Source organism: Vibrio limimangrovi (genome assembly GCF_054064025.1).
Map to the genome: position 1 here is coordinate 1 of NZ_JBSUGF010000011.1, position 230,686 is coordinate 230,686.

Below are 230,686 nucleotides of genomic sequence, written 5' to 3' on the forward strand. Positions count from 1 at the left end.
TTGATTTTTGGCGAAACCAATTATACAAGTTCACCATGCCGATTAAAAAACATCCACCAAAGATCAACAGCCCCTAGGATCCTAGAACCTATGTTTTACAGAATAAAGCGGCTTAGATCTTCATCTTCTATGGTATCGCCTAGTCGTGCTTGGACGTAATCCGCGTCTATCACGAACTTAGAGCCAGTCTGCTCTGTCGCGTCGTAAGAGATTTCGTCCATTAGACGCTCCATGACAGTGTGCAGGCGACGTGCGCCGATATTTTCTGTGGTTTCGTTTACCGTCCATGCAGCTTCGGCAATCTTCTTAATGCCATCTTCAGTAAATTCGATGTCGACGTTTTCTGTTTTCATCAGCGCGATGTACTGTTCTGTCAAAGACGCTTTTGGTTCAGTCAAAATACGTTTGAAATCGTTACTGCTTAACGCTTCCAGTTCAACACGAATCGGTAGGCGACCCTGTAGTTCAGGGATCAGGTCAGAAGGTTTCGCTACCTGAAATGCACCCGAAGTGATAAACAGAATGTGATCAGTTCTGACCATGCCGTGTTTAGTCGATACGGTACTACCTTCAATTAGTGGTAGCAGGTCACGTTGAACACCTTCACGCGAGACGTCCGGGCCCGAGCTTTCGCCACGCTTACAGATCTTATCGATTTCATCGATGAATACGATACCGTTGTTCTCAACGTTAAAAATCGCAGCCTCTTTGAGTTCTTCCTGATTCACCAGCTTCGCAGCTTCTTCTTCTGCAAGTGCTTTTAATGCATCTTTGATTTTCAGCTTGCGCTTTTTCTTCGTGTCACCAGCCAGGTTCTGGAACATTCCCTGAAGCTGGTTGGTCATCTCTTCCATGCCCGGAGGAGCCATGATTTCTACACCCATTTGTGGCGCAGCTATATCAATTTCAATCTCTTTATCGTCTAATTGGCCTTCACGCAGTTTCTTGCGGAAGATTTGACGAGTGTTGGACGTGTCTTCTTTTTGCTCAACCTGACCCCAGCTGTCTCGTGCTGGTGGCAGTAGTGCATCCAAAATACGTTCTTCTGCTTGTTCTTCAGCGCGGAATTTTACTTTTTCCATCGCTTGCTGATGAGTCATCTTGACCGCAACATCAGTCAGGTCACGGATGATGGTTTCTACTTCTTTACCAACGTAACCCACTTCAGTGAATTTCGTTGCTTCTACTTTGATGAACGGCGCATTAGCCAGCTTCGCCAGACGACGAGCGATTTCAGTCTTACCAACACCTGTTGGGCCGATCATCAGAATGTTTTTTGGCGTTACTTCTACGCGTAGGCTTTCTTCAAGCTGCATACGACGCCAGCGGTTACGAAGAGCAATCGCAACCGAACGTTTGGCTTTGTCTTGACCAATGATATGGCGGTTCAGTTCATGAACGATTTCGCGAGGGGTCATTTCAGACATATTCTTTCCTTACTTCGTTACGATTACTCGGTTGGTGCGACCAGTTCTGTAGTTGATTCTAGTTCTTCTACAGTGTGGAAGTGGTTTGTGAACACACAAATGTCACCTGCAATGTTCAATGCTTTTTCCGCAATTTCACGCGCATCCAGATCTGTGTTTTCTAACAGTGCCGTTGCAGCGGCTTGGGCGTATGCACCACCAGAGCCGATCGCGATCAGGTCATTTTCCGGCTGAACCACATCGCCGTTACCGGTAATGATTAAAGATGCTGTTTCGTCTGCGACAGCCAGAAGTGCCTCAAGTTTGCGAAGCGCTCGATCGCTGCGCCAGTCTTTTGCAAGTTCTACGGCCGCTTTGGTCAAGTGGCCTTGGTGCATTTGCAGCTTGCTTTCGAAGCGCTCAAAAAGGGTGAAGGCATCCGCAGTACCGCCAGCAAAACCAGCAAGTACTTTGTTGTTGTATAGGCGGCGAACTTTGCGCGCGTTACCTTTCATTACGGTATTGCCTAGAGATACCTGGCCATCACCCGCGATGACGACTTTGTTGTTTCGACGTACAGATACAATGGTAGTCACAGTCGACCTCTTAATTATTTCTCTTTGGATGTATCACTGTATATGGGGGAGGGGAAAAGGGGATTCAAGGGGGGAAGAGACAGAGTTCCTAGGTGATAGGATCCTAGGTTCTGGGTTTTAGAATTCTAGGACCTCGGAACTAAACTCTTCGTCATCCTGGACAGCGACGAAGGAGCGTGATTCAGGATCTACTTGCCGAGAGTTTGATATTAAAGGTGTTCGCTTAGATTGACATAGTTGCTGTTAGTAGATTCCTGATGTCGCCTAGGCTCCTCGGAATGACGTTGTCGTTGATTCTTATGCCTTGTATTCGGTAGCCCGAAAACCTAGGACCTAGCCCCCTAGGAACTAGGTCCTATATTTTTTAATAATTCTCTTTCCAAATCGCACACGGCTCGATTTTAGCGCGTTGCAACTTATGGCGATCTTTCTCAGCATCGCGTTTAAATTTGTATGGACCTAAAATGATTCGATACCAGGAACTGCCTTCTTTCTTGACTATCCTGCTCGACAAACCCTGGAAGGCGATCGCCAACTTTCGTTCTTCAGCCTGAGCATTAGTCTTGTAAGCGCCGCATTGCATGACGTACGGGATTTTCGAAACCTCAATCTCTTTTGCGACCACTTCGACTTCACGATTAGGTAAGGAGTCCACATAATCCCACTTTTCTTCCGGTGGAGGTGGTAAATCCGTCTTCGGCTTAGCTTTACTGACCGACGTTGTCGGCTGATTCTCGTCCACAGGCTTAGGTTCCGGATCATTGTTGAGTAAGTAAAGCCCATAGCCAAAACCGCCCACTAGCACGATTGCCAGCAGACCGCTACGCCAAGGTATTTTTCTCGAAGGTTGTTTTTTGGTCGACTTTTTTGGGGTTCCGCGCCCTCGTCTCACATAATCTCTGTTTGCCACGGCTACTTCTGGTCATCAAGTATTATTCCGATTATGTTAATCCAGAATGAGCCCAGAAAACACCCTGTTTCTGTAATCTTGTTAGATACATATACAAAAAAGCGGCGCAAATTTAGCACCGCTTTGAATGGATTGCATCTCACGCCACTGGTGAGAAAAATTATGCGCGTTGAGGAGGCGCTGCGCTTCCTCGTACGATCAAATTCGTTTCCAGGAGACGTGAGCCCGAATGCACGTCGTGACCTTTCAGAAGTTCGAGCATCATCAGCATCGCTTGTCGGCCAATCTCGTAGCGCGGCTGGGAGATGGTCGTCAATGGTGGATCGCAGTACTGGGCAAAGTTGATGTCATCAAAGCCCACCACCGACAGATCTTGCGGCACTCGTAATCCCAGCTTTTTTGCTTCCTGAATTGCGCCAATCGCCATCGTGTCGCAGTGACAGAAAATAGCGGTTGGTGGCTCAGGTAGTTCCAACAGTTTACGTACGGCTTTTGCTCCGCCTTCAAAAGAAAACTCAGTGACGATACTGTACTGAGGGTCTTTATTGATGCCAGCTCGGCGCAGTGCTTGCTGATAACCTTGCTGACGGAATTGGCATAATACGGCGGTATCAGGACCTGAAATCTGTGCAATACGCTTATGACCGAGTTGAGTCAGGTAATTGACGGCTTCAAATGCCGAGGTCAGGTTATCAATGTGGACTGTTGGAAGCTCTAGTTCAGGAGCAAACTCACAGGCCATAACCATTGGAGGCAGGTTCTTTTGTTCGGGTTTACTGACGTCAAAAGGTAAATCTGTACCAAGCAGCAGCATCCCATCAGCTTGCTTAGTGAAAACCAGATTGACGAATGAACTTTCACGTTTTTTCTGCTGACCACTATCACCTAGCAACACGAGATAACCGTGTTCCATGGCGGCATCTTCGATACCACGAATGATTTCAGAAAAGTAAGGGTCGCAGATATCTGGGACAATCGTCACAATCGTCTTTGATTCGTTTCTGCGTAAATTACGCGCTAACGAATTAGGTGAGTAACCCGCTTCAAGTACCGCATCTTCCACTCTTTTTCGTGTAGAAGACGAGACTTTATCTGGGTTCATCAGTGCGCGAGATACCGTAGCGGTAGACACTCCCGCAAGTAGGGCAACATCCTTCATTGTCGCCATAGTGTTTAACCTCTCAAATATTCGTCTAAATGACGTTCTTCCCTGAATTAAAATTGCTGTTTTTATTAACAGATTTTTTATTAACAGATAAAGGAGCGCCCATCTCATCACATTGTCGTGTGACTGGTTGGGTAGGCGATGAATAATCGCTGAATCGCTACTTCAATTTGTTGGAATAGTCATGATGTTAATTTAAGTCTTTTGTTTCAATACGCTTTAGACTTGTCTAGATGAGATAGTCTATTCATTTCTATAATGAAAGTTACGGTCTAATTAACAAAAAACGCAATGAAGATGTGATTTTGGTCACATAAAAAGGTAATTCATTACATAGCTAAACGGTTGCTAGCTGAGGTCTTGTGGTTCGATGTCTAAATTCCAGCGTACTTTTTTCGCATTAGGCAACAACTCAATAGCAGGTTTGGCACTGGTTAATAACTTTTGCATTAGGGATCGATGTTGCGTTTGCAGCAAAAGTTGCCAGCGATATTTACCTGCTCGCTTGGCAAGGGGGGAAGGAGTCGGCCCTAGCACCATACAGCTGTCATCAAATAATGGGTGTGATTCCAGGGTAAACCGGACTTGACGCAGAAAATCTTCGACTAGTTCACTTTGGTTTGCTTCTGCTTTGATTAAAGTCAGGTAGCTGTACGGAGGAAGCTGTGCCAGTTTACGTTCTTCCAAAGCGGTCATCGCAAAGTGTCGGTAATCTTTTTGCAGCAGAGCTTGTAACAAGCTGTGCTCTGGGTGATGAGTTTGTAAAATCACTTCACCGGGCTTACTCGCACGCCCAGCTCGCCCCGCGACCTGGATGAAAAGTTGTGCGAGGCGTTCAGAAGCACGAAAGTCACTGCTATAAAGAGATCCGTCTACATCCAACAGAGCGACGAGTGTGACGTTAGGAAAATGATGCCCTTTAGCGAGCATTTGTGTGCCAATTAAAATCTGGTAGTCACCTTTTCGAATCGACTCGAGGGCGTCTTCTAAACTGCCTTTACGACGAGTGCTGTCTCTGTCGATACGAATCGCTTTGTATTCTGGAAAGAGTTGCGCCAATTGATGTTCTAACTGCTCTGTACCGACACCAACGGTCACCAGTTGAGTGGAACCACATCCCTGACACTGATGAATCACCGGTTGCTGTGAACCGCAGTGATGGCAGCGTATTTCGTTACTGTATTGATGAAAGGTGTAGTAGGCATCACAACGTTTACACTCTGCAATCCAGCCACACTCATGGCACATCAGTGCAGGGGAGAAGCCGCGACGGTTAAGGAACAGCATGACCTGATTACCGGCTTTTAAGTGTTTACGCATTTCGGCGATCAGGGACGCGGACAAACCACTCTCTAAATATTGTCCTTTTACATCGAGCACTTTGTTGGTCGTTGGCACTGCTGATCCAGCACGCTGAGTGAGCGTAAGGTGGTGATATTTTCCCGTTAGCGCATTGTGCAGCGTTTCCAGAGCGGGGGTTGCAGAACCCAGTACGATAGGGATCTTCTCTTTGTGTGCACGCATCACCGCAACATCGCGCGCGTGGTAGCGTAAACTGTCCTGCTGTTTATATGACGAGTCATGCTCTTCATCGACGATAATAATACCGAGTTCAGCAAAGGGAGTAAGCAGGGCCGAGCGGGTTCCGATAATGATCCCCGCGGCTTTATCCCGAGCGGACAACCAGGCATTTAGACGCTCGGTTTCATTTAAACCTGAGTGAATCACATCAACAGGCACGTTGAATCGGCGTTTAAACCGGTTAATGGTTTGCGGCGTAAGGCCGATTTCCGGAACCAGTACTAAGGCTTGCTTGCCTTTTTCCAATACAGGCTTGATCAGGTTGAGATAGACCTCTGTTTTGCCTGAGCCAGTTACGCCCTCTAATAAATAGCAGGCAAACCCGTTTTGACTGTTCACGCTGGCAATGGCTAATGCCTGTTCATGATTGAGTTTCGGCTTATCGACGTCACTTTCTACCGAGTGTGACCATTTGGATGTGGTCGGTTTTTTTTCAATTCGCTCAACCCAGCCTTTTTCTTCTAAGGACTTCAGGACCGTTGAGGCGATCTCTTGGTCTACAAATTCTTGGTGAGCTACTGCTCCGTTTGAGAGAATTTGCAGCACTTTTTGTTGTTTCACTGCCCGGCGGTCGAGCCCTTGCATCAGTTTGTTTTTGCCAGATTCAGTGATTTGCCATTCTTGCAGCATAGCAAAATCGGCAGGCTTGCCCTTTCTTAAAGCGCTTGGCATGGCGTTGTGTAGAGTATCGCCCAATGGATATTGATAAAACTGGCTACACCAGGTGAGCAACGAATACAGTTTCTCTGACCAGATTGGCTGAGAATCTAATACTGCCTTGATGGGCTTGAGTTGTTCTTTAGGAAAATCCGAGTGGTTCACCATAGCGGTGACAATACCCACTAAAGTCTGGCGTCCGAAAGGCACAGAGACACGTCCGCCAATAATCGGAAACAGATGTCCCGGGATGGCATAATCGAATTGTTTATCGAGTGGGACGGGCAGTGCCACTCTTGCAATGGATGGACGCATAATTTCAAGCTGTAATATAAAGAGGGAAAGAAGCTTAGAGTCTATTAAAATCAGTAGGAAAATTCGAGCAAAGCCGTTCTTCGGCGCGTGAAAGCGGCTATTACAAATAGACTGGATAAAAAAGTGGCGAAAAAATTGCCAAATATGTTGATCCTATCAATGTGATTCATTACTATATCGCGCCTTGAGATATGGCTTCGGCAATAAGCTGATGCGGTATCGCATTTTACTATTAATTACGTGTGGTGTGCGGCTTAGACTCGTATAGCGACACGGCCTACTATTGAGGTTATCCCATGAAAGCTGGTATCCACCCAGAATACAAAGCAGTTTCTGCTACTTGTTCTTGCGGCAACACATTTGAGTTCAACTCAACTCTAGGTAAAGAATCTATCCACCTAGACGTATGTGACAAGTGCCACCCATTCTACACTGGTAAGCAACGTATCGTTGATACAGGCGGCCGTGTTGATCGCTTCAACAAGCGTTTCGGTGCACTATCAAGCGGTAAGAAATAATAGCGACTGCTATTACGATTACAGTTTAAGAAAAGGACGCCTCGGCGTCCTTTTTGTTTATGAACTTTTTGTTTATGAAGCAACTGGCTGGTGGCCCTAAAACCGTCAGTTAAAACTCAAAAACAACGAGTTAAAAATAGTTGCGATTATTTTTCACTCAGGTCTTGCAACCTAAAGTCTGATCTGTATAATGCAGCGCACTGGTTAAGCCAGTTGTGAACCAATGAGCAGTGAGGAGCTAATAAACTCAATAGTTTATTAGGTAATGTAGACTCAGCTTATGTTCGCGGTTAATACAATTAGCTATCTTTTCTTCGGAAAAACTATCCCCAAAGGTGACTTTGGCATGTAGGGATAGTTAATCGAAAATTAACTGACAATGCGTCCTAATCTTGGATGCTACGGTTTCACATAAATCAATCGGCATTCTCTCGTCTTTACGAGTCTGAGTGGCGATATTGTTTGTGTAATTTTTTACTATTGGAGCTCTGTCTCATGCAGAACCAACGTATCCGTATCCGCCTAAAAGCTTTCGATTACAAATTAATCGACGCTTCTACAGCGGAAATCGTTGAAACAGCTAAGCGCACTGGCGCACAGGTTCGTGGTCCAATCCCACTACCAACTCGTAAAGAGCGTTTCACAGTTCTTATCTCTCCACACGTTAACAAGAAAGCACGTGACCAGTACGAAATTCGTACTCACAAGCGTCTAATCGACATCGTTGAGCCAACAGACAAAACTGTTGATGCTCTAATGCGTCTAGACCTTGCTGCGGGCGTTGACGTTCAAATTAGCCTAGGTTAAGGGAGATTAGAATAATGATTGGTCTAATCGGTCGTAAAGTGGGCATGACCCGCGTATTTACTGAAGACGGCGTTTCTATCCCAGTAACTGTTGTTGAAGTTGAAGCAAACCGCGTTTCTCAAGTGAAAACTCTTGAAACTGACGGCTACGCAGCAATCCAGGTTACAGCTGGTGCAAAGAAAGCTAACCGCGTAAACAAAGCTGAAGCAGGTCACTATGCTAAAGCTGGCGTTGAAGCTGGTCGCGGTCTTTGGGAATTCCGTTTAGAAAACGGCGAAGAGTTCGAAGTTGGTGCTGAACTAACTGTTGAACTATTCAACGAAACTAAGAAAGTAGACGTTACTGGTACATCTAAGGGTAAAGGTTTCCAAGGCGCTGTTAAGCGTTGGAACTTCCGTACTCAAGATATGACTCACGGTAACTCATTGTCTCATCGTGCTCCTGGTTCTATCGGTCAATGTCAGACTCCAGGTCGCGTATTTAAAGGCAAGAAAATGGCAGGTCACATGGGTGCTGAGCGTGTAACGACTCAAAACCTAGAGATCGTACGTGTTGACGCTGAGCGCAATCTGCTTCTTATTAAAGGTGCAGTACCAGGCTCAACAGGTGGCAACGTGATCGTTAAACCAGCTGTTAAAGCATAACGTCTCAGGAGTAAGTAATGGAACTAATGGTTAAAGGTGCTGATGCACTAACTGTTTCCGAAACTACTTTCGGACGTGAGTTTAACGAAGCTCTTGTACACCAAGTAGTTGTTGCGTACGCAGCAGGTGCTCGTCAAGGTACTCGTGCTCAAAAAACACGTTCAGAAGTTTCTGGCGGTGGCGCTAAGCCATGGCGTCAAAAAGGTACTGGCCGTGCGCGTGCTGGTACAATTCGTAGCCCAATCTGGCGTACAGGTGGTGTTACTTTTGCTGCGAAACCACAAGATCACAGCCAAAAAGTAAACAAAAAAATGTACCGCGGTGCTATGAAGAGCATTCTTTCTGAGCTTGTTCGTCAAGAGCGTCTAATCGTTGTTGATAACTTCTCAGTTGAAGCACCAAAGACTAAAGAGTTAGTAGCTAAGCTTAAAGAGCTTGAGCTAACAGACGCTCTTATCGTGACTAGCGAAGTAGATGAGAATCTATTCCTAGCTGCTCGTAACCTATACAAGGTTGACGCACGTGACGTAGCTGGTATTGATCCAGTTTCTCTAATCGCGTTCGACAAAGTTGTAATGACTGCAGCTGCAGTTAAGCAAGTTGAGGAGATGCTAGCATGATCACTGAAGAGCGTATCCTAAAAGTTCTACGTGCACCGCACATCTCTGAAAAAGCAACTATGGTAGCTGAGAAAGCGAACACTATCGTTTTCAAAGTAGCTAAAGATGCAACTAAAAAAGAGATCAAAGCAGCTGTAGAAAAGCTATTTGAAGTTGAAGTTAAGTCTGTAAATACTCTTATCACTAAGGGTAAGACCAAACGTCAAGGTCTACGCCAAGGTCGCCGCAGCGACGTTAAGAAAGCGTACGTTACTTTGAAAGAAGGTCAAGATCTTGACTTCGTTGGCGGCGCGGAATAACAGGAGTAGTTAAGAATGGCTATTGTTAAATGTAAGCCGACTTCCCCTGGTCGTCGTCACGTTGTTAAAGTTGTTAACGCTGACCTACACAAGGGTAAGCCATACGCACCTCTTCTAGAGAAAAACTCTAAGAATGGCGGTCGTAACAACAACGGTCGTATTACAGTACGTCACATCGGTGGTGGTCATAAGCAACACTACCGTCTAGTTGACTTCAAACGTACTAAAGATGGTATCCCAGCGACAGTTGAGCGTCTTGAATACGATCCAAACCGTAGCGCAAACATCGCTCTAGTTCTTTACAAAGACGGTGAGCGTCGCTACATCCTAGCACCTAAAGGTGTTGTAGCTGGTGATGTTATTCAGTCAGGTGTTGATGCACCTATCAAAGCTGGTAACTCTCTGCCAATGCGCAACATCCCAGTAGGTTCAACAGTACACAACGTTGAACTTAAGCCTGGTAAAGGTGGTCAGCTAGCTCGTTCGGCTGGTGCTTACGCTCAAATCATCGCTCGCGATGGTGCGTACGTAACTGTTCGTCTACGTTCTGGCGAAATGCGCAAAGTACTTGCTGAAGGTCGTGCAACGATCGGTGAAGTAGGTAACTCTGAGCACATGCTACGTGAACTTGGTAAAGCTGGTGCTTCACGCTGGCGCGGCGTACGTCCAACCGTACGTGGTGTAGTAATGAACCCGGTTGATCACCCACACGGTGGTGGTGAAGGTCGTACTTCTGGTGGCCGTCATCCAGTATCTCCTTGGGGTATGCCAACTAAAGGCTTCAAGACTCGTAAGAACAAACGCACTGACAAGTACATCGTACGTCGTCGTAACAAGTAATCTATATAAAGAGGAATCGCCATGCCACGTTCTCTCAAGAAAGGTCCTTTTATTGACCTACACTTGCTGAAGAAGGTAGAGAAAGCGGTGGAAAGCGGAGACAAAAAGCCTATTAAGACTTGGTCCCGTCGTTCAATGATCATCCCTACGATGATCGGTTTGACCATCGCTGTCCATAATGGTCGTCAGCACGTACCAGTATTTGTAACTGATGAAATGATCGGTCACAAACTGGGTGAATTCGCACCAACACGTACTTACCGCGGTCACGCTGCGGATAAGAAAGCTAAGAAGCGCTAAGGAGTAAATGATGGAAGCAGTTGCTAAACATAACTTTGCTCGCATTTCTCCTCAGAAAGCTCGCTTAGTTGCGGATCTAATCCGTGGTAAATCTGTTGACCAAGCTCTAGAAATCCTAACGTTCAGCAACAAAAAAGCTGCTGCACTAGTTAAGAAAGTTCTAGAGTCTGCTATCGCTAACGCGGAGCACAACGAAGGTGCAGATATTGACGATCTGAATGTCGCAAAAATCTTTGTAGATGAAGGCCCAACCATGAAGCGTATTATGCCTCGTGCTAAAGGTCGTGCGGATCGTATCTTGAAGCGTTCAAGCCACATCACTGTTGTTGTAGCAGATCGCTAGAGACTAGGAGAGTAAGCAATGGGTCAAAAAGTACATCCTAATGGTATTCGTCTAGGCATCGTTAAGCCTTGGAATGCTACATGGTTTGCTAACACCAAAGATTTCGCTGACAACCTAGACGGCGACTTCAAGGTACGTCAGTTCCTTACAAGTGAACTGAAAAAAGCGTCTCTATCACGCATCGTTATCGAACGTCCTGCTAAGAGCATCCGTGTGACTATTCACACTGCTCGTCCAGGCGTTGTTATCGGTAAGAAAGGTGAAGACGTTGAGAAGCTACGCGCAGCTGTAGCTAAAATTGCAGGTGTACCAGCGCAAATTAACATCGCTGAAGTACGTAAGCCTGAACTAGATGCGCAACTTGTTGGTGACAGCATCGCGTCTCAGCTAGAGCGTCGTGTTATGTTCCGTCGTGCTATGAAGCGCGCGGTACAAAATGCAATGCGTCTAGGCGCTAAAGGCATCAAAGTGGAAGTAAGCGGTCGTCTAGGCGGCGCTGAAATTGCACGTTCAGAGTGGTACCGTGAAGGCCGTGTGCCTCTACACACTCTACGTGCTGACATTGATTACGCAACTTCTTCGGCTCACACTCAATACGGTGTGATCGGCATTAAAACTTGGATCTTCAAAGGTGAGATCCTAGGCGGTATGCCAGCAGCTAACGCTGTAGAGCCAAAAGGCGATAAGCCTAAGAAGCAGCGCAAAGGCCGTAAGTAAGGAGTCGACAGATGCTACAACCTAAACGTACTAAGTTCCGTAAGGTTCAGACTGGTCGTAACCGTGGTCTAGCTAAAGGTACTGATGTAAGCTTCGGCGAATTCGGTCTTAAAGCTGTTGGCCGTGGTCGTCTAACTGCTCGTCAAATCGAAGCGGCACGTCGTGCAATGACACGTCACGTTAAGCGTCAAGGTAAAATCTGGATCCGTGTGTTCCCAGACAAACCAATCACAGAAAAACCACTTGAAGTTCGTCAAGGTAAGGGTAAAGGTAACGTTGAGTACTGGGTAGCCCAAATCCAACCTGGTAAGGTTATGTACGAAATGGGTGGTGTACCTGAAGAATTGGCACGTGAAGCGTTCCGTCTAGCGGCACGTAAACTGCCTTTCAAAACTACATTTGTAACTAAGCAGGTGATGTGATGAAAGCACAAGATCTACGCGAGAAAAGCGTTGAAGAGCTTAACGCTGAGCTTATGAATTTGCTACGTGAACAGTTCAACTTGCGCATGCAAGCTGCAACTGGTCAACTACAGCAGACTCATACTCTGAAAGCTGTACGCCGTGATATCGCACGTGTGAAAACTGTTTTGACTGAGAAGGCAGGCGCATAATGAGCGAAGTAAAACGTACTCAAACAGGTCGTGTTGTTAGCGATAAGATGGACAAGTCTATCACTGTTGCTATCGAGCGTTTCGTAAAACACCCAATTTACGGTAAGTTCGTAAAACGTACGACTAAAGTACATGCACATGACGAGAACAACGAGTGTGGCCTAGGCGACACTGTTGAAATCGCAGAGTGTCGTCCACTGTCTAAGACTAAGTCTTGGACTTTGGTAAAAGTTGTAGAAAAGGCGAAGATGTAATCTTCACTGTTCTATGATAAGAAACGGCTCCAGAAATTATTTTTGGAGCCGTTTATTTTTTGACTACCCATTCACAAAAAAGGGTGGTACAATTCGCGTCCCTTTTAAAGAGGCAGCCCGACCCGTGATGGGTCTAGTTATTAATATTTAGCGGAGCACTAACATGATCCAAATGCAAAGTATGCTGGACGCAGCTGATAACTCAGGCGCACGCAGCGTAATGTGTATTAAGGTTCTGGGTGGCTCTCACCGCCGTTATGCACATATCGGTGACGTCATCAAAGTTACTGTGAAGGAAGCAATTCCTCGCGGTAAAGTTAAAAAAGGTGATGTTCTGAAGGCGGTGGTAGTGCGCACCCGTAAAGGCGTACGTCGTCCTGACGGTTCTGTCATTCGCTTCGACCGAAATGCTTGTGTATTGCTAAACAATACATCTGAGCAACCAATCGGTACACGTATCTTTGGTCCTGTGACACGCGAACTTCGTGGCGATAAGTTCATGAAGATCGTTTCACTGGCTCCAGAAGTTCTGTAAGGAGCACGTAGAAATGGCAGCTAAAATCCGTCGTAACGACGAAGTAATCGTTCTTGCTGGTAAAGACAAAGGCAAGAAAGGTAAAGTAACTAAGGTTCTAGCAACCGGTAAAGTTATCGTTGAAGGTATCAACCTTGTTAAGAAGCACCAAAAGCCGGTACCGGCTCTAGGTCAACAAGGTGGCATCGTTGAACAAGAAGCAGCAATTGATGTTTCTAACGTTGCAATCTTTAACGCAGCTACTGGTAAAGCTGACCGTATCGGTTTCCGTTTCGAAGATGGTAAGAAAGTTCGTTTCTTTAAATCTAACAACGAAATCGTTTCTAACTAATTAGAAGTAATTTGGAGTTCTACTATGGCGAAACTGCATGATTACTACAAGTCGTCTGTAGTCGCTGAACTGACCAAACAGTTCAGTTACACAAGCGTCATGCAAGTCCCTAGAATCGAGAAAATCACCCTGAACATGGGTGTTGGTGAAGCAATCAACGACAAGAAACTGCTAGAAAACGCAGCATCTGATATGGCAACGATCTCTGGTCAAAAGCCACTTATCACTAAAGCGCGTAAATCTGTTGCAGGTTTCAAAATCCGTGAAGGCTACCCTATCGGTTGTAAAGTAACCTTGCGTGGCGAACGTATGTGGGATTTTCTTGAGCGTTTAATTAACATCGCTCTTCCACGTGTACGTGACTTCCGTGGTGTTAGCGCTAAGTCTTTTGACGGACGCGGTAACTACAGCATGGGCGTTCGCGAGCAAATCATCTTCCCGGAAATCGACTTTGATAAAGTTGATCGTGTACGCGGCCTAGACATCACTATTACGACGTCTGCTGGTACTGATGAGGAAGGCCGTGCTCTGCTGGCTGCCTTTAACTTCCCATTCCGTAAGTAAGGTGAAGGGTTACTGTTATGGCTAAACAATCAATGAAAGCACGTGAAGCTAAACGTGCAAAGCTAGTAGCTAAGTTCGCTGAGAAGCGTGCAGCGCTTAAAGCTATCATTAGCGATGTAAACGCATCTGAAGAAGATCGTTGGAACGCAGTTCTTACTCTGCAATCTCTTCCACGTGATTCAAGTGCATCTCGTCAGCGCAACCGTTGTAACCAAACTGGTCGTCCACACGGTTACCTACGTAAGTTCGGTCTAAGCCGTATTAAGGTTCGTGAAGCTTGCATGAAAGGCGAGATTCCGGGTCTTCGTAAGGCTAGCTGGTAATTGCCACTTAATCATTTGGAGTAAATCATATGAGCATGCAAGATCCGATTTCGGATATGCTGACCCGCGTTCGTAACGGTCAGGCAGCAAACAAAGTTGCTGTAAAAATGCCTTCTTCAAAGCTTAAAGTTGCAATTGCTGCACTACTAAAAGCTGAAGGTTACATCGTTGACTTCGCTGTTGAAGGCGAAGCAAAACCTGAGCTAGAAGTTACACTTAAGTACTTCCAAGCTAAACCAGTTATCGAGCAACTTAAACGTGTTTCTCGTCCAGGTCTACGTGTTTACAAGAAGAAAGATCAACTTCCTTCTGTAATGGGTGGTCTTGGTATTGCAATCGTTTCTACTTCCAAGGGTCTTATGTCAGACCGCGCTGCACGTAAAGCAGGTCTTGGCGGTGAAATCATCTGTTACGTAGCTTAATAAGGAGTAGACTATGTCTCGTGTTGCAAAAGCACCTGTCGCTATTCCAGCTGGCGTAGAGGTGAAACTAAACGGCCAAGAAATCACTGTAAAAGGTGCTAAGGGCGAACTAACTCGCGTTCTTAACAATGCAGTTGTGATCGCTCAGGAAGAAAACAACCTAACTTTCGGTCCTAAAGAAGGCGTTGCTAACGCTTGGGCACAAGCAGGTACTGCTCGTGCACTAGTTAACAACATGGTTGTTGGTGTTACTGAAGGCTTTACTAAGAAGCTAACTCTTAAAGGTGTTGGTTACCGTGCTGCTATCAAAGGCAACGCTGTAGGTCTAACACTAGGCTTCTCACACCCAGTTGAGCACGAATTGCCAGCGGGTATTAAAGCGGAATGTCCAAGCCAAACTGAAATCGTACTTACTGGTTGTGATAAACAGCTAGTTGGTCAAGTTGCGGCTGACATTCGTTCTTACCGTCAACCTGAGCCTTACAAAGGTAAAGGTGTTCGTTACGCAGATGAAAATGTGCGTACTAAAGAAGCTAAGAAGAAGTAAGGTAACACTATGGATAAGAAAGCATCTCGCATCCGTCGTGCTACACGCGCACGTCGTAAGATTGCAGAACTGGGTGCGACTCGCCTAGTTGTACACCGTACTCCTCGTCACGTGTACGCACAGGTTATCGCGGCTAATGGCTCTGAGGTTATCGCAGCAGCTTCTACTGTAGAAAAAGCGATCCGTGAGCAAGTGAAATACACTGGTAACGTTGATGCAGCTAAAGCAGTAGGTAAAGCTGTTGCAGAGCGCGCTCTTGAAAAAGGCGTAACTGCAGTTGCATTTGATCGTTCTGGTTTCCAATACCACGGTCGAGTAGCGGCGCTAGCAGAATCTGCTCGCGAAGCTGGTCTGAAATTCTAAGGTAGGGTTGGAAGATGGCTAAAGAACAACAAGTTCAAGCGAATGATTTGCAAGAAAAATTAATCGCAGTTAACCGTGTTTCTAAAACGGTTAAAGGTGGTCGAATCATGAGCTTCACTGCACTAACAGTAGTTGGTGACGGTAACGGTCGTGTAGGTTTCGGTTACGGCAAAGCTCGTGAAGTACCTGCAGCGATTCAAAAAGCAATGGAAAAAGCGCGTCGTAACATGGTTACTGTTGCGCTAAACGAAGGCACTCTTCACCACCCAGTGAAAGGTCGCCACTCGGGCTCTAAAGTTTACATGCAGCCTGCTGCAGAAGGTACTGGTGTTATCGCAGGTGGTGCGATGCGTGCAGTACTAGAAGTTGCTGGTGTACACAACGTACTATCTAAAGCATACGGTTCTACGAACCCTATCAACATCGTTCGTGCAACGATCGATGCACTAGGTAGCATGAAGTCACCAGAAATGGTTGCTGCTAAACGTGGTCTAACTGTTGAATCTATTTCGGAGTAAGAACACCATGGCAACTATTAAAGTAACTCAAACTAAAAGCTCAATTGGTCGCCTGCCAAAGCACAAAGCTACTTTGCGCGGTCTAGGTCTTCGTAAAATCAACCACACAGTAGAACTTGAAGATACTCCGTGCGTACGCGGTATGATCAACAAGGTTTACTACATGGTTAAAGTTGAGGAGTAATCAGAAATGCGTTTGAATACTCTATCACCGGCTGCTGGTTCTAAGCACGCTCCTAAGCGTCTAGGTCGCGGTATCGGTTCTGGCCTAGGTAAAACTGGTGGCCGTGGTCACAAAGGTCAAAAATCACGTTCTGGCGGTACAGTTCGTCCAGGTTTCGAAGGCGGTCAGATGCCTCTGAAACAACGTCTACCAAAATTCGGTTTCACTTCTCGTAAGAGCCTAGTGTCTGCTGAAGTTCGTCTAGCTGAGCTAGCGAAAGTATCTGGTGACGTGGTTGATCTAAACAGCCTTAAAGCTGCTAACATCATCACTAAGAACATCGAATTCGTAAAAGTTGTTCTTTCTGGTGAAATCAGCAAAGCTGTGACTGTTAAAGGTCTACGTGTGACTAAAGGCGCTAAAGCTGCAATCGAAGCTGCAGGCGGTAAAATCGAGGAATAATCTCGAGGAACGAGGTACAGATGGCTAAGAAACCAGGACAAGATTTTCGTAGTGCTCAGAGCGGCTTAAGTGAGCTGAAGTCGCGCTTATTATTCGTAATTGGTGCACTTTTAGTATTCCGAGCAGGCTCTTTTGTGCCGATCCCTGGTATTGACGCTGCTGTACTTGCCGATTTGTTCGACCAGCAAAAAGGTACCATCGTTGAAATGTTTAACATGTTCTCCGGTGGTGCTCTTGAGCGTGCATCTATATTAGCATTGGGCATCATGCCGTATATTTCGGCATCTATTGTTGTCCAATTGCTAACTGTAGTTCATCCAGCGTTAGCTGAACTCAAAAAAGAGGGTGAAGCAGGCCGTCGTAAGATTAGCCAATATACACGCTACGGCACGCTTGTACTTGCAACTTTCCAAGCTATAGGTATTGCAACGGGCTTACCAAACATGGTCGACAATCTGGTCGTTATCGACCAAACCATGTTTACGCTAATTGCTACCGTAAGTTTAGTAACCGGCACCATGTTCCTAATGTGGTTAGGTGAACAAATTACAGAGCGTGGAATTGGTAACGGTATTTCGTTACTAATTTTTGCAGGTATTGTTGCTGGATTGCCTTCTGCAATCGGTCAAACAATCGAGCAAGCGCGTCAAGGTGAATTGCATGTACTTCTTCTGTTGTTAATCGCTGTACTATCTTTTGCAGTTATTTACTTCGTTGTTTTCATGGAGCGTGGTCAACGTAGAATCGTTGTAAACTACGCTAAGCGTCAACAAGGTCGTAAAGTGTTTGCTGCACAGAGTTCGCATCTGCCACTTAAAATTAATATGGCAGGTGTTATTCCAGCGATTTTCGCATCAAGCATTATCCTGTTCCCAGGAACACTGGCTCAGTGGTTTGGTCAGAACGGTGAGAGCAGCACGTTCGGTTGGTTAACTGACGTGTCTTTGGCTCTTAGCCCAGGTCAACCTCTGTATGTAATGCTTTATGCAGCAGCAATTATCTTCTTCTGTTTCTTCTATACAGCGTTGGTTTTCAACCCTCGCGAAACAGCAGATAACTTGAAGAAGTCTGGTGCATTCGTACCCGGTATCCGCCCAGGTGAGCAGACAGCGAAATACATTGATAAAGTAATGACACGTTTAACCCTTGCTGGTGCACTGTACATTACCTTTATCTGTCTGATTCCCGAGTTCATGATGGTCGCGTGGAACGTACGTTTCTACTTCGGCGGTACATCACTGCTTATCGTAGTGGTTGTAATTATGGACTTTATGGCACAGGTACAGACTCATATGATGTCTCAACAGTATGATTCTGTGTTGAAAAAAGCGAATCTGAAAGGATACGGCCGTTAATCCGGCGGTAGACTCAGTTTCATTTACGGAGTTTAGCAATGAAAGTTCGTGCTTCCGTTAAAAAAATCTGCCGTAACTGTAAAGTAATCAAGCGTAACGGTGTCGTTCGCGTGATTTGCAGTGAGCCAAAGCACAAACAGCGCCAAGGCTAATTAGCAGAAATTTTTACTTGAAAACGAAGGTTAGGTCGAGTATATTCCTCGGCCTACCTTTTGCGTGCAAAAGAAGTAGTATCCCGCAGCGTATCCATAACGGGCTTTGCTGCGGCTAATTCTTTTATAGAAACACTTAGGAGTGAATAATGGCCCGTATAGCAGGCATTAACATTCCTGATCAAAAACATGCTGTAATCGCTTTAACAGCGATCTACGGTATCGGTAAAACTCGCTCTCAAGCTATCCTAGCTGAAGTGGGTATTGCTGAAGATGTTAAGATCAGTGAACTAACTGAAGAGCAGATCGATCAACTGCGTGATGGTGTAGCTAAGTACACTGTAGAAGGTGATCTACGTCGTGAAGTATCTATGAACATCAAGCGTCTTATGGACCTTGGCTGTTACCGTGGTCTTCGTCATCGTCGCAGTCTACCACTACGTGGACAGCGTACTAAAACCAACGCTCGCACCCGTAAGGGTCCGCGTAAGCCGATCAAGAAATAATCGGGAAGGTAGAGTACAATGGCTAAACAACCAACTCGCGCTCGTAAGCGCGTACGCAAGCAAGTTGCAGATGGCGTTGCGCACATCCATGCTTCTTTCAATAACACAATCGTAACCATTACTGACCGTCAAGGTAACGCTCTTGCATGGGCTACTGCAGGTGGTTCTGGTTTCCGTGGTTCTCGTAAGTCTACTCCGTTCGCTGCACAGGTTGCTGCTGAGCGTTGTGCTGAAATGGCTAAAGAATATGGCCTAAAGAACTTGGAAGTTATGGTTAAGGGTCCTGGTCCAGGTCGCGAATCTACTGTTCGTGCACTGAACGCCGCTGGTTTCCGCATCACTAACATCGTTGATGCTACACCAATCCCTCATAACGGTTGTCGTCCACCTAAGAAACGTCGCGTATAACGTTTCTAGGACAATTGGAGAAGAATCATGGCAAGATATTTGGGTCCTAAGCTGAAGCTTAGCCGTCGTGAAGGCACTGACTTGTTCCTTAAGTCTGGTGTTCGCGCGATCGATACCAAGTGTAAAATTGATAACGCACCAGGTGTACACGGCGCTCGTCGCGGTCGTCTATCTGAGTATGGCGTTCAGCTTCGTGAGAAGCAAAAAGTTCGTCGTATGTACGGCGTTCTAGAAAAACAATTCCGTAACTACTACAAAGAAGCTGCTCGCCTAAAAGGCAACACTGGTGAAAACCTACTTCAGCTTCTTGAAGGTCGTCTTGATAACGTAGTTTACCGCATGGGCTTTGGTGCAACTCGCGCAGAAGCACGTCAGCTAGTTAGCCACAAAGCTATCCTAGTAAACGGTAAAGTTGTAAACGTTCCTTCTTTCAAAGTAGCGGCTAATGACGTTGTTTCAATTCGCGAGAAAGCTAAACAGCAAGCTCGTATCAAAGCAGCTCTAGAAGTTGCTGAACAACGCGAAAAACCAACTTGGATTGAAGTAGATGGTGGCAAAATGGAAGGTACATTCAAGCGTATGCCTGAGCGTTCTGATCTATCAGCTGACATCAACGAACAATTGATCGTCGAGCTTTACTCTAAGTAAGGTTTAAACTAAAGAGAGGACACAATGCAGGGTTCTGTAACAGAATTTCTTAAGCCACGTCTAGTTGACATTGAACAAATCAGCTCGACTCACGCAAAAGTAACTCTTGAGCCATTAGAGCGTGGCTTTGGTCATACTCTGGGTAATGCACTTCGCCGTATTCTTCTATCTTCTATGCCTGGTTGTGCAGTGACAGAAGTAGAAATTGAAGGCGTACTTCACGAGTACAGCACTAAAGAAGGCGTACAAGAAGATATTCTTGAAATCCTTCTAAACCTTAAAGGTTTGGCTGTACGTGTAGCTGAAGGTAAAGACGAAGTGTTCATTACTTTGAACAAATCAGGCTCGGGCCCTGTGGTTGCAGGTGACATCACCCATGATGGTGATGTAGAGATCGCTAACCCTGAACACGTTATTTGTCACCTAACGGATGACAACGCTGAAATCGCTATGCGTATTAAAGTTGAACGTGGTCGTGGTTACATTCCAGCTTCTGCGCGTATCCATACTGAAGAAGATGAGCGTCCAATCGGTCGCCTACTAGTAGATGCTACTTACAGCCCAGTAGACAAAATTGCCTACGCTGTAGAAGCAGCTCGTGTAGAACAACGTACTGATCTAGACAAGCTTGTTATCGATATGGAAACAAACGGTACTCTAGAACCTGAGGAAGCAATCCGTCGTGCAGCTACTATCCTAGCTGAACAATTGGATGCGTTCGTAGATCTTCGTGATGTACGTGTTCCTGAGGAGAAGGAAGAGAAGCCAGAATTCGATCCGATCCTACTGCGTCCTGTAGACGATCTTGAACTAACAGTTCGCTCTGCTAACTGTCTGAAAGCAGAAGCGATTCACTACATCGGTGATCTAGTACAACGTACTGAGGTTGAGCTACTTAAAACGCCTAACCTGGGTAAAAAATCTCTTACTGAGATTAAAGACGTACTTGCGTCACGTGGTCTGTCTCTGGGCATGCGCCTGGAAAACTGGCCACCTGCATCAATCGCTGAAGATTAATCGATACTAGTTAGAAGGATTAGGTCATGCGCCATCGTAAGAGTGGTCGTCAACTCAACCGCAACAGCTCACATCGCAAAGCGATGTTCAGCAACATGGCTAGCTCTCTAGTACGTCATGAAGTTATCAAGACTACTTTGCCAAAAGCAAAAGAGCTACGTCGCGTAGTTGAGCCTTTGATTACACTAGCTAAGACTGACAGTGTTGCTAACCGTCGTCTTGCATTTGCACGTACTCGTGACAACGAAGTAGTTGCAAAACTGTTTAACGAACTAGGTCCACGTTTTGCTGCTCGTCAGGGCGGTTACACTCGTATCCTAAAAGCTGGCTTCCGTGCTGGTGATAAAGCTCCAATGGCTTACATTGAGCTTGTAGATCGCCCAGCTGCTGAAGAAGCTGCTGAGTAATCAGTTCGTAAGAACGAAAAAGCCGAGCGTTAGCTCGGCTTTTTTGTATCTGTCACTTTTAAACTTTCAGAAATCTAAGCGTGTTAGGTCGTCAAACGATTTACTTCAACAAAGTCTGGCAGTTAACTCACAGCAACTAATAGCATTTAGTTTCTGATTCGTTTGCAGTTCTTGCTTATTCGCCTGACCACAGCCCTGTCAAAGAGCTCAATAGACCTTCGCTTGCACCTTGCTCGTTCAGGTATTGCAAAATAACCGGAGCGAATTGGCTGATCATTGATGAATCCAGTCCTAATGAATCAAATGTGCTTTGCACCGCACTCAGGCTTTCTACATTCCCCAACAAACTTTGAGCACTACTTAGCGTCGATAACCCAGGAACCAGAGACTCAAGTTCACTGCTATTTTCATCAGATAATTCACTTTGAGCTAGCGCCAATAATGCACCGCTACCACCAACAGCTTGCTCCGTAGATACTGAGAGTTGGCTAGTGAGTAAGTCAGTTAGCGGAGACGATTCTGTACTCAAACTTTTTCCGACCATGTCCATCAGCCCACTTTCACTGCTTTTGTCTGTGATGGAATCTAGGAAAGCATGTGCACTGCCGATATTCATTGATAGAAGTGCAAGAGTCAGGAGTGTTTTACGCATAGTACCTCCAATGGTTGAGCGCGTTTTAGAAATTATTATTTTTCACGTTATTAGACTGACAGACAGTGTAGGGGATAAGGTATTTTTATCTTATACAAAAAAGCGGCGCAACAGCGCCGCTTGATAATGTGTAATTGAAACAGTTTTCAATTATAGGATGTCTAGTAGTTCTACTTCGAATACTAGTGCTGCGAATGGAGGGATTGCAGCGCCTGCGCCACGTTCACCGTACGCAAGGTCTTGTGGAATGTATAGTTTCCATTTAGAACCAACAGGCATTAGTTGTAGAGCTTCAACCCAACCTTTGATTACGCCAGTTACTGGGAACTCGGCTGGTTGACCGCGAGATACAGAGCTGTCAAATACAGTACCGTCTGTTAGTTCACCATGGTAATGAACACGTACAGATTTGTCTGATGTTGGGATTTCGCCAGTACCTTCAGTGATGATTTCGTACTGCAGACCAGACTCAAGTACCTTAACTTCTGAACGTAGAGCGTTGTCTTTTAGGAACGCTTCACCGTCAGCTGCAGCAGCTTTTGCCGCTTCTTGACGTACTGCTTCTGCGCGAGTGTGTAGCTCTTGCAATGCTTTGTTGATTTCGTCGATTTCAATCGCTGGCATGTCGCCAACTAGTGCTGTCGCGATACCTGCTGCGATTGCATCTACGTTAAGACCTTCTAGACCAGAACCTGCAAGTTGCTGACCCATTTGCAGACCAATGCCGTAGCTTGCTTTTTGTTCTGCAGTTTCAAATTTAATTTCAGACATGACTGTCGCTCTTGTTAGGAGTGAGAAAGATTACAGGATATCAGTTTCGGGCTAAGGTTTAAATGATTGGCTCAGATTGTCTGGTTTGACCATGTAGGGTGTGACTTATCTCTTACTCCAAGTGAATTTTCTGCTAATTTACACCAAATTCCATTTTACTTGAGTGAAAAACATATACTCTCCGCGCTGGTATTTTTATACTGGCAGCAGAAGTATTAAGGGGCTTATCACAATGAATCGTCGCAGAAAGAAAAAGCAGCAAGTCGACTATGTAGAGTTGATCAAACAAAAGTTCGCTGCTATCGACTGGAAGCAGCCGTTCAATAAAAGTAAGTGGTTGGAACGCGTACAGCCTGTCACCGCGTTTTGGCAGCGCCTGCCTAAATTCCATCAACGAGCACTGATGGTGTTGGTTCCACTCTTTGTATTGCTTTTCATAATACCGATGCCAAAGAAAACGGAAGAATTAGTCGAGCAGTCTCAGCCTGTTGATCATCAGCGAGTTTCTATCGACCTCAATGCGCAGAGCCTGAGCCAACAACGTACATCGCAAAACTCGGGGCCAAAATCTGAAAACTGGAAAGAGTACCAAGTGAAAAATGGCGATACGTTGGCCCAGGTATTTCGTAATAACCAGCTTTCAATGGCAGATTTAAGTTCTTTAGTTAAAATTGAAGGCAGTGATAAGCCACTCAGTCATATCAAACAGGGACAATTGATTCGATTTAAATTCTCTGGTGATGGCCAGCTTGATATGTTGCAACTGGATAAAGGAGATCATTCCGTGATGTTTTTCCGCTTATCTGATGGCAGCTTCGGGCGTAATAAATAGATTTCCGGCAATAAAATTTCCGACAATAAAAAAGACGCGAAGGTATCGCGTCTTTTTTATTGGTCACTGTACCGGATTATTTAGAGAGCTTCTCTGCGCATGTCTACGTGAGGTATACCATCTTCAAGGTAGCTGTCTGAAATGACATTAAATCCGTGACAGGCATAAAACTCTCTGAGGTGTTCCTGAGCGCCAATATCGATGGTTTGTTTAGGCCAAAGTGCTTCACACTGTTTTAATGCTTCTTTAAGTAATTGGTGGCCCAAACCGCCACCGCGTGCTGTTTGCTTGGTAACGACTCTGCCAATACTGACATTGTCAAAGGTGGTTCCTGCTGGTAACAGGCGAGCGCACGCGACTATTTCATCATTGTGATAACCGAGCAGGTGGTAGACGCCATCCAGTGTGTCTTTGCCATCGAGCTCCGGGTACGGGCAGGTTTGCTCCACGACAAACACATCGACACGCAAGCGCATCAGCTCGTACAGTTGATGTGTGGTCAGTTGATCAAAAGGCAAAGTAATCCAGGTGAGCATTTCCATAGTCCGTTATTGATTTCGTGTTACTGACTTTACTCGGTTTTCTGCTAATACTCATTAACAATGGTTAATTTTAACTGGTCTTCCTGACAAATCTGGCGATAATGTGCCCTCTTTTTCATCCTACCTGAGGATATTCCCCTGTGAGCAAACAAACTTTTGACCACGTAGGGCTAAGCCCGGCGTTACTCGCTACGCTTGATTCATTGAATTACACCCATATGACGCCGATTCAAGCCCTGAGCTTGCCTGCGATCCTGAACCAGCGTGATGTAATTGGTCAGGGTAAAACCGGTTCGGGTAAAACCGCTGCGTTTGGTCTGGGGGTTTTGTCGAATTTAAATGTGAAACGCTTTCGAGTGCAATCTTTAGTGCTGTGTCCGACACGAGAGTTGGCAGATCAGGTAGCGAAAGAAATCCGCACGTTGGGACGTGGTATCCACAATATTAAAGTTCTGACTCTGTGCGGTGGTATGCCAATGGGGCCACAAATTGGTTCACTGGAGCACGGCGCTCATATTCTCGTGGGTACACCGGGGCGTATTCTCGATCACCTTGAAAAAGGTCGCATCAATCTTGAAGAGCTGAATACACTGGTACTGGATGAAGCGGATCGTATGTTGGAAATGGGTTTCCAGGATGCGTTGGATGCCATCATTGATGCGGCGCCGAAACAGCGTCAAACACTGCTTTTCAGTGCTACTTTTCCTGAGAAAATTGAGCACATCGCTCAGCGTATTATGCAGTCGCCTGAGATGATCAAAGTGGAGTCGACTCACGATACGTCGAGCATTGCACAGTACTTCTATAAAGTTGAAGGCTCGGAAGCTCGTGATGAAGCTTTGGCAAACCTTCTCCTAACTTACCAGCCAGAGTCTGCCGTTGTATTCTGTAACACCAAGAAAGAAGTGCAAAGTGTAGCGGATGAGTTGCATCACCGCGGTTTCAGTGTGATTGATCTTCATGGGGATTTGGAACAGCGCGAGCGTGATCAGGCATTGGTTCAGTTTGCTAATAAGAGTATCTCAATTCTGGTTGCCACTGACGTTGCGGCGCGAGGTTTAGACGTTGACAACCTGGATGCGGTATTTAACTTCGAGTTGTCTCGCGATCCAGAGGTACATGTGCATCGTATTGGTCGTACTGGCCGTGCGGGTAGCAAAGGTCTGGCTTTCAGCTTCTTTGGTGAAAAAGACGGTTTGCGTGTTGCTCGTATTGAAGAGTACTTAGATATGGATATCGTACCATCGATGCTGCCGGCGAAGTCAAATCAACAGCCGTACCAAGCGAAAATGGTAACGATAAATATTGATGGCGGTAAGAAGCAAAAAGTCCGCCCGGGCGATATTCTGGGTTGCTTAACAGGTAAAGACGGAATCCCGGGGACTCAAGTGGGTAAAATCCATCTGTTCCCAGTGCGCGCTTATGTTGCGGTGGAGAAGTCTGCTGCGAAGAAGGCTCTGCAAACCATCAGTACCGGTAAGATGAAAGGGCGTCAATTCCGCGCTCGTCTTCTGAAATAGCCCCCTTATTTCATCGAAAAGGCTCTTCAAATTGAAGAGTCTTTTTCTTACTTATTCTCTATCCTCTTTGCTCAGACGCGCTTTAATACGGCTCAGGCTAATAGGCGTAATGCCAAGATAGGCTGCAATTTGGTTGTCGGTAATACGTTGTTCCAGATCTGGATAGTGCGCGCAGAACAACTGGTAGCGCTCTTGAGGAGAGTAGAGGAGCATGAAGCGCTCTTTGTTCTCTTTATTCATCAACTGATTTTCAAGCAGTTTTAGATAAATTGGATGTTTGTCCGCTCTCCAGTGATGCAGCGTTTCAACTGGCAAACAAAATAATCGGCAGGCGGCCAGTGTTTCCAGCAAATAAGGTGACGGCTGATTTTTTATGATACTTTCGAAACCAATCACCCAGTCTTTTTCCCAATAGAATTCTTTACTGAACTCTTTCCCTTGTTCTGTCAGATAACTGGCATGACATAACCCTTCAAGAATGAAGTAGATATCTGAAGTTAATTCTCCCTGATGGCAGAGAATGTGCCTTGTCGGAAGTTCAAGCTCTTGCCCGTGTTCGATCAGTTGAGTGGCTTCTTGCTCGGAAAAGCCATGTTGAGTTAAGTCGTAAAATACGTCGTTTAGCATAAAGGTAAAATATCTGACTGTGATTCATCGCATTCTAACGTTTCTTTCGCATTAACAAAAAGGCAAAGGAAAAAGGTTAAACGGCCAATTCACGCTTTTGAATGAGACCAAACAAAAACTTCTTAGCAGATTTTTGAATAAAAAATGAAATTTTAGAATTTCAGGTAATATAAACGCCCCGCCATAATGCCTGCATACCGATATCTATGGATGATGAGCAAACACATGGCAGCGAAAGATTCAGTCACCACTTTTCCCTTACCAAAGCCGCGATTGGTTTCTGATAACCAAACGCTAGGGACATCGCGATTTTCAAAGCGCTCATTGCAGCCTGGTGAAGTTGCGCTCGTTGGTGCGGGTCCGGGTGATCCTGAACTTTTGACCGTGAAAGCACTGAACTGTCTGCAACAAGCCGATGTGGTTTTGTACGACTACCTTGTCTCTGAAGAGATCATGGCCTTGGTCCCAAGCGACACGATTTTAGTTTGTGTGGGCAAGCGTGCCGGACATCATAGTGTGCCGCAGGAAAAGACCAATCAATTATTGGTTGATTTCGCAAAACAAGGTTACCGAGTGGTGAGAGTAAAAGGTGGCGATCCATTCGTGTTTGGTCGCGGTGGTGAGGAGCTCGAAGTTCTGGCTGATGCTGGCGTACGTTTTCAGGTTGTGCCTGGTATTACGGCGGCGGCTGGAGCAACAGCCTATGCTGGGATTCCTCTGACGCATCGTGATTATGCTCAATCGGCCATTTTTGTCACCGGTCACTTGAAAGAAGAAAGTGATGAGATGGATTGGTCAACACTGGCTCGTGGCAATCAGACTTTAGTGATCTACATGGGGCTGATGAAATCACACTATATTCAGAATCAGCTTATTAAACACGGTCGATCAGCCTCAACACCGATTGCCATTATTGAACGTGGTACACAAATAGAACAGAAAGTATTTACGGGAGAATTGTCCCAACTATCTGATTTATCGAAGGATGCTCAATCTCCTTCCTTAATCGTGGTAGGTGAAGTGGTTCGATTGTCTCAAAAGTTAGACTGGTTTTTGTCTAGTACTGAATTCAACAAAAGTGCTATCGCCAACTCCATATAATTTCAGTCCAAAGATTAGAGACGTAATGCGCCTTCAAGCTTAAAAGGAAATACAAAACATGGACCAACAACGTTTAACTCACCTTAAACAACTCGAAGCGGAGAGTATTCATATCATCCGTGAAGTTGCGGCTGAGTTTGATAACCCAGTCATGATGTATTCGATTGGTAAAGATTCATCGGTGATGCTGCACCTTGCGCGTAAAGCTTTTTACCCAGGTAAGATCCCATTCCCACTGCTGCATGTGGATACGGACTGGAAATTCCGCGAGATGATTGAGTTCCGTGATCGTACAGCAGAAAAATACGGTTTTGAGCTTTTGGTACATAAGAACCCAGAAGGTATCGCAATGGGTTGTAGCCCATTCGTTCATGGTTCTTCAAAGCACACAGATATCATGAAGACACAAGGTCTTAAGCAAGCTCTGAACAAATACGGTTTTGATGCTGCTTTTGGTGGTGCGCGCCGAGACGAAGAGAAATCACGTGCGAAAGAGCGTGTGTACTCATTCCGCGATAAAAACCACACCTGGGATCCTAAAAACCAACGTCCGGAATTATGGAAGACATACAACGGTCAGGTTAACAAAGGTGAGAGCATTCGTGTGTTCCCACTTTCAAACTGGACTGAGCTTGACATTTGGCAGTACATCTACCTGGAAAATATTGAGATTGTACCGCTTTACCTTGCTGATAAACGTCCTGTCGTTGAGCGCGATGGCATGTTGATCATGGTGGATGATGACCGTATGGAAATTCAACCAGGTGAAGTAGTCGAAGAGAAAAGCGTTCGTTTCCGTACTTTAGGTTGTTATCCGTTAACCGGCGCGATCGAATCAGAAGCTAATACGCTGACGGGCATTATTGAAGAGATGCTGGTGGCCACATCAAGTGAGCGCCAAGGACGAGCTATCGACCACGATCAGTCAGGATCGATGGAACTGAAAAAACGTCAAGGTTACTTCTAAAGGATCGAAGGAAAGATAATGAACAGTGCAGTTGAAGCTCAATTAGCCGAGCTTGGTATCGAAGGCTATTTAACACAACACCAGTACAAGTCTTTACTTCGATTTTTGACTTGTGGTTCTGTTGATGACGGTAAGAGTACCCTTATTGGGCGCTTGCTCCATGACTCAAAACAAATTTATGAAGATCAGTTAGCCGCTGTGCATTCCGACAGTCAGCGTGTCGGTACAACGGGTGAGAAGCCAGATTTGGCACTCCTTGTTGATGGTCTGCAAGCGGAGCGTGAACAGGGTATCACTATCGATGTGGCTTACCGTTACTTCTCAACGCAGAAACGTAAGTTCATCATCGCTGATACTCCGGGACACGAGCAATACACACGTAATATGGCTACAGGTGCTTCGACGTGTGATTTAGCGGTAATCCTTGTGGATGCACGTAAAGGCATTCTTGATCAGACTCGTCGTCACTCATTCATTTCAAACCTGTTGGGCTTGAAGCATTTTGTTGTCGCAATTAACAAAATGGACTTAGTGGATTACTCGCAAGAGCGTTTTGAAGAGATTCGTGATGCTTACCTGAAGTTCTCTGAAAACCTGACGGGTGAAATTGATATTCAAATCATCCCGATTTCAGCTCTTGAAGGCGATAACGTCGTTGATAAAGGCGAAAATCTGGACTGGTTCCAAGGTCCTACACTGCTTGAGTTACTTGAAACCGTTGACGTTGACCGAGAAAAAGGCAACGGTGAATTCCGTTTCCCTGTTCAGTATGTGAACCGTCCTAACCTCGATTTCCGTGGTTTTGCGGGCACGATTTCATCTGGTTCAGTGAAAGTGGGCGATAAGATCAAAGCACTTCCTTCAGGAAAAACTTCAACTGTTGCTCGAATTGTGACTTTTGATGGTGACATTGAAGAAGCACAAGCAGGTCTGGCTGTCACTCTGACTCTGAACGATGAGATTGACATCAGCCGTGGTGATTTGATTGTTCTTGAGAACGCTCAGGTTGAAACCACTAACCATCTGCTTGCAGACGTTGTGTGGATGACAGAGCAACCATTGCAACCTGGTCGTGATTACGACATTAAGATTGCTGGCAAGAAAACCGTAGGTCACGTTGAGGCAATTCGTCATCAATACGACATCAACAACCTTTCTACGCACGGTGCGGCTGAGCTTCCACTTAACGGTATTGGTTTGTGTGAGTGGTCATTTAACGAGTCTGTTGCAATTGATAACTATCAGGATTGTGCAGATACCGGTGGCTTCATCATTATCGATCGCCTGACGAACGTTACGGTTGGTGCAGGTATGGTGAAAGAAAGCCTTGCAGCAGTAGAGCGTGGTTTGACTGACATCTCTGCATTTGAACTAGAGCTTAACGCACTGGTTCGTAAACATTTCCCGCACTGGGAAGCTAAAGACCTGAGCCAGTTACTCAAGAAGTAAGTGGTTTGCCTGACTGAGTTGCGAAATGCAGTCAGGCGCTTTCCTCTGGAACCAGAATGTTTCGGTGAATGCTGATACCAATCGTAGTAAATAACTGGTCATTCTAGCTTGTTAAAATACTCGATAACTGCGTTAAAATTTTTGATTGTAGAATAACTACTTATCGAAAAATTTTGCCTTGTTCTCAAGCATTTTTCCTACGCTATTTCTGATCACTTACTTACTGTGATTGGTATGAACATTCTGGCGTCCTTTTTCGCTCGCTTTGCTTTTATCGTTCATTTTATCGCTCTGCACAAACGTTATGTGTAGCTGCTTTTTTCGCCCTGATAGGGCTTTTTGGTAAGGAAAGGCTATGTGGGAACAAGGATTTGTACTAGCGATTCTGCTTGGCGTTATTACTTGTTTGCTGGTCACTAAAATTAAGCCTAGCTATATCTTTGCTGGCGCTGCCTTTATTGCGTTCATGGCCGGGATGATGGATTTGAACACCATCGCAGCAAACTTTACCAACTCATCGTTATTAACACTTGTATTGTTAATACTTGCTTCGTGCGCTTTGGAAAAAACGCTGCTTATCAGTTGGGTAAGTCGCAGTATCTCAGAAGGCCAATTAGGAAGTGTTATTGCGAAGCTGGGTTTATCTACGGCTCTACTTTCTTCTTTTACTAATAATACCGCCGTTGTGGTCTCACTGATCGGCGCTATTAAACGCAACCAACAACACGCCCCCTCAAAGTTATTGATTCCGCTTTCATACACAGCAATTTTGGGTGGCACATTGACGTTGATTGGTACGTCAACCAACTTAATCATCAATAGCTTTGTCGAAGATGCTGGCTTGCCTAGCCTGAACTTTTTTACTCCGACATTGATTGGCTTAGCTGTGCTGGGGGGCGGGTTGTTAATTCTGATCCCATTGAGCTACTTGCTGCCGAATTATGACGACCAGACTCAGGAAGACTTGCCTTATTTTCTCGAATCCCGTGTTGAACCTGGCTCTCCATTAGTTGGGCGTACAGTCAGTGAAAACAATTTACGCGCCTTACGTAAACTGTTCTTAGCAGAAGTGGTGCGTGATGGTGAGACTGTCTCATCAGTAGGACCGGATTTTGTGCTCAACGCTAAGGACCGACTGCTGTTTTGTGGTGATGTTGAGAGCGTGGCGACGCTGCAAGAGATCCCAGGCTTGACACTGTTTGGCCAACAACATTTAAACGGGCAGAACTTTATCGAAGTTGTGGTGAGTTCCTCGGCTACTTTTTGTCACAAGACACTTAAAGAGAGCCGCTTTCGTGATCGTTTTGATGCGGTCGTTGTCGCGATTCGTCGTGGCCATGAACGTTTAGAAGGCGGCCTTGGCAACATTATTCTGGCCCCGGGTGACACCTTAGTATTGGTGCCAGGGAAGCGATTTGAAACAGAGCGTCGAGCTCATCGTAAAGAGTTCGTCCTGATTCATGATTTGGATTCGAGTGCCCGTTTAGATGTGCACAAATCTACTATCGTATTACTCGGCTTTGCGGCTGTTATTGGTTGTGCGTTACTCGAATTAGTGCCAATCATTAAAGGGCTGGCGGTATATATCATCGCTTTGATTGCCCTCGGTATTGTTCAACTTGGAGAGCTACGCCGCCGTTTTCCGGTCGATATTGTCGTGATTGTAGGCTCAGCATTGTCGATTGCACAACTTATGATCTCTTCTGGCTTATCCGTCAGAATGGGTGATATGTTCATCCACGCGTTTAATGGCTGGGGTGTGTTTGGTGCTCTGGTGGCGACGTACATCATGACGCTGGTGCTGACTGAGTTAGTGACCAACAACGCCGCAGCAGCGCTCGCTTTTCCTATCGGCTACAGTATGGCGGTAGGGTATGGCGTCGATCCGATGCCATTTATTATGGCGGTATTGTTCGGCGCAAGCGCGAGCTTTATTTCTCCCTACGGATACCAGACTAATTTGTTGGTATACAGCGTAGGTAATTACAAATTGACCGATTATGTGAGAATTGGTGTGCCGATTTCTATTGTGTATTCCGTCTTAGTATTAACACTGATTCCGGTCTTCTTCCCGTTTTAATTCCGATATTTACAAGGATACGTTATGACAACCGACACTACGGTAAAAGATGAAAACATTGTTTGGCATCAGCACTCGGTCGATAAGCAGTTTCGTGCTGATTTAAAAAAACAAAAGCCAGCAGTGTTGTGGTTTACCGGCTTATCTGGTGCGGGTAAATCTACGGTCGCTGGCGCATTGGAAAACCGTCTTGCAGGGCTTGGTTACCATACTTATTTGCTTGATGGTGATAACGTTCGACATGGCTTGTGCAGCGATTTAGGTTTTTCAGAGCAAGATCGCCGTGAGAACATTCGTCGCATTGGTGAATTGGCTAAATTGATGGCAGATGCAGGTTTGATTGTGCTGTCTGCGTTTATTTCGCCACACCGTGCAGAGCGCCAGTTGGTTCGAGATCTACTGCCTGAAGGCGAGTTCATTGAAGTGTTTGTCAATGCTTCTCTGGAAGTGTGTGAAGGACGTGATCCTAAAGGTTTGTACCGCAAAGCTCGCGCAGGAGAAATTCCAAATTTCACTGGCATCGACTCGGAATATCAGGCACCTGAAAATCCAGAAATTGATTTGCCAGCCGGAGAAAAGAGCGTCGATGACCTGGTGGAATTGTGTTTACATGATCTAAAACAGCGTGGCGTGATCCGCTGAAATACCTTTTAGATCATAGGTGGTCAAAAGGTTATTGAACAGGTTGAGGAGCTTTTGGAACATAGGTGGCCAAAAGCTCCTAAAGCGTGACTATACGCTATGACTGATGCTGGTATCGGCTTCAGATTTAACTGTAAACTTATGATTTAAAATGAATAAAATCTTTTCGTAGTACTCCGGGTTGGGTTTGTTACCTAACAGAGTACACAGTTCATTGCCCGTTGGGCTGAATCGATAGTAAAGCAACCTTACCCTCTTCGCATTCGCGTGCAGCGACAAATTCTTGCCTTGATAGGTGAGTGATAAAGGTGTCTCTACACTGATCTCTCCGGACTCAAGTTCAGCACTGTGAAGTAAGCCTAATTCAATCAATACCAGTAAGCTGGAGTAGGGCAGATGGAAGGTGCCCATATTTAAGTTGCTGGTGGCTTCACGCTTGCCAAAACTAAACAGACCATTTTGGGCTTTGTAGCCAATCAATAATTTGCGGCTGCTATCGCCACCAAAGCTGCAGGCAAGAGAAGCGGCTCTTTGCAAGGTTTGTGCTTCTTTTGGCGACATGTCTTTCAGAACTTTGAGTGCTTTCATTGATGTGGAGCCCGGGTTGGTGACCTCTCGTTTCAGCACTTGTGCCCAGAGTTTTTGCATTGAACTGCCGTGAATATCTTGTGCCATCTCAAAAAAGCGATAAAGCCAGTCCTGATCCGGCTCGCCTGCAGTTTCATCTTTGCATCCACGGTGGGCGAGTTTTAAAATCTGCTCGAGGTTTTTCTGGCGTTGTTCCTTGCGTCGTTGTTCGCGAAGTTGAGCTCGTTCAAACACTGATTTGGCAGGAGGCTCGTCTTGCAGCAATGCATCTAAGCCATGGATCTGAGCAATGCTCTGAATACGGCTGGCGCTGTCTTTGATATAAGTGTTTTTCTTGTCGTTTTTAGAACGTTGTTGGGAGTTGGGCTGGTGTACCATCACGCTAGGTTGCTGTACTGATTCTGCCATTTATATTCCTACTCGGCGATCTACAAGTCATGCTTGCCTCAATTTACATTTTAATCCGCCTAACGGCCAGAAAGTGAAGGGCAAAATTAGATCAAATAACGCTATTCAAGATGATAACAAATTGTTAAAGTTGTTATCGTTATTTTGGAGGGGCGATGAAGTTCTCAGAATCAAGCAAACTGAAAAAGCACCTGTCGATAGCGTTTCTTTTAGTCCTGTATGTGAGTGTATTAGCGTATTTGTCGCGCTATATTATCTAGTTCATATATGAAAAGGGCGCCGAAGTGACGCCCTGGGTGTATCTTTTAAAACGGTGACGATTGGCGACTACATATCGTCGTAGCTTTCTATTTTCGTACCTTCTATCAGGTAGGCCGTTTCCGCCAGTTCATGGCTCATGACTTCTGTTTTGAGGGTCCCAACGACGTAAACCACATCCCAAAGCTCCTGTACTGGTGCCCCTTTTGGAAACTTCACATAGATGATCTGATTGGGTGGTGGTGGTGGAACGTGAATACATGCCCCGAAGTATGGCACCAGCAAAAACTCGGTAACGGTTTTCGAATCACCTTCCAACGGAATAACAAATCCCGGTATTTTTACCAGACTGCCGTTCAGTTCGGTTCTTACACCGCCAATCTTAGACTGTTGTGCTGCGCCACCACTATGCTCTGACGCATCAGGCATGCCCATGCTATTAAACATTTTACGCTCCGATTCGGGGACCAGATCTAGCCAGTCGATCTTCAATGGTTCTTCACTTGCCATTACCGGGGCTGTAAAAGAAATCACCAGCAAGCAGCTAGCGAGTATTTTTTTCCACATTTTTATATCCTTATTGTCATTCCGTCGCTCAGTGATTGTCGATAAGCGCGTAGTGCAGGGACGAAACCAATCATAATACCCGCGCATTGTACAAATACGAGCAGCATCCATTCATATGAAGAAAGAAAACTTAGTGTCAGATGTATACCATAGTGTTGCTGTATGATGGGTTGCAATAGCGCCAGAATGGAATAGAGGCCCGCAACACCTGTGATAATTCCGGCTGCCGTCAACAAACTGGCTTCGCTGATCAGCAGAGAGAACACATGTCGAGGTCTCGCTCCCATCGCGCGTAGAATGGCCATCTCCCGGCGTCTCTCTTGCAGGCTGGTTAACAGGCTACTCAACATGCCGAGTAATCCGGCTGCGACGACAAAACCAGACACTGCCATCAATGCCTGCTCCGCGACTGACATCATTCCCCATAATTCATGCAAAGCAACGCCTGGCATGATCGCGCTTAGTGGCTCTTTAGGGTAAGTGTTGATTTGTCTCTGCAAGGCGAAGGTTTGAATACGTGATTTCAAACCGACCAGCATTGCGGTGATCTGTTTGGGTTGAAAGTCTACGGCTTGTAAATCTTCCGCCTTTGGCGTTGCACCTAAATGTGCGCCACTCTCCCAGCCGACGTGAATCGCTTCAATCGCTTCTAAAGAGACATGCACGGTCTTATCGACGGGGGTGCCTGTAGGAGCCAGAATGCCGACAACGTTGAACGGTAGATTGTCATGACGGCTAAAGCCAACATCACTGATGCCATGAGCGATGATGATTTTGCTGTCAATCTGGTAACCCAGTTGTTTCGCTACGTCAGAGCCGAGGACGGTTTCAAATAAGCCATTGAATTCTCGACCTTGAGTAAAAGTAAGTGGTTGCTTACTACCATACTTATAATGTTCGAAATAGCTGTGATTTGTCCCCATGACACGGAAACCTTTATGGGAGTCGCCCAGTGAGATGGGAATGGCCCAATCGACTGAACGATGTTGGCTAAATTCCTGATAGCTCTTCCAGTCGATATTGTTGGTGGCGTTGCCAATTCGGAACACTGAATAAAGCAATAAATTTACCGGCCCGGAACGACCACCGATGATTAAATCAGTACCTGAAATGGTATTAGCAAAGCTGTCTTTTGCCTGAGTTCGAATCCGCTCAACGCCAAGCAATAAGATGACAGAAATCGCGACAGTCATGCTCGTTAGCAACGCGGTTGCTTTGCGGTTCATTAAGCTCTTCCAGGCAAGCTTTACAACGGCGCTCATGATAATCCTCCTAAGTCACTGCATTGGTTGATATCTGGGAGGTTAATCGTGCGGTTAAACAAAGGCTCTAGGGTTGGATCATGACTGACAAACACCAGTGTCGCGTTGACTTGGTTAGCCTGTTCCATCAGTAGCTCAATGAAAGCCATGCGGTTGTCATGATCCAGAGCGGATGTTGGTTCGTCAGCAATCACTAACGCGGGATGCCCCATGAGAGCTCGTGCTGCGGCTACTCGTTGTTGTTGCCCAATGCTTAACTCAGACACTGGACGCGAATGAAGATTGTGAGGCAAATGCAGCCTCTCTAACAACGCGGATGCTTGCTCAACCAAAGCATGATGGCTCGCTCGTTGTGCAATACGATCACGCCTTACCTGGCTGAACTGGCAGGGAAGTAATACGTTTTCAAGCACATTGAGATACGGTAACAAATTGAATTGTTGGAAAATATAGCCAATATGGTCCGCACGAAACTTATCTCTTTGACTTGCCGACAAGGTCGATAAGTCAGTGCTTAATACGGAAAGGGATCCCGAGCTCAGGGTATTGATTCCGGTAAGCAGAGCCAGAAGTGTTGATTTACCACAGCCACTTGGCCCTTTGATAAAAACATGCTCACCAGATGCAATGCTTAAATGAGGAATAGCGATGGTAGCGATGTCAGAGCCTGGCCAAATAAACTCGGCATCCTTGAGCTCTACAACGCTGGTTATGGAATCAGTCATAGATTATCACCAAAGGAATAGCGTGTAAGTATGCACTTACACGCCAGGCAAGTTATTTGATTTTTATCTCGGCGTTATCTTTGCTTAGGTTGGTTGCTGACTGAGTCGTATCAGTAAACAAGTTAACACTGACTGATTCTGTTGCAGGGAACTGATTGAACCAGCCAGTTTTAATGCTACTTAGTTCGCTGACTTGCTCACAGTTGAAGCGATATTGCACAGAAAACTCACCATGACCATTGTGTTCATCATGGTCGTGACCTTCGTGATCGTCATGTTCATCATGGCCGTCGTTATCATGGTGTTCGTCATGATCATCGTGCGCATGTTCATCGTGGTCGTGACCTTCATGTCCGTGGTCGCCATGCTCTTCATGTTCATCATCAAGCGTGTGGTTCACCAGGGCTTCAGTCACATCACATTTGGCTTGTGGGTTGATGGCAAACAGGCTATTCGCGTCTTCCAGTTTGGCGACAACATTTTTTAGAACCTGTTTTTGCTCTGCATTTTCGGGCGGATGTTCGAAACCAACCACATCAGCACCTGGCGCGGTGATTTCAATGAGCAGATCTTTGCCGTCTTGGGCAATGTTAAATTCGATTTGGCCGTGAACGTGTGCATCGTGTTGACGGTATTCTTGTGCGATTGCGCTTGTAGACAGAGATAAGCCGATAACAAGAGCCAAAGTGTGTTTAGATGGCATTTTTTTCCTAATTTTGCGTCTACCAATTTGAGTTAGTATGAATCCAAATTGATACTAAGTCTTTTAATACGTTATTAAAAATCACGAATATTGCGAGTCAATAACACTAAATGATTTGAGTATGAGTGATGACTAAGCAAAATTAGGTGGTGCGCGAGCGGAACTACGGACTTCCTCAATAAGGAGAAAACGTTCGGCCGTGTCGTGGAAAGTGTTGCGCCTATTCGGAACTGTTTGAATGGTCGGCTGAGTCTTTGCCAGACCGTGATTGGCACTGGCGAACATCTGACAGTGATGATGGGCATGATGTTCAGGCGTCATATCCAGCTGATGGAAGATGGTGACAAAATTCCATGCGATCAGCAAAGCCACACTGAAGAGTACAACAGTGCGATGCCAATCTCTTAATGTTGTTTGCCTGAAGTAGACCATCTTTAAGCCTGAAACCTGAGCGAGTGTTATAATATAACACCCATTATTGGTAAAAGTTCACTCTTTTATATGCAATGAGAAAAATCGGATGACGTCGAGAGGTATGACTCCCTGTCCGAAGAGACAAGGAGCCTCATTTCGCTTTAAATGCTTTGTCTTATCAACTCAATTACTTGAGTGATCTCTTGTTGTTCTAATGGCCCTTCTTTAGCGAAGAGCACTTTGCCCTGTTTATCTTGCACGATGATTGCCGAACTTTCTGGTTTTAATTCCCAAGCTTTTGCAACTACGCCATTTTCATCTAATACCATTGATGACCAGGGAAACGCTTGCTTACTCTCTTGAGCTGAGGATTTGACGAAGGATCCCGTGCCCCAAATCGCGTCATCCTGATTGATGATTGTTGTGGTCTGGTAGTTATCTTCAGGAAATTTAGCCGCAGTAATGGCTGACATCAAAGGGGCGTTCATTTCCTTTGCGCTGCTGCGTCCGGCAATCGCTTGAATGACGCGTACTTTTCCCAGCATCTGTTGGGTTGCCCAGGGCTGGAATGCAACGCCTTCACCTTGCATGACAATTTCACCATAAGCGCCAACCTTAACGGCAGGAAGGGTTTCGCCAATGAGTACATTATTTGCGAGTGAAAGACCTGGCATCAGAGCCAGTAAAAGGGGCAGGAGAGTCTTAGTTTTCATATTTTATAAATACCTTGTTATATTTCGTACAAGTGAGGAGCGTTGTAGGTAAATAACCTCGATATGCTCAGTACAGCAAGCCAAGTTTTGTTTACTGAAGTTATCTTGGTCTGACCAGTATATAGGTAGTGAAAATAAATTCACGCAATATTTGTTAACATTTATTTAACGTATGAAATGATGTAATGTTGCGTTGTTACTAGGATTTGCTAGAATGAAGTCGGTCGCAAATTGCGCTATAAGATTGTTAAGGATAGACAATCTGTATTTTCTCAAAGGAATTGAGGTGAAAGATGCTACGTGAATTCGCAGTATATAGACCACTACAGGTGGCTCGCTTTGTAAAGACTCTGTTCAAAGGTCAGTTTTTTATTGCAGGCGTAGGGAGCTTCTATTTTGATAATGGCAAAGTTCTTCTTCCTGACGTAAGTGATCAGAAAAGGCTGTCGGTATTTAAAGAAGTGAATCAGACAATTTCTTCGTTATAAGCACGGTGGTCGGGTTTACAAATGAAGCAATATTAAGAGCGACTAAGGTCGCTCTTTTTAGTTACGCAGATAAACGTTTATTTAACCTTGTAAGCTTGGTGGGAAGCAAACACCGGTACCGCCCAGACCACAGTAGCCCTCTGGGTTTTTCGCCAGATATTGCTGGTGGTATGTTTCCGCAAAGTAGTACACTTCTGCTGGTTGTATCTCTGTGGTGATATTAGCTCTTTGCTCTTCTTGCAGGGCGTATTGATACTGTTGTTTTGATTGCTCTGCGATCGCTTGTTGCTCTTGCGTGTAGGTATAAATAACAGAACGATACTGAGTGCCAAGATCATTGCCCTGACGCATGCCTTGAGTTGGGTCGTGTTTCTCCCAAAATGCGGTAAGAAGCTGTTCCAGCGAAATCACTCGTTCATCGAAGACCACTCTTACGACTTCCGCATGCCCCGTTTCTCCGGTGCACACTTCTTTATAAGTTGGGTTTTGTGTGTATCCGCCTGAATAGCCAACGGATGTAGAAACCACGCCATCCAGTTGCCAAAACAGGCGCTCAGCGCCCCAAAAACAGCCCATGCCTAATAAAATTTGTTGTTGGTGAGGTTGCAATGGTGCAGTCAGGCTCGATTGATTAACAAAATGTGTATCTTCAATTTGCATCGGCTGCTCTCGACCCGGAAGGGCATCTTCTATACTGATTAATGTCTGTTTGTTGAGCATGCTATCTGTCCTTTTAAATGTGTCTTAAAGTTGCGAACGTGTCCTCGTTCGTCTCTATCTGAAGATGTAATGACAATGGTTACGGTAAGGCTTTAATATTACAGACTTAGCCTGAAAATGGCGTTATCATTAATTCTCATTTATTTTAATCTCAGTTAGCTAAAAAACGCATGATAAAAAAAGCTCTCCCGATCATTGTTGTTGGCTTGTTTGTCTTTTCTCACACTGCGTCTGCCAAAGTCGCCTTAAAGCTACAAGGCATTGGCGGTGCATTGGAAGATAATGTCAAAGCTTACCTGACTTCGATTCCTGAAGATGACTATTCGACTTCATTGCGTTTTCAAGCGCGATTAGATGAAAGTATCACTGAAGCACTCAATGCGCTTGGATATTATCATGCCAAAATTTCATACATTGTTCCTGAAAGTAATGATGAGCTGATCATCAATATTGAAAAAGGCTTACCAGTGAAGGTCAAGGTCATGGATGTCGTGATCTCGGGTGAAGCGAAGGACGATGAAGAATTCACGAGCCTTATTAAGGCGTCACCTTTGAAAGTGGGGCGGGTTCTTAATCAGGGCGACTACGACAGTCTGAAATCCGGCATACGGAATCTGGCATTACAGCGTGGCTACTTCAAAGGGGACTATTTACTCAGTCGTCTGGAAGTCGTTCCTGCATTCAACGAAGCGAATATTCGTTTGCATTATGACAGTGGTATTCGTTATCACTTTGGCGCGATCAATATTACTGGTAGCCAGATTTGGGATGAGCGTGTCGCGTCATTGAGTCCGTTTGAAACAGGCGAACCTTACTTAGTCTCAAGTGTTGGTGAATATAACCAGAACCTGTCTAACACCGACTGGTTCTCATCTGTGTTTGTTGAGCCAGATCTGGCAATGCTGGATGAAGGTCGTGATTTGCCGATCAAGGTTTCTCTTGCTCCGGCCGCCAAAAACCAGATAGAAACGGGTCTTGGCTATTCCACTGATACGGGCGTGCGTGGCACATTAAAATGGAAAAAGCCCTGGATCAGTTCTCGTGGTCACAGTTTAGATACGGCGCTTTCTCTGTCTCAGCCGGAGCAAACCATTACCGCAGGTTACAAGATCCCACTTGATGACGTTTTGCACGAGTACTACCAGCTCCAGTTTGGCTTAAAACATTTGGATAACCGCGATACCGAAAGTCTGGAGTCAAACCTTGCGGTAGAACGCCACTGGATTGTGGATGGAGGCTGGCGTAAGACCGTGTACGTACGTCACTTGTACGAGAACTTCTCTCAGGGTCTACAAGAAGATGGTGTGCAGTTCCTGCTTCCTGGGGCTACGCTCTCTCGTACCCGAACCCGCGGAGGCAGCATGCCAATGTGGGGAGATAAGCAAACCATCACTTTTGAATATGGTGATCCGGCCGTTTTATCTGCAACCCGAGTATTTCGCTTCTTGGGACGAACCTCCTGGATTCGTGGTATTGGTGAAAACCACCGTGGACTCTTCCGTCTGGAAGGGGGCGCTAACTTCATGGAAGAGTTCGATAAGTTGCCTCCGTCGTTACGTTTCTTTGCGGGTGGTGACAATAACATCCGTGGTTATGGTTACGAATCCATTTCTCCTGTCGATGAAAGTGGTGCTCTGACGGGCGCAAAATACATCCTGACCAGTACGCTGGAGTATCAATATCGCATCACTGGTAACTGGTGGGGAGCGACCTTCTACGATATTGGTGATGCGTTTGATAATACGCCCGAATGGAAAGCGGGGGCTGGGGTTGGCATTCGCTGGGCTTCACCAGTTGGTCCGGTTAGCTTCGATTTTGCATGGGGATTGGATGACCCTCAGAAGAACGAATTCCGCATCCATTTCTCTTTGGGGCCTGAACTATGATGAAAAAGATGTTTAAGTGGACCAAATGGCTATCGCTAGGTTTGATTGGTCTCCTGTTGTTGATCATCATTTTAGTGTCAACTGTTCTGTTTACTCACCCGGGTTTGAAGCTGGCAATATGGGGGGCAGAAAAAGCGCTGCCACAATTGCAGGTAGAGAAGATTCAGGGCGCGTTATTCCCTCGTTTTTCGATGCAGAACATCAGTTTTGTTGATGAATCGCTGAAGATTGATGCCAAAGTGAATAGTCTGACGCTGGCGATTAACTTCCGCTGCTTCTTCGATCCAAAAGTCTGTGTTGATGAACTGGCGTTGCAAGGTGTGAACTTCCAGATGCCGGAACTTCCTCCTGCGAGTGAAGAGCCAGAAGAAGAGACGCCACCACTGCGTTCTGTCAGTACGCCTGTGCCTATCTTTGTCAATAAGGTCAGCCTTAATGACATCAATCTGAACATCTTGGGCAACCAAGTGGACTGGCAACAGTTCTCGACGGCGTTATCGATGCAGGGTGACCGGTTAGTCATCGCGCCTACGGCATTAAAAGAGATCAATGTTGCACTTGCACCAAGTGAGGCCGAACCTGCGCCTACAGAGGAAGAGGCAACCGAACCAAAAGCCAGCGAAGCAGCAACCGATAATGAAGCAGAGGTAGCTGAAGCTGGAGATACCGCAGCAGAGATCGCTGGAGAGTCGGTAGCAGTAGCTGAGACCGCAGAACCCGCAGACACGACTCCTCAGGATATTGTTCTACCTGAGGTCTGGATTCCGCTGACAGTCGATGCTCGACGGCTTGATATTAATAACTTCAAGTTAGCGGGTGAAACACCGATTATTGTTCATCATCTCGGTTTGGTGGCGCAAGCTGGGGGCGATCATGTTGATGTAAAAACACTTGAGCTCGATATGCCAGAGGTCGAGGCGACATTGAGTACGCAAGTAACGCTTTCTGCAGACTATCCGATTAACGCTCAGTTAGATGCGTTGGTCAAACAGGCCGATGTAAAAGGGCAGAAGCTGTCGTTCTCTGCGACAGGCTCTGTGGGGGATTTGTCTCTTAAGGCTAGCCTTTCAGAGCTAGCCAAAGCTCAGATTGAAGGTAAACTTCAGCCACTTAAAGCTCAGTTACCCTTTGATGTGACCATTAGCAATGTGGAAGCACAGTGGCCGTTATTGGGAGAGAGTGATTATCAGGTCGCCGTCCCAAGTCTGGTGGCGAAAGGTTCCTTAAAGGGTTATGAAGTCGCGCTTGAAACACAAGCGTCCGGTAAGGATATCCCTGCAGTGGATGTGGCCCTGAACGGTAAAGGCTCGTTAGAGCAAATCGATCTGGAAAGCATTGTGGTGAAAACCTTAGGCGGTGAACTGTTCGGTAAAGTAATGGCCAACTGGGCTACGCCAATAAACTGGCAAGCCGATCTCAACCTGCAGCACATTCAGCCGGGTCTGCAATGGCCTGAAGCAGAAGGCGACATCAGTGGCAGTTTATCCACTTCTGGCTCGCTCACCGAGCAAGGTGGCTGGCAGGTCAGCCTTCCTACGCTTGATATCGATGGCATTCTGCGCGGTTATCCACTTAAAGTGAAAGGCCAGTTAGAAGCTTCAGATAAAGATGGTAAAGCCGAGGATATCCAGCTCACAACTCAAGGTTTAGTGCTTGCCCATGGTCCTAACCAATTAAGTGCTAAGGGGAAGATCGATCAACAAATCTTGATGGATGTTGAAGTTAACTTCCCGGATTTTGCGAAAAGTGTGCCTGATCTTAGCGGTAATATGAACGGTAAAATCGCGGTACGAGGTAGTTTAAAAGAGCCGGACATCAATCTGAATCTTGCTGTCAATAAAGTGAACTGGCAAAAGCTTGCTACCGTAGAAACGATTACGTTGAAGGGTGATGTTTCACCACTACCTGCGCCGAAAGCAAAGGTCAGTCTTGTCGCGAACAATATTACCTATGACAGCATGAAGTTCGATAGCGCTGATCTCGAAGTGTCAGGCGATGAAAAACTGCATCAACTTACCTTAGATGTGGTTTCGGATATCGTGTCAACCAGCCTGGAAATTCAGGGGGCACTTGAACAAAAGCCTGAGATGATCTGGGATGGTGCTTTGACTCGTTTGTCGCTCAATACCGTTCAAGGCCCTTGGGCTCTGCAAAAATCGACGGCGGTAAAGGTCAATATCGATAAACAGATCGCGGATGTTCAGGCGCACTGTTGGTTACAAGCCGAGTCGAGCGTGTGCCTGACCGAAAACATCCGTGTTGGCAAAAGTGGTGAGGCGAAGTTAGCCGTAAACAACTTTGATTTCAGTCAGATAAAAACGCTGATACCGGAAGAAACTAAGCTTCAAGGCTCAGTAAATGCGCAAGCATTTGCCAAATGGTCACCAAATATGAAGCCGGAAGTGACGCTGAATGTGGATATGCCTCAGGGGCAGGTACAGCAAGCATTAGAAGAGCCAATTACGGTTGGCTGGGACAGTGTCAGCTTTAAAGCTGCATTGGCAAAGGACAAGCTGGATGCGCAGTGGCTTGTCGATGTCACTGATAACGGTGACCTATCTGGTAATGTCTCACTGATAAATGTCTCTTCTGATGCCTCAGAGATTGCAGGTAATGTGTCACTTTCGACGCTTAATCTTGACTTCTTAGCACCATTGATAGGCCAGTACAGTTCGTTCGAAGCCGTTATGAATACAGATCTGGCTCTGTCTGGTGATGTCATGCATCCTCGAGTGAATGGCCAGTTCCTGATTGATCAAATCAAGCTGAAAGGGGAAGTCACACCAATTGATATCGATTCTGGTCAGGTGGCGATTGACTTTAAAGGTCATCAGGCGGATTTAAACGCTGGCATCAACACCCCTGATGGCAAACTTGAAATCACTGGTGATGCAGATTGGCAAGATTTACAAGATTGGCATACCAAAGCGCGCGTGTTCGCCAAAGCGCTGAAAGTGGATATGCCACCGATGGTGAAAATCATCGTCGAGCCAGATATGACGCTTGAATTGACGCCGAATTTAGCCAAGGTACACGGCAATATTAATCTACCTTGGGGGCGCATCGCCGTTGAAGCGTTGCCGCCAAGCGCTGTTGGTGTTTCAAATGACCTGGTTATTTTAGATGAAAACCTACAGCCCGTGGATGATACGGTTGCTGTGCCGTTTAATGTTGAAACCGATATTAACATCAAGATTGGTAACGACTTCCAGCTGTCGGCGTTTGGTCTGAAAGGCGGCCTACAGGGTAATCTGAATGTTACTCAGAAAGACAAAGGTCCGTTTATCGTCGGTGAAGTCAACATTGTGGACGGTTCCTATCGTTCATTTGGTCAGGACTTGGTGATTGACGAAGGTAAGATCATGATGAATGGTCCAGCGGATCAGCCATATCTGTCCATCACTGCAATTCGTAATCCAGATAACACGCAAGACGATGTAACCGCTGGGGTACGCATAACCGGGCCCGCTTCTGATCCAAACATGGAGATTTTCTCAGATCCATCCATGGCGCAGGCGAACGCGCTTTCCTACCTGCTACGTGGTCAGGACATCGATGCGGAGTCTGGAGGCAATGCGATGACCACCACCTTGATCGGTTTAAGTCTGGCGAAAAGTGGTCGGGTCGTCGGTGAGATCGGCGAAGCCTTTGGCGTACAAGATTTACAACTCGATACCGCAGGGTCGGGTGATGATTCTCAAGTGACGGTAAGTGGCTACATATTTCCGGGCTTACAGGTCAAATATGGTGTGGGTATCTTTAACTCGCTGGGCGAATTCACCGTTCGTTACCGCCTGATGCAAGATCTGTATTTAGAGGCCGTATCTGGTGTAGACAGCGCCGTTGATTTACTCTATCAATTTGAATTTGATTGATAACGTAACTCATAGCTAAGGAGTAGTTATGCAGCATTTGGTTTTTGTTTACGGCACGTTACGTAAGGGAGAGTACAATCACCATTATTTGAGTTCGGCGCAATTTCTGGGCCTTCATGAAAGTGATGCTCAATTCGCTTTGTATGATTTAGGCCCATACCCCGGTGTGTCTAAAGGCCACCAATCCGTACAAGGCGAAGTCTATCTGATTGATGACGAAACGCTGATTGAGCTGGATAAACTCGAGGATGTGCCGGTTGAGTATCGCCGCGAGAGTATTAGCACGCCGTTTGGTCAGGCTTGGATTTATATTTATCAAGATACCGAGCAACTGACAGAAGAGATTGCTTCCGGAGACTGGTGCCAAAGAGTGTAAGGTGCTTGCCTGTGGAACACGCTGCCTCTGGCATACATTGATACCGTGGTTACGACATTGGTCGAATATGGCTTGTTGTGCGTCGGCCCTCACGGAAGCTAAATGTGGATATTAAAAAAGAGCTGCAATTGTGCAGCTCTTTTTATTGGGATAAGTTTGCACTTATTTTTTCTGTGCGCGCTCATAAGATTCAAGGATTTCAGCTTTAGCGGCTTCGACATCTGCCCAGCCGTCTACCTTCACCCATTTGCCTGTTTCCAGTTCTTTGTAACGCTCAAAGAAATGCGTGATTTGCGCCTTAAGTAGCTCAGGAATATCACCCACATCTTGGATATGTTCGTACTCTTTTGAAATTTTAGAGTGTGGAACCGCAACAACTTTCGCATCTTCACCAGACTCGTCAGTCATTTTCAGTACGCCAACAGGGCGACAACGAATAACAGAACCTGGCATCAGAGGGTAAGGAGTAGGAACAAGTACGTCTACTGGGTCACCATCAAGAGAAAGCGTGTGGTTCACGTAACCATAGTTACATGGGTAGAACATTGGTGCAGACATAAAACGGTCGACAAACACAGCACCAGAGTCTTTATCTACTTCGTATTTGATTGGGTCTGCGTTTGCTGGGATTTCGATAACCACATAGATATCTTCAGGCAGAGATTTACCTGCTGGTACATGGTTTAGGCTCATTGGAAACTTCCTTTTCATTGAGGATGAGTGTGACTCATCTTATTACGATTTATTCGCAACTCACTTTAGCGACAAAAACGCGACAGGTAAACACCTGCCGCGTTGGACAAAGGTCTATTCGTCGCGATTCTTTTCAAGGAACTCTTCAACCTTGCGTACCATGTTTTTCGAACCGACAAAGAAAGGCACACGTTGGTGTAATTCTGTAGGCTTGATGTCCATGATGCGATTCACGCCGTCAGAAGCGATACCACCTGCTTGCTCGATTAGGAATGCCATTGGGTTGCACTCGTAAAGAAGACGCAGCTTACCTTGTGGGTGGCTTTGTGTGCTTGGGTAAAGGTAAATACCACCTTTAAGCAGGTTGCGATGGAAATCTGCTACCAAAGAACCGATGTAGCGAGAGGTGTATGGACGACCATCTTCTGGCACATTTTCCTGACAGTATTTGATGTACTTCTTCACACCAAGTGGGAAACGGATGTAGTTGCCTTCGTTGATCGAGTAGATCTTGCCATCTTCAGGGATCATCATGTTTTCATGAGACAAACAGAAGCTGCCGATAGAAGGATCGTAAGTGAAGCCGTTAACGCCGTTACCAGTGGTGTAAACTAGCATGGTTGAAGAACCGTAAATCACATAGCCAGCGGCAACCTGTTTGTGGCCTGGCTGAAGGAAATCTTCTTCTGTTGCTGGAGTACCAATTGGTGATACACGACGGTAAATCGAAAAAATCGTACCTACAGAGACGTTGACGTCGATATTAGATGAACCATCAAGTGGGTCCATTAACACAACGTACTTGGCGTTTTGGTTGAGTTCTTTATTGAATGCAACCGCCTCATCTTCTTCTTCGCTGGCTACGCCACAAACTTGGTCACGAGCTTCAAGCGCTGCTTTAAACTTGTCGTTTGCATAAACGTCTAGCTTTTGTTGAGCTTCACCTTGGACATTCTCTGTGCCGACTGCACCAGTAATATCACCAAGGCCAGCCGCATTGATTTCGCGGTTAACGATTTTCGCGGCTAAACGAATAGATGCTAAAAGAGATGAGAGATCACCACTAGCGTGGGGGAAATCCGCTTGTTTCTCGACAATGAATTCGCCTAGGGTGCGCAATCCAGACATGGTCAATCCTTACATTTTCATTTTGTTGGGGGTGTTGCGCAAGGACACATCTCTTCATGGATGTTAAACGTTTGCGCTAAACGTAATTTTATGTCGAATATCTTTTTAATGGTAATGAAGTAACCGACTGAGATCTCAATTTATTTGTCTGGTCACTGAGGAATTCATCATTGAGTCAGAAGGTTGTACAGTCCGTGTTCACCCTTGTCATATTTTTGAAAGGGACAACAAGAAGAGCGTGAAAGTCACTCGCTTTTCTGGTCGTTATCGCGATAATGAAAACATTAAAGAAGGCATTACAAGGTTAAGTTTATGCACATCCATATCTTGGGTATCTGTGGCACGTTTATGGGCGGCGCAGCAATTTTAGCGCGCCAACTCGGACATAAAGTGACGGGTTCTGATGCCAATGTTTACCCACCGATGAGCACACTGCTAGAGTCTCAAGGTATTGAAATAATTGAAGGCTTCGACCCATCCCAGCTTAATCCTCAACCGGATTTGGTCGTGATAGGTAACGCCATGAGTCGTGGGAACCCATGTGTGGAACACGTCCTCAACAGCAACCTGCGTTATACTTCTGGACCACAATGGCTGAGCGAGTTCTTACTGCATGATCGCTGGGTACTCGCGGTGTCTGGTACGCATGGCAAAACCACCACATCAAGTATGCTGGCATGGATACTCGAAGACTGCGGCTATCAGCCTGGTTTCTTAGTCGGTGGTGTGCTGGGTAACTTTGGCGTCTCTGCCCGACTGGGTGAAAGCATGTTTTTCGTTGTTGAAGCGGATGAATACGACAGTGCTTTTTTCGATAAGCGTTCTAAGTTTGTGCATTATCATCCCCGCACGCTAATCATGAATAATCTTGAGTTTGATCATGCAGATATATTTGACGATCTCGAAGCGATCAAGCGCCAGTTCCACCATTTGGTGCGTACTGTTCCGGGTAACGGTCTGATTCTGGCTCCAAAACAAGATCAGGCGCTGGCTGATGTGCTTAAGCGTGGCTGCTGGACGGAAAAACAGTTCTCTGGTGAAGAAGGCGATTGGCAAGCACATAAACTGGTTGTCGATGGCTCCAAATTTGAAGTGTCACTGCAAGGCGAGAAAGTCGGCACGGTAGAGTGGGACTTGGTTGGCGATCACAACGTGGATAACGCCCTGATGGCGATTGCTGCGGCAAGACATGTCGGCGTAACTCCTGAGCTGGCTTGTCAGGCACTCGGCCGTTTTATCAATACCAAGCGCCGACTAGAACTGAAAGGTGAAGAGCAAGGCGTAACGGTTTACGACGATTTCGCTCATCACCCAACTGCGATTGAACTGACGCTTGGTGGCCTGCGTAACAAAGTGGGTGATAAACGTATTCTGGCTGTACTGGAGCCGCGTTCTGCCACCATGAAACGCGGTGTACACAAAAATACGCTGGCAGATTCACTACACAGTGCTGATGAAGTGTTCTTATTCCAGCCAGATAACATTGAGTGGTCCGTTGAGGAAATCGCTGATCAATGCCAGCAACCAGCGTTTTTTGACGCTAATCTGGATAGTTTTGTCGCAAAAATCGTTGAACGTGCTCAACCTGGAGACCAAATTCTGGTGATGAGTAATGGTGGTTTTGGCGGGATTCACGGAAAACTTCTCGAACAGTTAAAACAAAAAGCTTAATCAGTTATGTCTCACAAAAAAACTCAGCATAAGAAAGCCATTACCTTAGCACTAACAGGCGCTTCAGGAGCGCCTTATGGTCTCAGACTTCTTGAGTGTCTGGTTGCCGCTGATTATCACGTTTATGTTCTGATCTCTTCTGCGGCGAGGGTTGTGATGGCAACCGAGCATAACCTGAAGCTGCCAAGTGGTCCTGAAGCGGCGCAAAAAGCGCTGGTGGAGCACCTTAAGTGTAACCCTGACAACATTACCGTTTGTGGTAAAGATGATTGGTTCTCGCCAGTGGCTTCGGGCTCTGCGGCTCCAAAACAAATGGTGGTGTGTCCGTGCTCGGCAGGTAGTGTTGCAGCGATTGCACACGGGATGTCAGATAACCTGATTGAGCGTGCGGCAGATGTGGTAATGAAAGAGCGTGGGCAGTTGCTGCTTGTGGTGCGTGAAACGCCGTTCTCGACCCTGCATCTGGAAAACATGCATAAGTTGTCGCAAATGGGGGTAACTATCATGCCCGCAGCGCCGGGTTTTTATCATCAGCCAAAGACTATCGAAGACTTAATCGACTTTATGGTAGCGCGAATTCTTGACCATCTTGGTATTGAGCAAGGCTTGGTACCTCGCTGGGGATATGATCAGCGTTCATGAGTAAATAGCAAATAAGTTAAGTTACGCATCAATATCATCAAGGTGGTATTGCTGCGTATAGACCCATTTTACTTTGCTGAACCTAGCATCACGAGGTTATTTGGGTATACAATCCATCCAACTCATCGGGGAGCAACCCCATTTGGTATTGTGTTTATCAATACTTTTGGGCGCTGAGACCTAAGTGCTTAACCTAGTTAGGCTACAGGGACCCGTATTACCTGAACCAGATAATGCTGGCGTAGGAATTGAGCCTGGATATTAGCCATTCCGAATAGCCGCCTCAAACCTGTGCCGCTCAACAAATTTCTCTGAAATAGACATGGAGAGCGAGCAGTGAAAACCACTCTGAGCCTGATTGCCCTGGCCGTAATCACAACGACTTCAGCCTCTGCTGCTGAGAATACTTTAACCATCTACACCTACGATTCCTTTGCTTCCGATTGGGGACCGGGTCCTAAGCTTGAACAAGCTTTTGAAGCGAAATGCGGTTGTGACGTGAATTTCGTCTCCCTGGATGATGGCGTATCGATTTTGAACCGCCTGCGTCTGGAAGGCAGTAACAGCAAAGCCGATATCGTATTGGGTCTGGACAATAACCTGATGGCAGAAGCGAAGAAAACAGGTCTGCTGGCTGAACATAATGTTGATACGTCGAAAACGATTTTGCCAAACGGCTGGAATGACAACACGTTTGTGCCTTTTGACTACGGCTACTTCGCGTTTGTTTACAATAAAGAGAAATTGGCTAATCCGCCGAAAAGTATGAAAGAGCTGGTTGAATCTCGTGATGATCTTAAAGTGATTTATCAGGATCCGCGTACCTCAACGCCGGGGCAAGGTTTGATGCTGTGGATGAAATCTATCTACGGTGATAATACTGCACACGCTTGGCAGCAACTGGCGGGTAAAACGGTAACAGTAACCAAAGGCTGGTCTGAAGCGTATTCTATGTTCCTCAATGGTGAGTCTGATTTAGTGCTTTCTTACACCACATCACCAGCCTACCACCTGATTGCGGAACAGGATGCTAAGTTTGCTACGGCTGACTTTGCTGAAGGTCATTATATGCAAGTGGAAGTGGCAGCGAAGGTGAAAGGCTCGAAGAATGCCAAGCTGGCAGATGAGTTCATGAATTTCATTTTGAGTGATGAGTTCCAATCCGCAATGCCTACTGGAAACTGGATGTACCCAGTGACCGGCGTTGCGCTGCCAAAAGGCTTTGAAACCTTAAATGTACCAAGCAAGTCACTGAGTTTTACGGCAGAAGAAGTAGCGAAAATGCGTAAGACTTGGATCCGCGAGTGGCAAAGCGCCCTGACTTTCTAAGAGTTGTTCTTTTGAATTCCGTACCAAAATTAGGGGTAGGGGTCGCGATAGTCATCGCGGCCTTTGTTCTTTCTGCTCTGGGCGCTTTGATGTTTCAGGCCCCTTCTTTAGATGTGTCGATGATCTGGGATGACCCGTATTATCAACACGTTACCAAATTCAGCTTCTATCAGGCTTTTCTGTCCACGTTGATTAGTGTGGGTTTGGCGATTCCCGTTGCTCATTCGCTTTCCCGCCGTGAATTTTTCGGTAAGTCATTACTGCTCAAACTGTTTGCTTCAACCTTGGTTCTGCCTGTTCTGGTTGGCGTTTTTGGATTATTGGCGATATATGGCAACAGCGGTTTGATTGCCCAATGGTTACAAACTCTTGATGCCAAGCTGCCATTTTCTATCTATGGCCTGAACGGCATTTTACTCGCTCATGTATTCTTTAATCTGCCTTATGCTGCGCGATTGCAGCTTCAAGCACTTGAGTCCATTCCTGCTGAACAACACAAACTGTGCGCTCATCTAGGGATGAGTCATTGGGAGAAGTTTCGTTGGGTGGAGTGGCCGCGTTTAAGACAACAACTTCCTCATGTCAGTGGCTTAGTGTTTATGCTGTGCTTTACCAGTTTTGCTACGGTAATGGCATTGGGCGGTGGGCCTAAATCGACCACCATTGAACTGGCCATTTATCAGGCGATTAAATTTGACTTTGACCTGCAGGCTGGTGCCTTATTGGCACTGTGGCAAATGTTGTTGTGCGGTGTGCTTGCGATTGGTGTTCAGAAGCTGACAAAGCCAGTATCCATAAGCGCTGGAAGTACTTCGGTACAGCAATACTTAACGAAGGATCATGGGTGGTCAAAAGCTTGGGATAGCTTTTGGATCATAGGTGCCTTTTTACTGGTTATTCCGCCGCTGGTCATGGTGGTGTTGAGTGGTATTAATCACCAGATTGGCACTGTATTGAGTGATGCCCGTTTCTGGTCAGCCTTATTTAACTCACTAAAAGTCGCGGGGTTAGCCAGTACCTTTGCCGTTGCTGCCGGTGTTTCTATCTTACTTACCAGCCGACGCTGGCGACTGGATTATAAAAACGCGCGTGCAGATCACATTGAGCTCGTGGGCACCATCATTCTGGTGACGCCGGGATTGGTGATCAGCACGGGGTTGTTCTTGTTGCTGCGTTCCTTTACCGATGTATTCAGTCTGGCATTTTTTGTTGTCATTCTGGTTAACGGTCTGATGGCTCTGCCTTATGTGATTAAAACGTTGGCGCAGCCGATGCTGCACATAGAACAGCAATATCAATATGTCTGCGCCAGCTTAGGAATGAGAGGCTGGCAGCGATTTAAAGTGGTGGAGTGGCGGGCACTGCGTAAACCCTTTGCTCACGCCTTTGCGATTAGCTTTATGTTTGCGATAGGGGACTTAAGTGCGATTGCACTGTTTGGAGGACAAGAGTTTCGAACTTTACCGCTGTATTTATTCCAGTTGCTTGGCAGTTATCAAATGGAAGCTGCGGCAGTCGTGTCGGTAACCTTACTCTTGCTTAGTGTTGGCTGTTTTACTCTGATTGAGAAAGTATTAAAAACGAAGGAGAGCACACAATGTTAGTGTTAGATGATGTGCAATACACCTATCAAAGTGAACTGTTTCGTTTTGATTTAACCATTGAGCGCGGTCAGATTGTCTCATTGATGGGGCCGAGTGGGGCGGGTAAATCGACATTGTTGGCACTGGTCGCTGGTTTTATTCACCCAGATCAAGGTGACATTCGGGTTGATGGTGAATCGATAGTTCGCAAAGAGCCTTACCAGCGTCCTTTCTCTATGTTGTTTCAGGAGCACAATTTGTTTGCTCACTTATCGGTGCGTGACAACATCAGCTTGGGTTTGCATCCGGGGTTAAAGCTTACGGCAGACCAACAGCGTCAGGTAGAGCAAGCCGCGCAGCAAGTTGGTGTCGCAGAATATCTCGACCGTTTGCCAGAGCATTTGTCGGGTGGTCAGCGGCAACGTGTTGCGTTAGCGCGTTGTTTTGTTCAGCCGCACCCGGTTTGGTTGCTTGATGAACCTTTCTCTGCACTGGATCCTGTGCTGCGTGAAGAGATGCTTGGGTTAGTTAAGAGGCTGGCAGCCGAGCGGGGAATTACCGTACTCATGGTGACACATCATCTGAGTGATGCGAGAGCGATAGCAAGCCACTTTGCGTTTGTTGCTGGTGGTAAAATCGAGGCGGCAGGTGATATAAGTGAGCTTACGGTGCAGCATTCTAATGAGACTTTACAAGCATTCGTACGTGCGGCTGGATAAGCTTTAATGAGATAGAAAAAGAAAAGGTTGATGTGAATATCAACCTTTTCTTTTACTGTGACAATGATGTTAGCTCTGCGGTTTCACGACCATCACGTTGACGGGTGAGTACTCGACCACTTTACTCGCTACTGAGCCGAGCATTACTTTATTGATCTTCGAACGCTTATGGCTCGGCATAATGATCAGGTCGACCCCTAAACGCGTGGCGTGTTCAATAATCGTGGTGTAAGGCTTACCTTCAGCCACATGGACACTATAGGTGATATCTTCTTTGATGTTGTCTTTGGCAAATGCCGTTAACTGCTGTTCGACATCTTGCTTCATTTTAAGCGCAGCATCTTTCGGAAAATAAGTCGCGACCATCGACATGTGAATACCAGGTACAACAGTTAACAGATGAATCACCGCGTTAGCTTGCTTCGCTTGCCAAACCGCCAATTCAACCGCTCGGTCTGAGAAGCCTTGATCATTAAGATCAACCGGAACAAGAATTTGTTTAAACATTCAATTACTCTCACTCAGCCCCCAGTCTCCCGGGGGCAAATCGGTTATGCGCTTAGTTGTTCCTTGCGCGTACGACGTTTCTGGTTCATAGCAAGTGCCAGCAGAATCAATAAGCAAGGCACAAATACCCACTCTTTCATTGGACGATCGGCATCTTGAATGACCGATTTGATCTCCCAGTCAAAATCGATACCAGCAGACTCGGCAGGACTACCAAACTCGACCATATCCACGACCATTTTTCCGTCGTTTTCGGTAAGCATCAGACCCATCGATGAGATTCGTTCTTCTGCCGTTTTGGCATTGTCGTCAAACGGCAGCAGCACGGTTTTCTCAATGTTGTCACCTTCCAGGTTCTGTCCGGCGACACGCAGTTCAATTGATTGTCCGACCGGTAGTTTTTCTGCAATTTGGGCAACTTCAACCCCTGGAGAAGCCACTTTAGCCGGGTAGATCATGTCCCACCAGAATCCTGGGCGGAAGAATGAGAAAGTCAGCACTAATAATAGGACGGTTTCCCACCACTTATTGCGAGTAAGCCACCATCCTTGAGTCGCGGCGGAAAATATCAGCATCGCAATAATAGAAGACATGACTGTCAGCGCTAAATGCCACCATGTATCGATACCCATTAACAGCAGTTGGGTATTGAAGACGAACATGAACGGCAGAATAGCGGTGCGAATATCGTAGGCAAAACCCTGAAGACCTGTACGGATCGGGTCGGACTTAGCAATAGCAGCTGCAGCAAATGCCGCCAAGCCGACTGGTGGCGTATCATCCGCGAGGATACCGAAGTAGAACACGAACAGGTGTACAGCAATCAGTGGGATGATAAGGCCATGTGCAGCACCAAGAGTGACGATAACGGGTGCCATCAAGGTTGATACGACGATGTAGTTTGCGGTCGTTGGCAGACCCATGCCCAGAATCAAGCTGATCACTGCGGTAAACAGCAGCATAAGGAATACGCTACCACCGGATATGAACTCGACAAAGTCCGTCATCACCAAGCCAATACCAGTCAGTGTGACCACACCAACTACCGTACCTGCAGCCGCAGTCGCAACACCGATACCAATCATGTTACGTGCACCAGCTACCAGGCTCTCCACGAGATCCACAAAACCTTCTTTGGTATGCTGAGCGAGCTCGCCTTGTTTTGATAGCACCGCAATTAAAGGACGTTGAGTCAGCAAAATGAAGATCATAAAGACGGTAGCCCAGAATGCCGACAGCCCCGGAGAAAAGCGCTCTACGGTCAAACACCACACCAGTACTACGATTGGCAACAGGTAATGCAGACCTGACTTAACCGTTGGACCCGGTTCAGGTACTTCAGTCAGCTCATCGTCAATGCTAATTTCGCCATCTTTAACGTGGTTGGCTGAAACTTTCACCAGTGCCACATAGGTAATTAACAGCGCGATCATCACGATTGGCGTTGCTGCTGCGCCGAAGACATCTTTCGTCCAGCCCACACCGTAGTAGACCACTGCGCTAATGACACAAAGCCCCAAGATTGTACCGGTAAACGACAACAGACTTTGCAGCATAGTCGGGTTATGACGGCGAGGGAGTCCTGTCATCCCCGCTTTACATGCTTCAAGGTGAACAATGTAAATCAAGGCAATATATGAGATGAGGGCTGGCAGTATTGCAGCTCTAATCACTTCAACGTAAGAGATGCCGACGTATTCCACCATCAAGAATGCCGCGGCACCCATGATTGGTGGTGTTAACTGACCGTTGGTTGACGCCGCAACTTCTACTGCACCCGCTTTCGTCCCAGGGAAACCGACACGTTTCATTAACGGAATAGTAAACGTGCCGGTAGTTACTACGTTGGCAATGGAAGAACCCGACACAAGGCCAGACAGACCTGAAGCAACAACGGCCGCTTTTGCCGGACCGCCTCTCATGTGTCCTAGCAGAGAGAACGCCACTTTAATGAAATAAGCGCCAGCACCAGCGCGTTCTAACATGGCACCAAACAGTACAAATAAGAACACGAAAGAAGTCGATACGCCCAGAGCCACACCAAATACCCCTTCGGTGGTCAGCCATAAGTGAGACATCGCTTTATTTAAGCTCGCGCCTTTATGGGCTATGACATCGGGCATGTATGGGCCAGCAAAGGTGTAAGTAAGGAACAGGGCGGCCACAAGCATCAGTGGTGGTCCAAGAGCCCTGCGCGTTGCTTCCAAAAGCAATACCATACCAATGACCGATGCGACGATATCCATGGTCGTCGGTGCGCCGGAACGCCCTGCGAGTTCGGTGTAAAAAATATAGATATAAGCCGCTGAGAAGCTACCAGCAAGAGCGAGAATCCAGTCGACGATCGGAATGTGGTCGCGAGGAGAGTGTTTCATCGCTGGATATGCAGTAAAGGCTAAGAAGACCGCGAACGTTAAGTGAATCGAACGGGCTTCAGTGTCATTAAGTACGCCGAAATTAAAAATAAATGGTAATGGTGATGCATACCATAATTGAAATAGTGACCAACATAGGGGAACAAACCACAGGATTCGTCCTTGTATGCCCGAAGGGCTACGTGCCCCAGTGTCTGCTTGAGCCACCATATCTTGCACATCTTGTGACGGAGTATTGTTCGTCGACATGTACGTTTCCTTATTATTGATGGTTCTGCCTGTTTTATCTGTCGAAAACACCCATCGCCTATATCAGTGTAGTGAATTGAGCGAAGTTTGCTGTCGAGATCCGCTGCCTGAACTCAAAATGAAGCTTGTCAGAACTTTGATTGGCTGCGTTAAAGTGTTTTATTTGGCATTGAGAGGTTTAGAAAAACCGATGAATAAACTCAGATGACCTTAAGAACCAGGTTGTACCGTTTTGCTCATGGGAAGAGATAAGCTCGTGAAGCGCCTCTCATCAAGTAATTAAGTCTGGAATCTTAAGCTACTGCAGTATTAAACAAATATGCTGGCGTAATAACTACAACCAGCATACTGAATAGGGTAGATAACAACGGGTATCTACCTTGACTTGGATGATTATTTAATCAGACCCACTTCTTTGTAGTACTTCACTGCGCCTGGGTGCAGAGGAATTGAAATACCCGCTTTAACCATGTCTTCTTTTTTCAGGTTCGCGAAAGCAGGGTGCAGACGTTTGAAGGTATCAAAGTCTTCGAATACCGCTTTTGCCACGTTATAGGCGACTTCATCTGAAACGTCAGTCGAAGTGACCATTGTTGCTGCTACACCAAAGCTTTTCACGTCTTGATCGGTACCGCGGTACATTCCTGCAGGCACAGTGCTGTAAGCGTAGTAAGGGGTCGTTGAAACGATTTTATCGATCTCAGGACCCGTTGCAGGAACGAGTTTTGCGTCACAAGAGGTGGTTGCTTCTTTGATTGAACCGTTCGGGTGACCAACCATATAAATGAATGCGTCGATTTTGTTATCACAAAGTGCTTGGGAACGCTCAGAGCCTTTAAGTTCAGAAGCAAGCTGGAAGCTATCATTTGTCCAGCCCATTGCATCCATAACCACACCCATGGTTGCACGGTCACCAGAACCTGGGTTACCGATGTTTACGCGTTTACCTTTGAGGTCTTTAACATTGTTGATGCCAGAATCTGTGCGAGCAATGATGTTGAAAGGTTCAGTATGCAGAGAGAACATTGCGCGGAGTTTGTTGTACGGGCCTTGATCTGCAAATTCACTTGTACCATTGTAGCCGTGGTACTGCCAGTCAGACTGAACGATACCGAAGTCTAATTCGCCAGATCGGATAGTGTTAACGTTGTAAATAGAACCGCCAGTTGCTTCAACTGAACAACGAATGTTGTGATCCTTACGACCTTTATTTATCAATTTACAGATAGCACCGCCAGTCGGGTAGTAAACGCCTGTCACAGAGCCTGTACCGATAGTAATAAACTCTTGAGCATTAACTGCGCCAGCGCCCATAACAGCTGCAGCGATAGCACCGACTTTGAGTAGTTTGTAAAATGCCATGAAATTCCCTTCCTTAATATTCATTATTTACCCGGAAATAACCATCAATCACTTCTGGAGTTTCCTGTTTGGAAACGGCGTCTTTTTCAATCCAATTGTTTGAAAAAGCAAACAAATAATAACAAAAACTGGCAGAAAATTATCCGGCTGTTAAAAATTATAGCGAATAAGTCTGAAGTCTTTAAGATGATGTAGTGATTGATCTGTTGTTTTATTCTTTTTATAACAGTAGCTTACGCTTTGAGGTGAGGAAAGGAAGAAAAAACGATTAGCGTGATTTAGATCACAAATGAGTGATTAAAAAAACAACAAAAAAAAGAAAGCAATGATCGAAGGAGTGAGCCATAAAATTGAATTTATCTATAGCTCACAAAGAGTTATTCGACTCGAACTAAGCTTTATCAGCCTGTGTATTCGAACAGCTCACAAACAGATTTAAACAATTGTTCAGTCGAAACAGGTAATGTTGGCGTGATAAAGATAGTGTCGTCACCAGCAACAACGCCAAGAATACCTTCAGATTTACCTAAAGAGTCCAGCATACGAGCGATAAGTTGTGCCGCGCCAGGACCCGTGTGGATAACCACTAATGCGGCGTTGTGGTCTATATCCAGAACAAGTTCACGCAAAGAGCTGCTTGTTGTCGGTACACCTAGCTCTGCAGGCAAACAATAAACCATATCCATTTTCGCATTTCGTGTACGTACTGCACCGAACTTGGTCAGCATGCGAGAAACTTTAGATTGGTTAATGCTTTCAAAACCTTGAAGTTTTAGGGCGTCAACAATTTCGCCCTGTGAGCCAAAACTCTCTTCTTTTAGCAGGGCTTTAAAAGCACGCACTAAGTTGTCTTGTTTTTCAGTATTGCGCATGGTCATTATGATTCTCTTAATTTCGGAACTGCAATTTTGCATATTCTCGCATAGATATTCACATTTTTCCAAAAAGACCCCGGATAATGTTAGTTACATCACTGTAAACGATTAACTGGATGCCATTCTTTCTATAGGGGAGAGGGGGAGGAATTTTGTTTCTTCTAATTTCTTGTCATTTCAAGTGAATAAAAGAATAATCCGGTCGCCGTCTGTGGCACGGCTACAGTGAGTTGCGCGACGTCGCAAAGCTAGCGTTAATTGATTGTAATCAAGTTGTGATTCCGATAGCTTACATCAGTTTGGTTACAAACTACCCTATGAATACATTTATAAGAGAATACTCTCAAGGAGAACTACATGAAAGTAGCCGTTATTGGTGCCGCTGGCGGTATCGGTCAAGCCCTTGCCCTTTTACTTAAGAACCGTCTTCCAGCTGGTTCTGATTTAGCCCTGTATGACATCGCACCTGTTACACCAGGTGTTGCTGCTGATCTTAGCCACATCCCAACGCCGGTATCGATCAAAGGCTATGCTGGTGAAGATCCAACTCCTGCACTTGAAGGTGCTGACGTGGTTCTAATCTCAGCAGGTGTTGCACGTAAACCTGGTATGGATCGTGCGGATCTATTTAATGTTAACGCAGGCATCGTTAAGGCGTTAGCAGAGAAAATTGCTGTAGTTTGTCCTAAAGCATGTGTTGGTATTATCACTAACCCTGTAAACACAACTGTGCCAATCGCGGCTGAAGTGCTTAAGAAAGCAGGCGTTTACGACAAGCGTAGACTGTTCGGTGTAACAACACTTGATGTGATTCGTTCAGAAACTTTCGTTGCTGAGCTGAAAGACAAAGATCCTAGTGACGTTCGTGTCCCTGTGATCGGTGGTCACTCAGGCGTAACGATTCTTCCTCTGCTTTCTCAAGTTGAAGGTGTTGAGTTTACCGCTGAAGAAGTTGAAGCACTAACTAAGCGTATCCAGAATGCGGGTACTGAAGTTGTTGAAGCGAAAGCGGGTGGCGGTAGTGCGACACTGTCTATGGGTCAAGCGGCATGTCGCTTCGGTCTTTCTCTGGTACGTGCTCTTCAGGGTGAAGAAGGCGTCGTTGAGTGTGCATACGTTGAAGGTGACGGTGAGCACGCACCATACTTTGCTCAGCCAGTGAAGCTAGGTAAAGAAGGTGTTGAAGAAATACTAAGCTACGGTGCACTAAGCGATTTCGAAAAATCAGCGCTAGACAGCATGCTAGAAACGCTAAACGGCGACATCAACATCGGTGTTGAGTTCGCTAAATAATCTCGAGTGTTCATCGTTAGTATAAAAGAGCCGATCTTGGGATCGGCTTTTTTGATCTATTTACTTTTTCCTACGTAAAAGAGTTCAACACGATAAACGTAAGGAGGAGTAAGGGATGGAAGCGAGTCGAATCTGTAAAGGTATGGTCGTGGAATGCCAGCAGGGTGTCGGTACGATACTCGCCGTTGATCGTGAAGCGGAAACAGTACTACTGTCCAAACAAGGTACAGATGAACAAATAGCGGTCACGTTTGCTGAAATCGAAGACGATCCGCAGTTACATGGTGGTAGCGAGCGGTATTATTAATCGAGCGCACTACGCAGAAGACATTCTAATAAGGAAGAGCTTGGCTCTTCCTTTTAGTTTCGTCTTGCTGGGTATCTTTCAACCGTGAATTATCGAGTGCGATTGACTGCGACGTGAGCCAGTGTAATAAGCGCTTCTTTGTAATCTGACTCTGGCAGTACGGATAGTTCCGCAATCGCCTTATCGGCTTCATCCAGCGCTTTTTGAGTGGTGTACTCTAGTGAGCCTGCCTCTTTCATTACCGCAAGGATCTCTTCCAGACGTTCCATTCCATTCGCTTTCTCAATCGCTTCACGAATCATCTGAGCATTTTCTGGCGTTGTGTTGCGCATAGCATGCAGCAAAGGCAGTGTTGGTTTGCCTTCAGCCAAATCATCGCCGACGTTTTTGCCCATGTCTTCACCATCAGAGGTGTAATCCATGACATCGTCAATCAGCTGAAATGCGGTACCTAAATACTTACCGTAATTCTGCATAGCGGTTTCAACGTGCTCTGGTGCGTCATTGAGAATGGCGCCAATCTGTGTTGCGGACTCAAACAAGCGTGCAGTCTTCGAGTAGATGACCTGCATGTAGCTTTCTTCTGTCGTGTCAGGATCATTGCAGTTCATTAGCTGCTGCACTTCACCCTCTGCGATCACGTTTACCGCGTTGCTCATCAGTTGGAGGATCTTCATGGATCCTAGCTCGGTCATCATTTGAAATGAGCGAGTGTAGATAAAGTCGCCAACAAGTACGCTGGCGGCATTGCCAAAGGCTGCATTCGCGGTTGCTTTACCGCGGCGCATATCTGATTCGTCTACCACGTCATCGTGCAGCAGAGTTGCTGTATGGATGAACTCAATAAACGCAGCTGCCATGGTATGACCGCTACCTTGGTAACCAAGCGCACGGGCAGACAGAATCGCCAGTAGCGGTCTTAGGCGTTTGCCTCCACCACTAACGATATAGAAACCGAGCTGGTTGATTAAAGAGACATCAGAATTTAATTGGGCTTGAATTGTTTCATTCACTTTTGCCATGTCGTCGGCAGTAAGCGCTTGGATAGTTTTAAAATCCATTATACATCCGGCTGAAGTTAGACCCTGCAAGGCTTATTCGATTTATATAATTGTCGAATAATACACTAAAAAACGTTGATTAATACATTACTAAAGGGCATGATTGCCGCACTTTTCATTGGCGATTAGCTTTTCGCCAATTTTTTAGAAATATGGCTTGTCATAGGGACTTCTCTTCTGTAGAATCTGCGCCCTATTGATGATTAGTTTAGCGCACACCCTCACGAAAGGCTGTGCGGAAAAAGCGGAGTAAAATATGTACGCTGTTTTCCAATCTGGTGGTAAACAACACCGTGTAAGCGAAGGTCAAACTCTTCGTTTAGAGAAATTAGACGTTGAAACTGGTGCAACTGTAGAATTTGATAAAGTTCTTCTTGTTGCTAACGGCGAAGACATCAAAGTTGGTGCTCCTCTTGTAGAGGGCGGCAAAATTGTTGCTGAAGTTGTACAACACGGTCGTGGCGATAAAGTTAAAATCGTTAAGTTCCGTCGTCGTAAGCACTCTCGTAAGCAACAGGGTCACCGTCAGTGGTTCACTGAAGTGAAGATCACTGGTATCAACGCTTAATCTATTAGGAGAGTTTAACAATGGCACACAAAAAAGCTGGTGGTTCTACTCGTAACGGCCGCGATTCAGAAAGCAAACGCCTTGGTGTTAAGCGTTTCGGTGGTGAATCTGTTCTAGCAGGTAACATCATCGTTCGTCAACGTGGTACTAAGTTCCACGCTGGTAACAACGTAGGTATCGGTAAAGATCACACTCTATTCGCTCTTACTGAAGGTAAAGTGAAGTTCGAAGTGAAAGGTCCTAAAAACCGTAAGTTTGTAAGCATCGAAGCTGAGTAATTAGGTTTTTAACCAAATTACTTAATAGCTTTAAGCTGAATTCAAAAGCCCTGCCGATTCGGTGGGGTTTTTTATTTGTAGCAGTCGACATATCGAAGCTTCTCGCTTGAATCCCAGGCGGTTTGAATCTGGGAGCTTAGATCTGTCATCTGCTAAAATTGTCAGATGACAAACTAGATTTAATACCAATCACAGTCAGTAAACAATCCGTTGTTTACTACGGTTGGTATAGTCCACGCACGAAGTAGTCGGAGTAAAAGATGAAGTTCGTAGATGAAGCGGTAGTAAAAGTTCAGGCTGGTGACGGCGGTAGCGGCGTTGTCAGTTTCTGGCGTGAAAAATTCATCACTAAAGGTGGTCCTGATGGCGGTGATGGTGGCGACGGCGGCGATGTATACATCCAGGCTGACGAGAACCTCAACACCCTAATCGATTACCGTTTCCAGCGCTTTTACGAAGCAGAGCGTGGAGAAAACGGTCGCGGTGGTAACTGTACTGGTAAGCGCGGTAAAGATATTGTGCTACGTGTGCCTGTAGGTACTCGTGCGGTTGATATCCACACTAACGAAATTGTTGCTGAAGTTGCTGAACACGGCAAAAAAGTAATGGTTGCTAAAGGTGGCTGGCACGGCCTTGGTAACACGCGTTTTAAATCGTCTGTCAACCGAGCTCCTCGTCAGAGAACGCTGGGTACGAAAGGCGAAATTCGTGAAATCCGTCTGGAGCTACTATTGCTGGCAGATGTCGGTATGCTTGGCTTGCCAAACGCGGGTAAATCAACCTTTATTCGTGCCGTTTCTGCAGCAAAACCAAAAGTGGCAGATTACCCATTTACCACGCTAATCCCAAGTTTGGGTGTTGTGAGTGTGGTTCCTGAGAAAAGCTTTGTGGTTGCTGATATCCCTGGTCTGATTGAAGGCGCTGCGGAAGGTGCTGGTCTGGGTATTCGATTCCTAAAACACCTGGAACGTTGCCGCGTGTTACTGCACATGATCGATATCATGCCGATTGATCAATCTGATCCTGTGCAAAATGCACTAACGATCATTGATGAGTTAGAACAGTACAGTGAGAAGCTGGCAAATAAGCCTCGCTGGTTGGTATTCAACAAAGTTGATCTGATGCCAGAAGAAGAAGCGAATGAAACGATCCAGGAGATCTTAGATGCGCTGGGTTGGGAAGATGAGTACTTTAAGATCTCAGCGATCAACCGTACTGGCACAAAAGAGCTTTGCTATAAACTTGCGGACTTTATGGAAAATCTGCCTCGTGAAGTAGAAGAAGTGGCTGAAGAAGATAAAGTTAACTTCATGTGGGATGATTACCACAAAGATGCGATGGCAGGTAAGGACGTCATTACTGAAGATGATGACGACGATTGGGATGACTGGGACGATGAAGAAGATGACGGCCACGTTGTCTACGTTCGTGACTAATTTTATCATCCGGTTTTTATCATCCGGTAAATAGTTACCAAGAAAATTTAATCAAGCCGCAATATATATTGCGGCTTTTTTTGTATCTAATCATATTTAGAAGGTGTGAATTGCGGCAAAATAGTTGACGTGTGTCGAGATTATGAGGCTTAGCCTGACTTCACGACATGCAATTACCTGGCACCTAAAAGGAATTAGATTTATCTATGGCATTGGAAACTATACCGTCATCAGAGCTGGCGGTATCAAATCAAAGGGCGATTTCTCGCCTGGTTGCTCAAGCGGGACAAATGTTACTTGCTCATGGTGCTGAAAGCACACTAGTGAGCGATATTATGCGCCGGATTGGCCTCGCCTGCGGTGTTCATGAAGTCGCGGTAGCACTTTCAGCAAATGCGCTTGTCGTCACCACACTAATGGATGGACATTGCATTACCACGACGAGAAGTTGCGCCGATCGTGGTATTAACATGCGTGTTATAACGCAAATTCAGCGTATTTGTATCATGATGGAACGAGGACTGCTCGATGCATCGATGGCTCAGAAAAAGCTGAATACGATCAGTCCCGAGCGTTACAACCGCTGGCTGGTCGTTATCATGATTGGTTTTTCATGTGCGGCATTCAGCCACTTAGCCGGTGGTGATATCGGCGTATTCGTGATGACTTTCTTAGCATCTGCCGTCGGGATGATTGTTCGTCAGGAAATTGGTCACCGTCACTTTAACCCTTTACTGAATTTTGCTGCGACCGCATTTGTTACGACCTTAATTTCGGCACAAGCGGAGATTTATCAAATCGGCAATCTGCCTACTGTTGCGATGGCGTCGTCTGTTTTGATGTTAGTACCCGGTTTCCCGTTAATTAACGCGGTAGCCGATATGCTAAAAGGTCATATCAATATGGGGATTGCACGTTTTGTCATGGCAAGTCTGCTGACATTGGCAACCTGTTTAGGCATTGTTGCGGCAATGAGCGTGACTGGTATTTGGGGATGGAGCAGCTAATGAGCATTATCGATTTGTTGTTTGGTCTCTTAAACGACATGTTTTTCGCTGCGATTCCCGCCGTGGGATTTGCACTGGTCTTCAACGTTCCGCAAAGAGCATTAATTTACTGTGCTGTGGGTGGTGCGATAGGTCATGGCAGCCGTTATTTAATGATGCAGTTTGGTGTTCCGATCGAGTGGGCAACATTCTTTGCTGCGACGATAGTCGGGATGATTGGTGTGCACTGGTCTCATCGCTTTTTGGCACATCCCAAAGTCTTTACTGTTGCGGCATTGATACCGATGGTTCCCGGTGTATTTGCCTATAAGGCAATGATAGCGATGGTAGAGATAAACCATTTAGGTTATTCGCCAGAACTGATCGAGATGTGTATGGAAAATTTTCTTAAAGCGATGTTTATTATTGCTGGTTTAGCTGTTGGCCTCGCTGTTCCCGGGCTGTTATTCTATCGTCGTAGACCGATAGTATAAGGACCCGACATGCTCATTAGTATGATTGCCGCGATGGCAGACAACCGCATCATTGGTAAAGATAATCAAATGCCATGGCATTTACCTGCTGATTTCGTATGGTTTAAACGTTGTACCATGGGCAAGCCCGTTGTTATGGGACGTAAAACCTATGAATCGATTGGACGACCATTGCCAGGCCGTCTGAACATCGTGATCAGTCGCGATGATGCTCTGAATATTGAAGGGGTAGAGACAGTTACGTCGATTGAACAAGCCTTAGAGGTTGCAGGTGATGTGGAGGAAGTCATGATCATCGGTGGCGGCTCGATTTATGAGACTTGTTTACCGATGGCAAATAAGCTTTACGTGACTCACATTGAGGCGGCTATCGACGGTGATACACAGTTCCCGGATTGGGGGAGCGAATTTAGAGAGACCTATTCTGAAGCGTATAAAGCCGACGAGAAAAACGCTTACAACATGCGCTTTACGGTTCTGGAAAAATAACATCTCAGAATAAATAGCTCCGAATAAACAAAAAGCACCGTCAGTACGGTGCTTTTTTTTGTTTATTGGGTATGTTTACACTCAGCGTGTTAGATACTTAACTCAACGCCTCTTGTGTAAAGATTTGCTTATCTTCCCAGCGAATCATGGTCAATTCTCCACCCCAAACACAGCCAGTATCCAGACCTATCACCTGCTCACCAATGTGCCCTTGGAGTGCTGCCCAATGCCCGAATAGGACGGTCTTGCCTAGTTCGACTCTCTGTGGAAGGTCAAACCATGGTATTAATTCATCCTTAGGCACTTGTTGCGGAGGAAGTTTGCAATCCATGTCTAATCGCCCGTCAGGAAAACAAAAGCGCATACGCGTAAATGCATTGATGGTGTAGCGGTAGCGATCTAATCCAGTTAGAGCATCATCCCAGTAATCTGGTTTGTCACTGTACATGTTATGTAGCAGCCATGATAAGTGATCGCTTTGCAGGATATTTTCCACTTCTAGAGCACATTGACGGGCAGTGGCTAAGTTCCACTGTGGCGAAATGCCGGCATGGCACATGACAAAATCATCGTGTTCAGCAAGGAGAGGTTGTTTGGCGAGCCAGTGCAATAACGTTTTGCCGTCCGGCGCGTCGAAGATTGGGGCAGTCTTATCTTTGTCTTTGAGCTTCTTCACACCGTGGGCAACGGCAAGTAAATGCAGATCATGATTGCCAAGTACCACCTTAGCGCTGTCACCCAATGAATAAGCAAAGCGTAAGGTCTCTAATGACTTAGGGCCTCTGGCTACGAGATCACCCGCAAACCAGAGTTGATCGTTCTTGGGAGAGAAGGATACGCTTTCTAATAGTCGTTGCAGTTCATCAAAGCAGCCTTGGATATCACCAACAATATAAGTAGCCACTGGTTCTCCAGTCTGATTAATTTAAAACATTTGGTACAGCAAGTCGGAATGGTTCTATCTCTGCGATGAACTCCTGTCCCTTTTCGTCTAGCATCTTATAGTGGCCTTGCATGACACCAACAGGGGTTTCTAGTGCGGTACCACTGCTGTATGTGTATTCATCATTACTTGAGATAAATGGCTGCTGGCCAACCACACCATCTCCCTCAACCGTCATCTGTTTTCCGTTAGAGTCGGTGATCAACCATCGGCGGCTGATCAGTTGTACGGTTTGCTGACTTAGGTTCTTGATCGTGATGATGTAGGCAAAAACGTAGCGTTGTAGCTCAGGATTCGACTGTTCTTCGATGTATTTGGTGTGAACTTGAATTTTAATGCAGGGTTGAATGACGTCCATGTACACTCCTTGAAAACTTAGCAATAAGCCAAACCGTATCGCTTGTCGGTTTGGCTTATCGTTTTAACTAACGTTCTTTCTAACAAACGTTCTGTCTATCAAACTCAGTTAGTGCTGTGGGTTGTCTGCCAGCCAGTTCGCCATAGCGACGAATTGTTGTAGCGTCAGATTCTCTGGACGCATGCCTGGATTGATACCCAGCTCTTCCAACACTTCGGCACTCATTAGTGATTTGTAGCAGTTACGTACGGTCTTACGGCGTTGGTTAAAGCCTTCGCGACATACACGCTCAAGCAAACGCAGGTCTTTCGCCGGGCACGGTAACTCTTCGTAAGGCACCAGACGAACCACAGCTGAGTCGACTTTTGGCGGCGGTACGAATGCTGTTGGCGGCACTTCCAGTACAGGTACCACTTTACAGTAGTACTGAGCCATAACGGTCAGACGGCCATAAGCTTTGCTGCCTGGGCCTGCCGCTAGTCGGTTAACCACTTCTTTTTGAAGCATAAAGTGCATATCTTGAATGTCTTTATGGAATTCAAAAAGATGGAACATCAACGGCGTAGAGATGTTATATGGCAAGTTACCGAAGATACGCAGCTTGTTGTTCGGTTTCACTAGTTGGGTGAAATCGAAGCGCATTGCGTCGCCTTCATGAATCGTTAGTTTGTCTGCCAGATCAGGGTGGTTACGTAAACGCTCTGCCAGATCTCGGTCAAGTTCGATAACGGTGAACTTGTCGACTTCACGGCCTACGGGTTCGGTAATGGCACCAAGACCCGGGCCGATTTCAACCAGATTCTGGCCTGGTCTTGGGTTAATCGCTGATACGATACCATCAATAATGTATGGATCGTTCAGGAAGTTTTGACCAAAACGTTTACGCGCTTTGTGTCCTAAATGGACATCATTTCTCATTGTTTCTTCTCTACCAATTCTATCGCATGCGTGAGCGCTGTTCGGAAACTCCCTGTATCCGCCTGACCTGTCCCTGCCAGCTCTAATGCAGTACCGTGATCCACCGATGTTCTAATAAAAGGTAGACCAAGAGTAATGTTTACTGAACGACCAAAGCCTTTGTATTTCAATACTGGCAATACTTGATCGTGGTACATGCCTAAAACAGCATCAGCATCGTTTAAATATTTTTCATTGAAAATGGTATCTGCCGGCAGTGGGCCGATCAGGTTGAACCCTTTTTCTTGTCGAATCTTTTCCAGTGTCGGAGTGATGGTTTCGATCTCTTCACGACCTAAGCAGCCATCTTCTCCCGCATGTGGATTAAGCCCGCAAACATAGATGTTTGGTTGCTCAATGGCAAACTTTTCTACCAGATCTTGATGAAGAATATCGATGATTTTCTCTAATCGCTCTTCAGTCACGGCTTTTGACACATACGCCAGTGGGATATGTGTGGTTACCAGCGCGACACGAAGTCCTTCTGTTGCCAGCATCATCACGACTAACGGTGTATTAGACTTCTCTGCAAAGAATTCTGTATGACCGCTGAACGCAACGCCAGCGCGATTAATCACCCCCTTATGTACAGGGCCGGTGACAATAGCATCAAATTCGTCATTCATACAGCCTAAAGCGGCTCTTTCTAACGTTTTTAGTACGTAGTGACCATTGGCTTCATTGAGCTGACCTGCAACTACATGTTCTGAGATCGCGACATGATCAACGATGAGCGTGCCCGCCTTTTGCGCGCTAGGTGCTTCTTCTGGCTTGTAATCAGTAAGTTGGACATCAATGCCAAGTAGGTTGGCACGTTCCATTAACATGTTTTTATCTGCGCAGACGACAATTTGGTGTGCCCAGTCTTCCGTTGACAGGGCAAGCACCAGGTCAGGGCCGATACCAGCAGGTTCCCCTGCGGTAACGACAATTCTGCGGATTGAATTAGTTGTCATTGTTGTCATCCACGATTTCAACAAACGCACTTGCGCGTAATTCTTGCATCCATGCGCCTGCTTCTTCATTAAACTTACGATTAAATAGAATGCGGTAAGCTTTATTCTTCATTGCTGAGTCGGTACGGTCAACCTGGCGACGGTCCATTACCTCAACAATATGCCATCCATGAACCGTTTTGAAAGGCTCGCTGATTGAGCCTACTGGCAGAGTTTCAACCTGATGCTTAAATTCTGGTACGTAAAGGTCCGGTGTTTGGTAACCAAGCTCGCCATTTTGCGCGGCAGAGCCAGGATCCTGACTGTATTGAGTTGCCAACTGACCAAATGTGGCTTCGCCTGCCTTGATGCGACGAGCAAATTCGTTCAACTGTTTCTTCGCACCTTCGTCACTCAGTATGACCGTTGGTTTGATCAGAATGTGGCGAGCATTCACTTCGGTTACCGCGACCGTTTCTAAACCTTTCACATCGTCAATTTTTAGAATGTGGAAACCAACACCGCTACGGAATGGACCGATGATGCTGCCCTTGTTCTGCATGTTGATTTGGTCTGCAAAGATGGTTGGCATTTCTTCTTTACGCATCCAGCCCCAATCACCGCCTTGCAGCGCCTTTGGGCCGTTAGAATAGGTGTAAGCCATTTCTGTGAAATCCGCACCATCGTTGAGTTTTTTAACCAATGTCTGTGCTTCAGCTTCTACTTGTGCTTTGTCTTTATCATCAGAGAATCGTAGCTGAATATGACTGATCTTGTATTGCGTCGTCGCACTTGTCTCTTGAGAAAGTTGCTCTGAAAGACTGTCTACTTCTGCTGGCAGGATGTTAATGCGGCGGCGTACAAGTGCGTTACGTGCTTCTGATGCTGCGATTTCCTTACGGATTTGTTCACGAAACTCTGAATAGCTGAGTCCTTCACTTTGAACAGAAGCCGCCAGTTGCTCAACACTCTGGTTGTTGTTGCGGGCAATCTCTGCAATCGCTTGGTTCAGACGGGTATCGTCGATTCGGACACCAATACGCTCAGCTTCCTGGCCCTGAAGCGTATCAATGATCAGTTTTTCAACCACCTGGTTATGCAGAACCTGAGCAGAAGGTAAGCTCTTACCACTTTGGCGAGCATTCGCTTGCAGCGTTTTCATCGCCGTGTCGATATCACTTTGTAGAATCACACCGTTGTTAACGATGACAGCAACCTTATCAAGCTCTACTGGTGCTGCAACCGCCCCGCAAGAGAGCAGGGTCGTAAATAAGATTGATTTCCAAATTTTCATTTAAAATTCCGTCAGTAATTTTTCATTAGTGTCTTATTTAGTCTAAGACGCTTAATTCGCTTAATTGTTCAGATAGAATGGGCGGCCATATTTGATAGCGTTATCAGAGCCTTCCAATTCTTTTGCTGCCGTGCCAGTGGTTTGGTTGGTGGCAAAGCCTTGAATCCCAACATTCACACTAAAGTTGTTCTCGTATTCGGCGGAGGCGCCAGAGCTGCCAATCGTTTGGTCTTCCCAACCCAGCAGTTGGTTCGAATAGGTTAAACCGATATACCAACAATCAGATTGGTAACGTAAGCTCGCTAGCCACTCTAAATCATTGCTTTCATTAAGGTCGTAGTAGTATTGACCACTGGCAGACCAGTTCGGGTTAAATTCGTATGCCGCAACCAGACCTGCCTGAGAAATACCTTTACGAGTAATGGTGTCAAGGTTCTCGACAATGATCGTGTCTTCAATGTACTCACGGGTAACGTAACGGTAGTTACTCTGAATAAAGCCACCATTAAACTGGTACTCAAGGGTACTGTTAGCAAGCTGCATCGCACTCAGGTCGATATCGTATTGGAGACCGCCATGATAGAACAAATAATCGTTGAAATTAAAGTCAGCTTCAATGGCCCATGAAGAGTAGTTTGAAGTCTCATCGGGTTCGGTCGGACTGTTGCTGAGCTTAGTCTTTTTATCGATGTAATAGATTTGACCGAATGAAATATTCAGACGCTCTTTGTAGTCATCATCAAAGAAACGAGTACTTGCACCGTAGCTTAACTGGTTAGCTGAGGCAATTTTATCGATACTGCTGTATTTACGGCTGCGGAATAGACCGTAGTAGTCGGTTTGTAGCAATGTCGTATCGTAGTTGTAGATGTTGGTTTGATCTTCTTTCGGTACGTACAAGTACTGAATTTGCGGTTCGAGAGTTTGCGTGTACCCTTCGATCCAGCTGGTATCTCGCTCCAGATAAATCTGTGCATTGGAACGGAACTCAGGAATGACTCGAGAAACTCGTTCATCGAGCTGCGTTTTCAAGTCGGAGTCGGTAAGACCGTCCAAGTCTTGTGAATAGTAGGTTGCCAGGACGCGAGCTTCCGTTGTCCAGGTTGACCAAGAGTTCGATAGCGGAACTTTAAAGCCTGGCTCTATATGGAAACGGGTTGCATCGGGTTTAGCCTTATCACGGGTTTCAAAGCGGCTGAGTTGAGTCTTTACGTCAAAGTTCAGGTAGTCACCCCAAACTGGCGTGTAGTAGTTTAACGCCAACTGAGGCATCACGCGGTAGGGCTTGTTTTCTTCTTCCAGCAGGATTTGGAAGTCACGAACTGAAAGTGAGGCATCCCAGAAGTCCGAGCGGTATTTTATTTCCCCTTCCTGCATCAGTTGACCGTCTTCACGGTTACCGATATCAGAGTCGAGATCCAGAAAGTAATCGATATCGCTCACTTCTGAGTAATCGATATCGACGACCCAGTTCTTATCGATAATACCTTCATGCGTATATTGGTAACCCCAGCGCGATTTATCATTATACTTTCGGTCGGAATTCAAGTATTCGCCTTTGATTTCGCCTTCTCCCCAACCATCGGTTAGATAACGGAAATCCGTATCGAGCTTAGTACCACGTTGTTGCATGTAGAGTGTGGTGAGGGTCATGTCGTATTGAGGTGCGATGTTCCAGTAAAATGGCACCTCAATTTCCATACCGTCGCTAGAACCGTACGACAATGAAGGGAAAAGGAGACCAGTCTTACGTGTATCGCCAATCGGCATGGTCAGGTAAGGGACATAGAAGATAGGAACGTCTAAAACCTCAAATCGAGGATGATGCAGTGTCGCGGTTTCCTCATCTTGGTCTATGTCAATGCCGGAAGCCACCAGACGCCACGAATTATCTCCCTGAGGACAGGATGTAATAGAACCGTCTTCCAATTCGTAAATCGACTGGCCTGTGCGCGCGATGTATGCCGCCGTTCCTCGACCTTGTTGGCAAAGAAAATGGTAATCGGTGTTTTCGAGCGAAAATGTGTCTTGATCAATATCACTGGTCACGCGATCAGAGCGGGCTTCTACATTGCCGTCATTGAAAGTCACGTTACCTTCAGCGACCACAACATTGTCTTGTTGGTGTAGGGTTACGCTATCGGCTGTGATCTTCTTTTTACCTTGCGTGACTTGTACGTTACCAGAGTATTGTGCTTTATCGCCACTAACGGCTTGCAGTTTGTCGGCTTCGACTACTACTGGTGCATTAAGTGAGTCCTCCTCACCACTTGTTTCGACCAGACATTGATCTGTGGTGGGCATTTCCTGCACACTATCATTGATATTCGCGTCAGCTTGAGTAGTCGGTACAAACAAGGCGGTGCAGATAGAGGCCGCTAAAAATGTGCGGGAGAAATGTTGCATTGAATCGAACTTTCCTGTGTCACTGTTATACCAATCGTAGTGATTAACTTCACTTACTGACTGTGATTGGTATTACTCGATGGCTATGGGCTTGTTGTACCCTAGCGTAATAGCCAAATGAATCAACTACTATTGTTGCTTTTATCCCAGCGTATTGAATTGCTGTGGCATAATGCTGACAAAATAGCTGCAAAGATAGGCAGGCGAAATGGCCTAGCCGAAATAAAACTAATTCCATTATCATAAAGGAAATCGATGCGTCCGGCACTATAAGACCGCCGTCGTCGATAAAAATTCATTGATAGAGAACACATAATGCATATTTTTGGCAAAATTCTGGGTGCCTTTTTTGGCTTGTTACTTGGTGGGCCGCTAGGTCTGCTGTTTGGCTTATTTATTGGTCATCAATTTGATAAAGCGCGACGCTTGAGCCAGGCGGGTTTCTCTACTGGCGGGTTCGGTAAAGGGCCGAGTCAGGCGCAGCGTCAGGAAGAATTTTTCAAAGCAGCCTTTGCTGTGATGGGACATGTGGCAAAGTCGAAAGGTCAGGTCACCAAAGAAGAGATTCAACTGGCGTCAGCGATGATGGATCGTATGAACCTGCATGGTGAACAGCGCCGCGCAGCACAAGAAGCGTTTCGTGACGGTAAGGAAAGTGATTTCCCGCTTGAAGAGGTGTTGGTTCGGGTAAAAATTTCCACCGCCGGGCGTTTCGACTTGCTGCAATTTTTCTTGGAATTGCAAATATCAGCCGCATTTGCTGATGGTGAAATTCACCCAAGTGAGCGTAATGTACTGCACAAAATCGCTCGCGCACTAGGTTTTTCTTCTGAACAGCTAGAGCGTCGCTTACACATGCAAGAAGCGGCATTTCGTTTCCAGCATCAGGGCGGTTTCCACGGTCAGCATCAAGGGCATTACCAGTCGTCTGGAGCAGGGTGGCAGCAAGCGTCTCAGGCCGATCAGTTAGCGGATGCATATAAAATCCTCGATGTTTCAGCAGAAGCGGACAGTAAAACGGTTAAGCGTGCATACCGTAAGCTGATGAACGAACACCACCCAGATAAGTTGATGGCCAAAGGTTTGCCGCCAGAGATGATGAACGTGGCCAAAGAGAAATCACAAGAAATTCAAAATGCCTATGACCTGATTAAGAAGGTCAAAGGTTTTAAGTAATCGCGCTTTTCTATCAACGATGAAATTCAAATAGGGCACTCGGTGCCCTTTTTTAGCTTTTGGGTTACGGGTAACCTAAAGCCCCTCACGCTGATCGTTATCGGTGAAATCAGTTAGCTTGATTCAAGCTCCAGTCGTAGTCGTATTTCACCCGACCAGAAAAGCTATTGTACTGAGGTGCGTATTGTCTGATGTGGTTAAACACTTCTGTCTCGCCGCCAAAATCAACCGCAAACCAATCGTAGATAGACGAGATTCGCGCCGTACCACCTTCGATAGAGACGCCTTTCTTACTGTTAATAAATGCTTTTGCTGCATTTTCTAGCAAAGTCTGAGTATTGTCGGCGGTAAACGCCCGAGCTTGTAGATTCGGACACCCCAAGCTTGCACAGTTAACTGCGTAATGGGTTCTCGGGTCTTGCCAGATTGGCCGCAGAATCCGGTGCTCGATATCATTCAGGGTCAGCTTTTTACCGTTAATCACAACTGCATCCTCATCCCATGGCCCAAAATTAAACAGCCCGCCTAACTTGGTAATGGATTTGATCGGGTAATTATCCAGAATCAAATCCACCGTGATCGCATTGTAGAGGTTCACCCAGTAAGCGTATTGCTCGGCTTTGCGGTAGTGCAGAGGATTGAGGCTCGCGAGGCGCTGAATGTATTTCTTCAGCTTGGTTTTATCTCCTGCTGAGACTTTGCTGTAGCGAAATAGCGTGTTTTCACCATCGGCAATAAGATAGCTGTCGAGTAACTGTTGCCACTCTTGATGGGAAATTTGTGTTGGGCTGGCTTCGTTAGAGTGGTTCCAGTATGGCCACAGGTCGGCTTTAGGTGCGGAATAGACGGAAAAGGAGAGTAGGGCACACAATAACAATAAGCAACGATTCATAGAGATACCTGCGGAGAAACTTTTTGATGTTAGTGTAGACCGGTTTAGTGTTTGTTTTCTTTCTGTAATCGGTTATCTGCAGCCTTTATTCGCCGTCATTCCGAGGAGCCTAAGCGACATCAGGAATCTAATACACACAAACTCTAGAGTAAAGATAGTATGAATGTGTACTGCGTACTCTGGCAGTAGATCCTGAATCACGCTCCTTCGTTGCTGTTCAGGATGACGAATTTCAACCGACGCGTTCTATATTCCGTAAGCAAAGCGCTCTGAAATCAGTTACCTAAAAATTAAAAAGGCTGACAAAAATGTCAGCCTTTTGCTTGTCGATTGAATAAATCGTCTTAGCGCAGGAAGCTCGGGATATTCGCTTCAAACTCTGCAATTTTATCTTCGTGTTGAAGCGTCAAGCCGATGTTGTCCAGGCCATTCAGCAAGCAGTGACGACGGAACTCATCGATTTCGAAGTCATACTCTTTACCGTTAGCGCGAACTTTCAGTGCTTCCAGATCGACTTCAATCTCCGCACCTTCATTAGCTTCAACGTATTGGAACAGCTCATCAACTTCTTGCTCAGTCAGACGTACTGGCACCATTTGGTTGTTGATTGAGTTACCGTAGAAAATGTCCGCAAAGCTTGGCGCGATCATCGCTTTAATGCCGTAATCAGCCAAAGCCCAAGGCGCGTGCTCACGAGAAGAACCACAGCCGAAGTTTTCACGCGCAAGCAGGATTGAAGCGCCCTTATAACGAGGTGCGTTCATCACAAACTCTGGATTTGGCTGCTCGCCTGCATCATCAAGGAAACGCCAGTCATGGAACAGGTGCTTACCAAAACCTAAGCGAGACACTTTTTGTAGGAACTGCTTTGGTATGATGGCATCAGTATCAACGTTCGCTGCATCTAGAGGAACAGCTAAGCCTTTGTGTTGTTTAAAACCTGACATCTGTTCTCTCCTTAATCTAGTTCACGAATATCAACAAAGTGACCAGCGATAGCTGCCGCTGCAGCCATTGCAGGGCTAACCAAGTGGGTGCGGCCATCACGGCCTTGACGACCTTCAAAGTTACGGTTTGAAGTAGATGCACAACGCTCCTGAGGACCTAAGCGGTCGTTGTTCATCGCCAGACACATAGAACAACCTGGCAGACGCCATTCAAAGCCTGCTTCTTTAAAGATCACATCTAAGCCTTCCGCTTCCGCTTGCGCTTTCACTTGCTCAGATCCCGGTACGATTAGAGCCTGAACGTGTGGCGCGACTTTACGGCCTTTCGCGACTGCTGCTGCTGCGCGCATGTCTTCGATACGTGAGTTAGTACAAGAGCCGACAAACACTTTGTCGACTTGGTAATCAGACAGTGATTTACCCGCTTCAAGTCCCATGTAAGCCAGAGCTTTCGCTGCAGACGCTTTTTCGATTGGGTCAGTGAAGCTCTCTGGAGAAGGAATTGGTTGGTCAACCGCGATAACCTGACCTGGGTTAGTACCCCAAGTTACTTGTGGTTTGATGTCAGCAGCGTTAAGCGTTACTACAGCATCAAACTCAGCATCAGCGTCAGTTTTTAGCGTCTTCCAGTATTCTACGGCTGCGTCAAAATCAGCGCCTTGTGGCGAGAATTTACGACCTTTGATGTATTCGAAGGTAGTCTCATCCGGTGCAATTAAGCCTGCTTTAGCACCTAACTCGATGGCCATGTTACACACGGTCATACGGCCTTCCATTGAAAGGTCAGTGATCGCTTCGCCGCAGAATTCAACTACGTAGCCTGTACCGCCTGCTGCTGTGGTTTTGCCGATAATCGCAAGCACGATATCTTTTGCAGTAATGCCCGGTGCTACTTTACCTTTAACTTCGATCTTCATCTTTTTAGCACGTGCTTGTTTTAGCGTTTGAGTTGCTAGTACGTGCTCAACTTCAGATGTACCGATACCAAAAGCTAGTGAGCCAAATGCACCGTGAGTTGCGGTATGAGAATCACCACAAACGATGGTCATGCCCGGTAGAGTAATACCTAGCTCTGGGCCCATAACGTGTACGATGCCCTGATATTTGTGGTTGATGTCGAAAAGTGTAACGCCGAATTCTTCACAGTTTTTCGATAGCGTTTCCATCTGGATACGCGCCATCTCACCAGAAGCATTGATGTCTTTGGTCGTTGTTGAAACGTTGTGGTCCATCGTGGCGAACGTTTTGCTCACTTGACGCACTTGACGACCTTTTTCACGCAAACCATCAAATGCCTGTGGAGACGTTACTTCGTGTACCAAATGACGGTCAATATAAAGAATCGGGGTTTCCCCTTCTGCTGCGACTGCCACGTGTGCGTCGTAGACTTTTTCGTATAGTGTTTTGCCCATTATCACTAATCCTGTGTGTAGCACCTGACAACGGCTCATCAGGTGCGAATAATTATTATCAAGCTGGTTTGCGTTATGAGTTCAAGATGTACTCAGCGATCTTGTCACCCATCTCTGAAGTGCTCAGTGCCGGGTTGTTGCTTGCCAAGTCAGCAGTCAGCTCGCCAGCAGACAGTGCTTTGGATACTGCTGATTCGATATCTTGCGCTGCGGTTTCTTCACCAAGGCTGTAACGCAGCATAAGCGCTGCAGACAGGATCTGTGCCACTGGGTTTGCGATGTTCTTACCTGCGATATCTGGTGCACTGCCGCCAGCTGGCTCGTACAGACCAAATTTGCTTTCGTTAAGGCTCGCAGAAGGTAGCATGCCCATAGAGCCCGTGATCATCGCACACTCATCTGAGATGATGTCGCCGAAGATGTTTGAACACAGCATCACGTCGAACTGTGCTGGATCTTTGATTAACTGCATGGTCGCGTTGTCGATGTACATGTGAGACAGCTCGACATCCGGGTAGTCTTTTGCGATCTCTTCTACCACTTCGCGCCATAGGATAGAGCTCTGTAGAACGTTCGCTTTGTCGATTGAGCACACTTTTTTACGGCGTAGTCGTGCAGACTCAAAGGCAATTTTAGCGATACGTTCGATCTCAAAGCGGTGGTAAACCTCAGTATCAAACGCTTTCTCTGTCGCGCCTTCACCTTCACGACCTTTTGGCTGGCCAAAGTAGATGCCGCCAGTCAGTTCACGAACAACGACGATATCAAAGCCACGCTCAGAAATGTCAGCACGCAGTGGAGAGAACGCTTCCAGGCCACTATGAATTTGAGCCGGACGTAGGTTACAGAACAGTTGGAAATGTTTGCGAAGTGGAAGCAAAGCCCCGCGCTCTGGTTGATCGTTTGGTGGTAAATGTTCCCATTTTGGACCACCGACTGAGCCAAATAGGACCGCATCAGACTCTTCACACGCTTTTACCGTACTTTCAGGAAGTGGACAGCCGTGATTATCGATAGCAATACCGCCAACATCATGCTCTTCGCGCTCAAAGACGATATTGTGCTTTTTCTCGATAGCATCAAGCACTTTATGCGCTTGAGCCATCACTTCCGGGCCAATACCGTCACCAGGTAGAACGGCAATTTTGTATGATTTGTCTGTCATGTTAATCCTTTGATATTGTAATTTTTAGCTTAATTTTAAAACGAAGTTATTCTGTCCAGAGTCCGGGAGCTTCGTTTAAACGGTAGCGATTTTCTTTTGCTTAATTTCTGCAATCTTGTCTGCGCGGTGAATGCTGTTGATCACGTGAAGCAGAGCCTGACCGGACGCTTCAACGATGTCAGTCGAAACTCCTGTTCCATGGTATTTACGGCCTTTGTAGTTGGCGATGATGTCTGCCTGACCCAAGCCATCTTCACCTTCACCTTTTGCTGTCAGGTCGAACTTGTCTAGCACGATCTCGTAACCTGTCACGCGGTAGATACATTGGTATAGCGCATCTACTGGGCCATTACCGACAGCCGCTTCACACAATTCTTCATCACCGCATTGCATCTTAATGCTGGTGGTCGCCATCACGCTGCCAGATTGTACGCTTAAATAGTTCAATTTGTAGAAGTCATCTTCTTCACGCAAGTTAGAGAAGTGCATCAGAGCTTCTAGATCGTAATCGAACACTTGACCTTTGCGGTCTGCCAGTTTCAAGAAGTCTGCGTAAAGCGCATCTAGATTGTACTCTTCTTCTTTATAGCCCATGGTTTCCATGTGGCTCTTCACAGCAGCACGTCCACTACGGCTAGTTAGGTTTAGCGCCTGGTTTTTAAGACCAATTGACTCAGGAGTCATGATCTCGTAAGTGTTCTTGTTCTTCAACATACCATCTTGGTGAATACCTGAAGAGTGGCTAAATGCGTTGGCACCAACGATCGCTTTATTGCTCTGAATTGGCATGTTACATAGCTGACTCACCAATTTGCTGGTGCGATGGATTTCATCATGCTTAATACCAGTATTCACGCCTAATAGCTCTTGACGCGTTTTGATGATCATCGCGATTTCTTCTAACGAACAGTTACCCGCACGCTCACCAATACCGTTGATTGTCCCTTCTACCTGACGAGCACCAGCTTGAACAGCAGCGATAGAGTTAGCCACTGACATACCCAAATCATCGTGGCAGTGCACAGAGATAACGGCTTTATCGATGTTAGGCACACGATTGAACAGGGTTTGGATGATTCCGCCAAACTCACTTGGTACGGTGTAGCCAACAGTATCAGGAATGTTAACCGTGGTCGCACCTGCGTTGATTGCAGCTTCCACCATACGACATAGGTTATCGATTGGCGTACGGCCTGCATCTTCACAAGAAAACTCGACATCGTCTGTGTATTTACGAGCATGTTTGACTGCATTTACCGCCATTTCTAAAACGTCATCATAGGTACGGCGCAGTTTATCTTGAACGTGGATGGTGGAAGTAGCCAGGAAGGTATGAATTCGGAAAGCATCCGCTACTTTTAACGCCTCAGCAGCAGCATCGATATCTTTCGCAACGGCACGCGAAAGGGCACAAACTCGGCTGTTTTTAATGTGTTTTGCAATAGTTTGTACCGACTCGAAATCACCCGGAGAAGAAATTGGGAAACCCGCTTCGATAACATCAACACCCAGCCTTTCCAGCGCATAGGCAATTTGCAGTTTTTCTTTAACCGTCAAGCTTGCTGACAACGCTTGCTCGCCATCACGCAAGGTGGTGTCGAATATTATGACTTGATCGTTCATGTTTGCTTCCTTAATGATTTCTGCACTTTCGCGCTAGTTAATCGTTTACTTCCGGTATTTAGATATAAAAAAACCCGCATTCACATGCGGGTTCTTAGAATTTGGTGTGGTTATTTTTCTTCCACAGCCTACCCGCGCGAACTGGTCACGATCAGGAGGAGGCTAAGCAGGATAGAAAAATGAGCTGACATAGTTGTTAAGCTTTCCACAAAATTAAGTTAAACAAATTAGTACCGCACTCCTTCAACCGCGTCAACCCTAAAGTCGATTTTTTATTCTTATCGGATGAGTCTTTCGCTGCGGATATCTCCTAATCTGGAAAAAGCGGAAGATCAATTTTAACAAAGCTGAACACTCGATAGAGATCAAATGTTCACCCGACGGAAAGGAAAATAGGGGATCACGATTGCAAGCTACCCAGTGAAAGATTGATTTGTTGATTAAGAATCGATAGAGATAGAGTTGATAGTCTAGTGTTTTCACTGGGCGAAGAACACAAAAGGTAAAGATTAATGGCTATAGCAAAACAAATGGGACGTTCAGCGCTAGCATTCACATTGATCAGCTTATCCGGTTGTCAGCTGTTTCAATCTCGAAGTGAGACAACCATCGCACCATTCCTTGCGAATGATCATGCTCAGATTGTTGCGTTGATCCGTGATCAAATGGATATGTATTTGAGTTATGAAGGTCGAGCATCCTTTTTAAATCAAATGTTAGTGGCTTTGGAGTCGGATACCCGGGACAGATTTAAAGGAAAAGATCCCGATACTTATGTGTGGTGGAATATTCAGGTTCAACCCAATGAATGGCATCAGGCTGAGGTTATTAGACTCAAGGAAGAGGGAGTAGAGACTTACAATAAATTAGAGTTTATCGATGTGCCTTATCGATCGAAAGCGGCGATTCACTTGCGCTCAAAACCGAGTTTGGACGGAGAAGCGCTCAGTTTGATCAATAAAGGTGACGTATTCAATGTAATCGCTCAAGCTTCTGATGTGCCTTGGTTTGTTATCGAGAATAAGGGTGTAATTAAAGGCTATATGCAGAAAGATTATGCACGCAGTAATGTGGGAGAGCGGGACATCTTGTCTACGCCACCAAGCTTATTGTTGAAGCAGTCCGAAGTCGTTAAACACAGCGATGGCAATAGTTACAATCTCACCGGAAGCTACACCTGTCGCTTGCTTAGTTACGAGCTGAGTAAAGACGGGGAGTTTACCTCTGGTTCATTCCGGGCATGCCGTAAGCAAAGAAATATCTGGTACATCGACGCGTCACGACCTCAGAACGCAGATACCTTCTAAATTTTCTTAGCGTCTAATGTGTCACTTTTCCATTACCCGGCTGATCTAAGCTGGGTAAATCTCATCAAATTTACTCCTGTCATTAATTGTCCAACTTCCCGTCATGTAGTTGTCACTAAAAACGCCTAGTTTGCAGATAAAGGCGTTGTCAAAGTGAGGGAAGATCTTATGAGAACGATAGAGACGATTACTCAGCCAATTGCAACCATCGCTAAGTTTGATTTAGCCCTTTCTAGCGTTTGTCTTCAGCACCGTTTTAACCAGCAAGTTGCCAATGTTAGTAAAGGGATTTCGCACAGTGGTGATGGCCACCTATATCTGGTTCTCGGCTTATTGGCCTGGTATTTAGATACCGAGTATGGAGTCTGGTTCCTGCTCACAGGGTTATTGGCCTTTGCTATTGAGTTACCCATTTACTGGATGTTGAAAAACAGTTTTAAGCGTCGTCGTCCTGAGGAACTGAGCGCATTATTACCCGCTTTTATTACCCCTTCTGATCGCTACAGTTTACCGTCAGGACATACTTCAGCTGCATTTTTAATGGCCACTCTTATCGAACATTTTTATCCAGAGATAGGTTCGGCCGCGTTTTTATGGGCAAGTCTGATTGGAGCTGCGCGCATCTTTCTTGGGGTGCACTTTTTTACTGACATCATTATAGGTGCAGTGCTGGGCAGCCTTTGTGGTGGATTGGCGATTTCAATCATCGGAGTTTAATTGATGAAAATCCTATACGGTGTCCAAGGCACCGGAAATGGTCATATTGCTCGTGCCAGAGCGATGAGTAAAGCATTTGCGCAGCGAGATGTGCAGGTTGACTTCCTGTTTTCAGGACGAGACCCAGAAAAATACTTTTCGATGGAAGCCTTTGGTGATTATCAAACGCGCCGAGGGTTTACATTTGTCACCGAAAAGGGCTCGGTGAACTATACAAAAACGGCCTTGAGCAATAATCTGATTCAGTTTCTCAAAGAAGTGAATCAGATGGATCTCTCCTGTTATGATTTGCTGCTCAATGACTTTGAACCTGTGACGGCATGGGCTGCGCGCAAGCAAAACAAGCCGAGTATCGGAATCAGTCATCAGAATGCCTTTCGCTATCCGGTGCCATTAAAAGGCGCAAGTTGGCTGGATAAATCGGTGATTGAGCATTTTGCCCCATCTCAGCATCACCTTGGATTACATTGGTATCACTTTGATCAACCAATTCTGCCACCGATTATTCATACTCTGGAAAGTCAGGAGCAGAGTGATAACTTTGTATTGGTCTACCTGCCTTTCGAGTCCATTGAAGATATTGCGGATTTGCTGTTTCACTTTAATCAGCAGTCGTTCATCTGCTATCACCCTGATGTGATAGAACATGAAGTTATCGAGAATATAGAGCTACACCCTTTGTGTCATACCAACTTCCAGCATCACTTGCATCGTTGTAGCGGAGTGATTGCTAATGGCGGGTTTGAGTTACCTTCGGAGGCGTTGTCTCTCGGCAAGAAGTTGCTGCTCAAACCATTGGCTGGTCAATTTGAGCAGCAAAGTAATGTGGCGACACTGGAAGATTTAGGTCTTGCTACCTCAATGGACAGTTTGGATATTTCAACGGTTCGTTACTGGCTGAAGGAGCAGCAGGCGGAAAGTGTTAAGTATCCAGATGTCGCTCAAGCGATAGTGAATTGGGTGCTTCAAGGCGCTTGGGATTCGCAGGAAGAGCTATCCAGGCAATTGTGGGAGCAAGTCGATTTCCCAAGTTATGTCTCCAATATTTAGCCCCTCTCAGTCAATGCCGATGCAGTTATATGACAAGATGTAACTGCATTTTTATTCATATTTTATTCGGTTTGTATTTACTTGCCATTCCATTTTTTAGCATCATTCTGTTCAATCATATTGATGGATTTTCTCTGTCGATAGTGCACCTATTTTTAGGATGAATGCTTCTTTGCCTTGTATTTCGCTCGCCTCAAAACCTTTCCCTCCAACTAACTTAGTGGCGAATGAATGTTTTTATGTTTTTTTATGTTTTTATTAATTAACTGAAATTTAAGGACTAAATACTTGGTCAGCTAAAATTTACTGATTAAATATCAATCCGGTTGCGAAACTCTGATCAATTAGTTGATAGTACGGTTCGAGCCGGAATTATGCGGACGATAAATATAAGAAAAATTGGGTTATCTATTCGTGTAATGATTCGAATCCAGCCGCGTCTTTTGTACGAGATGGGATTCTATTCACAATGAATTCATTCAACCGATTTGCGATTACAAAAGAGGCGCACTCAATGTTAGAGAAGAAAGACGCAATGAGCGCAATTGCTAGCTACCGTATGGAAAGCACATTGCGTGGTGTAGATTTAAACCTGTTGACCGTATTTGATGCCGTGATGCAAGAGCAGAATATTACACGTGCTGCGCATAATTTAGGCATGTCTCAACCTGCGGTCAGCAATGCTGTGGCGCGACTAAAAGTGATGTTTAATGATGAACTCTTTATGCGTCAGGGTCGCGGTATTCAGCCTACACAGCGAGCTCGCCAACTATTTGGCCCTATCCGTCAAGCGCTGCAATTGATCCGCAACGAGTTGCCAAGTTCGGTCTTCCAGCCGGAATCTTCTACCCGTTTGTTCAAGCTGGCCATCTGTAGCCCATGTGATCTGCGTTTTGCGCCCAAGATTATGACGAAAGTGAACCAGCAGGCACCCAACGTTCATCTTCATTTAGATGCTGAATTTGATCGTCTGCTTTCCGAGCGCATGCGTTATCAAGAGATCGATTTTGTGATTGACTACGCTCGCTTCGATGAACAAGGTTTCTCAAGTACTGAAATCTTCAAAGATGAGCTGGTGGTGATTGCTTCTAAAACACACCCACGTGTTCAGGCTACTGTTAGTGCCGAGCAACTGGTTAACGAAAAACACGCGAAATTATCAAAAATTCACGGTCAGCGTAGTTTCTCTGAGCAGGCTTATCGTGAGCTTGATTGTCTGGCGTCATACGAAGGTACGAGTCTGAGCAACCTGCTTTATGTTGTGGGACAGTCCGAGCTGGTAACGATTGCTCCGCGCTGGATGGCTGAAAATGCCGTTAACAGTGATCAGCTGCAAATTCTGGATTTCCCATTTGCGAATAAGGAAATCAGTGGTTTCCTAAGCTGGCATGAGTCGAGTGAAAAAGACAAAGGCCATATTTGGTTACGTGATCAGTTAATGATGATATGTGGCGAAGTGCTTGCATCAAAATAAGTTGATGGCGAGTTGAATGATTAAGGCCCTGAGAGATGAGAATCTATCGGGGCTTTTTTATACGAGTAGCGAAATGGTAACCAAAATCGCCTAAAGTGAACGTTGTCAGTGATATTTGTCGCTAATTATGGATAAGTTTGATTCTCGTCAGTTGCGTTTTTGCACTCTGTGAGTACACTTGCTCGCTCAAATTAGCTTACATCTGTAAGCCAAAGGTAAGTAGACATGGCCAAGTTAGATTTTCATATCGTTAAACGTATTCGTGAACAAATTGCGAAAGGTGATACCCGCATAGCTCTTAAACATAAAGTGGGCAATGAATGGCAAGGTATTACTTGGCAGCAATTTGGGCAGCAAGTGGATAATTTATCGCTCGCACTTTTGGCTCAGGGATTGAGAGTTCAAGATAAGATCGGCATTTTCGCCAACAACATGCCGCAATGGACTATCGCTGATTTCGCCACGCTGCAATTGCGTGGTGTGACGGTTCCTATTTACCCCACGAATACGGCTGCTCAGTCGGCATATATTCTCGACAATGCAGACGTAAAGGTTCTGTTTGTGGGGGAGCAACCTCAATTTGATGCAGCGGTTAGTATTTTCGAGCAGTGCAGTCAGTTAGAATTGATTGTTGCTATGTCCGACGATATCCAGTTGGGAGCGCATGACTTTGCTATCTCCTGGAAAGACTTTGTTGCTAAAGGCACGATGAGTGATCAACAAGAGCTGGACACTCGTTTGGCACAGGCACGAGAAGATGACCTGCTGACGCTGATTTATACTTCGGGTACTACGGGTCAGCCGAAAGGTGTGATGCTCGATTACGCCAACATTGCAGCTCAGCTCGAAGGTCATGATCAGCGCTTAAGCCTGACAGAAGATGATGTCTCGCTGTGTTTCCTGCCACTTTCACATGTATTTGAGCGTGCATGGACCTTTTATGTCTTATATAAAGGCGCAACCAACTGCTACCTGCAAGAAACCAAGCAAGTGCGAGATGCGCTCAGTCAAGTTCGTCCAACGGTGATGTGTGCGGTACCTCGCTTCTACGAGAAGATCTTCTCTGCTATTCACGAGAAGGTGTCCCGCGCTCCGATCCATCGTAAGATCATGTTCACCTGGGCTGTGAACATGGGCGCGAAAATGGCCGTGTGTCACCAAGAAAAACGCAAGCCTTCATTAGTATTACGTAAATCTTATGCTCTGGCAGACAAGCTAGTGTTGAGTAAACTGCGCGCGTTGTTGGGTGGACGCATTAACTTCATGCCTTGTGGTGGCGCAAAGCTGGATGAGACGATTGGCCGATTCTTCCACGCTATTGGTATCAACGTAAAGCTGGGTTATGGCATGACAGAAACCACGGCGACCGTATCGTGCTGGGATGATAAGTGCTTCGATCCAGACTCGATTGGTATGTCGATGCCGGGCGCACAAGTGAAGATCGGACAAAACAACGAGATTTTGGTTCGCGGCCCGATGGTGATGCGTGGCTACTACAAAATGCCAGAAGAGACGCAAAATACGTTTGATGAGCACGGCTTCCTGAAGACCGGTGATGCGGGCCATATCGATGAAAACGGTAATCTCTTTATTACCGATCGCATCAAAGAGTTAATGAAAACGTCCGGTGGTAAGTACATTGCGCCACAAATGATCGAAGGAGCGATTGGTAAAGATCACTTTATTGAGCAGATTGCCGTTATCGCCGATACACGTAAATTTGTTTCGGCACTGATCGTCCCATGTTTTGACTCGCTGGAGGAGTACGCCAAAGAGCTGAACATTGCTTATCATGATCGTGTTGAATTGATTAAACACCATCAAGTGGTCGAGATGATCGAGAAGCGAGTCAATGAGCTACAGAAAGAGCTGGCTAAATTTGAACAAGTTAAGAAGTTCAAACTTTTGCCAAAAGCTTTTTCTATGGATGATGGTGAGCTGACGCCGACGCAAAAACTGCGTCGTAAAGTTATCAATGATAAATACCAGGATGAAATCGAAGAAATGTACAAGGAAAAGCATTAGATCTGCCAACTTAAACTCGATTAGATTTCAAATTGATGAAAAAATCCCCAGAGATGTCCAGTGCGTGTCTGGGGATTTTTCGTTTAGCCGCATTCCTTCTGTATTTTCATTCCATATAGGTGGATTTTTCCGTAATTATCGCGTTGCATATGAAATAATATTCTTTTTTTAACCAATACTATCTCTGATCATACTGTCTATTTTCGCTTCTCTGGCTGCTATCCCTTCTGAGGTGCTCATTCTTAGTATCATGCTAAAAAGTGAGATCTATGTCTCATTAGACCCGTTGATAATAAAACGTTACATTTGTTGGGTAACCTTGCGGGATGTTATTACGAACGCAAGACATAGCCGAAAACGTTGAAGTATTTCGATTAGGCTACGAATAAGCCCTAAACTATGTGAAACCAGACCAAACCGTTGACCTTACGGTGAGGAAACTGGGTAAGGAGAGCAATTATGACAGCAATGTTGTCAGGTGCAGAGATGGTTGTACAATCTCTGATCGAAGAGAATGTATCGCAGATCTTTGGTTACCCTGGCGGTTCCGTTCTAGATATCTACGACGCACTGCACGCCAAAACCGACCAAATTAAACACGTACTAGTCAGACATGAGCAGGCGGCAACGCATATGGCAGATGGCTATGCTCGCGCAACGGGTAAGCCGGGTGTCGTACTGGTATGTTCAGGTCCTGGCGCGACCAATACGATTACTGGTATTGCGACCGCTTATATGGATTCAATCCCAATGATCGTTATTTCAGGTAACGTACCGAACAACCTGATTGGTAACGACGCATTCCAGGAATGTGACATTGTTGGTGTATCTCGCCCAGTAGTAAAACACAGCTTTTTAGTAAAGAAAGCGGAAGACATCCCTGAAACCATCAAAAAAGCGTTCTACATTTCGACGACTGGTCGCCCTGGTCCAGTTGTGATTGATTTGCCAAAAGATGTGTTGAATCCGCAAATCAAGCTGCCTTATCAGTACCCTGAAAGCATTTCGATGCGTTCGTACAAGCCAACCACATCGGGTCATAAAGGCCAAATCAAGAAAGCGCTGAAAGCACTTCTTGAAGCGAAAAAACCAGTGCTTTATGTTGGTGGTGGCGCTGTGATTTCTGGAGCGCACGAACACATCCTTGAACTGGCGGACAAGCTTAACCTTCCTGTAGTGAGCACGTTGATGGGCTTAGGCGCATTCCCTGGCACACACAAAAACTCTCTGGGCATGTTGGGCATGCACGGTACTTACGAAGCCAATATGGCAATGCACGAAGCCGACTTAATCTTTGGTATTGGTGTTCGATTTGATGACCGTACGACCAATAATCTGGAAAAGTACTGCCCTAACGCTAAAGTAATGCATATTGATATCGACCCTTCGTCGATCTCTAAAAACGTTAAAGTGGATTTGCCAATCGTTGGCTCAGCTGAAAAAGTGCTGACCACTATGTTGGGTTTATTGGCTGAGCAAGAGCGTTCCAACGACGAAGAAGCCATTCAGGCTTGGTGGAATGATATTCAGGAGTGGCGTGATCGTCAGTGTCTGGCATATGAAACTTCTCCAGAAATTATTAAGCCTCAACAAGTTATTGAAACACTGCATAAATTGACCAATGGCGATGCGTACGTGGCATCTGACGTAGGTCAGCATCAGATGTTTGCAGCGCTCTACTACCCATTTAATAAACCGCGCCGTTGGATCAACTCGGGTGGTTTGGGCACGATGGGCTTTGGTCTTCCTGCTGGTTTGGGTGTTAAATTTGCGATGCCGGAAGAAGAAGTGGTCGTGGTCACTGGTGACGGTAGTATTCAGATGAACATTCAAGAGTTGTCGACTGCAATGCAGTACGACATCCCGGTGAAGATCATCAACCTGAACAACCGATTCTTAGGCATGGTAAAACAGTGGCAAGACATTATTTATCAAGGTCGTCACTCAAATTCATACATGAGTTCTGTTCCTGATTTTGCAGCTATCGCAGAAGCTTATGGTCACGTTGGTATTCGTATCGAAACGCCAGATCAGTTAGAAGCTGGTCTGCAAAAAGCACTTGATATGAAAGACCGCCTGGTGTTTGTCGATATTAACGTCGATGAAACTGAGCACGTTTACCCTATGCAGATTAAAGGTGAGGGTATGGACAAAATGTGGCTAAGCAAAACGGAGAGAACATAATATGAGACACATTATTTCATTGCTATTGGAAAACCAACCAGGTGCTTTGTCTCGCGTTGTAGGGTTGTTCTCTCAACGTGGCTACAACATTGAATCTTTGACAGTATCCCCAACGGATGATGAAACCCTTTCTCGTTTGAATATCACAACGACTTCAAACGAGATGCAACTTGAACAGATTCAGAAACAATTGCATAAACTCATTGATGTGCTGAAAGTTCAGGAAGTGACCGAGTTTGAGCACCTTGAACGTGAATTGATGATGGTTAAAGTGAAAGCGACTGGTTTTGCACGAGCTGAAGCCAAGCGCACTGCTGACATCTTCCGCGGACAAATTATTGATGTGACCGCTTCTCAGTACACCGTACAGTTGGCGGGAACCAGTGAAAAGCTGGATGCGTTCATTAAAGCGATTTCGGAGGTTACCGAAGTGGTGGAAGTGGCACGTAGTGGGGTAGTGGGCATTGCTCGTGGCGAGCGCGCACTGAAGCCTTAAAGCTAATACCTTTTATACCAATCAAAGCCATCGAAATATTCGGTGGCTTTTTTGTTTTTGGTTCTAAGCATTTTGGTTCCAAACAATCGTGAATCAAACTTAGACGCAAAAACAAAAAGAGGGCATAAAGCCCTCTTCTATTAGTTAACTGATAACAGAATGTTCAGTCTTATAGTACGTGTACAGAAGCTGTGTTCGTTGTACCAGAAGCTACTAGTGCACCTGAAACCATAACAACGATGTCGCCTTTGTTACCAAGACCAGATTCTAGCGCAAGCTCTTTACCAGCAATGTAGAATGCGTCAGTGCTGTCGATAGAATCAACAACAACAGGTGTTACACCTTTAGTCAGAACTAGCTGAGCTGCAGTCTTCTTGTTTGTAGTTAGAGCTAGGATGTTTGCCGTTGGGAAGTACTTACGTACTGAACGAGCAGACTTACCACCTTCAGTTGCAACAACGATAAGTGGAGCAGCTAGTTTTTCAGCCGTGTCTACAGCGCCTTTACATACCGCTTCAGTGATACGTAGGCGTGGGCTGTCTAGACGAGAACCTAGTTCAGCTTTAAGTACTGAATCAGTACGCTTAGCGATTTGCGCCATGATAGTTACTGCTTCAACTGGGTATTTACCTTTTGCAGTTTCACCAGAAAGCATTACTGCGTCAGTACCGTCCATTACCGCGTTCGCAACGTCGCCTGCTTCCGCACGAGTTGGACGTGGGTTGTTGATCATAGAATCAAGCATTTGAGTTGCAGTGATAACCATCTTACGAGCACGGTTACACTTCTCGATCATCATTTTCTGAGCGAAGATTACTTCTTCAGCTGGGATTTCAACACCCAGGTCACCACGAGCAACCATGATGCCGTCAGAAAGCTCTAGGATCTCGTCGAAGTTATCAACACCTTCTTGGTTTTCGATTTTAGAGATGATGTGGATGTTCTCGCCGCCATTTGCAGCAAGTACTTCACGGATTTCTTGAACGTCAGAAGCTTTACGGATGAAAGAAGCTGCTACGAAATCAACGCCTTGCTCACAACCAAATTTAAGGTCGTTTTTATCTTTCTCAGATAGAGCTGGTAGGTTTACTGAAACGCCTGGAAGGTTAACACCTTTGTTTTCGCCTAGTGCACCGTTGTTAAGTACTTTACATTTAACTTCAGTGTCAGTTGTAGCGATAACTTCCATCTCGATTAGACCGTCGTCAACCAGGATAGTGTTACCAGTGTTTAGGTCCGCTGCGAAGCCAGCGTAAGTTACTGCAACAGTGTCTTTGTTACCTACAACTGAAGTGTCAGTTGTGAAAGTGAATTCTTGACCAGCCACTAGATCAACGTCGTTGCCGCCTTCTAGTTTGATAGTACGGATTTCTGGACCTTTAGTATCTAGAAGGATTGCTAGAGGTTGGCCAGTTGCTTCCATTACTTGGCGGAAGTTCGCAATACGAGTGCCGTGTTCTTCGTAGTCACCGTGAGAGAAGTTAAGACGCATTACGTTCATGCCTGCGTTTACTAGTTCAGTTAGCTTCTCTACAGATTCAGTTTTAGGGCCAATCGTACAAACGATTTTGGTCTTTTTCATGGAAGATACTCTCCGGTAAGTATAGTTACAATTTGAAAGTCGGTTATTTACTCTGACGTTAGGGTGTGTATGAGGACATTTTGTGCCTGCCATCTACCGATTTTCCACCACATTTATTAACGTCAGATTCTGAAAGTCTTTCACCAAGTTTAGTCATTTTATGACTAAAAGATCGGCGATTTTGGTTACCTTTTTGTGACTAACCCCGCTTTATATGCAGAAAGGTGCAAAAAAGTAGCCGTCATTTCTGTAATTTTTTTTCTTTTCGGTGGCGAATTCTACCACCTAATGAATCCAATATCACTGTTTAAGAATTGTCTTAGGACAAGGTTTTATCGAGAAATATTAATTTTTTGGATCGAAATAAATGGACATAAAAGTTTCGTTTTAACTATAATAACTTTCAAATCGAAACTTAAAATTAAAGTCTAAATGTCGAAACGAAACACCCAGCTAAGAAGACACGCTATTTCTAACTTGGTCTCTGAACGGGGAGAAGTCAGTGTTGATGAACTGGCGCACAAATTTGAGACCTCGGAAGTCACGATTAGAAAGGATTTAGCTTCTTTAGAAAAAAATGGACAACTTCTGCGTCGTTATGGTGGCGCGATAGCGATCCCAACAGAAGTCATTCATGAAGAAATGGGCAAAAATGTTTCGACTCGAAAGCTTGGTTTGGCAAAAGCGGCAGCCTCTCTGATTCGAGATCACAATCGCATTGTCATAGACAGTGGCAGTACAACTGCGGCGTTAATCCAACAACTGAATGAAAAGCGTGGTTTGGTTGTCATGACTAACTCATTGCATGTAGCCAACGCACTAAATGAATTAGAGAGTGAACCAACCCTGCTGATGACGGGGGGAACCTGGGACACTCACTCAGAATCCTTCCAAGGCAAAGTGGCCGAATCTGTATTAAGAGCCTATGACTTTGACCAGCTTTTTATTGGTGCTGATGGCATCGACTTAGAGCGCGGTACCACCACATTCAACGAGTTGGTCGGTTTGAGTAAGGTGATGGCGGAAGTTTCTCGAGAAGTGATTGTGATGATCGATTCTGAAAAAATAGGTCGCAAGATCCCGAACCTCGAACTTGCCTGGCTGCAAATCGATGTTCTGGTGACCGATTCAGAGATACAAGCCGAACATAAGTTACAGATAGAACAACATGGCGTGAAAGTGATTTGCGCCTGACAAACTGATATTCAAACTAACAACTTCAAATTTCACTTCCCTCATATACAGGCCTTTGCTTGCTGCCTCTATGTGAACTGATGGCTAGGGAAGAACAAAACTACAAACGGAGAAAAACACATGTGTGGAATCGTAGGTGCAGTGGCACAACGAGATGTTGCAGAAATTCTGGTCGAAGGTCTACGTCGTTTAGAATACCGCGGTTATGATTCTGCGGGTGTTGCGATTGTTGACTCACAATCTAACCTGACGCGTGTTCGTCGCTTAGGCAAAGTCCAAGAGCTGGCTGAGGCGGTTGAGAAAGATACTGTCGTTGGCGGTACAGGAATCGCGCACACTCGCTGGGCAACACACGGCGAACCTTCAGAAATTAATGCGCACCCACATATGTCTGGCGATATTGCTGTCGTGCATAACGGCATCATTGAGAACTACGAAGAGCTGCGTGAAACATTACGTGAACGCGGCTACGTATTTGAATCTCAAACGGACACTGAAGTTATCGCTCATCTTGTTGAATGGGAGCTTCGTACTTCGGCAACTCTTCTTGAAGCAGTACAAAAAACCGCGAAGCAACTTGAAGGTGCATACGGCACGGTAGCTCTGGATCGTAAAGATCCTTCTCGCATTGTTGTTGCGCGTTCTGGTAGCCCGATTGTTATCGGCTTTGGTGTCGGTGAAAACTTCCTGGCTTCAGACCAGTTGGCTCTGTTGAGCGTCACTCGTCGTTTCATGTATCTGGAAGAGGGCGATGTCGCAGAAATCACTCGCCGTGAAGTGACCGTTTACGATGCGACTGGTGAGCGCGTTGAACGTGAAATCACTGAATCCAATGCAGAACACGATGCAGGTGATAAAGGTCAGTACCGTCACTTCATGCAAAAAGAAATTTACGAGCAGCCAAAAGCGTTAATCAACACAATGGAAGGTCGCATTACTGCCGATTCTGTTGTGACTGATGCAATTGGTGTGCATGCGGCAGACATTCTAAGCAAAGTCGAGCACGTACAAATCGTAGCTTGTGGTACTTCTTATAATGCGGGCATGACAGCGCGTTACTGGTTTGAAGATATTGCTGGCGTAAGTTGTGACGTAGAAATTGCATCGGAGTTCCGTTACCGCAAATTTGTGACTCGCCCAAACAGCCTTTTGATCACGCTGTCTCAATCAGGTGAAACCGCAGACACGCTAGCAGCGCTTCGTCTTGCGAAAGAGAAAGGCTACATGGCGGCAATGACTATTTGTAACGTGGCTGGTTCTTCTCTTGTTCGTGAATCTGATTTTGCCTTTATGACTCGCGCTGGTGTTGAAATCGGTGTGGCTTCTACCAAAGCATTTACCACTCAGCTATCTGCACTGTTAATGCTGGTTACTGCGCTTGGTAAGCAACAAAACCGCATCAGTAAAGAGAAAGAAAAAGAGATCGTAGAAGCACTGCACGCACTACCAGAGCAAATCAATCAGGCGTTGTCTTTTGAAAAAGAGATCGAAGCACTGGCAACGGATTTTGCTGATAAGCACCATACTCTGTTCCTTGGCCGTGGTGAGTTCTACCCAATCGCGATGGAAGCATCTCTGAAACTAAAAGAGATCTCTTACATTCACGCAGAAGCTTACGCGGCAGGTGAACTGAAACACGGTCCTTTGGCTCTGATCGATGCCGACATGCCAGTGGTTGTGGTTGCGCCAAGTAATGATCTGCTTGAGAAGCTGAAATCAAACGTTGAAGAAGTTCGTGCACGTGGCGGTCTACTGTACGTATTTGCTGACGCTGATGCAGGCTTTGAAGGCGATGACACAATGAAGATCATTACAATGCCACACGTAAGCGAAATCACTGCAGCGATTTACTACACCATTCCAATGCAGTTGCTGTCTTACTACATTGCTCTGATCAAAGGTACTGACGTTGACCAACCACGTAATCTGGCAAAAGCGGTAACGGTTGAATAAGACGAGTTAGAATACAAAATCACAAACGGCACATGCGAGAGTATGTGCCGTTTTTTATACCTTGTTGTACGGTAATGAGCCATGGTTGGTCAATGAATCAAAAGAAGACGTTAGGGTTTATCGAAAAATATCATTTTCCTGAAAGGGTAATATCAATCTCAGTATTCAATGATGGTATCACTCAAAATGAGCAATCAAAGGGTGAAAGCATGAATGATGATGGTCAGTGGAATATTTAGGGAAAGTTAACGTACGAGTCCATTACGTTGAACCAAGATAGGCAATAGTCGCTAAGAGTCAGTCAACGAGGAAGAGTATGGTGTGGTCTACATCAAACTCTTTCTAATTCAGTGGGTATCTAAAAATTCTCAACGGCATGGTAGGTAATGGTAGCTGTAAACAAGGATTAAAAAGGACTTTCCTTGCCAAGTTCATTGCAGATTTCGACAATGGCGAGGGAAAGCCCTGATTTGATGATTTGTTGTTGGCGCTGAAGTTGAAGCTGATAGAACTCCAGATCGATGTCGTCATCCGGTTCATTGACTTCCAGTTGCACCATGCCCATTTTCTTCACTAAATGCAGCTTTTTGATCGGATCGAGAATGTTTGGGTCAGTGAACTCGTAGTCGGATGCGTCGCTGTTGAGTTGGTTTTTGAGCTTAATGATATCTTCAATATCGTGGTAAATATCGTCAGGTAGTACGCCCAAACCAAACAGTAATTTTAGACGAACAGACAGATCGCCCAGTGGGCCTGAGTCTTGTAGTAGCGGGCCGACAACCGATTGAACAGCGAAGTTATCTTTACGGAAAATTCTTTGTATCAGACCGTCGATCGACTTGTTAAAGACGTCGACCGTGGCAATAAAGAAGCCCCGCACTGAGGGTGCGCCGTTGAGTCGTTCAATGATCTCGGTTTCGTTGATGTTATCTGCCATATACTGAGTAGTTGTTAAGTCGTTATTGTAAGGGGAGCATTGCCCCCCTCTGAGTTAATTACAGCTGGTTATAGAGTGCCTCAATATGAGCCACCTCAGCGCTGTCTTCTGCAAGACCTGTGAATTTCGCGAGAGTTGGCTTCACGCCGACTTCTTTTAATGAAGTTTGTAATTCAACCGCTTGAGGATCGGTGTCGTTAGTGTACTTCAACGCCGCCGCTATCCCTTTTAAAAGTGTTTGATTTTCAGTGCCATATTCAATTGTACCGAGTAATGGCTTCACTAATCTATCATTTGCACCTAATTTGCGAATTGGCTGACGTCCAACTCGGTCAACTTCATCAACTAAGTATGGATTGGCAAAGCGGCCCAGAATCTTCTCGATGTAGGCATTGTGCATGTCGCGGTCGAAGCCATAACGACGAATCAGCACTTCACCACTCTCGATCATGGCCTGTTTTACTTCTGCCTGAATCTCAGAATCTTCAATCGCTTCTCGAATGGTGCGGTGTCCTTTCAAGCAGCCCAAGTAAGCCGTAATACAGTGACCGGTATTTAGGGTGAACAGTTTACGTTCCACAAACGCCATCAGGTTGTTGGTCTTTTCCATCCCTGCGATGTCCGGGATTTCCCCTTTGAATTGTTGCTCGTCAACAATCCACTCGCTGAAGCTTTCTACTGTTACTTCCAGTGGATCATCGTTGGCTGCTTCTGCTGGTGGCACGATACGGTCTACTGCAGAATCGACGAAGCCAACGAGCTCATCGGCTTTTGCGTGCAGTGACGCATCAAGATGCTTGTACACTTCGCCTTTTAAATGGGTCGTGCCGCGAACCATGTTCTCACAAGCGATGATGTTCAGTGGTGATTCATTCCCCGCTTCGAAACGTTTGGTGATGCCGGTTGCGATGGTTTTCGCAATGATGTCCAGCACGTTTGGACCAACAGCGGTTGTCACTAAATCGGTTTTTACGATGCGGTCAATCACGTCTTCACTTGCTGAGTTAACTGCGGTGACATGCGTGACTGTGTCGATTTGGCACTCCGTGCCGACAACTTTAACTTTGTATTCTTGCTTGTGGCTTAGCTGATCTACCAGTGGGGTATTAACGTCAGCGAACGTTACTTCTACTTTTGCGTCTGCTAGTAGTTTGCCGATGAAACCACGACCGATGTTACCTGCGCCAAAATGAACTGCATTTTTCATAACTGTTACCTACCAATGTCTGAAAATATTGACTAACGAATCTAGAGTGAGGCCAACCGCATAGGGGGTGACAGCTGACCTCGGTTTGCTCAGGAGCAAATTAAGTGAAGTAATTAAGCGGCTTGTTCGCGGCCAAGGATGTTGAGGATCTCTTCTACATCCGTGGTGCTGGTTAGCTTTTCAATTGCTTCTGGCTCATCGAGCGCGTTCGTAATGGTGGTAATTACTTGGATGTGCTCATCATTTTTAGCGGCAATGCCGATAACCAGTTTCGCTACATCGTCTTTGTCTTCAGTAAATTGGATACCCGATGGGTATTGGCAGATAACAATGCCAGTTTTCTTAACGCGGTCTTTTGCTTCAATCGTACCGTGTGGTACCGCAATAGATTCGCCAAGGTAAGTTGGAACCAATGCTTCACGATCAAACATGGCATCTACGTATTCTGGTTCTACGTAGCCAAGCTCAACCAACTTGTTACCTGCAAAGCGGATGGCTTCTTCTTTGTTGGCAGCACTCAAACCCAGATGAATGTTTTCACGTTGGATTTGGAATACCGATGGCTGCTGCTGCTCAAAACTGTCGTCGTTTGCTGCAAGAACCGAGACTTTTACCATCTGGTCATCGTTCGCAGATGCTGGTTTTTGCGCAGCCAGAAGTTTGGTGACAAGTTGGTTATACATTTCGCTGTCCAGGAAGTTAGTCAGTGAAATGTGGTGTGCATTAGGAGCATGCTTACGTGCACGATCCGTCAAGTCTTTATGAGTAATCACGATATCTGCACTCTCTGATAAGTTGTTAATAGCAAGGTTAGTGACGTGGATGTTCAGACCTGCGTCCTGAACTTTCTTCCGTAGCATGCTCGCACCCATAGCGCTTGAGCCCATGCCGGCATCACAAGCGACAATAATGCTTTGAACTGTCGCAAGGTCTACGTCGCCTTTGCTTTCACTGTTTACCGCTGCATTGTTTTTTGATGCAGATTTCATGTCTTTCATTTGTGACGTTGCTTTTTCTAGCGCTGCTTTATCGCCGTCTTCTTCTGTTGATGTTTGAGTCTTCATTAACAGAGATGCTACGGTGAAGGATACGCCCGCTGCCGCCGCGATAGAGGCTAGAACACCAACGATCGAGCCTTTTTGCGTCATCAATAGTACCGCGAAGATAGAACCTGGAGACGCTGGAGAAACGATACCTGCGTTGAACATAGTGAGAACGAACACACCTGTCATACCACCTGCGATAGCCGCTAGGATGAGGCGTGGGTTCATCAGAATGTATGGGAAGTAAATCTCATGGATACCACCAAAGAAGTGGATGATAGAAGCACCACCAGCAGTCTGACGAGCAGTACCTTTGCCAAACACCATGTACGCCAGAAGAATACCTAGACCCGGACCTGGGTTTGCTTCAATCAGGAAGAAAATAGATTGACCTGTTTCAGACGCCTGTTGAATGCCCAATGGTGAGAAGATGCCGTGGTTAATTGCGTTGTTCAGGAACAGAATCTTCGCTGGCTCAACAAAAATAGAAGTCAGAGGTAGAAGGTGCGCTGATACAAGGAAGTTTACGCCTGCTGCTAAAGCACCAGAAAGTACTTTTACAAAAGGACCGATCAGGAAGAAAGCAAGAATGGCACACAGCATACCGATGATGCCGGCAGAGAAGTTGTTTACCAACATCTCAAAGCCACTTTTCACTTTGCCATCGATGTAGTTGTCGAATTTTTTAATCGCCAAGCCGCCCATTGGACCGACGATCATCGCTCCCATGAACATAGGGATGTCTGTACCGACAATCACGCCCATTGTGGTGATTGCGCCGACTACAGCACCGCGATCGCCGCCGACTAATTTACCACCGGTGTAACCGATAAGTAGTGGCAGCAAGTAGGTGATCATAGGACCAACCATGGAAGCCAAAGTCTCATTTGGCAACCATCCGGTTGGGATGAATAGTGCAGTGATAAAGCCCCACGCGATAAATGCGCCAATGTTAGGCATTACCATGTTAGACAGAAAGCGACCAAAATTTTGTATCTTGATCTTTGCATCTGGTGATATCATAACAATTCCCCGTTCGATGTTCTGATGAATATTGTTGTCGTAAACGGTTCGCCAAAACCGCTTGTTTGATTGCTTAGTACCCAATCAATTTATCACACAATTTCCAATTAGAACTGACAACGGGCTTTTCGTGATCTACACCCGCACTTCTTCAGATAAAAAGCATTTTTTAAGTGATGGCGATCAATTTATTGATATGTAACTTAATAACAAAATGCAGGTTTTAAATCTGTCAATAAAAATCTTAGTGATCAAATCGATCTTATTACAAATTTGAATTGAAAATATAATGTGATCAAAATCACTTGTTATTTATTTCTGGCATCAAATTAAATATTTATATTGATTGATGTCACACTTTGTCTTGGTTTTGTCGTTGGTTAAAGTGTGATCTTTGTCTGGTTGTGATTTTTTTGAAATTTTGTAACGAGATATGCTGCGCAATATCAGCACATAGCGACCAATTGATTGGGTGAATGGGTTTGGTGTCAGAAATATCGGAAACTTTCGGTTATATTTCTTACAAATTAAAAGGATAGTGCACTGCTTGTATCAGCAATGCACTATTTCTCTGGTAAGTTATTTATCGAGGTGTTGTGCTAAATACGTGCGCGTATTTTCCAGCCCCATGTAACGTGCCAGTGTCTTTTCTGGCACTTCGCGTAAGTTCACCATAATTAATCCGTCTAGCGCGTTGTTAAAGGCAGGATCAACGTTAAAACAGACCAGTTTGCCGTTTAAGCTCAAATACTGACGCAGTAAAACAGGAACCCCTTTGCCTTCATCAATTCGAGCGATCACACGAGACAGCAGCTGCAAATCGCCTAACGCGGTGAGCATGCTTGTATTCCAATTCAGATTGTTCTCGGGCAATGGATTGGACGGTGTGACGTGCTCTGCACAGGCGTTGTCGTAGTGGTGTAGTGTCATCGACTGCGCCAGTAATTGACGAGCGGTCTGGCTGTAATCGTTACTTATGCTGACTGGGCCAAACAGGTGCGTGTACTCTGGGTTTCTATGTACGAATGTTGCAATGCCTTTCCAAAGCAGTAGCAGGGCACTCATGCTCTTTTGGTATTGCTCCGCAATCACCGAGCGTCCCATCTCAATCGATTTACCCATCTTGTCGATAAAGCGCTGGTCATAATTGAAAAGGGTGCGAGAGTACAACCCTTCAACGCCTTGCTTCGCCAGTAATTTATCCACCAAACCAAGGCGGTACGCACCAACCATGCATTGGTTATCTCGATCCCAGACAAATAGGTGCAGGTAATCATGATCAAAATGATCGATATCGATCGCTTGCCCGGTGCCTTCTCCAACCTGACGGAAGTTGTATTCACGCAGTCGGCCTATCTCATGTAGCAAGGATGGGATCTGCTGGGCGGAAGAGCAATAGACCTCAAATTCACCACTCTCAAGAAGTTTGGCTTCTGGAGGTAAGTTGTGCAGTTCGTCGAGCAATTGGCTTATCGGTAACCCTGCCGCTATGGGTAGCAACTTATCCGTTGAGACTGTTTGCTGAGTAGCGCTGGAATCACGGTTAAGCAGGTAAGTATTGAGCCTCAGATAATTGACTACCTGATCATCATTGAGATTACTCAGTTCTTTGAATTTAATCGCCTGTCCAAACGATAACTCGATGGTTTGAGCATTCTTGTTAAGCAGCTCTCTTCCTAGCATCAAGGTTCTTAACAAAGGATGAATTTTGCCTGCCATGTAGAAGCGCTTTGAGTTTTGTCCGTTAATAAATACCGGAACCGTCGTTGCCTTGTTTTTACGAATCAGACTACTGACACTGCGGCTCCATTCTTTGTCTTCTAAACGCTGCTGCTTAGCGTCAACCAATTGCGATACTTCACCCGCAGGGAACACCAGCAATAACCCACCATTGGCAAGATGTTTGTTCGCGGCACGCAGTGCTTTGATGTTGGACTTGACGGCGTCTTTGCCTTCAAACACATCCACACCAATAAATAACTGGTCGAGTTCCGGGACGGTTTTAAGATATTGATTCGCCAGGATTTGGATGTCATCTCGAACCATCAGCAGTAATTCAGCCAGTATGACGCCTTCGACGCAGCCGAGAGGGTGGTTTGCAACAATGACGGTAGGGCCTTGTTTTGGAACGGCGTCGAGTGTGCCATGAACAATTCGGTAATCGATACCTAAAATCGACAGCGTAAAGCGTAAGAAGGTTTGAATATCTGCATTAACGGGTCTTTGCGCATAGAACTTATCGAGCTGGCTTAATCCAGTAGCCCACTCAGCGACATTTTCACCAATGCCAAATGGCGTTTTACGAGGGAGACGAAAAGGGGTAGAGCTATCCATATTAACCTCAGAGTATGAGTTGCTTATCGGATAGTAGAAATTGCAGATGACAGTTCAGCGGCAAAATAGTGAGCTTTTGGTGACAAAAGGGTGACGATTTATTGAACGCTGAGGTTAGATTCAGAGGTCGGGGCGGAATTTTTGTTCGTTTTAGATTGGCTTATGTTATGGTAGTTACGGCTCATTATTTGGGCTCTTTACATGCCGTCATATCGGTATTTTTAATCAAATAAAACCACTCAACATCTTCTCTTGTGAAGATGTGGGTACAAGTCCGATTCCCCTGAAATGGTTGAAACGGCTAAGGATATTTATGAATGGAAACAATCTGGATTAAGAATCCACTCGCGATTTACACTGGCAATGAGCAGGACGCTCGCGGAGGTCTGGTGATTCGCGGAAACAAAATTGTTGAGCTGGTGGCACTCAATGCTACGCCTGACACCAAGTTCGATTCTGTGGTCAACGCTAGCCAGCACGTTATCACTCCAGGGCTAATCAATGCCCACCATCACTTTTATCAAACTTTGACTCGCGCTTATCCCGATGCTCTCAATAAAGAGCTGTTTCACTGGTTGAAAAGCCTTTATCCGGTGTGGGCGAACCTTGACCAGGAAATGATGAGTGTCGCCACTGAATTGTCTTTAGTTGAGCTTATGCGTTCAGGGTGCACGACCGCTTCGGATCATCACTACTTATTACCCAATGGCCTGGAACATGCCATCGATCTGCAAGTTGAAGCTGCACATAACCTTGGCGTACGCGCTATTTTTACTCGGGGTTCAATGAGTTTGGGGGAAGATCAGGGCGGTTTACCGCCAAGGCATACTATTCAAACAGAGCAAACGATTGTCGATGACAGCAAAAGACTGATCAATGAATATCACCAAGACCATGATGGCGCGATGATTCAAATAGCGCTTGCGCCATGTTCCCCATTCTCGGTGACTACTGATCTGATGAAAGAGACTGCGCGAATCGCTCAAGATGAGAATGTCATGGTGCATACCCACTTGTGTGAAACCATTGATGAAGAGAACTTCTGTATCAAGCAGTTTGGATTACGTCCGGTCGATTACCTTGAAGATGTTGGCTGGTTAAACGAGCGGACCTGGCTGGCTCATGGTATTCATTTTAACTCTGAAGAGATTCTACGATTAGGTAAAGCGGGCGTTGGGGTCAGTCATTGTCCGACATCCAATATGATGCTGGCCTCTGGTATGTGTAAAAACTTGGAGCTCGAACAGGCCGGTGTGAAAGTTGGTCTTGGCGTGGATGGTTCTGCCTCAAACGATGGCTCCAATATGATTGCTGAAGTCCGTATGGCGATGTACCTGCAACGCCTTCAGTATGGCTCAGCAAAAGTAACGCATTTTGATGCTCTGCGCTGGGCGACAAAAGGATCTGCTCTTGCGATGGGACGACAAGATATTGGAGAACTAAACATCGGTTATCAGGCTGATATTGCTATGTTTAAGCTGGATGACATTCGCTTCTCTGGGAGTCATGATCCGCTGGCTGCTTTACTGCTATGTGGCGCACAACAGGCTGACCGAGTGATGGTCGCTGGCCAATGGCGGGTCCATGATGGTGAAGTGATCGGTGTGGATTTACAGGACTTGATGGTTCGCCATAGCCGCGCCGCGAAGCGACTGGCAGAGCTGTCCGCCAGTTAATGTCTGACTGACCAAAATAAAAAGCCGCTTACAAACCAGTAAGCGGCTTTCTCTATTCTATGTGTGAGAACTACAGAATCGGGTAGATGTCTTGTTCTGTGTGTTCACCCTCAACCACTTCTACAGGCGTATAGTGTTGGTACATCAAGAAACCGTCTTCAGAAGCTTCATGCGCATCCGGAGTATCAATGTATGCAGTACACGTGTAACCGATAGAGTAGGTACCCGGACCTATATAGCCGAACTCGTAGTCGTACGTTAGATTACCCAGCTCATCTTCAGTCTGATTTACAGCAGCAATCGCTACGGGGGTGTTAAATTCAGCAGGTGCGCCTAAGTCACCCATCGTGCTGCTATCCATCTCACCTGCATACAGGTAAACAGAGTGTACCGCTGGAACATCGTTGATAGCATTCCACGCTGCACTGTCTGCTTCACAGGCCTGGTATTGTATCGGGTTTACTTCGCCTCCAATATGGCCAGCCTCTGATGCGTTAACCAAGCTCACCGCATTCGAGTTCATGTTCATATGATCCTGACCCGTTGGGTCGGCCAGACCTTTACGCAAATCAAACTCTACGACGTAGCTGTTGTGGCCTGTGTGTACTGTCACGTACTGACCTTTTTGCGAGAACTTCAGGCGACCTTGATCGCTGGTATCAGGCTTAGTTCCATAACAGCTACCACGGCTGTTAACTACGAGGCCTTTTACTGTACCGTCGGTTTTTTCTACGTAAGAAAGTGTTGTGTCGTTTAGCTGTCTGCCATCTTTTGCGTACAAGCACATTGCATAATCGCCAGGTGCGATAGTTTGCTCGCTAATGATGGTTTCTGCATTGCTACCTTGATACTGCATAAGGTCTACTTGACGTAATGCACCGTCTTCACTGACGTTCATAATGATAGCGTCGCCAGTTTTCTCACCTGTTTCAGGATCGAATGGGATTAATACGACATCTTCAAATGCCAAAACCACTTTGTTTGCATCGTCGACAGGCGCATCGGAAACTGCTAGAGAAAAAGTCGCTGCATCTGACGAAGAGTCGCCGCCATTACAACCAGCCAGTATCAGACCGCCTGTAATTGCTAGGATTGGATAGGTGTACTTTTTCATATTGCCTCTTTTGTTTGTTCTACTATTTGATACAAAGGTTAGTATTAAAAAAGAGAAGAATGTCATTTAAGAGTAATGGCGGAGTTAATCTTGTCATTTGTGTTAAGAAAACGAAGTAAATGTGAACTTAATCTAGCTTGTGAGACGGATAGGGCCCCATATTGCTCTTATAGCCGCAATATTTAGTAGCAGTCAGTTTTTATAAAACTAAGTTCTTATCTGTGTTAATCGAAATTGACCTTAATCAAGCTAAGAGTGCAGTGAGAGGAGTATTTTGGTCTGACATACTACTAGAAGGAATTAGTATCATGGCCTTTAAATACTTCATTAGAGAGCTATTGGGATTAGCCATTGTGATCTGTGTCGTTTTTGGCGTGTTGGGCATCATGCTGGATCTATTCGCACTGACGGCATTTTTTGAGCATCAGAGTTCTATCGCAGCGATATTTTTTAGTGAATCATTCTATTTTATTGCTTTTCTTATTCCTCCATTCTTTCTTTGGAAATTGATCAATCGCCCTGATTTAGTTTTGGCGACCCAGCAATATCTTGAGATGAGAATGGAAGCGGAACGCCAACAAAGTGCTGGTCAGGCGTAGTTTATTCCACGTGGTCATTCTGACTTATCTAAACAACAAAGGCTCATGGATATATCCACGAGCCTTTTTAAAATCTTTCGGGTCAATCAATGAATAAAAGTGGCGAAGTAGTGATTTTCTAGCGGGAGTTATTAGGCTAAGCGTTAGAACGCTGGCTCAATCGTTCCCTTAAATGCTTCGTCTAAGTAGTCGCGAATCGCCTGAGACTGATAGATAGAAACAAACTTTTTGTACTCTTCTTTGTTTTTATCCGCTTCGCGGGTCGCGATAACCATAACGGCTAGAGGCGCTTCTTTAGATTCCAGATAGATACTCTGTTTCTTCGGATCAAGACCGGAAGACATGACGTAATTCATCGTAATAGCTGCAGCATCCACATCGTCCAGTGTTCTTGGCAGTTGAGCGGCATCCACCTCAACGATCTGCAACGATTTGGGATTAGCAGTGATATCTGTTAATGCTGCTTTATGTCCAATGCCCTGTTTTAACTCAATTAAGCCAGCGTCGGCAAGAAGGAGAAGGCCTCGACCACCATTGGTTGGATCGTTAGGTATCGCAATACGAGCATGGTCAGGCAGCTCCTCGAGAGAGCGATACTTGTTCGAGTAAATGCCCATGCGCATCAGGATAGATTTGCCGATAGAAACCAAGTGAGAGTTATGGCTGTTGTTGAAATTGTCTAAAAATGGCTGGTGCTGATAGCTGTTGATATCGATACTTCCATCGCTTAAAGCTGCGTTTGGAGTCACGTAATCAGAGAATTCGACCACTTCTACTTTTAGTCCTTGTTTCGCTGCTTCTTTGGCGACAGCCTCTGCAACTTGCGCATGAGGGCCAACCGTTGCGCCAACTTTGATGACTGAATCTTCTTTTTGCCCGCATGCCGTTAAGCTAAACGCTGCTAAAACGACAAGATACAGTTTTTTGAGGTGACGAAAACTTTCCATAATAACTCCATTCATGTTTTTTGGACGTCTATATGGCTAATCTAGCACGATTATAAGTCGCGTCAATATTTTGATCACAGTGTTTGCATTCCGTTGCATCAACATAAGTTTCTAAGTCTTCGTTCCCGGTTCTACACCATGTTCTATACTCAATTTGGGTCGTACGAAACATATCATTGATGGTTGGTACAGGGAGGTTACAGTGAAATTACCACTCTTAATTTTAATGAGCTACATCCTAATCGGATGCTCATCTGTTTCAGAACAATCTATGTTGGCGCAATCTGGTGAATGGTACAGCGTTGGTTTGATTGATGGTCAGCAAGGCAACTACCAGCGAGCAAGAGTTGAACTCGTAACGTTAAGTGATTTAGGAGAAGAGGAGCTCCAGCAATATAAGAAAGGCTATGTAACTGGAATATCTAGCTATTGTTCACCAGACAGCGCGTACGAACAGGGTAGTTATGGCATTCGCTATCGTGGACAATGTGCTAACACAGAGTTTGAAGATTTAGCGGTCGAAAAATGGCAGGCAGCGTATTCTGATTCATTAGCGATGGAAGCGATGTTATTTGAATATAGCGATTAGGCGGCAGTTTCTGACCTGTGAGTCTGAAGCTCACTATTGTTGGATTTGCAACTGAACCACACTTGTGAACAGCAAAAAGGCGTAGGAGGTGAGAATTCGCTACGCCTTTAGTATTTGGCGTACTTCCGAAGCTTTGAATTGCGGCATAATCTATCTGGCGGCAAGGTTTACTCTGACCACATGCTTTACGCTATCTTTCCCCTCATCCCCGCGAACCCTCCAGTGAAAACTCATCATTTGGTTGTATGACTAGCTGACTGGTCGAATATTTTATAAAGATCAATAATATTAAAATAATGAATGGTTTTTGGTTGAAGTATAAAAACTATTATGCAAAAACTTTTAAAGTATTGGTGGTTATTGCCGACAATAAAAATGAGATTTTAGTTCCATAATTTTATCGGTAATAATGGAAGGAGGGCTATGCGTGACATTGAGCCTACACAACAACACAGCAGCGTTAGTAGCACGACGCCACATTGCTGACGCTTCTAATGATTTTAATTCTTCAATAGCCAAACTTTCTTCGGGAAAAAATATAAGTAGTGCTAAAGATGATGCGGCGGGGCTACAAATTGCGAATCGATTGAATGCACAAAGTAGTGGCCTGGATGTTGCTGTCAAAAATGTCGGTGATGGCGTCGCAATAGTACAGACGGCTGAAGGATCTATGCGAGAAATGTCTAATATTCTCCAGGATATGAGAGCCCAGTCTTTACAAGCGGCTAATGGAGCAAATTCAAAAAGTGACAGGCAAGCGATTCAGAAGAATATCCAATCTTTAAAACAAGAGTTTCATAGTATAGCGAGCTCGACTAACTACGCAGGAATTAGATTACTAGATGGATCGTATGGTCAGAAGGCATTTCAAGTCGGTTCAAACAATGAAACGGTACTCTTGGAACTGAAGGATATGCGCTCAAATTCTCTATCAATGGGCGGAATGATATTTATTGCAAATGAAGCCAAAGATGGATCCTGGATTGTTGGGGATGACAGCAACCAACTCGGCATTGATTTTGTCGATAGAGCAGGGAATGGGATAAGCATCAATATCGAAGCCAAGAAAGGGGATGATATTGAAGAACTCGCAACGTATATCAATGGTCAGCAAGAGTATATGACCGCATCAGTATCCGGTAGCGGCGAACTGCAAATGTTTGTTGATTCTGCTGTCACTGAAGGTGACATTTCTTTTTCAGGGAATCTGGCTAATGAGTTGAACTTTGGTAACCGCCGTCAAGCGAGTCTAGAGACCATTGATGTGACGAGCATCGGAGGTGCTCAAGAAGCTATTGCTGTCATTGACTCCGCTTTGAGCTACGTGGATGGTCATTGTGCTGATATGGGGGCGCTGCAGAATCGATTTGATCGTACGCTTTCTAACTTAGTCAATATGCAGGAAAACATCAGCGGATCGAAAGGGAAACGATTCGATACTGATTACGCGAAAGAAACAACAAAAATGACCCGGGCGCAGATTCTTCAACAATCATCATCATCGATGCTATCTCAAGCCAGGATGATTCCAAATGCGGCTTTAAATTTGATGAGTTAACGCTAAAGATACAGATAAGGTGTATGAATCAGTTCATACACCTTGCTCTTTTCTAATCCGGCTAACTCCGAGGCATTGGATTAATCGAAATCTCGCACGGATTCACCACATATACCGGGTATTTAAGCTTCTGTACCAAAGATTTTTTCAATCTTATTCACATCTTTAGTTTCTGTAAGTGCAAGCATTAACAATATTATTGCCTTCTGCGGGTTTAACAGGCCAGAGCCAATAGCGTGAACTTTATGGGTTACAAAACCGCCGCCTGTTCGAGTCGATAGCACAACTGGGTATCCTTTCTCTTTCAGCGCTTTTACTTTCTCCTTGACCGCTTCAGGAGTTGAGCCATTACCACTACCCGCAATAACAATACCTTCTGATCCTGATTCAATCAGAGCGCCAATTTGCTTAGTTGTCATGTCTTGGTAACAGTATGTATCCGGTCCTAGGTTTACTTCACAATTAGTCTAATCCTTGCCAGCAAATCTAACTTCACTAACGGTGTTTTTATTACTAATGACGACAGTATTTGCAAGTTTGTCGTGCCAACCTTGTTTACGTTTATCCCATGCAACCCAAAATAGGCCTAAACACAATGGAATCATGGCAACGATATACCCGAGATAGCGAATTATGTATTGTTGGAGCGTAGGCTTACCACCAGTATCGGCATCGACAATTTTAGCTGATATCGCCATTTTTCCAGGTGTTGCCTGTTTATAAGTCCAAAGTAATATTGTTGCTACTAATGGGAAAACCCAACTAAGAATAAAATCCGTAGCACCTACAATAATTTTATCTGTTTCAAAATATGCCCAGCCATAGACTGATATTAGTATTGGGTAGGTGAGAATACATATAAGTAGCCCATCGATTAAACTAGCTCCAACTCTAGGCCAAAAACCTGAGTACTCATAAATATCGCACATTTTTGCGGGAGTATTATCGTTCATAAATACATTTCTCTATGCTCTTGAAGTTCCTCAATATGACACCAGAAGAACAGTCGAGAAATGGAGAAATTAAGCAGGAAATTGAATTTGCGAGTCATATGCAAATTTTATGGGATCTTAACTGATTAGAGCGATGCGTTAAGGTGAAAGAAGCTCGCTCATTTCTGGCACACTGTCGGCTTGTTCCAGCAAATGTTCACACTCTGTCTGGATGAGTGATACGCATAATTCTATGTGTTCACGCTCAACATCATCTATTTTCTGAACTGCTGTAACTTACTCATACCAACCGTCCTCATTGCTTCTCTCGCTGTTTTCATCTTGGGAGGTTATTTGGCTATGTGGACGAACAAATAGGTTTAAGTCGATAAGGCGTAACGAGAGCCCTAAGATACCCATGAGGATGAGTACATTGGCAAAGGTGACACTTGTATCGCCTTTTTCAACCTTCATGACTGTCCTACGAGATAAATTGGCTTTGAAGCGAGATCATCAATACGCCAGTCTTTATTGGGGTTGGCCTGACCCATACCTGACCCAAAATCGTCAGGTACAAAAAAAGGTTAGTAAACACTACGCTTACTAACCTTCTAGAATTTGGTGGCCCCTCCCAGACTTGAACTGGGGACCAATCGATTATGAGTCGACTGCTCTAACCACTGAGCTAAGGGGCCGATAGGTCAAAGATTATAGGGGAAGCGTTGTGAGGTGTCTAGATGCCAACACCGCTAATTGCGCTTAGTTTTTATCCACTTAGCACAGTTGATAATAAAAAAGGTGACCTAGAGTCACCTTTTTTGTTTTTTTTGAAGCTTCGTTTATTCGTCTAGGAAGCTGCGCAGTGTTTCTGAGCGGCTTGGATGACGAAGTTTACGTAGTGCTTTTGCTTCGATCTGACGGATACGTTCACGAGTAACGTCGAACTGCTTACCTACTTCTTCTAGAGTGTGGTCAGTGTTCATGTCGATACCAAAGCGCATGCGAAGTACTTTTGCTTCACGTGGTGTTAGACCTGCAAGAACGTCTTTAGTCGCTACTTTTAGGCTTGTCGCTGTCGCAGAGTCTAGCGGGAGTTCTAGCGTCGTATCTTCAATGAAATCGCCTAGATGCGAATCTTCGTCGTCACCGATTGGTGTCTCCATAGAGATTGGCTCTTTAGCAATTTTCAGCACTTTACGAATCTTGTCTTCTGGCATCTGCATGCGTTCTGCCAGCTCTTCCGGTAGCGGTTCACGACCCATCTCTTGCAACATCTGGCGAGAAATACGGTTTAGTTTGTTGATCGTTTCGATCATGTGTACCGGAATACGAATCGTACGTGCCTGGTCCGCGATTGAACGAGTGATTGCCTGACGGATCCACCACGTTGCATAAGTCGAGAACTTGTAGCCACGACGGTATTCGAACTTGTCTACCGCTTTCATCAAGCCGATGTTACCTTCCTGAATCAAATCCAGGAACTGTAGGCCACGGTTGGTGTATTTCTTCGCGATAGAAATTACCAGACGTAAGTTCGCTTCAACCATCTCTTTCTTCGCACGACGAGCTTTCGCTTCACCGATAGACATGCGACGGCTGATGTCTTTAACACTTTGTACGCTCAGAGAAGTCTCTTCTTCAATCATTTTTAGTTTCGTGATTGAACGACGGATTTCTTCTTCGTTGCGTTTGATTTTCTCAGCGTATGGCTTATCAGAGGCTAGAATTCCATCTAACCAAGCATCACTGGATTCATTGCCAGTGAACAGCGCAATGAATGATTTCTTCGGCATTTTGCCGTATTCAACCACAGACTTCATGATCAAACGCTCTTGAGTACGAACGCGATCCATTGCTGTGCGCAGTTCATTCACTAGGTGATCAAACTGTTTTGGTGTCAGACGGAACTCTTGGAACACATTCAACATCAACTCGTTAGCGGCTGCGGCTTTCTGGCTTTCGAAACCATGCTCGTTAATTGCTAACTGTAGATTTTGGTATGTGTTGCGCAGTTCATTGAATTTTTCGAGAGCTAACTCTGGGTCGATACCAACATCTTCTTCAGTATCTTCTGAATCGTCGTCGCTATCTTCGTCATCGTCCTCGTCGTCATCTACGTCTTCATTGTCTTCATCTTCCAACTCAGCTTCAGAAAGTTCTGAGCCGATATGGGTAGCTGTCGGAGCTGCAGTGTCATCAGCGTTTGGATCAACAAATCCAGAGATGATGTCAGTAAGGCGAAGTTCTTCTGCTTGAACTTTGTCAAATTGCTCAAGAATGTATGGAATCGTACCCGGGTATTCAGCAACAGATGATTGAACTTGGTTAATACCTTCTTCAATACGTTTTGCGATGTCGATTTCGCCTTCGCGGGTCAATAGCTCCACGGTGCCCATTTCACGCATGTACATGCGTACTGGGTCTGTTGTACGACCAATTTCACTTTCTACGCTAGAAAGTGCAGCTGCTGCGGCTTCGGCAGCATCTTCATCGGTAATATTTGTGTCATCATTTAGTGCTAAATCATCAGCATCAGGAGCAGTTTCTACTACCTTAATGCCCATGTCATTGATCATCTGAATGATGTCTTCTACCTGTTCTGAATCTACGATTTCAGCAGGTAGGTGGTCATTTACTTCGGCGTAGGTCAGATAGCCTTGTTCCTTGCCTTTAATAACAAGTGACTTTAGCTGTGACTGCGGATTTTGATCCATAGACGGTATCCAACTTCGTAATCTGGTGAAGGAATCAGTATGCGAAATGCAAACCACTTACTATAACAAATTAAATTGATGCTGACTAATTAAACAGGGTTACGCTTTTAAATCTAGCATAAGTGCTAGCAGCTCCCTTTTCTCTTCGGCTGATAAACCGACGCTTCTTGCTTTGGCCTGCAGGTTTTCAATTTGCTTTTCTACGCACTGGGCGATAATTTTGTCCAGCGAGTCTAAAAATATCTCTTCTTGATTGTCTTCATCGAGTGGAATATCCCAGCTCGCAAGACGAGACAGAAGCGCCTCATTCTGGCTATTGCGCCAGTGTTCTAATAATTGGCCTGTGTTGATATGGGGATGCGCCAGGCATTTTTCAAGGACATCGACAAATAAACTAAGGCCTGGTATTGACAAATCTCTTACTGCGGAAAGATCCGGTACCATTTGAGCATAGCTCGGATTTTGAATAAGTAGAGCAATAACCTCACGCATTGGAGTCCGTTTGATCTCTTTGTGCGGTTGAGGTCGAGTTTCGTTTACTTTTTTACGTTGTATACGGTGCCCCATGAACCCCGTAAGTTTGTCTAGTTTTTCATCTAGCTCATGTTGAAAGTCACGGTCTGGAATTTTATTAATCAATTCACCAGAAAGGTTTTTTAGTATTGATTTCCCTTCTGCATTTCCGAGGTTGATGTTGTTAATTAGTATCAAATTATCAAATAGATAGTTGGATAATGGCTCTGCATTTTTTACTAGTTCCTCAAAAGCTTCTGTGCCATTTTTTCTAACAAAGCTGTCAGGATCTTCGCCATCTGGAAGAAATAAAAATTTTAGTATGTTTCCACTTTTTAGATAACTTAGTGCATTTTCCAGAGCTCGCCATGCTGCTTCTTTACCTGCTCGGTCTCCATCGTAGCAACACACAACAGTATTAGTTTGCCGGAAGAGACGTTGTAGATGTTCACCAGTAGTTGATGTACCAAGTGAAGCCACAGAATAGTCAATTCCGTATTGTGCCAGCGCGACCACGTCCATATAGCCTTCAACCACAAGGATTTGTTGTGGTCTTCGGTGGGATTGTAAAACTTCATAAAGGCCGTAAAGCTCTTTACCTTTATGAAATATTCCACCTTCCACTTCTGGAGAGTTTAGATATTTCGGTGTGCCATCGCCTAGCACGCGGCCACCAAAACCAATCACTCGGCCACGACGGTCACGGATCGGGAACATGATACGACCACGAAAACGGTCATAGTGATGCCCCCTCTCATTTTCGATGAGCATTCCTGTTTTTAGGAGCTTGTTTAGGGCATCTTGATTCTGGCCGAAGTTCTTACGGACTAAGTCCCATTCGTCAGCAACGTAACCGATGCCAAATTTCTGCACGATTTCGCCAGATAAGCCACGGTCTTTAAGATACTCAATAGCAACTTTACTTGCTGGCAGCTTGAGCTGATTACGATAGAACTGAGCGATACTGCCCATCAAATCGTAAAGATTACGCTTTTCGCTGCTGCTGGCTTGTGGGCCTGATTTAGATTGACCACCGCCACTGCGCTGTTCACGTGGAACGTCCAGACCTAAATACGAGGCAAGCTCTTCAATGGCTTCCACAAAGTCCAGACGTTCAAACTCCATGATGAAGTCGATGGCGTTCCCATGCGCACCACAACCAAAACAGTGATAAAACTGTTTTTCTTGGCTAACGCTAAATGAAGGCGTTTTTTCGTTGTGGAATGGGCAACAAGCGCCGTAGTTTTTGCCTTTTTTCTTAAGTTTCACGCGTGCGTCGACGATATCGACAATATCAAGCCGAGCTAGAAGGTCATCGATAAAACTGCGAGGGATGTGTCCAGCCATAAAACCTAACAAAAAAGAAAAATCATGATTGGTGTGAATGAGTTACTGAGAAAGTTTGCGTGCGACTTTGAGTTGCTTCATTCAGATACAAACAAGCCGTGCGTTCCAAAGGATAGCACGGCTTGCTGCAATTGGGTTGGGTATTAAGCCAATTTAGCGCGAACTAAACCGCTCACTTTACCCATATCTGTACGCCCTTGAATTTGCGGTTTCAGAACGCCCATTACTTTGCCCATGTCTTGCATGCCAGCTGCACCAGACTCAACAATTGCATTCTCAATAAGAGTTGCAACTTCTTCGTCGGTCAGTGGTTGAGGCATAAAATCCTCAAGAACCGTAATTTCTGCTTGCTCCGCGTCAGCAAGATCTTGACGACCCGCTGCTTCGAACTGCGTAACAGAGTCGCGACGCTGTTTAACCATTTTAGTCAATACTGCAATGATATCGTCGTCGTTCAGAGTGATCTGTTCGTCAACTTCACGTTGCTTAATTGCTGATAGGGCTAAACGAATAGTACCAAGGCGCAATTTGTCCTTGGCTTTCATCGCTAATTTTTGCTCTTCTTTGAGTTGTTCAATCAGAGCCATAACTAATTTCCTTTTAGGGAGCTTAGTTATTAGTACAGGCGAACGCGACGAGCGTTTTCGCGAGCTAGCTTCTTAGCGTGACGCTTTTGAGCTGCTGCTTTAGCGCGTTTGCGAACTGTAGTTGGTTTTTCGTAGTGCTCACGACGACGCACTTCAGAAAGGATACCTGCTTTTTCGCAAGAGCGCTTAAAACGACGTAGAGCAACGTCGAACGGTTCGTTTTCACGTACTTTAACTACTGGCATATGCCTTTCACCTCAGGGGTTATTCGTTAATGCTGGCATTCAACAGGCCAAATCACAAATGTTTGGTCTCTTACCAGCTGATCAAAAATGGTGCGGAATTTTAATCCGATCACAACAGCTTTGTAAAGCCTTTTATCGACTATTGTCTGTACAAAATTTGTTTGCAGCACCAAGGCGAGGTAATATTACGCCTAAATTTCCTCTATACAGAAAGCATACTGAGAAAACCATGCGCATTATTGGTATTGAAACCTCTTGTGACGAGACTGGCATCGCGATTTATGACGATGAAAACGGCCTGTTGTCACACAAGCTTTACAGCCAAGTAAAACTTCACGCGGATTACGGTGGCGTGGTGCCTGAGTTGGCTTCACGAGATCATGTGAAGAAAACCATTCCTCTTATCAAAGAGGCGCTAAAAGAAGCGAATCTTACTTCCAAAGACATTGACGGTGTAGCATACACTGCGGGACCTGGTCTAGTGGGCGCCTTGTTAGTTGGTGCAACCATTGGCCGCAGTATTGCTTACGCGTGGGGCGTGCCAGCGGTACCGGTTCACCATATGGAAGGCCACTTACTTGCTCCTATGCTGGAAGATAATCCGCCTCCGTTCCCATTTGTAGCGGTACTGGTATCGGGCGGACACTCGATGATGGTGGAAGTGAAAGGAATTGGTGAGTACAAGATTCTTGGCGAGTCGATTGATGATGCTGCAGGTGAAGCCTTTGATAAAACGGCGAAGCTAATGGGATTGGATTATCCTGGTGGGCCACTACTGTCGAAGCTGGCAGAAAAAGGTACACCAGGCCGTTTTAAGTTCCCACGTCCGATGACAGACCGTCCGGGACTTGATATGAGTTTCTCTGGTCTTAAAACGTTCACTGCGAATACCATTGCGGCAAACGGTGATGATGAGCAGACTCGCGCTGATATCGCACTTGCGTTCGAAGAGGCTGTATGTGCGACGTTGGCGATTAAGTGTAAGCGTGCACTGGACCAGACTGGTATGAAACGTATCGTGATTGCTGGTGGTGTTAGTGCAAACCGTCGCCTGCGAGCGGAGCTGGAAAAACTGGCGAAGAAAGTTGGCGGTGAAGTGTACTACCCACGTACCGAGTTTTGTACTGACAACGGCGCAATGATCGCTTACGCAGGCATGCAACGTTTGAAAAACGGGGAAGTCTCTGACATGTCGGTAGAAGCGCGTCCGCGCTGGCCTATCGATCAACTGACGCCAATCGTGTAAGTCGATGGAGCCTATACAGGGCCTCTATTTATAGAGGCCTTTATTTTGGTAGCAGCACATCAACCGCGAGAGTGCGCACAAAGCAACAATCTCAGATGCCATGACTCATGGATAACCGCGGATAGAAAAAGAAGTAATGGATATTGCAATGCATAAATTTGAAATTGAAGGTCAGCAATTGGCTTATCTGGATAAAGGTGAAGGACCAGTATTGCTATTTGGTCACAGCTACCTGTGGGATAACCAAATGTGGGCACCCCAAGTTGAAGCACTGAGCCAGTTTTATCGTTGTATCGTGCCAGATTTATGGGCACACGGAGAATCAGATGCAGCTCCGGCCTCAACGCGATCTTTGGTCGATTACGCACAGCATATGTTGGCGTTGATGGATCATCTGGGAATAGAGCAGTTTTCTATTGTTGGGCTGTCTGTCGGTGGTATGTGGGGAGCAGAGCTGACTGCTCAAGCGCCACAGCGTGTTAAGTCTCTGGTTCTGATGGATACTTTTATTGGCTGGGAGCCAGAAGTAACACACAAGAAGTACTTTGCGATGCTTGATACCATCAATCAAGTTCAAGCCGTACCTGAGCCTATTGTTGAAGCGGTTGCGCCACTGTTCTTTGCTAACAATGTTGAACAAGTAAACCCGCAGTTGATTGATTCATTCAAACAAGAGTTACAGTCTTTGAAGGGCGAGCGCGCGGTTGAAGTGGCGCGAATAGGCCGAATGGTCTTTGGTCGACGTGATGTGATTGAAGATTCGGAGAAGTTTGCATTACCAACGCTAATCGCAGTAGGGCGTGAAGATAAGCCTCGTCCGGTATTCGAATCTTATTTGATGAATGACTGTATCACGGGCAGTGAGTTAGTGGAGATCCCAGAAGCGGGCCACATCAGTTCACTGGAGCAGCCAGAGTTTGTCAATCAGATGCTCCTGAACTTCTTAAATAAAGTTCACGCTTAAAGTCACTTCAAAAACTCGGTGTTACGCCGAGTTTTTTTCTGTCAGTTTCTTTTGGCCAATTTTGGGTTCTTCGCCAGATAACAAACGACGAATGTTCTGATGATGTTTAAACACAATCAGACAGCACAGCATCGCAACAGGCAGTGTGTATTGTGGTTTGAACATCCAGGTATAAAAAGGCGTTAATAAGACAGTCACCAGTGCTGCAAGAGAAGAGTAGCGGAATATGACCGCCACCGATAACCAGGTCAGCATGACTAATGCAGTGAGATCAAGTCCAATCGGAGCAATTGCACCTAATGCCGTTGCGACCCCTTTGCCTCCTTTGAAATGGAAGAAGATAGGGTACATATGGCCTAGACAGGCAGCGATGGCAATTACGCCGAGGATGATAGGATCAATATCGAGAAAGTAGCCTCCCCAGACAGGAATGGTGCCTTTAAGCATGTCACACAACAAAACGGATAGAGCTGCGCCTTTACCACCAATACGTAATACGTTGGTTGCGCCAGGATTATTCGATCCGACTTTCCTAGGGTCTGGCAATTTCAACAGACGACAAATTAAAACCGCACTGGATATAGAACCCAGTAAATAAGCGGCCATTGTCATTATCAGTGCCAGTGCGTCCATAGAAGTCCTTGAGGGATTGGAATTTAATGCTCAGTTCCTGCGTAGTTGGTATCATAGCTTGAATCTGCTTCCAGCAGAAATACTCTCTACGAAGGAGCTTGCATTATGTGAGTTCCTGTATATAAAGGTGTTTTGAAATTTTTATACCTAAGCAACCTTCGAGGAACTGCCAAAGGTTACTTAGGTATAGAATATTACGATCAAATTACCCTTAACGGGTATCCGACCTCTGGAATAGAAGGACACAAGATGGCTCTGGATAAAGTGTTTATTGAACAATTAGAAGTAATCACCACGATTGGCGTCTACGACTGGGAACAGCAAATCAAACAGAAGCTGGTGCTTGATATTGAAATGGCCCACGATAATAAACCAGCTGGAAAAAGTGATGATGTTCAAGATGCGTTGGATTACTCGCAAGTCAGCGAAGCCGTGCTGAACCATATTGAAAACGGTCGTTTTTTATTGGTTGAGCGTGTAGCAGAAGAAGTCGCAGAGCTGATCATGCAGCGTTTCTCTGTTCCTTGGGTGAAAATTCGTTTGGCAAAACCGGGTGCCGTTGCTCAAGCACGTGCCGTTGGTGTTGTGATAGAGCGAGGTCAGGCATGATCACCGCTTATATCGGTGTTGGTACAAATATAGACAGAGAGCAGCACGCCATGGTTGCTTATAAAGAGCTGCAACAGCTTGGAGAAGATCTGCTTGTATCACCGATATACGAATGCGAACCGATTGGGTTCAGCAGCCAGAATTTCTACAACTTTGTCATTGCTTTGCGCACCTCTTTGTCATTAGAAGAGATGAGTTATCGCCTTCGTGAGATTGAGTTTAAGTGGGGGCGTGAAGAAAATGCACAAAAGTATCAGGATCGAACACTGGATCTCGATATAGTGTTGTTCGGTGAGTGCATCTCGAAGCAAAAACCAGAGTTACCTCGTAGTGATATCTACAAATATCCCTTTGTCACAAAGCCTTTGTATGATCTCGAACCACAATTGGTTATTCCTGGTGATGGACGTACCGTCGCAGATATTTGGAACGCGATGCAACCGGTTGATTCTCTCAAGCCTGTTTCTTTTTCACTTTAAATTTGAGTTGTTTACATGAGTTATTTTGAAGCCTTTATCTTGGCTCTGATTCAGGGTCTGACGGAGTTTTTGCCTATTTCCAGCTCCGCGCACTTGATCCTGCCTTCCGCTATTCTTGGTTGGGAAGATCAAGGTCTTGCATTTGATGTCGCCGTTCACGTCGGAACCCTGATGGCCGTCGTGATTTATTTTCGCTATGAAGTGATCACGTTATTTAGGGCGTTGTTTGCCTCTATCTTCAAAGGTGATCGTGGTAAAGAAGCGAAACTGGCGTGGATGATCGTTCTGGCTACGATTCCGGCTTGTGTGTTTGGGCTACTGATGAAAGACATCATCGAGGTGTATCTGCGTAGTGCATACGTGATCGCAACGACGACAATTGTGTTTGGTTTACTGCTCTGGTGGGTGGATAAACACGCGCAACAGGTAGCAGACGAATACCAAACGGGTTGGAAGAAAGCACTATTTATTGGTATTGCTCAAGCGTTGGCGATGATCCCGGGCACCTCACGCTCTGGTGCGACGATTACTGCAGCGCTTTACCTTGGTTTTACCCGTGAAGCCGCAGCGCGTTTTTCATTTCTGATGTCGATTCCAATCATCGCTCTTGCCGGTAGCTACCTTGGCATGAAGCTGGTGACCAGTGGCGAGCCAGTTCATGTTGGATTTCTGCTGACGGGTATCGTGACGTCATTTGTGAGTGCCTACATTTGTATCCACTTCTTCCTGAAGATGATTTCACGTATGGGCATGACGCCATTCGTTATCTATCGTCTCATTCTGGGTGTGGGTCTCTTTGCTTTCTTGCTTAGTGCCTAACAAAACGCCTGATTTGCAGCTTGCGTAACCGCAAGCTGCATGCCTAAACCACCACGTCATTCTGAACAGCGACGAAGGAGCGTGATTCAGAATCTTCACTCCGAGTCTTTTGTGGCTTAGGCAATGCCTAACACGTCCCAGCGCGCTGATATTAGATTCCTAGTCTCGCTCAGGCTCGCTGGAATGACCTGGCATGAACACAATTCGGTTAATTAATCACTTATGTAAAGCCCGTCTTACTGCTTCAATCCGACGTTTTTCCTGTTCATCGCGAATATCAGGACCTTTGAAGCCGTCTTTAATGATTGCCTGAACATCGACGGCAGCTGCGGCCTGGTATGCTCGGGTAAAAATCTCCGCTTGAGGATAAGGCTTCTGTTCCAATCCTTTTCGGCCGGCATGATCCGCCTGACAGCAAAGCAGAATATCCTGTAAGCGATCGGCTTTCCGCCACACATCAAACTTATTGAGCACTTTGATGATCGTTTGCGGTTTTAACTCTGCAGCACGATGAATATTGGAATGTTGCTCGCAGACCATTAAGGCTAAATCGCGAAACTCATTCGGCACACGGACACGCTCACACAGTTTTTTTATCAGCTTTAAACCTGTATGACAGTGCATCTTGTGGCTTGGCCATTCACCTTTTGGCGTTACCCCTTTGCCGAGATCATGCACTTGTGCGGCGAAGCGTACGGGCAGGGAATTACTGAGTTTCGCCGCTTGCTCCGCCACCATTAAGGTGTGAATACCCGTATCGATCTCCGGATGCCACTTCTCAGGTTGAGGAACACCAAACAGCGCATCAATTTCTGGCAGGACAACCGCTAACGCACCGCAATCGCGCAGCACGGCAAGAAAAACATCGGGACGCGCTGAGGAGAGCGATTTATGCCATTCCTGCCAGACGCGAGCCGGTGTCAGTGTGTCGAGTTCCCCGGATGCAGACATATCGCGCATCAGTTGCTTGGTTTCTTTCGCGATGGTGAAACCCAATGGCGCGAGCTTGGCTGCAAAGCGTGCTACGCGCAGAACCCGAAGTGGATCTTCGATAAACGCATCAGACACGTGGCGGAGAACACGGTCATTAAGATCCTTCTGGCCATCGTAAGGATCGTATAAGTTGCCTTGGTCATCCATTGCCATGGCGTTAATGGTCAAATCGCGACGAATCAAATCTTCTTCTAACGTCACGTTTTGATCAAAGAAGCACTCAAAGCCTGTGTACCCGGAACCTGATTTTCTCTCCGTTCGTGCAAGCGCGTGTTCCTCTTTGCTACGAGGGTGAAGAAACACAGGGAAGTCTTTTCCTACGGCCGTGTAACCTTTGGCAAGCATCATTTCAGGCGTGGCACCAACCACCACCCAGTCATTGTCATAGCTCTCAATGCCGAGCAACTTATCCCGGACTGCCCCACCTACTAAATAAACTTGCACGCACTACCTCTTAATTTACGGATATGTCGTTGGACATTGTAGCAAGCAATGGTACTTTTCTTTACTCCCATCATCAGATGCATCTATGTTTATTAGGGGCAGTTTCAAAGTGGGCGGGTTTTTTAGCTGGAGATCCTATGTATAAGGACTTTTTTGGGTTTGTTGAGCAACCATTTTCGATTGTTCCGAACTCTCGTTATCTGTATCTGAGCCAACGCCATAAAGAGGCGATCACACACCTAAAGGCTGGGCTGGGGGATGGCGGCGGATTTGCCATGCTGACAGGTGAAGTTGGTACCGGCAAAACCACAGTGGCTAAGGCCATGCTGGCAAACTTGGATGAAACGACAAAGGCTGGATTGATCCTCAATCCGACGTTTTCGACTCGAGATTTACTCGAAGCGATTTGTGATGAGTTTAAAATCATCTATCCGCCAGATGCGACGCTCAAACAGCTAAACCAAGTCATCCATCAATACCTGTTACACAACAATAATGCAGGTTGGCAGACGTTACTGGTTATTGATGAAGCACAACATCTTTCTGCGGATGTTTTAGAACAACTGCGTTTGCTGACCAATTTAGAAACAGAGACCAGAAAGCTGCTCAAAGTGCTCTTAGTGGGGCAGCCTGAATTACAGCGGTTACTACAAACCACCCAGTTGCGTCAGCTAGCGCAGCGCATTACCGGCCGTTATCACCTGTTACCTTTGGATGAAAATGAAACGGCAGATTATATCGCGTTTCGTTTGCACACTGCTGGTGGTGATCAACAGCTGTTCAATCGCAGCTCTGCTAAAACGATCGCTAAGTACAGCCACGGCATTCCCCGCCTGATTAACCTCATCTGTGACAAAGCGCTGAACATGAGTTATCACCAGGGCAGTGCCGTAGTCGACAAACAGATAGTTTTGCGTGCCTGTGAAGAGGTCATGCAGTTTCAGGCCGATATTTATCAGCAAGATCATAAACCGCGTCATGTGCCTGCCCGTCGCCAGTTTATCTGGCCTGCCTGGGGTACTGCTGTTATCGGGGTGGTGGCTGCGTGCGGAGTTGGCTGGGCGGCAATTAATCATATGCCGGAGAAACCTATCTCTGTGCTTGTGGAAGAAACCGTTGCTAGCAGTACTCTTAGAGCTCCTGAACCTGTAAAGCAAATCGTCGTGAGCAATCAGCTAAGTAATGAGCAACGTGAGCTATTGCTGTCTCAAAAGCAATCCAATCTTGCAGTGAACGACCTGTATAAATTGTGGGGCTATCGAGCTTCGGTTCGAGATAACCTTTGTTTGTCAGAGGCTCAGTCCACCATGATTTGTGAGCGTAAAATGGCAACCTGGCCGATGTTGATAAAGCAAAATCGGCCTGTCGTATTAGAGCTGAACTACCAGGGCGACGTCGGCTATGTGATTTTATACGCGGTCGGAAATGATAAAGTGGAAGTACTCAATGGTAAGCAGCGCCTGCGTTTGCCGCTATCTTGGTTAAAACCAATGTGGCAAGGTAATATCATTGAACTGTGGGAAGCGCCGCTAAACCATACCCTGCGTTTAGATATGGAAGGGCCTGCAATTGAAGTGTTAGATCAGTTGCTCGCGGAAGCGGTCAGTGAAATACCGCTAGGCACCTCGGTTTTTGATGCAGAGATGAAAGAGCGTGTGGAACTCTTCCAACGTTGGCAAGGTATTGGAGTAGACGGTATTGCCGGTCAACGCACTCTGGAGCGATTGCAACAAAATGTACAACCTAACGCGCCGACATTGGCAAGCATAGATAAGGAGGACGCGTAATGTCTATTGCGAAACATGTCAGCCTGTTACTTTTGCCTATTGGCGTTTCTGCCATCGGTGTTGCCTGGTATATGGAGATGCTCGTTCCGGACTCTCAGGCTGCGATGCCAACACCACAAGCATCACAAGCTCCACTACCAGTGCGTGAAGTGGTCAACGAGTCGGTTGTGCAGCCATTTGAGGTATTAGACTACCCGGAAATCTCACAATTGGCGCAGTTACCACGAGAATGGCCTGGGGCTGAGTTATCGACCGATATAGGGACGTATTTACCTGCTCAGGACTATGCAAGCAACGCTCAAAGATCGGAATCATCTGTTGTGCAAAGCGACAGCCAGACTTATCAAAACAGCGAAGAAGATATGGACTTGTCTCTGGATGATATTGACTTGTCATCTTTGTCACCAGAGTTAGCGCAAAAAGTTGAGAATGCTTTATCGGGTCGTGGCAGTGCAACCTCTCAGTACGCGTTACCAATAAATGATTTAGAGACGAATGAGCAGCAATGGCAAGGGCGTCTTCCTGCTCTTAACTTACAGACGCATATGTACGCCAGTGATACTCAGCGTCGTTGGGTGAAAATTAATAACGTTGAATATCATCAAGGTGACTTGGTGGAAGGTCAGGTGACGTTGAAAGAGATTCAGCCACAATCCGTGATAGTCGAGTTCCAAGGTGAGCAGATCCGTATTCCTGCCTTGTATGAGTGGAATGGGTAGTGGGTAGGTAGTGGCTATCTAGCCTGAGATAAGCAAAAGGCCACAAAATGTGGCCTTTTTCGTCTCGATACTTGTTTAGTATGTATGCTTGGGTGAGCGATTATGCCCAGCCAGCAGGAGAACGCTTTTTACGCGGAATAAGGTGAGGAAGAACCAAACCAAATAGCAGACCTAAACCAGCCACACCACCACCATAAGTAAAGTACTTAAGCAGCATGTCGTCTTTTTGCGTATCAAGCTTAGCGCGTAGTTCACGGTTTTCTGTTTCAATCGAGGTCAACTGATCGCTGATTTCAGAGTACTTGTTCTCAAGATCAGAGATTTGTTGGTTACGAGTCTCTAGTGAGGTCACTAGTCCTGCTTTCTCGGTATCTGACGTTTGACGAGCGTTTGCCAGTTGTTCTTTGACTTCAGCAAGCTCTTTTTCGATACGTGGCAGGCGAATAGCCATACTCTCCTGATTAGTGACAAACTTACTTTGTACCCAACCAGTACGGCCACGAGAGTCACGAACTTGTGTATAGCCAGTATCTTTATTGGCACTTAATAGTTGTATTTCAGAGCCGGCGTTAATGCTTCCGATGATTCGGTAGGTGTTGTTTGGACCTGAGTGCATAAAAGTGAATAGGTCATCAGAAATATAACGGTTTGCAGCTAGGGCCGATGGCGCTGCTAGCAAAGTAAACAAAACCGTGATGATTAGTTTTTTCACAGTAAATCCCTTAACGATTTTCTTGGATACAGCGTTGGCACCGAATTATTGGAGCCGGAAGTAGACGAATAGTATGCAGTTTCAAACCTCGGTGCAACAAAGAAGGGAGGCAAAGCCTCCCTTTCTGTGCGTTTGGGTCAATAATGACAAAGCGCTTACATTCTATTGACGGATGTCTTAGTTAAGAAAACATCGCTTGAATGGCGTAGAAGAATACCACAGCCAATAGAGCACCAGCAGGTAGAGTAACAATCCACGAAGCGACGATGTTACGTACCACACCTAGGTTTAGTGCTGCAATACCGCGAGCAAAACCTACACCCAGAACTGCACCTACCAGTGTTTGCGTGGTTGAAATTGGCAGACCTGTACCAGATGCCAGAACCACGGTACATGCCGTTGCTAGCTGAGCTGCAAAACCACGGCTTGGTGTTAGTTCAGTGATACCAGTACCCACTGTTGCCATTACTTTGTGGCCCAGAGTTGCAAGACCAACAACGATACCGATACCGCCTAATGGAAGAATCCACCATGCAATCGCGCTTTTCGACGTGATTTCACCCATGTGCTCTACAGTGGATACAACTGCAGAAAGTGGACCAATCGCGTTTGCTACGTCGTTTGAGCCGTGTGCGAATGCCATCGCACAAGCCGTGATAACCATAAGTACGCTGAAGATGCCTTCTACACCTGAGAAACTATGATCATCTTCACGGTTCGCAAATTTCTTCTGAATGTAGAAGTAACCGCCAGCCATGACTAGTGCTGATACTACTGCCGCCCACATCCAGGCTTCACCATTGCTTAGGTGAAGACCAACGTGCTTAAGACCTTTTTTGATCGTTACAAGCGCAATCACCATTGTTGTGATGAACATGTACACAGGTACAAAGCGTTTTGCGTTGAGCAGTGGTTTTTCAGTATCGAAAATCAGTCGCTGAGCGCTGACAAAGATAACGTAAGCAAAGAAGCCTGAGATAACCGGAGTAATGATCCAGCTACCAACAATCCCTTGAACACTGCTCCAGTCAACCGCTTCCGTGCCGACAGAGACACACGCGAAACCGATGATAGCACCGATGATTGAGTGAGTGGTTGATACTGGCCAGCCCATGTATGAAGCAAGCAGCAGCCATGTGCCAGCTGCCAGCAGAGCTGACATCATACCGAAGACAAGAACGTCTGGTTGGTGAGCAAATAGAGATGTTTCGATAACACCTTTACGGATAGTGTCGGTTACTTCACCGCCTGCAAGGTATGCCCCTGCAAATTCGAAGATCATCGCAATGATGATAGCTTGTTTCACGGTTAGCGCTTTTGAGCCTACTGATGTGCCCATCGCATTAGCTACGTCATTCGCGCCAATACCAATTGCCATCATGAAACCAAAAATCGCCGCAACAATAATCAGGACAGTGCCGTAGTTCGCAAGGATATCCATCGTAATACCTAGTTGTTTTATAACAAGCGGAACAAAATTTTACGCGCGCCAAATCAAAAGACGATGCAAAGAGTCATCGTCCTTATGACACGTGTGTATTCGGTTCTTCGTTATGTAGTTAACTTATGTTTTAAGATCGAGACAGCATGACTTCCAAACGAGCACCTACGCGCTGCGCCTGGTCGGCAATACCACCTACCCATTCAAGAATCTTATATAAGAACATGACATCGATAGGGTTCATGTCAGATTCAATTGCCATCAGTTTTTGGCGAAGTTCAATCTGCATTGCATCGGTATCATCTTCGATAACGTCTAACTGATGAATCATTTCAGCAACGAGTGTCACTTCACGGCCTTTGAAGCCAGTTTCTAGTAATTCATCAAGTTCATTGATTACCTTTTGCGCCTGATTAGCCGCATCAAGGCAACGTTGAACGTAAGCGAGGAAGTTTGGCTGGAGAGCCTCAGGAATGACAAGGCGACGACCATATACACGGCCAGCAATGTCTTTTGCCAGATTAGCAAGTTTGTCCTGTTGAGTCAGAAGCTCAAGCATGTCAGTACGGTCTACTGGCATGAACAAACCGCGAGGCAGTTTTAGACGGATTTCACGTTTCAGTACATCTGCTTCTTTCTCAAGATGAGAAATTTGAGCACGGATCTCTGCCGCTTTTTCCCAGTCACCCTTTGAAGAGACTTCAAAGAATTTCACCAAGTGTGAACAACATTCGTTGACGCACACAACGTGGCGTTGCAAAGGCTTAATTGGGGACTTTGCAAATAACCCCATAATTGTATTCACTGGCATGGTCATTCAACCTAATAACTATAACCTTAAAAAAACATACACCATTTCTAGATGCTTGGCGAAATGTTGAGCGATGGCTATAAAGGCGCGCATGTTAACGCATTCAATCGCTCATTAAAACTGTTTTAGATCATCAATCGGACGATATTTCTTTCTTGCCGTGTAAGAAAATACACAATATCCTGTTTCTATCTGCTTTGAAAGGTATAGCTATGGAAACCGAAATAGAACTGAAGTTTTTTGTTTCTCCTGAATTTTCAGAAACTTTAAAGGGAAAGATTTCTGAGACAAAAGTACTTCAGCATAGTTGTCGTGACTTGGGTAACACCTACTTTGATACTGCCGATAATTGGTTAAGACAACATGACATTGGTTTAAGAATTCGCCGTTTTGATGATGTTTTTGTCCAAACAGTGAAAACCGCAGGACGCGTCGTTGCAGGTTTGCACCAAAGACCAGAATACAATGCTGAGCACACGGGCAATGAGCCTGAGCTCACTCTCCACCCTTCTGATATCTGGCCTGCCGGTAAAGATGTCGAGACGCTACAATCCGAACTGACTCCGCTTTTTTCGACTAACTTCACTCGCGAGCAGTGGCTAATTAGTATGCCAGATGGCAGCCAGATTGAAGTTGCCTTTGATCAGGGAATGGTCGTAGCCAAAGGTGAAGACGGACAAGAGAGGAACGAGCCAATTTGCGAAGTGGAACTGGAACTAAAATCTGGTCAAACGGACGCGCTATTCACTCTGGCACGCAGTTTTTGTGAAAATGGTGGAATGCGTCTGGGGAATCTGAGCAAAGCCGCGAAAGGGTACCGATTAGCGACAGGCTATACCGGGGACGAAGTCAAACCACTTGCGCTGGTAAAGAGCAGCAGCTCAGACACGGTTGAATACTGTCTGATTCATTCGTTAGAACATGCGCTGTCACACTGGCATTACCATGAGCAAATTTATGCCGAACGCGAATGCGTTGAAGCTCTGCGCGAAATCAACAATGCGATCCGCTTTATCCGTCAGACACTCACTATCTTTGGTGATGTTGTACCTCGTCGAGCCAGTGCGATTCTGCGTCAGGAACTGAAATGGCTGGAAGAAGAGTTGGTTTGGTTGGACGAGCATGCTCATCTGGAAGAACTGCTTGATGATAAAGGCAATGTGCTGCGTAAGCTTGATGCCCGCAAGTTCCTGGTGTCCGAATTAACGCAACAACTGCAAGAGCTACCGAGCCGTGAAGAAGTGTTAGAGCTGCTTAGCTCTGCGCGCTATACCGGTTTACTGCTTGACCTTAGTCGTTGGATCCTTGCCCGAGGGTGGCAGCCATTTCTTGATGAAAAAGCACGTGAAAAAATGGCGAGCAACATCCTGCCATTTTCTGTGACTCAGTTGGATCGCACCTGGGCTGAATTGATGGAAGCATTCCCGGCAGAACGTGACTTGTCTGCGCAGGATTATGTTGACCAGCGCTACCGCTTACTACGCAACCTCTACACCGGAATCGGGTTTGCGAGCCTCTATAATAGCGACGAGCGCAATAGTTTCCGCCTTCCGTGGGCCGATCTGGTTCATGGTATCGACGATCTGTTGATGCTGAATCATCTATTACCGCTGGTGGACATGCTGCAAGAAGATGAAAAAGAGCAGCTAGAACGTTGGTTGCATCGTCAAGAGCGCTCTATTCTGCATGCGATGGATCAAACCCGCGCAATCAGCGTTGAGGTTCAGCCATACTGGCACGAATAATCGACGTAACGGTTTAAGCGTAGATGAATACAAAATAGGACCTGTGGGTCCTATTTTGCTTTCTGTCCCTGCTGCTTTTAATTCCTCAATTGCTCCAGCTTCGTTCACAAAGATCCCGCCGAACTGTGGCTTGGATCAAATCAATGATGAGTGCAGAAGAAAAGTACTATAGATAATCAACTCCAGACCGATAAGTACTTAATAGGTTTCGCGCTTGCTTGCGAAAAATAACAGGCCAGATGTTGCAACGAATGCGCAAAAGGAAAGCGTTAGTCGCGTAACGAATCTTATGGCGCATGGTTATATAACTTTTTAAGACTCTCTGGAGAACGGACAATGGAAAAGCTGGCATTTAAGCCTTGGGAAAGGATCATATCTGACATTCGACTGATACCTAAAATGGTCATACTGATGGTATGCAGTACGGTGTTGATTGTTGCGAAACAACTCTGGGACGCGAATACCTTTTACGATTCGCTTTTAGCTGCGACTCAGAACGCAGACGTTGCCCAGCAGCATTATGAGGCGTATCTCACTCAGGTTGTTTGGCAGACTGCTTTGCTTATTACTGTGTTTGTCGTGTTACTGTTTGCCGCTGCACGAGTCATGTTGCGCCAAACCCAGTATCTTAATGACGCAATTAAACTGATGGCGAGCAAAAATTTGTCGGTACCATTCGGGATGGATTGTAAAGATGAATATGGAGACGTGGCACGAGAACTGGAAAAAACACGCCGCCAACTGCACGATGTGATCCAAATGCAAATCCAGTCGTCGGACGAATTAGCAACGTTAACCGAAGTGATGACGTTGAGCATGTCAGAAACAAAAGAGTCGGCTCAAGAAGAGTTTAATGAAATAGACCAGCTTGCGACGGCCATGAGTGAGATGTCTTCCACCGTTCAAACTGTTGCCGAACACGCGCAACAAGCTTCCTCTCTGACCGAGCAGGCATCCGCACAAGCCATTGCCGGTCAGCAATTCTTACAGAGCACCGTCGCGAAGATGAGTGAGCTTTCCAGAGATATTGCTTCTTCAGCGCAGGCAGTAAACCAAGTCGAAGAACGAGTAGAAGCGATTGGCAGTGTCGTGGGAACCATTCAGGGTATTTCTGAGCAGACCAATTTACTGGCGCTAAACGCTGCGATAGAAGCGGCACGAGCCGGAGAAGCAGGACGCGGCTTTGCGGTGGTTGCTGACGAAGTTCGCAATCTGGCACAGCGAACACAACAAGCGACGGTTGAGATCCAGGAGATGATTGCTCAGTTGCAAACCAGTGCAGAGTCAGCCGTTGAACTGATGGAGAAAAGCGTTGTTGAGGCAGCAGAAGGCAATGAGCTGGTCTCGAATGCGGGGGCAGAACTCGATGGTATCGTGACTCAGGTAACGCACATCAATGATATGAATTTCCAAATTGCCACGGCTTCGGGCCAGCAGAGCAGTGTTGCAGAAGAAATGAGCCAAAACTTAACCAATGTTCGGGAGCTGGTTGAGGCATCTGTGATAGTGGTGACTGAACTGTTAGAAACCTCAGAGACGATGCAAAATAACGCTGAAGAATTGGATAAAAAAATTAAGTTATTCAGTGTTTAAAACTAATAGGTTTTGATTAAACGCCCACAAACCCTTTGTGGGCGTTTTTATTTGCTTTAAGTCTGGTATAAAGAATCAATCATAGTGCTTTTCACACAAGGAAGAAAAATGCAGCTGCCTTCGTCATTGATTACTGTCGCTGAACCTGCGGTGCAAAATGCTCAGCAAGCGGGTTACTTTCAATTGTGGCCAAATGAAGTTGCAGAGCAATTTCAATATGTAGCAGGCCTGAGTAAGTTCATCACTGATGCCATTCAACGAGATGAAAAGCTTGCGCAGGATTTACCGGAAATACTGGCAGAGCCAAGTCGTAAAGCGTCTTACCGAGCGCGACTGGCGGCATTATTGGCGGAGTGTCAGGATGAGATGTCTGGTCATCGTGTATTACGTCAGTTCCGTAATCGCGAGATGGTTTATATTGCGTGGAAGGACTTTCTCCATGCCTGGACACTTGAAGAGTCATTAAGTCATCTCTCTCAACTGGCTGAAGCGTTGATTTTCGAAACGTACCAATGGCAGTATCTGGCTTGCTGTAAAGAGTGGGGGACACCCACTAACGCCAAAGGCGAAGCGCAACCAATGCTGATCATTGGCATGGGTAAGCTTGGTGGCGGCGAGCTGAACTTCTCTTCCGATATTGATCTCATTTTTACCTATCCAGAAAACGGCGAAACTCAAGGTGCGCGCCGTAGTATTGCTAACGCGCAGTTCTTTACTCGTCTGGGACAGCGACTGATTAAAGCGCTTGATCAACAAACCTACGACGGCTTCTGCTACCGAGTCGATATGCGTTTACGCCCGTTTGGTGAGAGTGGTCCTCTGGTGATGAGTTACGCCGCACTGGAAGATTACTACCAAGAGCAGGGGCGTGACTGGGAACGCTATGCGATGGTGAAAGCGCGAGTGATGGGTTGTGAAATGTATCCCCAGTATCAAGAGTTGCGTCAGATGCTGCGCCCTTTCGTGTTCCGCCGCTACATTGACTTCAGTGCCATTCAGTCATTGCGCCGCATGAAGTCGATGATCAGCAGTGAAGTGCGCCGTCGTGGTCTGAATAACAACATCAAACTTGGTGCTGGCGGAATCCGTGAAATCGAGTTTATCGCTCAGGTGTTTCAGCTTATTCGAGGCGGACGAGAGCCTTCTCTGCGTAATCGAGGCTTACTGGAAACCCTGCAAGGAGTTGAAGAACTCGCTCTGCTAACTTCAGCAGAAGTACGCAGTCTGGAAGCAGCATACAAATATTTGCGCCAGCTTGAAAACTTGCTGCAAGCCATGGCGGATAAACAGACTCAGACACTGCCTGATTGTGACATTGAACGATTAAAACTGGCCACCGCGATGAAATTTGAATCGTGGGATCAACTGATTACGCAAACTCAGTTACACATGGCCAATGTTCACCAAGTGTTCGGTTTACTGATCGGTGATGATGAAGAAGATGAAGGCAACAACGTGGCTCGTCATTTTCATGAGTTGTGGGACATGGCGAATAAACAGGATGTGATGGAAAATATTCTGCAGCAAGATATTCAGGTGGAAGATTTTGCATCCTGCGCGAAAACCATCATCGAATTTAAACAAGACATTGCGAAGAAAACGCTCGGTCCTCGCGGGAGAGAAGTACTGACCAGGCTGATGCCTAAAGTGTTCGATGCAGTATTCACCCATCCCGATGCGCAGTTTGGCTTACCAAGAGTACTTCACTTACTGCACAAGATTTGCACACGAACGACGTACTTAGAGCTGTTGGATGAACACCCTGCAGCGCTGATTCAGCTTGTGAGATTGTGTACGGCAAGCCCGATGATTTCGGAGCAGTTATCCCGATACCCAATACTGCTTGATGAACTGATTGATCCGCAACAGCTGTACAATCCAATTCCATTAGATAGCTACCGCACTGAGTTACGTGATTTTCTGGCACGAATTCCAGAAGATGACATGGAACAGCAGATGGAAGCTCTGCGTCAATTCAAGCAAATTTGTATCTTGCGTATCGCTGCCGCCGATATTGCTGGCGCTTTGCCTGTGATGAAGGTGAGTGACCACTTAACTTATCTGGCAGAAGCTATCGTTGAGGCGGTGGTCAGTCAGGCATGGTTGCAAGTCTCTGAAAAATACGGTGAGCCGACACATGTCAAAGACCGTGAAGGAAGAGGTTTTGCGGTAATCGGTTACGGCAAAGTTGGTGGCTGGGAGTTGGGCTACAATTCCGATTTAGACATCGTGTTTATGCATGATTGTCCGGTCGACGTTTATACTGACGGGAAGAGAGAAATTGATGGTCGCCAGTTTTACCTTCGTTTAGCGCAGCGCATTATCCATATTTTTTCAACGCGAACAGCATCAGGCATTCTGTACGAAGTGGACACTCGCTTACGTCCATCAGGTGCCTCGGGCTTGCTGGTGAGTCCAACCGATGCGTTTGCAGAATATCAACATCAGGAAGCTTGGACCTGGGAACATCAAGCCTTGGTTCGTGCCCGGATGATTTATGGCGATGAACCGTTAGCCGTTGCTTTTCACAACACTCGCCATGATGTGCTCTGCAAAGAGCGGGATCAAGAGACGCTCAAGAAAGAGGTGGTCGAGATGCGTGAAAAAATGCGTGATCACCTTGGTGGTAAAAAAGCGGGGCGCTTTATGCTTAAACAAGATATCGGTGGCATTACCGACATTGAGTTCCTTGCGCAGTATCTGGTGCTTAACTTTAGTCACGAGAAACCTAAGTTAACGCGTTGGTGTGATAACGTGCGAATTTTTGAAACGCTTATTGCACAAGGTGTTATGGACGAAGAGCAAGCCATGCAATTGATCAGTGCTTACACGTCCATGCGTAACGAGATACACCACAGAAACCTACTCAATTTAGATGCGGATGTTGTCGAAGATAAGTTTGTTGCGGAAAGGGAATCGGTAAAAGAGGCATGGAATCAATGGTTCGCTTAACAGCATGGTTCTGCCGCGTTAAGGGCTGTGTTAAACTCTCGTCGATTTAATTTTTGGAGACCAATAATGAAACCAATTCTACCTGATTACAACAACGCTGGTGTGCTTATCATCGGTGATGTCATGCTAGATCGTTACTGGTATGGCCCAACCGGACGAATTTCTCCTGAAGCGCCGGTTCCTGTTGTAAAAGTAGAAAACAATGAAGAGCGTCCTGGTGGTGCTGCAAACGTAGCGATGAATATCGCATCATTGGGCGGCCATGCGCATATTATTGGTCTGACAGGCATGGATGAGCCAGCAAAAGTGCTGACTGAAACGCTAACCTCGTTAAAAGTGAAATGTGACTTTGTCGCGTTGCCAAACTACCCAACGATCACCAAGCTTCGCGTGATGAGCCGTGGTCAGCAGCTGATCCGTCTGGACTTTGAAGACAAGTTCGAAAATACCGACGCGGAGCCTGTCCTTTCTCGTATGGATTCTGCACTGCCAAACGTAAAAGCAGTGATCTTGTCTGATTACGCGAAGGGAACACTCGAGCACGTTCAAGCTTACATTCAGAAAGCACGCGCGGCGAATGTGTCAGTCTTTATCGATCCAAAAGGGGCCGATTTCGAACGTTACCGTGGTGCGACGTTGCTGACTCCTAACATGAAAGAATTTGAAGATGTGGTAGGCAAAGTGAAATCTGATCAGGATCTGGCGGAAAAAGCGTTAGCTCTTGTTGATAAGTATGATTTAGAAGCCCTATTGGTGACACGCAGCGAGCATGGCATGACTCTTATTCGTCGTGGTCAGGAACCATTCCACCTGCCAACCCAGGCGAAAGAAGTTTATGACGTTACTGGCGCTGGTGATACGGTGATTTCGGTACTTGCCGCTTCAGTTGCGGCGGGTAAATCTTTCGAAGAAGCGTGTGCGCTGGCAAATGCAGCCGCAGGTGTTGTGGTTGGTAAACTGGGTACATCGACACTGTCTGAAATTGAATTAGCTGAAGCAGTACACGGCAGTAAAGATACTGACTTTGGTGTGATTTCAGAGAAAGCGCTGATTGAAGCAGTTAAAAAAGCACGTGCGCGAGGTGAGAAGGTGGTGATGACCAATGGCTGCTTCGATATCCTTCACGCAGGCCATGTCTCTTATCTCAATAATGCAGCTGAACTTGGGGATCGCCTTATCGTTGCCGTGAATACCGATGAATCGGTTAAACGTCTGAAAGGTCCGGGTCGTCCTGTCAACCCGACTGATCGCCGTATGGCCGTATTGGCTGGTTTGGGCGCGGTTGATTGGGTAGTCCCATTTAGCGAAGATACACCTCAGCGTTTGATCTCAGAGGTTCTGCCAAGCCTGTTGGTTAAAGGTGGCGACTATAAACCAGAAGAGATTGCGGGTGGTAAAGAAGTGATCGCAGCAGGTGGTGAAGTCCGCGTACTTAACTTTGAAGATGGCTGCTCAACCAGCGAAATCATTAATGCGATTAAAGGCGGCAAAGGTTAATCATTGATTAATGCTGTCTATAATCGTTAAGCATAAGGTCGTCTGTTAGGCGGCCTTTTTTGATCCAATTGCCGATGAAGCCTTCAAGGCAATAAAAAACGCCAGTTGATAAACAACTGGCGTTTTTGCGTATCCGGTAAAGAATTACATTGCAGGTTTCAGACCTGAATCGATGTTGATGATGTCTTGCTCGCTCAGTGTACCAACTGCCTGACGTAGCTGCAGGCGACTCAGAACGTAGTCGTAGCGTGCATTCGACAGGTTTCTGTTTGCATCGTACAAACGGCGGGTTGCATCCAGAACGTCAACAATCGTACGCGTACCTACATCAAAACCAGCTTCTGTCGCTTCTAACGCTGATTTCGCTGAAACCACAGACTGCTCGTACGCTTTCAATGCACCAATCGAAGCATTGATGTTGTTGTTTTGCGCACGAACCTCTTTTACTACACTGCGGTATTGTGCTTCAAGATCTTCACTTGCCGCAACATAAGCGTACTCTGCCTGTTTGGTTTCCGATGTCACACGACCACCCGTGTATAACGGTAGTGCGAGATTAACGCCGATATTGACGTTATCTGTCGTGTAATCACTACTACTGTGAGAAGTATCACCGTAGTTGTAACCACCATCTAGTGTCAGCGTTGGTAAGTGGCCTGAACTTGCCAGAGAAATGTTGTCACGAGCAATATCCTGCGAAATGCGTGAAGACAGCAAGCTTAGGTTTTTCTCTTTTGCTTCGTCGATAAGGGCTTCTGCCGGGCTGTTTGAGCCACTTGCAGAGAAGCGATCAGTATCAAGCACATTCAGGTTCTTGTGCTCTTGGCCTGTGATCTCACGTAGCGATTCGTAGCTGTTGATCAGATCATTTTCTGCCAATACTTCATCAGCAAGTACTGCATCGTATTCTGCTTGTGCATCATGAACGTCAGTAATTGCAGACAGACCGACTTCAAAACGTTGCTTAGTTTGTTCAAGTTGGCGACCAACGGCGGCTTTTTCTGCGCGGACAAAAACGAGGTTATCTTGAGCACGTAATACTTCAAAGTACGCTTGTGATACGCGCAGGATCAAACTTTGTTGAGTTGCAGCGTAAGTAGCGTCTGCCTGACGAGCGGTTTTCTCTGCAGTGTCCAACGTGATCCAAGAGGCGCGGTTGTATAGCTCTTGAGAGAAGTTAATTCCGGCAGTTAGATCATTTGAGTCGTTGGATACATCAGAACTTGAATCATACTCAACGTCGCCACGGGTCAGGTTGTAACCTGCCGTTAGATTGATTTGTGGTAAAAGGGCACTGCGGCTGGATGTGATTGCTTCAAAAGCTTGATCACGCTGCGCTGCTACACTAAGCAATTGGGGATCGTTCTGTTTTGCTAAGTCATAGATTTGAGCCAAAGAGTCCGCATAAGATGATGCGCTTATGCTGCCTAGCGCTGCACTGATAAATAGTGGAAGCAATTTTTTCATTTTCTATTCCCGCGGTCCATAGATTGGTTAATTCTCAGTAGTTTAACTCAGTTTGCACGATATTTACTCGAAACTTTGCTTTTTTTTACACTTAATTGTCCATATGTGCAATAAAAAAATAGGTAATACTTAAAATAATTTATAACTATTATACAAAAAGTTGAGCCAAGTCCTTTGAGCAAGTGAATAACAATGAGTACACTACAAGATTCACTCAGAGAGGTGCTGAATGCAACAGTGTGACAAGCGACAAAATGAGTATACTTCACAGGATGTGGAAATCATCTCGAAAGAGACCCTGTTTAAGGGGTTCTTTAAAATGGTGAAGTACCGTTTCAAACATCGGCTTTTTGCTGGTGGTTGGAGTGACGTTGTTGAGCGAGAAATGTTCGAACGTGGGCATGCAGCTGCGATGTTACCTTATGATCCGATAACGGATCAGGTTGTGATCATTGAACAGATCCGCGTTGGTGCATTAGAACATGAGCATCCTTGGCAGCTTGAAATTGTCGCTGGTATGGTAGACAAAGAAGAGTCTATGGAAGAAGTGATCCGCCGCGAAGCTCAAGAAGAGGCGGGCCTTGAAGTCGGACGTGTCGTTCCAATGACCTCTTACTATCCATCTTCAGGTGGCTGCTCAGAAAAGTTGGATGTTTTTGTCGGAGAAGTCGATGCTTCTGTGGCGCATGGCATTCATGGTTTAGACTATGAAGATGAAGATATTCGAGTTCACGTGATCAGTCGTGAAGAAGCGTATCAATGGGTGAAAGATGGAAAACTTGAAAATGCTGCTTCAATTATTGCAGTACAGTGGTTGCAATTGAATCATCTGGAGTTGAAATCACAATGGGGGAGTCCCCATAAAGGTGGAGAGTGAGTAATGGCACAGATAGCTGAAAAACAGCGATATCATGTTGATTTAGTGGGTCTAATGAGAACCTATGAGACGAATTACGCTAAGTTAAATGCCTTGCTGCCTGTCTCTGCCGAGGTCGGTGATGTTCGTTGTTACCAAGCTGCGAACATGGTTTACCAACTGACCGTGAATGAAGTCACAAAATACACCACAGTTGTTGAGATATGTCAGAGTGATGAAACGCCAGTGTTTCCTTTACCGAAGATGTCTGTCAGGCTTTATCACGATGCGAGGGTCGCGGAAGTATGCTCAAGCGGAGACTTCTCTCGTATACAAGCTAAATATGATTATCCCAACGATAAGCTGATGCAGAAAGATGAAAAGCATCAGCTCAATACATTCCTTGGTGAATGGCTGACGTTTTGTTTAAGAAGTGGGATCAGTAGAACGCCACTTGCCTTCAATAATTTTTCGTCGCGTCATTAAAGGGAAATAACAAATAACGAAATAGTGGACGAATCAGGTTTTCATTTTGCAATCATCTAGTGACAGCATCAAACTTTTACAAATCACGGATACTCATCTGTTTGCCGCAGATGAGGGAAGTTTGCTGAGCGTAAAAACTGCCGACAGCTATACTGCTGTGGTGGCTGAGATTTTGCGCCGCAAGGTGGGGTTTGATTATATTTTAGCGACTGGCGATATTTCGCAAGATCATAGTGCGGAATCTTATCAACGATTCGCTGCAGGCATTGCCCCGCTCGAAAAAGATTGTTTTTGGCTGCCGGGCAATCATGACTACAAGCCAAATATGGGCAGTGTACTTCCATCAGAGCAGATTAAGGCGACTGAGCATGTGTTACTTGGTGACAAGTGGCAAATGATTCTTCTAGACTCTCAAGTCGTAGGCGTTCCACATGGACGTTTAAGTGATCAGCAATTAGCTCTGCTTGAAGATAAGTTATACGAGTTTCCGGATCGTCATACGCTGGTGTTATTGCATCACCATCCACGTCTTGTTGGTAGTGCATGGCTCGACCAGCATACACTGAAAGATGCGGAAGCATTCTGGCAAGTCATAGAGCGTTTTGACAGCGTGAAAGGCATTGTGTGTGGTCATGTTCATCAAGATATGAATGTGCTTCACAATGGTATTCGAGTAATGGCGACACCTTCAACGTGTGTTCAATTCAAACCTAACTCAGATGATTTTGCCTTAGATACTACATCACCAGGCTGGCGAGAATTAGAGCTGCATTCGAGTGGTGACATTACGACTCAGGTACACCGACTCCCTGAAGGTCAGTTCCAACCAGATTTCTCTTCGAACGGATACTAACTAATCCTGCCCGAACAATATGTTCGGGCTTTCTTTTTTCATTGTGAGACTTTTATGACTAAACCTTCTCTATTACTTTACATCCATGGTTTTAATAGCTCACCGCTTTCAATGAAAGCAAACTTAATGCGGGAATATTGCCAGCAGCATCGACCGGACATCAAAGTGATTATTCCACAGTTGCCGTGTTTCCCTCAGCAATCCGCTCAGATGCTGCTAGATATTGTTGAGCAGTATCAGGACGATTACAAAATTGGTTTAGTAGGCAGCTCACTGGGCGGTTTTATGTCAACCTGGCTGAATAGTAAATTTGGATTCAAAGCGGTAGTTGTTAACCCGGCAGTGAAACCTTATGAGCTGTTAGTCGACTATTTGGGTGAACAAACTAACCCATATACGAATGAAACTTATACACTTGAGGCACGTCATATTGACGAGCTAAAAGCTCTTGATGTACAAAGCATCGCATCGCCAAATTCGTTTTGGCTTCTGCAACAAACTGAAGACGAGGTTTTAGACTATCGTCAGGCGGTAAATAAGTTTGCACAATCTAAGCAAACGGTAGAACAAGGCGGTGATCACAGTTTTGTAGGCTTTGAGCGTTATCCTGCAAAGATTATCGAATTCCTTGAGCTGTAATTTGCAGGGGGCTGTGGACCTTTCGAATAAAATTAACCACGAAAGATAAGCAGACCCTAGGAACGTTTGGAATACGCTCATAGTTTTTATTGATATATCCAAGCGTTTCTTGACATAGGCGGTTTGCTTTCCGACTATGCTTTGCCGAAAGATTTTAAGAGTCATGGGCTCTGGCTGCTTTGTTATGTATCAGATTTACAAACACTAAAAGATACAAACAGGGTGGCTTTTTCGTTTTCTGAGCTCGCACATTCTAATCAGCGGTGCTCAGGCAACAAATAAACGTTGAGAACAATTCCGTATTATGACTGAACAATATAATGCTGGGGCCATTGAAGTACTGAATGGCTTAGAGCCAGTACGTCGCCGACCTGGGATGTATACGGATACAGCGCGCCCAAACCACTTGGGCCAAGAGGTTATCGATAACAGTGTCGATGAAGCGCTAGCCGGACATGCCACTAAAGTACAAGTCATCCTACATGCAGACCAATCACTGGAAGTGATCGATGATGGTCGAGGCATGCCTGTAGATATCCATCCAGAAGAGAAAGTCTCCGGTGTTGAACTGATCTTATGTAAGCTTCACGCAGGTGGTAAATTCTCGAATAAAAACTACCAATTCTCTGGTGGTCTTCACGGGGTAGGTATTTCTGTCGTGAACGCGCTTTCTAAGCGTGTAGAAGTTACGGTTCGCCGTGATGGTCAGATCTACGATATTGCTTTTGAGCATGGAGAGAAAGTCTCTGACCTTACTGTAACGGGGACCTGTGGTCGTCGTAATCGTGGTACCAGTGTACATTTTTGGCCAGATACTAAGTACTTTGATTCTGCAAACTTCTCTGTCACTCGTCTGATTAACAACCTGCGTGCCAAAGCGGTACTTTGTCCTGGCTTAGAAATCACTTTTACCGACAAAGTAAATAACCAAGACTACAAGTGGTTCTACGAAGATGGTTTAAAAGACTATCTTGTGGAAGGCGTTAAAGGTTACACCGTTCTGCCAGAAGAACCTTTTACTGGTGAGTTTTCAGCAGAAACCGAAGCTGCAAACTGGGCCGTGATCTGGCAGCCAGAAGGCGGTGAGATGATCACTGAAAGTTACGTGAACCTTATCCCTACCGCTCAGGGTGGTACGCACGTAAACGGCCTGCGCCAAGGTTTGCTAGATGCAATGCGCGAGTTCTGCGAATTCCGCAACTTGCTTCCTCGTGGCGTGAAGTTGACCGGTGATGATGTCTTCGACCGTTGTTCGTATGTTCTGTCAGTGAAGATTCAAGATCCGCAATTTGCCGGCCAGACTAAAGAACGTCTTTCTTCTCGTCAAACGGCGGCGTTCGTATCTGGCGTGGTGAAAGACGCGTTCAGCCTATGGTTAAATGAAAAGCCGCAACTGGCAGAGCAACTGGCTGAAGTTTGTATCGCTAACGCACACCGCCGCATGCGTGCGAGCAAGAAAGTCGTGCGAAAGAAAGTCGCATCAGGTCCGGCATTGCCAGGTAAATTGACCGACTGTTCTGTACAAGATTTAAACCGCACAGAAATCTTCTTTGTCGAGGGTGACTCGGCGGGTGGCTCAGCCAAGCAAGCCCGCGATCGTGAGTTCCAAGCCGTCATGCCGCTTCGAGGTAAGATATTGAATACTTGGGAAGTGTCTGCAGACCAAGTTTTGGCGTCACAAGAAGTACACGATATTTCTGTCGCTCTGGGCATCGACCCTGATAATGATAACCTTGATGGTCTTCGCTACGGTAAGGTTTGTATTCTGGCCGATGCGGACTCGGATGGTCTTCACATCGCGACTCTGTTGTGCGCCCTGTTTACTCGTCACTTCCGTGCACTGGTTGAAGCGGGTCATATCTATGTTGCGATGCCGCCGCTGTATCGAATCGACTGTGGAAAAGAAGTGTTCTACGCACTCGATGACGATGAAAAAGATGGCATTTTAGAGCGCTTGTCGAAGAAGAAAGCCAAAATCAACGTACAGCGATTCAAAGGTCTGGGTGAGATGAACCCACTGCAGTTGCGCGAGACCACCATGGATCCAAACACGCGTCGTCTGGTGCAGCTAACCATTGATGACTCTGCAGCGACCATGGAAATGATGGACATGTTGCTTGGTAAGAAACGAGCAGATGACCGTCGCTCTTGGCTACAAAACAACGGCGACTTGGCAGAGGTTTAACGAATGTCTACAGAAATTACTTACGATGGCGTTGAACAGTTGCCAATGCGCAAGTTCACCGAAGACGCTTATCTGAACTACTCGATGTACGTAATTATGGATCGCGCATTGCCATACATTGGCGATGGGTTAAAGCCGGTTCAACGACGTATCATCTACGCGATGTCGGAGCTTGGTCTTTCGGCATCAGCAAAATACAAAAAATCAGCACGTACCGTGGGTGACGTGTTGGGTAAATACCATCCGCACGGTGACTCTGCATGTTACGAAGCGATGGTATTGATGGCACAGCCATTCTCTTACCGTTATCCACTGGTTGATGGTCAGGGTAACTGGGGTGCGCCAGATGATCCTAAATCCTTCGCGGCGATGCGTTATACCGAAGCGAAACTGTCTAAGTTTGCTGAAGTACTGCTGGGCGAATTAGGTCAGGGCACGGTTGAGTGGCAACCAAACTTTGACGGCACGATGAAAGAGCCGCAAATGTTGCCAGCCCGTTTGCCGCATATCCTGCTAAACGGCGTAACGGGTATCGCAGTTGGTATGGCGACTGATATTCCGCCACACAACGTACGAGAAGTCGCGGATGCAACGATCCATCTGATCGACAATCCGCAAGCGGATCTGCCGGAAGTGATGCAGTTTGTGAAAGGTCCTGACTACCCGACGGAAGCGGAGATCATTTCACCACAAGCGGAGATCGAGAAGATTTATCGTAACGGCCGCGGCAGCATTAAAATGCGTGCTGTGTGGCATAAGGAAGGCTCGGAAATCGTCATCACTTCGATTCCACATCAAGTCTCCGGTGCCAAACTGCTTGAGCAGATCGCAAACCAAATGCGCGCGAAGAAGTTGCCAATGGTTGAGGATTTGCGTGATGAATCGGATCATGAGAACCCGACTCGTATCGTCATCGTGCCTCGCTCTAACCGTATTGATTGCGATCTATTGATGAATCACCTGTTTGCATCCACTGATCTTGAACGCAGCTATCGCGTTAACTTGAATATGATTGGTCTGGATAACCGTCCTCAGGTGAAAGGTCTGGTTCAAATCTTATCTGAATGGATTGAGTTCCGTCGCACTACAGTTCGCCGTCGTCTGCAATATCGCTTAGATAAAGTAATGGCTCGACTACACATCTTAGAAGGTTTGTTGATTGCTTACCTGAACCTGGATGAAGTGATTGAGATCATCCGTACTGAAGACGATCCGAAAGCGGTGCTTATGGAACGCTTTGGTATCACGGATATTCAAGCTGATGCGATTCTTGATACCAAACTTCGTCATCTTGCCAAGCTTGAAGAGATGAAGATCCGCGGTGAGCAAGAAGATCTGGAAAAAGAACGTGAGAAACTAGAGCAGCTTTTAGGTTCTGAGCGTCGTCTGAACACATTACTGAAAAAAGAGATCAAAGCGGATGCTGAGAAGTACGGTGATGATCGCCGTTCTCCTTTGGTAGAGCGCTCTGAAGCGAAAGCGCTGACTGAGCGTGATCTGGTACCAAGCGAACCAATTACCGTCGTACTTTCTGAAAAAGGTTGGATTCGTCATGCGAAAGGCCACGATCTAGAGCCTGACAGCTTGAACTACAAGTCTGGCGATAACTACCTGGCGCACGCTCGAGGCAAGAGCAGCCAACCTGCCGTATTCCTTGGCAGCGACGGTAGAAGCTATTCGCTTGAGTCACACTCGTTGCCATCTGCACGTAGTCAGGGTGAGCCGATTACCGGGCGTTTGAACATTACCGTTGGCACAAGCATTCGTCAGGTTATTATGGGCGAAGAAGATCAGCTGTGGCTGGTGGGTTCTGATGCGGGCTATGGTTTTGTGTGTAAAGGTGCGGATTTACTATCTAAGAACCGCAGCGGTAAAGCGCTAGTGACCTTACCGACGAACTCTGAGGTGATGGAACCAAAAGCGATTGAAGACTTAGATTCGGATGAAATCTTAGCGATCACAAACCAGGGGCGTATGTTGTTGTTCCCAATTAAAGACCTGCCGCAATTAGCGAAAGGAAAAGGTAACAAGATCATCAACATTCCTGCCGCGAAAGCGAAAGAACGTGAAGAAGTGTTGTCACATCTTATTGCTCTGCCGCAGGGCGCATCTCTGACTCTGTATGCAGGTAAGCGTAAACTAGGCCTGAAACCAACGGACTTAGATAACTTCCGTGGTGAGCGTGGCCGTCGAGGAAGCTTGCTTCCGAGAGGTTTACAACGAGTGACGCGAATTGATATCGAACTCGGTGAATCAGACAATACTGAACAATCGAGCGATAGCGAATAAAAACAAAAATCCCAGCCGGTGGCTGGGATTTTTTTATGCTTCTTGTTTATCTTCGGCAATGGTGACTTTTAAGGTGATTTCCTTGCCTTGACGAATGATACCTACGTCGACGGTTGTACCTGGACGCAAATCAGTGACAATATCCATCACACTTTGACGCCCCTGAACCTTATTGCCATCGATACTAATAATAATGTCTTGCTTTTCAAATCCTGCCGCACTCGCGGGGCCATTTGGATCGATACCAAGCACAACAATCCCACCAATGTGTTCATTACCCAATAAACGCGCTGTCACGGCATTGATGTCTTGACCATCAATACCGATATAACCGCGAATAACACGTCCGTCAGCGATGATTTTATGCATGATCTTGTTCGCTAGTGGCGCTGGTATCGCGAACGAAATACCATAGGTTTCTAAATCGGTCGCTTGCTGGAAAGAGGCGGTATTAATGCCGACCAACTCACCTTGAGTGTTCACCAGTGCGCCACCTGAGTTGCCTTCGTTGATTGCAGCATCCGTTTGAATAAACGCCTGGCGTCCATCACTGATAGAAGATCGTCCCGTCGCGGAGATAATGCCAAAGGTAGTGGTTTGTCCCAGGTTATATGGGTTGCCAATGGCAAGCACCACGTCTCCTACCTGAGGCTTGTATTCGGAGTTGAGTGGAATGACTGGCAGATTCGAGCCGTCCACGCGCAGAACCGCAATATCAGTACGTTTGTCTGTACCGACAAGCTGAGCGGCGGCTGCCCGGCCGTCCTGCAGTGCTACTACGATTTGATCGGCCTGTGCCACAACATGGTAGTTAGTAATGATGTAGCCTTTTTCGCTGACGATGACACCTGAGCCCAAGCCTTGTGTAGAAAGCTTACTGCGATCATTTTCAACGTACTTACGACTGTAAATATTCACCACGGCAGGGGCTGCTCTTCTTACGGCCTGATTAAAAGAGATCTCAAGTGACGCGATGTTATCCGGTTCGGGATCAAGTGCAGCTGGAATGACATTGTGACGTAGTGATGGAACGGCCAGTAGAACAACAGCGGCGGTTGCTAAGCCTAAAAAGACAGAACGTAATAAAAAGCTGAGCATATCCTCTCCATGCATGAACGCCAAAATGGCATAGAAAGTTGAAGAATAGCATTACATTGATAAATAACAAAAGGGCAGCACGTGATCATGCTGCCCTTTTAATGGCCTGATTAAACGTTAGTCAAAGTATTCGAGCTTTATCACCCGATTTCGTGAACGCACAGAACGAATACTTCCTCATTTTTAAACCAATGATACTAACGAATGACCAGGTAAATAGTACGCTCACCGCGTTGGATGTTGAGAGCCAGGACACCTTTGTGTTTCTCTACAATGGCACGCAGTTCAGCGATATTTTTTACTCGCTGACGGTTGACACCAATAATGATGTCACCCTCTTGCAACTGGTATTGAGCCGCTGCTGAGTTTTCAACGACGCTCGTGACTTTCACGCCTTGTACCGAATCGTTTGGAGTTGTGTTACTCAACTCAGCGCCTTTAAGACCTTCATGTAGCGTTTCTGCTTTTGCTTTCACGTTGGTAGATTCGCCCAGCGTCACATCAAAGGTTTGGTCTTTACCGTCTCGAATTACGCCCAGAGAAATCTTCTTACCAGCCCCGAGAGTGGCGACTTTGGCGCGCAATTCCGAGAACGTACTGATAGGTTTACCATTCACTGAAACAATGATGTCACCTGCTTTTAAGCCAGCCTTGTCAGCGGCACTATCCGGAACTACCTGTCCAATGAAGGCACCTTTACTCGCCTCATAGCCTAGTGCTTCCGCCAGTTCAGATGTCACTTCTCCGCCCTGAACGCCTAGCATGCCACGTTTGACTTCACCAAATTCTAAAATCTGTTCGGTGAGGTTTTTCATCATGTTAGATGGAATCGCAAAGCCAATCCCGACGTTGCCGCCATTTGGGCCCAAAATCGCGGTGTTGATACCAATCAGCTCGCCATTTAGGTTGACCAGCGCGCCACCTGAGTTACCGCTGTTGATAGCCGCATCGGTTTGAATGAAGTTTTCAAAGTTTTCGACATTCAGGCCGCTTCGGCCAAGCGCAGAAACGATACCGGAAGTGACGGTTTGACCCAGCCCGAACGGGTTACCAATCGCAACCGTAAAGTCACCAACACGCAGCTTATCTGAGTCGGCAATTTTAATTTGAGTCAGGTTCTTCGCTTTTTCTAATTTAAGTAGTGCGACATCCGCCATTTCATCGCCACCGATGAGCTCGGCGTCATATTCGCGGCCATCGTATAAACGTACTCGAATCTCATCCGCCCCTTTTATTACGTGATAATTCGTTACGATATGGCCTTTACCAGCATCAACGATGACACCAGAACCTAAGCCACGGAACGGACGTTCTCGTTTTTGCTCCATAGGGAAATCTGGGCCGAAGAAAAATTGAAACTGCTCAGGAATGCGGCTTGTCTGCACTTGTTTGCCTTCTACCGCGATGCTGACAACTGCCGGGGTTACTTTTTCCAGCATAGGTGCCAAGCTTGGTAGTTGCTGGCCATCCATGCTGAGTGGCAAGGCTGCTGTAGCCTGTATTGGCGCTAGAATTGAGCTCAGGCTTAAAGATAGAACGGTTAGTGCAAGCAGTGGTTTTTTCATCCAATAACTCCTCTTGAAACATGTCTGCCAAAAAGAAATATCCTAACTATTAGTAATATAGGGATTAGTTGGGATATTCAAAAGGGGACGGCAGTCCACAAGTAAGTTAGAGATGTGCGGTTTTAGAAAAGTTCAAAACAGGTCGATACAAATTTTAATTTTATGTATCGACCTACTGGGAGAGTGAAAGAGGGATTATGATGCTTTAGCTGTTACGACTTCAGGAGCACTAATGATTTCTTTCTCTTTGTCTTTTAACAGGCCAGTTGCGCCATTGGCGTAATCTTTTGGCTGTTCGTTAATGTCAGGCTGATCTTCTTTGATTTGCTCTGACGCCATCGCCGCTCTCTTATCAAACGGATTATCTTGTTCAGGCAGGTTCGGCAGAAGTTCAGAAGAGGTCTTAGCCAAATGCTGATAGAGTTTGGTGTAGTCTTTACCCAAGGTATCGAGCATCTCTGCGGTTTGCGCAAAGTGATCAACCAGCTCTTGACGTTGTTGCTCAAGTTCAAATTTAGCTGATTCAAGTTCTTTTTTGACAGACTTCTGCTTTTTGTATTCAGGGGTGGTTAGTCTGCTAATGACTACGCCTACGATTGTACCGACCAGCAAACCCACAATGGCATGAATCCAAGGCATAACTGCTCCTTATATTTGTTTTAACAAGTCTTTTACTACTTAGTTACACGAGGTGTGCGTCCATGTTACTATGGCTTGCAAAGCCGATAAAGAAAAATAGCAGTATGTCTTCGGGGACTGATAACTAGGGCGTGTTTATTTCTCGCGTTCATTTTCTGCGTGTATTAATGCTCTATTCTGACATTCCCCTGAGGTGATAATTCCCTGTACATCTAATACGACCTAACGCGATGACACCACTAGAACGATATCAAAATGACATAGCAGCACATGGATTCCAGCGTGATGAAGCCCAGCATCAAGCGGTTACTGCTCTAGATAAGCTCTACCATGCTATTGTTGAATTTCAGTCTGCACCGACCCCCCAGTTGTCTAAATGGCAAAAGCTCATGGGTAAAAAAGCGGAGATGCCTCAACCACCAAAAGGTTTGTACTTTTGGGGAGGTGTAGGGCGCGGCAAAACCTATTTAATGGATGCGTTTTTTGATGGATTACCAACAGACAGAAAAATGAGAGTCCATTTTCATCGATTCATGTACCGGGTACACGATGAAATGAAGCGATTAGGCGATGTTGAAAACCCACTATCGAAGGTGGCAGATTTATTCAAAGAAGAAGCAGATGTGGTGTGCTTTGATGAATTTTTTGTCTCTGATATCACAGACGCAATGATTCTCGCGACTTTGTTGCAAGAGATGTTCAAACGTCAGATGGTGCTGGTGGCTACCTCTAACATTGAACCACAAAACTTGTATCGCAATGGCCTGCAAAGAGCTCGCTTCTTGCCTGCCATTGAGATGATTCTGCAACGCTGCGACGTATTGAATGTCGATAGCGGTGTGGATTATCGCTTGAGAACGCTTGAGCAGGCGGAGATCTACCATCATCCACTCGATGAGCAAGCGACGGTTAATCTCAATAAGTACTACCAGCAGTTAACTGGAGAGAGAACGGTTGTGGCGCATCAGATAGAGATTAATCATCGTAAAATCGACGTTATTGAAGCGAGTGATGGTGTATTGCATGCTTCATTTGCTCAGTTATGCCAGACGATGCGTAGTCAGAATGACTATATCGAGCTTTCGCGTATTTATCACACCGTATTACTTGCCGATGTCCAACAGATGAGTGGCAAAATTGATGATGCGGCAAGGCGTTTTATTGCGTTGGTCGATGAGTTTTACGAGCGTCATGTAAAACTGATCATTTCTGCCGAAGTGCCAATGGATAGTTTATATACGCAGGGTCAGTTGGAGTTTGAGTTTAAACGCTGCTTATCCCGCTTGACTGAGATGCAGAGTCATGAGTACCTCGCAAGAGAACATTTAGCCTAAATTGGCGTGTTTCTTAAAATGGCGAAGAAAAAATTAGTGATTTGGCGCAAAAAAAGGTGATTTTTTCTGCGCTCTTCTCTATAATCCTGCGACCCACCGTTACTGCAGACCTGATTATCGAAGTTATTTCGACTAAAGAAGGTCGAGAGTACCAACGACTCGAAGGGGTGATGACTGGGCTCTTAGACAGTGTGGGAGCACCAAGAGGGTGTTCCTTAAAGTTTAAATTTTAATTAACGGGTTATTATTAGCATGAAAACTTTCGTTGCTAAACCAGAAACTGTAAAACGCGACTGGTACGTTGTAGACGCTGAAGGTAAAACTCTTGGCCGTCTAGCAAGTGAAATTGCATCTCGCCTACGTGGCAAACATAAAGCTGAATACACTCCTCACGTTGACACTGGTGATTACATCATCGTTATCAACGCAGAGAAAGTTGCTGTAACTGGTAACAAAGCTAAGAACAAAGTGTACTACCGTCACTCTGAATTCCCAGGTGGTCTAAAATCTATCACTTTTGAAAAGTTGATCGATCGTAAACCTGAGATGGCTCTTGAGCTTGCAGTTAAAGGCATGCTTCCACGTGGTCCTCTAGGCCGTGCTATGTACCGTAAGCTTAAAGTTTACGCAGGCGCTGAGCACAACCATGTTGCTCAACAACCACAAGTACTAGACATCTAATTGGGGATTTCGAAAATGGCAGAGAATCAATACTACGGCACTGGCCGTCGCAAAAGCTCAGCTGCACGTGTTTTTATTAAACCAGGCAGCGGCAACATTGTAGTTAACAAGCGTAGCCTTGATGAATACTTCGGTCGTCCAACTTCTCGCATGGTTGTTAAGCAACCTCTAGAGCTAGTTGAACTAACTGAGAAGCTAGACCTTTACGTAACAGTTAAAGGCGGCGGTATTTCTGGTCAAGCTGGTGCTATCCGTCACGGTATCACTCGCGCGCTTATGGAATACGATGAGTCTCTACGTCCTGCTCTACGTGCAGCTGGTTACGTTACTCGTGACGCTCGTTGCGTTGAACGTAAGAAAGTTGGTCTACGTAAAGCACGTCGTCGTCCACAGTTCTCTAAGCGTTAATTTCCAGTTATCGGAAATTGTGCTTTCCGGATGTATTCTGGAAACTGTGCACCAAAAGCTCGGCTATATGCCGAGCTTTTTGTTTTTATTCAGCAGTAAAACAAAATTTCTATTTCGAAATTACCCCACCGTTTTCTTCCGCTATTTCTCTCTCATATATTCTCAGAAACATCATGAAGTTTTATCTTAATTTGCGTGCTACAAATTTTTTATTACAGACGTAACCGATTTTTCATATTTTTAAAATATTTTTCGACCTAATTAGCTGAAAACAACCGATATAAAAGGCACAGAGCGCGTTAAGTCACATCTCTTCCTTCTGCTTTCTTGTTACAAATCACATCAAACTTTTATAATTTTACTGCTTTTGTGACGACACGAGCGATTCGCCTCACAAATGTTACAAAAAGGTAGCTTTATCTTGTCAAAAAGTAGGGTTTTCTTTATCATTTCTCCCTATTAATAGAACAAAATTCATTATGTGTTAGCCATGCTCTTATAAGCGGAATAATAACGATCCAAGGGAGCAAATGGGAGAATGTTTGGATGAGCAACGCGCCTTTAAATAACGGTCGCAGGCGTTTTCTAACCGCTACAACGGCAGTTGTTGGCGGATTAGGGGCAGCTGCCGTCGCCGTTCCTTTTATAAAATCATGGAATCCGAGTGCCAAAGCAAAAGCTGCGGGTGCACCGGTGGAAGTGGATATCAGTAAAATCGAGCCGGGCCAATTGGTTCGCGTTGAGTGGCAGGGTAAACCTGTATGGATAGTACGCCGCACTCAACAAGTGTTAGATAATCTGAAAACTATCGGAGATAAGCTTCGCGACCCTCAATCTGAAATGGAGCAGCAACCTGCTTATGCTCAGAATGAGTACCGCTCAATTAAACCTGAGTATTTTGTCGCTGTTGGTTTTTGTACTCACTTGGGATGTTCACCTAGTTATCTGCCGGACTCTTTCTCAGAGCAAGTTCAGGGTGTTAAATCTGGCTTCTTCTGTCCATGTCACGGTTCTAAGTTTGATATGGCTGGTCGAGTGTTCCAGGGTGTTCCTGCACCGTTGAACCTTGTGATTCCTAAGCACATGTATTTGAGTGACACGAAGCTCATTGTCGGTGTTGATGAGGGGGATGCATAATGCAAGCAATGTTAGACTGGGTAGAAAAACGTATTCCAGCCATGAATGCTTATAAAAAGCATTTATCTGAATACCCAATGCCGAAGAACTTCAACTTTTGGTACCTTTTTGGTTCTCTGGCTATGTTGGTTCTTGTTAACCAAATCCTTACAGGCATTTGGCTAACGATGAACTACGTTCCTTCTGGTGAAGGTGCGTTTGCGTCTATCGAATACATCATGCGTGATGTTGAATACGGTTGGTTGTTGCGCTACATGCACTCTACCGGCGCTTCAGCATTTTTCGTGGTTGTGTACCTGCACATGTTCCGTGGTCTGATCTACGGTTCTTACCAAAAGCCTCGTGAACTATTGTGGATCTTCGGTATGTTGATCTTCCTGGTTCTTATGGCAGAAGCGTTCATGGGTTACCTACTACCATGGGGTCAGATGTCATACTGGGGTGCACAGGTAATCATTTCATTGTTTGGTGCGATTCCTGTTATCGGTGACGATTTAACACTTTGGATCCGTGGTGACTACATCATCTCTGGTGCAACGTTGAACCGTTTCTTCGCACTTCACGTTATCGCGCTACCTATCGTACTGCTTCTGCTGATCGTTCTTCACGTATTGGCACTGCACGAGGTTGGTTCAAACAACCCAGACGGTATCGAGACTAAGCTGCCTAAAGGCACGATGGGCGATGATTACAAAACGCAGTTCAAGTTCCACGATTACTACTCGAAGAAATATGACATCATCGATTCTATTCCGTTCCACCCATACGGTACGGTAAAAGATTTGGTTGGTGTTGCTGGTTTCTTGTTCCTGTTCTGTTACGTGTTGTTCTTCAACCCAGAAATGGGTGGTTACTTCTTAGAGCCGCCTAACTTTGAAGCAGCGAACCCACTGAAAACACCTGCGCACATCGCTCCTGTGTGGTACTTCACACCGTTCTATGCAATCTTGCGTGCAGTTCCGGACAAGCTGTTGGGTGTTATCCTTATGGGTGCATCGATTGCAGTACTGTTTGTTCTACCTTGGTTGGATCGTTGTAAAGTACGTTCTTACCGTTACCGTAGCAAACTTCATCTGTTGAATATTATCCAATTCACTATTAGCTTCATTGCGCTAGGTATTTTGGGTGCGCTGCCTGCCACACCAACATACACGCTACTAGCACAGATCTTTAGTTTGGGTTACTTCATGTTCTTCGTACTGCTGTTCTTCTACAGCAAAAATGAAGCAACCAAACCATTACCAGAGAGGGTAACATTCAAATGAAGAAGTGGATTGTAATTCTATTTGCTATGTTGCCATCTCTAGCGATGGCAGCGGGTGCCAATGTGCATCTTGATAAAGCGCACGTAGACCTGACGGATAAAGCTTCGCTGCAAAACGGCGCAAAGCTATTCATGAACTACTGTTTTGGTTGTCACTCAACGCAATATCAGCGTTATGAGCGTGTCGCAACCGATTTGGAAATTCCAACGGACTTAATGAAAGAGAACTTGATTTTCAACCCAGAGGCGAAAATCGGTGATCTGATGGTTAACTCTATGCCACCTAAACAAGCGGCAAACTGGTTTGGTGCTCCACCACCAGATTTGACGTTAGTTGCTCGAGTTCGCGGTGCTGACTGGATTTACACTTACTTGCGTTCTTTCTATGTGGATCCATCTCGTCCGTTTGGTGTGAACAACATTGTTTTCCCAAGTGTTGGTATGCCACACGTTCTGGAAGAACTACAAGGTATTCCTACGCCAGTTTACGATACTCATGTCGTTGATGGCGAAGAAGTAAAAGTTGTTGTTGGTACTGAAACGAACGGTACTGGTGAGCTCAGCACTGGCGAATACGACAAAGCGGTTGGCGATTTGGTTAACTTCCTGGTTTACTCCGGTGACCCAGTGCAGCTAGAACGCCACTCTATTGGCTGGTGGGTGATGGGCTTCTTAGTCATTCTTACCATCATTGTTGTGTTGCTGAAGAAAGAGTATTGGCGTGATGTGCATTAATTGTGCTAAAATGTCATGCTAATTCCCAATTTTAATTGATGTACAATGGAGGCTTAGCCTCCATTGTTTTTATTTGTAAGTGTACTGGAGGGCTCCATGGCTGTAGCTGCCAACAAACGTTCTGTGATGACTCTTTTCTCAAGTGCATCAGATTTATATAGCCATCAGGTTCGCATTGTACTAGCTGAAAAAGGCGTAAGTGTTGAAGTAGAGCTTGTTGATGAAGCTAACCTTCCTGCTGAGCTTGTCGAGCTAAACCCATATAAATCAGTGCCAACTCTTGTTGATCGCGAGCTCGCGCTTTACGATTCAAAAATCATCATGGAGTACCTGGACGAGCGTTTTCCTCATCCGCCTCTAATGCCGGTTTACCCTGTTGCTCGTGGTAACAGTCGCTTGATGATGTACCGTATCGAACGTAACTGGTACTCACTAGCTGAAAAAGTCATGAAAGGTAATGCGGAAGAATCAGACAAAGCTCGCACTAAACTGCGTAACGACCTTCTGACTCTAGCGCCAATCTTTGCTGAATATGAGTATTTCATGAGCGAAGAATTCAGCCTGATTGATTGTTACTTAGCTCCATTGTTGTGGCGTTTACCTCAACTTGGCATCGATTTAATCGGCCCAGGCTCAAAAGAAATTAAGGTATACATGAACCGCGTATTCGAGCGTGATTCTTTCCTTGCTTCTTTGACTGAAGCTGAACGTGAAATGCGTCTGGTTCGTTAAGCAATTAGAGACGTTATGGATATTGCAAAGATGACTGCCCGCCGCCCGTATATGCTTCGTGCATTCTACGATTGGCTGGTAGACAATGACTTAACTCCTCATTTGGTTGTTGACGCAACCATGCCAGGCGTACGCGTACCTGTTGAATTTATTCAAGATGGTCAGATTATCTTGAATATTGCACCTCGTGCCGTTGGTAGTCTAGAGTTGGGTAATGATGCGATTACCTTCCACGCTCGTTTTAGCGGTCGTCCGCATTCGGTAATTGTGCCTGTGTATGCGGTTCAGGCAATTTATGCCCGTGAAAACGGTGCCGGTACTATGTTTGAACCAGAAGAAGCGTACACTCATATCGAAGAAGAGGAGATGGAAGAAGAACAGTCCCCATCGTTTACCACAGTGAGTGATGATGTTCCTCAGGTTACTGACTCGGAATCTGGTGACAGCGAAAGTGAAGCACCAAGACCGAAAGGCAAACCAAGCTTAAGAGTTATTAAATAAAAAAAGCAGCGATTACGCTGCTTTTTTTTGGCTTTTTTATAGTACTGAAGTTTTAGTCATTAGTCACTGATAGTAAAGACTTCAACGTTTGCTTCATCATCTTCGTTAGTATCAGTTTGCACTGGTGTCGTCGCATTATTAGGTAAGTCAACTTCAACGGGTGTTGCCTCTCCGTACTGGAACCCATTAATCACTTGCTTTACTCCAGATATGTGACGTGCGATTTCTATCGCTCGTGTGCTTTGTGCTTCTGTTACATAACCAAACAGAAATACTTCGCCGTCTTCAGTAATCACTTTCACTTTGACTGCATTGAGCTTCTCATCAGTAAGCAATGATGATTTCACTTTTGTAGTGATCCAACTGTCGTTACTGATTTGAGTAACAGTGAGAGGTTCTTTTACTTTCATCTGGTTGTGAATGACTTTTACGCCGGATAGCCCTCGGGTTCTTCTTTCAAGGTCGTTAACTAGATCTTGTGTTGGAGCTTGTCCCATAAGAACCACGGTCCCATTGTAAGAGCTCGCGAATACTCTCGCTATACCTTTGAAAGGCTGCTTGTTGCCCATTGCAGCCACTTCAAACTCGATATTATTGTCTAACCAGATCTGTTTGGTTGAGCGCGTATCTGTGACTATGTTCGCTGTCGTAGCGGCTCCTGCGATAAACAAGCCTGCACAACCACTGAGACTTAGAACGGTTAATAAGACAACTAGGCTACGTATCATTATTCTGACTCTCAATTTTCGTTATTCTTCGTGAGCAGGGAAAAGTACTTGATCAATGAGATCACACAGGCAGTGTAGAGTCAGCAAGTGAACTTCGTGTATGCGTGCGGTGCGGTGAGATGGAATACGAATTTCTACATCATTTTCACCAAGCAAGCCTGCCATCTCGCCACCATCTTTACCAGTAAGTGCAATAATCGTCATGTCACGTGTTACGGCAGCTTCCATTGCTTTGATGATGTTTTTACTGTTACCACTGGTTGAGAGGGCAAGTAGAATGTCTCCAGGCTGGCCAAATGCACGAACTTGTTTGGAAAAGATTTCCTGGTAGTGATAGTCATTGGCAACGGCCGTAAGCGTTGTGTTATCAGCGGTCAGTGCCATTGCTGGCAAGCTCGGACGTTCGGTCTCAAAGCGGTTTAAAAGACAAGAAACAAACTGTTGCGAATTTGAGGCACTACCGCCATTACCACAACAAAGAATTTTGTTGCCATTAAGTAAGCTAGAAACCATCGCTTGAGCGGCATGAGTAATGGCATCTGGCAGTGCTTCTGCTGCCGCAATTTGAATTTGAATACTTTCTGTAAAACTGTCTTTAATGCTGTCTAGCATCACTTATCCTTCAGATATTGCGTTTTGTATCCAGTTAATATCTCGGCCACTATCGTGAATGGCGATCACATCAAACCGGTAATCAATTGTGTGTACTGAGTGTTTTTGGCGACTGAGCCAAATGTGCGCAGTTTTAACCAGCTTGCGCATTTTCGCGTGAGTGACCATTTCTGCCGCCGAGCCAAAACGATCATTGTTACGATATTTGACTTCAACGAAGACGATAGTTTCATCTTGTTGAAAGATTAAATCAATTTCGCCCACTTTTGTCAGAAAATTTTGATCTAAAAAGCGCAAACCCTGGCGCAGTAGATACTGCTTTGCCAGGGCTTCGTATTGATTTCCTATTTGGCGCTTACTAAAAAGCCCCACGCTCAGCCCAGCTCAGTTCACGTTGTACCACACAGTTACTGTCGATACTTAAGACGCCAGTCTGGCCTCGGACCGAAAGACCCGGAACGGCTTTCATCTGAGGGAGCTCACCAATCAATTTATATGCGTCCATCCCTAGAGCTTTAAGACGGATCTCCATATTTGATTGAGGTCCCCACAACTCCTTCATTTCAGCCGCGACAGTTGGATCTGGATCAATCAGCAGTGGGATGTCACTGTAAATGATGCCATTCAAATCGTCGTAACTCGTACCGCCACTGTTACTGCGAGAGCTAGAGAACATCTTCGGCGGTTTAGCGTCTGGGTTAATGGCGACTTCAATAAATGGTTTAATTAACGTCAATTCGTTGCTTCTGGCCACAGCGTAGACCGCATCGACATCACGACGGCTACGAGGTTGTGTCTCAAGCTTAATCTGCATCAACGACTGCATCTGAGCAATACGCTGCTTACTTTCTTGCAAACCGAATACATCGTTGATGTCTTTCTGCAGCTGGCGATTATCACCAAAATAAGTGGTTGCTACTTTGTTTGAGCTGTATTTACGCCATTCTTCATTAAATGCCTCGGCAACACGTTGGCCATAGCTGCCTTTTGGCGCAAGGATAAGCGGGAAGTTATAGCCTTGGCTGAAGAGATGTTTCGCCGCCTGAGCCGCTTCTTGTTCTGGAGACAGTGCCAAGTAACAGATGTTGCTGCCAGGTTGAACTTCTTCAGGAATGTTCAATGCTAACGCTGGTATTGTTGGGCCAGAAGCAGAACCATCAATTGAGGTTTGTAATAACTCAACATTTTCTTTTTGCAGTGGGCCGACAACGAAGTCTATATTCTCGCTAATCAGGCGTTGTTTGATCTGTTCTGCACTGTAAGCATGCGTGTCTATCACGGTGACGCTTGAGCTTTGATCGCGAGTTTCATCGTTCATCATCGCAAACATAAAGCCTTCACGAATCAGTTCTGCCTGAGGGGCAAATTTGCCCGTTAGTGGCAGCAACAGTGCGGTGTTGTTTGGTTTGACGATATTCAACGACAGAATATTTTGGATTTCTGTCGGAGTGTAAACCGCCGCCGGATGTGATGGATTTTCAGCTAACCAGCGTTCTAGCGTATTTCTCAACTGAGAAAGGTTGCCGGAATAGGTTTTTGAGTAGATAGCTAATTGCAGCCAGCCATCCAGAATATCTTCGTTTGGATCAGTCTTTAGTGCACTTAGCTCTGATTGTGAGTAACTGCCAAAGTTCATCCAAATACGGCTGGATATTTCACGTTGTTCTGGTGATGATGAATATTGACCTAACAACACCAGTTCACGGTTAGCATCAAACGGTTGGTTCAGGCTTTGGTAAGCATCTGCACGCATTGCGTAGTAGTCTTTCCACTGATCGTTTGGCAGTTTCCACCATGGCTTAAAGTTCAGTTGCTGCAGTAAGAGTGAGTAATTGCCTTGCTTTTGTTGTATGGTCGCACGCGCCAACTGCCATTCTGCCTGTTGAACTTCTGACAATTGCTGGCGGGAAAGGCGTGTTAACAACAAGTTGGCTTCATCAAATTGGTCAGACTGAATTGCCGCTTTGGTTGCCATGATCAACCAGTCGTTTTGTAAGCTACCTTCCGAGCTGTCAGCTTGAATCATATAGTTCTGAACCGACTGGGTAGGCTCTAGTGTGACATCTACGCCATCAGGCTGTCTCGGGCCCGAAGAACAAGCCGCGAGTGTAATTGCTAGTGCAACAGGAGTGAGTATGCGTGGTACACTGAGTCTCTTATGGTTAATCATTGCCGTGAGTTCTCTATAATTTTGTACAAAATTGTCTTTATATTAATCGTTGAAGTGATGGTAAACAAATGACAGATAAAAATAAGTTGCCGAATGAGGGGCCAACTCTCTATATCGTACCGACTCCAATCGGAAATTTAGCTGATATCACCCAACGTGCTATCGAAGTTCTGTCGAATGTGGACATCATTGCTGCTGAGGATACCCGACATACGGGTAAATTACTGTCTCACTTCAATATTCAAACCAAAACTTTTGCATTGCATGATCACAACGAACAACAAAAAGCTCAGGTTTTGGTGGAAAAGCTACTTTCAGGCCTGTCCATTGCGTTGGTTTCTGACGCGGGTACACCTTTAATCAGCGATCCAGGATACCATTTGGTAACAAAATGTCGTCAAGCGGGCGTAAGAGTTGTGCCTCTTCCTGGTGCTTGTGCGGTTATCACAGCGTTAAGCGCTTCTGGTTTGCCGTCTGATCGCTTTAGTTTTGAAGGCTTTTTACCGCCGAAAAGTAAAGGACGCAAAGACAAGTTTTTAGAAATCGCAGCGGTGGAACGTACGTGTATTTTCTATGAGTCGCCACATCGCATTTTGGATTCGCTACAAGATATGTTAGACGTTCTTGGCCCTGAACGAGAAGTTGTTTTGGCGCGAGAGCTAACTAAAACGTTTGAAACTATTCAAGGTATGCCGCTTGGAGAGCTCATTGAGTGGGTGAAAAGTGACGATAACCAACAGCGAGGTGAAATGGTGTTACTGATTCATGGTCATCGTGAAACCGCGGATGACTCGTTGCCAGATGAAGCATTACGCACTTTAGGTATTTTGACCAAAGAACTGCCACTTAAAAAGGCTGCGGCGTTGGTGGCAGAAATCCACAGTCTGAAAAAGAACGCGTTGTACAAATGGGGCTTAGAAAACTTAGGCTAGTGGCTAAGTCTGTTTAACTAAGAATTCATTATTGAGGGCTGATGATTATCATCAGCCCTTAGTTTTTACTGCACGCTAATCTGTTGATGCCAGGTATTCGGGCAAAAAAACATCACTTGATGCATTCCTTTCATCATATCTGTGATCTAACTAGACTCTGAAGTGAGAACTCTATACAATCCGCCATCGGAGCTGACTGGGTAGTCGCTGCTTTGTTGATGTCCTTCGGGAGACTGACGTTGAGGTCCTTCGGGAAACTGACGTTGACGTCCTTCGGGAGACTGACAAAGGGGAGGAAAGTCCGGGCTTCATAGAGCAAGGTGCCAGGTAACGCCTGGGGGGCGCAAGCCTACGACAAGTGCAGCAGAGAGAAGACCGCCGATGGCCCGTAAGGGATCAGGTAAGGGTGAAAGGGTGCGGTAAGAGCGCACCGGGCGACTAGTAATAGTTCGTAGCAGGGTAAACTCCACCTGAAGCAAGACCAAATAGGCCTCCACATTGCGTTGCTCGCGTAAGGAGGCGGGTAGGTTGCTCGAGCCAGTGAGTGATTGCTGGCCTAGACGAATGGCTACCGCCGCGCAAGCGGAACAGAACCCGGCTTATGTGTCGGCTCCAACTATTCGAGACCCATCATTACGTCATAGTAATGATGGGTTTTTTGCATTTTATTGACTCAGACAGCGCCATTACCAATAAACTTGGCGTTTAATCACGTCTAACTCTAGACTTGTGGTGGCGATGGTGTGGGAAATCAGTACACTAGGATAAGTTAATGCTCGCTGATAAAATCAGCATAAGAGATCAACACGTCCTTAAAATCGCTTCAAGATTATTCAACGAGAAAGCTATGACCGAAACCTTCCAACATATTTCCGTGTTATTAAATGAATCCATTGATGGCCTGGCTATCAAACCTGACGGCATCTATATCGATGGAACATTTGGCCGAGGCGGTCACAGCCGTACGATTTTGTCTAAGCTAGGTGAAAACGGCCGTCTGTACAGTATTGACCGTGACCCGCAGGCTATCGCGGAAGCGGGTAAAATTGACGATCCTCGCTTTACCATTATTCATGGCCCATTCTCAGGCATGGCGAAATACGCACAAGAGTATGATCTGGTTGGCAAAGTGGATGGCGTTTTGCTCGATCTGGGGGTCTCTTCTCCTCAGCTTGATGATGCCGAGCGCGGATTTAGCTTTATGAAAGACGGCCCGCTGGATATGCGTATGGACCCGACATCGGGTATCCCGGTCTCTCAGTGGCTGATGGAAGCGGATCTGGATGATATCACCTGGGTGATTCGTGAGTTTGGTGAAGACAAACACGCTCGCCGTATCGCGCGTGCGATAGTTGAATACCGTGAAAATGAAGAAAATGAGCCGCTTACTCGCACGGGGCAATTGGCAAAACTGATCTCAGAAGCTGCACCAAAGAGTTTTAAAGAGAAGAAACACCCGGCAACACGCGCATTCCAGGCGTTCCGTATTTACATCAACAGCGAACTTGAAGAAATAGACACAGCACTAAAAGGTGCGGCAAGTATTCTGGCTCCACAAGGGCGTCTGTCGGTCATCAGTTTCCACTCGTTAGAAGACCGAATGGTTAAACGATTTATGCGTAAAGAGAGCAAAGGGCCGGAAGTGCCACACGGTATTCCTTTGACTGAAGCACAGATCAAAGAACTTGGCAGCGCGAACATGAAAAACGTGGGCAAAGCGATAATGCCGACGAAGCAAGAAATTGACATCAACCCTCGTTCACGCAGTTCTGTGCTAAGAATTGCGGAAAAGCTTTAATTATTATGACGAAACCCACTCCTAACCTTGCTAAGTTGATAGCAACGGATTTACTTACCGTTGGTCGCTGGCCGTTACTGCTGTTGATACTGATTCTGGCATCAGCAATGGGAGTGGTATTCGCTACCCACCATGCGCGTCAAGCGATCACGGAAAAAGATCACACTCTGGTTGAGCGCGAGCAACTAGACAGCGAATGGCGTAACCTAATGTTGGAAGAAACCGCCCTGGCAGAACATAGCCGAGTTCAAGACCTTGCGAAAAAGGAGCTTGAAATGAAACGACCTGATGGCGATAAAGAAGTGGTTATCACACTAAAATGATTAGAAAGAAAACCAGCTCCAAACAAGGCAACAAGCGGAAGTCTCCTGCAAAAACGAAAGCTGCAGTCGATGAGAAAAAAGTCGAAAATAATCCAGTAAAAGTTGAGGCTGAAGAGTCATTTTTGATTCGTTGGCGTTTTCACCTGTTACTGTTTTTTGTTTTCTGTGCGTTTGCTCTTCTTGTCGGGCGCGTGGCGTACATTCAAATCATCGAGCCTGATAACCTGATAAAGCAAGGTGACCTTCGCTCGATTCGCGTTAAGTCGATTCCTTCCGCAAGAGGTATTATCTCCGACCGCAATGGCGAACCTCTTGCCGTTAGTGTGCCCGTTGAAGCCGTATGGGCCGATCCCGCGACCATCTTTAAAGAAAATGCTCTAAGCCAAACCCAAAGCTGGTATGCACTGGCTGACGTTCTCGGTCTGAACCGTGAGGGTTTGATTAACAAGATCAAGCGCAATGAAAAGCGCCGTTTCATTTACCTGCAGCGTCAGGTTAGCCCTGCCATGGCGAATTACATTCGTGAGCTAAAACTACCCGGTATCGGTCTTAAGTCTGAATCTCGCCGTTATTATCCGGCAGGTGAAGTCAGTGCTCACCTTGTTGGGGTGACAGGTATTGATGGCCATGGCTTGGAAGGTGTCGAGCGCAGTTATGATGATTGGCTGACAGGTGAAGAAGGCAAAAAAACCATCCGCAAAGATCGCTACGGTCGAGTGGTAGAGAACATTGCATGGCAGGACAAGCAAGAAGGTAAGTCACTGCAATTGACGATTGACCAGCGGTTACAAGCTATTGCTTATCGAGCCATTAAACAGGCAGTGGCCGATCACCGCGCCACCTCTGGCTCTGTTGTGATGATGGACGTAAAAACGGGTGCAGTGCTTGCGATGGTGAACGCGCCATCGTATAACCCAAATAATCGTAGTGACTGGCAAAGTTACAAAATGCGCAACCGCGTGATCACTGACTCGATGGAGCCTGGTTCGACAATTAAGCCTTTTGTTGTTCTGGCTGCGTTAGAAAATGACATCGCAACAAAAGATACGATTGTTGATACCGGTAATGGTGTGCTTCGGTTAGGTGGGAGCCGAGTTAAGGATATAACGCCAGTTGGGAAAGCCAGCCTGGAAATGATCCTGAAAAAATCCAGTAACGTCGGTGTGACTAAGCTGGCGATGCAAATGCCTGTTGAAGCCTTGTTGGGGCTATACAGCTCCGTTGGATTAGGTGAGCTTTCTGGTCTGAATCTGGTTGGTGAAGTAACGGGTATTTTCCCTACCCGCTCACGCTGGTCGCCGATTGAGCGAGCTACCATTTCTTTCGGTTATGGTCTTTCATTTACGCCGATTCAGTTAGCTCACGCTTATTCGACGCTTGGTAACCTCGGTAAATATGAGCCAATACATATCATTAAAAACAATGACAGCGGGACGGCTCATCAGGTTGTTAGCCCTGAGCATGCGCGTCAGGTGCTTGATATGCTCGAAACGGTAACACAGCAAGGTGGTTCAGCTCGTCGTGCAGCGGTACCTGGCTATCGAATCGGGGCGAAAACCGGTACATCGCGTAAAGCTTCTGCTGGCGGGTACAGTGATGAGTACATTACTTACACTGCCGGTCTTGCTCCCGTTAGTGATCCTAAAATCGCACTGGTTGTGATCGTCAATGAGCCTCAAGGCGATGATTACTACGGCGGCTCGGTAGCTTCTCCCGTCTTTTCTGAAATTATGAAAGGCGCGTTGCAGATCCTGAACGTGGCACCGGATGAAAACAAATTCCAGCAGTAAGCATAGTAAGCTTACTGTGAACAACTTGAGTAAACCTGAGCTAATGCTCGGAGAACATATATGACTAAAGCCATCAGTATGGATGCATTGCTTTCCCCTTGGGTTGATTGCCCAAGTCTGGCGTCCGTCCTTGTCTCTGAACTGGAACTCGACAGTCGAAGAGTTCAACCCGGAACAACCTTTGTTGCAATTGTCGGGCATGTAGTGGATGGGCGAAGATTTATCTCTTCAGCTATAGAGCAAGGAGCGAATGCGGTTATCGCGCAAGCATGTGACATCAAAACGCATGGCACGATAGAAATGGTCAGTGATGTTGCGGTTATCTATTTAAATGCTTTGGATAAATGTCTGTCTGAAATCGCAGGTCAACTTTACACCTACCCAGAGATGGAACTTATTGGTGTCACAGGAACCAATGGCAAAACCACCATCACCCAACTGATTGCACAATGGATCGAATTAGTTGGTTTAAAAGCCGCCGTTATGGGTACCACGGGGAATGGTTTTTTAGGTCATTTACAACAAGCCGCGAACACCACAGGTAACGCGGTTGAAATTCAACACACGCTCTCGTCGTTAGCGGCGCAGGGTGCAGAATACACAGCGCTGGAAGTTTCTTCCCATGGCTTGGTACAGGGACGAGTGAAAGCATTGTCGTTTTCGGCCGGTGTGTTTACCAATCTAAGCCGCGATCACCTCGATTACCATGGCACGATGGAAGATTACGCGAGTGCAAAATTCACCCTCTTTACTGAGCATCAGTGTGAAAAAGCCGTTATTAACGTTGATGATGAAGTCGGTGCGGCTTGGGCAAAAGATCTTTCACATGCGATTGCGGTTTCTTTATCGCCGATGTCTGAGTTTGCAAATGCACTTTGGGCGAATAATGTCGCGTATGCCGAATCTGGCATTACTATCGAATTCGATGGCGTATTCGGTTCTGGCACTCTCTACGCGCCTTTGATTGGAGAATTTAATGCGGCGAACTTGATGCTGGCTTTTGCTACTTTGTTAAGCTTGGGCTTTAACAAACAAGCACTTTTAGCGACAGCAAGCCAACTTCAACCCGTCTTGGGGAGAATGGAGCTGTTCCAGACGGAAAAGCGGGCGAAAGTCGTGGTCGACTATGCACATACCCCTGATGCATTAGAAAAAGCCTTGCAGGCTCTACGCGTTCACTGTGAAGGGCAACTTTGGGCGATCTTTGGTTGTGGCGGTGATCGTGATGCCGGCAAACGTCCGATGATGGCTGAAATTGCGGAGCGCTTGGGTGATAAAATTGTGCTGACAGACGACAACCCTCGTAGCGAAAGTCCTGAACTTATTATGAACGATATGCTGGCTGGCTTGTTAAATCCCGCAGAGGCGATTATTGAGCATGACCGTTTCAAAGCACTGTCTTATGCACTGGAGAATGCTTCGGCGCAAGACATCATCTTACTGGCTGGTAAAGGCCACGAAGACTACCAAATCCGCAACGGCGAAACGATTCATTATTCGGATAGAGAATCTGCAATGCAGCTATTAGGACTGTCATCATGATTAAAGTCACTTTGTCTCAACTTGCTGAAATTACTTATGGTGAACTGGTTGGTGAAGACATCACCATCGCCGCTGTTTCCACGGATACCAGAACCATAGAAAGTGGCTCATTGTTTGTTGCATTAGTGGGTGAACGATTTGATGCGCATGACTTCTGCCAGCAGGCGGTTGACGCTGGAGCAGGTGCTCTGCTGGTGCAAAAGCGTCTCGATGTGAATGTTCCTCAGGTCATCGTTGCTGACAGCAAAATTGCTTTGGGTGAAATCGCTGCCTGGGTTCACCAATCTTGCCAGACTCCGACCGTTGCTATTACGGGTAGCTGCGGTAAAACGACGGTGAAAGAGATGGTGGCGAGCATTTTGCAGCCGAAAGGTCAGGTGCTGTTTACCGCTGGCAACTTCAATAATGACATCGGCGTGCCGCTCACCTTGTTACGTTCGCAGTCAGACGATGACTACGCCGTCATTGAGTTGGGGGCAAACCATATCGGTGAAATTGCCTATACCACCCAATTAGTTAAACCGGATATCGCGCTGGTCAATAATGTGGCCGCCGCTCACCTGGAAGGTTTTGGCTCTATTGACGGGGTTAAGCAAGCGAAAGGTGAAATATATCAAGGTTTGTCGGCTGGTGGCGTCGCTATCGTCAATTTGGACAGCCATGGCGATGCACTATGGCAGCCTGTTCTTGCTGATAAGAAAGTTACCACCTTTTCGCAAAGTAACACTCAAGCTGACTTCTACGCTTCCGATATAGAAATGGATGAAGAAGGGAAAGCCAGCTTTATCTTACATATTTCAGAAAGCTCACAAGAAATTGAACTATCTCTGGGTATTATTGGTCAACACAATGTTGCGAACGCGATTGCCGCTTCCATTATTGCGCTGCAGATGGGCGCGACAATGGAAGAGATTCACTCTGGCCTGATGCATCTCAACAAGGTGAAAGGTCGGGTCGATGTTGAGCAACTGAGCCAATCCGTTAAATTGATTGATGACAGCTACAATGCCAGTGTCCCAGCAATGAAGGCTGCGGTAGACTTATTAGGCGCTTTCCGAGGCCAGCGTTGGTTGATTTTAGGTAATATGGCGGAATTGGGTGAGGAAAGTCTTGCACTTCATCGTCAAGTCGGGGAACATGCTGCCCCACAAAAATTTGAACACGTTCTCACTTATGGTGCGGATGCAAAGGTGATTAGTGACCTTTGCGACGGTATCCACTTTGAGACTCATCAAGATATGATTGACTACATCAAGCAGCATCTAGACCAAACCGTTTCTGAAAACCACACCATTTTGGTTAAAGGAGCGAACGGTGCTCGTATGTTTGAAGTCGCTGCTGCTTTGAAGGAGTATTTTTAATGATTATCTGGCTTGCCGAGCTGCTACAGCCATACTTCTCTTTTTTCCGATTGTTTGAATACCTGTCTTTTCGAGCAATTTTGAGCGTATTAACTGCCTTAGGTCTGTCTCTCTGGATGGGGCCTATCATGATCAAGCGTTTGCAAATGCTGCAAATCGGTCAGGTCGTACGTAACGAAGGTCCAGAATCTCACTTTAGCAAACGTGGTACGCCGACCATGGGCGGCATCATGATTCTGGCTGCGATATCCACCACTATTCTTCTTTGGACTGATTTATCAAACCCTTACGTATGGGCAGTGTTGGCGGTATTACTTGGCTATGGCGCTGTTGGCTTTGTCGATGATTACCGTAAAGTGGTGCGTAAGAATACCGATGGTTTGATCGCTCGCTGGAAATACTTCTGGCAGTCTTTGATCGCGTTTGTAGTGGCGTTCGCTCTCTACGCGTATGGCAAAGATACCGCTGCAACTCAACTTGTCGTGCCATTCTTTAAAGATGTGATGCCTCAGCTTGGCCTGATGTACATCATCCTGACTTATTTTGTGATTGTAGGTACGAGTAACGCGGTTAACCTGACCGATGGTCTGGATGGTCTGGCAATTATGCCAACAGTACTGGTAGCCGCAGGTTTTGCTGTGATTTCGTGGGCGACCGGTAACGTTAACTTCTCTGAATACCTGCACATTCCATACCTTCCTCATGCCTCTGAGCTTGTTGTGGTGTGTACGGCGATTGTTGGTGCTGGTCTTGGCTTTTTGTGGTTCAACACATACCCAGCACAAGTATTCATGGGTGATGTAGGCTCGCTTGCACTAGGCGGCGCGCTGGGCACTATCGCTGTATTGGTTCGCCAGGAATTTGTACTGGTGATTATGGGTGGTGTATTTGTAATGGAAACCCTGTCCGTTATCCTTCAGGTGGGTTCTTACAAACTACGTGGTCAGCGTATTTTCCGCATGGCACCCATTCACCATCACTACGAACTTAAAGGGTGGCCAGAGCCTCGCGTAATCGTGCGTTTCTGGATTATTTCTATTGTTCTTGTTCTGATTGGTCTAGCAACATTGAAGGTGCGTTAATCGCGCCTTCTCAGACAAGAGTTACAGTGTGGACAAATATGGAACGTTGGCAAAACATACATAACGTTGTCGTCGTAGGGCTCGGTATTACCGGGCTCTCTGTCGTTAAACACCTCAGAAAAAATCAGCCACAACTTGTGGTTAAAGTCATTGATACTCGTGCTAATCCTCCGGGAGCAGACCGCCTTCCTGAAGGGGTTGAACTGCACAGCGGAGGCTGGAATACAGCATGGCTTGCGAAGGCTGATCTGGTTGTGACTAACCCGGGTATCGCGCTTGCGACGCCTGAAATCCAGTCAGTGCTGAATAGTGGGACGCCTGTTGTTGGTGATATTGAACTGTTTGCCTGGGCAGTCACCAAGCCGGTCGTTGCGATTACAGGATCCAATGGCAAAAGTACAGTGACCGATTTGACCGGAGTGATGGCAAAAGCGGCGGGTTTGAAGGTTGGCGTTGGTGGCAATATTGGTGTTCCTGCTCTGGACTTGCTAGAGCAAGAGGCTGACCTGTATGTTCTTGAGCTGTCCAGTTTCCAGTTGGAAACTACTTCCAGCCTTAAATTGAAAGCGGCGGCATTTCTGAATCTTTCGGAAGATCATATGGATCGTTATGAAGGTATGGCAGATTACCGAGCCGCAAAACTGCGCATTTTCAATCATGCTGAGCTTGCGGTGGTGAATCGTGATGATCCGGAAACTTTGCCTGATCATGATATGCCAGTGGTGACGTTTGGTAGTGAGAACCAGGCATTTGGTTTAGACGCTGATGGCGACAAAACCTGGCTTATTGACCATGGTCAGCGTGTCATTGCCAGCGATGCGCTGAAGTTGGTCGGCAAGCACAATTTAGCCAATGTACTGGTTGTGCTGGCACTACTCAAAGCTGCAGGCATAGAATATTTCAACACATTGAATACACTTAAAAATTACACCGGACTGACACACCGTTGTCAGGTGGTTGAGGATAATCAAGGTGTTAAATGGGTGAATGACTCCAAGGCGACCAATATCGCAAGCACAATGGCGGCGTTATCGGGTCTTGAACTAACTGGAACGCTTTATTTGCTCGTTGGTGGCGTCGGTAAAGGCGCAGACTTCACACCATTGAAGCCGATCCTGGCGGCATTGAATGTACAGTTATGCTGCTTTGGCAAAGATGGCGATGCGTTTTTGCCTTTGCACGAGTCTGCCATCCGTTTTAATTCAATGGAAGATGTGATTCAGCAAATATCTTCGCAGTTAAAACCCGGGGATATGGTGATGCTGTCTCCGGCATGTGCTAGCTTTGATCAATTCGATAACTTTATGGCAAGAGGTGATGCATTCGCCGCACTTGCAAAACAGTACGCATAATAATTAAAGGTCACTCATTTCGTGAGTTTAGGTAACGTTAAACACAACATCAGTAACTGGCTAAGGCAGCCCGCACCACAGGCGTTGTTTGATCGTCAGTTGGTATGGATTGCGTTGGGTTTGATGTTGGCTGGTTTGATCATGGTAACGTCAGCTTCCTTTCCAATCAGCTCACGATTGACCGATCAACCTTTCCATTTTATGTTTCGTCACGCCACCTTTCTGGTATTGGCACTAATAGCATCGGCAGTGATACTCCAGGTGCCTTTAGAAGAGTGGTTCAAACGGAGCCACTACTTGCTCTGGGTCTCTTTTGCTTTATTGATCATTGTGTTGCTTGCAGGTAAATCTGTAAATGGTGCATCGCGCTGGATACCTCTGGGGTTATTTAACCTGCAGCCTGCCGAGGTGGCAAAACTCTCTCTGTTCATCTTTATGTCCGGTTATCTGGTACGTAAACAAGACGAAGTGCGTCAAACCTTCTTTGGCGGCTTTATGAAGCCAATCATGGTGTTTGCGTTTTTCGCTGTTTTGTTACTAGGACAGCCTGACTTAGGTACCGTCGTGGTAATGCTGGTGACGTTGTTCGGCATGTTATTCATCGCAGGTGCTAAGCTGACTCAGTTTCTTGCTTTGATGGTTGCCGGAATCGGTGCTGTGGTGGGGTTGATTTTGGTCGAACCTTACCGTATGCGCCGCGTAACATCATTTCTCGATCCTTGGGAAGACCCGTTCGGCAGTGGCTATCAGCTGACTCAATCGTTGATGGCGTTTGGTCGTGGTGAATGGTTTGGTCAAGGGCTGGGTAACTCCATTCAGAAACTCGAATACCTGCCAGAGGCGCATACCGACTTCGTATTTGCGGTATTGGCTGAAGAGCTTGGTTTCGTTGGTGTCGTATTAGTGTTGATGCTGATATTCAGTCTGGTACTGAAAGCGGTATACATCGGCAAGCGAGCTTTTGAACAAGACGAAATATTTGGCGGCTATCTGGCATTTGGTATTGGTATTTGGTTTGCGTTTCAGACATTGGTTAACGTAGGCGCTGCTGCCGGTATCGTCCCAACAAAAGGTCTGACGCTTCCGCTAATCAGTTATGGTGGTTCCAGTCTGATTATAATGTCCATTGCAGTATCCATATTGCTGCGCATTGATCACGAATGCCGCTTGAAACGCGAGCAACAACAATCAGAACAACAAACTCATGAAGAAAACTAAACGTTTGATGGTGATGGCTGGTGGCACTGGCGGTCACGTGTTCCCAGGTTTGGCCGTTGCTAAACAGTTGCAAGAGCAAGGTTGGGAGATTCGCTGGTTAGGCACGGCGGATCGAATGGAAGCGGATTTAGTGCCAAAGCATGGTATTGAAATCGACTTCATCAAAGTAAAAGGTTTGAGAGGACAGGGCATTAAGCGTCTTATTGCTGCGCCGTTTCAAATCATCAATGCCATCATGCAGGCTCGTGCACACATGAAGCGCTGGAAGCCGGATGCGGTTTTAGGCATGGGCGGCTATGTAAGTGGTCCCGGTGGTATTGCAGCTTGGCTAAGCGGTATTCCGGTCGTACTGCATGAACAAAATGCCGTTGCAGGCTTGACGAACCAGTGGCTATCTAAAATTGCCAAAAAGGTATTTCAAGCGTTTCCTGGTGCTTTTCCGAAAGCTGAAGTAGTTGGTAACCCTGTGCGGGAAGACGTCACTCAACTTGAAGAACCATCCCAGCGCATGCAAGGCCGCCAAGGTCCTGTTCGCATTCTGGTCATGGGTGGCAGCCAGGGCGCTCGTATTCTTAATCAAACCCTGCCAGCGGTAATGGCCAATCTGGGTGAAGAATACTGTATCCGCCACCAAGCGGGTAAGGGCTCAGCTCAAGAGGTGCAAGCGGCTTATCAGGAACACAAAGTGACAAGTGCTGAAGTGACCGAATTTATTGACGATGTGGCTGAAGCGTACGCATGGGCTGACCTGTTGGTGTGTCGCTCGGGTGCTTTGACAGTGTCAGAAGTTTCTGCTGCTGGCGTAGGCGCTATTTTCGTACCGTTTATGCACAAAGATCGTCAGCAGGCACTGAATGCGGATCACTTAGTAGAATGCGGAGCGGCGAAAATGATTGAGCAGCCTGATCTGACGGTTGACTCTCTCACTCAGCAAATCCAACAATTAGATCGCAAAACTTTATTAGAGATGGCTCAGCAGGCACGTGGTGCTGCTAAATTGGACGCTGACAAAATTGTCGCTCAAGCCATCGTCGCTTTGACAGAAAAGCGTTAACGAATTATCGAGAATAGATACAGATGACTATCCAACATACACAAGACCTAGCCCAGATTCGCGCAATAGTGCCAGAGATGCGTCGCGTTAAATCCATCCATTTCATTGGTATTGGTGGTGCGGGGATGAGCGGTATTGCAGAAGTACTCTTAAACGAAGGTTATCAAATTACGGGCTCAGACTTGGGTAATAACCTCGTTACAGAACGTTTAGCTTCTAAAGGGGCAAGCATCTATATCGGCCACCAGGCGAGTAATGTCGAGGCCGCGAGTGTGGTCGTTGTTTCTACGGCAATTAATGAAGATAACCCGGAAGTTAAAGCGGCTCGAGAGTTGCGTATACCAATCGTTCGTCGAGCTGAAATGCTGGCAGAGCTGATGCGTTTCCGTCATGGTATTGCTGTTGCCGGTACGCATGGTAAAACGACAACCACGGCGTTGGTTACTCAAATTTATTCAGAGGCAGGTCTTGATCCAACGTTTGTTAACGGTGGATTAGTGAAAAGTGTTGGTACTAACGCACGTTTGGGCTCCAGCCGAATCTTGATCGCTGAAGCCGACGAGAGCGATGCTTCATTTCTACACCTTCAACCCATGGTGAGTATTGTCACCAACATTGAAGCTGACCATATGGATACTTATGGCGGTGATTTCGAAACGTTGAAGCAGACCTTCATTGATTTCCTTCACAATCTGCCTTTCTATGGTCAAGCGATTGTTTGTATTGATGATCCTGTGATTAGAGAACTGATTCCACGTATTAGCCGCCAAGTTATTACTTATGGATTCTCAGAAGATGCCGATATACGTATTGAGAATTACCGTCAGGAAGGCCAGCGCGGCAAATTTACCGTTGTGCGTAAAGGCCGTGCCGATCTGGATATCACCCTGAACATTCCGGGTCGCCATAATGCACTCAATGCCTCAGCCGCAATTGCTGTTGCGACCGAAGATGACATTGACGATGACGCGATCCTGAAAGCAATGGCTGGAACACAAGGGACCGGACGCCGTTTTGACCATCTTGGTGAGTTTGACACAGGTAATGGTCATGCCATGCTAGTGGATGATTACGGACACCACCCGACAGAAGTCGGAGTGACGATTAATGCGGCGCGCAATGGCTGGCAGGATAAGCGTTTGGTGATGATTTTCCAACCGCATCGCTACAGCCGAACTCGTGATTTATATGATGATTTTGCAAATGTGCTTGAGCAGGTCGATGTGTTGATCATGTTGGATGTTTATGCAGCGGGTGAGAAGCCAATTGCAGGCGCGGATGGACGCTCTTTATGTCGTACAATTCGCAGTAGAGGCAAGATAGATCCAATTTTTGTCCCAGAAATCGAGCAATTACCGTCAGTTTTAGCTAACGTTATACAAGACGGAGACCTAATTTTAACGCAAGGTGCGGGAGATGTTGGTAAAGTTGCTAAACAACTCGCAGCTCTTGAGTTGAATGTTAATAAGATGCTGAAATAAATTGGAACCCAACGCAAACTTTCAGATAAAGACATAGATCTCGATTTTGCGTCAAGAACGTTGTGATTTCTTGTTAACAGTGTTTGATAGTTTATTAGAGCTCAGTATAATCCTAAGGTTAAAGTCAATACTTTTGCTGAAGAGTGATTATGCAGGCAAAAGTACGCGGCAAGAGTCAGGAAACGAAGACGTTGTTGAATATTGCACTAAATGAAGAACGACAGAGCACGGAAGATAACCGTGGTCGTAAGAAAAAAATCTTAGGTGCGCTATTTTTCGTCGTAGTTGTGACTTTAATTAGTTCTGTTTTGTACTCGGCGATCAGTTGGATGTGGGATGACCAAAGGCTACCTCTATCCAAAATAGTGCTCCAGGGAAAGCTGGAGTATATCAAAGCTGATGATGTTCAATCTGCATTTGGTAAGATTGACCACATCGGAACGTTCATGTCACAAGACATCGATGTATTACAGCAAAGTGTTGAAGCCTTGCCGTGGGTTGCTCACGCAGCAATCCGTAAGCAATGGCCCGATACCGTAAAAGTTTTCTTAACAGAGCATCAACCTGAGGCCATTTGGAATGGCAACGAGCTGTTAGATAAAGACGGCGGTGTGTTTGATGGGGATGTTGCTCTGTTAAAGGAAGAAAAAGTTAAGCTGTATGGACCCAAAGACAGCGGACCGGAGGTGTTACAGACCTACCGTGATTTGAGTCCTAAATTTCAGCAATTGGGTTTAGCGATATCGTCTCTGGTGTTAAATGAGCGACGAGCTTGGCAAATTATCCTTGATAACGGTATTCGATTAGAGCTCGGTAAAGAGTCTCTTCTTGAACGTATAGAGCGCTTTTTTTCACTCTATAACAAGCTTGGCAGTGACACACAACGAATCAGTTATATTGATCTCAGGTACGATACAGGGGCTGCAGTCGGTTGGTTTCCTGAAGAAGAGTTAGAAGAGAGTACAGATGACTAAGGCCGCAGATGACAACATTATTGTTGGTCTTGATATAGGCACTGCAACCGTATCAGCTCTAGTGGGCGAGATTCTACCTGACGGCCAGATTAACATTATTGGTGCAGGTAGTAGCCCCTCTCGCGGCATGGATAAAGGTGGCGTGAATGACTTGGAGTCGGTTGTAAAATCAGTACAACGCGCAATTGATCAAGCTGAGTTAATGGCCGAGTGCCAGATCAGCCGAGTATTCATTTCGTTGTCTGGTAAGCATATCGCAAGCCGAATTGAAAAAGGTATGGGCACGATATCGGATGAGGAAGTTTCTCAAGAAGATATGGATAGAGCCATCCATACTGCAAAATCAATAAAAATCGGTGATGAACAGCGAATCCTTCATGTGATTCCGCAAGAGTTCACTATCGATTACCAGGAGGGGATTAAAAACCCGCTTGGTCTTTCCGGGGTAAGAATGGAAGTGAGTGTCCATCTTATCACGTGCCATAACGACATGGCTCGCAATATCATTAAGGCGGTAGAACGGTGCGGTCTTAAGGTGGAGCAACTGGTATTTTCTGGGCTTGCTGCTAGTAATGCAGTAATTACCGAGGATGAAAGAGAGCTTGGAGTGTGTGTGGTTGATATTGGCGCCGGCACGATGGATGTTTCTATCTGGACGGGTGGTGCGCTACGTCACACAGAAGTATTTTCTTACGCAGGAAATGCGGTAACAAGCGATATTGCTTTTGCTTTTGGTACGCCAGTAAGCGATGCTGAAGAAATAAAAGTGAAATATGGCTGTGCTCTGAGTGAACTGGTCAGTAAGGATGACACGGTTAACGTACCAAGCGTAGGTGGGCGACCTTCACGAAGTCTGCAACGTCAAACCTTGTCAGAAGTGATAGAGCCACGATACTCTGAGCTTATGGGACTGGTTAACCAAACTATCGATTCCGTTCAGGCTAAATTGCGCACAGAGGGCATTAAGCATCATCTTGCTGCTGGTGTTGTTTTAACTGGTGGCGCTGCGCAAATGGACGGAGTGATAGAATGTGCGGAACGCGTATTCCGCAACCAAGTAAGGGTCGGCAAACCGCTCGAAGTCAGCGGGTTAACTGACTATGTAAAAGAGCCGTACCATTCTACGGCAGTTGGATTACTTCATTACGCAAGAGACATGCAGTCTAGTGACGATAGCGATTACAATGAACCTAAACGCTCATCTGTGACTGGCTTTTTCGGTAAATTGCGTAATTGGATACAAAAAGAGTTTTAACCTGAGTTGCAGGATAAACGGAGACAACACATGTTTGAACCGATGATGGAAATGTCTGACGATGCAGTAATCAAGGTCGTTGGAGTTGGTGGCGGCGGTGGTAACGCTGTTGAACACATGGTGCGTGAATCCATCGAAGGTGTGGAATTCATCAGCGTAAACACTGATGCGCAAGCACTTCGTAAGACAAGCGTTGGCAATGTTATTCAGATTGGTGGTGATATCACTAAAGGTCTGGGTGCAGGTGCGAATCCACAGGTCGGCCGTGAGGCAGCTCTCGAAGACAGAGACAGAATTAAAGATTCCCTAACTGGTGCCGATATGGTGTTTATCGCGGCTGGTATGGGTGGCGGTACAGGTACTGGTGCAGCACCTGTTATCGCTGAAGTAGCGAAAGAGCTAGGCATTCTTACCGTGGCAGTGGTAACTAAACCATTTAGCTTTGAAGGTAAAAAGCGTTTAGCGTTTGCAGAACAAGGTATCGATGAGCTTTCAAAACATGTTGACTCATTGATTACCATTCCAAACGAAAAGCTACTTAAAGTTCTTGGTCGTGGCGTGACTTTGCTAGAAGCGTTTGCAAGTGCGAATGACGTTCTTAAAAACGCAGTGCAGGGTATCGCGGAACTTATTACTCGTCCTGGTATGATCAACGTCGACTTTGCCGACGTACGTACAGTGATGTCTGAAATGGGTCACGCGATGATGGGTAGTGGTATCGCTAAAGGCGAAGACCGCGCTGAAGAAGCCGCTGAAATGGCAATTTCTAGCCCGCTTCTGGAAGATATCGATCTGGCTGGAGCTCGTGGTGTTCTTGTTAACATTACTGCTGGTCTGGATATGCGTCTTGATGAGTTTGAGACGGTAGGTAACACAGTTAAAGCATTTGCTTCTGACAATGCGACTGTGGTTATCGGTACCTCTCTAGACCCAGATATGACTGACGAGATCCGCGTAACGGTTGTTGCTACTGGTATTGGCAACGAAAGAAAACCTGACATTACGTTGGTTGCTGGTGGCAAAGCGAAAGTAGCTGCGGCTCCTCAAGCTCAACCACAGCAAGTTGCTGTAACGCAAGCTGAAGAGACTCCGGCACAAACTATGCGTACTCAAGTACAAGAGAAGCCACAGGTCACTCATCAGCCTACAAATACCGTTTCTTCTTCTGCTGCGTCTTCAGGCCAAGGTTCTGCGGCACCAAAGCAAGAGAAGGAAAGCGGATATCTAGATATCCCGGCATTTTTGCGTCGTCAGGCTGATTAATCTTTAACCCATAAATTTGACATAGTTCAAAATTATGGTAGCATTCACGGTCGACGTTACAGACGACCGTGTTTTGTAGCACACTTTAGAGAGGCAAGCAGATGATCAGACAACGTACTCTGAAAGAGATAGTGAAAACAACTGGTGTGGGTCTCCACTCTGGTCGTAAAGTCACGCTTACTCTGCGCCCGGCTGCTGCAAATACAGGTATCATTTACCGTCGTACCGATGTAAATCCACCTGTAGATTTTCCAGCTGACCCAGCGTCTGTTCGTGACACAATGCTATGTACCGCATTGGTGAACGATCAAGGCGTGCGTATTTCAACGGTTGAACACTTGAATGCAGCGCTTTCTGGTATGGGTATCGACAACATTGTTATTGAAGTTGACGCGCCTGAAATCCCAATCATGGATGGCAGCGCAAGCCCATTCGTATACCTGCTTCAGCAAGCTGGTATCGAAATGCAAAATGCACCGAAGCGTTTTATCCGCATTAAAAAGCCAGTTCGTTTCGAAGATGGCGATAAATGGGCAGAATTTGTGCCATTTAACGGTTTCCGTATGGACTTCGAAATAGACTTTAACCACCCTGCGATTGAGTCAGACGAGCAACGTCTTCTGTTTGATTTCTCATCTAAAGGGTTCGTACGCGAAATTTCTCGTGCACGTACGTTTGGTTTTATGCGTGATATTGAATATCTACAATCTCAAAACTTAGTTTTAGGTGGTAGTTTCGATAATGCTATCGTGCTGGATGATTACCGTATTCTGAATGAAGAAGGTCTGCGCTTTGATAATGAGTTCGTTACTCATAAAGTGCTGGATGCAATTGGTGATCTTTACATGTGTGGTCACCCAATTATCGGTGAATTCCGTGCATACAAATCAGGCCATGGTCTAAACAACCAGCTTCTTCGTGCTGTTCTGGCAGATCAGGAAGCATGGGAGTGGACAACATTCGAAGAAGAAGTCGGTTCGCCAGTCGCATTTGCGGAACCAAACATGGTACTAGCGTAATTCAGCTAAGAATAGTAAAAACCAGGTCTTGACCTGGTTTTTTTCTATCTAAAATTTATGTTTGTTAGCCCTGTTGCTGACTAGCTCTGTTATTGCTTTGATTTGTCTGCCATATCGGCCAACCTTTTTAGGCGTTCCTGAATTTTAGGTGGCGCCATATCGGCAATGATCATCAGGGATTTTGCAGCAGATTCAGTCAATGGTGGCCGTTTTGGCCTGTCATCTTGCTCATATCGATTGCGATAAAGAGAGGGATTAATTCTGATCTCAACACTCATCAATTTTGCAAAACCCTGGGTTCGCAGCTTATTGAGGATCATGAGACGATCGTAGTCGATCTTCATTTTGATCGCCGCACTCGATACATCGATTAACAGGTGGCCGTTGCGAATGTTTGCTACCCGGCAATGATCAGCGGTTCCTTTCGGCAAAAGTTCTTGCAAAGCTTGATTGATCTGCAAGATTTCTCCGGCATGTTCTTGAATCTGCTTAAACTGAGACTCAGCAATAACATCCTCTGTTGAGGTTGGGCGATGATCACGCATAGGTAAAATCTAATTTTGTTGAAATATGAACTATTCTAGAGCAGCTTTCTAGCTAGGTATAGTTTACATTAGCCACTTTGGCTTCAGTTTTACATTCGGCTGTGGAATTAGCGAATTGAAAAGCAAGATTAATAGATTCACCGCTTTGCTGGCGGAATGTTGGCTAATCGATCGCCACTTTAACTAAAAACTTCAGAGTGCTTCAAACAAATACGTCTATTTATGGTTGTATCGATTAAAAATCCTTACACTAAGCCACATTGTTTCGAATTTAGCCTTGAAATATGGATGTTTGGACTCAATATCAGTTGATAAATGATTTATCTCAGTATCCTTAGTTCCAAACTGGCAGAAACTGAATGCATTACGAGTAGATCGGGAACGGTCTGATGAAAGAGAGATTCACGAAAAATGATAACTAAGCTACTGACAAAAGTAATTGGCAGTCGCAACGACCGAACACTGCGCCGCCTTAGAAAAATTGTAAAAGAGATTAATAATTACGAGCCGACTTTTGAAGCTCTGAGTGATGAAGAATTAAAAGCGAAAACTGTTGAATTTCGTGAGCGTCTAGATAAGGGCGAAACTCTTGATCAACTTATTCCTGAAGCCTTTGCTACTGTCCGTGAAGCGTCTAAGCGTGTATACGGAATGCGCCACTTCGACGTTCAGCTCATCGGTGGTATGGTTCTGAACGCAGGCCAAATCGCGGAAATGCGTACAGGTGAAGGTAAGACTCTAACTGCTACTCTTCCCGCTTACCTGAATGCACTTGCTGGCAAAGGTGTTCACGTAGTAACGGTGAACGATTACCTTGCTAAGCGTGACGCAGAGACAAACCGCCCACTATTTGAATTCTTAGGCATGACAGTTGGTGTTAACGTGCCAAACATGCCGCCTCATGAGAAAAAAGCGGCGTACCAAGCGGATATTCTTTACGGAACAAACAACGAATTTGGTTTTGACTACCTTCGCGATAACATGGCTTTCCGTACTGAAGACCGTGTTCAACGTGAACGTTTCTTTGCGGTAGTCGATGAAGTGGACTCAATCCTTATCGATGAAGCTCGTACTCCGCTAATCATTTCTGGTCCGGCTGAAGACAGTTCTGAACTGTACACACGCATCAACCTATTGATTCCACATCTTGAAAAGCAAGACAAAGAAGATTCAGAAGAGTACCGCGGTGACGGTCACTACACTGTAGACGAAAAATCTAAGCAAGTTTACCTGACTGAAACGGGTCAAGAGTACGTAGAAGAACTACTGGTTAAGAATGGTCTGATGGAAGAAGGTGATACGCTTTATTCTCCAGCGAATATCAGCCTGCTTCACCACGTTAATGCAGCCCTGCGTGCCCACGTTTTATTCGAACGTAACGTGGACTACATTGTTACTGAAGACGGCGAAGTGGTAATCGTTGACGAACATACAGGCCGTACGATGCCAGGTCGCCGCTGGTCAGAAGGTTTGCATCAAGCTGTTGAAGCGAAAGAAGGCGTTAAGATTCAAAACGAAAACCAGACGCTGGCTTCCATCACTTTCCAGAACTACTTCCGTCTGTACGAAAAACTGTCAGGCATGACTGGTACAGCAGATACTGAAGCGTTTGAGTTCCAGTCTATCTACGGCCTGGAAACAGTGGTTGTTCCAACCAACAAACCAATGATTCGTAATGATATGCCGGATGTGGTGTATCGTACTGAAGCAGAAAAGTTTGCAGCAATCATTGAAGATATCAAAGAGCGAGTGGCAAAAGGTCAGCCGTCTCTGGTAGGTACCGTTTCAATCGAAAAATCAGAGTTGCTGTCTAATGCGCTTAAGAAAGCGAAGATTAAGCACAATGTATTGAATGCTAAATTCCACGAGAAAGAAGCGGAAATCGTTGCTGAAGCGGGTATGCCTGGTGCAGTAACTATCGCGACTAACATGGCGGGTCGTGGTACCGATATCGTATTGGGTGGTAGCTGGCAGTCAAAAGTGGAAACGTTGGAAAACCCAACCAAAGAACAAATCGATGCGATTAAAGCGGACTGGCGAGTCGTGCACGTTCAAGTTCTGGAAGCGGGTGGTCTACACATTATCGGTACCGAGCGCCACGAATCTCGTCGTATCGATAACCAGTTACGTGGTCGTTCTGGTCGTCAGGGTGACGCGGGTTCTTCTCGCTTCTATCTATCGATGGAAGATTCACTCCTGCGTATCTTTACCTCCGATCGTATGGCAAGCCTAATCCAAAGTGGTATGGAAGAAGGCGAAGCCATCGAGTCGAAAATGCTTTCTCGCTCAATCGAAAAAGCGCAGCGTAAAGTGGAAGGTCGCAACTTCGATATTCGTAAGCAATTGCTTGAGTACGATGACGTAGCCAACGACCAGCGTAAAGTGGTATACGAATTACGTGACGAGTTGATGAGCGTTGATGATATCAGCGATATGATCGAGCAGAATCGTCAAGACGTAATGATCGCGGTTATTGATGAGTACATACCACCACAATCTCTGGAAGACATGTGGGATGTGGAAGGTCTGCAAGAGCGTCTGAAAGCTGACTTTGATTTAGATGCGCCAATCAAGCAATGGCTTGAAGAAGATGACAAGCTTTACGAAGAAGCACTTCGTGAGAAGATCATTGCATTGGCTGTTGAAGTCTACAAAGCGAAAGAAGAAGTGGTTGGTGCACAAGTGCTGCGTAACTTCGAGAAATCAGTGATGCTACAGACGCTGGATACGCTTTGGAAAGAGCATTTGGCGGCAATGGATCACTTACGTCAAGGTATTCACCTACGTGGTTACGCGCAGAAGAACCCGAAACAAGAGTACAAGCGCGAGTCGTTTGAACTGTTCGAAGGTTTATTAGATGCATTGAAAACAGATGTCATCACTGTGTTGTCTCGCGTACGTGTTCAACAACAAGAAGAAGTTGAGCGTATGGAAGAGCAACGTCGTGCTCAAGCTGAAGAAGCGGCACGTCGTGCACAAGCTCAACATGCAGCAGCCGAAAACCAGCTGGCTGATGGTGAAGAAGTTGATGATTCGCACCAACCTGTTGTTCGTGATGAACGTAAAGTGGGTCGTAATGAGCCTTGTCCATGTGGCAGCGGCAAAAAGTACAAACAGTGCCACGGTCAAATCAACTAAATAGAGTTTGATGATGGATTTACAAAGAGTCGCTGAGGCGGCTCTTTTTTTAAGTAAAATTTATTGTTTCCACAGACGCTATCCTCACTGTAGGGTTTAGCAGCATTTCAGTTTTAGGGACTAATCTCCATGAAAAGAATTCACATCGTTGCGGCGATCATTTTTAACCAGGATAAATCGCAAATATTCATAACTAAACGCCCTGATGACAAACATCAAGGTGGCTTCTGGGAGTTTCCTGGCGGAAAAGTAGAAGCGGAAGAAAGCATTGAGCAAGCGATGATTCGAGAGCTAGATGAAGAAATAGGCATTCGCGTGACAGAGCAAGCCCTGTTTGAACACCTTGAATACGACTACCCAGACAAATCCCTGAAGTTCGATTTTATCTCAGTGACCGCTTTTGAAAATGAACCTTATGGAAAAGAAGGTCAGGAAGGACAATGGGTTAATGTAAGCGACCTGCCTGAATATGCATTTCCAGAAGCCAATGTGCCAATTCTTGAGAGAGTGGTGCAAGAGTTTTCTTCCTAGTTTCGACATTAATCATCTTGTGGTTCGCAAGGTATGTTGTTAGTTTAAAAAGATTCAGCGAGAAGAGATAATGAGTGCACACCTTGTTATCCAGAGAAGGAGATAAAACGCAATGGTTCGTATTGCAATCGCAGGGGCAGCTGGCCGCATGGGCCGCAATTTAGTCAAAGCTTCACACCACAATCAAGAAGCTTCGGTAGCGGCAGGATCTGAGCGTCCAGAATCATCACTCGTCGGTGTTGATATCGGTGAACTTTGTGGCGAAGGTAAATTCGATGTCGTATTGACAGATGATCTAGCTAAAGAAGTGGATAACTTTGATGTTATTATCGATTTTACTGCACCAGTAAGCACCTTAGCTAACCTTGAGTTATGTAAACAGCATGGTAAGAGCATTGTAATTGGCACCACTGGCTTTAGTGACGAGGAACGTGCGCTTATCGATGAAGCAGCAAAACAAGTTCCTGTTGTAATGGCTCCGAATTACTCTGTTGGTGTGAACCTAGTCTTTAAACTGCTGGAGAAAGCAGCCAAAGTCATGGGTGACTACTGTGATATTGAGATTGTAGAAGCGCACCATCGTCATAAAGTGGATGCACCATCAGGTACAGCAATCGGTATGGGTGAAGCCATTGCTGGTGCGATGGGTAACAAACTTAACGACGTTGCGGTTTATGCCCGAGAAGGGATCACTGGCGAGCGTACCAAAGACGAAATTGGATTTGCGACCATTCGAGCCGGGGATATCGTTGGCGAACACACGGCGATGTTCGCTGATATCGGCGAGCGAGTCGAAATTACGCATAAAGCGACCGACCGTATGACCTTTGCTAACGGTGCGGTGAAAGCGGCAGTTTGGTTAAGTACCAAACCTGCGGGCTTTTATAGTATGACTGATGTATTGGGTTTGAATGAACTGTAAATACATAATTATTCGCCGGCGTAAGCCGGCTTTTTTATAGGTACTTATCAAGATGTAAAATATATGATTCAACAAAGAACGATTTTTTCGTTTAGTTAGTTGTGTATTTTGGTGGTTTGGTGTTTTGTTTTTGTCGTAACGCCTAAAAGATCGTACTTATTTTGTGTGGTTAACGTTTGCGTAAAAATATCATCAATTTTTGTGATCTATAGAAAGTTCAAATTTGTAAAATTCACAAAAAAAGCATCCCTCATCATCTTACGTAGAGTAAAACTTGCATTTTTGAGGCTTATTATGCCCAAATGGCTTTACTCGCTAGAAAATGGTGATTTATTTTTGATTGTGTGTTGACAGGTTTGAAGTCCGTCTTTAGAATACCGCCAATTTGTCTGAAGTACCTAATTATGTCGAATTTTTAGGTAAAGGAAGGCATGTTTGCAGTTTGATTTATTTTTTTTGCATTTTTATTCTGGAGGTTGTCTTGGGTAAATTAGCACTGTTAGTCCTAGAAGATGGGACAGTGTTCCGCGGAGTGTCCATTGGGGCAGATGGCGTTTCCGTCGGTGAAGTTGTTTTCAATACCTCGATGACGGGGTATCAAGAAATCCTCACTGATCCTTCCTATTCTCAGCAAATCGTTACTCTTACTTATCCTCACATTGGCAATACCGGAACGACTTCCGAAGATGAAGAATCTTCTTCAATCCATGCACAAGGCCTTGTGATCCGCGATCTTCCTCTTATCGCTTCTAACTTCCGTAATGAGCAATCCCTTTCTGATTACCTTAAATCACAAAATATTGTTGGCATCGCTGACATTGATACGCGCAAACTGACTCGTATCTTACGTGAAAAAGGTGCGCAGAACGGTTGTATCGTTGCAGGTGAAAGCTTGGATGAAACATTGGCACTGGCTAAAGCAAAAGAATTCCCAGGTTTGAAAGGGATGGATCTTGCGAAAGTTGTGACAACTAAAGAAGCGTATCAATGGAAACAAGGTTCATGGACGCTTGAAGGTGGACTTCCAGAGGCGAAAGATGACAGCGAGTTACCGTACCATGTCGTTGCATACGACTTCGGTGCTAAACGCAACATTCTACGTATGTTAGTTGACCGTGGTTGCCGCTTGACTGTTGTACCTGCTGAAACTTCAGCAGAAGAAGTACTGGCTCTTAACCCAGACGGCGTTTTCCTATCAAACGGCCCTGGCGACCCAGAACCATGTACTTACGCGATTGAAGCAACAAAAGTATTCCTGGAAAAAGGTTTACCAGTCTTCGGTATCTGTCTAGGTCACCAAATCCTGGCATTGGCCTCTGGTGCTAAAACTGTGAAGATGAAGTTTGGCCACCATGGTGCTAACCACCCGGTGAAAGATTTAGACCGTAACGTTGTAATGATTACCTCTCAAAACCACGGTTTTGCTGCAGATGAAGCAACGTTGCCGGAAAATCTACGTGCTACTCACGTATCTCTATTTGATGGTTCTCTACAAGGTATTCACCGTACAGACAAACCAGCATTTAGCTTCCAAGGTCACCCAGAAGCAAGCCCAGGTCCACATGACGCGGCACCGCTATTCGACCACTTTATCGAACTAATCAAACAACACAGCGCTTAATTCGGAGTAGTAGACAATGCCAAAACGTACCGACATTCAAAGTATTCTTATTCTTGGTGCTGGTCCGATTGTTATCGGCCAGGCCTGTGAGTTTGACTACTCTGGCGCACAAGCGTGTAAAGCTCTTCGTGAAGAAGGCTACCGAGTTATCCTAGTTAACTCTAACCCTGCAACGATCATGACTGACCCTGAAATGGCGGATGCGACTTACATCGAGCCGATTCAGTGGGAAGTAGTACGTAAGATCATCGAAAAAGAGCGCCCAGATGCGGTACTACCAACAATGGGTGGTCAAACAGCGCTAAACTGTGCTCTGGAACTAGAGAAGCACGGCGTTCTTGAAGAGTTCGGCGTAGAAATGATTGGTGCAACGGCAGACGCGATTGATAAAGCAGAAGATCGTTCTCGCTTCGATAAAGCAATGAAGTCTATCGGTCTTGAGTGTCCACGCGCTGATACGGCGAAAACGATGGAAGAAGCTTACAAAGTTTTAGACATGGTTGGCTTCCCTTGTATCATCCGTCCATCGTTCACCATGGGTGGTACTGGTGGCGGTATTGCGTACAACAAAGAAGAGTTCGAAGAAATCTGTCGTCGTGGTCTGGATCTGTCTCCGACTAACGAACTTCTTATCGATGAATCTCTAATCGGTTGGAAAGAGTACGAAATGGAAGTGGTTCGCGATAAAGCGGACAACTGTATCATCGTATGTTCAATCGAAAACTTCGACCCAATGGGTATCCACACTGGTGACTCAATCACGGTTGCACCTGCTCAAACACTGACTGATAAAGAATACCAGCTAATGCGTAATGCATCGCTAGCGGTTCTGCGTGAAATCGGTGTTGAAACAGGTGGTTCAAACGTACAGTTTGGTATCAACCCGAAAGATGGCCGTATGGTTATCATCGAGATGAACCCACGTGTATCTCGTTCTTCAGCGCTAGCGTCAAAAGCAACAGGTTTCCCAATCGCGAAGATTGCAGCGAAACTGGCTGTTGGCTTCACTCTGGACGAGCTACAAAACGACATCACTGGTGGTGCAACTCCAGCATCATTCGAACCAACTATCGACTATGTAGTGACTAAGATTCCTCGTTTTAACTTCGAGAAATTTGCCGGTGCGAACGACCGTCTGACTACTCAGATGAAATCAGTTGGTGAGGTGATGGCGATTGGTCGTAACCAACAAGAATCTCTTCATAAAGCACTTCGTGGCCTGGAAGTTGGCGCGACTGGCTTTGATGAAATGGTTGATCTAGAAGCACCCGATGCACTGACGAAGATTCGCCACGAGCTAAAAGAAGCGGGTGCAGAGCGTATTTGGTACATTGCGGATGCATTCCGTGCTGGCATGTCAGTAGATGGCGTGTTCAACCTAACCAACATCGATCGCTGGTTCCTGGTCCAAATTGAAGAGCTAGTGAAACTAGAAGAAGAAGTGAAAGCAGGCGGTTACGCAGGCTTGACCAAAGACGTTCTTCGTCTACTGAAGCGCAAAGGCTTCTCTGATGCTCGCCTGTCTAAACTACTTGGTGTGGCTGAAAGTGAAATTCGTCGTGCGCGTGAACAGTTCGATATTCACCCGGTTTACAAGCGTGTAGATACTTGTGCAGCAGAATTCTCTTCTGACACGGCTTACATGTACTCATCTTACGATGAAGAGTGTGAAGCGAACCCAACAGACAAAGACAAGATCATGGTTCTTGGCGGCGGTCCAAACCGTATCGGCCAAGGTATCGAATTCGACTACTGTTGTGTACACGCATCACTAGCGCTTCGTGAAGACGGTTACGAAACCATCATGGTTAACTGTAACCCAGAGACGGTATCAACAGACTACGATACGTCTGACCGTCTGTACTTCGAACCAGTAACACTGGAAGATGTACTGTCTATTGCTCGCGTTGAGAAACCTAAAGGTGTGATTGTTCAGTACGGTGGCCAAACTCCACTTAAACTGGCTCGTGCACTGGAAGCAGCTGGTGTGCCAATCATTGGTACTAGCCCTGACGCTATCGACCGTGCGGAAGACCGTGAGCGTTTCCAAGCGGCAGTTGAGCGTCTAGGTCTTCTGCAACCACAAAACGCGACCGTAACAACGATGGAGCAAGCGATTGAGAAGTCGAAAGACATTGGCTTCCCACTGGTTGTTCGTCCATCTTACGTACTGGGTGGTCGTGCGATGGAAATCGTATACGACGAGCAAGATCTACGTCGCTACTTCAACGAAGCAGTAAGCGTATCGAACGAGTCTCCAGTACTGCTAGACCGTTTCCTTGATGACGCAACTGAAGTTGACATCGACGCTATCTGTGACGGTGAGCGCGTAGTTATCGGCGGTATCATGGAGCACATTGAGCAAGCGGGTGTTCACTCAGGTGACTCAGCATGTTCACTTCCTGCTTACACGCTAAGCCAGGAAATCCAGGATAAGATGCGTGAGCAAGTTGAGAAACTAGCATTCGAACTTGGTGTACGTGGTCTGATGAACACTCAGTTCGCAGTGAAAGACAACGAAGTTTACCTAATCGAAGTTAACCCTCGTGCTGCTCGTACGGTACCATTCGTATCGAAAGCGACTGGTGCACCACTAGCGAAAATCGCTGCACGTGTTATGGCGGGTCAATCTCTGGAGTCACAAGGCTTTACTAAAGAGATTATTCCACCTTACTACTCAGTGAAAGAAGTCGTTCTGCCGTTCAACAAGTTCCCAGGCGTTGACCCACTGTTAGGCCCAGAAATGCGCTCTACAGGTGAAGTGATGGGTGTTGGTGCAACGTTCGCAGAAGCTTACGCGAAAGCGGAACTAGGCTGTGGCAGCGTTTATCCTGAAGGTGGTCGTGCACTACTATCAGTACGTGAAGGTGATAAAGAGCGTGTTGTTGACCTGGCTTCTAAGCTAGTGAAACTAGGCTACCAGTTGGACGCAACTCACGGTACGGCTGTAATTCTAGGCGAAGCGGGTATCAACCCACGCCTGGTAAACAAAGTACACGAAGGTCGTCCACACATTCTTGACCGCATCAAGAACAACGAATACACCTACATTGTGAACACGGCGTCAGGTCGTCAAGCAATTGAAGATTCGAAAGTTCTACGCCGTGGTGCGCTGGCAGAGAAAGTGAACTACACAACAACGCTAAACGCTGCGTTCGCAACGTGTATGTCTCACACTGCTGATGCGAAAGCGTCAGTAACTTCTGTTCAAGAGCTTCACGCTAAAGTGAAAGCGAGTCTGGAAGCGTAAATAGATAAAAATCAGTAAGCTCATAATTCAGAGCTTATATGACAACCTCATTGCCCGCTCATCTGAGCGGGCTTTTTTATTTTGCTTTTCCTTACACTGATGAAAAGTTGGAATAGGTTGGTGTCTTGTCTTTCCTTTTGTCTCTTTGCTGATTAGTGCTACCGTTGCTTTCCTTTCGGTATCTATCTGTTTGACAAGGAAGCATAAGTGGAAATTACATTTGAGGTTTTGGCAGCGCTGTTTTTAGTAGCATCAGTGGCCGGGTTTATTGATGCAATGGCGGGCGGAGGCGGTTTGTTAACACTTCCTGCGTTACTGGCTGCGGGGCTTAGCCCGACTCAGGCGTTGGCAACCAATAAACTTCAAAGCTCATTCGGTAGTTTTTCCGCTAGCTGGTATTTCGTGCGCAATGGCATTGTCAGTTTGAAAGAGATGCGGGTTGCCATCTTATGCACTTTCATTGGTTCCGCCATCGGAGCTGAGTTGGTGCAATTTATTGATGCGGGTGTTCTGACCAGCTTAATTCCGGTTCTGCTCATTGCGATTTCACTCTATTTTTTACTTGCACCAACAACGAAAAAAACAGGGGGAGAACCAAAGGTTTCAGAGGCAATGTTTGCACTTTGTATCGGTGGTGGTGTGGGTTTTTATGACGGATTCTTCGGCCCGGGAACTGGCTCGATCTTCACTGTATGCTTTGTTGTTCTGGGGCATTTTTCTTTAGTTGAAGCCACCGCGCGGACTAAAATCCTCAACTTCACTTCTAATATTGCGGCATTGCTCTTCTTTGTATTAGCCGGGCTTCCGGTGTGGGAGATCGGCTTAACCATGGCTGTCGGTGGCTTTATCGGTGCTCAGTTAGGAGCGAAAGTGGTGGTGACAAAAGGTCAGAAGTGGATTCGACCTGTAGTGATTACTATGTCGATGTTGATGGCGATAAAACTTCTCTGGCAACAACATCAGCAATGGCTTCTGTCAGTTTTTTGACCCGTTGATTGCGATAAGTGCTATGACGTAAGCAGATGTGAATTGGCCGGATGAAAGTTGTCAGCTCTTCGAAGTCAAAACTAAATTTTGCGTCAATGTTGAGCGTGTTGACGATAGATTTGGGGATCAAAGCGGGTGCCATTCCGCCTAATGCTAATTGCGCCGCTGCGGTATAAGAGTCCATCTCCATGAGAGGTTCGATGCCGTGCTTAGATAAAATAGCCTGTTGATAAGTATTGGCCGGATTATTTAAGTCGTTGGTCAATACGGCTTTAGGTAATTTGGTGAGAGGGTATTTGCTAACGATGCTGAAGGGTTCGTCGGCAAGGTGAAAGCTCATCAAGCCGTGATGCGGAGGCAAATAGCCAGCACAGAATCCAAGCGTCGCTTTTCCTGATTTAACGTTTTCTATGATTCTTGGCGTATGGTTGGTTGAGATGCGCAGATAGGGATCTTCTGTGAATCGCTCTTTCATGATCAAACTCAGATAACCAGCGACCAGCGTTTCTGAACAATCGAGTTTAATCAAGGAAGTATCTTCTAGCACTTGTTGATCGTGAATTTGACCAATCAGCTCGTTGAAGGTTGGCGCTATTGTATCGATTAGAGCAAGCGCGTCTGAAGTTAACTTGATATGTCGGCCGCTTGGTTCAATCAGCTTTTTCCCTAATTTCTTTTCCAGATTGGCAATACGCTTACTCACAGCAGACTGGCTAATGTACAGCTGACTGCCTGTACGGCTCATGGTTTTTTCTTTACTCAAAACGAGTAAGGTTTCAATGCCTTCTAATAACATACCGATTGATGAAAATAGGGAATAGTAGCGTTAATTTAACGCACCGCCGTTGAATTGGCGAGAGGTGGGGTTCAAAATAACAAGAGCCGGCACGATGGTCGGCTCCTTATGATGCGAAAAGCGTTTCGGATTAGCGATTGAGCGCAAAGGTAGGCAAGGAAAGATGCCAGCGAATTGCCCCCAGACGAATGATTAAGGTTGAGCTTACACAAGCCATCAAGGCCGTTGAGTGGTCATAACCCATGGCGACGGCTGTGGTATGGAAGATCCCGCCAATAATACATGCCGTGGCATAGACTTCACTTCTTAAGACCATTGGTACTTCTCTTGCCAGCACATCACGAATGATGCCACCACCGCATCCAGTAATGACGCCCATGATCACGGCGACCATTCCGGATGCGTTATAAGCCAGTGCCTTTTCAACTCCGATGCCAACAAATACGGAGAGGCCTACCGCATCACAAACAGGTAAAACCCACCAAGCAAGGCGTTTGGGGCGGCGCACGATGAGCATTGTGAGCAGACAGGTAATAAAGATCACCCAGAGGTAAGTCGTATCGGTGATCCAAAAAACGGGTGTAGCACCGAGTGCCATATCCCGGATAGTCCCGCCACCAATAGCCGTAACGCTACCGAGTACAATGACTCCGAATGGATCCATCTTCAATCGGCCAGCCAGTAAAACGCCAGAGATAGCGAAAATAGCGGTGCCGAATATATCGATCATGTAAAGCAGCATGGAATCCATGTTACTTGGTACCTTTAAAAAGTGTGATAAAAAATGGGCGCAAATTGTACGGTATTTACCACGAAAACGTTAGCGTTTTTGACGAACGCTTTCAAAGTGTTCACACACTTGTGTGATGGCGTTCAGTGTTCTTGGTGTTGGACGATTTATCCAGTCTGCATTCAGTGACCAAATATGGCCATTCTTTAAAGCCGGAAGTTCATTCTTCCATTCGGACCACATGCCGTCGTTGCTCATCGCATGGCGAGAAGTAAAGATGACCTCTGGCTGACGAGTAATGACTTGTTCGATGCTGACTTGAGGGTAGGGCGAGCCCGAATCGGTAAAAATATTCTCGCCGCCACAAAAAGTAAAAACTTCGCTTGGCCAGTTTTTACCTGCAACGGTAATGATGGGCTTTTCACTGAGCTGATAAAAATAGCGGACTTTATTCTCTGTGTTGTACTTCTGTTTAAGCGCTGTTAGCTGAGATCTAAAATTGTCAGCGGCTTTTTGACCGACTTGTGGATTCTCACTGTATTGACTCAGTTGTTCTATGTTGTTGGCAATATCTTGCAATGATCCTGTAGAGGAGTAGTAAATCGGGATGTCAAACTGCTTGAGTTTTTCAAGCTCTTTGGCTGGGTTTCCCGCAGGCCAGGCAATCACTAAATCCGGCTGAAGTGCAATGATGCGTTCGAGTTTTATTCCCTGATAATTGGAGACTTTTTCGAGTGTATTGACTTGTGCCGGATAATCGCTCATCTCACTGACTGCGATGAGCTTGTTTCCAAGACCTGCCGCATAGGCGAGTTCTGTTGCATGTGGTGCTAAGCTGATGACCCGTTGAGCTGGCTCATTAGCCAAGACTATAGATGAGAAGAACAGTGAAAGAGACAGGGCGATTTTATACATCATAATCCTTGGTAAATCAGTCCGAGAAGAAGGCTTTGGATAACAATCCAGACAAAGATACGCCAAACCAATAGCGTTTGAATTTGAGCAAGATGAATCGCAGCAGGTGCAATACGTCCACCAATTTTTGCCCGTTCAGTTCGTATACCTTGGTAGAGTGCGGGTCCGCCTAATGAGAGCTGTAACTTGTGTCCAACACAACTTAGCAACCACGCTGGTCCCGGTAATGGCCAGGATTTTGATTGTTGCTTCATACCGTTAAGGACGTTGGATAGATTCTTGCCTGCAGCAATAAAAATTGCAAACAAGCGTAGCGGAATGACGTCGAGCGCAGCGAGTAGTTGAATCACAGGTTTGCCAAATGGATAATATTGCCTGCGGCTTGGTGACCAGGTACGTGCGAGTTCGGCGATGAGCCGGTAAATGAAAGCCCCGATACCACCCGTAATCGCATACCAAAACAGCACACAAACGACATTTCGTCCGTATCCCATTATGATGGTTTCCGCGCCCGCTTTTCCTATCCCTAACAGAGAAAGGCTGTTTGTATCACGGTTGAGGTACGGTTTTAATCGTTGGCGACATAAAGGTTTGTCCTCATTGGACATAGCGCTAAAGAGCTGTTTGGTTAACCTTTCACTACTTCGCCAATTTAAAGCGAGCAGCAATAATGCTAACTCGTATAGTGGCGCTTTCCATACCAGGGGCTTTAACGCCATCAATAACACCAAACAAGGCAATATCATGAGGAGGATAGAGAGGCTGCCTGCCAGTATGCTTTGCGAATAACTATGGTGTCTATTTACTTTAGTTGCCAGTTGCTCTGCTATTTTTCGCCACAAAGTGAAAGGATGAGCGGAATGAGGGATAGGTAAAACGAGATGAAACAACAGTGCGCCCCACATGACAAGGAGCGCACCATTGGCATAAAATTGCTGAAAAATTTCTTCCATGAATGGCGTTGTTTCACCAGCTCAAATTATTTTACTGTTCTATTTATTTAGCCAATTCAAGCATTTTGAATACCATTTCCGACGAGCTTTTCGCGGCTAGTGGTAAAAACTCTTCGAAGCTCATTGGCGATTCTTTGTCGGCTACATCAGAAATTGCGCGTACAACCACAAATGGTGTGTTGAACTGATGACAAGTCTGAGCAATTGCCGACGCTTCCATCTCTACCGCGATGACCGATGGGAAGTGCTGGCGGATAAACGCCTGACGTTCCGCTGTGCATACGAAAGCATCACCAGTACAGATAAGACCGCGTACCGCGTGTTTGTTTTCCATCTGTGCCAATGCTTTTTCCGCTAGTTCCATCAACTTTTCATCCGCTTTAAATGCCGCAGGTTGGTCTGCCATTTGGCCCATTTCGTAGCCGAATGCGGTTACATCAGCGTCGTGGTGACGAACTTCCGTTGAGATAACCACATCACCCAGATTCAGGCTTGAGTCGAAACCACCTGCAGATCCTGTGTTGATCACAACATCTGGTTGGTATTCATCAAGAAGAATGGTCGTACCAATAGCCGCAGCAACTTTACCGATCCCCGACTGAAGTAGTACGACTTCTACACCGTTAATTTGACCAGCGAAAAACGTACAACCTGCTTTGCTTACCGTCTGGCAGTTTGTCATTGCTTCTTTCAGGATGGTCACTTCTTGTTCCATCGCACCGATGATACCAACTTTCATAACACTCTCTTTGGGTAAAAAATTTAATCGGGCGAGAGTATAACACTCCCCATCGCCAGTTTTCTATTTGATGAGCTCTGCAGCCGAAAGTTCTTTTCGTAATTGTTCAGCTCGCTTTCTGTTGACGCCGAAATCGGAGTATCCAATACGAGACTCCGAGCGAACGATAAGCTTGTCTTCACTGATTTTGAGCTCGAGATCATCCACAAATCTCATGATTTTGGAGGTGCATTCGATGCGCAGGTAATCGCTTTCTTTTACCGCAGTTTTTGCGCCTGGCAGGTTGAGAGCGACCTGTTCTATGGCATCGAGTGTTGCTGACTTAGTCAGCTGGAATGGTTCAAGATAGTGCTCTTCGCGTAAGTCCTGCGTGGAAACGCAGTTTGGTTTATTCCCACATGGTGTTTGAGAGCGATCGGTCATGGTTGATACTCCTTGGCTGCACGCGGTTAAGCCGATAAAGGTGATGGTAAGAAAAGCGATTCTGTTCATGATTTTGATTCCTTGTGGGAGGAATTTACTACGATTAGTATTGGGTAATTATATGTAATAAAAGAAAAAAGGACCCTAATTTAGGATCCTTTTTGAGACGTGTCGCGGTGTAATGTTAGACTTCGAGGAAGTCGAGGATACCTTCTGCCGCTTTTCGACCTTCATCGATCGCGGTGACCACTAAGTCAGAGCCACGCACGGCATCACCGCCAGCAAAGATTTTTTCATTACTGGTTTGATACTGGAACGATTGATCGAGTGGTGCTTTGATTCGGCCCCACTGGTCCAGATCCACATTGAAAGGGGTTAACCAGTCCATTTGATGAGGTTGAAAACCAAATGCCATGATCACCGCATCTGCTGGTAATACATGTTCGCTTCCTTCCACTGGCTCTGGGCGACGTCGGCCGGCTTCATCTGGTTCACCCAGTGCCGTTTTTACCACTTTCACGCCAGATACTTTCCCAGACGCATCGACTTCAAGGCTTAGAGGCTGAAGGTTAAACATGAATTTCACGCCTTCTTCCTTCGCATTTTTCACTTCTCGACGTGAACCTGGCATGTTGGCTTCGTCACGACGATAGGCACAAACGACGCTGGATGCACCCTGACGGATAGAGGTACGAACACAGTCCATCGCGGTATCACCACCGCCGAGTACGACCACTTTCTTACCTGCCATATCGATGTATGGGTCGCTGGCTTTAAGATCCATCACCTTGTAAGTGTTAGAAATCAAAAACGGCAGAGCGTCATATACACCCGGAGCATCTTCATTTTCCAAACCCGCACGCATGTATTTGTAGGTACCAACGCCAAGGAAAACAGCATCATACTCATCAAGAAGCTCTTGCATTTGAACATCTTGACCAACTTCCACGTTCATACGGAACTCTACGCCCATCTCAGTAAAGATGCGGCGACGATTTTCCATTACCCCTTTTTCCAGTTTGAATGAAGGGATACCAAATGTCAGTAGCCCGCCAATCTCAGGGTAACGGTCAAATACTACAGGTTTTACGCCGTTACGGACCAGGATGTCCGCTGCAGCCAAACCCGCAGGTCCGGCACCGATGATGGCCACTTTTTTGTCTGTCCATTCAACTTTGGACATGTCTGGTTTCCAGCCCATTTCAAACGCTTTATCGGTGATGTATTTTTCGATGTTACCAATGGTGACAGCACCAAAGTCATCGTTAAGCGTGCATGACCCTTCACATAAGCGATCTTGTGGGCAAACGCGGCCACACACTTCCGGTAAGCTATTGGTTTGATGACACAAGTCTGCGGCTTCCAGAATGCGCCCCTCATTGGCCAGTTTTAGCCATTGAGGGATGTAGTTGTGCACCGGGCACTTCCATTCACAATATGGGTTACCACAGTCTAAGCAGCGGTCTGCTTGTGCCGTTGCCTGTTGCTTGGTGAATGGCTCATAAATTTCAACAAACTCAATCTTACGAATTTTAATTGGCTTTTTTGCAGGATCTACGCGTTGAACATCGATAAATTGATAAACGTTCTGGCTCATGATTCAAACATCCTCCATGATTTATTGGGCTTGAACGCGCAGTTCAGCAGCGCTACGACTTTGGTGACCAAGCAGGGTACTTAAATCCGCAGCTTGAGGTTTCACCAAGTAGAACTTCGGAATCCACTCATCGAAGTTCGCCAAAATACGTTCTGCGTGACGAGAGCCTGTTTCTTCTAAATGCTCTGCAATCAGACCGCGAAGGTGTTCCTGATGTATGTATAGATCAGACAGTGAAATCGCCTCAACCGATTCATCGTTCACTCGACCTTTGAAGCTTTGGTTTTCATCCAGTACGTAGGCAAAACCACCTGTCATACCTGCGCCAAAGTTCACGCCAGTCGCGCCAAGAATTGCAACGATACCGCCTGTCATGTATTCACAAGCGTTATCGCCCGCACCTTCAATAACAGCGATAGTGCCTGAATTACGAACACCAAAACGTTCACCAGCTTTACCTGCCGCAAACAGTTTGCCGCCAGTTGCACCATACAAACAGGTGTTACCAATGATGGTTGCTTCGTTACATTTGAAAGCCGTACCTAGGTGAGGCTTGATGACTATCTTACCGCCTGCCATGCCCTTACCGACGTAGTCGTTGGCATCGCCAGTCAGGTAGAGGTCTACACCACCTGCGTTCCACACGCCGAATGACTGACCAGCCGTACCATCTAAATGGATCTTAATGGGTGTTGCTGCCATTCCTTGGTTGCCATAGCGTTTAGCTATTTCACCTGATAATCGAGCACCCACCGAGCGATCAGTGTTAATCACGTTGTAATAGAAGCTGGCGCTGCGTCCTTCCTCTACAGCATGAATCGCATCGTCAACAATTTTCTGGTTTAACGCAGCTTTATCAAACGGCGCATTTGGTTCTGTCCAGAATAACGGATGTCCTTCAGGAGAAATCGGTGCTTCTAAAATATTAGACAGATCCAGCTTGGTTTGTTTTGCCGTGAAACCTTCGACTCTTTCAAGAAGATCGGTACGACCAATCAGATCGGTCAGCTTTTCAACCCCAAGCTCTGCAAGTAAGCCGCGCACCTCTTCTGCAATGCCTGTGAAATAGTTAATCACCATTTCAGGCAAGCCCTTGAAGTACTCTTTACGCAGAGTTTCGTCTTGGGTTGCTACGCCAGTCGCACAGTTGTTTAAGTGACAGATACGTAAGAATTTACAGCCCATTGCGACCATAGGTGCGGTACCAAAACCAAAGCTTTCAGCACCTAAAATAGCACCTTTGACCACATCTAAGCCCGTTTTCAGACCGCCATCGACCTGTAGACGGATCTTATGACGCAGGCCATTAGCAACCAGAGCTTGCTGAGTTTCTGCTAAGCCGAGTTCCCAAGGGCTACCCGCGTATTTCACTGATGTCAGCGGACTTGCAGCCGTACCACCGTCATAACCTGAAATGGTGATAAGGTCAGCATAGGCTTTGGCTACGCCAGTGGCGATGGTGCCAACACCCGGCTCTGATACGAGTTTCACCGAAACCAGTGCTTTCGGGTTGACTTGTTTCAGGTCGAAGATCAGCTGCGCCAAATCCTCAATCGAGTAAATATCGTGGTGAGGAGGAGGGGAGATCAAGGTAACCCCTTGCACTGAATAACGCAGTTTAGCGATTTCAGCCGTTACTTTATGGCCTGGAAGCTGACCACCTTCACCTGGTTTTGCCCCCTGAGCTACTTTGATTTGCAACACGTCAGCATTAATCAAGTAATGCGGCGTTACGCCAAATCGACCTGATGCGATCTGTTTGATGCGCGAGTTACGCTCAGTACCAAAACGGCGTGGATCTTCACCACCCTCGCCAGAGTTAGAGTAGCCGCCAAGACGGTTCATCGCCGTTGCGAGCGCTTCATGTGCTTCAGGGCTTAATGCGCCGATAGACATGGCCGCAGAGTCGAATCGTTTAAACAGGTCGACTCTTGGCTCAACTTTTTCGAGTGGTAACGGTTTGTCGGACTTTTTCAATGTCATCAAATCACGCAGCATGGCAACCGGACGTTGGTTTACTTGCTTAGCGTAAGTTTGATAATCCTTGATATCACCGGATTTAACTGCTGTTTGTAGCGTGCCTACCACATCTGGGTTGTAAGCATGGTATTCGCCACCGTGTACGTATTTCAGTAAGCCACCATGGTCGATCGATTTACGTTTTGCCCAGGCTTTACGCGAAAGGTTAGTCAGATCTTGTTGGAAGTCCTCAAAGTTCGCACCTGCAATTCGAGTGGTAACCCCTTTAAAGCAAAGGTCAACGACTTGCTGACTTAAACCGACCGCTTCAAATAGCTGTGAACAGCGGTATGAAGCTATGGTCGAGATACCCATTTTCGACATGATCTTGTACAGGCCTTTATTGATGCCGTACTGGTAGTTTTGCATCACGTCACGGTATTCTTTATTCAGTACACCGTCATCGACCATTTTACCCAGCGTTTCATACGCTAAATATGGATAAATCGCTGTCGCGCCAAAACCAAGTAATACTGCAAACTGGTGTGGGTCACGTGCCGTTGCCGTTTCTACGACGATGTTTGCATCACAGCGTAGATTGGCCTCGGCAAGACGAGTTTGCACCGCGCCTACCGCCATTGCTGCCGGTATTGGAATTCTACCTTTGACCAACGCGCGATCGGATAGCACAACCAGCACCGTACCTTCGCGGACCACCTGTTCTGCTTGAGCACATAAGAAGTTGATGGCTTCCTCAAGATTTCTTTCTTGCGGGTCGTAGTTGATATCGAGAATCGTATTGCGATAGTGATCGTCACTCAATCCAAGTAGCTGCTGCATATCAGAATAGAGCAGAACTGGTGAATCGAATGTCACACGGTGCGCGTGTCCGTCCGTTTCACAGAAGACGTTCATCTCCTGACCGATACTGGTTGCCAGCGACATCACGTGTTTTTCACGCAGTGGGTCGATTGGCGGGTTAGTGACCTGAGCAAATTTCTGACGGAAGTAGTCGGTGACCAAGCGCTCTTTTGAAGAAAGCACGGCCATTGGGGTATCGTCACCCATAGAACCGACGGCTTCTTGTGCCATTTCACCGAGTACACGCAGTACTTGATCGATCTCTTCGTTGTTCATGGCGAACTGCTTTTGATAAGTCTTAAGCAAGTCTTCATCGAAGCTACGTTCACCAACCTGATCTTCCGGTAGTTCTGAGAACGGCGTTAATTTACGCACGTTGTTTTCCATCCACTCGCGGTATGGGTGGCGGCTCTTCAGATCATTATCAATTTCGCTCGACTGCCATAATTTACCTTTTCGGGTATCGACAACCAGCAGCTCGCCCGGGCCAACGCGGCCTTTTTGCGCCACTTCATCGGGGGCGTAATCCCAAATACCGATCTCAGATGCAAGCGTGATCAACTTGTCTTTAGTGATCACATAGCGTGCCGGACGCAAGCCATTACGGTCTAGGTTACATGCTGCATATCGACCATCTGAGAGAACGATGCCAGCTGGGCCGTCCCATGGTTCCATGTGCTTAGAGTTGAAGTCATAAAAAGCACGCAAGTCCTTATCCATATCTGGGTGGTTTTGCCATGCTGGCGGAACAAGCATACGCATAGCACGGAAGATATCCATACCGCCGGCAAGGAACAGATCCAGCATATTATCCAGGCTTGAAGAGTCCGACCCAGTTTCATTAACGAATGGCGCAGCGGTTTGCAGGTCCGGTAACAGTGGAGACGAGAACTTATACGCGCGAGCACGAGCCCATTGACGGTTACCTTCGATGGTATTGATCTCACCATTATGTGCCAGATAGCGGAATGGTTGGGCAAGTGGCCAGCGAGGCTGAGTGTTTGTAGAAAAGCGCTGGTGGAACAGACAAATAGCAGACTCCATACGTAGATCGGCAAGATCAAGATAGAATCGTGGTAAGTCGGCAGGCATACAAAGCCCTTTATACACCAACACTTGAGTCGATAAGCTACAGATATAGAAATCTGGATCTTCCGTGATCTGCTTTTCGATGCGGCGACGTGCTATATATAGACGGCGCTCAATATCTCGTTCACGCCATCCAGCTGGCGCAGAGATAAATACTTGCTGAATATGTGGCACAGAGTGAAGGGCGATTGGGCCCAGCACTTCAGAATTTGTTGGCACTTCGCGCCAGCCTGCTATGGTTAACGTTTCTTGAGCAAGTTCTTTGTTAACGATTTCTCGGGCTTGGTGAGCTTTGATAGGATCTTGACTAAAGAAAATCATCCCCACGGCATATTGCTTACCAAGGTTAAAACCATTCTCTTGAGCGACCAGACGTAAATAGGAATCGGGCTTTTGTAACAGAAGACCACAACCATCACCCGTTTTACCATCGGCAGCGATACCACCACGGTGGGTCATACGGTCAAGTGCAGAAATTGCTGTACGAACCAGCTTGTGACTTTGTTCGCCTTCCATATGAGCGATCAAGCCAAATCCACAGTTGTCTTTCTCAAGACTTGGATCATAAAGAGCCATTGCAATTCTCCCTTTGCTTATCTGTCATCCCGACAGATACATCAACACTGCTTATGCTGACAATGATGACTAACTATGCGTCATTTTTGTTATTTTATGTATTTTTATTCAAAAAATTATATGAAATATTTAACAATTTATAGCTGTTTAATTTTCATCAACTTCACAAGCTATAGCTTATTGTAAAAAAGGTCAAGTTATTAGTGGATCATCACGTAAATATCAGATTATCCATTTAATTGTCTGAAATTATTTAATGATTTCAGTTAGATAGAAAATGGATTATTACAAGGAAATAACATTTGATGCTGTATTGAAGAAAAAAGACCAGCATAAAATGCTGGTCAAAAAGAAAAGATTGGAAGGAATTATTTTCTTTCTTCGTCAACAGCCAACAATATAACTGATGGCTGAAAAATGACTCCGAAAGAGGGGGAGTGTGTCTCCCCCTTTATTATGCAGAAAGCATTAGCGAATCTGCTTTTGCTTCAAGGTGAGTTCCACCCATCAGGTATGCATCGACAGCGCGAGCGCACTCACGACCTTCGTTAATACAACGAACGACAAGTGACTGACCAGTACGCATATCACCTGCGGCGAAAACACCTTCTTGGTTAGTCGCAAATCCTTGAGTTGCAACGTTGCCACGATCATCAAGAGCAATGTCTAGTTGTGCTAAAACACCCGTTGGTTCTGGATGTAGGAAGCCCATCGCCAGGAATGCCATATCGCAAGGAATCACTCGCTCACTGCCTTCCACTTCTTTAAAGCTTGGGCGCTCGCCAGGTTTTGCATCTTCCCAGACGATGTCCGCAATACGCAGACCCGTTACTTCACCTTTATCATTACCAATGAACTCTTTAGTAAGGATGTTCCAGTGACGATCCACACCTTCTTCGTGAGACGTAGAAGTACGTAAGATCATTGGATACTGAGGCCAAGGCATATTCGCTGGACGTTTTTCTGGTGGAATCGGCATGATCTCAACCTGAGTCACACTCGCTGCACCATGACGGTTTGATGTACCTACACAGTCAGAACCTGTATCACCACCACCGATAACTACCACATGCTTACCTGCTGCGTGAATTTCTTCAGTTTTCAGGTCCATGTTGTTTGCACGGCGGTTGTTTTGGCCAAGGAACTGCATCGCGAAGTAAACGCCGTTAAGCTCACGTCCCGGAACCGGTAGATCACGAGGAACGGTTGAGCCACCAGTCAGTAGGACAACATCGAACTCCTGACGTAGTTGTTGAGCGTTTACATCAACACCAACGTGTTGGTTCACCTTGAACTCAACGCCTGCTTCTGCCATCAGGTTGATCTTACGATCAATCACTTCCATGCTGAGTTTAAAGTCTGGGATACCAAAACGCAGTAAGCCGCCAACTTTTTCATCACGTTCAAATACCGTCACTGAGTGACCTGCACTGTTCAACTGCTCAGCCGCTGCAAGACCTGCAGGACCAGAACCGATGATAGCAACGGTTTTGCCTGTGCGAGAGCGTGGTGTTTTTGGTTTGGCGTATCCTTCACGGTACGCCGTTTCCACGATGGTTTTCTCAATATTACAAATCGTGATTGGGTCTTGGTTGATACCAAGTACACAAGCGCTTTCACATGGAGCAGGACAAACACGACCCGTAAATTCAGGGAAGTTGTTAGTTGAGCTCAGGATGTTCCACGCTTCTTCCCAGCTGTCACGATAAACCGCATCGTTAAACTCCGGGATGATGTTACCAATCGGGCAGCCGTTATGACAAAACGGCACACCACAATCCATACAGCGAGAAGCCTGAGTATTGATCTTGCTACCAAACTCCTCGTTCAGAACGAACTCTTTGTTGTTCTTGATACGTTCAGCTGGATCGATCTTCTGTGGAAGTTCACGACCATGCTCTAAAAATCCAGTAGGCTTACCCATTACACTGCCTCCGCTTCAGTTTGTTTTTCTTCAGCCTTGCGCTTTTGAAGTACCGCTTTGTAATCGCGCGGCATAACTTTAACCATTGAGGTTAAGCTTGCTTCAAAGTTGTCAAGGAATGACTGAGCCACTTCACTTCCTGTGAATTGAACATGCTTAGTCAGCATATCGAGTAACAGATCTTTATCTTCTTGTTCGATAGGATCCAGGTCAACTAACTCAGGGTTCAGTTTTGACTCAAAGTCGCCTGATTTATCCCATACGTACGCCACACCGCCGCTCATACCAGCAGCAAAGTTACGACCTGTTGAACCTAGGATGATCGCCGCGCCACCAGTCATGTATTCACAACCGTGGTCACCAACGCCCTCTACCACGACTTTCGCGCCAGAGTTACGAACACAGAAACGCTCACCAGCCATACCACGGATGAAGGATTCACCAGAGGTCGCGCCGTAGAAACATACGTTACCTACGATGATGTTGTCTTCTGCAACGATGCTTGAATTCGCATCTGGATACAGTGCCAAAGTACCGCCAGACAGACCTTTACCCCAGTAGTCGTTTGCGTCACCTTCAACTTCGAACGTTACGCCTTTCGCAAGGAATGCACCGAATGACTGACCAGCAGAACCGTTGAATTTGACCTTCATTGGTTTTGGTAGGCCCTGATCTTTGTACACTTTCGAAATTTCATTCGACAACATAGTACCAGCAGAGCGGTCTGTATTGACGATAGGGAACTCAGCATTGACTGCTTCGCCTTTCTCGAGTGCAGGAATTGCTGCTTGGATCAGCTTACGGTCAAGTACCGCTTCAAGGTTGTGATTTTGCTGCGTTTGGTTGTAAACGCCATCCGCTTCACGAGGTTGCTCAATGTGCAGAACAGGAGAAAGATCCAGGTTCTTATATTTCCAGTGAGAAACATCTTGGCGAACACGCAGTTTCTGACCTTGACCAACCATCTCGTCGATAGTACGGAAACCAAGTTCAGCCATAATTTCACGTAGACCCTGAGCCATGTACTGGAAGAAGGTCACAACGTCTTCTACGCGGCCATCAAAGCGTTCACGTAGAGTCTTGTTCTGAGTTGCGATACCAACAGGACAGGTGTTTTTATGACACTTACGCATCATGATACAGCCTTCAACAACTAATGCTGCTGTTGCCACACCCCATTCTTCAGCACCTAGTAACGTTGCGATTGCAAGGTCACGAGGGGTTTTCATCTGACCGTCAGCCTGAACAACGATACGGTTACGCAGACCATTCTTCAGAAGCGTCTGGTGTGTTTCTGCCAAACCTAGTTCCCAAGGAAGACCAGTGTGACGAATTGAAGAAATTGGAGATGCACCTGTACCGCCATCGAAACCAGCGATCAGTACCACGTCTGCTTTTGCTTTCGCTACACCTGATGCGATCGTACCAACGCCTGCTTCAGATACCAGTTTCACGTTTACACGACCCGCACGGTTCGCGTTCTTCAGATCGTAGATTAGCTGAGCCAAATCTTCGATTGAGTAGATATCGTGGTGTGGCGGTGGAGAAATCAAACCCACGCCCGGAGTTGAGTGACGAGTCGCACCGATCCAGTCATCGACTTTATCGCCAGGTAGCTGACCGCCTTCACCTGGTTTCGCACCTTGAGCCATCTTGATTTGAAGCTCTTCTGCGTTAGTCAGGTAGTAAGAAGTTACGCCGAAACGACCTGATGCAACCTGTTTGATTGCTGAGCGTTCCCAGTCGCCGTTTTCTTTACGTTCAAAGCGAATTGGATCCTCACCACCTTCACCTGAGTTGGATTTCGCGCCCAGGCGGTTCATCGCAACAGCCAGTGTTGAGTGTGCTTCGTGAGAGATCGAACCGAATGACATTGCACCGGTAGCAAAGCGTTTCACGATACTTTCTAGTGGCTCAACTTCGTCGATAGAGATAGAACCTGCTGGGTTCTTGATGAACTCCAGTTGGCTACGTAGCGTAACCGCGTTGTCGCCTTGTTTGTCTACCGCGCTCGCGTACTGCTTGAACTGATCGTAGTCTTTGTTACGAGTCGATTGTTGTAGCAGAGAAATCGTTTCTGGGTTGAACAGGTGTTTCTCACCACGTTGTTTCCATTGGTATACACCGCCAACATCCAGCATTTGAATTGGGATTTCACGCTGTGGGTAGCCAATACGGTGACGAACCACCACTTCTTTTGCGATGTCATCCAGAGTCAGACCCTGAATACGAGAAACCGTACCAGTGAAGTACTTGTCTACAACGGATTTGTGGATACCCAGAGCTTCAAAGATCTGTGCGCCGTGGTAAGACTGCAGCGTTGAGATCCCCATCTTAGAGAAGATCTTCAGCAAACCACCGTTGACTGCTTTACGGTAGTTATTGAACAGTTCACTCGGGCTCGATTCTGGATCGAGTTTCTTCGTACGCTGCAGATCAATAATGGTTTCGATAACCAGATACGGGTTAACCGCGTTCGCACCATAACCAAGTAGAGTTGCGAAGTGGTGTGTTTCACGCGCATCACCGGTTTCAACCACGATGTCACACTTAGCACGCAGACCTTTACGGATCAGGTGGTGGTGAACTGCGCCAACCGCCAGCATTGCTGGGATAGCCGCGTGGTTAGAGTTTACTGCACGGTCTGTCAGTAGGATGATTGAGTAGCCGTCGATCACTGCGTCTTCTGCGTATTGGCAGATACGTTTAAGTGCGCGCTCAAGTTTTCCTTTGTCTTCGCTTGCCTGGAATACGATGTCCAGTGTCTTAGCTTGTAAGTGCTCGTTATCGATAGCACGTAGCTTCTCAAGCTCAGAGTTAGCCAGTACTGGAGATTCCAGTTCTACCTTTTGACAGTGAAGAGGTGTTTCTGTCAGTAGGTTTTGGTCTTTACCCAAGTAGGTGTTCAGGGACATAACCATACGCTCACGGATCGGGTCGATCGGCGGGTTAGTTACCTGAGCAAACAGCTGCTTGAAGTAGTTTGATAAATGCTGAGATTGGTGAGACAGCACTGCCAGAGGCCAGTCCGCACCCATTGCAGATAGTGGCTCTTTGCCATCGTTTGCCATTGGAACGATGATTTCGTTCACTTCTTCTGAGCTCACGCCAAATGCTTGTTGGCGATGTAGCAAACGCTCTGGAGATGGTTGGCTAAACTGGTTACTTGCATCTGGCAGTTTTTTAAGGCTGAGCAGGTTATCTTCAACCCATTTATCGTATGGCTGAGAGGTAGCAATGGTATCTTTCACTTCTTCATCAGAAATGATGCGACCTTGCTCTAGATCTGCAACAAAGATACGACCAGGCTGTAGACGACCACGGAACTCAACGTTCTCTGGTGCAATGTCTACTACGCCAGACTCTGACGCCATAACCAGGAAGTTGTCTTTTGTGACTGTGTAGCGCGAAGGACGCAGACCGTTGCGGTCTAGTGTTGCACCTACTTGAACACCATCAGTAAAACATACTGATGCAGGACCATCCCATGGTTCCATAATGTTTGCGTGGTACTGATAAAACGCGCGACGCTTAGGATCCATGTTTTTATTTTCCTGCCATGCTTCAGGAATCATCATCATCAGCGCATGAGGCAGACTACGGCCAGACAGAACCAGCAGTTCCAGTGCCATATCAAAGTTTGCTGAGTCAGACATGCCTTCCTGACAGATAGGCAGCAGCATATCGATTTCAGCCTGAGTAAACAGGTCTGATTCGATGATAGCTTCACGGGCTTTCATCCAGTTCAGGTTACCGCGAACTGTGTTGATTTCACCGTTGTGGGCGATATAGCGGAAAGGCTGAGCCAGACGCCATCTCGGGAATGTATTGGTAGAGAAACGAGAGTGTACCAGTGCCAGTGCAGTCACCATCGTTGGATTCTGCAGATCCAAGAAGTACTGAGGTACCTGTTCTGTCGTCAGCTGGCCTTTATATACCAGAGTCTTGTACGACATAGAGTTGATATAAAACTCGTCTTTGATATTCGATACGCTTTCCAGGCAGACACGTACTGTATAGTTACGCAGAACGTACAGCTTACGTTCCAATTCTTCAGGCGTTACCGCTGGGCCACCAGAGATAAATACGTGTTCGAATTGCGGCTCCGTGCTAAGCGGATCAGCACCAAGCATAGAATTGTCGGTTGGTAGCACGCGGTAACCAATGACTTCAAGATCCAGGCGTTTGGCGTTACGCTCAAGAATGTCACGGCACTGTTCGCGTTTGTATTCGTCTTTAGGGAAAAGAACGACACCAACACCATACTTTTCGAAAGAAGGCAGTTTAATACCTAACTTAACGGCTTCTTCTAATAGAAATTCATGAGGTTTTTGTAGCAAGATACCGGCGCCGTCACCGCTACATGGGTCACAACCTTGACCACCACGGTGTTCCATACGAGCCAGCATATCCAATGCTTGCGTAACTACTTCATGAGATTTACGGTTTTTAAGGTGAGCAACAAAACCGATACCACAAGCATCATGCTCCAGTTCAGGAGTGTAGAGACCCTGTGAATTTTGCTCTCTATCTACCATAGATAAATCCTTCCAGTTCAATGTAGACGCGAAAACTCCAGGCAGACTTTGCCTGCCCAGGCACATTTATTTAGCGTCTTGTCCTTTATATTTATGATTCGCCACTAGTCCAGGTTGACCAGTCTTGATTCCTTTCCGTATCTCGCAGGAAAAGTATTGCGAGAAAAACATTCCTTGGTGATATCTCTTTGTTATTTGCCACTTCTTGGTGACTTATATAGGTAGGATTGAGATAACACCAACAAATCCCATAGTCCGTGTTGTAATCCAAACTACAAAAACGACGGGGTTGCGTAAGTATCCTACAATTTTGTTACTTCAGAATGCAACGAAAAGTCGACTTTGTGACCCATTTTTTTTGTTTAAATATGCACAAAATGTTTAACAATTGCGCAACATGGCCTGTTTTTGTATGTATTTATGCAGGTTTATTGATTTGAATAGGAGTGAGTAATGTTTTAATTGATTAATATTCTGTGTTTTTTCTTGCAAGGATGTAATTTATTTACATAAATCGTAGTGAGATTGATTTCGATTTGCGGCTGGTGGGCATTTATGCAGTTACATGAGTTGGTTAATACTTTGGGTCAGGACCTTCAGCGTCGTTATGGTGAGAAAGTTCATAAATTAACGTTACACGGTGGTTTTAGCTGCCCCAATCGTGATGGCACGATTGGGCGTGGCGGGTGCACATTTTGTAACGTGGCATCGTTTTCGGACGAGGAAGTGCAGATTAAAAGCATCCATGATCAACTAAGCGATCGTGCTGGTGAGATCCAGCGAGCGAAAAAGTATCTCGCCTATTTTCAGGCATACACGAGCACTTATGCTGAAGTACAAGTCCTCAAGAGCATGTATGAGGAGGCATTGAAAGCAGCCGATATCGTTGGATTGTGCGTGGGAACTCGTCCCGACTGTGTTCCAGATGCTGTTTTGGATTTACTGTCTGATTACGTTAAGCAAGGGTATGAAATCTGGCTCGAGCTTGGTTTACAAACCGCCAATAATAAAACGCTAAAGCACATTAACCGAGGTCACGATTTTGAATGTTATGCGGATATCACCAAACGCGCACGCGCACTCGGCATTAAAGTCTGCACGCATTTGATCGTAGGATTACCAAAAGAAACTAGTGAAGATAATGTGGAAACAATGACTAAGGTGCTTGAGGTGGGGACAGATGGCATCAAGTTACATGGTTTGCATATTGTAGAAGGCAGTACGATGGCCAAAGCGTGGCGAGCAGGAAAGCTGGAAGCCCCTGAGCTGGAAGAGTATGTCGCCATTGCCAGTGAATTAATTCGCATGACTCCAGCGGAGGTTGTTTTTCATCGAGTTTCCTCTGCTGCTCGTCGTCCGACGCTGCTTTCCCCGCTCTGGTGTGAAAACCGTTGGCTAGCGATGACAGAAATTGGTCGGGCATTAGATAGAGAGGGGCCCCAAGGGAGTTTAACCGGACGGACTTTTATCTATATTAAACCGGACTTAAAACAATAGTCCCTATTTAACCGTGACGTTACGTTCATCGCCCCAATCCTTTCTTTTTTAATTTGAGCGCGATAGGCATTGATCGTTCCCTTGCCTAATCGCTGCTGTTTTGTCGTCTCAAACTCTCTCTCAACCTTCATTTCGCGCTTCGGCTAGGAATCACTGAAAGATTAACCTAAGTTGTGATCAATGCTTTGTGACCTTTTACTCTAAGTTGAGAGCAAGAAGTTTAAATCAGTAGTTCAAACACGTTAAACTGCTGGTAATTGGTGTTTTTCCATAACTACCCTGATTTTTCTTTAGCACCAAGGTGAATTTCTAATGTTCAGGGATGATATTTAGCTTTGCGCCGTGGAGTCGTGAATGAAACCGATGAAAAATCTTGCTCAGTACTATGTGGACCTGCTGGTTAAACTGGGGATTGTCCGTTTTTCAATTTTGCTGGCACTTGCGCTGGTGGCACTGGCTGTCGTGGTACAGGTCGGTATCACTTTGGCACTAAAAGGTCGAGTTGACGATATTGATATTGTTCGCTCCGTGTTTTTCGGTCTGTTGATTACTCCGTGGGCGGTGTATTTTCTATCTGTGGTTGTTGATCAGCTTGAGGAGTCCCGACAGCGGTTAACTAAATTGGTTTCGAAACTGAAAGACATGCGTTCTCGAGATCAGGAGCTGAATGTCCAGTTACAACTGAATATTGAAAAGCTCAATCAAGAGATCGAAGAGCGGATTAAAGCAGAAGAAGCGCGCGAAGAAGCGATGAAAGATCTGGAGAATGAGGTCTTCCAGCGAGAGCGTACGCAGTTGGAACTTGCTGAACGAACGGCGCTGTTACGATCCTTTATTGATGCTTCGCCAGATTTGATTTACTACCGCAACGCTGATGGAGTGTTTTCGGGTTGTAACCGCGCGATGGAAGAGTTAACTGGTAAGAAAGAGCATCAACTGGTCGGCCTGAGTCCTTGGGATGTTTACAGTAAAGAAATCGCACAGCCCATCGTTGATACGGACCAAAAAGTATTTAGCGATAACCAGGCCATTACTTATGAACAGTGGCTTGAATATCCTGATGGTCGCAAGCACTACTTTGAATTGCGTAAAGTTCCTTTCTACAGTAAAGATGGGCGTCACCTTGGCTTGGTTGGCTTTGGCCGTGATATCACGGAACGCAAACGTCACGAAGAGTCGCTTGAAAAAGCCAGTCGGGATAAAACTACCTTTATTTCAACCATTAGCCATGAACTTCGTACCCCACTTAACGGTATTGTCGGTTTGAGCCGTATGTTACTCGATACTCAACTGACTGAAGAACAACGCAAGTACATGCAAACCATCAACGTCAGTGCGATTACTCTGGGTAATATCTTCAACGATATCATTGATATGGATAAGTTTGACCGCCGTAAGCTTGAACTCCTGCCGGAACCATTAAATTTTGAAGACTTTGTCGCTGAAATAGAGAGTATTTCTGCACTCATGGCGCAGCAAAAAGGGTTGCGTTTTGACTTAGAACGCCTGAGCGATTTGCCGAAAGCGATTGAAGTGGATGCGACCCGTTTGCGTCAGGTGATCTGGAACCTGGTCAGCAACGCCATGAAGTTCACTAAAGAGGGGGGAGTGGTGATGACGGTGAGTGCAGATGTGGAAGATGGTTTCGCGACGATTATTATAGAAGTCGAAGATACCGGCATCGGCATTCCAGAAGAAGAATTGAATAAAATTTTTGCCATGTATTATCAGGTGAAAACCGGTAAAGATAACCTGCATGCGGTTGGTACGGGGATCGGTCTGGCAGTATCCAAGCAGCTTATTAATATGATGGATGGCGATATCACGGTTGCGAGTGAAGAAGGATTTGGTAGTACGTTTACCGTTTCTATTCATGTTCCGGTTGTGACTCTTGAAGAGCCAATTACAGACGCACAACGCGACAGTGTTCATCTAAATATCTTTATGGTTGAAGATATTGAACTCAATGTCACCGTGGCTAAGTCATTGCTGGAAAGTTTAGGGCACTCCGTCACTGTGGCAATGACTGGGCAAGAAGCGTTGGTTAACTTTGTACCAGAGAACTATGATCTGGCGTTACTCGATATCCAGTTGCCAGATATGACCGGTTTTGATGTTGCGAAGTATTATCGAGATCATTATGACAACTTACCGCCTTTAGTCGCGCTGACAGCCAACGTGATGAAAGACAGACGAGAATACCTGGAAAATGGTATGGATGACGCGATTAGTAAACCTTTAGCCGTACACGCTATCCAGTCGGTCATTGATAAATTTTTTGTCCATAAAGTGGGTAAGGTAGAGCCTATTGAGATTGATGAAGTAGAGGAATATCCGGTTCAAACGCCATCTCCGATAATCGAAACACATCTGCTTGACCTCGATATGTTGGAATCCTACATCGATATTGTTGGCACTCATCCTGTTTATGACAGTATCAAAATGTTTGAAGACATGATGCCGGACTATATTGAGGTTCTGGACTCAAACATGACAGCCAAAGACAAGGAAGGTATTGTCTCTGAAGCGCACAAAATAAAAGGTGCGGCAGGCTCAATAGGACTAAAACGTATTCAAAGTGTGGCGCAGAAAGCCCAATCTCCTGATATGCCCGCATGGTGGGAGAATATTTCCGACTGGGTCGAAGAAATTAAAAATGAGTACCAGAATGATATTCAAGTACTAAGAAGTTGGTTAGAGCAAAGGAAATAATATGAATAAACTTGCATCAGTAGTCATAGCTACTGCTTTGCTGACAGGCTGTAGTGCTGTTCCTGAAGTGAATTGGAAACAAGACAGCCAAATAACGATGAATCAGGTTACCATTGAACTAAATAGCCGCCTTTGGATAAATCTGATGCCGACCATTGGTGACACTCAAGAATTTAATCTTCATGGTTCACTCGTGTTAGAAAGTGATCAGGAATTGCCAGCGAATCTGACGGTAGAGGCTCTGATTATAAAACAAGGTGAGAAAGAGTGGGTGGTAGGCGAGGAGTTACTTGAAACTCGAACCAACAGCGAAAGCCAATGGGAAGTAGCCTTTACGTGGCAGAATGAACTTAATACCGAGAAGTGGGTTGATCTGGCGATACTGATTGATGATGCGGGCGAAAAACGCTGGCTGGTAGAAAAGTACGTCAAGATCAATAAGGTATATTAATCTTTTATGTGAAAAGAAAAGGGCTCGCTCAAAATGAGCAAGCCCTAGTATTTAAGGAAATCAACCAGCTTTAAGCGAATCTACTAGTCTTCAAGATCGCCACAGAAGCGGTAACCTTCACCGTGAATTGTCGCAATAATTTCTGGTGTACCAGATACAGATTCAAAGTGCTTACGAATGCGACGAATGGTTACATCTACAGTACGATCGTGTGGCTTAAGCTCACGACCAGTCATCTTCTTAAGAAGATCGGCACGTGTTTGAATCTTACCTGGGTTCTCACAGAAATGCAGCAGAGCACGGAACTCAGAACGAGGCAGTTTGTAGCCATCGCCTGAAGGGCTAACCAGTGAACGACTGTTGATGTCTAGAACCCAACCGTTGAATTCGTATTTCTCTACCGAGCGTTTTTCTTCTTGAACAATGCTGGTGCTCATTGAACGACTTAGTAAGTTACGTGCACGAATCGTCAATTCACGAGGGTTGAAAGGTTTAGTGATGTAATCATCTGCACCAATCTCAAGACCCAGTATCTTATCTACTTCATTGTCACGGCCTGTCAGGAACATCAATGCGATGTCTGCTTGCTCGCGCAATTCACGTGCTAATAGAAGACCATTCTTACCTGGAAGGTTAATATCCATAATGACCAAGTTGATAGAGTTATCAGACAAAACTTGGTGCATCTCTTCACCGTCACTGGCTTCAAAAACAGCGTATCCCTCTGCTTCAAAAATACTCTTAAGAGTGTTACGAGTTACTTGCTCATCTTCAACGATCAGAATCTGCGGGGTTTGCATTGGCGGTACCTAAATTTGTGACAAAATTGTGCTAATAGAATAAATTCTAGGCAAAAATATAACATACAGGTAATGTAATTTTGATAATAAATCAAGTTGATCAAAAAAACACTTCTTTCAGTTATCCGCCCTCCGTGGAGTTTTACCAGTTCACCAAATCCAGTGGTGACTTTTATTCTAAAGGATCTTTACCTTTCCGTCCCTACTGGTAATGTGAGATGAAACGTAAACACCCTTGATATTGGCGGATTTTATATTGTTAACAGCATGCTAACAATGCTCAAATGTTAATTCCATGCACTTTGTTGATTTACATCAATTGATGAAATTTAACTGTTATTAATCATTTAAGAGTTATGATAGAAAAAAGTAATTCGAACATAGACGCATCGTTATGGAATTCTTATTCAAATCCCTACTTCCATTTTGAATCCGAATGGAGTGTTTTGAGCTACGTTTTAATAACTGCTTGGAACCCTTACAGTAATTTGCGGTCAAAAAAAGACAATTGCATAACTAATCAAGAGCTAGTAAAACGATTACAACACACTAACTATGTGCCTGTCACGGTAGGTGATCGTGCCTTTGAATGGTATGAAGAGAGCTTTGCGGTAGATATCACAATAGAGGAAGCGATATCACTGGCCAATGAGTATCAACAGAATGCTATTTACTACGTAACCAGTGGAGAGCTCTATCTCATCGTCTGCTCGAATCCAGAGAATAAACATAAAATTGGTAAGATAAGCGACAGGCTCGTTTAACAGGATACTAATCGTTGGAGCAATGCTCGGGCGAGAAAATTCACGGAGGGAATATGATAGATATAACACCAGATATTTGTGACCAATTTGAAGATAAAGTAACGCAGTTGATGCTGCCATTACAGAACTATGGACAACGCACTGCTTTCTTTGGTGAAATCGTTACAGTGCGATGCTATCACGATAATTCTAAGGTAAGAGAAGTACTTGGACAGGATGGTAAAGGCAAAGTGTTGATTGTGGATGGTCATGGTTCATGTCAAAAAGCTTTGCTAGGTGATCAGCTAGCCATACTTGGTATCGAAAATGGTTGGGAAGGCATCATTGTCTATGGTGCGATACGCGATGTCGCTCAAATGTCACAAATGGACATTGGTGTGCAAGCACTTGGTACAAGCCCATTTAAAACCGAGAAGCGTGGAAATGGTGATGTCAACGTGACCTTAACCATGCACAATCAAATAGTCCAACCGAAACACTATGTGTATGCGGATTGGAACGGGATATTAATCTCAAAAGAAAAGCTCAATTTTTAGAAGCGGAAGTTAGAAGCGGAAGCCTAAACCTACCTCAAAGCCTTGTTGCCAGTCTTGATAATCCAGAGTAGCGTGAATATCTAACTTGTCAGTGATCTTCACACGACTAGACACTTCGGCAGCAAGGCCGTTGTCTTCCTCGCCAATGCCTTCAGTGACTTCACCTTTAAAAGAACGTAAGGTACTTTTTACTGTCACACGATCATTAAAGTGGTAGCTGACGCCGCTTAAAAAGCCGCTTTGGTTTTGAACCGGAGAGTTGTTAACACGAGCACCAACGTAAAGATCGACGGAATCAAATAACTCATATGAGTATCCGCCATCAATATTCCATACATCGAAACTGTCAGATTGGTAACTTTCACTAGAGATAAACAATTTGTGGGGAGAAGTGATGATTTTCCCTGGAAGAGGAGGGAGTTCCGTGGCAAAAGAAATACCGGGCACGACAAAAAGCAACAGAAAAAGCCATTTTTTCATGCTCACCACTCCTTGTGTTCCACGATTTTTATTGGTATGTGCTTAACGCTTCTGACAATTAAAGCATAGAATATGAAAGCTAGCTCATTTATTTTTTGAAATTATCAATACCGATGAATAGTGATCACATTTAGGTTGTAGCAGGGATGTCACAACTGTATTCGTTTATTTGATCTGAGCCTCTTAAACAGAGAGCCTCCAAATCCGTGTGCAACGTTCACTTTTTCGAACAGTGTTACAGATGTTACGGGATATGTAGACAAAAATTATTTAATGTTGAAACAACTGATAATATATATTTATCAGTTAATTACCGCAGAGTTTATCTCTGTGGCGTCTGAAGGTGGACAATTTTTTTGTTGACTATGATTCAGAAACTCGGTAAACGTAGAGCTAAGCAAACACACATATCATTGAATATTGATTTATGACACTTAATAGCCTAGTAGCAATGACCACCACCATTATTATTACCGACATTACATTTGTTGGGGCAGGCTGCTAAGCGAAAGAAATTCACAAGAAAGGCCTGTATCCAACAAGATACAGGCCTTTTTTTATGCTTTCTTAATACCAATTTTAGACAAGTTTAAGAAAATACACTGGAGGAAGGGATGCGAGTATTGAAGTTTGGCGGTTCATCATTGTCTGATGCAGATCGCTTTTTACGAGCAGCAGATATCATTGCGAATAATGCTCAACAAGAAGAAGTTGCGGTTGTGCTTTCTGCGCCAGGTAAAACAACCAATAAATTGGTTGCCGTGATTGAAAGTGCTTTACGTAATGGAGAAGCCGACTTACAAATTAATGAGCTTGAAGAATCGTTTAAAACGCTCTTTGCAGATATTCAGGCAGTAGTACCGAACCTGGATGGCACTGCTTACGATAATCAAGTGAAAACCTCTCTTTCTCAACTTCGTCAGTACGTTCACGGTATCAGTTTGCTAGGGATGTGCCCAAACAATGTGAACGCACGAATCATCAGTAAAGGTGAACGTGTGTCAATTCAGTTGATGAAAGCAGTACTAGAAGCAAAAGGACAACCAGCCAGCCTAATTGATCCGGTTGAATACTTGTATGCTCAAGGCGACCACCTTGAAGCGATGGTTGATGTCGATATTTCTACTCAAAACTTCCGCCAAAAGCCACTTCCTGAAGGTCATGTCAACATTATGCCTGGTTTTACTGCAGGCAATGAAAAAGGCGAACTGGTGACATTAGGTCGTAATGGTTCGGATTATTCAGCAGCGGTTCTGGCTGCGTGCCTTCGTGCCGATTGTTGTGAAATCTGGACTGACGTTGATGGTGTCTACAACTGTGACCCTCGCTTAGTAGAAGATGCAAGATTACTGAAATCTCTTAGCTATCAGGAAGCGATGGAACTCTCGTACTTCGGTGCATCGGTTCTTCATCCAAAAACTATCGCTCCTATTGCTCAGTTCCACATTCCATGCCTGATTAAAAACAGTTTCAACCCTCAAGGTGCAGGTACTCTGATTGGTCAGGACACTGGGGAAGATAAGCTGGCAATTAAAGGCATCACTACTTTGAACGATCTCATCATGGTGAACGTGTCTGGCCCTGGAATGAAAGGTATGGTGGGCATGGCGAGTCGAGTATTCGGTGCTATGTCTTCAGCTGGTGTATCTATTGTTCTTATCACTCAGTCTTCTTCAGAATACAGCATCAGCTTCTGTATTGAGGCAGACGACAAAGCGAAAGCAGAAAAGGCACTTGCAGAGTCGTTTGAGCTGGAATTGAAAGATGGTCTGCTTGAGCCTGTAGAGTTTATTGATGATGTCGCTATCGTAACACTTGTTGGTGATGGCATGCGTACTTCCCGAGGTGTTGCTTCTCGTTTCTTCTCGTCACTTGCAGAAGTGAATGTCAATATTGTTGCGATTGCTCAAGGATCTTCTGAACGTGCTATTTCTGCGGTTATTCCAGAAGACAAGATCTCGGAAGCGATCAAAGCGTGTCATATGAACCTGTTCAACTCGAAACATTTCCTTGATGTCTTCGTTGTTGGTATCGGCGGTGTTGGTGGCGAGCTGGTGGATCAGATTGAACGTCAGCAAGCGAAACTGTCTGAGAAAGGGATCATCATTCGCGTTTGTGGTCTGGCGAACAGTAAAGGTCTGCTACTGGATAGCGAAGGATTACCGCTTGATCATTGGCGTGATCGCATGTCATCGGCAACAGAAGAATTTAGCCTGGCACGATTAATTGCGCTTGTGCAACGCAACCATATCATCAACCCAGTGTTGGTTGATTGTACTTCAAGTGAAGAGATTGCGAATCAGTATGCTGATTTTCTGGCGGCAGGTTTCCATGTGGTTACACCAAACAAAAAAGCAAACACAGCGAGCATGGCGTACTACCATCAGCTTCGCGATGTGGCTCGTAGCTCTCGTCGTAAATTGATGTACGAAACAACGGTAGGTGCAGGTTTGCCTGTTATCGAAAACCTGCAAAACCTCATTTCTGCTGGTGATGAGTTAGAACGATTCAGCGGTATTCTTTCTGGTTCACTCTCATACATCTTTGGCAAATTAGATGAAGGCGTGAGCTTGAGTGACGCGACTAAGATAGCAAGAGACAATGGTTTTACTGAACCGGATCCTCGTGATGATCTATCTGGTATGGATGTAGCCCGTAAGCTGCTCATTCTGGCTCGTGAAGCGGGAATGTCTCTAGAGCTGGAAGACGTAGTTGTCGATCAAGCTCTGCCACCAGGTTTTGACGATTCAGGTAGCGTCGACGAGTTTATGGCACGTCTGCCAGAAGCCGATGCCTACTTTAAAGAACTCGTCGCCAAAGCGGCAGAAGAAGGTAAAGTTTTACGTTATGTTGGTGAAATCAACGATGGTAAATGTACTGTGAGCATTGCTAGCGTGGATGAAAATGATCCTATGTTCAAAATTAAAGATGGTGAGAACGCACTGGCGTTTTACAGCCGTTACTACCAGCCAATCCCATTGGTATTGCGTGGTTACGGAGCGGGTACTGAAGTTACTGCAGCAGGCGTATTTTCAGATGTGATGCGTACTTTAGGTTGGAAACTAGGGGTATAACAGCAATGAGTTCAAGTGATATGGATGTAGTGGTTTATGCCCCAGCATCAATTGGTAATGTAAGCGTTGGTTTTGATGTATTGGGAGCGGCTGTCTCTCCTATCGATGGCACCTTATTGGGTGACCGAGTACAAGTGAAAGCAGGTTCTGAACCATTCAGCCTGAAAACATCAGGTAGCTTCGTCTCGAAATTACCTACAGAAGCAAAAGAGAACATCGTTTACGACTGTTGGGTAGTATTTGCTCGTGAGTTGGACAGAAAAGGCGTTGAGCTTAAACCTCTGGAAATGACGCTTGAGAAGAACATGCCGATTGGATCAGGTTTGGGCTCCAGTGCTTGTTCTATCGTTGCCGCGTTAGACGCTTTAAATCGTTTCCACGGCCGACCTCTGAATGAGACAGAACTACTCGCGCTTATGGGCGAAATGGAAGGTAAGATCTCTGGTGGTATTCACTATGATAATGTTGCACCTTGCTACTTGGGTGGCGTGCAACTGATGCTTGAAGAGCTTGGTATTATTAGTCAGGAAGTGCCATGTTTTGATGACTGGTACTGGGTAATGGCTTATCCGGGAATTAAAGTATCGACTGCGGAAGCGCGAGAGATCCTACCATCTCAGTACCGCCGACAAGATATCATAGCGCATGGTCGCCACCTTGCAGGCTTTATTCATGCGTGCCATTCTGGGCAGCCTGAGCTAGCTGCAAAAATGATCAAAGACGTGATCGCAGAACCGTATCGTGAGAAACTGCTGCCAGGCTTTGCTAATGCACGTCAATACGCCGCGTCTGCCGGAGCACTGGCAACCGGTATTTCTGGCAGTGGGCCGACACTGTTCAGTATTTGCAAAGAGAAAGATGTCGCTGAGCGAGTTGCTCGCTGGTTAGAACAAAATTACGTACAAAACGAAGAAGGATTCGTCCACGTTTGTCGACTGGATAAGCAGGGTTCGAAAGTAACAGGAAGTGAGCTATGAAGCTTTACAATATAAAAGAAAATGATGAACAAGTTTCCTTTGGCCAAGCCGTTCGCCAAGGATTAGGTCGTAATCAAGGCCTGTTTTTTCCATTGGAATTACCAAAATTTGATGATATTGACGCTCTGTTAGAAGAAGATTTTGTCTCTCGCAGCACAAAAATTCTTTCTGCCCTGATTGGTGATGAGCTGACTGAAGAGCAAGTTCATGCAATGGTTGATGCTGCGTTTCAGTTCCCTGCACCGATCAAGCAAGTAAAAGATGACGTCTATGCGCTGGAGCTTTTCCACGGCCCAACATTGGCTTTTAAAGACTTTGGGGGTCGTTTTATGGCTCAATCGCTAGCAGCGGTTTCAGATGGCGGGAAGATCACGATTCTTACTGCGACATCTGGTGATACAGGTGCTGCGGTTGCTCACGCTTTCTACGGTATGGAAAACATCAACGTTGTGATTCTTTACCCTAAAGGTAAGATCAGCCCGTTACAAGAAAAGCTATTCTGTACACTGGGTAAGAACATCCATACGGTCGCAATCAATGGTGACTTCGATGCATGCCAGGCGTTAGTGAAGCAAGCCTTTGATGATGCTGAACTGCGTCAGGAAATTGGCCTTAACTCAGCTAACTCGATTAACATTAGTCGCTTGATGGCGCAAATCTGTTACTACTTTGAAGCGGCTGCGCAAATGAGTAAAGCAGAGCGTGAAAACTTAGTAATCTCAGTACCAAGTGGTAACTTTGGTAACCTAACTGCTGGTTTGCTGGCCAAAGCGCTTGGGCTGCCAATCAAACGCTTTATCGCTGCAACCAATGCTAACGATACAGTGCCGCGTTATCTAGAAACGGGCAAGTGGGATCCAAAACCGACCGTTGCAACGACATCGAATGCGATGGACGTGAGCCAACCTAACAACTGGCCGCGTATCGAAGAGTTGTGCCGTGTGAAAGAGTGGGGCTTGGAAACATTAGGTAGAGGTGCGGTTTCTGATCAGCAAAGTGCTGATGCAGTGAAAGAGCTGAATTCATTTGGCTATCTTTGTGAACCTCATGGTGCAATCGCCTACAGCGTACTGGATGAGCAGCTTCAGGCGGGTGAAACTGGCCTGTTCTTATGTACGGCTCATCCGGCTAAGTTCAAAGAAGTCGTGGATGACATCCTGCAATCTGATATCGACTTGCCAGCGCCATTAGCAAAACATGCTGCAATGGAACTGCTGTCTGAAGATTTGGATGCTGATTTTGATGCACTTAAAGTGGTTTTACGTCGAGTACAGTAAAATAACTGCAAGCTAAGTAAGGAAGGTGGAGCTTGGTCTCCGCCTTTTTTATTTTCTGGACGAAGAAAAACGACGCTCACTGAGCGCCGTTTTCAAATTTTACCGGAGTGTGTCTCTATTATAGAGTCTCAGTAAATGTACGAGCGATAACGTCACGTTGTTGTTCTGGAGTTAGCGAGTTGAAACGAACTGCGTAACCTGAAACACGAATAGTTAGCTGTGGGTATTTTTCTGGGTGAGCAACGGCATCTTCTAGCGTTTCACGCTTAAGAACGTTGACGTTCAAATGTTGACCACCTTCGATGCGAGGTGCAGTTTCGATCGCCACTTCACGGCTTTCGTATTCACCTAGATCGTTAATAGAGATCACTTGGTCAGCTTCGTAGCCTGCTGCGGCAGCAACACAACGCGCTTCATTCTTTTCACCATCGAGTAACCAGATAGAGTTTAGAAGTTCGTCATTTGCCGCTTTAGTAATTTGGATACCTTGGATCATTACTGTCTCCTAGTCCACTTACGTGGTGTTTATTGGTGTTAGTTTTCAAACTTTGTGTCGAGCTGAGTATTATATAGCTAATATCCACTATTTTAATATTGATTTAAGTCAAAAAACAACTAAAAACATTATTTTTATTAAGGTTGTTTTGTTGAGTTAAATCAATAAAGTGTTTAAAAACATACTGATTACAATATTTTTTATGTCATCAAAAATATTTGATTTATTATTTTGTAGTATTTTTACTACATTTTAGGGTTTTGAGTTCAACTAGATTGAATTAACTAGCTGTATTTAGGTACATAGACTGAAAGTTTAAAGTGATTAAATGACAAATATGAAAAACAAGTTTGGGAACAAGTTGATCGGTGCGCATGTGTCTGCTGCAGGTGGGGTAGACCAAGCTCCATTACGTGCACGAGAGATCGGTGCAAATGCATTTGCGTTGTTTACCAAAAATCAGCGCCAGTGGGTCGCCAAACCTTTGGATAGCAAGACCATAAGTGCATTTAAAGCCAACTGTAGAATGCTTGGATTTGGCTCAGAGAGTATCCTTCCGCATGACTCCTATCTGATTAATCTGGGGGCTCCTGAAGAAGAGAAGCTCAATAAGTCGCGCGCAGCATTCATTGATGAAATGGAACGTTGTAACCAGCTTGGCCTGACACTGTTGAACTTTCATCCTGGGAGCCACTTAAATAAAGTCTCAGAGCAAGAGTGCTTAGCGACGATTGCTGAGTCTATCAATCTGGCACACAAAGCCGTACCAGAGGTCATTGCTGTCATTGAAAATACCGCTGGGCAAGGGACGAATTTGGGCTGGAAGTTTGAGCATCTTGCAGAAATCATTGAGCAAGTCGACGACAAAGATCGTGTCGGTGTGTGTATTGATACCTGTCATACTTTTACCGCTGGCTACGACTTAAGAACCAAGGAAGATTGCGAACGCACCTTTGCTGAGTTTGACCGTATTGTTGGTATGCACTATTTGAGAGCAATGCATCTAAATGATTCAAAAGTCGAGTTTGCAAGCCGCGTGGACCGTCACCATTCACTGGGCAAAGGCGAAATTGGCTGGGACTGTTTTGAGTATGTTGCGAGTGATCCTCGGTTTGATGCTATCCCACTGATTTTAGAAACAATAGATCCAGATATTTGGCGTCAGGAGATTGATTTTCTTCGAGGTCACCACTTGGATGGATTAAAGAAAAATTAATCAATTTGTCATAGTTGGCACTATTCTTTCTTAAGGAGCTTTAGGGGCCTATGAAAGAAGGATTGCACTATGTCTCGAACTATCTCTTTTATTCCATTCTCGCACAGCGGACGTACATCGCGTCTGCCAGTACCTAACCGTCACATTACTGGACAGGGGCACCATCGAACGCCACAGAAACACTAATCTTATATTTCCGTTCTTAAGTTGATGGCAAGTTTTTGTCTGCGGAGGCTTATCTCGTTAGAATAGAGATAAACTTTACGACAGGAACTTTCCATGAATCAGTCACCGACTTGGCATGATGTGATCGGCGAAGAGAAAAAACAAAGCTACTTCGTCGATACTTTAAACTTTGTTGAATCCGAACGTTTGGCGGGGAAAACGATTTATCCTCCAGCCAAAGATGTGTTCAACGCATTTCGTTTTACCGAGTTTAACGATGTAAAAGTGGTGATTTTAGGTCAGGATCCTTACCACGGTCCTAATCAGGCGCATGGGTTGTGTTTTTCTGTGTTACCCGGAGTAAAAACGCCACCATCTTTGGTAAATATCTATAAAGAACTTGCTCAGGATATTGAAGGCTTTCAAATCCCACAGCACGGTTTTCTGCAAAACTGGGCGGAGCAAGGTGTATTGCTGCTCAATACGGTGTTGACTGTAGAGCAAGGCATGGCACACTCACACGCAAAAACTGGGTGGGAAACGTTCACTGATAAAGTGATAGAAGCAATAAATTTGCATCAACATGATGTCGTGTTCTTGCTGTGGGGATCGCATGCCCAGAAGAAGGGCAGATTCATCGATCGTTCAAAGCATCATGTACTTGCAGCCCCTCATCCTTCACCGTTATCTGCTCACCGAGGTTTCTTAGGTTGCAGACACTTCTCTCAAGCGAACCAGATACTCGTAGCGCAAGGTAACCAGCCTATCAATTGGCAGTTACCGCTTGAAGTATAAAAGAAAGGTCAGCGATTAAGATTTTCTAATCGCTGTTTTTTTGAGCAGGCTCAAGCTGGTAATGCATTTCTCATGTACACTTATTTAAAAGCAGGTGTTAAGGAGAGACGCTATGATGATCGAAAGAATTCGACGCGAACACGGCTACATGGTTCGCCTGTTGGCTATATTGCGCCACAAACTCAACGCAATAAAACAAGAACGTTCAATTAACTATGCGCTAGTGGGCGAGATTGTTGATTACCTGTCGACTCACTCAGAAAAAGTCCATCACCCGAAAGAAGACATCCTTTATCATCATTTTCTCGAGCATTATGGTAAGCAACAGACTATTGAGAATCTGGAGCAGGAACACAAGGATTTGGCGGAAAAAACCAAAGAGTTCTCTACAGTGATTGAGATGATTCTGCAGGATGCTGTTGTGCCTCAAGATGTGTTTGTCAGCCATTTAGAAGAGTTCATTCATTCCCAGAAGCGACACCTTGAGCTCGAAGAGAGGAAGATTCTGCCATTAATTGAAGAATTGTTTACTACAGAAGATTGGCAAGAAGTAGAGAGTCTTTGGAGTGAAAATGATGACGACCCTGTCTTTGGCGATACTATTGCAGATCGCTATAAACAGTTGGCCGATCGTGTTCGCCAAAGTGATATGGAGTATATATAGCAGCAGGTTGACTCGGTTAAATGGTGTTTTCTCACGGGTTTAAATGTTGCTTTTCTTACTTAATAAGAATTGAAGGTAAATTAAATCTACCCTGAATCAGGGTTAAAAGAGGTTGCTATTCTCATTATGTAAGAATTGGTGGTGAACAGGTTTGAAGAGCTCCCGGCTCCCCTGTTTTCGCCTTCTAAAATAACAAAAGGCACCCTAGTATTGGGTGCCTTTTGTTTGAATTAGAGTTTAATGTCTTCTAAGTTGTAGTCGTTACACACATCAAGTTCACGCAGCTCTCTGAGTAAGTTGCGTCTGTCGTTCATCGCTTCTATTTCTCGCCATTTACGCTTTACTGGTTTGGTACGAGATTTGGTTGTTGAGGTGTTATCCAGATCAAAAATGTCATCTAGTTGAAAGCCGTCCATAAGCCACCTTACCTTTGTTTATCTAAACTGTTGTAACCAGTCCTTGTGGAGTTTTTTAATTACCACAATAGTTGTGAGAATAGCCATGACATATTTCGAATTTGTGTCTGTCACATGACATTTTCGTGCAAAAACCTTCTCAAAATCACATTTTGGTTTGTAATTGTTGCATAAAAAACAGGCAAACGAGCCTAAGTAAACGATTAAATGACGAGATTTTCAATGTTAATTCGAACCACTCTATTTGAGCATGAAGCAAAGCTAAAAGTTGCATAAAACCGCTTTGACGAATTAGTGTTCGATTGCGGCTGCAGAGTTGCTGATAATTTCTGTAACACCTTATGAATACTAGCCTAAGCTCAGAATCATCCAGTGCCAGTTCATTAGTTAGAAGATAATTACTTTTGTTGGTTTTAAGTAATCAAAATGTTTTGATTTATGATAATTCCATCTGTTTTTTATGTTATTTTTTGGTGACTTTATAGTGAAAAATAACAAAAATATGAACATTATTGCATATTGATTTTTGTTGGCTCAGATTGCATTATCCGCCCGTCAAAAAATACGCTGGTACGTAAAATGGAAGCATGAAGCGACGTTTACGATTCTGGATTGCCCGAAAAACAAACACTACTTAATAAGCTAAGCATACTTTGACACTTAGCAGGCAATCTGGTGGATGGCTAGGACGCATAGACCGGCGCAACTCACTTTGAGGTACGCATGACAGACTTAATCAATTTGATGAACGATCTCCTTTGGGGCTCGATTCTAGTTTATCTCCTTGTTGGTGTAGGTATTTACTTCACCTTTCGATTGGGGTTCATCCAATTTCGCCATTTCGGCCACATGTTTTCGGTTCTAAAAAACAGCCGTAAATCAGACAAAGCTGGTATTTCTTCTTTTCAAGCACTTTGTACCAGCCTTGCTGCCCGTGTCGGTACAGGTAACATGGCCGGTGTTGCTGTTGCTCTGACAGCCGGTGGTCCTGGGGCAATTTTCTGGATGTGGCTAATCGCCATGTTGGGTATGGCAACGTCTTTTGCTGAAAGTACTCTGGCGCAGCTATACAAAACCAAAGATGATGATGGCAATTACCGTGGTGGTCCTGCTTACTACATGGAAAAAGGCTTGGGCATGCGCTGGATGGGCGTATTGTTCTCAGTCTTCCTAATCATCGCTTTTGGTTTGGTATTTAACGCCGTACAAGCTAACTCGATTGTAAATGCAATGGGTAATGCATTTGGCTGGAACTCTCTATACGTCGGTATCGGTGTTGTTGCATTGTCTGCAGCGGTTATTTTTGGTGGTATTAAGCGTATCGCTAAAGTCGCGGAGATGATTGTTCCACTTATGGCACTGCTTTACCTGGCTCTTGCACTATTGGTTGTGTTTGCCAATATCGAGAAACTGCCAGCAGTGCTTATGCTTATCTTCAAGAGTGCATTTGGCCTGCAAGAAGCGGCTGCTGGTGGTCTGGGCTACGCAATCGCACAGGCAATGATTAACGGCGTAAAACGCGGCCTGTTCTCGAACGAAGCTGGTATGGGTTCTGCGCCAAACGCAGCAGCATCGGCAACACCTTATCCGCCACACCCAGCGTCTCAGGGCTACGTTCAGATGCTAGGCGTATTCATGGACACGATTGTTATCTGTTCCTCTACAGTGGCGATTATCCTGATGTCAGGTGAATATGTCGGTCAGGCAACAGAAGTGACGGGTATCGAATTGACTCAGCGTGCATTGAGCTCGCAAGTTGGTGACTGGGGCGGGATATTCATTGCGGTTGCCATCTTCTTCTTCGCGTTTACTTCTATCATTGCTAACTACTCATATGCAGAGACTAACTTAGTGTTCTTAGAACATAACCATAAAGCGGGTATTAACGTTTTCCGTATCATCTTCCTGGGTATGGTGATGTTCGGAGCCGAGGCTTCGCTTCCAATGGTATGGTCTCTGGCCGATGTTTCGATGGGCTTAATGGCGATTGTTAACTTGGTGGCGATTATTCTGCTCTCCGGCATCGTTATTAAGCTGGCTAAAGACTACAACCGTCAGTTGGACGAAGGGAAAGTGCCAACATTTGATGCAAATGATTTCCCAGAACTGAAGTCTCAGTTGGAAGAAGGCATCTGGTACAACGACAAGAAAGACTGAGTGTCATAGTTAAAAGCTATTAGCACGATTCAAAAAGCCATGCAGACAATGTATGGCTTTTTTTGTACTCTTAGCGCTATATAAAATTAAAAGGATGGAGTGAAAGTCATGCTTATCGTAGTTTCTCCTGCTAAGACTCTTGATTACGAGTCTCCGTTAGCGACCGAAAAAGTGACTCAACCTGAGTTAATTGAATATTCAAAAGCGTTAATCGAGGTTTGTCGTAAACTGACGCCTGCGGATGTTGCGTCATTGATGAAGGTCAGTGACAAGATTGCAGATTTGAATGTAGGCCGATTCCAGGAGTGGAGCGAGACTTTCACGCCAGAAAACTCGCGTCAGGCAATCCTTGCATTCAAAGGCGATGTTTACACTGGTCTTGAGGCTGAAACATTATCAGAAGCAGACTTCGATTACGCTCAACAGCATCTGCGTATGCTTTCAGGTCTTTACGGCTTATTAAAACCTCTCGACCTAATGCAGCCATACCGTCTGGAAATGGGCACTAAGCTTGCGAACGACAAAGGAACGAATTTGTACCAGTTCTGGGGCAATGTCATCACCGACAAGCTCAACGAAGCGATTGCAGCCCAAGGCGATAATGTGCTGATTAACCTTGCATCAAATGAGTATTTTAAAGCGGTGAAACCGAAGAACCTCGATGCTCAGGTGATCACGCCAATCTTTAAAGACTGTAAAAATGGCCAATACAAAGTGATCAGTTTCTATGCGAAGAAAGCGCGCGGCATGATGGCGCGTTACATTATCGAAAATCGCATCGAGAGTGTGGCTGAGCTGACCAAGTTTGATACGGCTGGTTACTACTTTGTTGAAGAAGAGTCGACGCCAACAGATCTGGTCTTTAAACGTGAAGAGCAGAATTAATTTGAAACTCCAGATACAAAAAAGGGTTGGCATTGCCAACCCTTTTGTTTTTTCAACCTTGTAATTTAAATCTTACTTTTTCTTAGCGGTTTTCTTTTTCGCGGTTTTCTTCTTGTCGTCTTTTTTCTTTTTCTTAAACACAGGCTTTTTGTGTTTTGGACGCATCTCTTTGATGAAACGCTCTTTGATCTCTTCTTTCACGTAACGTGCTACGCGATCCATCATCGGCTGATCGTGCGCTTCTACCAGTGAGATCGCATTGCCTTTTTTACCAGCACGAGCGGTACGGCCGATACGGTGCAGGTAGACGTCTGCTGTGCGTGGCAAGTCGTAGTTGATAACGTGCGACACATCAGGAAGGTCGATACCACGCGCTGCAACGTCCGTTGCAAGTAATACGTTGACGGTACCTTCACGGAAACGTGCAATCGCGTTGTTACGACGATCTTGTGGCATTTCGCCTTGGATCCACGAACAAGGGATTTGTGCACTCTCAAGTTGGGCGCGCAGTTCTGCCAGACGCTCACGAGTCTTCAGGAAAACGATAGTACGTTCTGCTTGCTGAGTGATGATGTGTTTAAGCAGTTCTAGTTTGTGCTCTGCATTGTCCGCACGGTGGTACCATTGAGCGATCTTCTTACGCTCACGCAGTGGCGATTTCGCGTCGATCTCTGCGGGATCGTTTAGCAGGTCTGCAGTGAAGCCTTCTACACCTTTACCTTCAAGCGTTGCTGAGAACAGAAGGGTTTGTTTACGCCAGCGACACTCTGTAGATAGACGGTCTACCGTAGGACCAAAGCCCATGTCTAGCATGCGGTCGGCTTCATCCAGAACTAACCATTCAATCGCGCGACAATCAAAACGTTCTGCGTCAATGTATTCACGCAAGCGACCTGGTGTAGCAACAACGATATCCTGCGTGGTGGCCAGGATATCGGCGTGTTCCTGGTATTGAACACCGCCTGTGATAGTAAAGATGTTCAGTTTGGTATTTTTTGCCAGTGCGCGGGCTTGATCTGCCACCTGCATCGCCAGTTCACGAGTTGGCGTTAAGATTAGAATACGTGCAGGTCCAGGTTTACGACGTGGGAAATCCTGTAAGTATTGCAGAGCAGGCAGCACGAATGCTGCTGTTTTACCTGTGCCTGTTGGTGCAGACGCTAAAATATCACGACCATCCAACGCTTGTGGGATTGCTTCTGCCTGGACTTTTGTAGGGCGCTCAAAGCCCATATCTTCAATGGCATCAAGTAAATTTGGGTCTAGATCAAGTTCAGCAAAGGTTCTGATCACAATGAGTTCTCCACAAGCAAGGCTTGGTTAATAGTTCGCCGCAACAGCATAGATTACGAAAAGGTCGCATATTATAAAGTGATTGGTGATAAGGATCACATGTTATTTCACATCTTAAGATAAAACTCGTGAGTTAGTTGGACAAAATCGTCGCTGTACCCGTCTGATGAGTGAATGATCAAGCGTGACTCTTGAGTCTCACAAGGCTGCTTTGCCAGTTCAAACAGCACGCGATGTACGGGTTTTCTCTCTGATGGTTGCACGCGGCAAAGCCGAGACAAATACCAGCCTTGCTGTAATGCTAATTCAATAAACTGCCCACCTTCGGTGATGGGGAGCACAAAGCTGGCTTTTCCATCCTCTTCTAACAGTTGGTAGCAACGCTGAAGCAGGGCGTCGTGGCGCAGTGAATCGGTGTGTCTTGCCGTTGCTCGCTGGCTCTGTTTGGATTGCTCCCCGCTATTAAAATAAGGTGGGTTACAAACGATCCGTTGGAACAACTGAGCTGGGGTGAAGGTCAATACATCCGTGTGAAGTGCTGATAATCTCTCTTGCCATGGAGAGTGGGCGAAATTGTGCCTGGCGGCGTTGATGGCGCTGACTTCAATATCCACAGCGGTTATCCTGGACTGACCAAAGCGCTGAGCACACATTAATGTCAGTAATCCCGTTCCTGTCCCTATATCAAGTATTACGGCATCTTCAGGGCTCTCAATCCACGCACCCAGCATTATGCCATCGGTACTGACAGGCATACCGCTTTCACCGCCGTCGATGAAAAACTGTTTAAACTTGAAGCTCTTAGTTTTAAATTTTTCGCTCTTCATGATTGTATTATATATGCTCTCATTTTCAGTGATTTTATCTATTGTTTAGTAAATGTTTAGTTTGTTATGTTGCTTGTTAGCAGTTTGTACTAGAGTTTGATCGAGATAAATGGCTGTATTTTATTTTTAGTGTAGATGAATTGACTGGTTTTTTGTTTTAACTATAAATTAATGTGGCGTTTTTTTCTTGTAGGTTGCCAAATGATGATTATTTCGTCATTATGCGCCGCGATTTTATAGATTGAACCACGAATACTCCGTATTCCAAAAGTGGTCGATGCATACACAATATTCACACATTTTATAGACAAGGGTTATCTGTGAAGCAGACATTAAAACTAACAGATATTATCGCAGTCGGCTTTATGCTGTTTGCGTTCTTTTTGGGTGCTGGCAACATCATATTTCCACCTTTAGCTGGTCAATTGGCTGGTGAGAACCTGATGCCAGCTATGCTTGGTTTCTTGTTAACAGCGGTAGGCCTACCTCTCATTACTATCGTCGCTATTGCGGTCGCTGGTGGATCTTGGGATCACTTAACACAAGATCTTCCTAAGAAAGCTGCCGTTGTGATGGCGGCTCTGATCTTCATTATTATTGGTCCGGCATTTGCGGCCCCTCGTACTGGCCTTGTGGCTTATGAAATGGCCGTTAAGCCATTTTTTATTGAAGCATCTCAGGCATATTTAACGATATTTTCAGTGATCTTTTTTGCTATTGCGATGCTATTTTCGTGGTTCCAGGGCCGCCTGATTGACTTGATTGGTAAAGTACTGACGCCAGTATTGTTCATTGGTCTGATCATCCTTGCGCTGGCGGTATTTGTTGACCCTCAAGGTGAAATGCTCGGTGCATCTGGTGAGTACTTAACTCAGCCACTGACCAAAGGTTTCCTTGAAGGTTACAACACCATGGATACCTTCGCGTCACTGATGTTCGGTATGCTGATGGTCGATGCGCTTCGTGGTAAAGGCATCACTGAGCGTTCAGCGACAACTAAGTACCTGATTTTTGCTGGTTGTATTGCAGCCGCTGGTCTGGCATTTGTTTACATTTCGCTATTCTACTTAGGCGCCACAAGTGCAACAGTCGCAGCCGGTGCAGACAACGGTGGTCTGATTCTGAGTCAGTACGTACAGGCGTTGTTTGGTCCTTACGGTCAAATCGTTCTTTCAATCATCGTATTATTAGCGTGTTTGACGACGGCCATCGGTCTGATTTCGGCATGTTCTGATTTCTTTAGCTCTAAAACGCCACTGTCATACAAACACTGGGTGTTAATCAACGGTGCGGTTTGTGCCTTGGTTGCAAACGTTGGTCTTGCTCAGTTGATTGCGTTGTCAGTCCCTGTTCTGTTTGCGCTTTACCCTGTAGCGATTGCATTGGTAGCGTTGACGTTTATTCGCAGCAGACTGCCAAATCCTCGCGCCGCTTATCGTGTGGTATTGCTTGTGTCTTTGCTGTTTGCATTGGTTGATGCTGCAAAAGTCGCAGGTTTCGATGTATCAGCGTTCAGTATTTTGCCTCTGTTCGAAGTAGGCATGGGTTGGGTTCTGCCAACATTTGCTGCGATCGTTTGCATGTTCTTCACCTCGAAGCCTCAGGCTGAACTGGTTGAAGAAACGGCGTAAACTCGCTGAATGACGAATAACAAAAAGCCCGATGAAGTTGATTCATCGGGCTTTGTTTATTCTGCTAGTTGGCAATATTAATACGCGCTTATAGCGTATCGTGGAACTCTACCAAGACTTGCTCACACCACTTTTCAATACGCTCGTCGCTTAAGTCGTATTGGGAATCTTCATCGAGTGCAAGTCCGACAAACTGAGTGCCATCCTCGGTGAGTGCTTTTGAGGCTTCAAAGTCATAGCCTTCGTTTGGCCAGTAACCGATAAACTGCGCACCTGTCTCTTTCAATTCATCATGAAGCAAACCCATGGCATCCAGATACCATTCGCCGTAGCCTTCCTGATCGCCAAGACCAAATAACGCAACCACTTTCCCTTTTAATGGGGTGGCGGCGATGTCTTGCCAAATCGCACTCCAGTCTTCCTGAATTTCACCGAAATCCCAGGTGGAGATGCCAATAAGCAATAAATCGTAGTCTGCCATCAGTGAAAGCGGTGTCTCTTTCACATTGTGAATGTCGACAAGATCTTCTCCAATGAGGGAACGAATTTTCTCTGCTGCCATTTCGGTGTAGCAGGTCGTAGAGCCGTAAAAGAGTCCGATTTTCATTGTATTCATCGTTATTTGTGTTGCTGTTGAGCGTGATTTTAACCTTAAACCGCCTGCGAATGCAGCGAATATCGTGAGATTCCCCATTGATGACAATTTTTTATGGCATTCAAACTGGGGCTGTCTTACCCTCAGAGGCTACAGATAATCAAAAAAGGAAGCGTGAATGACGGCACAACAGCCTGTCAATCAACAAGATTTTGCGCTTGTTGAGCAATTCTTAGACGCAATGTGGATGGAGCGTGGGCTATCTGAGAACACACTCGCTTCATACCGAAATGATGTGATAAAGCTGTTAACATGGATGGAGCAACAGCGCTACCGTCTGGACTTCATCAGCTTTTCTGGTCTTCAAGAGTACCAAACCTATTTGGTTGATTTGGAATACAAACAGACGTCTCGTGCACGTATGTTGTCGGCGATTCGGCGTTTGTTCCAGTATTTACATCGTGAGAAAGTGCGGGCCGATGATCCCAGTGCATTGTTGGTTAGCCCTAAGTTGCCACAGCGACTACCAAAAGATATCAGTGAAGAACAAGTAGACGCACTTCTGGAAGCTCCAGATCCCAATGATCCGGTCGAACTGCGTGACAAAGCGATGCTGGAACTACTCTACGCCACCGGGCTGCGCGTCACTGAGCTGGTTAGTTTGACGATGGAAAATATCAGCCTTCGCCAGGGCGTGGTGCGCGTTACAGGTAAAGGTGGAAAAGAGCGATTGGTGCCGATGGGTGAAAATGCGGTGGACTGGATAGAAGCGTTTATCAAGCAAGGCAGGCCAGTCTTATTGGGTGAGACCTCTTCGGATGTGGTCTTTCCTAGTAAGCGTGCACGACAAATGACTCGTCAGACGTTTTGGCATCGTATTAAATACTATGCTGTGATAGCGGGGATCGATACAGATAAATTGTCGCCGCATGTTCTGCGCCACGCATTTGCAACACATTTACTGAACTATGGCGCAGATCTCAGGGTCGTACAGATGCTGCTGGGGCATAGTGACTTATCGACCACGCAAATTTATACTCACGTGGCGACTGAGCGATTGAAGCAGATCCACAGTCAACACCACCCAAGAGCATAAGTAGGTTGTTTGAAGCTGGTCTCAATGGATGAAAAGATATTATTTTAAGGTGATTTTAATGAGCGTATTACGCCGACTAACTCTGCTGACTTTACCCTTTTTTGTCACCGCTTGTGGCGCGGAAGAAAGTCAGGCTAAGACGGAAACTCCAGTTGAACAAGTTGCGTCAACAGGACAACAACACTTTGATGAAGCTGTATTAAAAGCGAAATTTTCAAAACTGGGTTTATCTATCGTTGATATCAAACCCTCTGACGTCACCGGTTTGTTAGAAATCCAAACCAATGGTGGTGTTCTATTCGCTTCGAATGATGGCAATCACTTTATCGCGGGTACGCTGTATGCGATCGATGAAAATGGTGGTTATAAAGATGTGCTGGCCGAGCGTCAGGCACCACTGAATGCTGCGAAGATAGCCGAGTTTTCGGACAGCATGATCGAGTTCAAGGCCGACAATGAGAAATACGCAGTGACGGTGTTTACCGACATTACATGTGGATACTGTGTGCGTCTGCATAGCCAAATGCAGGGTTATAATGATTTAGGTATCACTGTACGTTACCTGGCTTACCCTCGCCAAGGTGCGACGGGGCCGGTTGCCGATCAAATGGCGGCAATTTGGTGTGCAGATGATCCGAAAACTGCCATTCATAATGCGAAAGTAAATCGTACTTTTGAAAGTCCAGTGAAGGATTTGGAACAGTGTAAGGAAACGGTTCAGGCACATTACAACGTCGGTCGCCAGCTAGGTATTTCTGGTACGCCAGCAATCTTCCTGCCTAGCGGTGAAATGGTGGGGGGATACTTACCGCCAGCCGATCTACTTACCCGTTTAGAGCAACAATAATCCTTTAGGAGCAGAGCCGACAACGCCGTCGGCTCTTTTCAAGCATGATAGAAATTCAACGACGTCCCGAGCCGGACCTTTCCCTACTACCTGATTCGATTCCTCCTATCTTAAAGCGCATATACATTAATCGTGGTATCACCGATGTGGCGCAACTGGAGACCTCTGCACGTGGTTTGCATTCTTACCAAAAACTGGGAGGCATTGAGGAGGCTGTCGCTTTGTTGTTCCAGGCAATTCGGGAACAAAAACGCATAATCGTAGTAGGAGACTTTGATGCGGATGGCGCGACGAGCTCCGCGTTATCAGTGCTCGCGCTCCGAATGCTGGGTAGTGCCAACGTGGATTACTTAGTGCCAAACCGCTTTGAAGATGGTTACGGTTTAAGCCCGGAAGTGGTTGATCAAGCGTTGGAACTTGGCGCTGAAATGATCATGACGGTGGACAACGGCGTTTCGTCAATTGAAGGGGTTCGTTATGCCAAAGAAAATGGCATAACCGTACTTGTGACGGACCACCACTTACCTGGGCAAGTTCTGCCTGACGTGGATGCCATGGTCAATCCCAACCTCGACAGTTGCGCTTTTCCGTCCAAAGCCTTGGCTGGTGTTGGTGTAGCCTTCTATTTGATGATGGCGCTTTGTGTGCACATGCGCAAACTAAACTGGTTTGCCGAACAAGGCATGCAAGAGCCAAAATTGATGGAGTTGATTGATCTTGTTGCGCTCGGCACCGTTGCTGACGTTGTGCCACTGGATGAGAATAACCGTATTCTGGTCCATCAGGGCTTACAACGTATTCGCGCTGGGAAAGCGCGTCCGGGAATTCAGGCTCTGATTGAAGTAGCAAAACGTGATGCCCGGCGTCTGGTTGCGTCTGATTTTGGCTTTGCTCTTGGTCCGCGCATAAACGCGGCAGGTCGTTTGGATGACATGTCTTTCGGGGTTGAGCTACTGATGTGTAATAACATCCATGCTGCACGCCGAATGGCGAATGAACTCGATGGTTTGAACCAAACCCGCAAAGAGATCGAGGAAGGGATGAAGCAGGAGGCAATGGCCTTTTGCGAGCGTCTACAATTTGGCGAGAACAGCGAGTTACCTTACGGCTTAGTGCTGTTTCAACGCGATTGGCATCAGGGTGTGATTGGAATTCTGGCTTCACGCATTAAAGAAAAATTTCATCGCCCTGTGATAGCGTTTGCCGACGGTGGTGACGGGACAATTAAAGGCTCTTGCCGTTCAATTCCCGGCTTGCACATGCGTGATGCGCTCGATTTTATTGATACGCAAAATCCGGGTTTGATCATCAAGTTTGGTGGCCATGCAATGGCGGCAGGCTTAACCATCAAAGAGCAGGATTTTGAGCGTTTTAGCCGTTTATTTGATCACGTGGTGAAGAAAGAACTTGATGATGCGGCACTAAAAGGTGTGATTCTGTCTGATGGTGAGCTCAAACCAGAAGAGTTTTCGATGCATGTCGCTGAACTCCTACGCTCTGGAGGGCCCTTTGGTCAGGCGTTTCCTGAGCCGGTTTTTGATGGAGAGTTTAAGGTCTTACATCAAAAACTGGTGGGTGAAAAGCACCTTAAACTGATGTTGGAACCGCTTTACAAAGGTCATCCAACCAATGTGATGATTGACGGTATTGCGTTCAATGTCGATTTACGTCGATGGCCGGATGCCTCTGTCAAAACCGTACGTTTAGCGTATAAGTTGGATGTGAATGAATTCCGTGGCAATCAATCCCTGCAACTTATGATCGATCATATTGAAGCTAAGTAAGCACTAAGTTCTTCTTAGATATCGGGTACGGCCTTCTTGAGCGTAGAGGCCGTATTGCATCTCGTCGCAATCTGCACTCTCATTCGAAATTTTCCTGTATCTCCGTCACATTTTTCAGTAGAATTCCTCGGTTAAATTCTATTCTAAAATGTTGAGTAAACATGTTTGAAATCAATCCAATTAAAAACCGTCTACAGGACGTGTCTGAGCGCACAAATGTCCTGAGGGGGTATCTTTGACTACGACGCTAAGAAAGAGCGTCTAGAAGAAGTAAACGCAGAACTAGAACAGCCAGATGTATGGAACGAACCTGAACGCGCACAAGCACTAGGTAAAGAGCGTGCATCTTTAGAGGCGATTGTTGAAACTATTGATCAACTTGAGCGAGGTGTAGAAGATGTTGATGGTCTTCTGGAGCTTGCTGTTGAAGAAGAAGATCAAGAAACGTTTGATGAAATCGAACCAGAACTTGCTGATCTGGAAGAGAAACTAGCGCAGCTTGAATTCCGTCGTATGTTCTCTGGTGATCACGATAGCTCTGACTGCTACATCGACCTGCAAGCGGGTTCGGGCGGTACTGAAGCCCAAGACTGGACCAACATGCTGCTACGCATGTACTTGCGCTGGGCTGAAGCAAAAGGCTTTAAAGCCGAAGTTATCGAAGTGTCAGAGGGCGAGGTTGCGGGTCTGAAATCAGCAACAGTTCGTATCTCTGGTGATTATGCTTACGGCTGGCTACGTACAGAAACGGGCGTTCACCGTTTAGTTCGTAAATCACCGTTCGATTCAGGCGGCCGTCGTCATACTTCATTTGCGTCTGCGTTTATCTACCCAGAGATTGATGAAAACATCGCTATCGACATTAACCCTGCGGATCTACGTATCGACGTTTACCGAGCGTCTGGTGCGGGTGGTCAGCACGTTAACACCACGGAATCAGCGGTACGTATCACCCACGTTCCAACGAATACTGTGGTTCAGTGTCAGAATGATCGTTCTCAGCATAAAAACAAAGATCAGGCGATGAAACAGCTTCGTGCAAAACTGTTTGAGCTTGAGCTTCAAAAACAGAATGCTGAGAAGCAAGCCAACGAAGATGCGAAATCTGATATCGGTTGGGGTAGCCAGATTCGTTCATATGTTCTGGATGACTCGCGTATCAAAGACTTACGTACCGGCGTTGAAAACCGTAACACCCAAGCGGTTCTTGACGGCGATTTAGACAAATTTATTGAAGCTAGCCTTAAATCAGGCCTTTAAGCTTTTCACCGACATTCAAATCGAAACGGGATACATCGAAAAATGACTGATGCTGTTCAAAACGACAACGCACAAGAAGCCTCTACACCAGAAGAGAATAAGCTGATTGCTGAACGCCGCGCGAAACTGGATGAGATCCGTAAGAGCTGCAAAGCAAACGGCCACCCAAACGACTTCCGTCGTGACGCATTAGCGGGCGACCTTCAAAAAGAGTTCGGTGAGAAGACGAAGGAAGAGCTAGAAGAGCTTAACCATGTTGTTGCAATTGCTGGCCGTATTATGGCGAAACGTGGGCCTTTCCTAGTAATTCAAGAGACTTCTGGCCGTATTCAGGCTTACGCTGCAAAAGATGTACAGAAAGCGCTAAAAGAAAAATACCAAGGTCTGGATATCGGTGACATCATCGGTGTGAAAGGTGCTCTGCACAAGTCTGGTAAAGGCGACCTATACGTAAACATGGAAGAGTACGAGCTGCTAACGAAAGCACTGCGTCCTCTACCTGAAAAGTTCCACGGTCTGACTGACCAGGAAATGCGTTACCGTCAGCGTTACGTTGATCTAATCGTTAACGAAGATTCACGTAAGGCGTTCATCGTTCGCTCTAAACTGGTATCTGCGATTCGTAACTTCATGAGCTCAAAAGGCTATCTGGAAGTAG

Annotated in this window: 211 protein-coding genes, 1 tRNA gene, 1 other RNA gene, 2 pseudogenes and 1 other annotated feature (1 of these 216 cut by a window edge); of the genes and pseudogenes, 134 read left to right on the forward strand and 81 right to left on the reverse strand. The window is 45.8% G+C overall.

Features of this window, described 5'->3' with window-relative positions; genetic code table 11:
* Positions 1 to 95: 95 nt before the first annotated feature.
* The 5 genes from hslU to priA all read right to left on the reverse strand — a co-directional run bounded on the left by hslU (position 96) and on the right by priA (position 6,630).
* Positions 96 to 1,427, reverse strand: a complete 1,332-nt coding sequence (gene hslU, locus ACWYU8_RS15315; protein ID WP_457520570.1) for an HslU--HslV peptidase ATPase subunit — start codon at positions 1,425 to 1,427, stop codon at positions 96 to 98.
* Positions 1,428 to 1,450: 23 nt separating this feature from the next.
* A complete protein-coding gene (gene hslV / locus ACWYU8_RS15320; RefSeq protein ID WP_457520572.1) occupies positions 1,451 to 2,002 on the reverse strand; it encodes an ATP-dependent protease subunit HslV in 552 nt (183 codons plus the stop codon).
* Between the two features lie 364 nt (positions 2,003 to 2,366).
* Entirely contained in the window at positions 2,367 to 2,912 is a 546-nt protein-coding gene (locus ACWYU8_RS15325; protein WP_457520573.1) for an SPOR domain-containing protein, read from the reverse strand.
* Positions 2,913 to 3,072: 160 nt separating this feature from the next.
* Positions 3,073 to 4,080 (reverse strand): DNA-binding transcriptional regulator CytR, encoded by a 1,008-nt coding sequence (gene cytR, locus ACWYU8_RS15330; RefSeq protein WP_457520575.1) that lies wholly within the window; start codon positions 4,078 to 4,080, stop codon positions 3,073 to 3,075.
* A 345-nt stretch (positions 4,081 to 4,425) separates the two neighbouring features.
* Positions 4,426 to 6,630 (reverse strand): primosomal protein N', encoded by a 2,205-nt coding sequence (gene priA, locus ACWYU8_RS15335; RefSeq protein WP_457520577.1) that lies wholly within the window; start codon positions 6,628 to 6,630, stop codon positions 4,426 to 4,428.
* A gap of 296 nt (positions 6,631 to 6,926) precedes the next feature.
* Between priA and rpmE the strand changes: the two genes are divergently transcribed.
* The 29 genes from rpmE to rplQ all read left to right on the forward strand — a co-directional run bounded on the left by rpmE (position 6,927) and on the right by rplQ (position 21,306).
* Positions 6,927 to 7,148: a 50S ribosomal protein L31 gene (gene rpmE, locus ACWYU8_RS15340; RefSeq protein ID WP_317591255.1), complete on the forward strand. Its 222-nt coding sequence runs from the start codon at positions 6,927 to 6,929 to the stop codon at positions 7,146 to 7,148.
* Positions 7,149 to 7,643: 495 nt separating this feature from the next.
* Positions 7,644 to 7,955, forward strand: coding sequence for a 30S ribosomal protein S10 (gene rpsJ / locus ACWYU8_RS15345; RefSeq protein WP_004410492.1), 312 nt, complete (start codon positions 7,644 to 7,646; stop codon positions 7,953 to 7,955).
* A gap of 14 nt (positions 7,956 to 7,969) precedes the next feature.
* Complete coding sequence (gene rplC, locus ACWYU8_RS15350) at positions 7,970 to 8,599, forward strand: 50S ribosomal protein L3 (protein WP_457520581.1); 630 nt, start codon at positions 7,970 to 7,972, stop codon at positions 8,597 to 8,599.
* A 17-nt stretch (positions 8,600 to 8,616) separates the two neighbouring features.
* Positions 8,617 to 9,219: a 50S ribosomal protein L4 gene (gene rplD / locus ACWYU8_RS15355; RefSeq protein WP_211915506.1), complete on the forward strand. Its 603-nt coding sequence runs from the start codon at positions 8,617 to 8,619 to the stop codon at positions 9,217 to 9,219.
* The gene (gene rplW, locus ACWYU8_RS15360; protein ID WP_098416678.1) at positions 9,216 to 9,518 is read left to right on the forward strand and encodes a 50S ribosomal protein L23; all 303 of its coding nucleotides are present in this window, start codon (positions 9,216 to 9,218) and stop codon (positions 9,516 to 9,518) included. The genes rplD and rplW overlap by 4 nt, the downstream gene beginning before the upstream one ends.
* A gap of 15 nt (positions 9,519 to 9,533) precedes the next feature.
* Entirely contained in the window at positions 9,534 to 10,358 is an 825-nt protein-coding gene (rplB, locus tag ACWYU8_RS15365; RefSeq protein WP_444494754.1) for a 50S ribosomal protein L2, read from the forward strand.
* A gap of 21 nt (positions 10,359 to 10,379) precedes the next feature.
* Positions 10,380 to 10,658 carry a 30S ribosomal protein S19 gene (gene rpsS / locus ACWYU8_RS15370; protein WP_004394525.1) on the forward strand — a complete coding sequence of 93 codons (279 nt, stop codon included), beginning with the start codon at positions 10,380 to 10,382 and terminating at the stop codon, positions 10,656 to 10,658.
* A gap of 10 nt (positions 10,659 to 10,668) precedes the next feature.
* Positions 10,669 to 11,001 (forward strand): 50S ribosomal protein L22, encoded by a 333-nt coding sequence (rplV, locus tag ACWYU8_RS15375; protein WP_140246622.1) that lies wholly within the window; start codon positions 10,669 to 10,671, stop codon positions 10,999 to 11,001.
* Positions 11,002 to 11,019: 18 nt separating this feature from the next.
* Positions 11,020 to 11,718 (forward strand): 30S ribosomal protein S3, encoded by a 699-nt coding sequence (gene rpsC / locus ACWYU8_RS15380; protein ID WP_005383161.1) that lies wholly within the window; start codon positions 11,020 to 11,022, stop codon positions 11,716 to 11,718.
* Positions 11,719 to 11,729: 11 nt separating this feature from the next.
* Positions 11,730 to 12,140, forward strand: a complete 411-nt coding sequence (gene rplP, locus ACWYU8_RS15385; protein WP_005379577.1) for a 50S ribosomal protein L16 — start codon at positions 11,730 to 11,732, stop codon at positions 12,138 to 12,140.
* A complete protein-coding gene (rpmC, locus tag ACWYU8_RS15390) occupies positions 12,140 to 12,331 on the forward strand; it encodes a 50S ribosomal protein L29 (protein WP_005379576.1) in 192 nt (63 codons plus the stop codon). The genes rplP and rpmC overlap by 1 nt, the downstream gene beginning before the upstream one ends.
* Entirely contained in the window at positions 12,331 to 12,585 is a 255-nt protein-coding gene (gene rpsQ, locus ACWYU8_RS15395; protein ID WP_457520586.1) for a 30S ribosomal protein S17, read from the forward strand. The genes rpmC and rpsQ overlap by 1 nt, the downstream gene beginning before the upstream one ends.
* Before the next feature lie 163 nt (positions 12,586 to 12,748).
* Positions 12,749 to 13,120 carry a 50S ribosomal protein L14 gene (gene rplN / locus ACWYU8_RS15400; RefSeq protein ID WP_444494752.1) on the forward strand — a complete coding sequence of 124 codons (372 nt, stop codon included), beginning with the start codon at positions 12,749 to 12,751 and terminating at the stop codon, positions 13,118 to 13,120.
* Positions 13,121 to 13,133: 13 nt separating this feature from the next.
* Positions 13,134 to 13,451, forward strand: a complete 318-nt coding sequence (gene rplX / locus ACWYU8_RS15405; RefSeq protein WP_010445323.1) for a 50S ribosomal protein L24 — start codon at positions 13,134 to 13,136, stop codon at positions 13,449 to 13,451.
* A gap of 24 nt (positions 13,452 to 13,475) precedes the next feature.
* Positions 13,476 to 14,015, forward strand: coding sequence for a 50S ribosomal protein L5 (gene rplE / locus ACWYU8_RS15410; protein ID WP_005455660.1), 540 nt, complete (start codon positions 13,476 to 13,478; stop codon positions 14,013 to 14,015).
* Between the two features lie 17 nt (positions 14,016 to 14,032).
* The gene (rpsN, locus tag ACWYU8_RS15415) at positions 14,033 to 14,338 is read left to right on the forward strand and encodes a 30S ribosomal protein S14 (protein WP_005455658.1); all 306 of its coding nucleotides are present in this window, start codon (positions 14,033 to 14,035) and stop codon (positions 14,336 to 14,338) included.
* A 29-nt stretch (positions 14,339 to 14,367) separates the two neighbouring features.
* Complete coding sequence (gene rpsH, locus ACWYU8_RS15420; RefSeq protein ID WP_005450567.1) at positions 14,368 to 14,760, forward strand: 30S ribosomal protein S8; 393 nt, start codon at positions 14,368 to 14,370, stop codon at positions 14,758 to 14,760.
* A 13-nt stretch (positions 14,761 to 14,773) separates the two neighbouring features.
* Positions 14,774 to 15,307, forward strand: a complete 534-nt coding sequence (gene rplF, locus ACWYU8_RS15425; protein ID WP_457520589.1) for a 50S ribosomal protein L6 — start codon at positions 14,774 to 14,776, stop codon at positions 15,305 to 15,307.
* Positions 15,308 to 15,316: 9 nt separating this feature from the next.
* Positions 15,317 to 15,670 carry a 50S ribosomal protein L18 gene (gene rplR, locus ACWYU8_RS15430; RefSeq protein WP_005435088.1) on the forward strand — a complete coding sequence of 118 codons (354 nt, stop codon included), beginning with the start codon at positions 15,317 to 15,319 and terminating at the stop codon, positions 15,668 to 15,670.
* Between the two features lie 14 nt (positions 15,671 to 15,684).
* The gene (gene rpsE, locus ACWYU8_RS15435; protein ID WP_457520591.1) at positions 15,685 to 16,188 is read left to right on the forward strand and encodes a 30S ribosomal protein S5; all 504 of its coding nucleotides are present in this window, start codon (positions 15,685 to 15,687) and stop codon (positions 16,186 to 16,188) included.
* Positions 16,189 to 16,195: 7 nt separating this feature from the next.
* Complete coding sequence (gene rpmD / locus ACWYU8_RS15440) at positions 16,196 to 16,372, forward strand: 50S ribosomal protein L30 (protein WP_000201159.1); 177 nt, start codon at positions 16,196 to 16,198, stop codon at positions 16,370 to 16,372.
* 6 nt (positions 16,373 to 16,378) lie between these two features.
* The gene (gene rplO / locus ACWYU8_RS15445; protein WP_457520593.1) at positions 16,379 to 16,813 is read left to right on the forward strand and encodes a 50S ribosomal protein L15; all 435 of its coding nucleotides are present in this window, start codon (positions 16,379 to 16,381) and stop codon (positions 16,811 to 16,813) included.
* Between the two features lie 20 nt (positions 16,814 to 16,833).
* Positions 16,834 to 18,168 carry a preprotein translocase subunit SecY gene (gene secY, locus ACWYU8_RS15450; RefSeq protein ID WP_457520594.1) on the forward strand — a complete coding sequence of 445 codons (1,335 nt, stop codon included), beginning with the start codon at positions 16,834 to 16,836 and terminating at the stop codon, positions 18,166 to 18,168.
* Positions 18,169 to 18,206: 38 nt separating this feature from the next.
* Entirely contained in the window at positions 18,207 to 18,320 is a 114-nt protein-coding gene (gene rpmJ / locus ACWYU8_RS15455) for a 50S ribosomal protein L36 (protein ID WP_000868186.1), read from the forward strand.
* Positions 18,321 to 18,469: 149 nt separating this feature from the next.
* A complete protein-coding gene (gene rpsM, locus ACWYU8_RS15460; RefSeq protein WP_005450559.1) occupies positions 18,470 to 18,826 on the forward strand; it encodes a 30S ribosomal protein S13 in 357 nt (118 codons plus the stop codon).
* A gap of 18 nt (positions 18,827 to 18,844) precedes the next feature.
* Positions 18,845 to 19,234, forward strand: coding sequence for a 30S ribosomal protein S11 (rpsK, locus tag ACWYU8_RS15465; protein ID WP_001118870.1), 390 nt, complete (start codon positions 18,845 to 18,847; stop codon positions 19,232 to 19,234).
* A 27-nt stretch (positions 19,235 to 19,261) separates the two neighbouring features.
* Complete coding sequence (gene rpsD / locus ACWYU8_RS15470) at positions 19,262 to 19,882, forward strand: 30S ribosomal protein S4 (RefSeq protein WP_005383146.1); 621 nt, start codon at positions 19,262 to 19,264, stop codon at positions 19,880 to 19,882.
* Between the two features lie 24 nt (positions 19,883 to 19,906).
* On the forward strand, positions 19,907 to 20,899 hold the full coding sequence (locus ACWYU8_RS15475; RefSeq protein WP_014230672.1) for a DNA-directed RNA polymerase subunit alpha: 993 nt from the start codon (positions 19,907 to 19,909) through the stop codon (positions 20,897 to 20,899).
* A 26-nt stretch (positions 20,900 to 20,925) separates the two neighbouring features.
* A complete protein-coding gene (rplQ, locus tag ACWYU8_RS15480) occupies positions 20,926 to 21,306 on the forward strand; it encodes a 50S ribosomal protein L17 (protein ID WP_005383141.1) in 381 nt (126 codons plus the stop codon).
* Positions 21,307 to 21,481: 175 nt separating this feature from the next.
* Here rplQ and ACWYU8_RS15485 read toward each other — a convergent pair whose 3' ends face one another.
* Both ACWYU8_RS15485 and ACWYU8_RS15490 read right to left on the reverse strand, forming a co-directional pair.
* Entirely contained in the window at positions 21,482 to 21,958 is a 477-nt protein-coding gene (locus tag ACWYU8_RS15485; RefSeq protein ID WP_457520598.1) for a DUF2780 domain-containing protein, read from the reverse strand.
* Between the two features lie 150 nt (positions 21,959 to 22,108).
* Positions 22,109 to 22,729: an FKBP-type peptidyl-prolyl cis-trans isomerase gene (locus ACWYU8_RS15490; RefSeq protein WP_457520600.1), complete on the reverse strand. Its 621-nt coding sequence runs from the start codon at positions 22,727 to 22,729 to the stop codon at positions 22,109 to 22,111.
* A gap of 232 nt (positions 22,730 to 22,961) precedes the next feature.
* On the opposite strand from ACWYU8_RS15490, the gene ACWYU8_RS15495 reads away from it, so the two are divergent.
* Positions 22,962 to 23,561, forward strand: coding sequence for a LysM-like peptidoglycan-binding domain-containing protein (locus ACWYU8_RS15495; protein ID WP_457520602.1), 600 nt, complete (start codon positions 22,962 to 22,964; stop codon positions 23,559 to 23,561).
* An 80-nt stretch (positions 23,562 to 23,641) separates the two neighbouring features.
* On the opposite strand, the gene ACWYU8_RS15500 is transcribed toward ACWYU8_RS15495, so the two are convergent.
* Complete coding sequence (locus ACWYU8_RS15500; protein WP_457520604.1) at positions 23,642 to 24,097, reverse strand: GNAT family N-acetyltransferase; 456 nt, start codon at positions 24,095 to 24,097, stop codon at positions 23,642 to 23,644.
* A 146-nt stretch (positions 24,098 to 24,243) separates the two neighbouring features.
* Between ACWYU8_RS15500 and dbpA the strand changes: the two genes are divergently transcribed.
* On the forward strand, positions 24,244 to 25,623 hold the full coding sequence (gene dbpA / locus ACWYU8_RS15505; protein WP_457520606.1) for an ATP-dependent RNA helicase DbpA: 1,380 nt from the start codon (positions 24,244 to 24,246) through the stop codon (positions 25,621 to 25,623).
* A 51-nt stretch (positions 25,624 to 25,674) separates the two neighbouring features.
* Here dbpA and ACWYU8_RS15510 read toward each other — a convergent pair whose 3' ends face one another.
* The gene (locus ACWYU8_RS15510; RefSeq protein ID WP_457520608.1) at positions 25,675 to 26,250 is read right to left on the reverse strand and encodes a Crp/Fnr family transcriptional regulator; all 576 of its coding nucleotides are present in this window, start codon (positions 26,248 to 26,250) and stop codon (positions 25,675 to 25,677) included.
* A gap of 225 nt (positions 26,251 to 26,475) precedes the next feature.
* On the opposite strand from ACWYU8_RS15510, the gene cobA reads away from it, so the two are divergent.
* From cobA to cysC, 5 genes are all read left to right on the forward strand, one after another.
* Positions 26,476 to 27,351 carry a uroporphyrinogen-III C-methyltransferase gene (gene cobA, locus ACWYU8_RS15515; protein ID WP_457520610.1) on the forward strand — a complete coding sequence of 292 codons (876 nt, stop codon included), beginning with the start codon at positions 26,476 to 26,478 and terminating at the stop codon, positions 27,349 to 27,351.
* Positions 27,352 to 27,409: 58 nt separating this feature from the next.
* Positions 27,410 to 28,318 carry a sulfate adenylyltransferase subunit CysD gene (gene cysD / locus ACWYU8_RS15520; RefSeq protein ID WP_457520612.1) on the forward strand — a complete coding sequence of 303 codons (909 nt, stop codon included), beginning with the start codon at positions 27,410 to 27,412 and terminating at the stop codon, positions 28,316 to 28,318.
* 18 nt (positions 28,319 to 28,336) lie between these two features.
* Positions 28,337 to 29,767 carry a sulfate adenylyltransferase subunit CysN gene (cysN, locus tag ACWYU8_RS15525; protein ID WP_457520613.1) on the forward strand — a complete coding sequence of 477 codons (1,431 nt, stop codon included), beginning with the start codon at positions 28,337 to 28,339 and terminating at the stop codon, positions 29,765 to 29,767.
* A 355-nt stretch (positions 29,768 to 30,122) separates the two neighbouring features.
* Positions 30,123 to 31,847, forward strand: coding sequence for an SLC13 family permease (locus tag ACWYU8_RS15530; protein WP_457520615.1), 1,725 nt, complete (start codon positions 30,123 to 30,125; stop codon positions 31,845 to 31,847).
* 24 nt (positions 31,848 to 31,871) lie between these two features.
* On the forward strand, positions 31,872 to 32,489 hold the full coding sequence (gene cysC, locus ACWYU8_RS15535; protein WP_457520616.1) for an adenylyl-sulfate kinase: 618 nt from the start codon (positions 31,872 to 31,874) through the stop codon (positions 32,487 to 32,489).
* A 90-nt stretch (positions 32,490 to 32,579) separates the two neighbouring features.
* On the opposite strand, the gene ACWYU8_RS15540 is transcribed toward cysC, so the two are convergent.
* The 7 genes from ACWYU8_RS15540 to ACWYU8_RS15570 all read right to left on the reverse strand — a co-directional run bounded on the left by ACWYU8_RS15540 (position 32,580) and on the right by ACWYU8_RS15570 (position 38,127).
* A complete protein-coding gene (locus ACWYU8_RS15540) occupies positions 32,580 to 33,485 on the reverse strand; it encodes a TIGR03899 family protein (RefSeq protein WP_457520618.1) in 906 nt (301 codons plus the stop codon).
* Positions 33,486 to 33,812: 327 nt separating this feature from the next.
* Complete coding sequence (locus tag ACWYU8_RS15545; protein WP_457520620.1) at positions 33,813 to 34,310, reverse strand: DUF3299 domain-containing protein; 498 nt, start codon at positions 34,308 to 34,310, stop codon at positions 33,813 to 33,815.
* Positions 34,311 to 34,312: 2 nt separating this feature from the next.
* Positions 34,313 to 35,572 carry an ABC transporter permease gene (locus tag ACWYU8_RS15550; protein WP_457520621.1) on the reverse strand — a complete coding sequence of 420 codons (1,260 nt, stop codon included), beginning with the start codon at positions 35,570 to 35,572 and terminating at the stop codon, positions 34,313 to 34,315.
* The gene (locus ACWYU8_RS15555) at positions 35,569 to 36,297 is read right to left on the reverse strand and encodes an ABC transporter ATP-binding protein (RefSeq protein WP_457520623.1); all 729 of its coding nucleotides are present in this window, start codon (positions 36,295 to 36,297) and stop codon (positions 35,569 to 35,571) included. The genes ACWYU8_RS15550 and ACWYU8_RS15555 overlap by 4 nt, the downstream gene beginning before the upstream one ends.
* 52 nt (positions 36,298 to 36,349) lie before the next feature.
* Positions 36,350 to 37,000, reverse strand: a complete 651-nt coding sequence (zrgA, locus tag ACWYU8_RS15560; RefSeq protein ID WP_457520625.1) for a zinc uptake protein ZrgA — start codon at positions 36,998 to 37,000, stop codon at positions 36,350 to 36,352.
* A gap of 132 nt (positions 37,001 to 37,132) precedes the next feature.
* Positions 37,133 to 37,432 carry a DUF2607 family protein gene (locus ACWYU8_RS15565; RefSeq protein ID WP_457520627.1) on the reverse strand — a complete coding sequence of 100 codons (300 nt, stop codon included), beginning with the start codon at positions 37,430 to 37,432 and terminating at the stop codon, positions 37,133 to 37,135.
* Positions 37,433 to 37,575: 143 nt separating this feature from the next.
* Positions 37,576 to 38,127 carry a YtfJ family protein gene (locus ACWYU8_RS15570; RefSeq protein WP_457520628.1) on the reverse strand — a complete coding sequence of 184 codons (552 nt, stop codon included), beginning with the start codon at positions 38,125 to 38,127 and terminating at the stop codon, positions 37,576 to 37,578.
* A 293-nt stretch (positions 38,128 to 38,420) separates the two neighbouring features.
* On the opposite strand from ACWYU8_RS15570, the gene ACWYU8_RS15575 reads away from it, so the two are divergent.
* Positions 38,421 to 38,615, forward strand: a complete 195-nt coding sequence (locus tag ACWYU8_RS15575; RefSeq protein WP_457520630.1) for a DUF1107 domain-containing protein — start codon at positions 38,421 to 38,423, stop codon at positions 38,613 to 38,615.
* An 81-nt stretch (positions 38,616 to 38,696) separates the two neighbouring features.
* Here ACWYU8_RS15575 and msrA read toward each other — a convergent pair whose 3' ends face one another.
* A complete protein-coding gene (msrA, locus tag ACWYU8_RS15580; RefSeq protein WP_457520632.1) occupies positions 38,697 to 39,335 on the reverse strand; it encodes a peptide-methionine (S)-S-oxide reductase MsrA in 639 nt (212 codons plus the stop codon).
* 170 nt (positions 39,336 to 39,505) lie between these two features.
* On the opposite strand from msrA, the gene tamA reads away from it, so the two are divergent.
* From tamA to ACWYU8_RS15595, 3 genes are read left to right on the forward strand one after another with little or no spacing between them, the layout of a single operon-like run.
* Positions 39,506 to 41,221, forward strand: a complete 1,716-nt coding sequence (gene tamA / locus ACWYU8_RS15585; protein WP_457520634.1) for an autotransporter assembly complex protein TamA — start codon at positions 39,506 to 39,508, stop codon at positions 41,219 to 41,221.
* Complete coding sequence (tamB, locus tag ACWYU8_RS15590) at positions 41,218 to 45,096, forward strand: autotransporter assembly complex protein TamB (protein WP_457520636.1); 3,879 nt, start codon at positions 41,218 to 41,220, stop codon at positions 45,094 to 45,096. Before tamA ends, tamB begins: the two co-directional genes overlap by 4 nt.
* Before the next feature lie 28 nt (positions 45,097 to 45,124).
* On the forward strand, positions 45,125 to 45,472 hold the full coding sequence (locus tag ACWYU8_RS15595; protein WP_457520638.1) for a gamma-glutamylcyclotransferase family protein: 348 nt from the start codon (positions 45,125 to 45,127) through the stop codon (positions 45,470 to 45,472).
* Between the two features lie 162 nt (positions 45,473 to 45,634).
* On the opposite strand, the gene ppa is transcribed toward ACWYU8_RS15595, so the two are convergent.
* Positions 45,635 to 46,165: an inorganic diphosphatase gene (ppa, locus tag ACWYU8_RS15600; protein ID WP_444494725.1), complete on the reverse strand. Its 531-nt coding sequence runs from the start codon at positions 46,163 to 46,165 to the stop codon at positions 45,635 to 45,637.
* A 114-nt stretch (positions 46,166 to 46,279) separates the two neighbouring features.
* On the reverse strand, positions 46,280 to 47,293 hold the full coding sequence (gene fbp, locus ACWYU8_RS15605) for a class 1 fructose-bisphosphatase (protein ID WP_457520640.1): 1,014 nt from the start codon (positions 47,291 to 47,293) through the stop codon (positions 46,280 to 46,282).
* A 312-nt stretch (positions 47,294 to 47,605) separates the two neighbouring features.
* Between fbp and mpl the strand changes: the two genes are divergently transcribed.
* From mpl to thiQ, 5 genes are all read left to right on the forward strand, one after another.
* Positions 47,606 to 48,964, forward strand: coding sequence for a UDP-N-acetylmuramate:L-alanyl-gamma-D-glutamyl-meso-diaminopimelate ligase (gene mpl / locus ACWYU8_RS15610; protein WP_457520641.1), 1,359 nt, complete (start codon positions 47,606 to 47,608; stop codon positions 48,962 to 48,964).
* 6 nt (positions 48,965 to 48,970) lie between these two features.
* Positions 48,971 to 49,606, forward strand: a complete 636-nt coding sequence (locus ACWYU8_RS15615; protein WP_457520642.1) for a flavin prenyltransferase UbiX — start codon at positions 48,971 to 48,973, stop codon at positions 49,604 to 49,606.
* Positions 49,607 to 49,942: 336 nt separating this feature from the next.
* Entirely contained in the window at positions 49,943 to 50,935 is a 993-nt protein-coding gene (thiB, locus tag ACWYU8_RS15620) for a thiamine ABC transporter substrate binding subunit (protein ID WP_457520643.1), read from the forward strand.
* Between the two features lie 11 nt (positions 50,936 to 50,946).
* Positions 50,947 to 52,539: a thiamine/thiamine pyrophosphate ABC transporter permease ThiP gene (thiP, locus tag ACWYU8_RS15625; RefSeq protein ID WP_457520644.1), complete on the forward strand. Its 1,593-nt coding sequence runs from the start codon at positions 50,947 to 50,949 to the stop codon at positions 52,537 to 52,539.
* Complete coding sequence (gene thiQ / locus ACWYU8_RS15630; protein WP_457520645.1) at positions 52,533 to 53,237, forward strand: thiamine ABC transporter ATP-binding protein; 705 nt, start codon at positions 52,533 to 52,535, stop codon at positions 53,235 to 53,237. The genes thiP and thiQ overlap by 7 nt, the downstream gene beginning before the upstream one ends.
* A 69-nt stretch (positions 53,238 to 53,306) precedes the next feature.
* Here thiQ and ACWYU8_RS15635 read toward each other — a convergent pair whose 3' ends face one another.
* The 4 genes from ACWYU8_RS15635 to argR form a co-directional block, all read right to left on the reverse strand.
* A complete protein-coding gene (locus tag ACWYU8_RS15635; RefSeq protein ID WP_457520646.1) occupies positions 53,307 to 53,744 on the reverse strand; it encodes a universal stress protein in 438 nt (145 codons plus the stop codon).
* 44 nt (positions 53,745 to 53,788) lie between these two features.
* Entirely contained in the window at positions 53,789 to 56,368 is a 2,580-nt protein-coding gene (locus ACWYU8_RS15640) for a TRAP transporter permease (protein ID WP_457520647.1), read from the reverse strand.
* Between the two features lie 393 nt (positions 56,369 to 56,761).
* Positions 56,762 to 57,730 (reverse strand): TAXI family TRAP transporter solute-binding subunit, encoded by a 969-nt coding sequence (locus ACWYU8_RS15645; RefSeq protein ID WP_457520649.1) that lies wholly within the window; start codon positions 57,728 to 57,730, stop codon positions 56,762 to 56,764.
* A gap of 401 nt (positions 57,731 to 58,131) precedes the next feature.
* A complete protein-coding gene (argR, locus tag ACWYU8_RS15650; RefSeq protein ID WP_444494822.1) occupies positions 58,132 to 58,602 on the reverse strand; it encodes a transcriptional regulator ArgR in 471 nt (156 codons plus the stop codon).
* A 360-nt stretch (positions 58,603 to 58,962) separates the two neighbouring features.
* Between argR and mdh the strand changes: the two genes are divergently transcribed.
* Positions 58,963 to 59,898, forward strand: a complete 936-nt coding sequence (gene mdh, locus ACWYU8_RS15655; RefSeq protein WP_457520651.1) for a malate dehydrogenase — start codon at positions 58,963 to 58,965, stop codon at positions 59,896 to 59,898.
* Between the two features lie 115 nt (positions 59,899 to 60,013).
* Positions 60,014 to 60,205 (forward strand): hypothetical protein, encoded by a 192-nt coding sequence (locus ACWYU8_RS15660; RefSeq protein ID WP_457520653.1) that lies wholly within the window; start codon positions 60,014 to 60,016, stop codon positions 60,203 to 60,205.
* Between the two features lie 89 nt (positions 60,206 to 60,294).
* Here ACWYU8_RS15660 and ispB read toward each other — a convergent pair whose 3' ends face one another.
* On the reverse strand, positions 60,295 to 61,266 hold the full coding sequence (gene ispB, locus ACWYU8_RS15665) for an octaprenyl diphosphate synthase (RefSeq protein ID WP_457520655.1): 972 nt from the start codon (positions 61,264 to 61,266) through the stop codon (positions 60,295 to 60,297).
* 256 nt (positions 61,267 to 61,522) lie between these two features.
* Between ispB and rplU the strand changes: the two genes are divergently transcribed.
* The 6 genes from rplU (at position 61,523) to folA (ending at position 65,517) form a co-directional block, all read left to right on the forward strand.
* Positions 61,523 to 61,834: a 50S ribosomal protein L21 gene (rplU, locus tag ACWYU8_RS15670; RefSeq protein ID WP_005383096.1), complete on the forward strand. Its 312-nt coding sequence runs from the start codon at positions 61,523 to 61,525 to the stop codon at positions 61,832 to 61,834.
* Positions 61,835 to 61,854: 20 nt separating this feature from the next.
* Entirely contained in the window at positions 61,855 to 62,112 is a 258-nt protein-coding gene (rpmA, locus tag ACWYU8_RS15675) for a 50S ribosomal protein L27 (RefSeq protein ID WP_005383095.1), read from the forward strand.
* Positions 62,113 to 62,372: 260 nt separating this feature from the next.
* On the forward strand, positions 62,373 to 63,548 hold the full coding sequence (gene cgtA, locus ACWYU8_RS15680; protein WP_457520659.1) for an Obg family GTPase CgtA: 1,176 nt from the start codon (positions 62,373 to 62,375) through the stop codon (positions 63,546 to 63,548).
* Between the two features lie 206 nt (positions 63,549 to 63,754).
* Positions 63,755 to 64,555: a threonine/serine exporter family protein gene (locus ACWYU8_RS15685; RefSeq protein WP_457520661.1), complete on the forward strand. Its 801-nt coding sequence runs from the start codon at positions 63,755 to 63,757 to the stop codon at positions 64,553 to 64,555.
* Entirely contained in the window at positions 64,537 to 65,028 is a 492-nt protein-coding gene (locus ACWYU8_RS15690) for a threonine/serine exporter family protein (RefSeq protein WP_457520662.1), read from the forward strand. Before ACWYU8_RS15685 ends, ACWYU8_RS15690 begins: the two co-directional genes overlap by 19 nt.
* Before the next feature lie 9 nt (positions 65,029 to 65,037).
* Positions 65,038 to 65,517 carry a type 3 dihydrofolate reductase gene (folA, locus tag ACWYU8_RS15695; RefSeq protein ID WP_457520664.1) on the forward strand — a complete coding sequence of 160 codons (480 nt, stop codon included), beginning with the start codon at positions 65,038 to 65,040 and terminating at the stop codon, positions 65,515 to 65,517.
* Positions 65,518 to 65,614: 97 nt separating this feature from the next.
* Here folA and apaH read toward each other — a convergent pair whose 3' ends face one another.
* The 6 genes from apaH to lptD form a co-directional block, all read right to left on the reverse strand.
* Positions 65,615 to 66,421 carry a bis(5'-nucleosyl)-tetraphosphatase (symmetrical) ApaH gene (gene apaH / locus ACWYU8_RS15700; RefSeq protein WP_457520666.1) on the reverse strand — a complete coding sequence of 269 codons (807 nt, stop codon included), beginning with the start codon at positions 66,419 to 66,421 and terminating at the stop codon, positions 65,615 to 65,617.
* A gap of 16 nt (positions 66,422 to 66,437) precedes the next feature.
* Positions 66,438 to 66,818 carry a Co2+/Mg2+ efflux protein ApaG gene (apaG, locus tag ACWYU8_RS15705; RefSeq protein ID WP_457520667.1) on the reverse strand — a complete coding sequence of 127 codons (381 nt, stop codon included), beginning with the start codon at positions 66,816 to 66,818 and terminating at the stop codon, positions 66,438 to 66,440.
* Between the two features lie 108 nt (positions 66,819 to 66,926).
* Positions 66,927 to 67,736: a 16S rRNA (adenine(1518)-N(6)/adenine(1519)-N(6))-dimethyltransferase RsmA gene (gene rsmA, locus ACWYU8_RS15710; protein ID WP_457520669.1), complete on the reverse strand. Its 810-nt coding sequence runs from the start codon at positions 67,734 to 67,736 to the stop codon at positions 66,927 to 66,929.
* Complete coding sequence (gene pdxA / locus ACWYU8_RS15715) at positions 67,733 to 68,731, reverse strand: 4-hydroxythreonine-4-phosphate dehydrogenase PdxA (protein ID WP_457520671.1); 999 nt, start codon at positions 68,729 to 68,731, stop codon at positions 67,733 to 67,735. Before pdxA ends, rsmA begins: the two co-directional genes overlap by 4 nt.
* Positions 68,721 to 70,004 (reverse strand): peptidylprolyl isomerase SurA, encoded by a 1,284-nt coding sequence (gene surA / locus ACWYU8_RS15720; RefSeq protein WP_457520672.1) that lies wholly within the window; start codon positions 70,002 to 70,004, stop codon positions 68,721 to 68,723. The genes pdxA and surA overlap by 11 nt, the downstream gene beginning before the upstream one ends.
* Positions 70,005 to 70,064: 60 nt before the next feature.
* Positions 70,065 to 72,410 (reverse strand): LPS assembly protein LptD, encoded by a 2,346-nt coding sequence (gene lptD / locus ACWYU8_RS15725; protein WP_457520673.1) that lies wholly within the window; start codon positions 72,408 to 72,410, stop codon positions 70,065 to 70,067.
* Between the two features lie 315 nt (positions 72,411 to 72,725).
* On the opposite strand from lptD, the gene djlA reads away from it, so the two are divergent.
* Positions 72,726 to 73,586 carry a co-chaperone DjlA gene (gene djlA / locus ACWYU8_RS15730; protein WP_457520675.1) on the forward strand — a complete coding sequence of 287 codons (861 nt, stop codon included), beginning with the start codon at positions 72,726 to 72,728 and terminating at the stop codon, positions 73,584 to 73,586.
* A gap of 109 nt (positions 73,587 to 73,695) precedes the next feature.
* Here the strand turns inward: djlA and ACWYU8_RS15735 are convergent, their stop codons facing one another.
* The 5 genes from ACWYU8_RS15735 to leuA all read right to left on the reverse strand — a co-directional run bounded on the left by ACWYU8_RS15735 (position 73,696) and on the right by leuA (position 79,625).
* Positions 73,696 to 74,478 (reverse strand): DUF547 domain-containing protein, encoded by a 783-nt coding sequence (locus tag ACWYU8_RS15735; protein WP_457520677.1) that lies wholly within the window; start codon positions 74,476 to 74,478, stop codon positions 73,696 to 73,698.
* A 344-nt stretch (positions 74,479 to 74,822) separates the two neighbouring features.
* A complete protein-coding gene (gene leuD, locus ACWYU8_RS15740; protein ID WP_457520678.1) occupies positions 74,823 to 75,425 on the reverse strand; it encodes a 3-isopropylmalate dehydratase small subunit in 603 nt (200 codons plus the stop codon).
* Positions 75,426 to 75,436: 11 nt separating this feature from the next.
* Positions 75,437 to 76,837, reverse strand: coding sequence for a 3-isopropylmalate dehydratase large subunit (gene leuC, locus ACWYU8_RS15745; protein ID WP_457520679.1), 1,401 nt, complete (start codon positions 76,835 to 76,837; stop codon positions 75,437 to 75,439).
* Between the two features lie 73 nt (positions 76,838 to 76,910).
* On the reverse strand, positions 76,911 to 78,002 hold the full coding sequence (leuB, locus tag ACWYU8_RS15750) for a 3-isopropylmalate dehydrogenase (RefSeq protein WP_457520681.1): 1,092 nt from the start codon (positions 78,000 to 78,002) through the stop codon (positions 76,911 to 76,913).
* A gap of 75 nt (positions 78,003 to 78,077) precedes the next feature.
* On the reverse strand, positions 78,078 to 79,625 hold the full coding sequence (gene leuA / locus ACWYU8_RS15755; protein ID WP_457520682.1) for a 2-isopropylmalate synthase: 1,548 nt from the start codon (positions 79,623 to 79,625) through the stop codon (positions 78,078 to 78,080).
* A gap of 512 nt (positions 79,626 to 80,137) precedes the next feature.
* Between leuA and ACWYU8_RS15760 the strand changes: the two genes are divergently transcribed.
* From ACWYU8_RS15760 to ilvN, 7 genes are all read left to right on the forward strand, one after another.
* Positions 80,138 to 80,932 (forward strand): SH3 domain-containing protein, encoded by a 795-nt coding sequence (locus ACWYU8_RS15760; RefSeq protein WP_457520684.1) that lies wholly within the window; start codon positions 80,138 to 80,140, stop codon positions 80,930 to 80,932.
* A 168-nt stretch (positions 80,933 to 81,100) separates the two neighbouring features.
* Positions 81,101 to 81,649 carry a phosphatase PAP2 family protein gene (locus tag ACWYU8_RS15765; RefSeq protein WP_457520686.1) on the forward strand — a complete coding sequence of 183 codons (549 nt, stop codon included), beginning with the start codon at positions 81,101 to 81,103 and terminating at the stop codon, positions 81,647 to 81,649.
* Between the two features lie 3 nt (positions 81,650 to 81,652).
* Positions 81,653 to 82,699, forward strand: a complete 1,047-nt coding sequence (locus ACWYU8_RS15770) for an MJ1255/VC2487 family glycosyltransferase (protein ID WP_457520687.1) — start codon at positions 81,653 to 81,655, stop codon at positions 82,697 to 82,699.
* Between the two features lie 514 nt (positions 82,700 to 83,213).
* Positions 83,214 to 84,173: a LysR family transcriptional regulator CalR gene (calR, locus tag ACWYU8_RS15775; protein ID WP_457520856.1), complete on the forward strand. Its 960-nt coding sequence runs from the start codon at positions 83,214 to 83,216 to the stop codon at positions 84,171 to 84,173.
* Between the two features lie 225 nt (positions 84,174 to 84,398).
* Positions 84,399 to 86,198 carry an AMP-dependent synthetase/ligase gene (locus tag ACWYU8_RS15780; protein WP_457520688.1) on the forward strand — a complete coding sequence of 600 codons (1,800 nt, stop codon included), beginning with the start codon at positions 84,399 to 84,401 and terminating at the stop codon, positions 86,196 to 86,198.
* 459 nt (positions 86,199 to 86,657) lie between these two features.
* Complete coding sequence (locus tag ACWYU8_RS15785) at positions 86,658 to 88,382, forward strand: acetolactate synthase 3 large subunit (protein ID WP_457520690.1); 1,725 nt, start codon at positions 86,658 to 86,660, stop codon at positions 88,380 to 88,382.
* A 1-nt stretch (position 88,383) separates the two neighbouring features.
* Complete coding sequence (gene ilvN, locus ACWYU8_RS15790) at positions 88,384 to 88,878, forward strand: acetolactate synthase small subunit (protein ID WP_444494691.1); 495 nt, start codon at positions 88,384 to 88,386, stop codon at positions 88,876 to 88,878.
* Positions 88,879 to 89,047: 169 nt separating this feature from the next.
* Here ilvN and pykF read toward each other — a convergent pair whose 3' ends face one another.
* The gene (gene pykF, locus ACWYU8_RS15795; RefSeq protein WP_444494690.1) at positions 89,048 to 90,460 is read right to left on the reverse strand and encodes a pyruvate kinase PykF; all 1,413 of its coding nucleotides are present in this window, start codon (positions 90,458 to 90,460) and stop codon (positions 89,048 to 89,050) included.
* A 432-nt stretch (positions 90,461 to 90,892) separates the two neighbouring features.
* Between pykF and ACWYU8_RS15800 the strand changes: the two genes are divergently transcribed.
* The 3 genes from ACWYU8_RS15800 (at position 90,893) to ACWYU8_RS15810 (ending at position 93,846) form a co-directional block, all read left to right on the forward strand.
* Positions 90,893 to 91,654: a DeoR/GlpR family DNA-binding transcription regulator gene (locus ACWYU8_RS15800; RefSeq protein ID WP_457520692.1), complete on the forward strand. Its 762-nt coding sequence runs from the start codon at positions 90,893 to 90,895 to the stop codon at positions 91,652 to 91,654.
* Between the two features lie 120 nt (positions 91,655 to 91,774).
* On the forward strand, positions 91,775 to 93,607 hold the full coding sequence (gene glmS, locus ACWYU8_RS15805) for a glutamine--fructose-6-phosphate transaminase (isomerizing) (RefSeq protein ID WP_457520694.1): 1,833 nt from the start codon (positions 91,775 to 91,777) through the stop codon (positions 93,605 to 93,607).
* Between the two features lie 92 nt (positions 93,608 to 93,699).
* A complete protein-coding gene (locus tag ACWYU8_RS15810) occupies positions 93,700 to 93,846 on the forward strand; it encodes a hypothetical protein (protein WP_457520696.1) in 147 nt (48 codons plus the stop codon).
* Between the two features lie 167 nt (positions 93,847 to 94,013).
* Here ACWYU8_RS15810 and ACWYU8_RS15815 read toward each other — a convergent pair whose 3' ends face one another.
* From ACWYU8_RS15815 to ACWYU8_RS15830, 4 genes are all read right to left on the reverse strand, one after another.
* Positions 94,014 to 94,544: an MltR family transcriptional regulator gene (locus ACWYU8_RS15815; RefSeq protein WP_457520698.1), complete on the reverse strand. Its 531-nt coding sequence runs from the start codon at positions 94,542 to 94,544 to the stop codon at positions 94,014 to 94,016.
* Between the two features lie 58 nt (positions 94,545 to 94,602).
* A complete protein-coding gene (locus ACWYU8_RS15820) occupies positions 94,603 to 95,751 on the reverse strand; it encodes a mannitol-1-phosphate 5-dehydrogenase (protein WP_457520700.1) in 1,149 nt (382 codons plus the stop codon).
* 113 nt (positions 95,752 to 95,864) lie between these two features.
* Positions 95,865 to 97,817: a PTS mannitol transporter subunit IICBA gene (locus ACWYU8_RS15825; RefSeq protein ID WP_457520702.1), complete on the reverse strand. Its 1,953-nt coding sequence runs from the start codon at positions 97,815 to 97,817 to the stop codon at positions 95,865 to 95,867.
* 579 nt (positions 97,818 to 98,396) lie between these two features.
* Positions 98,397 to 100,151 carry a lysophospholipid acyltransferase family protein gene (locus tag ACWYU8_RS15830; RefSeq protein WP_457520703.1) on the reverse strand — a complete coding sequence of 585 codons (1,755 nt, stop codon included), beginning with the start codon at positions 100,149 to 100,151 and terminating at the stop codon, positions 98,397 to 98,399.
* Positions 100,152 to 100,468: 317 nt separating this feature from the next.
* On the opposite strand from ACWYU8_RS15830, the gene ACWYU8_RS15835 reads away from it, so the two are divergent.
* Positions 100,469 to 101,827 (forward strand): 8-oxoguanine deaminase, encoded by a 1,359-nt coding sequence (locus ACWYU8_RS15835; protein WP_457520704.1) that lies wholly within the window; start codon positions 100,469 to 100,471, stop codon positions 101,825 to 101,827.
* A gap of 70 nt (positions 101,828 to 101,897) precedes the next feature.
* Here ACWYU8_RS15835 and ACWYU8_RS15840 read toward each other — a convergent pair whose 3' ends face one another.
* The gene (locus ACWYU8_RS15840; RefSeq protein WP_457520705.1) at positions 101,898 to 102,941 is read right to left on the reverse strand and encodes a DUF4382 domain-containing protein; all 1,044 of its coding nucleotides are present in this window, start codon (positions 102,939 to 102,941) and stop codon (positions 101,898 to 101,900) included.
* A 308-nt stretch (positions 102,942 to 103,249) separates the two neighbouring features.
* Here ACWYU8_RS15840 and ACWYU8_RS15845 point away from each other — a divergent pair, with 308 nt between their 5' ends.
* A complete protein-coding gene (locus ACWYU8_RS15845) occupies positions 103,250 to 103,540 on the forward strand; it encodes a D-fructose-6-phosphate amidotransferase (protein ID WP_457520707.1) in 291 nt (96 codons plus the stop codon).
* A 143-nt stretch (positions 103,541 to 103,683) separates the two neighbouring features.
* Here ACWYU8_RS15845 and ACWYU8_RS15850 read toward each other — a convergent pair whose 3' ends face one another.
* Positions 103,684 to 104,487, reverse strand: a complete 804-nt coding sequence (locus tag ACWYU8_RS15850; protein ID WP_457520708.1) for a MetQ/NlpA family ABC transporter substrate-binding protein — start codon at positions 104,485 to 104,487, stop codon at positions 103,684 to 103,686.
* 202 nt (positions 104,488 to 104,689) lie between these two features.
* Between ACWYU8_RS15850 and ACWYU8_RS15855 the strand changes: the two genes are divergently transcribed.
* On the forward strand, positions 104,690 to 105,076 hold the full coding sequence (locus tag ACWYU8_RS15855) for a DUF2799 domain-containing protein (RefSeq protein ID WP_457520710.1): 387 nt from the start codon (positions 104,690 to 104,692) through the stop codon (positions 105,074 to 105,076).
* A 427-nt stretch (positions 105,077 to 105,503) separates the two neighbouring features.
* Positions 105,504 to 106,634, forward strand: coding sequence for a flagellin (locus ACWYU8_RS15860; RefSeq protein WP_457520712.1), 1,131 nt, complete (start codon positions 105,504 to 105,506; stop codon positions 106,632 to 106,634).
* Between the two features lie 122 nt (positions 106,635 to 106,756).
* Here the strand turns inward: ACWYU8_RS15860 and ACWYU8_RS15865 are convergent.
* From ACWYU8_RS15865 to rpsU, 8 genes and pseudogenes are all read right to left on the reverse strand, one after another.
* Positions 106,757 to 107,056 (reverse strand): annotated as a pseudogene (locus ACWYU8_RS15865) (L-asparaginase); the annotation flags it as partial.
* A 45-nt stretch (positions 107,057 to 107,101) separates the two neighbouring features.
* Positions 107,102 to 107,587, reverse strand: a complete 486-nt coding sequence (locus tag ACWYU8_RS15870) for an RDD family protein (RefSeq protein ID WP_457520714.1) — start codon at positions 107,585 to 107,587, stop codon at positions 107,102 to 107,104.
* Positions 107,588 to 107,863: 276 nt separating this feature from the next.
* Positions 107,864 to 108,093, reverse strand: a pseudogene (locus ACWYU8_RS15875) (helix-turn-helix domain-containing protein); the annotation flags it as partial.
* A 92-nt stretch (positions 108,094 to 108,185) separates the two neighbouring features.
* Positions 108,186 to 108,261 (reverse strand) — tRNA-Ile (locus ACWYU8_RS15880).
* A gap of 144 nt (positions 108,262 to 108,405) precedes the next feature.
* Positions 108,406 to 110,280 carry an RNA polymerase sigma factor RpoD gene (rpoD, locus tag ACWYU8_RS15885; RefSeq protein ID WP_457520716.1) on the reverse strand — a complete coding sequence of 625 codons (1,875 nt, stop codon included), beginning with the start codon at positions 110,278 to 110,280 and terminating at the stop codon, positions 108,406 to 108,408.
* Between the two features lie 99 nt (positions 110,281 to 110,379).
* Positions 110,380 to 112,140 carry a DNA primase gene (dnaG, locus tag ACWYU8_RS15890; protein ID WP_457520718.1) on the reverse strand — a complete coding sequence of 587 codons (1,761 nt, stop codon included), beginning with the start codon at positions 112,138 to 112,140 and terminating at the stop codon, positions 110,380 to 110,382.
* Between the two features lie 143 nt (positions 112,141 to 112,283).
* Positions 112,284 to 112,727 carry a GatB/YqeY domain-containing protein gene (locus tag ACWYU8_RS15895; RefSeq protein WP_457520719.1) on the reverse strand — a complete coding sequence of 148 codons (444 nt, stop codon included), beginning with the start codon at positions 112,725 to 112,727 and terminating at the stop codon, positions 112,284 to 112,286.
* Between the two features lie 29 nt (positions 112,728 to 112,756).
* Positions 112,757 to 112,972, reverse strand: a complete 216-nt coding sequence (rpsU, locus tag ACWYU8_RS15900; protein ID WP_001145625.1) for a 30S ribosomal protein S21 — start codon at positions 112,970 to 112,972, stop codon at positions 112,757 to 112,759.
* Between the two features lie 229 nt (positions 112,973 to 113,201).
* Here rpsU and tsaD point away from each other — a divergent pair, with 229 nt between their 5' ends.
* Positions 113,202 to 114,218 (forward strand): tRNA (adenosine(37)-N6)-threonylcarbamoyltransferase complex transferase subunit TsaD, encoded by a 1,017-nt coding sequence (gene tsaD / locus ACWYU8_RS15905; protein WP_457520721.1) that lies wholly within the window; start codon positions 113,202 to 113,204, stop codon positions 114,216 to 114,218.
* Positions 114,219 to 114,366: 148 nt separating this feature from the next.
* Positions 114,367 to 115,182 carry an alpha/beta fold hydrolase gene (locus ACWYU8_RS15910; RefSeq protein ID WP_457520723.1) on the forward strand — a complete coding sequence of 272 codons (816 nt, stop codon included), beginning with the start codon at positions 114,367 to 114,369 and terminating at the stop codon, positions 115,180 to 115,182.
* 21 nt (positions 115,183 to 115,203) lie between these two features.
* On the opposite strand, the gene plsY is transcribed toward ACWYU8_RS15910, so the two are convergent.
* Entirely contained in the window at positions 115,204 to 115,815 is a 612-nt protein-coding gene (gene plsY / locus ACWYU8_RS15915; protein WP_457520725.1) for a glycerol-3-phosphate 1-O-acyltransferase PlsY, read from the reverse strand.
* Between the two features lie 249 nt (positions 115,816 to 116,064).
* On the opposite strand from plsY, the gene folB reads away from it, so the two are divergent.
* The 3 genes from folB to ACWYU8_RS15930 are packed head-to-tail and all read left to right on the forward strand — an operon-like array spanning position 116,065 to position 117,722.
* Complete coding sequence (gene folB, locus ACWYU8_RS15920) at positions 116,065 to 116,424, forward strand: bifunctional dihydroneopterin aldolase/7,8-dihydroneopterin epimerase (RefSeq protein WP_182009950.1); 360 nt, start codon at positions 116,065 to 116,067, stop codon at positions 116,422 to 116,424.
* Entirely contained in the window at positions 116,421 to 116,903 is a 483-nt protein-coding gene (gene folK, locus ACWYU8_RS15925; RefSeq protein WP_457520728.1) for a 2-amino-4-hydroxy-6-hydroxymethyldihydropteridine diphosphokinase, read from the forward strand. The genes folB and folK overlap by 4 nt, the downstream gene beginning before the upstream one ends.
* A gap of 15 nt (positions 116,904 to 116,918) precedes the next feature.
* Positions 116,919 to 117,722, forward strand: coding sequence for an undecaprenyl-diphosphate phosphatase (locus tag ACWYU8_RS15930; protein ID WP_457520730.1), 804 nt, complete (start codon positions 116,919 to 116,921; stop codon positions 117,720 to 117,722).
* 216 nt (positions 117,723 to 117,938) lie between these two features.
* On the opposite strand, the gene ACWYU8_RS15935 is transcribed toward ACWYU8_RS15930, so the two are convergent.
* Positions 117,939 to 119,159, reverse strand: a complete 1,221-nt coding sequence (locus tag ACWYU8_RS15935; protein ID WP_457520731.1) for a multifunctional CCA addition/repair protein — start codon at positions 119,157 to 119,159, stop codon at positions 117,939 to 117,941.
* Between the two features lie 137 nt (positions 119,160 to 119,296).
* Between ACWYU8_RS15935 and ACWYU8_RS15940 the strand changes: the two genes are divergently transcribed.
* A complete protein-coding gene (locus ACWYU8_RS15940) occupies positions 119,297 to 120,946 on the forward strand; it encodes an ExeA family protein (protein WP_457520732.1) in 1,650 nt (549 codons plus the stop codon).
* The gene (locus ACWYU8_RS15945; RefSeq protein ID WP_457520733.1) at positions 120,946 to 121,665 is read left to right on the forward strand and encodes a general secretion pathway protein GspB; all 720 of its coding nucleotides are present in this window, start codon (positions 120,946 to 120,948) and stop codon (positions 121,663 to 121,665) included. Before ACWYU8_RS15940 ends, ACWYU8_RS15945 begins: the two co-directional genes overlap by 1 nt.
* Before the next feature lie 100 nt (positions 121,666 to 121,765).
* Here ACWYU8_RS15945 and ACWYU8_RS15950 read toward each other — a convergent pair whose 3' ends face one another.
* From ACWYU8_RS15950 to ACWYU8_RS15960, 3 genes are all read right to left on the reverse strand, one after another.
* Complete coding sequence (locus ACWYU8_RS15950) at positions 121,766 to 122,377, reverse strand: TIGR04211 family SH3 domain-containing protein (protein WP_457520734.1); 612 nt, start codon at positions 122,375 to 122,377, stop codon at positions 121,766 to 121,768.
* A gap of 181 nt (positions 122,378 to 122,558) precedes the next feature.
* Positions 122,559 to 123,818 carry an inorganic phosphate transporter gene (locus ACWYU8_RS15955; protein WP_457520735.1) on the reverse strand — a complete coding sequence of 420 codons (1,260 nt, stop codon included), beginning with the start codon at positions 123,816 to 123,818 and terminating at the stop codon, positions 122,559 to 122,561.
* Positions 123,819 to 123,948: 130 nt separating this feature from the next.
* Positions 123,949 to 124,629, reverse strand: coding sequence for a TIGR00153 family protein (locus tag ACWYU8_RS15960; protein ID WP_457520736.1), 681 nt, complete (start codon positions 124,627 to 124,629; stop codon positions 123,949 to 123,951).
* A 212-nt stretch (positions 124,630 to 124,841) separates the two neighbouring features.
* Between ACWYU8_RS15960 and ACWYU8_RS15965 the strand changes: the two genes are divergently transcribed.
* From ACWYU8_RS15965 to hldE, 4 genes are all read left to right on the forward strand, one after another.
* Positions 124,842 to 126,374 (forward strand): CYTH and CHAD domain-containing protein, encoded by a 1,533-nt coding sequence (locus tag ACWYU8_RS15965; protein WP_457520737.1) that lies wholly within the window; start codon positions 124,842 to 124,844, stop codon positions 126,372 to 126,374.
* A 336-nt stretch (positions 126,375 to 126,710) separates the two neighbouring features.
* Positions 126,711 to 127,967 (forward strand): methyl-accepting chemotaxis protein, encoded by a 1,257-nt coding sequence (locus ACWYU8_RS15970; RefSeq protein ID WP_457520738.1) that lies wholly within the window; start codon positions 126,711 to 126,713, stop codon positions 127,965 to 127,967.
* A 108-nt stretch (positions 127,968 to 128,075) separates the two neighbouring features.
* Positions 128,076 to 130,919, forward strand: coding sequence for a bifunctional [glutamate--ammonia ligase]-adenylyl-L-tyrosine phosphorylase/[glutamate--ammonia-ligase] adenylyltransferase (gene glnE, locus ACWYU8_RS15975; RefSeq protein WP_457520739.1), 2,844 nt, complete (start codon positions 128,076 to 128,078; stop codon positions 130,917 to 130,919).
* Between the two features lie 66 nt (positions 130,920 to 130,985).
* The gene (hldE, locus tag ACWYU8_RS15980; protein WP_457520740.1) at positions 130,986 to 132,416 is read left to right on the forward strand and encodes a bifunctional D-glycero-beta-D-manno-heptose-7-phosphate kinase/D-glycero-beta-D-manno-heptose 1-phosphate adenylyltransferase HldE; all 1,431 of its coding nucleotides are present in this window, start codon (positions 130,986 to 130,988) and stop codon (positions 132,414 to 132,416) included.
* A gap of 144 nt (positions 132,417 to 132,560) precedes the next feature.
* On the opposite strand, the gene tolC is transcribed toward hldE, so the two are convergent.
* A complete protein-coding gene (gene tolC, locus ACWYU8_RS15985; RefSeq protein ID WP_457520741.1) occupies positions 132,561 to 133,883 on the reverse strand; it encodes an outer membrane channel protein TolC in 1,323 nt (440 codons plus the stop codon).
* A gap of 229 nt (positions 133,884 to 134,112) precedes the next feature.
* Here tolC and nudF point away from each other — a divergent pair, with 229 nt between their 5' ends.
* The 6 genes from nudF to parC all read left to right on the forward strand — a co-directional run bounded on the left by nudF (position 134,113) and on the right by parC (position 141,191).
* A complete protein-coding gene (nudF, locus tag ACWYU8_RS15990; RefSeq protein ID WP_457520742.1) occupies positions 134,113 to 134,760 on the forward strand; it encodes an ADP-ribose diphosphatase in 648 nt (215 codons plus the stop codon).
* Positions 134,761 to 134,763: 3 nt separating this feature from the next.
* A complete protein-coding gene (locus tag ACWYU8_RS15995) occupies positions 134,764 to 135,225 on the forward strand; it encodes a DUF1249 family protein (RefSeq protein WP_457520743.1) in 462 nt (153 codons plus the stop codon).
* A 46-nt stretch (positions 135,226 to 135,271) separates the two neighbouring features.
* Positions 135,272 to 136,078 carry a 3',5'-cyclic-AMP phosphodiesterase gene (gene cpdA, locus ACWYU8_RS16000; protein ID WP_457520744.1) on the forward strand — a complete coding sequence of 269 codons (807 nt, stop codon included), beginning with the start codon at positions 135,272 to 135,274 and terminating at the stop codon, positions 136,076 to 136,078.
* A gap of 54 nt (positions 136,079 to 136,132) precedes the next feature.
* Positions 136,133 to 136,717, forward strand: a complete 585-nt coding sequence (gene yqiA, locus ACWYU8_RS16005) for an esterase YqiA (RefSeq protein ID WP_444494648.1) — start codon at positions 136,133 to 136,135, stop codon at positions 136,715 to 136,717.
* A gap of 304 nt (positions 136,718 to 137,021) precedes the next feature.
* The gene (gene parE / locus ACWYU8_RS16010) at positions 137,022 to 138,902 is read left to right on the forward strand and encodes a DNA topoisomerase IV subunit B (protein ID WP_457520745.1); all 1,881 of its coding nucleotides are present in this window, start codon (positions 137,022 to 137,024) and stop codon (positions 138,900 to 138,902) included.
* 3 nt (positions 138,903 to 138,905) lie between these two features.
* Positions 138,906 to 141,191: a DNA topoisomerase IV subunit A gene (parC, locus tag ACWYU8_RS16015; RefSeq protein WP_457520746.1), complete on the forward strand. Its 2,286-nt coding sequence runs from the start codon at positions 138,906 to 138,908 to the stop codon at positions 141,189 to 141,191.
* Positions 141,192 to 141,224: 33 nt separating this feature from the next.
* Here the strand turns inward: parC and degS are convergent, their stop codons facing one another.
* The 3 genes from degS to zapG form a co-directional block, all read right to left on the reverse strand.
* On the reverse strand, positions 141,225 to 142,289 hold the full coding sequence (degS, locus tag ACWYU8_RS16020; RefSeq protein WP_457520747.1) for an outer membrane-stress sensor serine endopeptidase DegS: 1,065 nt from the start codon (positions 142,287 to 142,289) through the stop codon (positions 141,225 to 141,227).
* 197 nt (positions 142,290 to 142,486) lie between these two features.
* The gene (locus tag ACWYU8_RS16025; RefSeq protein WP_457520748.1) at positions 142,487 to 143,854 is read right to left on the reverse strand and encodes a Do family serine endopeptidase; all 1,368 of its coding nucleotides are present in this window, start codon (positions 143,852 to 143,854) and stop codon (positions 142,487 to 142,489) included.
* Between the two features lie 195 nt (positions 143,855 to 144,049).
* The gene (gene zapG / locus ACWYU8_RS16030) at positions 144,050 to 144,493 is read right to left on the reverse strand and encodes a Z-ring associated protein ZapG (RefSeq protein WP_457520749.1); all 444 of its coding nucleotides are present in this window, start codon (positions 144,491 to 144,493) and stop codon (positions 144,050 to 144,052) included.
* A gap of 230 nt (positions 144,494 to 144,723) precedes the next feature.
* Between zapG and zapE the strand changes: the two genes are divergently transcribed.
* The 8 genes from zapE to sspB all read left to right on the forward strand — a co-directional run bounded on the left by zapE (position 144,724) and on the right by sspB (position 151,285).
* Entirely contained in the window at positions 144,724 to 145,827 is a 1,104-nt protein-coding gene (zapE, locus tag ACWYU8_RS16035) for a cell division protein ZapE (RefSeq protein WP_457520751.1), read from the forward strand.
* Between the two features lie 252 nt (positions 145,828 to 146,079).
* A complete protein-coding gene (gene rplM / locus ACWYU8_RS16040; protein ID WP_005372872.1) occupies positions 146,080 to 146,508 on the forward strand; it encodes a 50S ribosomal protein L13 in 429 nt (142 codons plus the stop codon).
* Positions 146,509 to 146,523: 15 nt separating this feature from the next.
* The gene (rpsI, locus tag ACWYU8_RS16045; RefSeq protein WP_005458217.1) at positions 146,524 to 146,916 is read left to right on the forward strand and encodes a 30S ribosomal protein S9; all 393 of its coding nucleotides are present in this window, start codon (positions 146,524 to 146,526) and stop codon (positions 146,914 to 146,916) included.
* 546 nt (positions 146,917 to 147,462) lie between these two features.
* Complete coding sequence (gene petA, locus ACWYU8_RS16050) at positions 147,463 to 148,053, forward strand: ubiquinol-cytochrome c reductase iron-sulfur subunit (protein ID WP_444494640.1); 591 nt, start codon at positions 147,463 to 147,465, stop codon at positions 148,051 to 148,053.
* A complete protein-coding gene (locus tag ACWYU8_RS16055; protein ID WP_444494639.1) occupies positions 148,053 to 149,318 on the forward strand; it encodes a cytochrome b in 1,266 nt (421 codons plus the stop codon). Before petA ends, ACWYU8_RS16055 begins: the two co-directional genes overlap by 1 nt.
* Positions 149,315 to 150,052: a cytochrome c1 gene (locus ACWYU8_RS16060; RefSeq protein ID WP_457520752.1), complete on the forward strand. Its 738-nt coding sequence runs from the start codon at positions 149,315 to 149,317 to the stop codon at positions 150,050 to 150,052. Before ACWYU8_RS16055 ends, ACWYU8_RS16060 begins: the two co-directional genes overlap by 4 nt.
* Positions 150,053 to 150,148: 96 nt before the next feature.
* Positions 150,149 to 150,784, forward strand: a complete 636-nt coding sequence (sspA, locus tag ACWYU8_RS16065; protein ID WP_457520753.1) for a stringent starvation protein SspA — start codon at positions 150,149 to 150,151, stop codon at positions 150,782 to 150,784.
* Between the two features lie 15 nt (positions 150,785 to 150,799).
* A complete protein-coding gene (sspB, locus tag ACWYU8_RS16070; RefSeq protein WP_457520754.1) occupies positions 150,800 to 151,285 on the forward strand; it encodes a ClpXP protease specificity-enhancing factor in 486 nt (161 codons plus the stop codon).
* A 59-nt stretch (positions 151,286 to 151,344) separates the two neighbouring features.
* On the opposite strand, the gene ACWYU8_RS16075 is transcribed toward sspB, so the two are convergent.
* Genes ACWYU8_RS16075 through ACWYU8_RS16090 form a run of 4 tightly spaced genes read right to left on the reverse strand, consistent with a single transcriptional unit; the run spans position 151,345 to position 154,795 of the window.
* Positions 151,345 to 152,013 carry a BON domain-containing protein gene (locus ACWYU8_RS16075; RefSeq protein ID WP_457520755.1) on the reverse strand — a complete coding sequence of 223 codons (669 nt, stop codon included), beginning with the start codon at positions 152,011 to 152,013 and terminating at the stop codon, positions 151,345 to 151,347.
* Between the two features lie 21 nt (positions 152,014 to 152,034).
* On the reverse strand, positions 152,035 to 152,625 hold the full coding sequence (locus ACWYU8_RS16080) for a phosphoheptose isomerase (RefSeq protein ID WP_444494634.1): 591 nt from the start codon (positions 152,623 to 152,625) through the stop codon (positions 152,035 to 152,037).
* A 3-nt stretch (positions 152,626 to 152,628) separates the two neighbouring features.
* Positions 152,629 to 152,997 (reverse strand): YraN family protein, encoded by a 369-nt coding sequence (locus ACWYU8_RS16085; protein ID WP_457520756.1) that lies wholly within the window; start codon positions 152,995 to 152,997, stop codon positions 152,629 to 152,631.
* The gene (locus ACWYU8_RS16090) at positions 152,984 to 154,795 is read right to left on the reverse strand and encodes a penicillin-binding protein activator (RefSeq protein ID WP_457520757.1); all 1,812 of its coding nucleotides are present in this window, start codon (positions 154,793 to 154,795) and stop codon (positions 152,984 to 152,986) included. The genes ACWYU8_RS16085 and ACWYU8_RS16090 overlap by 14 nt, the downstream gene beginning before the upstream one ends.
* Before the next feature lie 68 nt (positions 154,796 to 154,863).
* Here ACWYU8_RS16090 and rsmI point away from each other — a divergent pair, with 68 nt between their 5' ends.
* The 16 genes from rsmI to lpxC all read left to right on the forward strand — a co-directional run bounded on the left by rsmI (position 154,864) and on the right by lpxC (position 173,239).
* On the forward strand, positions 154,864 to 155,727 hold the full coding sequence (gene rsmI / locus ACWYU8_RS16095; RefSeq protein WP_457520758.1) for a 16S rRNA (cytidine(1402)-2'-O)-methyltransferase: 864 nt from the start codon (positions 154,864 to 154,866) through the stop codon (positions 155,725 to 155,727).
* 188 nt (positions 155,728 to 155,915) lie between these two features.
* An RNA gene (rnpB, locus tag ACWYU8_RS16100) (RNase P RNA component class A) lies at positions 155,916 to 156,345 on the forward strand.
* 229 nt (positions 156,346 to 156,574) lie between these two features.
* A complete protein-coding gene (gene rsmH, locus ACWYU8_RS16105; protein ID WP_457520759.1) occupies positions 156,575 to 157,525 on the forward strand; it encodes a 16S rRNA (cytosine(1402)-N(4))-methyltransferase RsmH in 951 nt (316 codons plus the stop codon).
* 5 nt (positions 157,526 to 157,530) lie between these two features.
* Entirely contained in the window at positions 157,531 to 157,848 is a 318-nt protein-coding gene (gene ftsL, locus ACWYU8_RS16110) for a cell division protein FtsL (protein WP_457520760.1), read from the forward strand.
* Entirely contained in the window at positions 157,845 to 159,638 is a 1,794-nt protein-coding gene (locus tag ACWYU8_RS16115) for a penicillin-binding transpeptidase domain-containing protein (RefSeq protein ID WP_457520761.1), read from the forward strand. The genes ftsL and ACWYU8_RS16115 overlap by 4 nt, the downstream gene beginning before the upstream one ends.
* Positions 159,639 to 159,698: 60 nt before the next feature.
* Complete coding sequence (gene murE, locus ACWYU8_RS16120) at positions 159,699 to 161,180, forward strand: UDP-N-acetylmuramoyl-L-alanyl-D-glutamate--2,6-diaminopimelate ligase (RefSeq protein WP_457520762.1); 1,482 nt, start codon at positions 159,699 to 159,701, stop codon at positions 161,178 to 161,180.
* Positions 161,177 to 162,541: a UDP-N-acetylmuramoyl-tripeptide--D-alanyl-D-alanine ligase gene (locus tag ACWYU8_RS16125; RefSeq protein WP_457520763.1), complete on the forward strand. Its 1,365-nt coding sequence runs from the start codon at positions 161,177 to 161,179 to the stop codon at positions 162,539 to 162,541. Before murE ends, ACWYU8_RS16125 begins: the two co-directional genes overlap by 4 nt.
* Positions 162,541 to 163,623, forward strand: coding sequence for a phospho-N-acetylmuramoyl-pentapeptide-transferase (mraY, locus tag ACWYU8_RS16130; RefSeq protein WP_457520764.1), 1,083 nt, complete (start codon positions 162,541 to 162,543; stop codon positions 163,621 to 163,623). The genes ACWYU8_RS16125 and mraY overlap by 1 nt, the downstream gene beginning before the upstream one ends.
* A gap of 38 nt (positions 163,624 to 163,661) precedes the next feature.
* Entirely contained in the window at positions 163,662 to 164,975 is a 1,314-nt protein-coding gene (gene murD, locus ACWYU8_RS16135) for a UDP-N-acetylmuramoyl-L-alanine--D-glutamate ligase (RefSeq protein WP_457520765.1), read from the forward strand.
* A gap of 21 nt (positions 164,976 to 164,996) precedes the next feature.
* On the forward strand, positions 164,997 to 166,193 hold the full coding sequence (ftsW, locus tag ACWYU8_RS16140; protein WP_457520766.1) for a cell division protein FtsW: 1,197 nt from the start codon (positions 164,997 to 164,999) through the stop codon (positions 166,191 to 166,193).
* Positions 166,180 to 167,247, forward strand: a complete 1,068-nt coding sequence (murG, locus tag ACWYU8_RS16145; RefSeq protein ID WP_457520767.1) for an undecaprenyldiphospho-muramoylpentapeptide beta-N-acetylglucosaminyltransferase — start codon at positions 166,180 to 166,182, stop codon at positions 167,245 to 167,247. Before ftsW ends, murG begins: the two co-directional genes overlap by 14 nt.
* Positions 167,248 to 167,270: 23 nt before the next feature.
* On the forward strand, positions 167,271 to 168,728 hold the full coding sequence (gene murC, locus ACWYU8_RS16150) for a UDP-N-acetylmuramate--L-alanine ligase (protein WP_457520768.1): 1,458 nt from the start codon (positions 167,271 to 167,273) through the stop codon (positions 168,726 to 168,728).
* A gap of 191 nt (positions 168,729 to 168,919) precedes the next feature.
* A complete protein-coding gene (locus tag ACWYU8_RS16155) occupies positions 168,920 to 169,702 on the forward strand; it encodes a cell division protein FtsQ/DivIB (RefSeq protein WP_457520857.1) in 783 nt (260 codons plus the stop codon).
* Positions 169,695 to 170,957 carry a cell division protein FtsA gene (gene ftsA / locus ACWYU8_RS16160; protein ID WP_444494621.1) on the forward strand — a complete coding sequence of 421 codons (1,263 nt, stop codon included), beginning with the start codon at positions 169,695 to 169,697 and terminating at the stop codon, positions 170,955 to 170,957. Before ACWYU8_RS16155 ends, ftsA begins: the two co-directional genes overlap by 8 nt.
* Positions 170,958 to 170,987: 30 nt before the next feature.
* Entirely contained in the window at positions 170,988 to 172,220 is a 1,233-nt protein-coding gene (gene ftsZ / locus ACWYU8_RS16165) for a cell division protein FtsZ (protein ID WP_457520769.1), read from the forward strand.
* 101 nt (positions 172,221 to 172,321) lie between these two features.
* Entirely contained in the window at positions 172,322 to 173,239 is a 918-nt protein-coding gene (gene lpxC / locus ACWYU8_RS16170) for a UDP-3-O-acyl-N-acetylglucosamine deacetylase (protein ID WP_457520770.1), read from the forward strand.
* Between the two features lie 89 nt (positions 173,240 to 173,328).
* Here lpxC and ACWYU8_RS16175 read toward each other — a convergent pair whose 3' ends face one another.
* Positions 173,329 to 173,784 (reverse strand): DUF721 domain-containing protein, encoded by a 456-nt coding sequence (locus ACWYU8_RS16175; RefSeq protein ID WP_457520771.1) that lies wholly within the window; start codon positions 173,782 to 173,784, stop codon positions 173,329 to 173,331.
* Between the two features lie 411 nt (positions 173,785 to 174,195).
* On the opposite strand from ACWYU8_RS16175, the gene secA reads away from it, so the two are divergent.
* The 6 genes from secA to ACWYU8_RS16205 all read left to right on the forward strand — a co-directional run bounded on the left by secA (position 174,196) and on the right by ACWYU8_RS16205 (position 184,233).
* On the forward strand, positions 174,196 to 176,922 hold the full coding sequence (secA, locus tag ACWYU8_RS16180) for a preprotein translocase subunit SecA (RefSeq protein ID WP_457520772.1): 2,727 nt from the start codon (positions 174,196 to 174,198) through the stop codon (positions 176,920 to 176,922).
* Positions 176,923 to 177,051: 129 nt separating this feature from the next.
* Entirely contained in the window at positions 177,052 to 177,453 is a 402-nt protein-coding gene (gene mutT / locus ACWYU8_RS16185) for an 8-oxo-dGTP diphosphatase MutT (RefSeq protein ID WP_457520773.1), read from the forward strand.
* 112 nt (positions 177,454 to 177,565) lie between these two features.
* A complete protein-coding gene (dapB, locus tag ACWYU8_RS16190; protein WP_457520774.1) occupies positions 177,566 to 178,375 on the forward strand; it encodes a 4-hydroxy-tetrahydrodipicolinate reductase in 810 nt (269 codons plus the stop codon).
* A gap of 481 nt (positions 178,376 to 178,856) precedes the next feature.
* On the forward strand, positions 178,857 to 179,996 hold the full coding sequence (carA, locus tag ACWYU8_RS16195; protein WP_457520775.1) for a glutamine-hydrolyzing carbamoyl-phosphate synthase small subunit: 1,140 nt from the start codon (positions 178,857 to 178,859) through the stop codon (positions 179,994 to 179,996).
* A gap of 16 nt (positions 179,997 to 180,012) precedes the next feature.
* Positions 180,013 to 183,246, forward strand: a complete 3,234-nt coding sequence (gene carB / locus ACWYU8_RS16200; protein ID WP_457520776.1) for a carbamoyl-phosphate synthase large subunit — start codon at positions 180,013 to 180,015, stop codon at positions 183,244 to 183,246.
* Between the two features lie 207 nt (positions 183,247 to 183,453).
* Positions 183,454 to 184,233 (forward strand): TSUP family transporter, encoded by a 780-nt coding sequence (locus ACWYU8_RS16205; protein ID WP_457520777.1) that lies wholly within the window; start codon positions 183,454 to 183,456, stop codon positions 184,231 to 184,233.
* On the opposite strand, the gene ACWYU8_RS16210 is transcribed toward ACWYU8_RS16205, so the two are convergent.
* From ACWYU8_RS16210 to gltB (ACWYU8_RS16255), 10 genes are all read right to left on the reverse strand, one after another.
* A complete protein-coding gene (locus ACWYU8_RS16210) occupies positions 184,163 to 185,029 on the reverse strand; it encodes a LysR family transcriptional regulator (protein WP_457520778.1) in 867 nt (288 codons plus the stop codon). The genes ACWYU8_RS16205 and ACWYU8_RS16210 overlap by 71 nt on opposite strands.
* A 130-nt stretch (positions 185,030 to 185,159) precedes the next feature.
* Positions 185,160 to 185,780, reverse strand: a complete 621-nt coding sequence (locus ACWYU8_RS16215; protein WP_457520779.1) for a TRIC cation channel family protein — start codon at positions 185,778 to 185,780, stop codon at positions 185,160 to 185,162.
* Between the two features lie 69 nt (positions 185,781 to 185,849).
* Positions 185,850 to 186,674: a vitamin B12 ABC transporter substrate-binding protein BtuF gene (btuF, locus tag ACWYU8_RS16220; RefSeq protein ID WP_457520858.1), complete on the reverse strand. Its 825-nt coding sequence runs from the start codon at positions 186,672 to 186,674 to the stop codon at positions 185,850 to 185,852.
* A complete protein-coding gene (locus ACWYU8_RS16225) occupies positions 186,674 to 187,627 on the reverse strand; it encodes a cobalamin biosynthesis family protein (RefSeq protein ID WP_457520780.1) in 954 nt (317 codons plus the stop codon). Before ACWYU8_RS16225 ends, btuF begins: the two co-directional genes overlap by 1 nt.
* 43 nt (positions 187,628 to 187,670) lie before the next feature.
* Complete coding sequence (gene mtnN / locus ACWYU8_RS16230) at positions 187,671 to 188,366, reverse strand: 5'-methylthioadenosine/S-adenosylhomocysteine nucleosidase (RefSeq protein WP_457520781.1); 696 nt, start codon at positions 188,364 to 188,366, stop codon at positions 187,671 to 187,673.
* Positions 188,367 to 188,429: 63 nt separating this feature from the next.
* Positions 188,430 to 188,858, reverse strand: coding sequence for a DUF1499 domain-containing protein (locus tag ACWYU8_RS16235; protein WP_457520782.1), 429 nt, complete (start codon positions 188,856 to 188,858; stop codon positions 188,430 to 188,432).
* Between the two features lie 115 nt (positions 188,859 to 188,973).
* Complete coding sequence (locus tag ACWYU8_RS16240; protein WP_457520783.1) at positions 188,974 to 190,386, reverse strand: FAD-dependent oxidoreductase; 1,413 nt, start codon at positions 190,384 to 190,386, stop codon at positions 188,974 to 188,976.
* A 21-nt stretch (positions 190,387 to 190,407) separates the two neighbouring features.
* On the reverse strand, positions 190,408 to 194,871 hold the full coding sequence (gene gltB / locus ACWYU8_RS16245) for a glutamate synthase large subunit (RefSeq protein ID WP_457520784.1): 4,464 nt from the start codon (positions 194,869 to 194,871) through the stop codon (positions 190,408 to 190,410).
* A 454-nt stretch (positions 194,872 to 195,325) separates the two neighbouring features.
* On the reverse strand, positions 195,326 to 196,795 hold the full coding sequence (locus ACWYU8_RS16250) for a glutamate synthase subunit beta (protein ID WP_457520785.1): 1,470 nt from the start codon (positions 196,793 to 196,795) through the stop codon (positions 195,326 to 195,328).
* Positions 196,795 to 201,333, reverse strand: coding sequence for a glutamate synthase large subunit (gltB, locus tag ACWYU8_RS16255; RefSeq protein WP_457520786.1), 4,539 nt, complete (start codon positions 201,331 to 201,333; stop codon positions 196,795 to 196,797). Before gltB (ACWYU8_RS16255) ends, ACWYU8_RS16250 begins: the two co-directional genes overlap by 1 nt.
* Positions 201,334 to 201,888: 555 nt before the next feature.
* Between gltB (ACWYU8_RS16255) and ACWYU8_RS16260 the strand changes: the two genes are divergently transcribed.
* The 3 genes from ACWYU8_RS16260 to ACWYU8_RS16270 all read left to right on the forward strand — a co-directional run bounded on the left by ACWYU8_RS16260 (position 201,889) and on the right by ACWYU8_RS16270 (position 205,993).
* Complete coding sequence (locus ACWYU8_RS16260; RefSeq protein ID WP_457520787.1) at positions 201,889 to 202,830, forward strand: TIGR01212 family radical SAM protein; 942 nt, start codon at positions 201,889 to 201,891, stop codon at positions 202,828 to 202,830.
* 354 nt (positions 202,831 to 203,184) lie between these two features.
* Positions 203,185 to 205,542 (forward strand): aerobic respiration two-component sensor histidine kinase ArcB, encoded by a 2,358-nt coding sequence (gene arcB / locus ACWYU8_RS16265; protein WP_457520788.1) that lies wholly within the window; start codon positions 203,185 to 203,187, stop codon positions 205,540 to 205,542.
* Between the two features lies 1 nt (position 205,543).
* Positions 205,544 to 205,993 carry a hypothetical protein gene (locus ACWYU8_RS16270; protein ID WP_457520789.1) on the forward strand — a complete coding sequence of 150 codons (450 nt, stop codon included), beginning with the start codon at positions 205,544 to 205,546 and terminating at the stop codon, positions 205,991 to 205,993.
* A gap of 83 nt (positions 205,994 to 206,076) precedes the next feature.
* Here ACWYU8_RS16270 and arcA read toward each other — a convergent pair whose 3' ends face one another.
* Positions 206,077 to 206,793, reverse strand: coding sequence for a two-component system response regulator ArcA (gene arcA, locus ACWYU8_RS16275; RefSeq protein WP_457520790.1), 717 nt, complete (start codon positions 206,791 to 206,793; stop codon positions 206,077 to 206,079).
* A gap of 356 nt (positions 206,794 to 207,149) precedes the next feature.
* Between arcA and ACWYU8_RS16280 the strand changes: the two genes are divergently transcribed.
* Both ACWYU8_RS16280 and ACWYU8_RS16285 read left to right on the forward strand, forming a co-directional pair.
* Positions 207,150 to 207,557 carry a DUF3293 domain-containing protein gene (locus tag ACWYU8_RS16280; RefSeq protein ID WP_457520791.1) on the forward strand — a complete coding sequence of 136 codons (408 nt, stop codon included), beginning with the start codon at positions 207,150 to 207,152 and terminating at the stop codon, positions 207,555 to 207,557.
* A gap of 53 nt (positions 207,558 to 207,610) precedes the next feature.
* Positions 207,611 to 208,093 carry a putative 4-hydroxy-4-methyl-2-oxoglutarate aldolase gene (locus ACWYU8_RS16285; protein ID WP_457520792.1) on the forward strand — a complete coding sequence of 161 codons (483 nt, stop codon included), beginning with the start codon at positions 207,611 to 207,613 and terminating at the stop codon, positions 208,091 to 208,093.
* A 9-nt stretch (positions 208,094 to 208,102) separates the two neighbouring features.
* Here the strand turns inward: ACWYU8_RS16285 and ACWYU8_RS16290 are convergent, their stop codons facing one another.
* Positions 208,103 to 208,573 (reverse strand): ribonuclease regulator, encoded by a 471-nt coding sequence (locus ACWYU8_RS16290; RefSeq protein ID WP_457520793.1) that lies wholly within the window; start codon positions 208,571 to 208,573, stop codon positions 208,103 to 208,105.
* 439 nt (positions 208,574 to 209,012) lie between these two features.
* Positions 209,013 to 209,133, forward strand: a sequence feature (Thr leader region).
* 54 nt (positions 209,134 to 209,187) lie between these two features.
* Between ACWYU8_RS16290 and thrA the strand changes: the two genes are divergently transcribed.
* From thrA to thrC, 3 genes are read left to right on the forward strand one after another with little or no spacing between them, the layout of a single operon-like run.
* Positions 209,188 to 211,647, forward strand: a complete 2,460-nt coding sequence (gene thrA / locus ACWYU8_RS16295) for a bifunctional aspartate kinase/homoserine dehydrogenase I (protein WP_457520794.1) — start codon at positions 209,188 to 209,190, stop codon at positions 211,645 to 211,647.
* 20 nt (positions 211,648 to 211,667) lie between these two features.
* On the forward strand, positions 211,668 to 212,624 hold the full coding sequence (gene thrB / locus ACWYU8_RS16300; protein WP_457520859.1) for a homoserine kinase: 957 nt from the start codon (positions 211,668 to 211,670) through the stop codon (positions 212,622 to 212,624).
* Positions 212,621 to 213,901 carry a threonine synthase gene (gene thrC / locus ACWYU8_RS16305; protein ID WP_457520795.1) on the forward strand — a complete coding sequence of 427 codons (1,281 nt, stop codon included), beginning with the start codon at positions 212,621 to 212,623 and terminating at the stop codon, positions 213,899 to 213,901. Before thrB ends, thrC begins: the two co-directional genes overlap by 4 nt.
* A gap of 118 nt (positions 213,902 to 214,019) precedes the next feature.
* Here thrC and grcA read toward each other — a convergent pair whose 3' ends face one another.
* A complete protein-coding gene (gene grcA / locus ACWYU8_RS16310) occupies positions 214,020 to 214,397 on the reverse strand; it encodes an autonomous glycyl radical cofactor GrcA (protein WP_444494592.1) in 378 nt (125 codons plus the stop codon).
* A 328-nt stretch (positions 214,398 to 214,725) separates the two neighbouring features.
* Here grcA and nfo point away from each other — a divergent pair, with 328 nt between their 5' ends.
* The 3 genes from nfo (at position 214,726) to ACWYU8_RS16325 (ending at position 217,237) form a co-directional block, all read left to right on the forward strand.
* Positions 214,726 to 215,613 carry a deoxyribonuclease IV gene (gene nfo, locus ACWYU8_RS16315; RefSeq protein WP_457520796.1) on the forward strand — a complete coding sequence of 296 codons (888 nt, stop codon included), beginning with the start codon at positions 214,726 to 214,728 and terminating at the stop codon, positions 215,611 to 215,613.
* A 279-nt stretch (positions 215,614 to 215,892) separates the two neighbouring features.
* Entirely contained in the window at positions 215,893 to 216,573 is a 681-nt protein-coding gene (gene ung / locus ACWYU8_RS16320) for a uracil-DNA glycosylase (RefSeq protein ID WP_457520797.1), read from the forward strand.
* Positions 216,574 to 216,685: 112 nt separating this feature from the next.
* Positions 216,686 to 217,237: a hemerythrin domain-containing protein gene (locus ACWYU8_RS16325; RefSeq protein ID WP_457520798.1), complete on the forward strand. Its 552-nt coding sequence runs from the start codon at positions 216,686 to 216,688 to the stop codon at positions 217,235 to 217,237.
* Between the two features lie 230 nt (positions 217,238 to 217,467).
* Here ACWYU8_RS16325 and ACWYU8_RS16330 read toward each other — a convergent pair whose 3' ends face one another.
* Positions 217,468 to 217,653, reverse strand: coding sequence for a DUF3545 family protein (locus ACWYU8_RS16330; RefSeq protein ID WP_457520799.1), 186 nt, complete (start codon positions 217,651 to 217,653; stop codon positions 217,468 to 217,470).
* Between the two features lie 723 nt (positions 217,654 to 218,376).
* On the opposite strand from ACWYU8_RS16330, the gene ACWYU8_RS16335 reads away from it, so the two are divergent.
* Positions 218,377 to 219,810: an alanine/glycine:cation symporter family protein gene (locus ACWYU8_RS16335; RefSeq protein WP_457520800.1), complete on the forward strand. Its 1,434-nt coding sequence runs from the start codon at positions 218,377 to 218,379 to the stop codon at positions 219,808 to 219,810.
* Positions 219,811 to 219,918: 108 nt separating this feature from the next.
* A complete protein-coding gene (gene yaaA / locus ACWYU8_RS16340) occupies positions 219,919 to 220,695 on the forward strand; it encodes a peroxide stress protein YaaA (RefSeq protein ID WP_457520801.1) in 777 nt (258 codons plus the stop codon).
* Positions 220,696 to 220,767: 72 nt separating this feature from the next.
* Here yaaA and srmB read toward each other — a convergent pair whose 3' ends face one another.
* Complete coding sequence (gene srmB, locus ACWYU8_RS16345; RefSeq protein ID WP_457520802.1) at positions 220,768 to 221,988, reverse strand: ATP-dependent RNA helicase SrmB; 1,221 nt, start codon at positions 221,986 to 221,988, stop codon at positions 220,768 to 220,770.
* Positions 221,989 to 222,095: 107 nt separating this feature from the next.
* Positions 222,096 to 222,815 carry a tRNA1(Val) (adenine(37)-N6)-methyltransferase gene (locus ACWYU8_RS16350; RefSeq protein ID WP_457520803.1) on the reverse strand — a complete coding sequence of 240 codons (720 nt, stop codon included), beginning with the start codon at positions 222,813 to 222,815 and terminating at the stop codon, positions 222,096 to 222,098.
* Between the two features lie 320 nt (positions 222,816 to 223,135).
* Between ACWYU8_RS16350 and brnQ the strand changes: the two genes are divergently transcribed.
* Positions 223,136 to 224,446 carry a branched-chain amino acid transport system II carrier protein gene (gene brnQ, locus ACWYU8_RS16355; RefSeq protein WP_457520804.1) on the forward strand — a complete coding sequence of 437 codons (1,311 nt, stop codon included), beginning with the start codon at positions 223,136 to 223,138 and terminating at the stop codon, positions 224,444 to 224,446.
* Positions 224,447 to 224,534: 88 nt separating this feature from the next.
* Here the strand turns inward: brnQ and fldB are convergent, their stop codons facing one another.
* Positions 224,535 to 225,053: a flavodoxin FldB gene (gene fldB, locus ACWYU8_RS16360; protein WP_457520805.1), complete on the reverse strand. Its 519-nt coding sequence runs from the start codon at positions 225,051 to 225,053 to the stop codon at positions 224,535 to 224,537.
* Positions 225,054 to 225,219: 166 nt separating this feature from the next.
* Between fldB and xerD the strand changes: the two genes are divergently transcribed.
* The 5 genes from xerD to lysS form a co-directional block, all read left to right on the forward strand.
* Positions 225,220 to 226,137 carry a site-specific tyrosine recombinase XerD gene (gene xerD, locus ACWYU8_RS16365; protein ID WP_457520806.1) on the forward strand — a complete coding sequence of 306 codons (918 nt, stop codon included), beginning with the start codon at positions 225,220 to 225,222 and terminating at the stop codon, positions 226,135 to 226,137.
* A 58-nt stretch (positions 226,138 to 226,195) separates the two neighbouring features.
* The gene (gene dsbC, locus ACWYU8_RS16370; RefSeq protein ID WP_457520807.1) at positions 226,196 to 226,984 is read left to right on the forward strand and encodes a bifunctional protein-disulfide isomerase/oxidoreductase DsbC; all 789 of its coding nucleotides are present in this window, start codon (positions 226,196 to 226,198) and stop codon (positions 226,982 to 226,984) included.
* Between the two features lie 44 nt (positions 226,985 to 227,028).
* On the forward strand, positions 227,029 to 228,768 hold the full coding sequence (gene recJ, locus ACWYU8_RS16375) for a single-stranded-DNA-specific exonuclease RecJ (protein ID WP_457520808.1): 1,740 nt from the start codon (positions 227,029 to 227,031) through the stop codon (positions 228,766 to 228,768).
* A gap of 161 nt (positions 228,769 to 228,929) precedes the next feature.
* Positions 228,930 to 230,028, forward strand: a protein-coding gene (gene prfB, locus ACWYU8_RS16380) for a peptide chain release factor 2 (RefSeq protein ID WP_457520809.1) whose coding sequence is annotated in 2 segments (ribosomal slippage) — positions 228,930 to 229,004 and positions 229,006 to 230,028 — 1,098 coding nt in all. Because the reading frame shifts where the segments join, the coding sequence is not laid out codon by codon here.
* A gap of 42 nt (positions 230,029 to 230,070) precedes the next feature.
* A protein-coding gene (gene lysS / locus ACWYU8_RS16385) for a lysine--tRNA ligase (protein ID WP_457520810.1) crosses the window boundary here: on the forward strand, positions 230,071 to 230,686 show its 5' portion. It continues 917 nt past the right edge of the window; 616 of the gene's 1,533 nt are visible here — the first part of the coding sequence; the start codon lies at positions 230,071 to 230,073; its stop codon lies beyond the right edge, outside the window.

Bases quoted from the DNA above. Each gene is read 5' to 3' on its own strand.
- hslU (WP_457520570.1), bottom strand. From the start codon at position 1,427: ATGTCTGAAATGACCCCTCGCGAAATCGTTCATGAACTGAACCGCCAT.
- cytR (WP_457520575.1), bottom strand. From the start codon at position 4,080: ATGGCGACAATGAAGGATGTTGCCCTACTTGCGGGAGTGTCTACCGCT.
- priA (WP_457520577.1), bottom strand. From the start codon at position 6,630: ATGCGTCCATCCATTGCAAGAGTGGCACTGCCCGTCCCACTCGATAAA.
- rpmE (WP_317591255.1), top strand. From the start codon at position 6,927: ATGAAAGCTGGTATCCACCCAGAATACAAAGCAGTTTCTGCTACTTGT.
- rpsJ (WP_004410492.1), top strand. From the start codon at position 7,644: ATGCAGAACCAACGTATCCGTATCCGCCTAAAAGCTTTCGATTACAAA.
- rplC (WP_457520581.1), top strand. From the start codon at position 7,970: ATGATTGGTCTAATCGGTCGTAAAGTGGGCATGACCCGCGTATTTACT.
- rplD (WP_211915506.1), top strand. From the start codon at position 8,617: ATGGAACTAATGGTTAAAGGTGCTGATGCACTAACTGTTTCCGAAACT.
- rplW (WP_098416678.1), top strand. From the start codon at position 9,216: ATGATCACTGAAGAGCGTATCCTAAAAGTTCTACGTGCACCGCACATC.
- rplB (WP_444494754.1), top strand. From the start codon at position 9,534: ATGGCTATTGTTAAATGTAAGCCGACTTCCCCTGGTCGTCGTCACGTT.
- rpsS (WP_004394525.1), top strand. From the start codon at position 10,380: ATGCCACGTTCTCTCAAGAAAGGTCCTTTTATTGACCTACACTTGCTG.
- rplV (WP_140246622.1), top strand. From the start codon at position 10,669: ATGGAAGCAGTTGCTAAACATAACTTTGCTCGCATTTCTCCTCAGAAA.
- rpsC (WP_005383161.1), top strand. From the start codon at position 11,020: ATGGGTCAAAAAGTACATCCTAATGGTATTCGTCTAGGCATCGTTAAG.
- rplP (WP_005379577.1), top strand. From the start codon at position 11,730: ATGCTACAACCTAAACGTACTAAGTTCCGTAAGGTTCAGACTGGTCGT.
- rpmC (WP_005379576.1), top strand. From the start codon at position 12,140: ATGAAAGCACAAGATCTACGCGAGAAAAGCGTTGAAGAGCTTAACGCT.
- rpsQ (WP_457520586.1), top strand. From the start codon at position 12,331: ATGAGCGAAGTAAAACGTACTCAAACAGGTCGTGTTGTTAGCGATAAG.
- rplN (WP_444494752.1), top strand. From the start codon at position 12,749: ATGATCCAAATGCAAAGTATGCTGGACGCAGCTGATAACTCAGGCGCA.
- rplX (WP_010445323.1), top strand. From the start codon at position 13,134: ATGGCAGCTAAAATCCGTCGTAACGACGAAGTAATCGTTCTTGCTGGT.
- rplE (WP_005455660.1), top strand. From the start codon at position 13,476: ATGGCGAAACTGCATGATTACTACAAGTCGTCTGTAGTCGCTGAACTG.
- rpsN (WP_005455658.1), top strand. From the start codon at position 14,033: ATGGCTAAACAATCAATGAAAGCACGTGAAGCTAAACGTGCAAAGCTA.
- rpsH (WP_005450567.1), top strand. From the start codon at position 14,368: ATGAGCATGCAAGATCCGATTTCGGATATGCTGACCCGCGTTCGTAAC.
- rplF (WP_457520589.1), top strand. From the start codon at position 14,774: ATGTCTCGTGTTGCAAAAGCACCTGTCGCTATTCCAGCTGGCGTAGAG.
- rplR (WP_005435088.1), top strand. From the start codon at position 15,317: ATGGATAAGAAAGCATCTCGCATCCGTCGTGCTACACGCGCACGTCGT.
- rpsE (WP_457520591.1), top strand. From the start codon at position 15,685: ATGGCTAAAGAACAACAAGTTCAAGCGAATGATTTGCAAGAAAAATTA.
- rpmD (WP_000201159.1), top strand. From the start codon at position 16,196: ATGGCAACTATTAAAGTAACTCAAACTAAAAGCTCAATTGGTCGCCTG.
- rplO (WP_457520593.1), top strand. From the start codon at position 16,379: ATGCGTTTGAATACTCTATCACCGGCTGCTGGTTCTAAGCACGCTCCT.
- secY (WP_457520594.1), top strand. From the start codon at position 16,834: ATGGCTAAGAAACCAGGACAAGATTTTCGTAGTGCTCAGAGCGGCTTA.
- rpmJ (WP_000868186.1), top strand. From the start codon at position 18,207: ATGAAAGTTCGTGCTTCCGTTAAAAAAATCTGCCGTAACTGTAAAGTA.
- rpsM (WP_005450559.1), top strand. From the start codon at position 18,470: ATGGCCCGTATAGCAGGCATTAACATTCCTGATCAAAAACATGCTGTA.
- rpsK (WP_001118870.1), top strand. From the start codon at position 18,845: ATGGCTAAACAACCAACTCGCGCTCGTAAGCGCGTACGCAAGCAAGTT.
- rpsD (WP_005383146.1), top strand. From the start codon at position 19,262: ATGGCAAGATATTTGGGTCCTAAGCTGAAGCTTAGCCGTCGTGAAGGC.
- ACWYU8_RS15475 (WP_014230672.1), top strand. From the start codon at position 19,907: ATGCAGGGTTCTGTAACAGAATTTCTTAAGCCACGTCTAGTTGACATT.
- rplQ (WP_005383141.1), top strand. From the start codon at position 20,926: ATGCGCCATCGTAAGAGTGGTCGTCAACTCAACCGCAACAGCTCACAT.
- ACWYU8_RS15485 (WP_457520598.1), bottom strand. From the start codon at position 21,958: ATGCGTAAAACACTCCTGACTCTTGCACTTCTATCAATGAATATCGGC.
- ACWYU8_RS15490 (WP_457520600.1), bottom strand. From the start codon at position 22,729: ATGTCTGAAATTAAATTTGAAACTGCAGAACAAAAAGCAAGCTACGGC.
- ACWYU8_RS15495 (WP_457520602.1), top strand. From the start codon at position 22,962: ATGAATCGTCGCAGAAAGAAAAAGCAGCAAGTCGACTATGTAGAGTTG.
- ACWYU8_RS15500 (WP_457520604.1), bottom strand. From the start codon at position 24,097: ATGCTCACCTGGATTACTTTGCCTTTTGATCAACTGACCACACATCAA.
- ACWYU8_RS15510 (WP_457520608.1), bottom strand. From the start codon at position 26,250: ATGCTAAACGACGTATTTTACGACTTAACTCAACATGGCTTTTCCGAG.
- cobA (WP_457520610.1), top strand. From the start codon at position 26,476: ATGGCAGCGAAAGATTCAGTCACCACTTTTCCCTTACCAAAGCCGCGA.
- cysD (WP_457520612.1), top strand. From the start codon at position 27,410: ATGGACCAACAACGTTTAACTCACCTTAAACAACTCGAAGCGGAGAGT.
- cysN (WP_457520613.1), top strand. From the start codon at position 28,337: ATGAACAGTGCAGTTGAAGCTCAATTAGCCGAGCTTGGTATCGAAGGC.
- ACWYU8_RS15530 (WP_457520615.1), top strand. From the start codon at position 30,123: ATGTGGGAACAAGGATTTGTACTAGCGATTCTGCTTGGCGTTATTACT.
- cysC (WP_457520616.1), top strand. From the start codon at position 31,872: ATGACAACCGACACTACGGTAAAAGATGAAAACATTGTTTGGCATCAG.
- ACWYU8_RS15540 (WP_457520618.1), bottom strand. From the start codon at position 33,485: ATGGCAGAATCAGTACAGCAACCTAGCGTGATGGTACACCAGCCCAAC.
- ACWYU8_RS15545 (WP_457520620.1), bottom strand. From the start codon at position 34,310: ATGTGGAAAAAAATACTCGCTAGCTGCTTGCTGGTGATTTCTTTTACA.
- ACWYU8_RS15550 (WP_457520621.1), bottom strand. From the start codon at position 35,572: ATGAGCGCCGTTGTAAAGCTTGCCTGGAAGAGCTTAATGAACCGCAAA.
- ACWYU8_RS15555 (WP_457520623.1), bottom strand. From the start codon at position 36,297: ATGACTGATTCCATAACCAGCGTTGTAGAGCTCAAGGATGCCGAGTTT.
- zrgA (WP_457520625.1), bottom strand. From the start codon at position 37,000: ATGCCATCTAAACACACTTTGGCTCTTGTTATCGGCTTATCTCTGTCT.
- ACWYU8_RS15565 (WP_457520627.1), bottom strand. From the start codon at position 37,432: ATGGTCTACTTCAGGCAAACAACATTAAGAGATTGGCATCGCACTGTT.
- ACWYU8_RS15570 (WP_457520628.1), bottom strand. From the start codon at position 38,127: ATGAAAACTAAGACTCTCCTGCCCCTTTTACTGGCTCTGATGCCAGGT.
- ACWYU8_RS15575 (WP_457520630.1), top strand. From the start codon at position 38,421: ATGCTACGTGAATTCGCAGTATATAGACCACTACAGGTGGCTCGCTTT.
- msrA (WP_457520632.1), bottom strand. From the start codon at position 39,335: ATGCTCAACAAACAGACATTAATCAGTATAGAAGATGCCCTTCCGGGT.
- tamA (WP_457520634.1), top strand. From the start codon at position 39,506: ATGATAAAAAAAGCTCTCCCGATCATTGTTGTTGGCTTGTTTGTCTTT.
- tamB (WP_457520636.1), top strand. From the start codon at position 41,218: ATGATGAAAAAGATGTTTAAGTGGACCAAATGGCTATCGCTAGGTTTG.
- ACWYU8_RS15595 (WP_457520638.1), top strand. From the start codon at position 45,125: ATGCAGCATTTGGTTTTTGTTTACGGCACGTTACGTAAGGGAGAGTAC.
- ppa (WP_444494725.1), bottom strand. From the start codon at position 46,165: ATGAGCCTAAACCATGTACCAGCAGGTAAATCTCTGCCTGAAGATATC.
- fbp (WP_457520640.1), bottom strand. From the start codon at position 47,293: ATGTCTGGATTGCGCACCCTAGGCGAATTCATTGTCGAGAAACAAGCG.
- mpl (WP_457520641.1), top strand. From the start codon at position 47,606: ATGCACATCCATATCTTGGGTATCTGTGGCACGTTTATGGGCGGCGCA.
- ACWYU8_RS15615 (WP_457520642.1), top strand. From the start codon at position 48,971: ATGTCTCACAAAAAAACTCAGCATAAGAAAGCCATTACCTTAGCACTA.
- thiQ (WP_457520645.1), top strand. From the start codon at position 52,533: ATGTTAGTGTTAGATGATGTGCAATACACCTATCAAAGTGAACTGTTT.
- ACWYU8_RS15635 (WP_457520646.1), bottom strand. From the start codon at position 53,744: ATGTTTAAACAAATTCTTGTTCCGGTTGATCTTAATGATCAAGGCTTC.
- ACWYU8_RS15640 (WP_457520647.1), bottom strand. From the start codon at position 56,368: ATGTCGACGAACAATACTCCGTCACAAGATGTGCAAGATATGGTGGCT.
- ACWYU8_RS15645 (WP_457520649.1), bottom strand. From the start codon at position 57,730: ATGGCATTTTACAAACTACTCAAAGTCGGTGCTATCGCTGCAGCTGTT.
- argR (WP_444494822.1), bottom strand. From the start codon at position 58,602: ATGCGCAATACTGAAAAACAAGACAACTTAGTGCGTGCTTTTAAAGCC.
- mdh (WP_457520651.1), top strand. From the start codon at position 58,963: ATGAAAGTAGCCGTTATTGGTGCCGCTGGCGGTATCGGTCAAGCCCTT.
- ACWYU8_RS15660 (WP_457520653.1), top strand. From the start codon at position 60,014: ATGGAAGCGAGTCGAATCTGTAAAGGTATGGTCGTGGAATGCCAGCAG.
- ispB (WP_457520655.1), bottom strand. From the start codon at position 61,266: ATGGATTTTAAAACTATCCAAGCGCTTACTGCCGACGACATGGCAAAA.
- rplU (WP_005383096.1), top strand. From the start codon at position 61,523: ATGTACGCTGTTTTCCAATCTGGTGGTAAACAACACCGTGTAAGCGAA.
- rpmA (WP_005383095.1), top strand. From the start codon at position 61,855: ATGGCACACAAAAAAGCTGGTGGTTCTACTCGTAACGGCCGCGATTCA.
- cgtA (WP_457520659.1), top strand. From the start codon at position 62,373: ATGAAGTTCGTAGATGAAGCGGTAGTAAAAGTTCAGGCTGGTGACGGC.
- ACWYU8_RS15685 (WP_457520661.1), top strand. From the start codon at position 63,755: ATGGCATTGGAAACTATACCGTCATCAGAGCTGGCGGTATCAAATCAA.
- folA (WP_457520664.1), top strand. From the start codon at position 65,038: ATGCTCATTAGTATGATTGCCGCGATGGCAGACAACCGCATCATTGGT.
- apaG (WP_457520667.1), bottom strand. From the start codon at position 66,818: ATGGACGTCATTCAACCCTGCATTAAAATTCAAGTTCACACCAAATAC.
- rsmA (WP_457520669.1), bottom strand. From the start codon at position 67,736: ATGAGAAATGATGTCCATTTAGGACACAAAGCGCGTAAACGTTTTGGT.
- pdxA (WP_457520671.1), bottom strand. From the start codon at position 68,731: ATGACAACTAATTCAATCCGCAGAATTGTCGTTACCGCAGGGGAACCT.
- surA (WP_457520672.1), bottom strand. From the start codon at position 70,004: ATGAAAATTTGGAAATCAATCTTATTTACGACCCTGCTCTCTTGCGGG.
- lptD (WP_457520673.1), bottom strand. From the start codon at position 72,410: ATGCAACATTTCTCCCGCACATTTTTAGCGGCCTCTATCTGCACCGCC.
- djlA (WP_457520675.1), top strand. From the start codon at position 72,726: ATGCATATTTTTGGCAAAATTCTGGGTGCCTTTTTTGGCTTGTTACTT.
- ACWYU8_RS15735 (WP_457520677.1), bottom strand. From the start codon at position 74,478: ATGAATCGTTGCTTATTGTTATTGTGTGCCCTACTCTCCTTTTCCGTC.
- leuD (WP_457520678.1), bottom strand. From the start codon at position 75,425: ATGTCAGGTTTTAAACAACACAAAGGCTTAGCTGTTCCTCTAGATGCA.
- leuC (WP_457520679.1), bottom strand. From the start codon at position 76,837: ATGGGCAAAACACTATACGAAAAAGTCTACGACGCACACGTGGCAGTC.
- leuB (WP_457520681.1), bottom strand. From the start codon at position 78,002: ATGACAGACAAATCATACAAAATTGCCGTTCTACCTGGTGACGGTATT.
- leuA (WP_457520682.1), bottom strand. From the start codon at position 79,625: ATGAACGATCAAGTCATAATATTCGACACCACCTTGCGTGATGGCGAG.
- ACWYU8_RS15760 (WP_457520684.1), top strand. From the start codon at position 80,138: ATGGCTATAGCAAAACAAATGGGACGTTCAGCGCTAGCATTCACATTG.
- ACWYU8_RS15765 (WP_457520686.1), top strand. From the start codon at position 81,101: ATGAGAACGATAGAGACGATTACTCAGCCAATTGCAACCATCGCTAAG.
- ACWYU8_RS15770 (WP_457520687.1), top strand. From the start codon at position 81,653: ATGAAAATCCTATACGGTGTCCAAGGCACCGGAAATGGTCATATTGCT.
- calR (WP_457520856.1), top strand. From the start codon at position 83,214: ATGTTAGAGAAGAAAGACGCAATGAGCGCAATTGCTAGCTACCGTATG.
- ACWYU8_RS15780 (WP_457520688.1), top strand. From the start codon at position 84,399: ATGGCCAAGTTAGATTTTCATATCGTTAAACGTATTCGTGAACAAATT.
- ACWYU8_RS15785 (WP_457520690.1), top strand. From the start codon at position 86,658: ATGACAGCAATGTTGTCAGGTGCAGAGATGGTTGTACAATCTCTGATC.
- ilvN (WP_444494691.1), top strand. From the start codon at position 88,384: ATGAGACACATTATTTCATTGCTATTGGAAAACCAACCAGGTGCTTTG.
- pykF (WP_444494690.1), bottom strand. From the start codon at position 90,460: ATGAAAAAGACCAAAATCGTTTGTACGATTGGCCCTAAAACTGAATCT.
- ACWYU8_RS15800 (WP_457520692.1), top strand. From the start codon at position 90,893: ATGTCGAAACGAAACACCCAGCTAAGAAGACACGCTATTTCTAACTTG.
- glmS (WP_457520694.1), top strand. From the start codon at position 91,775: ATGTGTGGAATCGTAGGTGCAGTGGCACAACGAGATGTTGCAGAAATT.
- ACWYU8_RS15810 (WP_457520696.1), top strand. From the start codon at position 93,700: ATGAATCAAAAGAAGACGTTAGGGTTTATCGAAAAATATCATTTTCCT.
- ACWYU8_RS15815 (WP_457520698.1), bottom strand. From the start codon at position 94,544: ATGGCAGATAACATCAACGAAACCGAGATCATTGAACGACTCAACGGC.
- ACWYU8_RS15820 (WP_457520700.1), bottom strand. From the start codon at position 95,751: ATGAAAAATGCAGTTCATTTTGGCGCAGGTAACATCGGTCGTGGTTTC.
- ACWYU8_RS15825 (WP_457520702.1), bottom strand. From the start codon at position 97,817: ATGATATCACCAGATGCAAAGATCAAGATACAAAATTTTGGTCGCTTT.
- ACWYU8_RS15830 (WP_457520703.1), bottom strand. From the start codon at position 100,151: ATGGATAGCTCTACCCCTTTTCGTCTCCCTCGTAAAACGCCATTTGGC.
- ACWYU8_RS15835 (WP_457520704.1), top strand. From the start codon at position 100,469: ATGGAAACAATCTGGATTAAGAATCCACTCGCGATTTACACTGGCAAT.
- ACWYU8_RS15840 (WP_457520705.1), bottom strand. From the start codon at position 102,941: ATGAAAAAGTACACCTATCCAATCCTAGCAATTACAGGCGGTCTGATA.
- ACWYU8_RS15845 (WP_457520707.1), top strand. From the start codon at position 103,250: ATGGCCTTTAAATACTTCATTAGAGAGCTATTGGGATTAGCCATTGTG.
- ACWYU8_RS15850 (WP_457520708.1), bottom strand. From the start codon at position 104,487: ATGGAAAGTTTTCGTCACCTCAAAAAACTGTATCTTGTCGTTTTAGCA.
- ACWYU8_RS15870 (WP_457520714.1), bottom strand. From the start codon at position 107,587: ATGAACGATAATACTCCCGCAAAAATGTGCGATATTTATGAGTACTCA.
- rpoD (WP_457520716.1), bottom strand. From the start codon at position 110,280: ATGGATCAAAATCCGCAGTCACAGCTAAAGTCACTTGTTATTAAAGGC.
- dnaG (WP_457520718.1), bottom strand. From the start codon at position 112,140: ATGGCTGGACACATCCCTCGCAGTTTTATCGATGACCTTCTAGCTCGG.
- ACWYU8_RS15895 (WP_457520719.1), bottom strand. From the start codon at position 112,727: ATGGCTCTGATTGAACAACTCAAAGAAGAGCAAAAATTAGCGATGAAA.
- rpsU (WP_001145625.1), bottom strand. From the start codon at position 112,972: ATGCCAGTAGTTAAAGTACGTGAAAACGAACCGTTCGACGTTGCTCTA.
- tsaD (WP_457520721.1), top strand. From the start codon at position 113,202: ATGCGCATTATTGGTATTGAAACCTCTTGTGACGAGACTGGCATCGCG.
- ACWYU8_RS15910 (WP_457520723.1), top strand. From the start codon at position 114,367: ATGCATAAATTTGAAATTGAAGGTCAGCAATTGGCTTATCTGGATAAA.
- plsY (WP_457520725.1), bottom strand. From the start codon at position 115,815: ATGGACGCACTGGCACTGATAATGACAATGGCCGCTTATTTACTGGGT.
- folB (WP_182009950.1), top strand. From the start codon at position 116,065: ATGGCTCTGGATAAAGTGTTTATTGAACAATTAGAAGTAATCACCACG.
- folK (WP_457520728.1), top strand. From the start codon at position 116,421: ATGATCACCGCTTATATCGGTGTTGGTACAAATATAGACAGAGAGCAG.
- ACWYU8_RS15930 (WP_457520730.1), top strand. From the start codon at position 116,919: ATGAGTTATTTTGAAGCCTTTATCTTGGCTCTGATTCAGGGTCTGACG.
- ACWYU8_RS15940 (WP_457520732.1), top strand. From the start codon at position 119,297: ATGTATAAGGACTTTTTTGGGTTTGTTGAGCAACCATTTTCGATTGTT.
- ACWYU8_RS15945 (WP_457520733.1), top strand. From the start codon at position 120,946: ATGTCTATTGCGAAACATGTCAGCCTGTTACTTTTGCCTATTGGCGTT.
- ACWYU8_RS15955 (WP_457520735.1), bottom strand. From the start codon at position 123,818: ATGGATATCCTTGCGAACTACGGCACTGTCCTGATTATTGTTGCGGCG.
- ACWYU8_RS15960 (WP_457520736.1), bottom strand. From the start codon at position 124,629: ATGCCAGTGAATACAATTATGGGGTTATTTGCAAAGTCCCCAATTAAG.
- ACWYU8_RS15965 (WP_457520737.1), top strand. From the start codon at position 124,842: ATGGAAACCGAAATAGAACTGAAGTTTTTTGTTTCTCCTGAATTTTCA.
- ACWYU8_RS15970 (WP_457520738.1), top strand. From the start codon at position 126,711: ATGGAAAAGCTGGCATTTAAGCCTTGGGAAAGGATCATATCTGACATT.
- glnE (WP_457520739.1), top strand. From the start codon at position 128,076: ATGCAGCTGCCTTCGTCATTGATTACTGTCGCTGAACCTGCGGTGCAA.
- hldE (WP_457520740.1), top strand. From the start codon at position 130,986: ATGAAACCAATTCTACCTGATTACAACAACGCTGGTGTGCTTATCATC.
- tolC (WP_457520741.1), bottom strand. From the start codon at position 133,883: ATGAAAAAATTGCTTCCACTATTTATCAGTGCAGCGCTAGGCAGCATA.
- nudF (WP_457520742.1), top strand. From the start codon at position 134,113: ATGCAACAGTGTGACAAGCGACAAAATGAGTATACTTCACAGGATGTG.
- ACWYU8_RS15995 (WP_457520743.1), top strand. From the start codon at position 134,764: ATGGCACAGATAGCTGAAAAACAGCGATATCATGTTGATTTAGTGGGT.
- yqiA (WP_444494648.1), top strand. From the start codon at position 136,133: ATGACTAAACCTTCTCTATTACTTTACATCCATGGTTTTAATAGCTCA.
- parE (WP_457520745.1), top strand. From the start codon at position 137,022: ATGACTGAACAATATAATGCTGGGGCCATTGAAGTACTGAATGGCTTA.
- parC (WP_457520746.1), top strand. From the start codon at position 138,906: ATGTCTACAGAAATTACTTACGATGGCGTTGAACAGTTGCCAATGCGC.
- degS (WP_457520747.1), bottom strand. From the start codon at position 142,289: ATGCTCAGCTTTTTATTACGTTCTGTCTTTTTAGGCTTAGCAACCGCC.
- ACWYU8_RS16025 (WP_457520748.1), bottom strand. From the start codon at position 143,854: ATGAAAAAACCACTGCTTGCACTAACCGTTCTATCTTTAAGCCTGAGC.
- zapG (WP_457520749.1), bottom strand. From the start codon at position 144,493: ATGCCTTGGATTCATGCCATTGTGGGTTTGCTGGTCGGTACAATCGTA.
- zapE (WP_457520751.1), top strand. From the start codon at position 144,724: ATGACACCACTAGAACGATATCAAAATGACATAGCAGCACATGGATTC.
- rplM (WP_005372872.1), top strand. From the start codon at position 146,080: ATGAAAACTTTCGTTGCTAAACCAGAAACTGTAAAACGCGACTGGTAC.
- rpsI (WP_005458217.1), top strand. From the start codon at position 146,524: ATGGCAGAGAATCAATACTACGGCACTGGCCGTCGCAAAAGCTCAGCT.
- petA (WP_444494640.1), top strand. From the start codon at position 147,463: ATGAGCAACGCGCCTTTAAATAACGGTCGCAGGCGTTTTCTAACCGCT.
- ACWYU8_RS16055 (WP_444494639.1), top strand. From the start codon at position 148,053: ATGCAAGCAATGTTAGACTGGGTAGAAAAACGTATTCCAGCCATGAAT.
- ACWYU8_RS16060 (WP_457520752.1), top strand. From the start codon at position 149,315: ATGAAGAAGTGGATTGTAATTCTATTTGCTATGTTGCCATCTCTAGCG.
- sspA (WP_457520753.1), top strand. From the start codon at position 150,149: ATGGCTGTAGCTGCCAACAAACGTTCTGTGATGACTCTTTTCTCAAGT.
- sspB (WP_457520754.1), top strand. From the start codon at position 150,800: ATGGATATTGCAAAGATGACTGCCCGCCGCCCGTATATGCTTCGTGCA.
- ACWYU8_RS16075 (WP_457520755.1), bottom strand. From the start codon at position 152,013: ATGATACGTAGCCTAGTTGTCTTATTAACCGTTCTAAGTCTCAGTGGT.
- ACWYU8_RS16080 (WP_444494634.1), bottom strand. From the start codon at position 152,625: ATGCTAGACAGCATTAAAGACAGTTTTACAGAAAGTATTCAAATTCAA.
- ACWYU8_RS16090 (WP_457520757.1), bottom strand. From the start codon at position 154,795: ATGATTAACCATAAGAGACTCAGTGTACCACGCATACTCACTCCTGTT.
- rsmI (WP_457520758.1), top strand. From the start codon at position 154,864: ATGACAGATAAAAATAAGTTGCCGAATGAGGGGCCAACTCTCTATATC.
- rsmH (WP_457520759.1), top strand. From the start codon at position 156,575: ATGACCGAAACCTTCCAACATATTTCCGTGTTATTAAATGAATCCATT.
- ftsL (WP_457520760.1), top strand. From the start codon at position 157,531: ATGACGAAACCCACTCCTAACCTTGCTAAGTTGATAGCAACGGATTTA.
- ACWYU8_RS16115 (WP_457520761.1), top strand. From the start codon at position 157,845: ATGATTAGAAAGAAAACCAGCTCCAAACAAGGCAACAAGCGGAAGTCT.
- murE (WP_457520762.1), top strand. From the start codon at position 159,699: ATGACTAAAGCCATCAGTATGGATGCATTGCTTTCCCCTTGGGTTGAT.
- ACWYU8_RS16125 (WP_457520763.1), top strand. From the start codon at position 161,177: ATGATTAAAGTCACTTTGTCTCAACTTGCTGAAATTACTTATGGTGAA.
- mraY (WP_457520764.1), top strand. From the start codon at position 162,541: ATGATTATCTGGCTTGCCGAGCTGCTACAGCCATACTTCTCTTTTTTC.
- murD (WP_457520765.1), top strand. From the start codon at position 163,662: ATGGAACGTTGGCAAAACATACATAACGTTGTCGTCGTAGGGCTCGGT.
- murG (WP_457520767.1), top strand. From the start codon at position 166,180: ATGAAGAAAACTAAACGTTTGATGGTGATGGCTGGTGGCACTGGCGGT.
- murC (WP_457520768.1), top strand. From the start codon at position 167,271: ATGACTATCCAACATACACAAGACCTAGCCCAGATTCGCGCAATAGTG.
- ftsA (WP_444494621.1), top strand. From the start codon at position 169,695: ATGACTAAGGCCGCAGATGACAACATTATTGTTGGTCTTGATATAGGC.
- ftsZ (WP_457520769.1), top strand. From the start codon at position 170,988: ATGTTTGAACCGATGATGGAAATGTCTGACGATGCAGTAATCAAGGTC.
- lpxC (WP_457520770.1), top strand. From the start codon at position 172,322: ATGATCAGACAACGTACTCTGAAAGAGATAGTGAAAACAACTGGTGTG.
- ACWYU8_RS16175 (WP_457520771.1), bottom strand. From the start codon at position 173,784: ATGCGTGATCATCGCCCAACCTCAACAGAGGATGTTATTGCTGAGTCT.
- secA (WP_457520772.1), top strand. From the start codon at position 174,196: ATGATAACTAAGCTACTGACAAAAGTAATTGGCAGTCGCAACGACCGA.
- mutT (WP_457520773.1), top strand. From the start codon at position 177,052: ATGAAAAGAATTCACATCGTTGCGGCGATCATTTTTAACCAGGATAAA.
- dapB (WP_457520774.1), top strand. From the start codon at position 177,566: ATGGTTCGTATTGCAATCGCAGGGGCAGCTGGCCGCATGGGCCGCAAT.
- carB (WP_457520776.1), top strand. From the start codon at position 180,013: ATGCCAAAACGTACCGACATTCAAAGTATTCTTATTCTTGGTGCTGGT.
- ACWYU8_RS16210 (WP_457520778.1), bottom strand. From the start codon at position 185,029: ATGTTATTAGAAGGCATTGAAACCTTACTCGTTTTGAGTAAAGAAAAA.
- ACWYU8_RS16215 (WP_457520779.1), bottom strand. From the start codon at position 185,780: ATGGATTCCATGCTGCTTTACATGATCGATATATTCGGCACCGCTATT.
- btuF (WP_457520858.1), bottom strand. From the start codon at position 186,674: ATGTATAAAATCGCCCTGTCTCTTTCACTGTTCTTCTCATCTATAGTC.
- ACWYU8_RS16225 (WP_457520780.1), bottom strand. From the start codon at position 187,627: ATGGAAGAAATTTTTCAGCAATTTTATGCCAATGGTGCGCTCCTTGTC.
- mtnN (WP_457520781.1), bottom strand. From the start codon at position 188,366: ATGAAAGTTGGTATCATCGGTGCGATGGAACAAGAAGTGACCATCCTG.
- ACWYU8_RS16235 (WP_457520782.1), bottom strand. From the start codon at position 188,858: ATGAACAGAATCGCTTTTCTTACCATCACCTTTATCGGCTTAACCGCG.
- ACWYU8_RS16240 (WP_457520783.1), bottom strand. From the start codon at position 190,386: ATGAGCCAGAACGTTTATCAATTTATCGATGTTCAACGCGTAGATCCT.
- gltB (WP_457520784.1), bottom strand. From the start codon at position 194,871: ATGGCTCTTTATGATCCAAGTCTTGAGAAAGACAACTGTGGATTTGGC.
- ACWYU8_RS16250 (WP_457520785.1), bottom strand. From the start codon at position 196,795: ATGGGTAAGCCTACTGGATTTTTAGAGCATGGTCGTGAACTTCCACAG.
- gltB (WP_457520786.1), bottom strand. From the start codon at position 201,333: ATGGTAGATAGAGAGCAAAATTCACAGGGTCTCTACACTCCTGAACTG.
- ACWYU8_RS16260 (WP_457520787.1), top strand. From the start codon at position 201,889: ATGCAGTTACATGAGTTGGTTAATACTTTGGGTCAGGACCTTCAGCGT.
- arcB (WP_457520788.1), top strand. From the start codon at position 203,185: ATGAAACCGATGAAAAATCTTGCTCAGTACTATGTGGACCTGCTGGTT.
- ACWYU8_RS16270 (WP_457520789.1), top strand. From the start codon at position 205,544: ATGAATAAACTTGCATCAGTAGTCATAGCTACTGCTTTGCTGACAGGC.
- arcA (WP_457520790.1), bottom strand. From the start codon at position 206,793: ATGCAAACCCCGCAGATTCTGATCGTTGAAGATGAGCAAGTAACTCGT.
- ACWYU8_RS16280 (WP_457520791.1), top strand. From the start codon at position 207,150: ATGATAGAAAAAAGTAATTCGAACATAGACGCATCGTTATGGAATTCT.
- ACWYU8_RS16285 (WP_457520792.1), top strand. From the start codon at position 207,611: ATGATAGATATAACACCAGATATTTGTGACCAATTTGAAGATAAAGTA.
- ACWYU8_RS16290 (WP_457520793.1), bottom strand. From the start codon at position 208,573: ATGAAAAAATGGCTTTTTCTGTTGCTTTTTGTCGTGCCCGGTATTTCT.
- thrA (WP_457520794.1), top strand. From the start codon at position 209,188: ATGCGAGTATTGAAGTTTGGCGGTTCATCATTGTCTGATGCAGATCGC.
- thrB (WP_457520859.1), top strand. From the start codon at position 211,668: ATGGATGTAGTGGTTTATGCCCCAGCATCAATTGGTAATGTAAGCGTT.
- thrC (WP_457520795.1), top strand. From the start codon at position 212,621: ATGAAGCTTTACAATATAAAAGAAAATGATGAACAAGTTTCCTTTGGC.
- grcA (WP_444494592.1), bottom strand. From the start codon at position 214,397: ATGATCCAAGGTATCCAAATTACTAAAGCGGCAAATGACGAACTTCTA.
- nfo (WP_457520796.1), top strand. From the start codon at position 214,726: ATGACAAATATGAAAAACAAGTTTGGGAACAAGTTGATCGGTGCGCAT.
- ung (WP_457520797.1), top strand. From the start codon at position 215,893: ATGAATCAGTCACCGACTTGGCATGATGTGATCGGCGAAGAGAAAAAA.
- ACWYU8_RS16325 (WP_457520798.1), top strand. From the start codon at position 216,686: ATGATGATCGAAAGAATTCGACGCGAACACGGCTACATGGTTCGCCTG.
- ACWYU8_RS16330 (WP_457520799.1), bottom strand. From the start codon at position 217,653: ATGGACGGCTTTCAACTAGATGACATTTTTGATCTGGATAACACCTCA.
- ACWYU8_RS16335 (WP_457520800.1), top strand. From the start codon at position 218,377: ATGACAGACTTAATCAATTTGATGAACGATCTCCTTTGGGGCTCGATT.
- yaaA (WP_457520801.1), top strand. From the start codon at position 219,919: ATGCTTATCGTAGTTTCTCCTGCTAAGACTCTTGATTACGAGTCTCCG.
- ACWYU8_RS16350 (WP_457520803.1), bottom strand. From the start codon at position 222,815: ATGAAGAGCGAAAAATTTAAAACTAAGAGCTTCAAGTTTAAACAGTTT.
- fldB (WP_457520805.1), bottom strand. From the start codon at position 225,053: ATGAAAATCGGACTCTTTTACGGCTCTACGACCTGCTACACCGAAATG.
- xerD (WP_457520806.1), top strand. From the start codon at position 225,220: ATGACGGCACAACAGCCTGTCAATCAACAAGATTTTGCGCTTGTTGAG.
- dsbC (WP_457520807.1), top strand. From the start codon at position 226,196: ATGAGCGTATTACGCCGACTAACTCTGCTGACTTTACCCTTTTTTGTC.
- recJ (WP_457520808.1), top strand. From the start codon at position 227,029: ATGATAGAAATTCAACGACGTCCCGAGCCGGACCTTTCCCTACTACCT.